201 protein-coding genes (2 of these 201 only partly in view) are annotated in these 226,753 nt (G+C 64.1%); 115 read left to right on the top strand and 86 right to left on the bottom strand.

Annotated elements, in window-relative coordinates; all coding sequences use genetic code 11:
- Nucleotides 1-234 carry the 3' portion of a hypothetical protein gene (locus ACE191_RS01215; RefSeq protein WP_400190354.1) on the top strand. The gene continues 141 nt to the left of window position 1, outside the view, so only the last 234 of its 375 coding nucleotides appear in the window; its start codon lies beyond the left edge, outside the window; its stop codon occupies nt 232-234.
- A 189-nt stretch (nt 235-423) separates the two neighbouring features.
- Here ACE191_RS01215 and thiL read toward each other — a convergent pair whose 3' ends face one another.
- A complete protein-coding gene (gene thiL, locus ACE191_RS01210) occupies nt 424-1,461 on the bottom strand; it encodes a thiamine-phosphate kinase (RefSeq protein ID WP_400190353.1) in 1,038 nt (345 codons plus the stop codon).
- Nucleotides 1,462-1,630: 169 nt separating this feature from the next.
- Here thiL and ACE191_RS01205 point away from each other — a divergent pair, with 169 nt between their 5' ends.
- The 6 genes from ACE191_RS01205 (at nt 1,631) to ACE191_RS01180 (ending at nt 6,082) form a co-directional block, all read left to right on the top strand.
- On the top strand, nt 1,631-2,242 hold the full coding sequence (locus ACE191_RS01205; RefSeq protein WP_400190352.1) for a TetR/AcrR family transcriptional regulator: 612 nt from the start codon (nt 1,631-1,633) through the stop codon (nt 2,240-2,242).
- A gap of 10 nt (nt 2,243-2,252) precedes the next feature.
- Complete coding sequence (gene paaA, locus ACE191_RS01200; RefSeq protein ID WP_400190351.1) at nt 2,253-3,251, top strand: 1,2-phenylacetyl-CoA epoxidase subunit PaaA; 999 nt, start codon at nt 2,253-2,255, stop codon at nt 3,249-3,251.
- A 113-nt stretch (nt 3,252-3,364) separates the two neighbouring features.
- The gene (locus tag ACE191_RS01195) at nt 3,365-4,027 is read left to right on the top strand and encodes a phenylacetic acid degradation b (RefSeq protein ID WP_400190350.1); all 663 of its coding nucleotides are present in this window, start codon (nt 3,365-3,367) and stop codon (nt 4,025-4,027) included.
- A gap of 119 nt (nt 4,028-4,146) precedes the next feature.
- On the top strand, nt 4,147-4,896 hold the full coding sequence (paaC, locus tag ACE191_RS01190) for a 1,2-phenylacetyl-CoA epoxidase subunit PaaC (RefSeq protein ID WP_400190349.1): 750 nt from the start codon (nt 4,147-4,149) through the stop codon (nt 4,894-4,896).
- 29 nt (nt 4,897-4,925) lie between these two features.
- Complete coding sequence (gene paaD, locus ACE191_RS01185) at nt 4,926-5,405, top strand: 1,2-phenylacetyl-CoA epoxidase subunit PaaD (RefSeq protein WP_400190348.1); 480 nt, start codon at nt 4,926-4,928, stop codon at nt 5,403-5,405.
- 83 nt (nt 5,406-5,488) lie between these two features.
- On the top strand, nt 5,489-6,082 hold the full coding sequence (locus ACE191_RS01180; RefSeq protein ID WP_400190347.1) for a hypothetical protein: 594 nt from the start codon (nt 5,489-5,491) through the stop codon (nt 6,080-6,082).
- Nucleotides 6,083-6,589: 507 nt separating this feature from the next.
- Here ACE191_RS01180 and ACE191_RS01175 read toward each other — a convergent pair.
- Entirely contained in the window at nt 6,590-8,335 is a 1,746-nt protein-coding gene (locus ACE191_RS01175; protein ID WP_400190346.1) for a M3 family oligoendopeptidase, read from the bottom strand.
- 222 nt (nt 8,336-8,557) lie between these two features.
- Nucleotides 8,558-9,667: a 2Fe-2S iron-sulfur cluster-binding protein gene (locus ACE191_RS01170; protein WP_400190345.1), complete on the bottom strand. Its 1,110-nt coding sequence runs from the start codon at nt 9,665-9,667 to the stop codon at nt 8,558-8,560.
- A 299-nt stretch (nt 9,668-9,966) separates the two neighbouring features.
- Here ACE191_RS01170 and ACE191_RS01165 point away from each other — a divergent pair, with 299 nt between their 5' ends.
- Together ACE191_RS01165 and ACE191_RS01160 are read left to right on the top strand one after the other, a co-directional pair.
- Nucleotides 9,967-10,665, top strand: coding sequence for a peptidoglycan DD-metalloendopeptidase family protein (locus tag ACE191_RS01165; protein ID WP_400190344.1), 699 nt, complete (start codon nt 9,967-9,969; stop codon nt 10,663-10,665).
- A 62-nt stretch (nt 10,666-10,727) separates the two neighbouring features.
- Entirely contained in the window at nt 10,728-11,120 is a 393-nt protein-coding gene (locus tag ACE191_RS01160; RefSeq protein WP_400190343.1) for a GxxExxY protein, read from the top strand.
- A 79-nt stretch (nt 11,121-11,199) separates the two neighbouring features.
- Here ACE191_RS01160 and ACE191_RS01155 read toward each other — a convergent pair whose 3' ends face one another.
- On the bottom strand, nt 11,200-12,348 hold the full coding sequence (locus tag ACE191_RS01155) for an ABC transporter permease (protein ID WP_400190342.1): 1,149 nt from the start codon (nt 12,346-12,348) through the stop codon (nt 11,200-11,202).
- A gap of 114 nt (nt 12,349-12,462) precedes the next feature.
- Between ACE191_RS01155 and ACE191_RS01150 the strand changes: the two genes are divergently transcribed.
- From ACE191_RS01150 to ACE191_RS01125, 6 genes are all read left to right on the top strand, one after another.
- Nucleotides 12,463-13,713: an exo-beta-N-acetylmuramidase NamZ domain-containing protein gene (locus ACE191_RS01150; RefSeq protein ID WP_400190341.1), complete on the top strand. Its 1,251-nt coding sequence runs from the start codon at nt 12,463-12,465 to the stop codon at nt 13,711-13,713.
- Between the two features lie 330 nt (nt 13,714-14,043).
- Nucleotides 14,044-14,607: a peptide-methionine (R)-S-oxide reductase MsrB gene (msrB, locus tag ACE191_RS01145; RefSeq protein ID WP_400190340.1), complete on the top strand. Its 564-nt coding sequence runs from the start codon at nt 14,044-14,046 to the stop codon at nt 14,605-14,607.
- 182 nt (nt 14,608-14,789) lie between these two features.
- The gene (locus tag ACE191_RS01140) at nt 14,790-15,338 is read left to right on the top strand and encodes a hypothetical protein (protein WP_400190339.1); all 549 of its coding nucleotides are present in this window, start codon (nt 14,790-14,792) and stop codon (nt 15,336-15,338) included.
- A gap of 143 nt (nt 15,339-15,481) precedes the next feature.
- Entirely contained in the window at nt 15,482-17,233 is a 1,752-nt protein-coding gene (locus ACE191_RS01135) for a T9SS type A sorting domain-containing protein (RefSeq protein ID WP_400190338.1), read from the top strand.
- A 193-nt stretch (nt 17,234-17,426) separates the two neighbouring features.
- On the top strand, nt 17,427-18,377 hold the full coding sequence (gene fmt, locus ACE191_RS01130) for a methionyl-tRNA formyltransferase (RefSeq protein WP_400190337.1): 951 nt from the start codon (nt 17,427-17,429) through the stop codon (nt 18,375-18,377).
- A gap of 154 nt (nt 18,378-18,531) precedes the next feature.
- Complete coding sequence (locus tag ACE191_RS01125) at nt 18,532-19,029, top strand: dihydrofolate reductase (RefSeq protein WP_400190336.1); 498 nt, start codon at nt 18,532-18,534, stop codon at nt 19,027-19,029.
- A gap of 5 nt (nt 19,030-19,034) precedes the next feature.
- Here ACE191_RS01125 and ACE191_RS01120 read toward each other — a convergent pair whose 3' ends face one another.
- The 3 genes from ACE191_RS01120 to ACE191_RS01110 all read right to left on the bottom strand — a co-directional run bounded on the left by ACE191_RS01120 (nt 19,035) and on the right by ACE191_RS01110 (nt 26,813).
- Nucleotides 19,035-20,273, bottom strand: a complete 1,239-nt coding sequence (locus ACE191_RS01120; RefSeq protein ID WP_400190335.1) for an acyltransferase family protein — start codon at nt 20,271-20,273, stop codon at nt 19,035-19,037.
- A gap of 114 nt (nt 20,274-20,387) precedes the next feature.
- Nucleotides 20,388-25,562 (bottom strand): C25 family cysteine peptidase, encoded by a 5,175-nt coding sequence (locus ACE191_RS01115; protein WP_400190334.1) that lies wholly within the window; start codon nt 25,560-25,562, stop codon nt 20,388-20,390.
- A 144-nt stretch (nt 25,563-25,706) separates the two neighbouring features.
- The gene (locus ACE191_RS01110) at nt 25,707-26,813 is read right to left on the bottom strand and encodes a PorV/PorQ family protein (RefSeq protein ID WP_400190333.1); all 1,107 of its coding nucleotides are present in this window, start codon (nt 26,811-26,813) and stop codon (nt 25,707-25,709) included.
- 370 nt (nt 26,814-27,183) lie between these two features.
- Here ACE191_RS01110 and ACE191_RS01105 point away from each other — a divergent pair, with 370 nt between their 5' ends.
- Entirely contained in the window at nt 27,184-27,537 is a 354-nt protein-coding gene (locus ACE191_RS01105) for a PadR family transcriptional regulator (RefSeq protein ID WP_400190332.1), read from the top strand.
- Between the two features lie 54 nt (nt 27,538-27,591).
- Nucleotides 27,592-30,216, top strand: coding sequence for a PspC domain-containing protein (locus ACE191_RS01100; protein ID WP_400190331.1), 2,625 nt, complete (start codon nt 27,592-27,594; stop codon nt 30,214-30,216).
- 278 nt (nt 30,217-30,494) lie between these two features.
- On the opposite strand, the gene ACE191_RS01095 is transcribed toward ACE191_RS01100, so the two are convergent.
- The 3 genes from ACE191_RS01095 to mce all read right to left on the bottom strand — a co-directional run bounded on the left by ACE191_RS01095 (nt 30,495) and on the right by mce (nt 33,036).
- Nucleotides 30,495-31,925: a CCA tRNA nucleotidyltransferase gene (locus ACE191_RS01095; RefSeq protein ID WP_400190330.1), complete on the bottom strand. Its 1,431-nt coding sequence runs from the start codon at nt 31,923-31,925 to the stop codon at nt 30,495-30,497.
- Between the two features lie 85 nt (nt 31,926-32,010).
- Nucleotides 32,011-32,586 (bottom strand): L-threonylcarbamoyladenylate synthase, encoded by a 576-nt coding sequence (locus ACE191_RS01090; RefSeq protein ID WP_400192289.1) that lies wholly within the window; start codon nt 32,584-32,586, stop codon nt 32,011-32,013.
- Nucleotides 32,587-32,610: 24 nt separating this feature from the next.
- A complete protein-coding gene (gene mce / locus ACE191_RS01085; protein ID WP_400190329.1) occupies nt 32,611-33,036 on the bottom strand; it encodes a methylmalonyl-CoA epimerase in 426 nt (141 codons plus the stop codon).
- A gap of 166 nt (nt 33,037-33,202) precedes the next feature.
- On the opposite strand from mce, the gene ACE191_RS01080 reads away from it, so the two are divergent.
- The 5 genes from ACE191_RS01080 to ACE191_RS01060 all read left to right on the top strand — a co-directional run bounded on the left by ACE191_RS01080 (nt 33,203) and on the right by ACE191_RS01060 (nt 37,034).
- Nucleotides 33,203-34,414 carry an IscS subfamily cysteine desulfurase gene (locus tag ACE191_RS01080; protein WP_400192288.1) on the top strand — a complete coding sequence of 404 codons (1,212 nt, stop codon included), beginning with the start codon at nt 33,203-33,205 and terminating at the stop codon, nt 34,412-34,414.
- Nucleotides 34,415-34,510: 96 nt separating this feature from the next.
- The gene (gene iscU, locus ACE191_RS01075) at nt 34,511-34,927 is read left to right on the top strand and encodes a Fe-S cluster assembly scaffold IscU (RefSeq protein ID WP_400190328.1); all 417 of its coding nucleotides are present in this window, start codon (nt 34,511-34,513) and stop codon (nt 34,925-34,927) included.
- A gap of 93 nt (nt 34,928-35,020) precedes the next feature.
- Nucleotides 35,021-35,428, top strand: coding sequence for a hypothetical protein (locus tag ACE191_RS01070; protein WP_400190327.1), 408 nt, complete (start codon nt 35,021-35,023; stop codon nt 35,426-35,428).
- A gap of 81 nt (nt 35,429-35,509) precedes the next feature.
- Entirely contained in the window at nt 35,510-35,836 is a 327-nt protein-coding gene (locus ACE191_RS01065) for a HesB/IscA family protein (RefSeq protein WP_400190326.1), read from the top strand.
- 478 nt (nt 35,837-36,314) lie between these two features.
- Nucleotides 36,315-37,034 carry a hypothetical protein gene (locus ACE191_RS01060; protein ID WP_400190325.1) on the top strand — a complete coding sequence of 240 codons (720 nt, stop codon included), beginning with the start codon at nt 36,315-36,317 and terminating at the stop codon, nt 37,032-37,034.
- A gap of 77 nt (nt 37,035-37,111) precedes the next feature.
- On the opposite strand, the gene ACE191_RS01055 is transcribed toward ACE191_RS01060, so the two are convergent.
- The 17 genes from ACE191_RS01055 to ACE191_RS00975 form a co-directional block, all read right to left on the bottom strand.
- The gene (locus ACE191_RS01055; RefSeq protein WP_400190324.1) at nt 37,112-39,793 is read right to left on the bottom strand and encodes a T9SS type A sorting domain-containing protein; all 2,682 of its coding nucleotides are present in this window, start codon (nt 39,791-39,793) and stop codon (nt 37,112-37,114) included.
- A 182-nt stretch (nt 39,794-39,975) separates the two neighbouring features.
- Nucleotides 39,976-42,525 (bottom strand): T9SS type A sorting domain-containing protein, encoded by a 2,550-nt coding sequence (locus ACE191_RS01050; RefSeq protein WP_400190323.1) that lies wholly within the window; start codon nt 42,523-42,525, stop codon nt 39,976-39,978.
- A 173-nt stretch (nt 42,526-42,698) separates the two neighbouring features.
- Nucleotides 42,699-43,907, bottom strand: coding sequence for a T9SS type A sorting domain-containing protein (locus tag ACE191_RS01045; protein ID WP_400190322.1), 1,209 nt, complete (start codon nt 43,905-43,907; stop codon nt 42,699-42,701).
- Nucleotides 43,908-44,072: 165 nt separating this feature from the next.
- Complete coding sequence (locus ACE191_RS01040; RefSeq protein ID WP_400190321.1) at nt 44,073-48,323, bottom strand: choice-of-anchor D domain-containing protein; 4,251 nt, start codon at nt 48,321-48,323, stop codon at nt 44,073-44,075.
- A 787-nt stretch (nt 48,324-49,110) separates the two neighbouring features.
- On the bottom strand, nt 49,111-52,449 hold the full coding sequence (locus ACE191_RS01035; RefSeq protein ID WP_400190320.1) for a T9SS type A sorting domain-containing protein: 3,339 nt from the start codon (nt 52,447-52,449) through the stop codon (nt 49,111-49,113).
- A gap of 524 nt (nt 52,450-52,973) precedes the next feature.
- Nucleotides 52,974-54,482: a carboxypeptidase regulatory-like domain-containing protein gene (locus ACE191_RS01030; RefSeq protein WP_400190319.1), complete on the bottom strand. Its 1,509-nt coding sequence runs from the start codon at nt 54,480-54,482 to the stop codon at nt 52,974-52,976.
- Between the two features lie 81 nt (nt 54,483-54,563).
- Nucleotides 54,564-54,929 (bottom strand): curli-like amyloid fiber formation chaperone CsgH, encoded by a 366-nt coding sequence (csgH, locus tag ACE191_RS01025; RefSeq protein WP_400190318.1) that lies wholly within the window; start codon nt 54,927-54,929, stop codon nt 54,564-54,566.
- 34 nt (nt 54,930-54,963) lie between these two features.
- Nucleotides 54,964-55,536, bottom strand: coding sequence for a hypothetical protein (locus tag ACE191_RS01020; RefSeq protein WP_400190317.1), 573 nt, complete (start codon nt 55,534-55,536; stop codon nt 54,964-54,966).
- 179 nt (nt 55,537-55,715) lie between these two features.
- A complete protein-coding gene (locus ACE191_RS01015; protein ID WP_400190316.1) occupies nt 55,716-56,849 on the bottom strand; it encodes a hypothetical protein in 1,134 nt (377 codons plus the stop codon).
- A 337-nt stretch (nt 56,850-57,186) separates the two neighbouring features.
- On the bottom strand, nt 57,187-58,404 hold the full coding sequence (locus tag ACE191_RS01010; protein WP_400190315.1) for a hypothetical protein: 1,218 nt from the start codon (nt 58,402-58,404) through the stop codon (nt 57,187-57,189).
- Nucleotides 58,405-58,655: 251 nt separating this feature from the next.
- The gene (locus ACE191_RS01005) at nt 58,656-60,068 is read right to left on the bottom strand and encodes a CsgG/HfaB family protein (RefSeq protein ID WP_400190314.1); all 1,413 of its coding nucleotides are present in this window, start codon (nt 60,066-60,068) and stop codon (nt 58,656-58,658) included.
- A 61-nt stretch (nt 60,069-60,129) separates the two neighbouring features.
- Nucleotides 60,130-60,570 carry a curli production assembly/transport component CsgF gene (locus ACE191_RS01000; RefSeq protein ID WP_400190313.1) on the bottom strand — a complete coding sequence of 147 codons (441 nt, stop codon included), beginning with the start codon at nt 60,568-60,570 and terminating at the stop codon, nt 60,130-60,132.
- Nucleotides 60,571-60,605: 35 nt separating this feature from the next.
- Nucleotides 60,606-61,256, bottom strand: a complete 651-nt coding sequence (locus ACE191_RS00995) for a CsgE family curli-type amyloid fiber assembly protein (protein ID WP_400190312.1) — start codon at nt 61,254-61,256, stop codon at nt 60,606-60,608.
- Nucleotides 61,257-61,547: 291 nt separating this feature from the next.
- Nucleotides 61,548-62,723, bottom strand: a complete 1,176-nt coding sequence (locus ACE191_RS00990; RefSeq protein ID WP_400190311.1) for a glutathionylspermidine synthase family protein — start codon at nt 62,721-62,723, stop codon at nt 61,548-61,550.
- 3 nt (nt 62,724-62,726) lie between these two features.
- On the bottom strand, nt 62,727-63,401 hold the full coding sequence (locus ACE191_RS00985; protein ID WP_400190310.1) for a hypothetical protein: 675 nt from the start codon (nt 63,399-63,401) through the stop codon (nt 62,727-62,729).
- 55 nt (nt 63,402-63,456) lie between these two features.
- The gene (gene murI / locus ACE191_RS00980; RefSeq protein WP_400190309.1) at nt 63,457-64,305 is read right to left on the bottom strand and encodes a glutamate racemase; all 849 of its coding nucleotides are present in this window, start codon (nt 64,303-64,305) and stop codon (nt 63,457-63,459) included.
- A 71-nt stretch (nt 64,306-64,376) separates the two neighbouring features.
- The gene (locus ACE191_RS00975; RefSeq protein ID WP_400190308.1) at nt 64,377-65,666 is read right to left on the bottom strand and encodes an erythromycin esterase family protein; all 1,290 of its coding nucleotides are present in this window, start codon (nt 65,664-65,666) and stop codon (nt 64,377-64,379) included.
- A 222-nt stretch (nt 65,667-65,888) separates the two neighbouring features.
- On the opposite strand from ACE191_RS00975, the gene ACE191_RS00970 reads away from it, so the two are divergent.
- From ACE191_RS00970 to ACE191_RS00960, 3 genes are all read left to right on the top strand, one after another.
- Nucleotides 65,889-66,128: a hypothetical protein gene (locus ACE191_RS00970; protein ID WP_400190307.1), complete on the top strand. Its 240-nt coding sequence runs from the start codon at nt 65,889-65,891 to the stop codon at nt 66,126-66,128.
- A gap of 235 nt (nt 66,129-66,363) precedes the next feature.
- On the top strand, nt 66,364-68,271 hold the full coding sequence (locus ACE191_RS00965) for an ABC-F family ATP-binding cassette domain-containing protein (protein WP_400190306.1): 1,908 nt from the start codon (nt 66,364-66,366) through the stop codon (nt 68,269-68,271).
- A 356-nt stretch (nt 68,272-68,627) separates the two neighbouring features.
- On the top strand, nt 68,628-69,143 hold the full coding sequence (locus tag ACE191_RS00960; protein WP_400190305.1) for a DUF2911 domain-containing protein: 516 nt from the start codon (nt 68,628-68,630) through the stop codon (nt 69,141-69,143).
- Nucleotides 69,144-69,217: 74 nt separating this feature from the next.
- Here ACE191_RS00960 and ACE191_RS00955 read toward each other — a convergent pair whose 3' ends face one another.
- From ACE191_RS00955 to ACE191_RS00945, 3 genes are all read right to left on the bottom strand, one after another.
- Entirely contained in the window at nt 69,218-70,006 is a 789-nt protein-coding gene (locus tag ACE191_RS00955) for a hypothetical protein (protein ID WP_400190304.1), read from the bottom strand.
- A 108-nt stretch (nt 70,007-70,114) separates the two neighbouring features.
- Entirely contained in the window at nt 70,115-70,459 is a 345-nt protein-coding gene (locus tag ACE191_RS00950) for a DUF952 domain-containing protein (RefSeq protein WP_400190303.1), read from the bottom strand.
- Nucleotides 70,460-70,606: 147 nt separating this feature from the next.
- Nucleotides 70,607-70,987: a hypothetical protein gene (locus tag ACE191_RS00945; RefSeq protein WP_400190302.1), complete on the bottom strand. Its 381-nt coding sequence runs from the start codon at nt 70,985-70,987 to the stop codon at nt 70,607-70,609.
- 161 nt (nt 70,988-71,148) lie between these two features.
- On the opposite strand from ACE191_RS00945, the gene hppD reads away from it, so the two are divergent.
- Entirely contained in the window at nt 71,149-72,282 is a 1,134-nt protein-coding gene (gene hppD / locus ACE191_RS00940) for a 4-hydroxyphenylpyruvate dioxygenase (RefSeq protein ID WP_400190301.1), read from the top strand.
- Nucleotides 72,283-72,505: 223 nt separating this feature from the next.
- On the top strand, nt 72,506-73,480 hold the full coding sequence (locus ACE191_RS00935; protein ID WP_400190300.1) for a LamG-like jellyroll fold domain-containing protein: 975 nt from the start codon (nt 72,506-72,508) through the stop codon (nt 73,478-73,480).
- Between the two features lie 77 nt (nt 73,481-73,557).
- Here the strand turns inward: ACE191_RS00935 and ACE191_RS00930 are convergent, their stop codons facing one another.
- A complete protein-coding gene (locus ACE191_RS00930) occupies nt 73,558-75,258 on the bottom strand; it encodes a Hint domain-containing protein (RefSeq protein ID WP_400190299.1) in 1,701 nt (566 codons plus the stop codon).
- 227 nt (nt 75,259-75,485) lie between these two features.
- Here ACE191_RS00930 and ACE191_RS00925 point away from each other — a divergent pair, with 227 nt between their 5' ends.
- Both ACE191_RS00925 and ACE191_RS00920 read left to right on the top strand, forming a co-directional pair.
- Nucleotides 75,486-77,234: a phospho-sugar mutase gene (locus ACE191_RS00925; RefSeq protein WP_400190298.1), complete on the top strand. Its 1,749-nt coding sequence runs from the start codon at nt 75,486-75,488 to the stop codon at nt 77,232-77,234.
- 193 nt (nt 77,235-77,427) lie between these two features.
- Nucleotides 77,428-77,862: a hypothetical protein gene (locus ACE191_RS00920; RefSeq protein WP_400190297.1), complete on the top strand. Its 435-nt coding sequence runs from the start codon at nt 77,428-77,430 to the stop codon at nt 77,860-77,862.
- Between the two features lie 37 nt (nt 77,863-77,899).
- Here ACE191_RS00920 and ACE191_RS00915 read toward each other — a convergent pair whose 3' ends face one another.
- The 12 genes from ACE191_RS00915 to ACE191_RS00860 form a co-directional block, all read right to left on the bottom strand.
- Complete coding sequence (locus ACE191_RS00915; protein ID WP_400190296.1) at nt 77,900-78,181, bottom strand: hypothetical protein; 282 nt, start codon at nt 78,179-78,181, stop codon at nt 77,900-77,902.
- Nucleotides 78,182-78,272: 91 nt separating this feature from the next.
- Complete coding sequence (locus ACE191_RS00910) at nt 78,273-78,575, bottom strand: hypothetical protein (protein WP_400190295.1); 303 nt, start codon at nt 78,573-78,575, stop codon at nt 78,273-78,275.
- A 58-nt stretch (nt 78,576-78,633) separates the two neighbouring features.
- Nucleotides 78,634-78,918 carry a hypothetical protein gene (locus ACE191_RS00905; RefSeq protein WP_400190294.1) on the bottom strand — a complete coding sequence of 95 codons (285 nt, stop codon included), beginning with the start codon at nt 78,916-78,918 and terminating at the stop codon, nt 78,634-78,636.
- Between the two features lie 84 nt (nt 78,919-79,002).
- Nucleotides 79,003-79,473, bottom strand: coding sequence for a hypothetical protein (locus ACE191_RS00900; protein WP_400190293.1), 471 nt, complete (start codon nt 79,471-79,473; stop codon nt 79,003-79,005).
- Nucleotides 79,474-79,778: 305 nt separating this feature from the next.
- Nucleotides 79,779-81,881: a hypothetical protein gene (locus ACE191_RS00895; protein ID WP_400190292.1), complete on the bottom strand. Its 2,103-nt coding sequence runs from the start codon at nt 81,879-81,881 to the stop codon at nt 79,779-79,781.
- A gap of 528 nt (nt 81,882-82,409) precedes the next feature.
- Nucleotides 82,410-84,095: an ABC1 kinase family protein gene (locus ACE191_RS00890; protein WP_400190291.1), complete on the bottom strand. Its 1,686-nt coding sequence runs from the start codon at nt 84,093-84,095 to the stop codon at nt 82,410-82,412.
- A 125-nt stretch (nt 84,096-84,220) separates the two neighbouring features.
- Nucleotides 84,221-84,736: a phasin family protein gene (locus tag ACE191_RS00885; RefSeq protein ID WP_400190290.1), complete on the bottom strand. Its 516-nt coding sequence runs from the start codon at nt 84,734-84,736 to the stop codon at nt 84,221-84,223.
- A gap of 181 nt (nt 84,737-84,917) precedes the next feature.
- Complete coding sequence (locus ACE191_RS00880) at nt 84,918-85,922, bottom strand: alpha/beta hydrolase fold domain-containing protein (RefSeq protein ID WP_400190289.1); 1,005 nt, start codon at nt 85,920-85,922, stop codon at nt 84,918-84,920.
- Nucleotides 85,923-86,118: 196 nt separating this feature from the next.
- Nucleotides 86,119-87,357, bottom strand: coding sequence for a hypothetical protein (locus tag ACE191_RS00875; RefSeq protein ID WP_400190288.1), 1,239 nt, complete (start codon nt 87,355-87,357; stop codon nt 86,119-86,121).
- Nucleotides 87,358-87,430: 73 nt separating this feature from the next.
- Nucleotides 87,431-88,717 (bottom strand): aspartyl protease family protein, encoded by a 1,287-nt coding sequence (locus tag ACE191_RS00870; RefSeq protein ID WP_400190287.1) that lies wholly within the window; start codon nt 88,715-88,717, stop codon nt 87,431-87,433.
- Nucleotides 88,718-88,807: 90 nt separating this feature from the next.
- Complete coding sequence (locus ACE191_RS00865; protein ID WP_400190286.1) at nt 88,808-90,133, bottom strand: o-succinylbenzoate synthase; 1,326 nt, start codon at nt 90,131-90,133, stop codon at nt 88,808-88,810.
- A 157-nt stretch (nt 90,134-90,290) separates the two neighbouring features.
- Nucleotides 90,291-90,677, bottom strand: coding sequence for a hypothetical protein (locus ACE191_RS00860; protein ID WP_400190285.1), 387 nt, complete (start codon nt 90,675-90,677; stop codon nt 90,291-90,293).
- A 511-nt stretch (nt 90,678-91,188) separates the two neighbouring features.
- Here ACE191_RS00860 and egtB point away from each other — a divergent pair.
- The 5 genes from egtB to ACE191_RS00835 all read left to right on the top strand — a co-directional run bounded on the left by egtB (nt 91,189) and on the right by ACE191_RS00835 (nt 96,541).
- The gene (egtB, locus tag ACE191_RS00855) at nt 91,189-92,514 is read left to right on the top strand and encodes an ergothioneine biosynthesis protein EgtB (protein WP_400192287.1); all 1,326 of its coding nucleotides are present in this window, start codon (nt 91,189-91,191) and stop codon (nt 92,512-92,514) included.
- Nucleotides 92,515-92,600: 86 nt separating this feature from the next.
- On the top strand, nt 92,601-93,671 hold the full coding sequence (gene egtD, locus ACE191_RS00850; protein WP_400190284.1) for an L-histidine N(alpha)-methyltransferase: 1,071 nt from the start codon (nt 92,601-92,603) through the stop codon (nt 93,669-93,671).
- Nucleotides 93,672-94,086: 415 nt separating this feature from the next.
- Nucleotides 94,087-95,460: an MATE family efflux transporter gene (locus ACE191_RS00845; protein ID WP_400190283.1), complete on the top strand. Its 1,374-nt coding sequence runs from the start codon at nt 94,087-94,089 to the stop codon at nt 95,458-95,460.
- A 40-nt stretch (nt 95,461-95,500) separates the two neighbouring features.
- The gene (locus ACE191_RS00840) at nt 95,501-96,097 is read left to right on the top strand and encodes a DUF922 domain-containing protein (RefSeq protein WP_400190282.1); all 597 of its coding nucleotides are present in this window, start codon (nt 95,501-95,503) and stop codon (nt 96,095-96,097) included.
- Between the two features lie 99 nt (nt 96,098-96,196).
- Nucleotides 96,197-96,541, top strand: coding sequence for a tRNA-binding protein (locus ACE191_RS00835; protein WP_400190281.1), 345 nt, complete (start codon nt 96,197-96,199; stop codon nt 96,539-96,541).
- A gap of 54 nt (nt 96,542-96,595) precedes the next feature.
- On the opposite strand, the gene ACE191_RS00830 is transcribed toward ACE191_RS00835, so the two are convergent.
- Nucleotides 96,596-97,030, bottom strand: a complete 435-nt coding sequence (locus ACE191_RS00830) for a DUF4296 domain-containing protein (RefSeq protein WP_400190280.1) — start codon at nt 97,028-97,030, stop codon at nt 96,596-96,598.
- A gap of 26 nt (nt 97,031-97,056) precedes the next feature.
- On the opposite strand from ACE191_RS00830, the gene ACE191_RS00825 reads away from it, so the two are divergent.
- From ACE191_RS00825 to ACE191_RS00805, 5 genes are all read left to right on the top strand, one after another.
- The gene (locus tag ACE191_RS00825; protein WP_400190279.1) at nt 97,057-97,974 is read left to right on the top strand and encodes a DUF58 domain-containing protein; all 918 of its coding nucleotides are present in this window, start codon (nt 97,057-97,059) and stop codon (nt 97,972-97,974) included.
- The gene (locus ACE191_RS00820; RefSeq protein WP_400190278.1) at nt 97,974-98,921 is read left to right on the top strand and encodes a hypothetical protein; all 948 of its coding nucleotides are present in this window, start codon (nt 97,974-97,976) and stop codon (nt 98,919-98,921) included. The genes ACE191_RS00825 and ACE191_RS00820 overlap by 1 nt, the downstream gene beginning before the upstream one ends.
- Nucleotides 98,922-98,965: 44 nt before the next feature.
- On the top strand, nt 98,966-100,012 hold the full coding sequence (locus ACE191_RS00815) for a VWA domain-containing protein (protein WP_400190277.1): 1,047 nt from the start codon (nt 98,966-98,968) through the stop codon (nt 100,010-100,012).
- 263 nt (nt 100,013-100,275) lie between these two features.
- Entirely contained in the window at nt 100,276-100,941 is a 666-nt protein-coding gene (locus ACE191_RS00810) for a YggS family pyridoxal phosphate-dependent enzyme (protein ID WP_400190276.1), read from the top strand.
- Nucleotides 100,942-101,085: 144 nt separating this feature from the next.
- Nucleotides 101,086-101,466 (top strand): DUF423 domain-containing protein, encoded by a 381-nt coding sequence (locus ACE191_RS00805; protein ID WP_400190275.1) that lies wholly within the window; start codon nt 101,086-101,088, stop codon nt 101,464-101,466.
- Between the two features lie 84 nt (nt 101,467-101,550).
- Here the strand turns inward: ACE191_RS00805 and ACE191_RS00800 are convergent, their stop codons facing one another.
- The 6 genes from ACE191_RS00800 to ACE191_RS00775 form a co-directional block, all read right to left on the bottom strand.
- Nucleotides 101,551-102,063, bottom strand: a complete 513-nt coding sequence (locus ACE191_RS00800; RefSeq protein ID WP_400190274.1) for a DUF1573 domain-containing protein — start codon at nt 102,061-102,063, stop codon at nt 101,551-101,553.
- A 111-nt stretch (nt 102,064-102,174) separates the two neighbouring features.
- Nucleotides 102,175-102,426 carry a hypothetical protein gene (locus tag ACE191_RS00795; RefSeq protein WP_400190273.1) on the bottom strand — a complete coding sequence of 84 codons (252 nt, stop codon included), beginning with the start codon at nt 102,424-102,426 and terminating at the stop codon, nt 102,175-102,177.
- Between the two features lie 39 nt (nt 102,427-102,465).
- Nucleotides 102,466-103,920: an ATP-dependent RecD-like DNA helicase gene (locus ACE191_RS00790; RefSeq protein WP_400190272.1), complete on the bottom strand. Its 1,455-nt coding sequence runs from the start codon at nt 103,918-103,920 to the stop codon at nt 102,466-102,468.
- Nucleotides 103,921-103,954: 34 nt separating this feature from the next.
- Nucleotides 103,955-104,491 carry a hypothetical protein gene (locus tag ACE191_RS00785; protein WP_400190271.1) on the bottom strand — a complete coding sequence of 179 codons (537 nt, stop codon included), beginning with the start codon at nt 104,489-104,491 and terminating at the stop codon, nt 103,955-103,957.
- 67 nt (nt 104,492-104,558) lie between these two features.
- Nucleotides 104,559-105,083 (bottom strand): hypothetical protein, encoded by a 525-nt coding sequence (locus ACE191_RS00780; RefSeq protein WP_400190270.1) that lies wholly within the window; start codon nt 105,081-105,083, stop codon nt 104,559-104,561.
- Nucleotides 105,084-105,086: 3 nt separating this feature from the next.
- On the bottom strand, nt 105,087-105,545 hold the full coding sequence (locus ACE191_RS00775) for a PaaI family thioesterase (RefSeq protein WP_400190269.1): 459 nt from the start codon (nt 105,543-105,545) through the stop codon (nt 105,087-105,089).
- A 594-nt stretch (nt 105,546-106,139) separates the two neighbouring features.
- On the opposite strand from ACE191_RS00775, the gene ACE191_RS00770 reads away from it, so the two are divergent.
- From ACE191_RS00770 to coaD, 5 genes are all read left to right on the top strand, one after another.
- The gene (locus ACE191_RS00770) at nt 106,140-106,733 is read left to right on the top strand and encodes a DUF4126 domain-containing protein (RefSeq protein ID WP_400190268.1); all 594 of its coding nucleotides are present in this window, start codon (nt 106,140-106,142) and stop codon (nt 106,731-106,733) included.
- Between the two features lie 115 nt (nt 106,734-106,848).
- On the top strand, nt 106,849-107,358 hold the full coding sequence (locus ACE191_RS00765; protein ID WP_400190267.1) for an NUDIX domain-containing protein: 510 nt from the start codon (nt 106,849-106,851) through the stop codon (nt 107,356-107,358).
- Nucleotides 107,359-107,427: 69 nt separating this feature from the next.
- Nucleotides 107,428-108,318: a DUF3822 family protein gene (locus ACE191_RS00760; protein ID WP_400190266.1), complete on the top strand. Its 891-nt coding sequence runs from the start codon at nt 107,428-107,430 to the stop codon at nt 108,316-108,318.
- Nucleotides 108,319-108,354: 36 nt separating this feature from the next.
- Complete coding sequence (locus ACE191_RS00755) at nt 108,355-108,714, top strand: four helix bundle protein (protein WP_400190265.1); 360 nt, start codon at nt 108,355-108,357, stop codon at nt 108,712-108,714.
- Between the two features lie 33 nt (nt 108,715-108,747).
- Nucleotides 108,748-109,212: a pantetheine-phosphate adenylyltransferase gene (coaD, locus tag ACE191_RS00750; RefSeq protein WP_400190264.1), complete on the top strand. Its 465-nt coding sequence runs from the start codon at nt 108,748-108,750 to the stop codon at nt 109,210-109,212.
- 149 nt (nt 109,213-109,361) lie between these two features.
- Here coaD and ACE191_RS00745 read toward each other — a convergent pair whose 3' ends face one another.
- Both ACE191_RS00745 and ACE191_RS00740 read right to left on the bottom strand, forming a co-directional pair.
- Nucleotides 109,362-109,850, bottom strand: a complete 489-nt coding sequence (locus ACE191_RS00745; protein ID WP_400190263.1) for a hypothetical protein — start codon at nt 109,848-109,850, stop codon at nt 109,362-109,364.
- A 38-nt stretch (nt 109,851-109,888) separates the two neighbouring features.
- The gene (locus ACE191_RS00740) at nt 109,889-110,575 is read right to left on the bottom strand and encodes an NUDIX hydrolase (RefSeq protein ID WP_400190262.1); all 687 of its coding nucleotides are present in this window, start codon (nt 110,573-110,575) and stop codon (nt 109,889-109,891) included.
- Nucleotides 110,576-110,800: 225 nt separating this feature from the next.
- Here ACE191_RS00740 and ACE191_RS00735 point away from each other — a divergent pair, with 225 nt between their 5' ends.
- On the top strand, nt 110,801-111,298 hold the full coding sequence (locus ACE191_RS00735; protein ID WP_400190261.1) for a metallophosphoesterase family protein: 498 nt from the start codon (nt 110,801-110,803) through the stop codon (nt 111,296-111,298).
- A gap of 135 nt (nt 111,299-111,433) precedes the next feature.
- Here the strand turns inward: ACE191_RS00735 and ACE191_RS00730 are convergent, their stop codons facing one another.
- Nucleotides 111,434-111,598 (bottom strand): hypothetical protein, encoded by a 165-nt coding sequence (locus ACE191_RS00730; RefSeq protein ID WP_400190260.1) that lies wholly within the window; start codon nt 111,596-111,598, stop codon nt 111,434-111,436.
- Between the two features lie 223 nt (nt 111,599-111,821).
- On the opposite strand from ACE191_RS00730, the gene ltaE reads away from it, so the two are divergent.
- The gene (ltaE, locus tag ACE191_RS00725; protein WP_400190259.1) at nt 111,822-112,841 is read left to right on the top strand and encodes a low-specificity L-threonine aldolase; all 1,020 of its coding nucleotides are present in this window, start codon (nt 111,822-111,824) and stop codon (nt 112,839-112,841) included.
- Between the two features lie 46 nt (nt 112,842-112,887).
- On the opposite strand, the gene nhaA is transcribed toward ltaE, so the two are convergent.
- Nucleotides 112,888-114,045, bottom strand: coding sequence for a Na+/H+ antiporter NhaA (gene nhaA, locus ACE191_RS00720; RefSeq protein WP_400190258.1), 1,158 nt, complete (start codon nt 114,043-114,045; stop codon nt 112,888-112,890).
- Nucleotides 114,046-114,195: 150 nt separating this feature from the next.
- Between nhaA and ACE191_RS00715 the strand changes: the two genes are divergently transcribed.
- On the top strand, nt 114,196-114,840 hold the full coding sequence (locus ACE191_RS00715; protein ID WP_400190257.1) for a DNA-3-methyladenine glycosylase family protein: 645 nt from the start codon (nt 114,196-114,198) through the stop codon (nt 114,838-114,840).
- Nucleotides 114,841-114,860: 20 nt separating this feature from the next.
- Here the strand turns inward: ACE191_RS00715 and ACE191_RS00710 are convergent, their stop codons facing one another.
- Nucleotides 114,861-115,052, bottom strand: coding sequence for a hypothetical protein (locus ACE191_RS00710; protein ID WP_400190256.1), 192 nt, complete (start codon nt 115,050-115,052; stop codon nt 114,861-114,863).
- Nucleotides 115,053-115,073: 21 nt separating this feature from the next.
- The gene (locus ACE191_RS00705; RefSeq protein ID WP_400190255.1) at nt 115,074-115,994 is read right to left on the bottom strand and encodes a DUF58 domain-containing protein; all 921 of its coding nucleotides are present in this window, start codon (nt 115,992-115,994) and stop codon (nt 115,074-115,076) included.
- Between the two features lie 262 nt (nt 115,995-116,256).
- Between ACE191_RS00705 and ACE191_RS00700 the strand changes: the two genes are divergently transcribed.
- The 5 genes from ACE191_RS00700 (at nt 116,257) to ACE191_RS00680 (ending at nt 119,883) form a co-directional block, all read left to right on the top strand.
- Complete coding sequence (locus ACE191_RS00700; protein ID WP_400190254.1) at nt 116,257-116,619, top strand: DUF3276 family protein; 363 nt, start codon at nt 116,257-116,259, stop codon at nt 116,617-116,619.
- Between the two features lie 111 nt (nt 116,620-116,730).
- Nucleotides 116,731-117,318: a YdcF family protein gene (locus ACE191_RS00695; protein WP_400190253.1), complete on the top strand. Its 588-nt coding sequence runs from the start codon at nt 116,731-116,733 to the stop codon at nt 117,316-117,318.
- 140 nt (nt 117,319-117,458) lie between these two features.
- Complete coding sequence (gene ychF / locus ACE191_RS00690; RefSeq protein WP_400190252.1) at nt 117,459-118,559, top strand: redox-regulated ATPase YchF; 1,101 nt, start codon at nt 117,459-117,461, stop codon at nt 118,557-118,559.
- A 93-nt stretch (nt 118,560-118,652) separates the two neighbouring features.
- On the top strand, nt 118,653-118,862 hold the full coding sequence (locus tag ACE191_RS00685) for a zinc ribbon domain-containing protein YjdM (RefSeq protein ID WP_138080756.1): 210 nt from the start codon (nt 118,653-118,655) through the stop codon (nt 118,860-118,862).
- Between the two features lie 250 nt (nt 118,863-119,112).
- Entirely contained in the window at nt 119,113-119,883 is a 771-nt protein-coding gene (locus tag ACE191_RS00680; RefSeq protein WP_400190251.1) for a hypothetical protein, read from the top strand.
- 104 nt (nt 119,884-119,987) lie between these two features.
- On the opposite strand, the gene ACE191_RS00675 is transcribed toward ACE191_RS00680, so the two are convergent.
- Together ACE191_RS00675 and ACE191_RS00670 are read right to left on the bottom strand one after the other, a co-directional pair.
- The gene (locus tag ACE191_RS00675) at nt 119,988-121,430 is read right to left on the bottom strand and encodes a M48 family metalloprotease (protein WP_400190250.1); all 1,443 of its coding nucleotides are present in this window, start codon (nt 121,428-121,430) and stop codon (nt 119,988-119,990) included.
- Nucleotides 121,431-121,685: 255 nt separating this feature from the next.
- Nucleotides 121,686-123,149: a M48 family metalloprotease gene (locus ACE191_RS00670; protein WP_400190249.1), complete on the bottom strand. Its 1,464-nt coding sequence runs from the start codon at nt 123,147-123,149 to the stop codon at nt 121,686-121,688.
- A gap of 117 nt (nt 123,150-123,266) precedes the next feature.
- On the opposite strand from ACE191_RS00670, the gene ACE191_RS00665 reads away from it, so the two are divergent.
- The gene (locus ACE191_RS00665; RefSeq protein WP_400190248.1) at nt 123,267-123,821 is read left to right on the top strand and encodes a hypothetical protein; all 555 of its coding nucleotides are present in this window, start codon (nt 123,267-123,269) and stop codon (nt 123,819-123,821) included.
- Nucleotides 123,822-123,836: 15 nt separating this feature from the next.
- Here ACE191_RS00665 and ACE191_RS00660 read toward each other — a convergent pair whose 3' ends face one another.
- Nucleotides 123,837-125,213: a DUF5103 domain-containing protein gene (locus tag ACE191_RS00660; RefSeq protein WP_400190247.1), complete on the bottom strand. Its 1,377-nt coding sequence runs from the start codon at nt 125,211-125,213 to the stop codon at nt 123,837-123,839.
- 53 nt (nt 125,214-125,266) lie between these two features.
- Between ACE191_RS00660 and ACE191_RS00655 the strand changes: the two genes are divergently transcribed.
- The 4 genes from ACE191_RS00655 to ACE191_RS00640 all read left to right on the top strand — a co-directional run bounded on the left by ACE191_RS00655 (nt 125,267) and on the right by ACE191_RS00640 (nt 128,081).
- The gene (locus ACE191_RS00655) at nt 125,267-125,629 is read left to right on the top strand and encodes a single-stranded DNA-binding protein (RefSeq protein ID WP_400190246.1); all 363 of its coding nucleotides are present in this window, start codon (nt 125,267-125,269) and stop codon (nt 125,627-125,629) included.
- The gene (locus tag ACE191_RS00650; protein ID WP_400190245.1) at nt 125,626-126,711 is read left to right on the top strand and encodes a tyrosine-type recombinase/integrase; all 1,086 of its coding nucleotides are present in this window, start codon (nt 125,626-125,628) and stop codon (nt 126,709-126,711) included. The genes ACE191_RS00655 and ACE191_RS00650 overlap by 4 nt, the downstream gene beginning before the upstream one ends.
- Nucleotides 126,712-126,826: 115 nt before the next feature.
- Entirely contained in the window at nt 126,827-127,330 is a 504-nt protein-coding gene (locus ACE191_RS00645) for a hypothetical protein (protein ID WP_400190244.1), read from the top strand.
- Between the two features lie 286 nt (nt 127,331-127,616).
- Nucleotides 127,617-128,081 (top strand): hypothetical protein, encoded by a 465-nt coding sequence (locus tag ACE191_RS00640; RefSeq protein ID WP_400190243.1) that lies wholly within the window; start codon nt 127,617-127,619, stop codon nt 128,079-128,081.
- Between the two features lie 228 nt (nt 128,082-128,309).
- Here the strand turns inward: ACE191_RS00640 and ACE191_RS00635 are convergent, their stop codons facing one another.
- Nucleotides 128,310-130,247 (bottom strand): ABC-F family ATP-binding cassette domain-containing protein, encoded by a 1,938-nt coding sequence (locus ACE191_RS00635; protein ID WP_400190242.1) that lies wholly within the window; start codon nt 130,245-130,247, stop codon nt 128,310-128,312.
- Nucleotides 130,248-130,424: 177 nt separating this feature from the next.
- Between ACE191_RS00635 and ACE191_RS00630 the strand changes: the two genes are divergently transcribed.
- The 6 genes from ACE191_RS00630 (at nt 130,425) to ACE191_RS00605 (ending at nt 135,700) form a co-directional block, all read left to right on the top strand.
- The gene (locus ACE191_RS00630; RefSeq protein WP_400190241.1) at nt 130,425-130,871 is read left to right on the top strand and encodes a MarR family winged helix-turn-helix transcriptional regulator; all 447 of its coding nucleotides are present in this window, start codon (nt 130,425-130,427) and stop codon (nt 130,869-130,871) included.
- Between the two features lie 12 nt (nt 130,872-130,883).
- Complete coding sequence (locus ACE191_RS00625; RefSeq protein WP_400190240.1) at nt 130,884-132,260, top strand: serine hydrolase; 1,377 nt, start codon at nt 130,884-130,886, stop codon at nt 132,258-132,260.
- Between the two features lie 260 nt (nt 132,261-132,520).
- Nucleotides 132,521-133,015 (top strand): hypothetical protein, encoded by a 495-nt coding sequence (locus ACE191_RS00620; RefSeq protein ID WP_400190239.1) that lies wholly within the window; start codon nt 132,521-132,523, stop codon nt 133,013-133,015.
- A 69-nt stretch (nt 133,016-133,084) separates the two neighbouring features.
- Nucleotides 133,085-133,795 (top strand): hypothetical protein, encoded by a 711-nt coding sequence (locus tag ACE191_RS00615; RefSeq protein ID WP_400190238.1) that lies wholly within the window; start codon nt 133,085-133,087, stop codon nt 133,793-133,795.
- A 543-nt stretch (nt 133,796-134,338) separates the two neighbouring features.
- Complete coding sequence (locus ACE191_RS00610; RefSeq protein ID WP_400190237.1) at nt 134,339-134,965, top strand: hypothetical protein; 627 nt, start codon at nt 134,339-134,341, stop codon at nt 134,963-134,965.
- A gap of 75 nt (nt 134,966-135,040) precedes the next feature.
- The gene (locus ACE191_RS00605) at nt 135,041-135,700 is read left to right on the top strand and encodes a hypothetical protein (RefSeq protein WP_400190236.1); all 660 of its coding nucleotides are present in this window, start codon (nt 135,041-135,043) and stop codon (nt 135,698-135,700) included.
- Between the two features lie 95 nt (nt 135,701-135,795).
- Here the strand turns inward: ACE191_RS00605 and ACE191_RS00600 are convergent, their stop codons facing one another.
- The 3 genes from ACE191_RS00600 to ACE191_RS00590 all read right to left on the bottom strand — a co-directional run bounded on the left by ACE191_RS00600 (nt 135,796) and on the right by ACE191_RS00590 (nt 138,532).
- Nucleotides 135,796-136,128: a hypothetical protein gene (locus tag ACE191_RS00600; RefSeq protein WP_400190235.1), complete on the bottom strand. Its 333-nt coding sequence runs from the start codon at nt 136,126-136,128 to the stop codon at nt 135,796-135,798.
- Between the two features lie 140 nt (nt 136,129-136,268).
- A complete protein-coding gene (locus tag ACE191_RS00595; RefSeq protein ID WP_400190234.1) occupies nt 136,269-137,291 on the bottom strand; it encodes an Atu2307/SP_0267 family LLM class monooxygenase in 1,023 nt (340 codons plus the stop codon).
- A 215-nt stretch (nt 137,292-137,506) separates the two neighbouring features.
- Entirely contained in the window at nt 137,507-138,532 is a 1,026-nt protein-coding gene (locus ACE191_RS00590; protein ID WP_400190233.1) for an aldo/keto reductase, read from the bottom strand.
- A gap of 176 nt (nt 138,533-138,708) precedes the next feature.
- On the opposite strand from ACE191_RS00590, the gene ACE191_RS00585 reads away from it, so the two are divergent.
- The 8 genes from ACE191_RS00585 (at nt 138,709) to ACE191_RS00550 (ending at nt 147,334) form a co-directional block, all read left to right on the top strand.
- Nucleotides 138,709-139,149 carry a hypothetical protein gene (locus ACE191_RS00585; RefSeq protein WP_400190232.1) on the top strand — a complete coding sequence of 147 codons (441 nt, stop codon included), beginning with the start codon at nt 138,709-138,711 and terminating at the stop codon, nt 139,147-139,149.
- A 51-nt stretch (nt 139,150-139,200) separates the two neighbouring features.
- On the top strand, nt 139,201-140,397 hold the full coding sequence (locus ACE191_RS00580; RefSeq protein WP_400190231.1) for a serine hydrolase domain-containing protein: 1,197 nt from the start codon (nt 139,201-139,203) through the stop codon (nt 140,395-140,397).
- A 56-nt stretch (nt 140,398-140,453) separates the two neighbouring features.
- Nucleotides 140,454-140,867 (top strand): hypothetical protein, encoded by a 414-nt coding sequence (locus ACE191_RS00575; RefSeq protein ID WP_400190230.1) that lies wholly within the window; start codon nt 140,454-140,456, stop codon nt 140,865-140,867.
- A 225-nt stretch (nt 140,868-141,092) separates the two neighbouring features.
- A complete protein-coding gene (locus ACE191_RS00570; protein ID WP_400190229.1) occupies nt 141,093-142,871 on the top strand; it encodes an ABC transporter ATP-binding protein in 1,779 nt (592 codons plus the stop codon).
- 128 nt (nt 142,872-142,999) lie between these two features.
- A complete protein-coding gene (locus ACE191_RS00565; protein WP_400190228.1) occupies nt 143,000-144,040 on the top strand; it encodes a glycosyltransferase family 2 protein in 1,041 nt (346 codons plus the stop codon).
- Between the two features lie 70 nt (nt 144,041-144,110).
- Nucleotides 144,111-144,983: a polysaccharide pyruvyl transferase family protein gene (locus ACE191_RS00560; RefSeq protein ID WP_400190227.1), complete on the top strand. Its 873-nt coding sequence runs from the start codon at nt 144,111-144,113 to the stop codon at nt 144,981-144,983.
- A gap of 262 nt (nt 144,984-145,245) precedes the next feature.
- Nucleotides 145,246-146,340, top strand: a complete 1,095-nt coding sequence (locus ACE191_RS00555) for an acyltransferase family protein (protein WP_400190226.1) — start codon at nt 145,246-145,248, stop codon at nt 146,338-146,340.
- 112 nt (nt 146,341-146,452) lie between these two features.
- Nucleotides 146,453-147,334, top strand: coding sequence for an HAEPLYID family protein (locus tag ACE191_RS00550; RefSeq protein WP_400190225.1), 882 nt, complete (start codon nt 146,453-146,455; stop codon nt 147,332-147,334).
- 51 nt (nt 147,335-147,385) lie between these two features.
- Here ACE191_RS00550 and ACE191_RS00545 read toward each other — a convergent pair whose 3' ends face one another.
- Both ACE191_RS00545 and ACE191_RS00540 read right to left on the bottom strand, forming a co-directional pair.
- Nucleotides 147,386-148,258, bottom strand: coding sequence for a sulfite exporter TauE/SafE family protein (locus ACE191_RS00545; RefSeq protein ID WP_400190224.1), 873 nt, complete (start codon nt 148,256-148,258; stop codon nt 147,386-147,388).
- A 78-nt stretch (nt 148,259-148,336) separates the two neighbouring features.
- Entirely contained in the window at nt 148,337-149,098 is a 762-nt protein-coding gene (locus ACE191_RS00540) for an acyl-CoA desaturase (protein WP_400190223.1), read from the bottom strand.
- 239 nt (nt 149,099-149,337) lie between these two features.
- Between ACE191_RS00540 and ACE191_RS00535 the strand changes: the two genes are divergently transcribed.
- Nucleotides 149,338-152,142, top strand: a complete 2,805-nt coding sequence (locus ACE191_RS00535) for a M24 family metallopeptidase (protein ID WP_400190222.1) — start codon at nt 149,338-149,340, stop codon at nt 152,140-152,142.
- Nucleotides 152,143-152,244: 102 nt separating this feature from the next.
- On the opposite strand, the gene ACE191_RS00530 is transcribed toward ACE191_RS00535, so the two are convergent.
- Entirely contained in the window at nt 152,245-154,431 is a 2,187-nt protein-coding gene (locus ACE191_RS00530) for a hypothetical protein (RefSeq protein ID WP_400190221.1), read from the bottom strand.
- Between the two features lie 190 nt (nt 154,432-154,621).
- Here ACE191_RS00530 and ACE191_RS00525 point away from each other — a divergent pair, with 190 nt between their 5' ends.
- From ACE191_RS00525 to ACE191_RS00495, 7 genes are all read left to right on the top strand, one after another.
- A complete protein-coding gene (locus tag ACE191_RS00525) occupies nt 154,622-155,212 on the top strand; it encodes a DUF1572 family protein (RefSeq protein WP_400190220.1) in 591 nt (196 codons plus the stop codon).
- A 7-nt stretch (nt 155,213-155,219) separates the two neighbouring features.
- Nucleotides 155,220-155,765, top strand: coding sequence for a 2'-5' RNA ligase family protein (locus ACE191_RS00520; protein ID WP_400190219.1), 546 nt, complete (start codon nt 155,220-155,222; stop codon nt 155,763-155,765).
- A 250-nt stretch (nt 155,766-156,015) separates the two neighbouring features.
- Nucleotides 156,016-156,474: a hypothetical protein gene (locus ACE191_RS00515; protein ID WP_400190218.1), complete on the top strand. Its 459-nt coding sequence runs from the start codon at nt 156,016-156,018 to the stop codon at nt 156,472-156,474.
- Nucleotides 156,475-156,664: 190 nt separating this feature from the next.
- Nucleotides 156,665-157,600, top strand: a complete 936-nt coding sequence (locus tag ACE191_RS00510; RefSeq protein WP_400190217.1) for a DUF3667 domain-containing protein — start codon at nt 156,665-156,667, stop codon at nt 157,598-157,600.
- A gap of 432 nt (nt 157,601-158,032) precedes the next feature.
- Nucleotides 158,033-158,941 carry a hypothetical protein gene (locus tag ACE191_RS00505; protein WP_400190216.1) on the top strand — a complete coding sequence of 303 codons (909 nt, stop codon included), beginning with the start codon at nt 158,033-158,035 and terminating at the stop codon, nt 158,939-158,941.
- A 383-nt stretch (nt 158,942-159,324) separates the two neighbouring features.
- Nucleotides 159,325-160,020: a hypothetical protein gene (locus tag ACE191_RS00500; RefSeq protein WP_400190215.1), complete on the top strand. Its 696-nt coding sequence runs from the start codon at nt 159,325-159,327 to the stop codon at nt 160,018-160,020.
- 46 nt (nt 160,021-160,066) lie between these two features.
- On the top strand, nt 160,067-160,567 hold the full coding sequence (locus tag ACE191_RS00495; protein ID WP_400190214.1) for a hypothetical protein: 501 nt from the start codon (nt 160,067-160,069) through the stop codon (nt 160,565-160,567).
- Between the two features lie 74 nt (nt 160,568-160,641).
- Here the strand turns inward: ACE191_RS00495 and ACE191_RS00490 are convergent, their stop codons facing one another.
- The 5 genes from ACE191_RS00490 to ACE191_RS00470 form a co-directional block, all read right to left on the bottom strand.
- The gene (locus tag ACE191_RS00490; protein ID WP_400190213.1) at nt 160,642-161,613 is read right to left on the bottom strand and encodes a deoxyhypusine synthase family protein; all 972 of its coding nucleotides are present in this window, start codon (nt 161,611-161,613) and stop codon (nt 160,642-160,644) included.
- A gap of 110 nt (nt 161,614-161,723) precedes the next feature.
- Complete coding sequence (hslV, locus tag ACE191_RS00485; RefSeq protein WP_400190212.1) at nt 161,724-162,266, bottom strand: ATP-dependent protease subunit HslV; 543 nt, start codon at nt 162,264-162,266, stop codon at nt 161,724-161,726.
- Between the two features lie 105 nt (nt 162,267-162,371).
- Complete coding sequence (locus ACE191_RS00480) at nt 162,372-164,120, bottom strand: pyruvate dehydrogenase complex dihydrolipoamide acetyltransferase (protein WP_400190211.1); 1,749 nt, start codon at nt 164,118-164,120, stop codon at nt 162,372-162,374.
- Nucleotides 164,121-164,256: 136 nt separating this feature from the next.
- Nucleotides 164,257-164,775, bottom strand: a complete 519-nt coding sequence (locus ACE191_RS00475; protein WP_400190210.1) for a hypothetical protein — start codon at nt 164,773-164,775, stop codon at nt 164,257-164,259.
- A gap of 7 nt (nt 164,776-164,782) precedes the next feature.
- A complete protein-coding gene (locus ACE191_RS00470) occupies nt 164,783-165,397 on the bottom strand; it encodes a histidine phosphatase family protein (protein ID WP_400190209.1) in 615 nt (204 codons plus the stop codon).
- Nucleotides 165,398-165,479: 82 nt separating this feature from the next.
- On the opposite strand from ACE191_RS00470, the gene ACE191_RS00465 reads away from it, so the two are divergent.
- From ACE191_RS00465 to ACE191_RS00400, 14 genes are all read left to right on the top strand, one after another.
- The gene (locus tag ACE191_RS00465; protein WP_400190208.1) at nt 165,480-165,929 is read left to right on the top strand and encodes a hotdog fold thioesterase; all 450 of its coding nucleotides are present in this window, start codon (nt 165,480-165,482) and stop codon (nt 165,927-165,929) included.
- Nucleotides 165,926-167,125, top strand: coding sequence for a chorismate-binding protein (locus ACE191_RS00460; protein ID WP_400190207.1), 1,200 nt, complete (start codon nt 165,926-165,928; stop codon nt 167,123-167,125). Before ACE191_RS00465 ends, ACE191_RS00460 begins: the two co-directional genes overlap by 4 nt.
- Before the next feature lie 344 nt (nt 167,126-167,469).
- Nucleotides 167,470-169,299 (top strand): 2-succinyl-5-enolpyruvyl-6-hydroxy-3-cyclohexene-1-carboxylic-acid synthase, encoded by a 1,830-nt coding sequence (gene menD, locus ACE191_RS00455; protein ID WP_400190206.1) that lies wholly within the window; start codon nt 167,470-167,472, stop codon nt 169,297-169,299.
- Between the two features lie 122 nt (nt 169,300-169,421).
- The gene (gene menB, locus ACE191_RS00450) at nt 169,422-170,246 is read left to right on the top strand and encodes a 1,4-dihydroxy-2-naphthoyl-CoA synthase (protein ID WP_400190205.1); all 825 of its coding nucleotides are present in this window, start codon (nt 169,422-169,424) and stop codon (nt 170,244-170,246) included.
- Between the two features lie 219 nt (nt 170,247-170,465).
- Complete coding sequence (locus ACE191_RS00445; RefSeq protein ID WP_400190204.1) at nt 170,466-172,709, top strand: N-acetylmuramoyl-L-alanine amidase; 2,244 nt, start codon at nt 170,466-170,468, stop codon at nt 172,707-172,709.
- Nucleotides 172,710-173,014: 305 nt separating this feature from the next.
- Nucleotides 173,015-173,377, top strand: coding sequence for a DUF4180 domain-containing protein (locus ACE191_RS00440; RefSeq protein ID WP_400190203.1), 363 nt, complete (start codon nt 173,015-173,017; stop codon nt 173,375-173,377).
- Between the two features lie 223 nt (nt 173,378-173,600).
- A complete protein-coding gene (locus tag ACE191_RS00435; protein WP_400190202.1) occupies nt 173,601-173,966 on the top strand; it encodes a DUF6370 family protein in 366 nt (121 codons plus the stop codon).
- Between the two features lie 149 nt (nt 173,967-174,115).
- On the top strand, nt 174,116-175,318 hold the full coding sequence (locus ACE191_RS00430) for a hypothetical protein (RefSeq protein WP_400190201.1): 1,203 nt from the start codon (nt 174,116-174,118) through the stop codon (nt 175,316-175,318).
- A gap of 907 nt (nt 175,319-176,225) precedes the next feature.
- Nucleotides 176,226-176,753 carry a hypothetical protein gene (locus ACE191_RS00425; protein ID WP_400190200.1) on the top strand — a complete coding sequence of 176 codons (528 nt, stop codon included), beginning with the start codon at nt 176,226-176,228 and terminating at the stop codon, nt 176,751-176,753.
- 153 nt (nt 176,754-176,906) lie between these two features.
- Complete coding sequence (locus tag ACE191_RS00420; RefSeq protein ID WP_400190199.1) at nt 176,907-177,419, top strand: hypothetical protein; 513 nt, start codon at nt 176,907-176,909, stop codon at nt 177,417-177,419.
- 148 nt (nt 177,420-177,567) lie between these two features.
- A complete protein-coding gene (locus ACE191_RS00415) occupies nt 177,568-178,107 on the top strand; it encodes a DinB family protein (RefSeq protein ID WP_400190198.1) in 540 nt (179 codons plus the stop codon).
- Nucleotides 178,108-178,219: 112 nt separating this feature from the next.
- Complete coding sequence (locus ACE191_RS00410) at nt 178,220-179,332, top strand: AMP-binding protein (protein WP_400190197.1); 1,113 nt, start codon at nt 178,220-178,222, stop codon at nt 179,330-179,332.
- A 109-nt stretch (nt 179,333-179,441) separates the two neighbouring features.
- A complete protein-coding gene (locus tag ACE191_RS00405; protein WP_400190196.1) occupies nt 179,442-181,628 on the top strand; it encodes a dihydrofolate reductase in 2,187 nt (728 codons plus the stop codon).
- Between the two features lie 218 nt (nt 181,629-181,846).
- A complete protein-coding gene (locus ACE191_RS00400) occupies nt 181,847-182,251 on the top strand; it encodes a hypothetical protein (protein ID WP_400190195.1) in 405 nt (134 codons plus the stop codon).
- A 131-nt stretch (nt 182,252-182,382) separates the two neighbouring features.
- Here the strand turns inward: ACE191_RS00400 and ACE191_RS00395 are convergent, their stop codons facing one another.
- Nucleotides 182,383-183,060: a hypothetical protein gene (locus tag ACE191_RS00395; protein ID WP_400190194.1), complete on the bottom strand. Its 678-nt coding sequence runs from the start codon at nt 183,058-183,060 to the stop codon at nt 182,383-182,385.
- A gap of 246 nt (nt 183,061-183,306) precedes the next feature.
- Here ACE191_RS00395 and ACE191_RS00390 point away from each other — a divergent pair, with 246 nt between their 5' ends.
- The 10 genes from ACE191_RS00390 (at nt 183,307) to ACE191_RS00345 (ending at nt 195,146) form a co-directional block, all read left to right on the top strand.
- The gene (locus ACE191_RS00390; RefSeq protein ID WP_400190193.1) at nt 183,307-183,759 is read left to right on the top strand and encodes an ABA4-like family protein; all 453 of its coding nucleotides are present in this window, start codon (nt 183,307-183,309) and stop codon (nt 183,757-183,759) included.
- Nucleotides 183,760-183,801: 42 nt separating this feature from the next.
- On the top strand, nt 183,802-184,662 hold the full coding sequence (locus tag ACE191_RS00385; RefSeq protein ID WP_400190192.1) for a hypothetical protein: 861 nt from the start codon (nt 183,802-183,804) through the stop codon (nt 184,660-184,662).
- Nucleotides 184,663-184,773: 111 nt separating this feature from the next.
- Entirely contained in the window at nt 184,774-185,874 is a 1,101-nt protein-coding gene (locus ACE191_RS00380; protein ID WP_400190191.1) for a sensor histidine kinase, read from the top strand.
- A gap of 343 nt (nt 185,875-186,217) precedes the next feature.
- Nucleotides 186,218-186,988: a LytR/AlgR family response regulator transcription factor gene (locus tag ACE191_RS00375; RefSeq protein WP_400190190.1), complete on the top strand. Its 771-nt coding sequence runs from the start codon at nt 186,218-186,220 to the stop codon at nt 186,986-186,988.
- 89 nt (nt 186,989-187,077) lie between these two features.
- The gene (locus tag ACE191_RS00370; RefSeq protein WP_400190189.1) at nt 187,078-189,123 is read left to right on the top strand and encodes a HelD family protein; all 2,046 of its coding nucleotides are present in this window, start codon (nt 187,078-187,080) and stop codon (nt 189,121-189,123) included.
- A 313-nt stretch (nt 189,124-189,436) separates the two neighbouring features.
- On the top strand, nt 189,437-191,875 hold the full coding sequence (locus tag ACE191_RS00365) for a TonB-dependent receptor domain-containing protein (protein WP_400190188.1): 2,439 nt from the start codon (nt 189,437-189,439) through the stop codon (nt 191,873-191,875).
- A 188-nt stretch (nt 191,876-192,063) separates the two neighbouring features.
- Nucleotides 192,064-192,666, top strand: a complete 603-nt coding sequence (locus tag ACE191_RS00360; protein WP_400190187.1) for an RNA polymerase sigma factor — start codon at nt 192,064-192,066, stop codon at nt 192,664-192,666.
- A gap of 2 nt (nt 192,667-192,668) precedes the next feature.
- Complete coding sequence (locus tag ACE191_RS00355; protein ID WP_400190186.1) at nt 192,669-193,517, top strand: HEAT repeat domain-containing protein; 849 nt, start codon at nt 192,669-192,671, stop codon at nt 193,515-193,517.
- Between the two features lie 88 nt (nt 193,518-193,605).
- The gene (locus ACE191_RS00350; RefSeq protein WP_400190185.1) at nt 193,606-194,376 is read left to right on the top strand and encodes a DUF4097 family beta strand repeat-containing protein; all 771 of its coding nucleotides are present in this window, start codon (nt 193,606-193,608) and stop codon (nt 194,374-194,376) included.
- Between the two features lie 44 nt (nt 194,377-194,420).
- On the top strand, nt 194,421-195,146 hold the full coding sequence (locus ACE191_RS00345; protein ID WP_400190184.1) for a hypothetical protein: 726 nt from the start codon (nt 194,421-194,423) through the stop codon (nt 195,144-195,146).
- Between the two features lie 66 nt (nt 195,147-195,212).
- Here the strand turns inward: ACE191_RS00345 and ACE191_RS00340 are convergent, their stop codons facing one another.
- Nucleotides 195,213-195,929, bottom strand: a complete 717-nt coding sequence (locus ACE191_RS00340) for an HAD family hydrolase (RefSeq protein WP_400190183.1) — start codon at nt 195,927-195,929, stop codon at nt 195,213-195,215.
- A gap of 44 nt (nt 195,930-195,973) precedes the next feature.
- On the opposite strand from ACE191_RS00340, the gene ACE191_RS00335 reads away from it, so the two are divergent.
- Nucleotides 195,974-196,609 carry a CatA-like O-acetyltransferase gene (locus tag ACE191_RS00335; RefSeq protein WP_400190182.1) on the top strand — a complete coding sequence of 212 codons (636 nt, stop codon included), beginning with the start codon at nt 195,974-195,976 and terminating at the stop codon, nt 196,607-196,609.
- A gap of 7 nt (nt 196,610-196,616) precedes the next feature.
- Here the strand turns inward: ACE191_RS00335 and ACE191_RS00330 are convergent, their stop codons facing one another.
- The 5 genes from ACE191_RS00330 to ACE191_RS00310 all read right to left on the bottom strand — a co-directional run bounded on the left by ACE191_RS00330 (nt 196,617) and on the right by ACE191_RS00310 (nt 203,028).
- Nucleotides 196,617-197,108 carry a GAF domain-containing protein gene (locus ACE191_RS00330; RefSeq protein ID WP_400190181.1) on the bottom strand — a complete coding sequence of 164 codons (492 nt, stop codon included), beginning with the start codon at nt 197,106-197,108 and terminating at the stop codon, nt 196,617-196,619.
- 139 nt (nt 197,109-197,247) lie between these two features.
- Nucleotides 197,248-198,030 carry a LytR/AlgR family response regulator transcription factor gene (locus tag ACE191_RS00325; protein WP_400190180.1) on the bottom strand — a complete coding sequence of 261 codons (783 nt, stop codon included), beginning with the start codon at nt 198,028-198,030 and terminating at the stop codon, nt 197,248-197,250.
- Between the two features lie 211 nt (nt 198,031-198,241).
- On the bottom strand, nt 198,242-199,363 hold the full coding sequence (locus ACE191_RS00320; protein ID WP_400190179.1) for a sensor histidine kinase: 1,122 nt from the start codon (nt 199,361-199,363) through the stop codon (nt 198,242-198,244).
- 187 nt (nt 199,364-199,550) lie between these two features.
- On the bottom strand, nt 199,551-200,249 hold the full coding sequence (locus tag ACE191_RS00315; RefSeq protein ID WP_400190178.1) for a hypothetical protein: 699 nt from the start codon (nt 200,247-200,249) through the stop codon (nt 199,551-199,553).
- Nucleotides 200,250-200,805: 556 nt separating this feature from the next.
- The gene (locus ACE191_RS00310; RefSeq protein ID WP_400190177.1) at nt 200,806-203,028 is read right to left on the bottom strand and encodes a carboxypeptidase-like regulatory domain-containing protein; all 2,223 of its coding nucleotides are present in this window, start codon (nt 203,026-203,028) and stop codon (nt 200,806-200,808) included.
- A gap of 389 nt (nt 203,029-203,417) precedes the next feature.
- Here ACE191_RS00310 and ACE191_RS00305 point away from each other — a divergent pair, with 389 nt between their 5' ends.
- Complete coding sequence (locus ACE191_RS00305) at nt 203,418-203,870, top strand: YsnF/AvaK domain-containing protein (RefSeq protein WP_400190176.1); 453 nt, start codon at nt 203,418-203,420, stop codon at nt 203,868-203,870.
- 49 nt (nt 203,871-203,919) lie between these two features.
- Entirely contained in the window at nt 203,920-204,828 is a 909-nt protein-coding gene (locus tag ACE191_RS00300) for a YsnF/AvaK domain-containing protein (protein ID WP_400190175.1), read from the top strand.
- 84 nt (nt 204,829-204,912) lie between these two features.
- Here ACE191_RS00300 and ACE191_RS00295 read toward each other — a convergent pair whose 3' ends face one another.
- The gene (locus ACE191_RS00295; RefSeq protein WP_400190174.1) at nt 204,913-205,461 is read right to left on the bottom strand and encodes a DUF4136 domain-containing protein; all 549 of its coding nucleotides are present in this window, start codon (nt 205,459-205,461) and stop codon (nt 204,913-204,915) included.
- Nucleotides 205,462-205,654: 193 nt separating this feature from the next.
- On the opposite strand from ACE191_RS00295, the gene ACE191_RS00290 reads away from it, so the two are divergent.
- Nucleotides 205,655-206,620 carry a 3-oxoacyl-ACP synthase III family protein gene (locus ACE191_RS00290; RefSeq protein WP_400190173.1) on the top strand — a complete coding sequence of 322 codons (966 nt, stop codon included), beginning with the start codon at nt 205,655-205,657 and terminating at the stop codon, nt 206,618-206,620.
- 50 nt (nt 206,621-206,670) lie between these two features.
- Here the strand turns inward: ACE191_RS00290 and ACE191_RS00285 are convergent, their stop codons facing one another.
- Nucleotides 206,671-206,919, bottom strand: coding sequence for a hypothetical protein (locus ACE191_RS00285; RefSeq protein WP_400190172.1), 249 nt, complete (start codon nt 206,917-206,919; stop codon nt 206,671-206,673).
- A gap of 297 nt (nt 206,920-207,216) precedes the next feature.
- On the opposite strand from ACE191_RS00285, the gene ACE191_RS00280 reads away from it, so the two are divergent.
- From ACE191_RS00280 to ACE191_RS00250, 7 genes are all read left to right on the top strand, one after another.
- Nucleotides 207,217-207,687 carry an ester cyclase gene (locus tag ACE191_RS00280; protein ID WP_400190171.1) on the top strand — a complete coding sequence of 157 codons (471 nt, stop codon included), beginning with the start codon at nt 207,217-207,219 and terminating at the stop codon, nt 207,685-207,687.
- 46 nt (nt 207,688-207,733) lie between these two features.
- Nucleotides 207,734-208,186, top strand: coding sequence for a GNAT family N-acetyltransferase (locus ACE191_RS00275; RefSeq protein ID WP_400190170.1), 453 nt, complete (start codon nt 207,734-207,736; stop codon nt 208,184-208,186).
- Between the two features lie 412 nt (nt 208,187-208,598).
- Complete coding sequence (locus ACE191_RS00270) at nt 208,599-209,045, top strand: hypothetical protein (RefSeq protein WP_400190169.1); 447 nt, start codon at nt 208,599-208,601, stop codon at nt 209,043-209,045.
- Between the two features lie 136 nt (nt 209,046-209,181).
- Nucleotides 209,182-209,862, top strand: coding sequence for a hypothetical protein (locus ACE191_RS00265; RefSeq protein WP_400190168.1), 681 nt, complete (start codon nt 209,182-209,184; stop codon nt 209,860-209,862).
- A gap of 141 nt (nt 209,863-210,003) precedes the next feature.
- Nucleotides 210,004-211,320, top strand: a complete 1,317-nt coding sequence (locus ACE191_RS00260; protein WP_400190167.1) for a PAS domain-containing protein — start codon at nt 210,004-210,006, stop codon at nt 211,318-211,320.
- A gap of 54 nt (nt 211,321-211,374) precedes the next feature.
- The gene (locus tag ACE191_RS00255; protein ID WP_400190166.1) at nt 211,375-211,731 is read left to right on the top strand and encodes a CZB domain-containing protein; all 357 of its coding nucleotides are present in this window, start codon (nt 211,375-211,377) and stop codon (nt 211,729-211,731) included.
- Between the two features lie 99 nt (nt 211,732-211,830).
- Entirely contained in the window at nt 211,831-213,480 is a 1,650-nt protein-coding gene (locus tag ACE191_RS00250) for a M20/M25/M40 family metallo-hydrolase (RefSeq protein WP_400190165.1), read from the top strand.
- Nucleotides 213,481-213,846: 366 nt separating this feature from the next.
- Here the strand turns inward: ACE191_RS00250 and ACE191_RS00245 are convergent, their stop codons facing one another.
- The 3 genes from ACE191_RS00245 to ACE191_RS00235 form a co-directional block, all read right to left on the bottom strand.
- A complete protein-coding gene (locus tag ACE191_RS00245) occupies nt 213,847-214,908 on the bottom strand; it encodes an alpha/beta hydrolase family protein (RefSeq protein ID WP_400190164.1) in 1,062 nt (353 codons plus the stop codon).
- Between the two features lie 19 nt (nt 214,909-214,927).
- Nucleotides 214,928-216,454 (bottom strand): glycosyltransferase family 39 protein, encoded by a 1,527-nt coding sequence (locus tag ACE191_RS00240; RefSeq protein ID WP_400190163.1) that lies wholly within the window; start codon nt 216,452-216,454, stop codon nt 214,928-214,930.
- A 152-nt stretch (nt 216,455-216,606) separates the two neighbouring features.
- The gene (locus ACE191_RS00235; RefSeq protein ID WP_400190162.1) at nt 216,607-216,855 is read right to left on the bottom strand and encodes a hypothetical protein; all 249 of its coding nucleotides are present in this window, start codon (nt 216,853-216,855) and stop codon (nt 216,607-216,609) included.
- A 130-nt stretch (nt 216,856-216,985) separates the two neighbouring features.
- Between ACE191_RS00235 and ACE191_RS00230 the strand changes: the two genes are divergently transcribed.
- A complete protein-coding gene (locus ACE191_RS00230; protein ID WP_400190161.1) occupies nt 216,986-218,341 on the top strand; it encodes a YfcC family protein in 1,356 nt (451 codons plus the stop codon).
- Nucleotides 218,342-218,484: 143 nt separating this feature from the next.
- On the opposite strand, the gene ACE191_RS00225 is transcribed toward ACE191_RS00230, so the two are convergent.
- The 3 genes in view from ACE191_RS00225 to ACE191_RS00215 are tightly spaced (at most 24 nt apart) and all read right to left on the bottom strand, a layout consistent with a single transcriptional unit that may run on beyond the window.
- Nucleotides 218,485-218,901, bottom strand: a complete 417-nt coding sequence (locus tag ACE191_RS00225) for a hypothetical protein (RefSeq protein ID WP_400190160.1) — start codon at nt 218,899-218,901, stop codon at nt 218,485-218,487.
- Complete coding sequence (locus ACE191_RS00220) at nt 218,898-224,420, bottom strand: DUF6443 domain-containing protein (protein ID WP_400190159.1); 5,523 nt, start codon at nt 224,418-224,420, stop codon at nt 218,898-218,900. The genes ACE191_RS00225 and ACE191_RS00220 overlap by 4 nt, the downstream gene beginning before the upstream one ends.
- A gap of 24 nt (nt 224,421-224,444) precedes the next feature.
- Nucleotides 224,445-226,753: the 3' portion of an RHS repeat domain-containing protein gene (locus tag ACE191_RS00215; protein ID WP_400190158.1), read on the bottom strand. It continues 967 nt past the right edge of the window; the window shows 2,309 of its 3,276 coding nt (coding positions 968-3,276); the start codon falls outside the window, past its right edge; its stop codon occupies nt 224,445-224,447.

Below are 226,753 nucleotides of genomic sequence, written 5' to 3'. Positions count from 1 at the left end.
TTTGCCCGCATGCCGGTGCCCTTCGGCTCCCTGCTTATCTCGCCCGATGAAATGGCCACCGAGTGGTACGTGCTGGCTTCCTACCTCGACGTATTTGTACAGCAGGGCCTGGTGGCGCCCGAGCACATCGAGGACTTCGAGCGCGCCTACAAGGACCCCGACGAGTTCTGTTGCCTGTTCGTGGTCGACGGCGAGTTCACCAAGTTCGTGTTCGTGCCCTTTCCCGAGGACTAACCCCGCAGCCGCGGCGGCACGTCAAGAACACGGCCTGACCTAAACGAAACCGAGCTCCGCCGGAGCGGCACCCGACCAATGCAGTCGAGGTGCCGCTCCGGCGGAGTTCGGTCGTTTAAGCGTTGCCGGGGTAACGCCGCTCCGCGGCTAAAATCCCCTTGGCACACCAGGCTTGTCACGTGTAACCTGTTACCGGCCAAAATGCGACCAGCCCTGGGCTTTCAGCGGCACGGCGCTGCCGCCCTTGGCCGCCAGGATGGCGCCTTCTGAGGCTTCGGTGATTTTGCCGATAATCGTGACGTCGGGGTGGTTTTTGAGCTTGTCGAAGGCGCTGAGCGGCACGGTGAACAGCAGCTCGTAGTCTTCGCCGCCGTTCAGGATGCACATCACTGGGTCGAGGCGGAACTCGTCGGCCACGTCGTAGACCTGTTGGTCGGCGGGCAGGCGGTCGGAGAAGATGGTGGCGCCCACGCCCGAGGCGGCGCACAGGTGCATGATTTCGGAAGCCAGCCCGTCGGAAATGTCAATCATGCTGGTAGGCGTTACTTCCAGGTCGCGCAGCATGTGCACCACGTCCATGCGGGCTTCGGGCCGCAACTGGCGCTGCACCACGTAGTCGTAGGGCGCCAGGTTGGGCTGGGTTTCGGGGTCGGCCAGGTAGGCCTGCTTTTCGCGCTCCAGAATCTGCAGCCCCAAGTAGGCCGCGCCCAGGTCGCCGGTTACGCACAGTAAATCGTTGACCTGCGCGCCGGAGCGGCGCACGGCCTGCCCGCGGGCTACCGTGCCCAGGGCCGTAACGGAAATCACCAGCCCGCCGCGCGAGCTGGTGGTGTCGCCGCCCACCACGTCGACGCGGTAGGCCTCGGCGGCAAGGCGCACGCCCTCGTAGAATTCCTGCACGGCTTCCACCGAAAAGCGGCCGGGCAGCGCCAAACTCACCGTAATCTGGGTGGGCAGCGCGTTCATGGCAGCAATGTCCGACACGTTTACGGCCACGGCCTTGTAGCCCAGGTGCTTGAGCGGGCAGAAGGAGAGGTCGAAGTGCACGCCTTCCACCAATAGGTCGGTGCTGACCACAATTTCGTGCTCGGCGGGCGGGGCCAGAATGGCGGCGTCGTCGCCGATGCCGAGCACTGTGCTGGGCTGGTGCAGGATGATAGACTCCTGAATGAGACGAATCAGGCCGATTTCGCCGACCTGGTTGAGCGGGGTGACTGGTTCTGACATAGCAATAGGGCACTACGGTGCGCGGGCCGCAAAGGTAGACCCCGGCGACCAATGAATGCCGCCTAGCCACCAGGTGCCGCCGCTAAGCCGAAAAACGCCACCCGAAAACCGGCAACCGGCACTTGCTAACGAACGTTAGGAACCATACATTTGTTAGCCCCGAGCAACCATGGAAACCACGGCCCCTACCCTTTCGCGCAAGGCGCAAATCGACCAGACGGCCACCGCGCTGTTTCGGCAGCGGGGCTACTCGGCCACGAGCATGCGCGAGCTGGCCGCGGCCCTGGGCATCGAGGCCGGCAGCATATACTCCCACATCCGCTCCAAGGAGGAAATTCTGCACCGCATCTGCTTCCGCCTGGCCGACGAGTTTATGGTGGGCTGGCGCGAAGCCACGGCCGACGACGCGGCTTCGGCGGCCCAGCAGCTGCGCCGCGCCATCGAAAGCCACGTGCGCGTGCTCACCCGCAACGCCGACGCCTCTGCCGTGTTCATGCACGAGTGGCGCCACCTGTCCGAGCCGGCCCACACCGAGTTTCTGCATCTGCGCCAGCGCTACGAGGCCGGCTTCCGCGAGCTAATTGCCCGCGGCGCGGCGGCCGGCGAGCTGCGCACCCCCGACCCCGCCTTCGCGGCCCTCACCCTGCTGGCCAGTCTGGCCTGGCTGCCGTCCTGGTTTCGCGCCGACGGCAAGCTGGGCGCCGAACAGATTGCCGAACGCCTCGCCGACCAGCTGCTGGGCGGCCTGGCCCCATTTTCCCCGACTTCTCACGCCCACTAACCACCACGCCATGTACGGTTCCGCAAGCACCCACGACATTCCGGCCAACGCCGCGACCGGCCTCGAAAACGAGGACCCCGTTCTGCTGGCCGAGTTTGAGGCCCGCATTGCCCGCGGCGAGAAAATCGAGCCCGACGACTACATGCCGGCGCTCTACCGCAAGCAGCTCATCCGCATGATTGAGCAGCACGCGCACTCCGAAATCATCGGCTCGCTGCCCGAGGGTACCTGGATTACCCGTGCCCCCGGCTTCCGCCGCAAAATGGCCCAGATGGCCAAGGTGCAGGACGAGGTGGGCCACGCCCAGCTGCTGTACTCGGCCGCCGAAACCCTGGGCAAGACGCGCGAGGACATGATTACCGACCTGATCAACGGCAAGTCGAAGTATTCGAACGTCTTCAACTACCCCACGCCGACCTGGGCCGACTCGAACGTGATTTCCTGGCTGATCGACGCGGGTGCCATCGTCAACCAGATGGCCAATGCCAAGGGCTCGTACGGTCCCTACTGCCGGGCCCTGGAGCGCATCTGCGCCGAGGAGTCGTTTCACCTCAAGTACGGCCACGACGCGGTGGTGCACATGGCCACGGGCACGCCCACGCAGCGCCGCATGATGCAGGAAGCCCTCAACCGCTGGTGGCCGCCCATCATGACTTTCTTCGGCCCGGCCGACAAGATGAGCCAGCACACCGAGATTCTGATGCGCTGGAAGGTGAAGATGGCCTCCAACGACGACTGCCGCCAGCAGTTCCTGGACATGTACGTGCCCAAGATTCTGGAAATCGGCCTGACCCTGCCCGACCCGAACCTGCGCAAGAACGAGGAAACCGGCAAGTGGGAATACACCGAGCCGGACTGGGACGAGCTTAAGCGCGTCATCAACGGCGACGGGCCCTGCAACCAGGAGCGCCTGGCCGTGCGCCGCGCCGCCGAGGAAAACGGTGCTTGGGTGCGCCGGGCCCTCAAAGCCAAGCAGCCGGCCCGCCAGTACGTGCGCCCCCTGGCCTAACCTTATTCAATGAGCGAATGGCCGGGCGGGCAGCCAGCCTGCGGCCGAAGGCTTTCCCCACTTCGGCCGCTGCGGGCTCGTTCAGCCATTCGCTCATGCCTTTTTCCCCGACTATGCTTACTTCTCTCGACCCGCGCATTGCCCGGCTCGGCCTGCCCGACGCGCCGCCCCACCTCGACCCCAAAGAGGCGCTGGACCAGTTCGAGACCTACGAGGTCTTTCACCAGAAAAAGGACGGCGCGGCCTTCACCTACGTGGGTCCGGTGCACGCACCCTCGGCCGACGTGGCGTTTCTATTCGCCAAGGAGCAGTACAGCCGCCGCTTTGCCTGCACCGGTATGTGGGTGACGCCTACCCGCGCCATCAGCCTGACCCGCTACGTGGGCGACCAGGAATCGGTGTACGACTCGCTCACGGAAGCCCTGCCGGCCCGCGGCGCCGCGCCCGACGAGAGCGTGCAGCAGCAGGACAGCTACGCCCGCGGCGAGGAAGACTACGCCATTTTTCACCTCAAGAAGCGCGGCAAGGCGCACACCCACGTGGGCATGGTGCGGGCCACCTCACCGGCCGAAGCCCTGCTGCAGGCCAAGGCCACCTTTGGCGAGCAGCGCCCGGTGGTGAACGTGTGGGTGGTGCGCTGGGCCGACGTGCTGACCTCGGACGACGACGACCGCGACATCTGGAGCACCACACCCGAGAAAAAGTACCGCGACGCCATTGCCTACAAGGTGCAGGACCGCATCGACCGGTTTAAACTGGAAATGGGTAATAGGTGATGAAGTGACTTTTGGGTGACAGGTAACACGTGACACGTTTTTTGGCTGACCTATTACCTGCTCCCTACCACCTGTTACGTGTTACCTGTCACTTCATCACCTGTCACCCCATCACCCGCATGACTCCCCTCAAAAACCTGCTCTACCGCCTCGCCGACGACCAGCTCATTCTCGGGCACCGCAACTCGGAGTGGAACGGTCTCGGCCCTATTCTGGAAGAAGACATTGCCTTCTCGTCGATGGCCCAGGACAAGCTCGGCCACAGCCTGCAGCTGTATTCGCTGCTGCACCAGCTGGGCGAGGCCGAGCCCGACACGGTAGCCTTCACCCGCAACGCCCCGCAGTTTCACTGCTGCCAGCTGGTGGAACTGCCCATCGGCGACTACGCCTTCAGCCTCATCCGCCATTTTCTGTTCGACCACGCCGAACTGCTGCGCTTCGAGCTGCTGGCCGACAGCTCCCACGAGCCCCTGGCCCAGGTGGCCCGCAAGCTGAAGGGCGAGTTGAAGTACCATGTGCTGCACGCCAACACCTGGGTGAAGCAGCTGGGCAGCAGCACCGACGAAGCCATTGAAAAGCTGCAGCACGCGCTGGATTTCACCCTGCCCTACGCCCTGGGCATCTTCGAAACCACCGAGCTGGAAGACGCCATCGTGGCCGAGGGCCTGTTTGCGGGCGAAGCCGAGCTGCGCACCCGCTGGCAGGAAAGCATCGGCAAGGTGCTGGCCCAAACCCGCCTGGAGCTGCCCGACCTGAGCACCCTCACGCCCGTGTACGGCGGCCGCGGCGGCCAGCACACCGCGCACCTGCAGCCCCTGCTCGACGAAATGGCCGAGGTGTTCCGCCTCGACCCCACCGCTGACTGGTAATTAATAATTCCTAATTATTAATTACTCCCATGGACAAGGCAACGGTACTGGAGTGGCTGACGGAGGTCAAGGACCCGGAAATCCCGACGGTTTCTTTGGTTGACCTGGGCGTGATTCGGGCGGTGCGCGTGGCCGACGACGGGGCCGTGACCGTGCGCATGACGCCCACGTTTTCGGGCTGCCCGGCCATGGACTACATGCGCCGCGACGTGGAGCGGGTGCTGCGCGAGCACGGCGTCGAGCAGTTCGTGGTGGAAATGTCGCTGGAAGAAGCCTGGAGCAGCAACTGGGTAACCGAGCGGGGCCGCGAGGCGCTGCGGGCGCACCGTCTCTCGCCGCCCCCGCCCCACCAGGGCATCATCGACCTCGACATTCTGGAGTACGCCGAGTGCCCCAACTGCGGCTCGCACAACACCACGCTCCGCTCCCCCTTCGGCCCCACGCTCTGCCGCGCCCTGCACTACTGCAACGACTGCCGCCAGGGTTTCGAGCAGTTCAAGCCCGTGTAGGTTTACTGGCCGATTTGCTTTTTCTTCGCCAAGCACCGCCGGCGCGGAATATTCTGCGCCCGACTCGCGTTGTGCCCCTTGCTATGCGTAAACTACTGCTTTACCTGCCGCTGCTGCTGTTGCTGGCCGCGGCCTCCTGCCGCAAAACCGCCGACACGCCGGCGGCACTCGACCCGATGTCGCCCGCGGCGGCCCGCGCCCAGCTCGACGTGCTGCGCGACACCGTGGACGTGCGCTGGCGCCAGATGCGCGACAGCGACAACCAGAAGCTGGTGGCTACCAAGGCCGTGCTGCAGGAACTGGGCCGTCTGCCCGGCGCCAACCCCGGCCAGCTGCGCCAGCTCGACAACGCCAACGACCGGCTGCTGGGCATCCGCTACGACCAGCAAACCATGTCCTCGTCGGAGCGCATCGATGCCTACGACCTGGCCCAGGACTCGGTGCTGCGGGCCGTGTACGACCTGGCTCAACCCCAGTATGAGAAAAGCAAGGACGTGGAGGCACTGACCGAAACCATCAAGGTGGCCGACAGCGAGGTAGTGGGCTTCCGGGTACGCTACGACCGCGCCGCCAAGCACTACAACAGCTACCTGCAGCAGCACGCCGAGGCGCTGAAGAAAGCCGGCCGCAAATACGCCGAGCTGCAGCCCCTGCCGCTGTTCGAGCTGAAAAATTAACGGGCTCTTCCGCCCCGCATCTGCCCGCCGCCCGGTTGCCCACCCGCAACCGGGCGGCGTTTTTTGGCCCCGCCCTTAGCCGCTGCCTCTTCCCACACTATGCCGCTGTCGTTGCGCTGCGCAACCCCAACGCCCGGCTTAGCTCGCTGCCAGCCTGAGATTTGATGCCAGTTCTTCCGCAGATTTAGCGTCGAGCCCGCGCCCGCCAGCCCCCGCAGTCACCATTCGCACTTTCATCCGCTTCGCTGGCTGCGGTTACGCCCCAGAGCTGCGCAACGGCCGTTGCCTACAGTTCCTGGATGATCTGTGAGAGGCCTACCCCAAGCCCAACAGCCAGAAGGTTTTTCAGCAGCTATTCCGCCGACCCGCGCCCCGGTGGCTGAATAGTTGGACGAATCCCACAAACCGACGGCCAACCCAGCAGCAAATGACCGGTCCAGAAACGACTCGGCTCCGCACTACCAATTGGTGATGCGGGGCCGCGATGGGTTTGGAGGCGGGTCTGATCTACAGCTGGGCCATTTCGGCGCGCACGAAGTCGACCAGGCTGCGCAGGTAGTCGGTGCTGAAGTCGAAGCGGATGCCGGCGGCCTCGTAAATCTCGCCGATGGTGGCGGTGTAGCCCAGGGCCAGGGCGCGCTTGTAGGCGTCGAGGCCGGCCTGCGGGTCGTGGCGGTAGTTGCGCCACACGGCAATGGCACCCAGCTGGGCCATGGCGTACTCGATGTAGTAGAACGGCACTTCGTAGAGGTGCAGCTGCTTCTGCCACAGCCAGGGCTTGTAGCTTTCCAGACCCTGCCAGCTCACGGTGCGCTGGTTGAACTCATCGAAAATCTCCTGCCAGTACGCCTGCCGGTGCGCCGAGCTGTGGGTGGGATTCTCGTAGATCCAGTGCTGAAACTTGTCGATGGTGGCCACCCAGGGAAATGTTTCCAGCACCGATTCCAGGTGGGTTTTCTTGGCGCGGCGCAGTTCGTCCTCGTCGGCGAAGAATACGTCCCAGTGGTCCATGGAAATCAGCTCCATCGACATCGACGCCAGCTCGGCCACCTCGCTGGGCGGGTGCTTGTCGGCGCCCATGGGCAGGCGGCGCGTGAGGAAGGAATGCACGGCGTGGCCGCCCTCGTGCAGCATGGTAATCACGTCGCGCAGCGAGGAAGTGGCGTTCATGAAAATGAATGGCACGCCGGTTTCGTCGAGCGGGTAGTTGTAGCCGCCCGGCGCCTTGCCCTTGCGCGACTCCAGGTCCAGGTGGCCCATCTCGCGCATGGTGGTCAGGCAGTCGCCCAGAAAGGGGTCGAGGCGCTGAAACACGGTGATGGTTTTTTCCAGCAGCTCCTGCCCGGTGTCAAAGGGCCGCAGCGGGGCCTTGCCCGACACGTCCACGTCGAGGTCCCAGGGGCGCAGCTCGCTCAGGCCCAGGTCGCGGCGGCGCTGCTGGTCGATTTCGTCGATGAGCGGCACCACGGTTTCCTGGATGGCACGGTGGAAGGCCCGGCAGTCCTCGGCGGTGTAGTCGAAGCGGCCCAGGGCGGCAAACATGTAGTCGCGGAAGTTGGCAAAGTCCGCGTTCAGGGCCATCTGGTGGCGCAGGCCCACCAGCTCGGTAAACAGCGCGTCGAGCGGCTGCACGTCCTGGGCGCGGCGCTCCTGCACGGCCCGCCAGGCTTCTTCGCGCCGGGCGCGGTCGGTATCCTTGAGGCGGTCGGCGGCGCGCTGCAGGGTCATTTCCTCGCCGTCGAGGGTCACCATCATGGCGCCCACCACGGCCGCGTACTGCTGCTGCTTGGTGCTGATGTCGGTTTTGAGGGGAATGTTTTCGGCGCGGTAGATTTCCAGGGCCCGGCGCACCGAGCGCAGGAAAATGCGGTAGCGCTGCTGGTCCAGGTCGGCGGCAAAGGGCGAGGCTACGAGCTTTTCGTTGAGGGCGTGGTCGTGGGGCGCCACGTTGGGCTCAATCTCGCTCACGAAGTACTGGAAGTCGGCGCTGCGCTGCTCGTTCTGGGTGTCGCAGGTCATGCGGATGTAGCGCCAGGCCAGGTCCTCGCTCAGCACCGATTCCAGCTCCGAGCGGTCGAGCAGCCAGCGTTCCAGCTCCGCGGCCGAGCCAATGGGCCGCTCGCGCAACTCCTGGAAGTAGGGCTTGATGGTGGCCCAATCGGTAACGGCGAAGGACTCGGGCAGGTAGCGCCGGGGCGGACGAGCGGGCGTCGTCACGTCGGCGGTGAGGTCGGGGGCGGCAGGGTAAGGCATGGAAAAGACAACGGTATGAGGGCAATTTCTACGCAGAACCAGGCCCGGGGGCCACGGCAGAGCAACGAAATTGCGTTGCGGCCGGTGAATGTAAGCAGGATGCGCCGAAGCCGGTCGCCGGTCGGCCACGCCCGCCGGCTCCGGCTGGAGCTAGTACAACCGGGGCCCGGCAGGAATGATTACCTGCCGGGCCCCGTAACTACAACCCGATCGGGGGCTGCCTTAGTCGATTTCGATGACCACGTCGTTGGTGAGCGGGTGGCCCACGCACACCAGCACGTAGCCCTGCTTGAGCTCCGAGTCGGACAGGCCTTCGCGCTCGTCGAGGTGCACCTTGCCCGAGTGGCACTTGCCACGGCAGGCCGTACACAAGCCGGCCTGGCAGCTGTAGGGCAGGTCGATGTCCTGGTCGAGGGCCGCTTCGAGAATGGTTTGGTCGGGCCGCACCTCAATCTGGTAGTCGGTGCCCTCGTACTGAATGGTGACGGTGCGGGCGCTGATGGCGTCGTCGTCGTCGGCCGTGACGGTGCCGTGGCCCTCGGGCTGACCGGCGGCGGCTTCGGCCGAGTCGGCCGAGGCCACGAAACTCTCGCGGTGAATGCGCTCGGCCGGCACGCCCAGCAGATCCAGGGCGGCGCGGGCTTCGGCCATCATGCCCTCGGGGCCGCACATGTAGTATTCGGCCTGCGCGGGCGGCAGTGCGTGGCGCTGCTCCAGAATGCGCAGCAGCATGGTGCGGTTGAGGCGGCCCTTGAACTGGTGCGCCCCGCCGCTGCCCAGGGGCTGGCTGTACACGTGCTCTACCTGGAAGCGGCCGGCGTACTGCTGCTCCAAGGCCTGAAGCTGGGTTTTGAAGATAACCGAGTCCTCGTTGCGGTTGCCGTACACCAGCAGCACCTGGCTCTGGGGCTCTTCGTGCAGCACGGCCTTCAGAATCGACATGAGCGGGGTCACGCCCGAGCCAGCGCCGATCAGCACCAGGGAGCGGGCCGCGGCGGCGTTGGGCTGCACCGTGAAGTTGCCCATGGGCGCCATCACCTCCAGCTGCTGGCCCACTTGCACGTTGTCGAGCAGGTAGTTGCTCACCAGTCCGCCCGGCACGCGCTTCACGGTTACCGACAGGCGGGGCGTTTCGTGGGGGGTGCTGCTGAGCGAATACGAGCGGCGCGCCGGGCGCTTGCCCGCCTCGCAGGGCACAATCAGCGTCAGGAACTGCCCGGGCTGGCTAGCAATGGGCTGGCGGTCGGCGCGCTCGAGGTGAATGGTAACGCAGTCGTCGGTTTCGTGAGTCAGGTCGACGACGTTCAGGGTGAGGTAGGGGCTGGTGCTCATGCGGTTCTCGGCCGCTAGCGGCGGCGTGCGAAAACTGGGGTTCGGTGAAACAAACGGTGGGTGGGCCTCCCGGCCAACGGCCGTGCAAGGTACGGCAAAAGGCCGCAAAAGGCTGAATCCGGTGCATCTTCGCGCCGCATGACCTTTGTCAGTTGTCAGTTGTCAGTTGCCAGTTGCCAGTTGTTAGTGCATGGTGCTTAGTTGATAGTTGCAGGTTGTCAATTGCCAGCTGATAGAGTGTACTCCGGCACGAACAACGAAAAACCAACAACAAAAAACGAAACCCCAACAACCACATAATGACCGCACTTTCCCAGCTGCTGCGGCGGCACCAGGCGACTTTTGGGCCGGTGCTGCCCGTCGACCTCAACGGGACCGACGTAACCCGGCTTGACTTCACCGCCGCCAACCCCATCGTGGCCCAGGCCGACCTGCGCGACACCGAATCGTTCGACCAGCTGGTAAACGAGCTGCTGGCGGTCCGGCAGGCCCGCGTGGGCGTGGGCGGCTACCTCGAAAACCGCGTTATCTACCGCCGCAGCCCCGGCTTGTTTGGCGACCCGGCCGTGCCGGCCCGCTCCCTGCACCTGGGCGTGGACGTGTGGCTGCCCGCCGGCGCGCCGGTGCTGGCCTTCATGCCCGCGGTGGTGCACAGCGTAGCCGACAACAACCACTTCGGCGACTACGGCCCCACCGTGATTCTGCAGCACGAGCTGGCGGGCACCACGTTCTACTCGCTCTACGGCCACCTCGGCCGCCTGGAATGCGCCGCCCTGTACGAGGGGCAGCCGCTGGAACAAGGCCAGGCCTTCGCCGCCGTGGGGCCCTGGCCCGAAAACGGCGACTGGCCCCCGCACCTGCACTTCCAGCTCATGGCCGATCTGCAGGGCCGCCGCGGCGACTTCCCCGGCGTGGCCCTGCCGGAGGAACGGGAGCTGTGGGCAGCGCTCTGCCCCGACCCAAACCTGGTGCTCCAATCACGGATTCTTGCGGATTAGACGGATTTCACGGATTTTGTAGACGATTGTTTCGCTACGCCAATTCGTTGTTCCGTGCTATCATGCTGCTTGATATCCGCCACAATGCGCTGACGCATCAGATCATTGGCTGCGCCATGCGCGTGCACCGGGCTTTGGGCTGTGGATTTCCGGAAGCTGTTTATCAGCGCAGCCTGGCGGTGGAACTGGAAGAAGCCAAACTTGACTTTGCCAGCGAAATTCACTTGCCGGTGTATTACAAGCACGTTGAAGTAGGTGCCCGGCGGGTCGATTTTCTGGTGGCCGGCACGGTGCTGGTAGAGCTAAAAGCTACCCACGAGCTTACGTCGGCCCACCACGCCCAAATCATCAACTACCTCCACGCCTACAAGCTGGAGGTAGGGCTGCTGATCAACTTCGGCCAGGATAGCCTAGTGTACAAGCGCTTCCTGAAAAACCACGCCGCCCAGCCGTAGCCGAATCCAACGCTTCAGTCGTACATTGGCAAGCGTCCACAAAATCCGTGGAATCCGAAAAATCCGGACAAATCCGTGATCAGTCGAACTTGATGGCCACCACCGGCTTGATGCGGGCAATGAGGTAAGTCGGAATCAGCACGGCCAGCTGCGAGGTCACGAACACGGCCACGTTGATGAGCACAATCACCTGCGGGTCCCAGTAAATCGGCACCCGGTCCATGTAGTAGTTCTCGGGGTCGAGCGGGATGGGGTGGAAAAAGTACTGGATGGTGCAGAAGCCCAGCCCGATGAGGTTGCCCCAGAGCATGCCCTTGAGCGTCAGGTTCAGGCCCCGGAAAAAGAACATGCGCCGGATCTGGTTGTCGGTGGCGCCGATGGCCTTTAGAATCCCGATCATGTTGGTGCGCTCCAGGATCATGATGAAGATGGTGGCCACCATGTTGAAGGTGGCCACGAAGATGATCAGCAGCAGGAAGATGACCACGTTGCGGTTCAGCAGCTGCAGCCAGTCGAAGAGCTGGGCGTACTGGTCGGTAATCTTGTCGACTTTCTGGTCGTAGCGCAGCGTGGCCAGCAGGGTTTCCGACATCTCGTCGAGCTGGCGGAAGTCTTTCAGCACCACCTCGTAGCCGCCCACCAGCGAGTCGTTCCAGGCTTCCAGCTCGCGCACCTGCCGGATGTCACCCATCACGAACACCTCGTCGAACTCGTCGAGGCCGGTCTGGTAAATGCCTGCCACCACGAACTTGCGCACCCGCGGCGGGTTCTGAATAAAGTAAAACAGCGCGTCGTCGCCCACTTTCAGGCGCAGCTTGTCGGCCACCTTGCGCGAGAGCAGCACCTGCTCGGAGGCGGCCGAGTCGGGGAAGCTCAGAAACTTGCCGGCCACCAGGTTGGCGCGCATGGGCGAGGCGCCCATTTTTTCGTCGATGCCCTTGAGCACCACGCCCATCACCTCGTCGCGGGTTTTGATGATGGCCGTTTTGCGGGCGAAGGGCTGGGCCCCGCTGATCTGCGGGTAGCGCTTGAGCTCCTGCGCCAGCTCGGCCCCGTTGATGGGCTCTACCTCCAGCGAGTTGTTGTTGTCGTACTTGCTGATGGTGAGGTGGGCCCCGAACGAGAAGATCTTGCTTTGAATCTCGTTGCGGAAGCCTTCCAGGATGGCAAACGACACCACCATCACCGCCACGCCCAGGGCGATGCTAATGATGGCTATCTTTGTCACCGACGAGGTAAATGAACCCGAGTCGGCTCCGTCAATCTTGTTGGATATGTACCGCGAGACGTTCACTGGCCGTAAAGCTACGCGAACGGGGTCAGTTTCAACGCCCAACTTCGCATGATGGCCTCATACGTGATTCACGGCGCTTGTTCGCTGTTTTTGTCGATTTCCGCCTGCGCCCGCCCCGCTGCGCCGGTCGCTACGTCGCCCGCTGCCCCGGCTTCGGCCCCGGTGAGCCGCTCAGCGCCAGCGCCTAAGCCCGCGGCCCCGGCCCTGAAAATGGGCGCCGAGCGCTTCGACCAATATTTGCCTTTGCTGCGCGGCAAGCGCGTGGGGCTGGTGGTCAACCAAACTTCCCTGGTGGGCCGCAGTCACCTGGCCGACACGCTGCTGGCCCAGGGCGTAGCGGTGAAAACCATTTTCTCGCCCGAGCACGGCTTCCGCGGCGAGGCCGCCGACGGGGCCACCATCAAGGACGGGAAGGACGCCCGCAGCGGGCTGCCGGTTCGCTCGCTCTACGGGGCCACCAAGAAGCCCACCGCCGAGATGCTGCAGGACCTGGACGTGCTCATCTTCGACATTCAGGACGTGGGCACGCGCTTTTACACCTACATCAGCACCATGCACTACGTGATGGAGGCCGCCGCCGAGCAGGGCAAGTCGGTGCTGGTGCTCGACCGCCCCAACCCCAACGGCTTTTTCGTCGATGGGCCGGTGCTGGAGCCCGCGCACAAGTCGTTCGTGGGCATGCACCCCATTCCCATCGTGCACGGCCTGACGGTGGGCGAGCTGGCGCGCATGATCAACGGCGAGAAGTGGCTGGCCGGGGGCAAGCAGTGCGCGCTGACGGTGGTGCCGGTGCAGGGCTACACCCACGCCACGCGCTACGCGCTGCCGGTGCGGCCCTCCCCCAATCTGCCCAACGCTCACGCCGTGGCCCTCTACCCTACCCTGTGCTTGTTCGAGGGCACCGACGTGAGCATCGGTCGGGGCACCGACGCGCCGTTTGAGGTGGCCGGCGCGCCCACCCAGCCCCGCACCCGCCCGTACTCGTTTACGCCCCGCCCCACGCCCGGCTCCACCTCGCCGCCCCAGAACGGCAAGCTCTGCTACGGCATCGACCTGCGCCAGCTGCCCATGACCGAGTCGTCGGGGCTCACCCTGCGCTACCTCATCGACTTCTACCAGCAGAGCACGGCCAAGGATAAGTTTTTCGGCAAGTACTTTGAGCAGCTCACCGGCACGCCTACCGTGCGCCAGCAGATCATCGAGGGCAAATCGGAACAGGAAATCCGCCGGTCCTGGGAGCCGGCCCTGGGCCAGTACAAGCAGATGCGCCAGAAATACCTGCTCTACCCCGAGGCGTAGCCAGCAGGGCGCCGCCAGCGAGAAGCGGTGCGAATCGCACTCCAAAAGGCCCTCATGCAGAGCGGGGTAGAGACGCAAGGTTGTGTCTCGGCGTTGACCGATGACGCCCACCTGGCGCGCACGACGAGACGCAAGTATGCGTCTCTACCCCGTTCGGGAATCCTGCCAATCAGGCGAAGCGGTAGAGAGACTTCGCTCGGGGCTCAGCATGAACCGCCAGGAGCTTGGGCAGGCTGCCGGCGCCGCTTTCCCCAAATGCCCGGCATACCCCGCCGGAAACCGATGCGGCTGGCTACTTCGTATGGTTGGCGTACTTCTCGCTCTCCCGCCATGCGTCTTCGCTTAACCGGCCTGCTGCTCGCCGCCCTCTGCTGCTTTGCCACCGCCCACGCCCAAACGGCGCCCGGTCGGCCCCAGCCGGCGAAGGCCACCCCCACGGCGCGGCCCGCCAACCCTTACTATTCGCGCACCGACACCACCCGCCTGCGCCTCTCCGACGCCCAGTGGCGGAAGCTGCTGCCGCCCGCCATGTACCACGTAGCCCGCGAGCAGGGCACCGAGCGCGCCTTCAGCGGCCCGCTCTGGAACGCCACCGGCCGCGGTACCTACTACTGCGCGCCCTGCGGCAACGCCCTGTTTCGCTCCGACGCCAAGTTTGCCAGTGAGTGCGGCTGGCCCAGCTTCTTCGAGCCGCTGCGCGCCCGCGCCGTGCGCTACCAGGCCGACCACTCCCACGGCATGGAGCGCATCGAGGTGCTCTGCGGCCGCTGCGACGCCCACCTGGGCCACATCTTCAACGACGGCCCGCCGCCCACTTACCAGCGGTTCTGCATGAATTCCCTGGTGCTCGACTTCGTGCCCAGCGGCGCGGGCGCCCTGGGCCGCCTGCGCTGAGCAGCGACTGGGCTGGCCCAGGCAAGCAGCTTCACCGACTTCTATCCGCCGCTGTTGCGGGGGCCTACCCCGGCCTTGTTGCACGTTTGCTTGTTGCAATTTATTTTGCAACATTCCATTTTGCAACAAGGGTGGCCTTGTTGCAAAATGGAAAACGTTTTCATTCGTGTAACATAAGCGCTATGCTGGCTGATCTGCGGGCGGTTTTTGGCCTTACTCAACAACGCCTGGCCTCCTGGCTGGGCCTCAGCCGCGCCGCCCTGTCGATGGCGGAAGCCGGCCAGCGCGGCCTGCCCCAGGCCAGTCGCCTGCGCCGGATTCGGCTGGACCTGGCCCAGTCGGGACTGGTGCCGGGCGCGGGCGGAGTGGCGCTGCCGCCGCAGCCCGCCCCGCCGGTCTACCCCGAGCCCTTGGTGCGCCGCCTGGCCGACTGCCGCTACCACGCCCAGCGCCTGCGCTTCGAGCTGCAGGATTTGCGGGCGCGGGCCGCGCAGTACGAAGCCCGCCTGGCGGCCCTGCCGGCCCTGCGCGCCTGGACCGGCCCGGTGGCCAACCCGGCGCACGACGCCAATTGGCTGAGCTTATTTGAAGGTGAGGCAGTAGATGGCCTGCAGCTCGCCTGCGGCGCGGGCCCGCAGCGGCTGCTGGAAATCCGCATTGCCGGGCTGGAGCGGGAGGCGGAGCTGCTGGATGAAGCCCTGCGGGAGCTGCCGGAAACGGCTCCATTCTAGGCCGGGTCGGTGGGGCCGGCACTTTCAGTGCAACCCTAGGGTGACGGCGAGGTTCTATGCAGCGAATTTTCGGTTTGGCACTGCCGCGAACGGGGCTTTACCTTGCGGGAATTTTGTCCTGACTCTTACTGGCAACCGCCCCTATGGCTCATTCTTACAACTCTTTGCTCTTCTCGGCGCTGCGGCGCGTAGTGGCTCCCGTGGCGTTGGGGGTGTTGGGCCTGGCGGCCCCAGCCCGGGCCCAGGCGCCGGCCTGGCAGGCGGTGCAGGCCACCACCCAGCTCAGCGGCAACGTGTCGGCCGTCAGCGCCAGCACCGTCGATTTGACGGGCAGCGTGTTTCTGGTGGGCACTTTCCGCGGCACCGTCAGCTTCGGCAGCCATTCCCTGACCAGCCCGGGCGGCGCCTGCTTTATTGCCAAGTGGCGGCCGGGCACGGGCTTTCACTGGGCGCAGCGGCTGGACGTGAGCACCGTGGCAAACGTGAGCTTCAACGGCGCCGCCCTTTACGTAGCCGGCAGCTACGCCGCCCCCACGGCCACCCTCGGCCCCCTTACCCTGACCTCGGCCGGCGGCTCCGACGGCTACGTGGCCCGGCTTACTGACCTGGGCTCGACCTGCTCCGTGGAGTGGGCCCAAAGCCTGGGCGGCCCCGCCGACGACCAGATTCTGACCATGGCCCACCGCGGCCAGAGCGTGTTTGTGGGCGGCGACTTTGCCAGTTCCACCCTCACGCTGGGCAGCCTCAGCCTGCTCAACTCCAGTCCCGGCAGCACCGATGCCTTCGTGGCCAAGGTGGCCGACGCGGGTACTGCCGGCGAACCGTACTGGGCCGAGCGCATCGGCGGGCCGGGCCGCGACTACGTGGGTGCCCTGGCCGTCGACAACGTGCGCCTGTACGTGGGGGGCGGCTTCTACGGCGCCACCACCACCATTGGCAGCACCATCCTCACCAACACCAGCACCAGCCCCGCACTTGCCACCTCCGACGCCTTCGTGGCCCGGCTCACCGACGGCGGCTTCAGCAGCAGCGGCTTTAGCTGGGCCGAGCGCATTGGCGGGCCGGTGTTTGAGGAAGTTTCGGCCCTGGCCGTGAACGGCAGCAGCGTGTACGTGGCCGGGCGCTTCAACAGCCTCACGGCCACGCTGGGCAGCACCAACCTGACCAACGCCAGCGGCAGCTTCGATACGTTCGTAGCCAAGCTCACCGACAACACTAGTGCCGCCGCCCTGGCCTGGGCCTACCGGGCCGGCGGCAGCGGCCACGACGCCCCGGCGGCCCTGGCCGTGCGCGGCAGCAAGCTGCTCATGGCCGGCGCCTTCTACAGCGCCACGGTCAGCTTCGGCCCCCACACCCTCACCAACGCCAGCCCGCTCGACACCTACGACATCTTCCTGACTCAGTTGGAAGACGCGGGCAGCAGCGCCGCCTTTACCTGGGCCCAGCGCGCCGGGGGCTCCGGCGACGACGACGTGCGCAGCCTGGCCGTGCGCGGCAGCACGGTGTACGCCGCCGGCTCGGTTATGCCTACGGCCGGCTTCGGCACTCATTCCGTTACGACGCCAGCGGGTTCCCAGGTAGCTTACCTGGCCTCGCTCACCGACCTCACGCTGAGCACCGCCGCTCCAGCTTGGGCCGCCGGCCTGCAACTGTACCCCAACCCCGCCCGCCACGCCGCCACCGTGCAGCTGCCCGCCATTACCGGCGCCACCCAGGAGGAGGCTACCCTCACGCTCACCGATGCCCTGGGCCGCGCCGTGCGCACCCAGCAAGTGACACTGGGCCCGGCCGGCACCCGCACCGAGCTGGCCCTGGACGCGCTGCCCGCCGGCCTCTACCAGCTGCGGGTGCAGGTGGGCGCGCAGCAGGTGAGCCGCGCCTTGGCCCTGGAGTAAGCGGTTCCAAGGCCTGATGAGGCCCCCCGCAAGGTCTTTCTGGCAAGCGCACTACTCCGTTCGCGCTACGACGCGCTGCAGGCTGACGGCTGGCTCCCCCTCTCTTCCCGGAGAGGGGGCAGGGGGGTGAGGCCCGGCCGGGAGGTGAGGTTCGGCCCGGCTTTCTACTTTTACGGCCTCACTCCCGCTGCGCATGGCTGAATCTGCACCCCTCCGAATCGTCTTTATGGGCACGCCCGAGTTTGCGGTGCCCACGCTCGAAGCCCTGCTGGGCTGGCCCGGTGCCCGCGTGGTGGCCGTGGTAACGGCCCCCGACAAGCCCGCCGGGCGCGGGCGGCAGCTCAGCGAGTCGGCGGTGAAGCAGGCGGCCCGGGCTCACGAGCTCCCAGTGCTGCAGCCCACCAACCTCAAGGCCCCCGAATTCCAGCAGGAGCTGCGCGCCTGCGCGGCCGATCTGCAGGTGGTAGTGGCGTTTCGGATGCTGCCCGAGGCGGTGTGGAACATGCCCCCGCGCGGCTCCATCAACATCCACGCCTCGCTGCTGCCCCAGTACCGCGGCGCGGCCCCCATCAACTGGGCCCTGATTCACGGCGAAGAACAGACCGGGGTGACTTCGTTTTTCCTGCAGCACGAAATCGACACCGGCAACCTGATCTTCCAGGACGTGGTGCCCATCGCGCCCGACGACGACTTCGGCGCGCTCTACGAAAAGCTCAAGGTTGCCGGGGCGCAGCTGGCTTTGCGCACCGTGCAGGCCATTGCCGCCGGCACGGCGCCCAGCATTCCGCAGGCCGCGGCGGGCGAGCTGCGCCATGCCCCCAAGATTCAGAAGGAAACCGGCCGCCTCGACTTCCAGCAGCCCGCCGCCGCGCTGGTCAACCGGGTGCGGGGCCTCTCTCCCATTCCCACCGCCTTCACCACCCTGCCCGATGGCCGCACGCTCAAAGTGTTCCGCGCCGGGGTGCACCCCGACACCCCGGCCGACGCCCAGCCCGGCCAGTGGCTCTCAGACGGCCGCAGCTTCCTGCGCGTGCAAACCCCCGAGGGCCAGCTCGACCTGCTCGACGTGCAGCTGGAAGGCAAGAAGCGCCTGCCGATTGGCGAATTCCTGCGCGGGTTCAATCATTTATCATTGATCAATTAACATTTATCAACTCCCTCCCGCAATAAATGATCAGCGAACCAGTCGGGCCGTAGGTATGGGACCTTCCTTCTTTCGGCTGTTGGCCGGCGGCGGTAGGAGCTGCCTAGTTTGTTGAACAACCGGGCAGGTCGGTCTGATAAATGTTAACTGATAAATGATCAATGACATGGTAGCCTTAGTAGTAGCAGTGGCCGAAAACGGCGTGATTGGGCGCGACAACCAGCTGCCCTGGCACTTGCCGGCCGACTTGAAGCACTTCAAGCAGCTGACCACCGGCCACCCCATCGTGATGGGCCGGCGCACCTTCGAAAGCATCGGACGGCCCCTGCCGGGGCGGCGCAACATTGTGGTGACGCGGCAAGCCGACTGGCAGGCAGAGGGCTGCGAGGTAGTGCACTCGGTACTGGGCGCCCTGGAGCTGGCCCGGCAGTACGACGACGAAGTGATGGTCATTGGCGGGGCCGAAATCTACCGCCAGGCCCTGCCTGCCGCCGACGTGGTGTACCTGACCGAGGTACACTTCTCGCCCGAGGGCGACGCCGTGCTGCCGCCCTTCACCGCCGACGACTGGCGTGAGGAAAGCCGCGAGCGGCACGAGCCCGACGAGCGGCACGCCTACGCCTGCAGCTTCGTGACCCTGCGCCGCCGCTAGCGCGCCTACTCGGCCGCAGCCGGCGCCGGTGCGGGCCGCGGCTGAAACCAGCGCCCGTACACCCGGCGCGACAGGGCGCTGCTGGGCTCAATCACCCAGCGGTGCAGGGCGTAGGCCGCGAGCAGCAGCACGGGCACCGAGGCCAGGGCCATCAGTCCAAAGCTCAGGTGGTAGCCCAGCCGCGCGTGCAGCCCCAGAAACAGCCGGGCCGAAAACGAGCCCAGCACCAGGAAGTGCAGCAGGTAGAGCCCGAACGACACCGAGCCCAGAAACACCAGCCAGCGGGCTTGCAATAGCCTTTGCAGCCGGACCGAGAGCAGCACCGCGCCCAGCAGCAGGGCTGCGGCCGCAATGTGGTGCAGCAGCTCGCTGTGGTCGGGGCCCAGGCGGGGCAGCAGCAGCCAGCGGTAGGGCGAGGCCGCCAGCCCGGTGAAGTACGTGGTGGGGTACGAACCCAGGCCCACGAAGCCCAGCAGCAACAGCCCAACCAGCCAGGGCCGCCCGGCGGCCGGCACCGCTGGGCCGTGCCGGTGCCAGTCGTTGAGGGCCACGCCCAGCACGAAGGCCACCAGGTACAGGTTCCAGGGCGAGAGAAACAGCAGCGTGGCTGCGGCCAGGTAAATCAGCCCCCGGTTGCGGGCCGTGCCGAAAAAGGCCAGCAGGGCAAACACCAGAAAGGAGCCCATCAGCTCGAGGTGCAGGGTCCACAGCACTGGGTTGTAGGCCGGCTCCCCGGCCAGCGGAATGTCGAACACCACGTCCTTGACGAACTGCAGAACCGAAGGCTGGGTCTGCCAGCTGCGCCCAAACCACGCCGCCCCGCTCACGGCTGCCACCTCGTCGTTGCGAAACCAATCCAGGCGCAGCCCCGCGAAGCCCAGCAGCGCCGACGCGGCCACCGGCAGCATCAGGCGCAGGTAGCGGCGGGCTGCCTGGGCCTGCAGGGTAAGCGGGTGGGGCCGGCGGAAGTAGGCCTCGCTGAGCACGAAGCCGCTGAGCACGAAAAACACGCACACCCCCACGCCGTTGCTGCGCAGCAGGTTCAGCGGGGTAGCGGCCAGGGCGTATTCAAAGCCGGGCCACTGCGGCAGGTGCGCGGTAGCGGCCTCCCCGGTGAGCATGGTGGGGTAAAACGCGGTGAGGTAGTGGTTGAGCAGCACTCCGAGCGCGGCCAGCCCGCGCAGCCCGTCGAGGTAGCGCAGGTGGCGGGGCGCGGGCGGAACGGGCGTGGGCGACGTGGACAAGGCGCTGGAGCTGGAGGTAGGTGGGCAAAGGTAGAAGCCGCGGCCGCCCGGCCCGAAAAAAGCGGGGCCCCGACTTTGCAGCCGGGGCCCCGCTTTATCAGCCGGTCGGATGGGTTAGCGCAGCAGCACCAGCTTGCCCCAGTTCTTCTTTACCGACCAGTCGGCGGCGGTGCGGCGGTGCTCAAACTGCCCGTTGGGGTCGTCGAGCACTACCCGGTAGAGGTAGGTGCCGTTGGCCAGCTGGTCGCCGAATTCATCGGTACCGTCCCAGGCGTAGCTGGTGAGGTTGTTGCCGATGCGCAGCTCGCCCAGCTCCGAGCGCATAATCTCCTTTACCACCTTGCCCGTTATCGTCATGATCTGAATTTTCAGGTTCAGATCCTGGGGCGGTACGCTGCCGGTGAGGGTGAACACGAAGCGCGCCTTACTGGTGATGGGGTTCGGGTAAGGGTAGAAGTTGGTGATGGACGTGGCGCTGACCACTTCGAAGGTTACCGCGTAGCGCTGCTGGGCGGCGGGGTTGCCGGCCATATCCGTGGCCTGCGCTTCCAGCTTGTACACGCCATCGGTGAGGGTGCCGGGCTTGAAGTGCACCCGCGCCCGGCCCGCGACCTGGTCCACCGTGAAGCTGATGGCGCTGTTGCCGGTCATCACGATTTTCTCGGCCTGGGTCTGGCCCGGGCGCGTGAGGTAGAGCTCAATCTTCTCGGGGCTGTCGAGCGGGTTGCGGCGGTCCTCGTACTTCACGTCCACCAGAATGTCGGGGTTGGGCGACACGATGTCGCCGTTGAGAATGCGCTGCCCGTCGAAGGCCACGTCGACCACCGGCGGCAGGTTGATGCTCGGGGCCGTGAAAGTGAAGCTCAGCTCGTTGTTGAAGAAGAACCGCTCGGGCAGCAAACCGGGGTTAACCTCTACCCGCACCTGTCCGTCGCCCTTCACGCTGCGCAAATCCAGGCTGAAGGCGTAGGTTACCAGCGAGTCAGACTTGAGGGCGCGGGCCGAAACCAGCTGCACCGCCGGCACCGTACGGTTGTCGGCCATCAGCACCGTGGCGCGGGCCGTTACGCGGTCGGGGAAGTCTTCCAGCGACACGTTCTCGAAGGCTACCTTGAAGTTCATGATGCCGGTGCTGGCGACCTGTGCGTTCAGGCGCGGGGCGGCGTACTCGTCGGCGGCCACCTTGTCGCGGCGCACCACGCCCTCGGGCAGGCCCTTGTAGGTCACCAGCCACTGCTTGAGCTGCGGGGCGCTGTGGCTCACCGAGTCCCAGAGCTGCATCTGCAGACCCAGGTAGGGATACTGCTGGGCCGAAATGCCCGCCAGCGAGAAGCTACGGCTGGTGACGTTGGGGTTGAGTACCACCACCTGGTTGCTGGCGTTGTAGCCGATGAGCTGCAGGCGGTAGCCGTCGGTGGCGTCGGGCAGGCGCACGGTGTGGTAGAGGTTGTCCCAGCGCTGAGCCGGGCCGATGCGGGTACTGGCGATGGTGCCGGCCATGCCGCGGGTGCTCAGCGAGTCAATCAGCTCCACCAGCTGCAGGTTGCGCGGCGTGGTCGAGCCCGGGTCGGCGGTGCGCTCCTTGGCGAAGGCCGGGGTGCCCTTGCGGGCCAGCAGCAGCAGCGGCTCCCCGTCGGTCAGCGAACCGACGCGCTGGGAGCCCAGGGCCGTCAGCTCAGCCTTCAGCGCCGCCGACATGGTACTGAACACCACGCGGTTGATGCTCACCAGCGCCACGTAGTGCCCGGCGGGAATGTTTTGCAGCAGGCGCACCATCTCAACCTGCCGGGCGGCAATGTTGATGTTGGAACCCACGCCGGCAAAGTGGTAGTAAGCGTCGCTGCCCGTGCCGCAGATCTGGTAGGGGCCGCCGGCAATGTTGCTGACGCGCTCCAGGGTCTGGCCGTCGAACACCGCTACCATGAAGTTGGCCGTGTTCGTGCCGCAGAAATTGGTTTGCGTAGTGCCGTTGTCGACGATGCCGTAGCTCTGCTGGAAGGTGTTGGCCCCGGGCGTGCTGCCGCCGCCGGCGGTGCGCAGCTTCAGGCGACGTACCAGCTCGTCGAACTCCCACTTGCCCGAGGGCACCCGCTGCTGAATGCCCTGCTGCTCGTCGCTGGCAAACTGGCCGTGGTGGCTTTGCGACCAGCCGCCGGGGCTGCTGGGAATCAAGCGGAACGAGCCCGTTACCCAGGCCCCGCTCTCATCGGGCTGCACGCTGCCGGGCTCGTAGCGCACCCGCCAGTAGTACACCACCGAGTCGCGGCCCGTGGTGGGCGCGGGCAGGACTGGTTTCCACTCGGCCACGTCGCGGGCGTTGACCACCGTGGGCCGGCGGAAGGGCGAGTTGAATGCGGCTACGGTGTCAAGCTCAAACTCGTAGTTGCGCGGCTGCAGCTGGGGCAGGTTGCTCTGGGCCACCAGGCGCACGTCGGCGCGCCCCACAATGCCGAACTCCGGGGGCGTGAGCAGGGTGATGCCGCCCTGCAGGAAGGTGTAGGCTATTTCGGCCGCGTTGTTGGTTTCCAGCAGCTCGTCGATGCGGTTGGCGGGGTCCACCTCCACCCGGAAGGTATTGCGGCCCACCACGTTGCCCACGCCCGTGTTAGGTAGGGTCAGCAGCAGCACCGTGTCGCGCACCGGGGCCAGCAGGCCGAACGTCTGCACGTAGGCTGCCTGGCTGGGGTTTTCAAAGCGGCGCGTCACGCGCACGTACAGCGAGTCGCCGTAGCAGGCGCTGCCCAGCTGCTCGACCGGCACGCGCAGCTGAAAGCTGGTGGCGCTGGCCCGCACCGGGCCGGTGGCCGGGGCCAGGGGCTGCACGCTCAGGTTGCCGGCGCTGACGGCCAGGTCGGGCTTTTCGGGGGAGTGCAGGCGCACGGCCGGGTCGCCCTGCCACACGGTGCTAAGCGCGGCAATGACGGCCTGGCGGTTGTTGGGCCCGAAGTACTGCATCACGTGGCGGGCCACCTCGGCCTGCACGTCGGCAATGGGCTTGTTGTACCACTGCGGGTCGTTGAAGAGCTTGGTGTAAAGCTGCTTGCAGTACTGGTGCAGCTCGGGCACGTAACCAAAGTCGGAGTTGGCCAGGAAACCGATGGCCCCGCGGTTGGGCGCCATGGTCCACTGCTCGGCCGTGGTGAGGGTCGGCACGAAGGAGCGGCCGCCGGCGCAGCCGTTGTATACCATCACCGGGTACTTGCCCTGGTTGTTGTAGTTGTTGCTGGGGTTGTTGGGGTCGCCCAGATTCAGGTCGAACACCGTGTTGGAGCCGTGGCCGAAAAAGGTAATCATGGCCAGGCCCGCGTTCAGTTCGCTGGCAATGTTGATGGTCACGGGCAGCTGCTCGTACTGCCCCTCGGTGGTGCGGGAGTAGGTGCGCACCACTTTACCGGCGAAGCAGGGCTTTTCGGCAATCTGCTTGTACTCGTTTACTAGGGCCAGGAAATCGGCCTGCTCGCCGGCGTTGCCGCCGCCCGAGAGGTGCAGCAGATTCTTGCGCCAGGGCTGGTAGCCTGCCACCTCGTGCTCCTTGAGCTTGTTGAGGTAGTCGATGACCTGCTGCGCGGTTTGCGCCATCACGCGGCCGGTGGCAATTTGCGGCACGTACTGGTTTAAATCCCAGCGGGCCGAGAAGAAGATGTCGGAAGTGGCGCGGGTGCTGCTGGGCACCAGGTCGTGCACCGTGGCGCGGGCCACATTTTGGCGGTATACTCCACTGCCACCGCCAACCAGCGGTACACTGGTATGCGGCTCCAGGCCCTTGCCCAGCAGCAGCATGTACTTCGAGCGGGAGTTGTTGGCCACCATCCACAGGGCAAAGTGCCGAATGGCCATGGCCGACTTCTCGCCGTAGTGAAACTGGTCGTAGAGCTGCTGGCTGGTTACCACCAGCGTGTCGTAGCGCCCCCCGGCGGCCGAGGCGCGGTAGTCGGCGTAGGCGCGCACGGGGTTGGCGGCGGCCCCAGCCGGCTTCATCAGCAGCGGGTGGCTGACGATAAAGAAGTTGTGGGCCGCGGCCGTGATGTTGCGGAACTGCACGCGCTGCGGGGCGCGGGGCACCAGGGGCTGCGCGGCATCGATGACGTGGTAGCGGCGCGTAGTGGCCAGGGCCGTGGTGGCAAACACCAAAAGCTGCCGGTTGGCCGCTACGGGTTGTCCCTCGTGGCGGCTCACGTTGTAGGGGTTGGTGACGTCGTAGCCGATGGTCTGGGCTGGCGTGTTGCTCAGCTCAAAGGAAGTGGCCGTGTTGGCCGTCGAGTCGTTGGTAAAGGCGTTGGCCCGTCCGCTCACCCACTGGTTGGATTGGGCGTAGGTAACCCGCATGAAGGTGGGCCGCACGTAGCTGGAGAGCGTGCCGGTGGTAGGCACCACAATGGCCAGCTTCACCGTAACGGTACCCGTGGCCGAAATATCGCCGCGCTCGAGGCGGTAGCGCACCCGGGCCGGGTCGTAGGAGTTGATGGTTACCTGTCCCAGCTGCCGCTCGGTGCCGTTGGGCTGCACCAGCAGCACGCGCACGAAGTGCTGGCTGCGACCCCATACTCCATTAAGCCCCAGGTCAAGCCAGGGCTCGGGACCGTTGGGTTCCACGTTACGCAGCGAGTCAATGACGTAGTTGCGGCTTAGAGGATACTCCGTTGAACCAGTACCATTGACCATAGCCCCGATGCCAGGGCCCATAAAGGCCTCGCCCCGGTCAACCCAGGGATAGTACGACTCGGCTTCGGAACCGTCGCCGCCCCCCAGGGCGGCATTCACCAGCACCTGCGTGCGGGTAGCCAGGCGGTACTGCTGGGCCGGCACGCTGGGCAGGCTTAGGTTCACCTGTGCCATGCGCTTGTTGGCGGTGGAGGTGTTCCAGGTCAGGAAGTAGGCGGCCGTGTCGGTGTACTGGCTGTAGAACGTGTGGGGCTGCCGGCTCGGGTCCTTGTACATGGCCCGGTCGAGCTGGCCGTCGTTGCGCTGGCCGTAGAACTCCACGTAGCTGGTCGCGTCGAGGGCGCTGGGGTTGCCGCCGGTGTGAATGGCCACCTCCTGCCCGCGCCGGAACAGCTGCAGCCGGGCCGGGTTCAGGCCCGCCGGCACCCCGGCCTGCTGCAGGTACTGGTAGTCGAGCCGGTAGATACCGTCCTTGAGCACCTTGATCTTGGCGTATTGCTGGCCGTGGTTGATCCACTCGTTGCCGTAGGGCCCCGACTGGGCCCGGGCCGGCGCCCCGCCCAACACTCCCAGCAGGGCGGCCAGGGTCAGGAAAACCAGCGGTAAGCGCGGGTATATCTGTTTCATAAAGGATTACCGTTGGGTGTCGAGCGAATCGGGCAGCAGCGGTTGCGGAAACGATGGTTGAGGACTCGGCTGGGCCGGCTGCGGGTACTGGCGGGCGAAAACCCGGCCGTTCCCGGCGGCCCTACCCGGTGGTTATCTGGTTGATCAGAAACCGTAGCCGAGGGAAACGATGATGGAATTGGCCTGGGAGCTTTGCCCCAGCGACTCCACCGCCAGGCGCGTGAGGGCCAGATCGAGGCGCAGGCCGCTGGTGGCCACGCCCACGCCCAGGGTAGGTTGTACGCGCCACTCCTCCTGGCCGTTGAAGGCTTTGATCTGCTGGGCATTGCTCACCCCGCCGCGCAGAAACACCAGGTTGCGGTAGCCCAGCTCCAGCCCGCCGTGCGGGGCTATGCTGATCAGGCCCGTCGAGATGGGGGCATTGCGGCGGCCGTCGGTGGTCATTTCCAGGTCGATGGCGGCCAGGGCCGAGAACTGCCCGGGCAGCTGCACGTAGCGGCCCACGCCCAGCACCAGCCGGGGCAGCGTCACCTCGGTGCTGTTCTTGGGAATGTACTCGTCGGGGTCGGCGGTGGGCGCAAACTCCTCGGAGTTGATGGACCAGGCGTTGAAGGTGGTGGTGATGTCGCGGGCCATCAGCCCCAGTTGCCAGTTGTTGCGCTGGTACTGCACGCCCGCGTCGAGGCCGAAGCCCCAGGCGTTGGCAAACGAGCCCACATTGCGGTAAATCACCTTGGCGTTGGCACCCACCTGCAGCCCTTCGATGAAGTCGAGCTTGCGGGCGTACGAGAGCAGCAGACCATAATCGGCCACCGAAAAGCGGGTAATCTTGCTGTAGTCGATGTAGCCCGTGTAGGGGTCGACCAGGTTGCGCGTGTCGGCAATGTCGTCGACGCCCACGCGAATGATGGAGGCGCCGATGGCGCTGCGCTCGTCGAGCGGCATGGAAAACGCCGCGTAGTCGTTTTTGACGATGCCCGAAAACAGCTCCGAGTGCATCAGCACCGCGTCGTACTTGGTTTTCTGGCGCAGCAGGCCCGCCGGGTTCCAGTAGCCAGCGGTGGCATCCTGGGCCAACGACACCTGCGTGTTGCCCATGGCCAGGGCCCGCGCCCCCACTCCGATGTTCAAGAACTCATTGCTGTACTTGGGCGTGGTGTCCTTGGAAGACTGGGCCTGCGCACTGGCAGCGGCCGCCAGGAACGACGCGGTGAGCAGTATGGCAAAACGACGCGGGAAGACGTGTGGCATAGCGAAACGAAAAGGAAAGCCCGGGGCTGATTCGGCCTTCACAACGCAAGTTATTTATTTATAGTGCGGGGAAAAGGGTGCGGGCCGCCCCCGCCGGCCGCCTGGCTACGCGCACGCGGCTAACAGCGGCCGCCCCTCCGAAGTTCAGCCGCTCGCGCCGGCCCTTGGTACCCCCACCCGGGCCACCCGCTGGCGGACAAACCGGCCTGCCTACCCGTTTAATTGGCTTCCGTATAATTTTAACTAATTGATTTTCAGGTAATAAAATACAAATAGCATTATTAGCGAAAATATTTCCGAACAGTACCTTGCGTTACAAAGTACCTGCCTTTATATTTGTACCATACTTCACCGACTACCGCCGAAGCCAATGAAAGTCGAAAACACCCAAGTGCAGATGCGGAAGGGCATTCTGGAATTCTGCATCCTGGAAATCATCGCGCGGGGAGAGGTTTATGCCTCCGACATGCTGGATGAACTCACCGCCGCCCGCATGCTCGTGGTCGACGGCACGCTCTACCCGCTGCTGACCCGCCTCAAGAATGCCGGCTTGCTGGACTATACCTGGAAGGAATCGACCAGTGGTCCACCCCGCAAGTACTACACGCTCACGGCCGTGGGGCAGGAGTTCCTGCACGAGCTGCGCCTGACGTGGGAGGAGATTGAGGATTCCATCCGCATCATCCGCACCAACCCCGGCCGCCTGGCCCCCGACGGTCAGTAACCCCCGCCGGAGCAATCAACCCTGACTCACCGCCACTCTAGTTGCAGCATTGCGATGAAAAAGAATATCAGCATCAACCTGCAGGGCCTCATCTTCCACATTGAAGAAGACGGCTACGAAGTACTTCAACGGTACCTGCAGGACGTAAAAGCCCACTTCAGCACGTACCGGGGGCACGAGGAAATCGTGGCCGACATTGAAAGCCGCATTGCCGAGCTGTTTGCCGCGCGCCTTTCCACCACCAAGCAGGTCATTTCCCTGGAAGACGTGGAAGCCATGGTGGCCAAAATGGGCCGCGTGCAGGAATTCCAGCAGGACGGCAGCCTCGACGAGGACGAGGACGTAGCCGACGTGAACAACTACGGCCGCCCCGTGGGCGCCGGCCCCGCGGCCCAGGCCACCGGCGCTGGCAGCAGCTCGTCGGCCCCCGCCGACGGCGAGCCGCGCCGCCTGTACCGCGACATGGCCAACCGCAAAATTGCGGGGGTGTGCGCCGGCCTGGCCCGCTACTTCGGCATCGAGGCCCTGTGGGTGCGCCTGATCTTCCTGGTGTTTCTGATTGCCCTGCCCATCCTGTTCGATAGCGTTGGGGCCGACCAGCTGGATGAGCAGTTCCCGTTCTGGACGGTTCTCTCCTACATCATTTTGTGGATTGCCCTGCCCAAGCGCTACGACGGCACGCCTGAATCGCAGGACGACCCTACGTTCAAGAAGCTGTTCCGCGACACCGACAACGGCAAAGTGGGCGGGGTATCGGCCGGTCTGGCCGCCTACTTCAAGATCGACGTGGTGCTGGTGCGCATCCTGTTCATCATCTTCGTCTTCGCCGGCGGCTTCGCCATCCCGCTCTACATCGTGCTCTGGATCCTGGTCCCCGAGGCCAAGACCGTGGGCGACAAGATGCGCATGCGCGGCGACGCGCTGACCCTTTCCTCGCTCGACGAAACGGCCCGCAACAACGCCTTCGAAGCCGGCTACGTGGGCACCAACGCCACCAACCGTCCCGTGGGCGCCTTCCTGGAGGAGCTGGCCCGCAACCTGCGCCCCCTTGTCAACCTGATCGGCACCATTATCCGCTGGTTTGCCGCCGCCCTGCTCATCGTCGTTGGCTTCTCCCTGCTGATCGGGCTGGCCGTGCTGGCTGGCGTGGCCCTGGGCTTGATTCCCGAATCGAACAACATTATCCTGGGCGACGCACCGGCCTACGCCGTGCTGGCGGGCCTGCCCTGGTGGATGGTGGCCAGTGCCTTCCTGGCCTCGGTCATCCCGGTACTGCTGCTGCTGCTGCTGGGCATCGGCCTGATTGCCCGCCGCTCCGTGGTAACCCGCACCGTGGGCCTCTCGCTGCTGGGCCTCTGGCTGCTGGGCGTGGTGGGGTCGGTAATGGGCGGCGTGCGCCTAGCCCACGATTTCCAGGAAGAAGGCAGCTACACAGCCGAACGCAACCTGGGCCGGGTGAACTACCCCACCGTGCTGCTGCGCACCCGGGAACTGGGCTCCGACTGGGACCTGCGCCCCCAGCTGATGATTACGGCCGCCGATAGCGGCGCGGCCATCAGCCTGAGCGAGGAGTACGTGGCCAACGGCGCCACGGAAGCCGCCGGCGCCGCCACGGCCCGCGCCACCATGCAGTTCAACGCCTCGGTGCGCGACTCCAGCGTGGTGATTGACGACCAGTTCCGCTACAAGCCCGGGGCCATCTACCGCAGCCAGGATCTGAACCTGACTTTGCGCCTGCCCCGCGACAAGCAGTACCGCCTCAGCGAAGACTTTGCCTACCTGCTCAACGAGGGCAGCTTCGTAGACGGCCAGCGCCCCAACAACCCCGAGCAGCACCTCTACCGCCTGCGCGGCAACGAGCTGGAATGCATCGACTGCGCCCCCGGGGACATTGAGTCCGAGGAAGCCAGCAACGAGGATCCGGGCGAGGACGACTTTGAAGTGAACGTAAACGGTGAGCGGGTGCGCATCTCCGTGGGCGACGAAGGCCCGGACACGGATGTGTCGTTCAGCACCGCCGCCGAGGACTACGGCAGCGCCCGCCGCACCTTCAGCCTCGACGATTTCAACCGCGTATCGGTGGCCGGAGCCTACCGGGTGGTACTGCGCAAGGGCAACGCCTTCCGCGTGCAGGCCGCCGGCACCGAGCGCAGCCTGAAAGACCTGGAAGTGCGCGTGCAGGGCGACGAGCTCATCGTGCGCCCCCGCCGCCAGGGCTTGATGAACAACTGGAACAACCGCAATGCTCAGCGCGTGCTGGTAGAAATTGAGCTGCCCGGCATCAACACCATCGACCTCTCGGGCGCGGTGCAGGCCAAGGCCACGGGCTTCGAAAACCAGGGCAACCTGCGCATCGAGCAGTCGGGCGCCAGCCACCTGCAGTTCGAAGGTTCCTGCCGGGCCCTGACGGTGGAGCTGACCGGCGCCTGCCAGAGCGTACTCGAAGGCCAGGCCAACACCCTGCGCCTCGAAGGCACCGGTGCCTGCCAGATTCAGGCCGCCGACCTGCAGGTTGCCACCGCCAACGTGGAGCTGAGCGGGGTGAGCAAGGCCCGCCTGCACGTAACCGACAAGCTCGACGCCGACGTGTCGGGCGCCAGCGAAGTGCGCTACAGCGGCAACCCCACCAACGTGCGCACCGACGACTCGGGCGCCGCCAGCGTAAAACGCGTGGAATAAGTTGCCCGATATATTCTTGAATTCAGTAGCTTACCGACTGCCAACTTTTCTGTTCCCGCAAGCAACCCCGGTCCACAGCCCGGCATCTTTCAAGCCGTACCACGAGTTTAGGGTCCCCTGGTGAGTGAATGGTTGACCCCGGAGCGGCTGCTGCACTCCGCCGAGCTGCAACAGGCCGGCAGCAGCCATCCGAACTCCGGTATAGTAAAGGTTGTTTGCAAAACGAAGGCGCGCCCCCTGGGCGCGCCTTCTTTGCTTCCCCAGAAAAATCAGCGGGCCTACCCGGCTGCCGGTTCCTTGGGCGTGAGGCCCTTGCGGCGACCCAGCTCCAGCAGAAACGGAAAGGCTTCGGTGTACTCGTTGCGCACCTGGCCCTCCAGAATGGCTTCCAGCACGGCTTCCTTCAGCTCGCCCACCGCCCGCGAAGGCGTGAGCCCGAAGGTTTGCATGATAACCTCGCCGGTAATGACGGGCTTGAAGTTGCGCAGGTGGTCTTTTTCCTCCACCTCCTTGAGCTTTTCCTCCACCCGCTCGAAGTTGGCCAGGTAGCGGGCCACGCGCTGGTGGTCCTTGCTGGTGATGTCGGCCCGGCAGAGTTGCATCAGCAGGTCGATTTCGTCGCCAGCTTCGAAGAGCAGGCGTCGCACGGCCGAGTCGGTAACGGTTTCCTTGACCAGGGCAATGGGCCGCAGGTGCAGCTTCACCAGCTTCTGCACCACGCGCATTTCCTCGCCCAGGGGCAGCTTCAGGTCGGCGAAGATGCCCGGCGTCCAACGCGCGCCCTTGTCCTCGTGGCCGTGAAAGGTCCAGCCCACTTTCGGGTCGAAGCGCTTGGTGGCGGGCTTGGCAATGTCGTGCAGAATGGCGGCCCAGCGCAGCCACAGGTCGGCGCCGGTGGCCACCACGTTGTCGAGCACCTGCAGGGTGTGGTAGAAGTTGTCTTTGTGTGCGTGCTGGCCGCGGCGCTCCACGCCGTGCAGCTGGGCCATCCGGGGAAAGATGAGCGGCAGCAAACCCGAGCTGAACAGCAGCTTGAAGCCGTAGCTGGGCTTGGGCGACATGATGATCTTGTTCAGCTCGTCGGTGATGCGCTCCTGCGACACGATGCGAATGCGCTCCTTGTTGCGCGCAATGGCGTCGAAGGTGTCGGGGTCGATATCGAAGTTGAGCTGAGAGGCAAAGCGCACGGCCCGCATCATGCGCAGCGGGTCGTCGGAAAAGGTAATGTCGGGGTCGAGCGGGGTGCGGATGGTTTTGCGCTGCAGGTCGCCGATGCCGTCGTAGCGGTCGACCAGCGTACCGAAATCGGCCTTGTTTAAGCTCAGTCCGAGGGCGTTGATGGTGAAGTCGCGCCGGGCCAGGTCTTCCTCCAGGGTACCCGCTTCCACCTCTGGCTTGCGCGACTCGGCCCGGTAGCTTTCCTTGCGCGCTCCTACAAACTCCAGGTCGATGTCGGGCGTAGGCAGCATGGCCGTGCCGAAGTTTTTGAACACATTCACGCGGGGATGGTGCGGCAGGCGCTTGCCCACGGCCTGGGCCAGCTGAATACCGTCGCCCACGCACACCACGTCCACATCCTTGCTGGGCCGGCCCAGCACCAGGTCGCGCACGTAACCGCCGATGACGTAGGCCGGGTAGCCGAGCGAAGTTGCCGCGTCGGCAATGGTACGGAACAAGGGCAGGTCGGGCAGCTGGGGAGGCAGGTTCATGCCGCAAAAGTAGGGCGTCCGCCGCTCTGTCTGCCTCCTGCCCCTCTACTGCCGCCCGTCGGCTACCGGCTCAGCGGGTCATTTGCTAGTCGCGCAGCACTTCCAATTGGCCGTCGGGCAGCACGCGCACCACCCGCGAAGGGGCCGAGCGCGTGGCGTCGTCCTGCCGCCAGCCCACCACGTGGTCGGCCCCGCGCACGATGGCCGGGTCGATTTCGGCGTAGATGGCCGGGCCAGGTTGGCCGCTCAGGTTGGCCGAGGTTGACACCACTCCGTGGCCCAGGCGGCGCAGCATCTTAAAGCAAAACTCGTCGCCGCGCACCACCCGCAGCCCGATGGTGCCGTCTTCGGCCAGCAGGTTGGCCGCCACGTAGCGGCTGGCGGGTACCACGTAGGTAGTGGGGCGCTGCTGGGCGGCCAGCAGTTCGGGCAGGTTGGGCGGAACCGTGGCCGCGTAGCGGGCAAACATGGCCTCGTCGGCCACCAGCACAATGCAGGACTTGGACGCGGGCCGCTGCTTGAGCTTATAGATGCGCTCCACGGCCCGCGGCAGTTCGGCGTCGCAGCCCAGGCCCCACACGGTATCGGTGGGATACAGAATAATCTGCTGAAGCAGCAGCACCTCCACGGCGGCCTCGATTTCTTGCTGCAGGTGTTTCATCACGGTGCTTGAGCGATGCTAGGCTTACTCCACCTCCAGATCGGGGGCCGACATTTCCTGGCACAGCTCTACCAGTACGCCGTGGGCGCTTTTGGGATGCACAAAGCACACCAGCTTGTTGTCGGCCCCGCGCTTGGGTTCCTCGTTCAGCAGGGTGAAGCCCTGCTCGCGCAGCCGCTGCATGGTGGCGCGGATGTCGGCCACCTCGAAGGCTACGTGGTGCATGCCCTCCCCTTTCTTGGCCACGAACTTGGTAATGGCGCTGTCGGGCGTGGTACCGCCCAGCAGCTCGATCTTGGAACCGCCTACCTTAAAAAACACGGTGTCGACGCCTTCACTGGCCACGTGTTCGCGCTTGTAGGGCTCCTGGCCCAGCAAAGCAGTGTAGAGCGCGGTGGCCGCGTCGAGGTCGTGCACGGCCAGGCCAAGGTGTTCGAGGTTGGTGAACATAGGGGAAAGCGAAGCCAATACGGCGGGCCGTAGCGGGGTTGTTTGGATTGTCTCTACTTTTGCGCAGTAAAAGTAAACCTCTGGCTGAATTCTGCTGTTCTACCGGCGAATCATTCTCCGGAAGCTACCTTTGCACCGACGTTCACCAGCACTACGAAGCCCCATGCTGAAGCTGCCTATTTACCTCGACAACAACGCCACCACGCCCATGGATCCGCGCGTGCTCGAGACCATGCTGCCCTATTTCACCGATCATTTCGGCAACGCAGCCTCGCGCAACCACCCCTTTGGCTGGCAGGCCGAGGAAGCCGTGGATTACTCCCGCGAGCAAATCGCGCAACTCATCAACTGCGACCCTAAGGAAATCATCTTCACCTCGGGCGCAACCGAGTCGGATAACCTGGCCATCAAGGGCGTGTATGAGATGTACGCTCAGAAGGGCAACCACATCATCACCGCTACCACCGAGCACAAAGCCGTGCTCGACACCTGCAAGCACCTCGAAAAGCTTGGCGCCCGCGTGACCTACCTGAAGGTGAACGAGGAAGGCTTGATTGACTTGAACGAGCTGGAGGCGGCCATGACGCCCCAGACCATTCTGGTGACCATCATGTACGGCAACAACGAAATCGGGGTGCTTCAGCCCATTCGCGAAATTTCGGCCATTGCCAAAAAGCACGGCGCGCTGTTCTTTACCGATGCCACCCAAGCCGTAGGTAAGATTCCGGTCGACGTCCTAGCCGACGGCATCGACCTGATGGCCTTTTCGGGCCACAAGATGTACGGCCCCAAGGGCATCGGGGCCCTGTACGTACGTCGCAAAAACCCGCGGGTGAAGGTAACCGCCCAGATGGACGGTGGCGGCCATGAGCGTGGCATGCGCTCGGGCACCCTGAACGTACCGGGCATCGTGGGTCTCGGCAAGGCCTGCGAAATCGCCCGCACCGACATGGAAGCCGATACCGCTCGCATCTCGGTCATGCGCGACCGACTGGAACGTGAGCTGCTGACCCTGGAGGAAAGCTACGTGAATGGTTCGCGCGAGCACCGCCTGCCCCACGTGACCAACATCTCGTTCAAGTACGTGGAGGGCGAAGGCCTGATGATGGGTGTGAAGGACCTGGCCGTGTCGTCGGGTTCGGCCTGTACCTCGGCCTCGCTGGAGCCTTCGTACGTGCTCAAGGCCCTGGGCCTGAGCGACGACCTGGCTCACTCCTCGCTGCGTTTTGGCCTGTCGCGCTTCACCACCGACGAGCAGATCGACTACGCCATCGGCCACGTGAAGGAGGCCGTAACCAAGCTGCGCGAAATGTCGCCCCTGTGGGAGATGTTCAAGGAAGGCATCGACCTGAACTCGATTGAGTGGGCCGAACACTAAGTCATTTATCAGTTATCATTTAACATTTATCAGCGCAGCTGAGCTTGTTGAATGACCTGATAAATGATCAATGATAAATGACAACTGAAAAAAGCCATGGCTTACTCCGATAAGGTAATCGACCATTACAGCAACCCGCGCAACGTGGGCACGCTGGACAAAAGCAAAAAGAACGTGGGTACCGGCTTGGTAGGTGCACCCGAGTGCGGCGACGTAATGCGCCTGCAGATTGAGGTGGACGAAGCCACCAACGTCATCACCGACGCCAAGTTCAAGACCTTCGGCTGCGGCTCGGCCATTGCCTCGTCGTCGCTGGCGACGGAGTGGCTGAAGGGCAAGTCGGTGGAGGATGCGCTCAACATCGACAACATGGAGATTGTGGAAGAGCTGGCTTTGCCGCCGGTGAAAATCCACTGCTCGGTGCTGGCCGAAGACGCCATCAAGGCAGCCATCAACGACTACCGGGTGAAAAACGGCTTGCCGGAGCTGGAAGTAGCCAAGTCGCACCACTAAGTTTTAAGGGCTTAGGAACTTAGGGCTTAGGTTTTAGGGGCAAGCGGCTCCCGAGACCTGAGCCCTAAGTTCCTAACACCTAAAACCTCCCCTATGGACGTTTCCGCCGACGTACACGTTGAAAGCGCGCGCATTCAGCGGCTGATTGAGGACACGCTGGGCCTGCAGCCCGGCAACCTGGTGTTTGACTTCCGGCCCCTCGACGGGCAGGTGCGGCTGGATCTGATTACCGTCAATCCGCGCCACCACCAGAGCTTCCTGTTTCGCTACGAAGTGGGCTACGACAAGCTCGACGCGCTGCGCAAGATGCTGAGCTACGTGCAGAACTTTCGCGACAACGAAAGCTCCTACACTCTGCAGTGGCGGGCCCGCGGCGACAAAGAGCTGCAAACCTCCTACTTCCGTGCCCACAACGTGTACGAAGCCCTCGACAAGCTGTACTACGGCCGCGACCTGAACACCATCACCGTCTTCAGCGTGGTGCTGAATCCTTCTTCCTAGTTGTTTGTTGTGAGTAGGAAGCTTCCGGTACTCCGGCGCCTTCGCTGACTGGCAACCGACAACAGGTAACTGGCAACTAGTATGATTACCGTTTCCGACAAAGCGAAAGAAAAAGTAGAGAAGCTGAAGGCCGACGCGGCCCTCACCGACGCGTTTCGCCTGCGGGCCTCGGTGGCCGGCGGCGGCTGCTCGGGCCTCTCCTACCAGCTCGACTTCGACGACGAGGTGCGCCCCATGGACCAGGAGTTCGAGGACAAGGGCGTGCGCGTGGTGGTCGACATGAAAAGCTTTCTGTACCTGGCCGGCACCGAGCTCGACTTCTCCGACGGGCTCAACGGCAAGGGCTTCTACTTCAACAACCCCAACGCCTCGCGCACCTGCGGCTGCGGCGAGAGTTTCTCGGTGTAAACTGCTCCCGCTGGGCTATGACTTTTGCCCCTTCGGCCCCCAAGCCGGAGGGGCTTTTTTGTGGCCGGCAGGTTGGGGCTGCAGCGCTCAGTTGAGCGGAACGACGGCCGGTTGGGGCGGGGATGCTCGGTTGGGCGTGCGGGGCTCGGTTGCGGGTGCAGCGCCGAGGTTGGGGGCGCGAAACCGTGGCCACGGCCGACAACACCCCGCGCAGGGCCCGCGAAGCCGCGCGCACGGCTGTCAAAACGGTTTTCGGCCCCTGCAAAGCCCCGGGTGGGGGCGCGAAACGGTGGACCAGGCCCGCAAAGCCGCCAACAGGGGCGACAACGCGGCGCGCACGGCCAGCTACGTCTCGGTTGGGCAAGCAGGGCGCGTTGGGCAGGGCGCCTGAGGGGCAAATTCCCCGTGGACGGTGTGGACAGGGCGGCGCTATTTGGCTACCTTGGCCGCTTTCCATCTTTCTACCCCGTTTATCCGCATGAAAAACGACTTGATTGAAGCACGGCTGCGCCGCGACCACGCCCTCAGCGCGTTTCTGACCGAGCAGAAGAGCCGCTACGGCGACGCCGAAACCGACGTAGCGCCACTGCGCCAGCAGCTAAGCCAGGCCCTCACGGAAGCCCAGAACATTGCCCAGGACGTGCTGACGGCCGACAACGACGGCAACTCTCCCCGCAAGCGCGGCACCCGCAACCAGCTTACCCAGCTGCTGCGCCGCCTGGTGGTGGCCCTGCAGGCCGAAGCCGCCGCCGCGGGCGACCAGCGCCTGCGCGCCCTGGCCGGTCGGCCCGGGCAGCTGGGCCGGCTCAACGAAAGCACCTTCATCGAGGAAGCGCGGCGGCTGCTGAGCCTGGCTCCCGAGCGCAGCACGGCCCTGGCCAAGCGCCGCTTTGCCCCCGAGCACTACCAGCAGGCCCAAAGCCTGCTGAGCGAGCTGCGCCGCAGCGCCAACGAAGGCCGCCTCAACGACGTGGCCGGCAGCACCGGCCGCCAGGCCCTGGAGCGCCTCATCAAGCAGAATGCCCGCACCATTGAGCAGGTACGCACCTTCCTGCGCACCTACGAGCAGGACGAGCCCGCGCTGTGGCAGGAGTTTCAGGCGGCGGCCCGCGTGGTGAAGCGCGGCGGCCCCGACGGCCCCTCCCCCGCTGCCCCTGGCAACGGCGACGACGGTGAAACCGGCGGCCCCCGCCCCTAGCGGCGGTACCCAGCTTCAAACAAAAAGCCCCGTGGCCAGTGCCGCGGGGCTTTTTTTGTGGGCTGGTGGCGGGTAGCCTACTGCTTCACGAAGCGGGTGGTGAGGCGGCGCCCCCCGGTGGTGCGCAGCTCGAGCAGGTAGGTGCCGGGGCGCAGCGCCTGCACCTCGAGGCGGGCGGCAGGGTAGCGGCCGCTGAGCACGGGCTGGCCCATGAGGGTGATGACGCGGTAGCTCACGACCTCGCCCGTGGCTACGCGCAGGGTGAGGTGGTCGGCGGCGGGGTTGGGGTACACCTGCAGCTCAGCGGCCGCGGGGCTGTCGGTGGTTACCGTTACCACCGGCGAGAGCGTGGCGGTGCCGTCGAAGTCGAGCTGGCGCAGGCGGTAGTAGCTCAAGCCGGGCAGCGGGGCCGCGTCGAAGAAGGCGTAGCTGCGCGGCTGGGCGCTGGTGCCGCTGCCCTGCACGGTGCCCACCAGTTGGAAGGTTTTGCCGTCGGCGCTGCGCAGTACCTCAAACCGGTCGTTGTTCTGTTCCGAAGCCGTGGCCCAGCGCACCTGCACGCCGCTGCCCTCGCGCTCGGCGCTCAGGGCCGTCAGTTCCACGGGCAGGGGGTTGTTGCCGGGGGCGTTGGCGGCCACGGTACTGGCCAGCACAAAGTTGCCCAGGCCGGTAAAGGCGTTGGAAGAGGCGATGTTGCCCACCAGGAAGGTGGTGCCATCGGCCACGGCGGGGGCGCTGCTGCCCAGGTCGGCCCAGGCCGTGCCGTTGCTGCGGGCAATGCGCAGCTTGCTGGGCGCGTCAACCTGGTCGTCGATGCCGTAGAACAGCTTGATCTGGCCGGCCGAGAACGTAGTAGCGGCGTTGGTGCTCAGGGCGTAGTGGCGAATGCGCGACACGCGCTGCAGGCTGCCGGTGAAGGTGAGCGGGGCGGGCGAACCGTTAACTACCTGGGCCGTGTAGGCGGTGGCCACGGCCGCGCTCTGGTTGAGCGTGAGGGCTACCGGGCGGTACTGCGTGCCCAGGCCGATGGGGAAAAACAGGCCGGTGCCGGTGGTTTCGTTGGCCGTAGTGAGGCCCGCCGTGCCCAGGGTGCGCGTCATGGGGCCGTTTACGAAGCTGGTGTTGGCCGTGACGCTGGTGAGGCCGCCCGGCGCCGTTACTTGGGCGGTAGCGGGCATGCTCAGGATGTTGGTGGCGCTGGTGTTGAGCCGGCCGGCCAGCAACGCGAGGCTGCCCGCGGTGGTCAGGGGCCGCTGCAGCGTAACGCCGGCGCTGGAAGTGTTCTTGATGCCCAGGTTGACGAGGCTGCCCAGGGTGATGGTACCCGCGCCGCTCACGGCTTGCGCCGCGCTGCCGTTGAAGAGCAGGTACGAGGTGGCCGTGGGCGTCCGGCTCAGCGTGGCGCCGGTGGCCACGGCCAGGTCGCCGGCCACTAGCACGCCCGGCTCGACGCCGGTGCCGTTCAGGTTCAGGGCCACCACGCCGGTGGTCACAGTCAGGTTGTTTTGCACCACCAGATTGCCGGTACCGGCCACGGTAGCCGCCGCCCGAAACTCCAGGTTGCCGTAGCGCTGCCCGTTGGGCGAAAACGTGCCGCCCGAGTATATGTAGAAGCTACCCGACAGGAACTGCGTGATGGGCGAGCCGGGCCCAAACGGGTCGGCCCCACCCTGGTGCAGGTAGGTAGCGCCCGAGTTGAACACCACCGAGCCCACGCCGGGAACGAAGGTCGTGCTGGTGAGTTCCCCGAACGGGTTGCCCGAAATCAGCGCCGTGGTGGTAAAGGTAGCTGTGGTCCCGATGAAGCGGACAGAGTTGGCATCGGCCCCCTGGATGCGGTGGGGCAAGGCCCCGCTGTTGCCCGAGGTCATGGTCATCTTGCCGCGAATGGCCGCCACTTCGCCGCTGGTAATGTTGGCCAGCATGTAGCGGTTGGCGGTAGCCGAGGTCGACGAGAACGTCAGCGCCGAGCCACTGGCCACCACGAAGTCGTCGCCGCTGTAGCCGCCGTCAATAATGATGGAGCTGTACTGGTTGCCCGTGCCGGCAGCCGTCATCGTTACGATGGCGTTGTTGACAACGAAAAGTTGCGCCATCGTCTCGTCGTGGTTGGAGCCGTTGCCGGGGTTGTAATCCACCACCATCGGCACCGCTTCGGTCGAGGTGAAGGTGGTGCCATCGAATACGATGATGTCGGTAGCATCCGGGGTGTTGCGGTTGGGCGTCCACGAGGTGGCCTGCTTCCAGGCGGCGCCGGTGGCCCCCCGCCAGAAATACGTGGTGGGCGCCGTGATGACGGCCGTACCGGGGGTGGCAGTGCGGTAGTTGGTGGTGGGCGCTACGGCATCCTGGTTGAAGGCGTACACCGATACCGTGTAGCTGGTGCCGCCGGCCAGCCCCGTCACCGTGAGGGACGTGGTGGTAGCCGCCGCGGTCGACACCACAAAGTTGTTGGTGCCGATGGCCGTACCGTTGCCGTAGGCCAGGTTGCCGGTATAGGCAGTACCATCCTGCGGCGTGGCGGCGGCATTGGCCGTGGGCCGGATTACTACCAGGTTGTTGCTGCCGTTGCCCCCCGTCAGGGTCAGCACCAGGGCAGCCGTGCCTGCCGTCAAGCCCCGGGTAGGCGCAACGGTAACGGTGGGGTTGGTAGTCGGCTCGGTTGCCGCCTGGCTCAGCAGCGGCAGCAGCAGCATGAGCAGGGCCAGCTTAAACGAGGCCGGGCGCACGCGGAAAAGAAAGTAGAGGGGTTGCTTCATACACCAATCAGCTTCAGGTCCAGTCTTGGTTCGTTTGCAAAAGTAGATCGGGGGCGGCGCATTTCTATATAAAATTCAATCTATGCTGTTCCATACATTGCCAGAATCCCAATAATAGCCTCAAATACAAGGCCCTTGCGCTGCAAGGGCCTTGTATTCCATTCCAACTAATGCAATTTACCCTACTGCAAATGCACGAAACGGTGCGTTTCGCGCTGACCGCCGCGGCGCAGTTCCAGGGTGTAAGTACCCACCTTGAGGCGGCTCACGTCGATGATGGCCTCGCCCGCGGCCGTGCCTTGCAGCAGCACTTTGCCATCGGCCCCCAGCACGCGCCAGGGCAGGGCACTGGCTCCGGCCTGCAGGTGCAGCTTGTCGTAGACCGGGTTGGGAAACAGCTCAGCCATGAGGTGGCCGGTTTGGGGAATGGCTACCACCCGCGAGAGGGTAGCCGTGCCGTCGAGGTCAAGTTGCCGCAGGCGGTAGTAAGCCGCCGAGGCGGGAGCTGCTTCGTCGGCAAAGGCATAGTGGCGGGGCTGGGCGCTGGTGCCGGCCGCTTCGAGCACGCCTACCGGGTTGAAATCTTTGCCGTTGAGGCTGCGCTGCACTTCAAAGCGGGCACTGTTCTTTTCGCTGGCCGTGGCCCAGGCCAGGCGCACCTGCTGGCCGTGGCGGGCGGCCGTGAAGGAGCTGAGCACCACCGGCAGCGGATTATTTCCCGCGGTGCCCAGGGCCGCCGTGCTGGCCAGCAGAAAGTTGCCCAGCGTGGTGAAGGGGCTGGTGGAGGTGATGGTGCCCACGAAGGCGGTGGTGCCGCTCTGGGCCGGCGTGGCCGTGCCACCCAGGCTGGCCCAGGTGCTGCCCTGGCTTTTAGCCACGCGCAGCTTGGCCGCGTCGTCGACCTCGTCGTCGAGCCCGAAATAAAGCTTCACGCTGCCGTTGCTGAAGGCCGAGGCCCCGTTGGTGCCAAGCGTGTAGAAGCGCACGTGCGAGACGCGCTGCACATCGCCCGATACCGGCAGCTGGGGCGGCACGGCCCGCTGCACCTGGGCCTGGTAGGTAGTGGCCGTAGCGGTGGTTTGGGTGAGGCTGAGGGCAACCGGCCGGTACAGGGTGCCCGCGCCGATGGGAAAAAACAGGCCGGTGCCGTTGCTTTCGTTGACGGCAATGGCACCGCTGCTGGTGGGCGTAACGCGGGCCATTGGCCCGTTCACGAAGGAGGTGTTGTTGACGTTGGTGATGCCCCCGGGTATCGGCGTCGAAACGGTAGTGGTGGTCAGCAGCGTCAGCAGGCCGGTGGCGGTGTTCAGCCGGCCGCTGGTCAGGGCCAGGCCGTTGCGCAGGGTAAGCGGGGTATTGAGCGTAACGCCGGCCGGGCTGGTATTGGCTATTTCCATCACCAGGCCGGTACCCAGCGTGAGCGTGCCGGCCGAGCTGACGCTTTGCGCCCCGCTGCCGATGAACTGCAGCCGACTTTGGTTAAGGGCAACGGTGGCGCCCGTGCCCACCGCGAGGTTGTTATAGAGACTCAGGCTACGGGTGGCGCCAGCCACGGTGATGCCGCTGGCGAAGGTCAGGCTGCCGTAGGTGCGGTCGGCCGTCAGGGTTGCCGTGCCGCCCGCATTGGCCCCCGCAAAGGTGCCGCCGCCGAAGGTGTAGCTGCTGCCGGCCTGAAACAGAGCCGGGCCGTAGGGGTCGGTGCCGGCTTGCTGATTGAAGCTGGAACCCGCTTGAAAGGTGGCCATGCCGGCCGTGGCCCCGAAGGGGCTGCCCGTGTACTTGCCATCGGTAACCAGCGAACCGTTGGTGGCAAATGCAACCGAGCCGGCATCACCGGTAAACCGGTGGTTCACTACCGACTGCGGGTTGCCCCCGCTGGCGGTAAACCGCACTTCGCCGGCAAGGCTCGCCGTGGCACCGGTTGCCAGGGCCAGAATCAGGTTACCATCAGCGTTGTTGCCCAGGGTGCTCTGCACCGTCAGCCGCGAGCCAGGGGCGATGCTGAAATCGTCGCCGCTGGCGCCGGCCAGGCTGATGGTGCGGGTAATGGTTTGGTTTTGTCCTACGGGAAAGGAAAAGGTCGCGTCTGCGTTGTTGATGAGACTGATCTGCGCCACCGCGTCGTTGACGTTCAACACCGGGCTGGGCGTCCCGCCGTCGAACACCAACACGTCGTTGGTCTGCGGGCTGGTGCGGCTGGGGCTCCAGCTGCCGGCGGTTCCCCAGTTGGCCCCCGCGGCCCCTACCCAGGTATAAGTGGTAAACGCCCGGAAGCTAGCTGTACCCGGGGCCGCAGTCAGGTAATTGGTGACGGGCGCGCTGCCGTCCTGGTTGTAGGCGTAGGTTGATACTACGTAGGTGCTGCCGGCCGTGAGGCCCGTTACGGTAACCGAGGTAGCCGTGCCCGCCAGCACCACGTAGTTGCCCGCTCCGGTGGTGGGGCCGCTTCCAAACGTGGTAGTAGTTCCGTAGACGGTGCCGTCGGTGGGGTTGATAGTCGAGCCGCCGGTGCGGATGGTCACCAGCCGGTTGGCGCCATTGCCCCCGCTCACGCTGATGAGCACAGAAGGTGTGGCGGAGCTGGTTCCGCTGACCGGCGTGACCGTGACGGTGGGTTGGGCAGTGGGCTCGGGGGCGGCCAGGCTCACAGTAGGCAGCAACACTAACAGCAGGCGCAGCACCAGCGCCACTGGGGAACTAACCCGGTACAAAAGGTAGAGGGGGACCTTCATAGCAAGTAGGCATGTAGGGTGTGTGGATGAGCGAGACGTTTAAAGATAATTGCATTAGTCAATTTATTATTAATTAAGCACAAATAATGAGGCTTTTGAAGGCCTCTCGAGTCAGGGCAAAAACAAAAGGCCCTTGCCGTAGCAAGGGCCTGTCTTGTCTGTTACCAAAGCATCTAAGGCAGATGCACGAAGCGGTGTACTTCGCGCTGACGGCCGCGGCGTAGCTCCAGAATATAGGTGCCCGCTGCCAGTTGCTGCACGTCTATTACGTCGTCGCCCGAGGCTGTGCCCTGCAGCAGCACCTTGCCGCTGGGCGCCAAGACTCTCCACGGCAGAGCACCGGAGCCGGCCTGCAGGTACAGGCGCTCGCGCACGGGGTTGGGGTATAGCTCGGCCATGAGATGGCCGGTGCGGGCCACGGCCACAATGCGCGTGAGCGTGGCGGTACCATCGAAGTCGACCTGGCGCAGGCGGTAGTAGAGGGCTGAGGCGGGAGCGGCCTCGTCGGTAAAGGCGTAATGACGGGGCTGGGCGCTATTGCCGGCAGCTTCCAGGAGGCCTACCTGATTGAAGTCCTTGCCATCAAGGCTACGCTGTACCTCGAAGCGGGCACTGTTTTGCTCGGAGGCTGTGGCCCAGGCCAGGCGCACCTGCTGGCCGTGGCGGGCGGCCGTGAAGGAAGTCAACTCCACCGGCAGCTGCCCCGGGGCATTGGCCGATAAGGTAATGTTGTCGACCGCCCAGATTTCTCCTACGCTATTGGTAGACATTTCCAGCTGCAAGGCCGCCTGCGTAGTACCACTCGGCAGGTTGATAATAATGTTACTGGGCCCATCCAGGCGGCTGGCGGCCCCGCCGCCCGCCGGCCCCGCTACCAATGGGGTATTGTTGCCGTCGTAGTTCATGGTTACGGTAGCGGCGGCCCCGGTTTGGTGGCTCCACAGGGCGTCACGCACGTTACGGTTGCCGCTACCATCGCCGTACCCGATGATGCGCAGCTCACTGGAAAAGCTCGAACCGCCGTTTACGCTCACCCGCACCAGCATGTAATCGGTGTTTTCCAATCCCTCGCCCCCAGAGGCCCCCTGAGCTGACACCCGCAGCCGGAGCTGGCCACCGGCGGCCGGCATGGTAAAGGTGCGGTTGTGAAAGGTGAGCGTGCGAGTGCCGTTGCTGACCCCCGCGCCTGCTCCAGTCACGCCGTAGGTATTGCTGAAGACCAGGTTGCCCGTGCCCGTGCTAATGTAGTTGTACTGCGGGGTCGACACCTCCCGGTCGAAATCCTGGTAGGTAGTCGATTGGCCATTTACCGCTAGTGGGCACAGAGCACAAACGGCGCTCAGACCAAGTAACTGAAAAACGGAAGTCAGCAAATGTTTCATAAACCAGGCAGTTTAGGAATGGACATACAACACTTTAATGTATCACTTATTTACCAAAAAATATAACTCAAAAGTCAACTAAGTTCTTCAAGCTCAAGCATAATCATCACAAAAAAGGCCCCTGCTATTCGCAGGGGCCTTTCGATAACTTAGCCTGAAAGCAACTCAGCGCTTCACAAACTTCTGCACGGTACGCTGCTGGCCCGAGCGGGCTTCGAGGTGATACACCCCGGCCGGCAGGCTGCTCACGTCTACCGTGGTCAGGCCCGAGGCCGTGCCGCGCAGCAGGGTTTGGCCCAGGCCGTTGCGCACCTGCCACTGCACCGGGGCCGCCGTTTCCAGCGTCAGGCGCTCGGCTGCCGGGTTGGGGTACAGGGCTACGGCGAGGCAGCTGGCGGGCTTCAGCATCACTACGGCCGACAGCGCGGCGGTGCCGTCGGCATCTACCTGGCGCAGGCGGTAGTAGAGCGTAGCGGCGGCGGGCAGCTGCGCGTCGAGCAGGGAGTAGCTGCGCGGAGCGGCGCTGTTGCCAGCGGCTTCCACGCGGCCCACGGTAGTGAACTCGCGGCCGTTGGTGCTGCGCAGCACCTCAAAGTAGGCGCTGTTCTTTTCCGACGACGTGGTCCAGCGCAGTTGGGCAGCGGGGCCCTGCTGGGTGGCCGAGAACGAGGTCAGCACCACCGGCAGCGGGTTGTCGCCGTCCTCGGCGTTGGCCAGAGCAAACACGTTGAACTGGTCCTGGCGGAAGTTGGCGGCGCTGATGGCAGCCGTGATAGAGCCGTTGGCGGGCGTACCGGCGGGCGTACCGCCCAGGTTCACGTAGCTGGCCGCGTCGGTGTCGTTCTGCACCACGCGCAGGTTGGGCAGGTCGTTCACCCCGTCGCCCGAGCCGAAGGGCAGCGTAACGGTGCTGCCCGCCACGGCGGCCAGCGTACCGGCCACGCGCTCTACTTCGTGGTAGCTGATGCGCGACACGTTGGCAATGTCGGCGGGCAGCGGCCAGGCCGGGGCGTCACCGGCTACGGCCCGGGCGCGGTAGCTGGCCGTGCCGGCGGCATCGGGCACTACCGTGAAAGTGAGCGGGCGGTAAGCGGCGGCGGTACCCACCGGGAAGAATACCGGCAGCGGGTCGGTGGTGGCAAAGGCCACGGGGCGCACCAAGTTGCCGTTGACGTAGCTGGTAGCGTTGCCGCCCGTTACAGTGGTAGCCGTGAGGCGGTGAGTGGTGTTGCTGAGCTGCACTACGCCGTTGGTCAGCACCAGGTTGGCCACGGGCAGCGAGTTGCCCAGCGGCACGGCACTACCCCCGGCAGCCCGGTTCAGGGTAAGGTTCAGCAGCTGGCGCTCGGCCGCAATCGTGCTGAAGTTGATTTGGGCAATGCTATCGGTGCCGCCGAAGGTGAGGCTGCTGGTAGCCGAGCCCACGAACTGGGCATCGGCGGCCGCACCGGCGGTTACCGGGCCGTTCAGCGTGAGGGTGTTATTGGCGCCGATGATGAGGAAGCCCGAAGTCAGATCCAGCGAGTCGATTTCAGTGCTGTTGGCCAGCGTCAGCTCCCCCGAGCCGTTGGGAATGTTCACCAGCAGGCGGCCCAGCTTCTGACCGGGGGCGATGCGCAGCGAGCCGGCCGCGTTGCTGCCAGTCTTATCAATAAAGATGGCGCTGCTGGCCGTGCCGGTGAGCTGGCCACTAGCGGCCTGCGGCCCCAAGGTACCGTTGGCGCGAATCGTGAGGTTGTTGCCGTTCAGGTCGAGCAGGGTGCCGGCTGCCAGGTTCAGGGTGCCGTTACCGCTGTTGCCAATAAACAAATGGCTGCTGCCGCCCACGGTGTTAAGCACCGGCGTGGCCGTGCCAGCCAGCACGTTCAGGCGGAACAGCTCAATGGGCTTGCCGTTGCCGCTGAGCACCTGCGGGGTCGTCGGGTTCACCAGGTTCAGAGTGAAGCGGCTGCCGTTGGTGGCGTTGGCGGTGTTCGGGGGGTAAGTCACGGTGCCCAGCAGGGTGTAGTTGCCGCCCAGCTCCACGGTGGTGAAGGGGCTGTCGTCGGAGCCGTTGTAGCCGGTTACGTTTTCTACCGTGAGGTTGCCGCGCACCACGTACACGCCGTCGGCAAAGCGCTTCTGGCCGTTGGTGAGCTTGAGGTTGCCGTAGCCGGGGCCGGCCAGAACCGGCACGGTGAAGTTGCCGGCCTGGGCAAAGTCAACGGTGCTTGCCGGGTCTACCGTGCCCAGGGTGTAGGTCGGGGTCAGGTCGAGCACGGTTAGGGTGCTGTTAGCCGTCAAATCCACGGTGCCCACCAAGTTGAAGGCGGCCGGGATGGTCAGGTTCACGGGCGCTACTCCGTTGCCCACAATCAGCTTGCTGCCGGCGCCCAGGGTCAGGTTGGCCGAGATGGTGGGCGCGAGGTTGTTCACCACAATCAGCTCGATGCCGGCGGTGGCGAGGCTGGCCGGGGCCGGGCCGCTGCCGTCGGGGTTGGAGCCGTAGCTGGCCGCATCGTTCAGGGCACCGGTAGCCTTGGCGTAGTAGCGCGGAATGATGACGGTGAAGTCATCGACGCTGATAGCCGTTTGACCGCCTACCACCACGCTCACCTTACCGGTGCTGGCGCCGATGGGCACCTGCGCTTCTACCTGCGTGCTGCTGAGCACATTTACTACCGTCGCCGGCGTGCCATTGAACAGTACGCCCGTAGCGCCGCTCACGAAGTTGGTACCCGTCACCGTAACCGTGGTGCCGTAGGGACCCTGGTTCGGCGTAAACGAGGTAATGGTCGGGGCCGGGGCCGGAATGCCGTACAGGGCTACGTCGTCCACGGTCCACCGCTCACCACCCGAGTTGTTCAGCATGGTGATGCGCACTCGCACCTGCGTGGCGGTGGCGGGCAGGTTGATTTTTACGGTGCTGATGCCGTCGACCCGCAGACCGCCGCCGGGTGTTGCAAACTCCGCGGGGGTATCGTCGCCGTCGTAGGTGGTTTCGGCCGACCCGGTACCGGTATAGTCCCAGTGGGCGTTACCGTTACCATTCACCTGCAAGGTGCTTCGCCAAGTAGTGCCGCCGTCGAGGCTGACTTCGACATTGACATTATCGGCCGCATCCATGCCGTTACTGCCCGAACCCAACGACCAGGCCGCCAGACGGAAGGTCACAAAGGCATTGCGGTAGCCAATCAGCGACTGGTTGCTGAAGGTAACCGTAACGTCGCCGTTGGTCACGCCCCAGGCTTTGCTGCCGCTGGTGAACAGCGGGCTGTTGCTGGGTCGGTCTGCTACGGCACTGTTGCCGCTCAGGCGGGTAATGGTGCCGGTATAGCTCCACACGTTGGCGGGCGGCGTGTCTTCAAAGTCCTGAATAACCAGCGGGCCGGGCAGCACTTCAAAGTTGATGGCGTTGGAAGTGCCGCCGCCCGGGGTGGGCGAAACCACCGTTACCGGGAACGAGCCGGCCGTGGCTACGGCGCTGGCCGGCACGGCGGCCGTGAGCTGAGTGGCCGAGTTAAATGTGGTGGTCAGGGCCACGCCGTTGAAGTACACCACCGACGAAGACAGGAAGTTGCTGCCGGTAACAACGAGGGAGAAGCCCGCGCCGCCCGCGAGCCGCGAGGTGGGGTTGATGGCGGTGATGACGGGCGTGGGATTCAGCCCCTGGGCCGAGAAGTTGATCAGATAGGGATTCTCGTTGGCGTCGTCGTTGACGATGCTCACCGAGCCGGTTGCCGCGCTGGCCGTCGTGGGCGTGAATACCACGTCGAAGGTTACCGAGCTGTTGGCAGCAACGGTGGTGGGCGCCGTACCGCTGAGGGCAAACGGGCCGCTAAAGTTGAAGCTGCCCAGCGTCAGCGGGTCAGTGGCGCTGGTGTTCTGAATGGTGAACGTGGTGGTCGAGCTGCTGCCCAGCACCGTGGGGGTAAAGCCCGAGTAGGTGTCGCCCGAAGCAATGGCGGTGGCGCCCTGCACCACGTTGATTTCCGGCGTGGGCAGCGAGGCCAGCGCGGTGCCGCTCAGGTTGATTTCGTAGGTACCCTCGTTGGCGTCGTCGTTGGCAACGGTGAGCTTGGCCGTTTTGGCCCCGGCCGTAGTGGGCGCAAACGTCACCACGAAAGTGGTGGTGCCCGAGGCCGCTACGGTCGCAGAAGCCGGCTGCTGCGTGATGCTGAACTCGCTGGCGTTGGTGCCGCTCAGCGTAACGAAATCTGGGGCCGTGCCTGTCAAGGTCAGAGCGCCCGAGCCGGTGTTTTCAATGGTGAAAGTGGCCGAACGGGTGGTGTTGATTAGCGTGTTCGGGTAAGTGTAAGTGTCGCCCGAAGCCAGGTTGGTGGCGCCTTGCTTGACGTTGATTTCGGGAGTAGCCGCACCGAGTGCTGTAAGCGAGAAATTGTCTATGCCGATGTGAGCATTGGAACCCGTACCCACATTACCCCGAAACGTGAAGCGCATCACCGCACCTTGCCCTGCAGGAAGAGTGATACCAGATATCGTGATGCTCCGCGGAGTGACAGAGATACTCGGCAAATTGGCGTCGGAACCAGTTGTTGCACTGGTGCTCGTCGTGCCGGTTACTCCCGTAGTGCCAAATGATCCTCCGTTGAGATTGTAATCGAAATCTACTTGGGTCGGACGCGAAGACCGGGAATATTGCTCAACGTCCCAGCTCACCGTGAAGCCAGTGATGGGTCCACCCGTATTGTTGACAAGAGAAAAGCTCAGAGTAGGAACTTCACTAGTACCCAACTTGGCCCCGAAAGCTATATCAGTGCTTGAAGAACTCTCCCTCAAGCCGTATGTCGAATTGGTATTGGCGTATGCCGCTGCCCGGTTGTAATAACCGCCGGGCGCATAGTCAGTACCTGAATAGGACCAGTTAGTAGGCACGGAAGCAGAGGTTCCCGCGAATGAGTTGAAGTCTTGTTGGTACGCAGTATTAACAGCAGTAATACTTTGCTGCCCCCACCCGACCAGCGGCAGCAGCACGAATAGACTTAACAGCCAGCGGCTCAGCCAGCGGGTTGATACTGAAGTAAAGCTCGTGTTCATGCGGGGTAAGCTAAGAAGTGAAGGTGTGCGTCAGCGCGGCGCTAAGTTACAACTTCGCTTATGCAGCGTACTATTCCCATATAGTTACCTAATTGTTATGCCCGCCCGGGCATAAAAAAAGCCCCTGCCGGGTATGGCAGGGGCTTTTTAGCTTAAGAGTTGAAGCTTAGCGCTTCACCAGCTTGCGGGTCAGTTTCTGGCCGTTGCTCACCACGTTCACCACGTAGTTGCCCGGCTTGAGGCTGCTCAGGTTCAGCTGGCCGTTGGCCGGCATGGTCTGGCTCAGCACCGTGCGGCCCAGCAGGTCGGTTACCGTCACCTGGGCGTCGGCGGCCAGGTCGGTCACCTGGATGTTGAGCACGTCAACTACCGGGTTCGGGAACAAAGTCAGCTCGGCGCGGCCGGTCAGGGCTACCGTGCGGATGGCGGTCAGCGTTACTTTGCCGTCGAGGTCGATCTGCTTGAGGCGGTAGTACGAGGTACCCGACAGCGGCGTGTTGTCCACGAAGCTGTACTCGGTGCGCTCGGCGGTGGTACCGCGACCTTCTTTGGTGCCGATTACCGTGAAGTCACGGCCGTTACGGCTGCGCAGAATCTCAAAGCCCTTGTTGTTTTCCTCCTGAGCCGTCGACCAGTCGAGCAGCACGCGGCCCTTGCTGGGCTTGGCGGTGAAGGTAATCAGCTCAACCGGCAGGGGCTGCTGCACCAGCGGCAGGTTCGGCACCTTGTAGTTCTCAGCACCCTGGGTCTGGTCGTTGTTGTACTCGAAGCCAAAGAAGTAGTACTCCAGCGCCGGGTTCAGGTCGGTGATGGTGATGACCTTGGCGCTACCGGCAAACACCACGTAGTTGCCGCCAATCTGAGCACCGAAGCCATACCGCTCGTTGCCGGTGGCGTAAGCCTGGCCGTCCTGCGGGAACTGGTTAGCCGAAGCCAGAACTGTATCAGCCACGCTGGCAATAACCAAGCGGTTCTCACCAAAGCCGGCTGCCTCCGGGTCACCCGGAATCTGGAAGTTCAGCGTCACGCTGGTGCGGTCGGCCGAGCGCGTCACGATGGCCTGCGACTGAATGGTGGGCTCCAGGTCAATGGAGTTGCCCTTCAGCGAGCTGTTGGGGGCCAAGGTAAAGGGCACGTTATTGAAGAAGTTCTGGCTCTGGAAAGTCAGGTCAGCCGCTGCCGAACCTACCCGAGTCGGGGCGTAACGAACGTAGATGCGCGTGGCGCTACCGATCGAGTCGTTGGTCGGGTTGGGCGAAATCTGAATCGAGTAGCCGTAGGTACCGTTCAGGCTGGTCGAAATCACGAACTGCGGGGTGCCGCTCGGGTTCAGGGGCGACACGGCGTCGTTGGGCACGGTGATGGTAACCGGCTGCGACAGGCGGGCACCCCGGATGCGCAGCGACTGGGCCTGCGGGCCCGAAACGGTGCCTTTCACTTGGTTGCGCACGAAGGTGAACGGGTCACGCAGCTCGATTTCCGGGGCGCTCGAACCGTTCAGCGACACGAACTGGGTGCGGGCCGGGGCGCTGCTGGCTTCCAGGAACACGCCGCGGTCTTTCTGGGGCGTGGGCGGGAAGTAACGGACGTAGATCGTAGTCAGCGGCACATTGTTGGCGTTCGGTCCCGAGGTGATGCGCGGCAGCACGATGCTGTTGCCGGTTACGCCGGCGGCAGGGAAGCTGGCCGGGTTCGACGAAAGCGAAATCTGGTAGAACTGCGGCGCGCGCAGGGTGATGTCCTGCAGCAGGTTGCTACCCGACACGTTAAACGACTGAGGAGCTGAAGCAATACCGGGCGAGGTGCTGAACTCCGTCAGCAGCGGACCGCTGACGGTGATGTCGGAGGTCTGGTTGCTCGGGTTGTTAGCCGTAATGTTTACGGTTCTGGTTAGCGTGCCACTGGCTACGGTAACGGAGCCAGTGAAAGTACCACCGGCTACCGTGGGCACCAGGCGGGTTTCAATAGTGGTAGTGGGTACCAGGCCGTTCGCATCGCGCGTCAGGGTGATGGGCGCCGAGCTGAAGGTGCTGCCCGGGATCGAGGCGTTACGAATCTGAATGTTGGCCACCGGCGGCGTGCCGGGAGTGGCGTTCGGCGTGATGACGATATCGTTGGTGAGGTTGGTACCACCAACCGTGAACGAGAGTACCTGCGACGAACCGCTGTTCGTTACGTTGCCAAAATCCAGCGGGGTAGCGGGCGTTACAGTGAGGTTGGGACCTGCCGGAGCCGGGTCACCGGTGCCGCTCACGAATACCGTCTGCGTGGTGGCGCCAGCCGACTGTACTTCCACGTTGCCGCTGACGGCGCCGATGGCTACCGGCACAAAGCGTACTTCAACCGTAGCGTTGGTTACGCTGCCGTTCGAAGCAATGGTAGCGCTGTTGCCGAAAGCCCCGGTGGTGCGCACCTGGAAGCCGGTCGGCGCCAGGATGGTAACGCCGTTGGTGCCCAGGTTCTGGCCGCTCACCGTGAACGACTGGACCGAAGAAACCGAGCCAACCTGTACGTTGCCGAAGTCGGGCAGCGAGGTGGCCGAAGCCTGCACGCGCGGCTGGGCCGCCGTACCCGTACCCGTTACTACTACCGAGCTGCTAGCCGTACCCGAAGTCACGGTCACGTTGCGCAGACCAGTCGAGCCGATTGCCGTCGGGGCAAAGCGCACTTCGAAGGTGCTGTTGGCCGGTACGCGGCCCGCGGCATCAATGGCAATGGTAGCGGTGGTGCCGAACGTGCCGGCGCCGGTGCGTACCTGAAAGCCCGTCGGAGCCGTTACCGTTACCGGCTGGCTCAGACCCGCGCCGCGCACGGTAATGAGTTGGGCGGCCGAAACTTGGCCTACCTCCGTGTCGGGGAACAGGCGCTGGTCGGGGTTTACGGCCGTGAAGGGCGTGGTAGTGCCGGTCAGACGGATGTTATCGATGCGGTAGGTGCCATTGGCTGCTGCCGCGCCCAGACGCAGAAAGCGCAGGGCAACGTAGTCTCCGATAGCGGCCGCGGGCAGGTTAGCCGTGTAAGTTACCCAGGCGTTCGTGCCGGCCGTGTAGGTGGCACCAGCAATATTGGTGAAGCCAGCGTAGGTAGCCCCGCCGTCGGTCGACACGGCATACTGCACGCGGAACTGGGCGTTGGCCACGTTGGTAGCAGCCGGGTTGAACAACTCAAACGAAATCTGCCCGTTGCTGAGCGCCGCCGTGCTGATGTCGCTAATGGTCACCTGCACGTTGCTGGCAATAGCAGCCGGGTACTCGATGTTGCGGCCACCGCTGGGCGAGGTGTTCTGCGCCGAAATCAGCGCCGAGTTGGCGGCCGGGCTGTTGTAGTTGAAGCCCCGCTCGTTGTCGTTATCAAACTTACGCGCGTTGGGGGGAGTACCGTTTACCCCACCGTAGTAGGTGTTAACAGTTTGGCCTTCCGTAAAAGGAGCGCCAGGCACATCACCAACGGTTTCCGTGAACGTCTGGGCCCAACCCAGCGCCGGGACGAGCAGAAAGACGGCCATCAGTGCGCTTAAGCGCGACCACCCGGTCTTTCGCTCAGCGACTTTGTAAGCGTTTTTCATATTTGAAAGAGAGTAATGGTTACAGGAGAAAAAAGGCCAAGACTACTGCTCTGCCTGTTGCGGTTCCTTACGAAAAGACCAGGGAAAAGGATGAGGCACCCATGCTTTTTTGTTGCAGTTTTTTAAGAGCCGCCATCACTGATATCTGGGCAAAACGGACGCCAACTCCCACATATCGTGCCAGAAGACCGATATTTTTCCTGTCACATGCAAACGAACTCAAAAAACTACCACTCATTCCCAACCTTGTTAAAGAACTACTAAGTATGAATAAATGTATATTCATATTTTATAATGATTCTTTTTCGGCCACAAAAATGCGGTTAATATTCGATAAGTCAATAGTCTACAACGAATCACCCGCTGCAAACTAAATTGTCTACCCGGGGCCAGCGGCCTATAAACGCCAAAACCGGCGCCTGCTAACGGGCGCCGGTTCGGTCGGGTTCCAAGAGGCTGGATTATTACTTCCAGTCGGGCAGCGTGGCGTTCTGGAACAGCCGCGCGCGGTTGCGCCCGTCCAGGTCCATGGTCCACACTTCGGGTGGGCTCTGGTTGTCGTTGGCTTGGTTTACGAAAATGATCTTGGCACCGTCGGGCGAAAAGCGCGGCCACAAGTCGTTGGTGCCGGCTGGCTTCTGCGCCGACAAATCCAGCAGGCCGCTGCCGTCGGGGTTCTGCAGCAAGATGTGGGCGTTAAGCTGCCGGCCCGTAGCGTCGTCGATGCCCGACAGGTCGCGGGTGTACAGCAGCTGGCGGCCGTCGGTGCTAAAGCCGGGGGAGTCGAGCCGGCCGGGCTGGTTGCCCAGCACCTGGGTTAGCCCCGTGCCATTAGGATTGAGCAGATACACTTCGGCATCGTAGATGCTGGCCCCCATCGTTTGCACGGCAATCTTGTTGGCCAGCCCGTGCCAGTCCATCTCGCGGAAGTGGCGCCCCGCCGGCGCCGTAGCCAGCAGCAGCAGCCCGGTACCATCGCGGTTGATGCGGTAAAGCTTGTCGTAATGGGCGTAAACCAGCTGCGCCCCGTCGGGCGACCAGCAGTAGCCCTGCCCCTGGTTGTAGTAGCTCTCCACCGCCAGCGTGGTCAAACGCCGCACGTCCGAGCCGTCGCGGTTCATGGTGTAGAGCTGGTACTGCCCGGTGGCGTTGCTGGTAAAGGCTATCCGGTCGCGGGTGGGGCTGAGCTGCGGAGCGGTTTCCACGGCCGCGGTGCTGGTGAGCCGCAGCGTGGTCACGTTGCCCGCCAGCGCATCGGAGGCGTAGATGTCGGTGTTGCCGGCTACGGTGCTGGCAAACACGTAGCGCAGAGTAGGAAACGCCTGGGTCTGGAAGCTCCAGACGTCGCCGCGGGTGGTTTCGCCGGCTTTGTCGCGCACGGTTATCTGCCAGAAGTAAATGGTGCCGTAGCGCAGGCCCGTAGCCAGCACCACGGTGTCGCGGCTGTTGGTGAGCAGGGTCCGCTGCAGGGTGGAGTTGCTCTCGTAGAGTACCACGTCGTAGCGCAGCGAGTCGGTGACGTCGGGGTCGGTGGCGCTCCAGCGCAGGGTTACGGCGGTGGCCAGCCCGCCGGCACCATTGGCCGGCTCGGCCCGCACCGGCGCGTTGGGCCGACTGTTGCTGCCCACCGGCTTGTCGAGCAGCACGACTACGGCGGTGGCCGGCCCCTCTCCCACCGTCACGCTCAGCGTTTCCACCTTGTATTCGGCCTTCTTGGCCGAGAGAGTGTATTTGCCGCTGGCCAGGTTGGGCAGGGCAAAGCGCCCTTCGGCGTCGGTGGTAAACGAGGTGGTAGCCGGGTTGGTGGTGATGACGACGTTAGCCAGCGGCATATTGGAACGGGCATCGCGCACCGTGCCCTCGATGGCCCCGAAGGTGGTGGGCTCAACCGTTTCCTCTTCGCAGGCAGTTAGCACCGCGCTCAGCAGCACCAGTACCGCCAGCCACAGGCAGCGGGTTACGGGTAAGATCATGAGGTGGAGAATAGAAGGTGGAAAACAGGCGGCAGCTTGGCGGCGGCCGGCAAACCGGGGCTCGGGTTGGCGTCCGGCCGGTTAGCGCTGGGGTTCGTGCACGGCCGAGTCGGCGGCCAGTACGTTGCCCTCCTCGTCGAGCAGGCGCAGCCGCACCCGGTAGTAGTCGTGGGGGCCGGCGCTGATGGTGGTGCGCGACAACACCAGCTCCTGCCCTGGCCGGGCCTCCACCCAGCCCGACTGGGCGTTGCGCGAGCTGCCGCTGCGCCCGCGCTTTTCGGTCAGCAGCTCGTAGCGCAGCTGGGCGGCCGCGGGGCCGGGGTTGCGGCAGTGCCCCACCACCGTGAGCTGGGAACCGCTCTGGGCCAGCTCCAGGCGGGCCTCGCACGTGGCAGCCCAGGGCAGCGCCATGCTCCACAGGGCGAGAAAACAATAGGGCGACGACATAAGGCTTGCCAGTTAACGAAGTAGGGAAATGGCGTTAGGGCAGCACGCGGCCCTGTTCGATGACGATGCGGATGCCGGTGCCGCGCATGTGCACCTCGTAGCCCGGCGTGGTAGCGCCCTGCTCGCGCTGCACCAGCTCGTTGTTGCGGCCGTTCTGCTCTACCAGATACCGGCGGTTGTCCACGTTCAGCTCCTGATCCACGCGGTTGGCGGTACCCGACTGCCGAATACGCGACTCGGTATTGAGGCCGTTGATGTCGCTTTCCACCTGGTTACCGTTGCCGAACTGCTCCACTACAGTGCGGTTGCCCGCCCCGGTCTGGCCCAGGTTGGCTGAGTTGCCGGTGCCCGCCTGCACCATGTATACCAGGTTACCCAAGGGTGCCTCGCCGGCGCGCAGCTGGCGTACCAGGGCCGAGTTATGGCTGCCGGTCTGGGTTAGGGTGGTTTCGTTGAGCTCGGCCGCAGAGCCGGCCAGGCTTATGGGGAGCCGCTCGGTGCCAAGCTGCTGAGCCAGCTCGTGCTCGGCACTGGGCGAGTCCTGGGCCTGTGCGGCCGGGGCCAGCAGTACTGCCCCGCTCAACAAACTAAGAAGTGTCGTTTTCATGCAAATTCCGGGGAAGCGTGAAGGGGAATGGGCTGTTGTTCTGCTTAGGCAACATACCACAATAATAAATTATTGCAAAATTTTATTTATATAATATAAACATAGGCACCGTTAGCGCCATCAGCCCCGCCACTCCTAGGCGGGAGCAACGGGGCTGATTAGGGCAGCAGGCACCTTCTCTAGGGATGATCCTGGTGAACGTTGGCGACGTTGCCGTTGCCCACCTGCGAGATAATGCTGGTCTGGCCGCTGACGCCCTGCCACACCCGGGCAGTGTTGTCGTTGCCAATCTGGGTCTGGCGGGCCAGGTGCCCGTCGCCGTCCTGGTCGGCGTAGGCAATGTTATCCGAACCGGTCTGCAGCTGGTACGAGCGGTTGCCGTTGCCTTCCTGCTCGGAAGTAGCGCGGTTGTCGTAACCGAGAATGGTCTGCTCGGCGCGGTTGCCGTTGCCGCGCTGCTCCACGTTGGCTACGTTGCGGTCGGCCCGCAGCAAGCCAATGTTTTGCAGCGAAACGTTATCGGAACCATGCTGCGCGGCGTTCGATTCGTTGTCGCTGCCGATCTGCGACTGTTCGGCGCGGTTGCGGTTGCCTACCTGGCGAATGGTGGCGCGGTTGTCGTCGCCGCCGCCCAGCAGGCCCCGCGACTGGTACTGGGTGGCGTAGTTGTCGTTGCCGCCTTCCTGCACCACCGAAGCCTTGTTACGGTCACCGTCGAGCTGGTTTTGGTAGGAGCGGTTACGCCCGCCAATCTGCTTGGCGTAGGCATCGTTCCGGTCGCCTTCCTGAGTCTGGTAGGCTTTGTTGTCGCTGTCGAGCGGCACGCCGTCGCCCTGAATAATGGCGGCCTTGTTACGGTCACCGGTCTGCCGCTGGTCCGCAATGTTGCGGTCGACGCGCTGCACGGCCGTGGCGGTGTTGCGGTTGCCATCCTGGGCCTGCCGCAGGGAGTTGTCGTCGCCGTACTGCTGGCCGGTGGCGCTGTTGTAACGACCTTCCTGGGTCTGCGTGGCGGTATTGTCGTCGCCTACCGTCAGCAAGCCAGCGGCATTGTAGCGCCCCTGCTGCTGCTGACTGGCGCCGTTGCCGTCGCCCAGCTGGGTAGCCTCGGCGACGTTTTCGATGCCGCGCTGCCGCTGAATCAGCTCGTTGCCGTCGCCAGCCTGCCCGGCAGCGGCGGCATTGCGCTGGCCGGTCTGGCGTACATCGGCATTGTTAACCCCGCCGATCTGGGTAACGGTGCTGGTATTGTCCTGGGCGCTGGCGAAACCGGCAGCCAATAGTGCGGCTACCAGAAAAGAATACTTTTTCATGGGGACTGGATGGTTGGATGTTGGGGAGATGGTACTCAGGGGGTTCCCTCCGGAGGAACAGTGCAAATATATATTAGAAAATGAATAATAAAAGGCTTTGATAAATTTTTTGTTTAATTTTTTATAAGCAATGTTATATAATCAGTTTACACTTGGCTTAATTGCCTCCCCAGTTGGACTCTAGCCCTGCGATTGGCGGCTGCCGAGGCTACTGCCGCGTTTCCGGTTGATTACCTCGCTTGGTTTAGGGTTGCAGCACCTGACTGCCAAAGCAAACAAGCTCCCGATAGGCACTAAGCGCTACCGGGAGCTTGTTTGCTTATCTGCCGGTCGTTGCCTAAGGGTGATCCTGCCGAACGTTGGCGGCGTTGCCGTTACCGACCTGAGTAATCACGCTGGTCTGGCCGCTGGCACCCTGCCACGCCCGGGCGGTGTTGTCGTTGCCCAGCTGGCTCTGGTTGGCCCGGTGCCCGTCGCCGTCCTGGTCGACGTAGGCTACGTTGCGGAAACCGTTCTGGTACTGCTCGGCGCGGCTGTCGTCGCCGTCTTGCTCGATGGTCGCACGGTTGTCATCGTTGACGATGGTTTGCTCGGCCCGGTTGCCGTTGCCCTGCTGCCACACCCGGGCAACGTTGTCATCGGAGCCGCCGATGCCGATGGTCTGCACCGAACGGTTATGGCTGCCGCGCTGCTCAGCTTTGGCATCGTTGCGGCTGCCGATCTGGGTTTGCTCGGCGCGGTTGAAGTTGCCAACCTGCTCGATGAGGGCCACATTGTTGCGGTTTTCCTCCGAGCCAATGCGCTGCGACTGACTGGCCCAGTTATCGTTGCCACCGCGCTGAATCACGGTCGCCTGGTTCTGAATACCGCCCAGTTGCTCCTGGTACGAGGTACTGGTTGCCCCGAGCTGAGTGGCCGAAGCTTTGTTTTCGTAACCCGTCTGCAGCTGAGTGGCTTTGTTGTGGCCATCCAGGGGAATCCCGTCGCCCTGCACGATGCGGGCTTCGTTCAGGTCGCCCAGCTGCGTCTGAGTGGCCTTGTTGTGGTGCCCGATCTGGGTGATGTAGGCATCGTTGCCGGCGCCAGTCGAGCCGCCGCTCTGGGTCTGGGTGGCTTCGTTGCGGTTGCCGATTTGCCCCACGCGGGCTTCGTTACCCAGGCCATCCTGGGTTTGCAGCACTTTGTTCCAGTCCCCAATGGTGGTCGATCGGCCATCGTTGCCCTGGCCAGACTGGGTCTGCTTGACCTGATTGTAGTCGCCGAGCACTGCGGCCCGCAGCTCGTGGCTGCGGCCCGTCTGGCTTTGGTCGGTCTGGTTTTGGTCGCCGACCTGCTGCGAGGTCTGGCGGTTGCCGGCCCCGCGCTGGTACTGCTTCAACTGGTTTTCGTTGCCGGCCTGCGTCCCGGCAGCAGTGTTATTGCCGCCCATCAGGCCCGTCTGGTCGACGGTGGCCTGGTTATCGGTGCCTACCTGACCCAGAGTGCTGGTGTTGTTTTGGGCAAAAGCTACGCCCGCGGCCAGCATGGCCGCAGAAAATACGATGACGCGTTTCATACGTGGTGTTTGTGGTTGAGGAAATGAGAGAAGCTGTTCCGTCCGGAGGAACTAGGACAACTAATACATTTTATAGTTATATTTTTTATAAAATTATTAACAATAATTGAGCCTTGGATTCTTTATCACTCCATGATACTGACAACCAGTCTTATAGTAAACAAATAACCTCCCCGGAATCCAGCGAAGCTAGGATTACGGGGAGGTTATTTAAAGGAGCAGAGGTCGGCAGGGAAAGCAGAGCGCAGGAATCAGGGAGTCAACGGACGGGAAGATTGCGGTGCCCCGGCCCGGCGGCCCAAGTAAAACACCACGCCGGCGCGGGCCGCCCAGTAGAAGTCGTTGTATTTACCCTGGGCCACGCGGTCGAGCTGGTCGGAAAAGTAGTAGTGATTATCAATGGCAACGAGCAGGCCCAGGCGGTCGGTCGGCAGCACTTCGAGGCCCACGCCGCCCACTACGTGCGGCAGCATGCTTGTGCGGCCGGCGGCGGGCTGGTTGCGCACTGTCAGGCCCCCACCCGCAACCAGGTAGGGCGTCAGGCGCTCTTGCGGAAACAGGCGCAGGTGCCCGGCCAGCTCGGCGTAATTGAAGGTTTCGCGGTAGTAGTCGCCGGCGCCCAGGGTACCCCGTCCCAGGTTTACCACGCCGGCCAGCCGGCCGTTGCGGGGGCCGCCGTAGCGCAAGGTCAGCTCGCCGCCTGGCTGCACCTGCGGGGCCTTAAAGTCGCCGGCGTAGCGCAGGGCGGCCCCGTTCAGCCCGATGCCGAAGCTGCTGCGGCGCTCCTGCAACGAGCGGCCCAGCACGTCGGTGGTCAGATTTTCTTCCTTCTCGCGCTGGTACTCGGCTACGGCCCGGCCCTGGCGGTCGGCCGCGTGGCGCGGGTTCCACAGTCCTTCCACCATGCCTTCGATGACCAGGGCGCGCACCGACTTCTCGATGGCCTCCTTCACGGCCATTTCAGTGGGCTCGTTGTAGGTAAAGCCGGTTTCGGTTTCGAGCAGGCGCTTGAAGCTCACGAAGCGAAACAAGCTGGCGTCGACCTGCTGCGAGAGAATGGTCTTGGAGGTATACACCGTCTTGAGAATTTCCCCGTTGCTGGTGCTGATGGCGCGTAGGTACACCGTCACGCGGTCTTGCCGGTACTGGCCCGAGGCACCCGCACCGAAGTAGCGCAGGCCGGCCCCGCCGGTCAGGATGTTGGCGTCGTAGGAAATGATGCCGCCCTCCAGGATTACGCCCGCAAACAGCAGCGGCGGCAGCGGCGGCTCCTTCTGGCCGGTGGCGTCGGAGTACTCGGCCCGGCTGCTGCGAATGATTTTCCGCTCGTTGAGCAGATTGCCCAGGTTTTCGCGCTCGATGGGCTCAAACCAGCGCGACTCTTCCAGAGCCCGCAGCAGAATACTGGTAGCTCCCTGCGTGACGGCCGTCGAGAAGCTGGAGCCGTTCTGGCTGGGCTTGTACTGCCCCGTCTGGTCGCGGAACTTGTACACGGCTACCACCACCGGCTCCTGGGGCTCGGGCAGGCTGCGCAGCTCGGCGCTGGCGCGCACCTCGGCCCCCAGGCGGGCCGACTCGGTAGTAAACGGCTGGTGGAAATACGGGGCGCAGCCGGCCGCAGCCAGGCAAGCCAGCGGCAGCAGCCGCAGCAGAAAACGCAGCATGGTGGAAAGGCCGGTGGAGCGGCGGGCCGCGGTGGTGGCGCACCACGGCCCGCCGCGCGGGTTAGAAAAAGGGAATGACCACGGTGGTCTGGTTGCCAGTACCGCTGTCGGTGATTTGCACCGAGATGCCCCGGTCGCCGGGCGTCACGTTGATCTGGTAGGAGCCGATGTTGTAGGTGCCTTCCTTGATGCCCGACTCGCCGAACTGCGAGGTAATGAGCTGCCGCGACAGTTGGCCAAGAATCTGCTGGTTGAGGCTCTGCTCGAACTCCTTGAGCGGGTCGCGGTCGAAAACTGAAGTGGCCGCCTTGTCCTCGATCTTGTTCTGCGACTGCGCCGAGCTCAGCAGCCAGGAGTAGTTGAAGGTGTTGCCGCCGCCGAAGGCCGGATTTTTGGGTTCGTATACCAGATCCTGGGCCACGCCGGGCCGGGCGCTGAGCAGCAGCACGAGCAGAGCGGCCCCGAGCAGGACCGGCCGCCACCCAAACTGGGGAGGTTTCATAGCAAGAGGGAAATGAGGTGGAGCGGGCCGCGGCCCTAGAAAATACCCGAGCCGGCCATATCGCCGCCTTCGAGCTGGCGCTTCACGAGCTGGTAGTTCATTACGTGGTCGAGGGCCACGGCCACGGCTTCCTGGGCGGCGGCTTCGAGGGCGTCGTACTTGGGCTGCAGGGGCATTTCCAGCACTTCGGCCTCATTCACTTCCACCGAGATGAGCGTGGAAGTACCGCGCGCCAGCTTCTCGCGAATGGTCACGGTGAAGTCGGTGGCCTCGGGCGGCGCTTCCCACTGTCCGTAGAACAAGTCGTAGAAGTCGTGGCCGGCCTTGGTAATGGTCTGATCCACAATCAGGCCCTCGATTTCGGTGGGCCGGAACCGGCGCGTGGAGGCCGTATCGGCCTGCCCGGCCCGCAGCAGCGCCTCGGCCAGCTGCGCGGCCTGACTGGCCTGGCGCACTTCGGCCGGCGACTGAGCCGGCTTAGCAGGAGAAGGGACGGGCGCAGCCGGACGTACCGGCGGTTTGCCCGCGGCGGGCGGGGCAGCCGTAGCCGGAGACCGGGGCGCTGTTTGGATCTGCGCCGTCGCCTCGGGGGAGGCGCAGCAAAGCAGCACAAAGGAGCTGAGCCCCATCATCCAGGGACGCCACCAGATAACAGGCGGCGGAAGCGTAACGGCCGGGCGTGACATAGCGGTGGAGCAAGCAGGTGGCAGCCCGATTGGCGCGGGCTGTAAGCCGCAAGCTTAGCTCCTAAACTGAGATGTTGGCGTTCGACCTCACCGCTAAACCTGCGGCATAAACATAATTAATTAAAAGAATAATACAAGCATGTTCGAACGTAATTATCTTTTGCTTTTAAAAAATATCACCTTAATGACGCCGCAGCCTACCTTCGGACTTAATTACTCTAAGCAGCCCAGGCAATTCAGGCCCGGGCTGTCTTAAATCAGGGCTTCGCAGAACCGAGGGCGGCGCCGCTGCTACCGCACCACGTGGGGCACAAACTCGGAGAGGTTGTGGATGATGCCCGTTTCGCGCCGGAAGCCGATGGCGCAGGCCTCGCCCGCCCAGAACACGCCGGCCTGGTACTGGCGCCCGGCAGCATCGCGGGGCAGCTCGGCCCAGCGCTGGTACACTACGGGCTGCCCGTCGAACTCGCCCGGCGCGGCCGACTGTACCGCGCCGCCGTTGAGGATGGTCACGTTCTGGCCCTCGCGGCCCCACACCGGCTTGCGCACCGCGTGCCCGGCCAGGGGCTGCAGGGAGGCTTCGAGCAGCAGCGGGTGGTGGGGAAACACGTTCCAGAGCCAGGCCAGCAGGGCTTTCGACTGAAACAGCAGCGCGTAGGCCGGGTTGGCCACCACCACGTCGCGGGCCTGCAGCAATTCGCCCAGGTCGGCAGTCAGCGCGGGCTCTTCGGCAGCCATGATTTCCCAGGGCACCAGCTTGAACAAAAAGCCAAAGCGCTGCCACTGCTCCGGCTCGACCTGCGCCCATACGCCCCGCTCCTCGCCCATCACCGACACCTGCATGTCGTCGACGGGGCAGAGGTAGGGCTCGAAACCAGCTTCGCGGGCCGCCTCGGCCAGCACGGCGCAGTTGGCCTCGTCTTCGGGCGCGGCGGGCAGGTACACCAGCAGCAGCGTGGGCTCCAGGTCGTCGTTCAGCTCGCGCCACTGGCGCAGCTGCTCCACCAGGCCTTCGTAGAGGCCGTTTACCTGGTGCGCGTCGTCGGGGTAGCCGGCGGCTTTGAGGGCGGCCCACTGCACCACGGCGGCTTCGGGCAGGCTGGTGGCGGTATCGGCGTTGAACTCGATGAGCTTGGGGCCCTCCTTGGTCAAAGCCAGATCGAAGCGGCCGTAGAGGTGCCAGTGCCGGTCGTCGGGCCAGGAGTGGCGCACCAGCGGCCAGAGGTTTTCCGGGATGCTCAGCAGGCGCAGCAAGTCGTCGGGCAGCTCGTCGGGCAGGGCCTGCACCAGCATGTCGTAGAGCATATCGGCGGCCTGCAGCAGCTGTTCGGCCTCGGCTTCGGGCAGCACCACGGCGACAGGGGCAATGTAGCGCACAGCGGCGTCTTCGGCAGCCCAGTTCCAGCCCAGCGCGTGCAGGGCCGGAGTCAGGTCACCGGTCAGGGGAAGGGTTTGCACGCTGCTCATCGGCTAGCCCCCGAAACCGCTGCTGCGGCTGCCAAACCCACTGCTGCGCCCAAACCGCGGGCTGCTGCTGCGCATGGTGGATTGGCGCACCGTGGGCGACTCGCTGATGCCGGCCGTGCGCGAGCTGCGGGCCGAACTGGAGAAGCCACGACCGAAGAAGCCCCGCCCCTGCCGGTCACGCTCGTAGCCGGTTTGCTGGCGCCAGCCGTTCATGCCCTGGTACACGCCGGGATTGGCGTAGTAGCCGGTATTCGGCATCATAAAGCGCCCGGCCATGTAGCCGATGCCGCTCCACATGAGCACGTCCATCATACCCGAGTGGCCCACGCGGTTTTCGGGGTAGGTGCGGGCGTAGTTCTGCATCTGCTGCTGCAGGGCCTGGCCCTGCAGGGTGTCCACGCGGCCGTCCTGGTAGCGCAGAATGGCGGCTACCTCCTCCTTGCCGGCGGGGCGCTCGGCCGTAATTTTCCACTTGCCGGGCGCCGTTTCGGTCATTTCGGTGATGACGCCCTGCGAGTAGGTTTCGCCGCTCCAGTCGCCCTCGGCGGCGGCCTGACTGCCGGCTTCATCGCGGCCCGAAGGCCCGCAGTTGGTGGTGCCCAAACCCAGGCTCAGGGCCGCCGCCACCAGCAGGGTGTTGCGGCGCCAGTCGCCCAAACGGTGATAAGACTTGCTCATGGTGAAATCGGCGCGGGGAATAATGGTGGTGAAAGCTGCGTCCGGCAAGGTAACACTACTCCCACAGCGGATAGTGCTCCAGATCTACCTCTTGCCCGAAAAACAGCCGGGTGCTGTCCTCAAACGAGGGCGTGAAGTCGGATACGTAGAAGTGGTGCTTGGGTGGCTGCGCGCCGGCGGGCGCGACCAGGCCGTGGGTTTCCAGCAGGCGGCGCAGGGCTTCGGCTACGGTGTCGGAGGGGTCGAGCACGTCGGTGCGGCCCGCATGATAGAACTCGGCAATCTGTTCGCGAATGAGCGGGTAGTGCGTGCAGGCCAGCACCAGCGCCTCGATGCCGGCCAGGGCCGGGTCGGACAGGTAGTTGTTGACCACGCTCTGACTCACGGCGTTGTGCACGAAGCCCTCCTCGACCATGGGCGCCAGCAGCGGCGTGGCCAGGGCCTGCAGCTGAATGCCGAGGTTTAGTGCGTCGATTTTCTTGCGGTACACGTTGGAGCCCACCGTCTGCTTGGTCCCGATCAAACCCACCGTGCGCCCGGCGTAGTGCCGGCCCACGTACTCCACAATGGGGTCGATGACGTTGAGCACCCGCGCCTTCGAGCCCACGTACTCGCGTACCAGTTCATAGGCCGCCGCCGAAGCCGAGTTGCAGGCAATCAGAATCACCTTGCAGTGCTGGCGCAGCAGCAGGTCGCAGATCTTCACCGAGTAGGCCTGAATGGCAGCCGTGCTTTTGTCGCCGTAGGGCAGGTGGGCCGTGTCGCCGAAGTACACCAGCCGCTCGTGGGGCAGGGCGCGCTGCACGGCCCGGGCCACCGTGAGCCCGCCGATGCCGCTGTCGAACACCCCAATGGGACGCGGGTCGGTGGCCGAAGCAGAGGAAGCGGGAGTCGGATGGGTCACGGCTGCGGAAAGAAAAGCGCGGCGCCCCTGCGGCGCCGGTGTGCAAAGCTGCGCAGACTTCGGCGAATCCGCTACTGGCTTCCCCCGGTCAGGGGCCGCGCCGGCTCCATGGTAGCCGTGTACACCACCGCGTCGAACACCTCGGCCCAGCGCCGCTGCTGGGCCTGGTAGCCCAGGGGCCGCATGCTGAAAGCCTGCTCCGGGGCCCCGGTGCTCCGCAAGGGCACCAGGGCCGTGCTCAGCCCGGCCTGTCGGCACCAGTCTTCAAACGAGCCCGCGGCGGCCGGCGGTAGGGCGGTTACCTGGCCGGGCTGGGTGCTCAGGCCCCATTCGCCCTGCCCGGCCGTGAAGCCCACGGTGTAGAGCTGCCGGCCCAGACGCGGCGCCAGGTAGTCGCCCATCACCTGCACCTGGTCGTCGGCGTGGCGGGAGGCGCGACGATGGGCAGCGTGGTAGTTGGTGGTCCACACGATGATTTTCTGGCGGGGAAAGCGCCTGGTCAGCAGCCAGACCAGGTTTTCGGCCAGCAGGGAGTCGCGCAGCTGGCTAACGGCGGGCCCGGATAACTCGCCGGCGCCGCGGCGGCGCAGCAAACCCGGCAGATAGGCCAGCGTGGTTTGCCAGGTCTGGCGCCAGTATTCCGCCGGCTCGCCCGGCCGCCCGGCCAGCTGCGCAAGCTTGCCCGCCAGCAGCGCGCGGAAGTCGGCCGCGTGCCGGCGCAGGTAGGCGCTGCGGGCCGGGTCGGGTGTGGGAGTGGGCGGGCCGCTCAGGGCGGCGAAGTAGCGGTTGAAGCGGCCCAGCTCGGCAGTGTCGGCGAAGGCCAGCTTTTCGGCGGCCAGAAACCGGTGGAACGCCGGCAGCAATTGCTGCTGGGCCAGCGGGCCGTCGTCGCGGCAGTCGAAGCCGGTGAAGCGCAGGGGCCGGCGGCCGCGGGCCTGAGCGGCCAGATAGCCCAGCAGCGGCTGGCACTGCCGGGCCTGCGTCCAGAGCGGCATGGTGCTGTGGGCCAGCACCGGGGCGGCCTCGGCGCCGGCGGCGAGCTGCTGCCAGGCCTGATCGGCGCTGAAGCCCCCGCTTTCGAAGGCCAGCACCGAAAAGCCCATGTGCTGGTGCAGAAACTTGACCAGCCGCGTTTTGGCCGTGAACGAGGTGCCGTCACCGTGGGTCGGCTCACCGAGCACCACCACGCGGGCGTCGGCCAGGGCGGCTTTCAGCGGGCGCAGGTCGCGGGCGTGGTCGGTGGCGGGGTCGAAGGGCAGGGCGCGGGCGCGCAGCCACTGCACTTCGGGGGCAGGGGCTTCGGCGCCGCGGGCCGACAGCGCCAGCAAGGCCGCCGTCAGCAGCCAATGAGGAGTTTTCATAGCGGGCAGGAATGAGGAAGCGGGCAGGATGCTGACAAATACACCCGGCGGCCGGGCCGGCTGCACGCACCCCGGCCCGGCCGCCAATTAGCCGTTGGCCGGGGCAGGCAGCGGGCATTTTTCCGCCCCCGCGGGCCCGGCCGCGCAACCCGCGGCAGCCGGTGGGTGTCGTGAATTGCGTATGTTGGCTGCCCGCAACCTTTCCGCTTTACTTTATCCTGTATGACCCGTAGCGTCATTCTCGACGAAATTGACCAGGCATTAAACCAGTTCGACACCAGCCGCGGCCGCCCCATGGCCATTGAGCTGGGCGAACGGAAGTACACCCAGCTGGTGCTCGACGTGGCCCACATTCACAGCGACGGCGGCAACCTGACCATGAACACCGGCCGCCCCCTGGCCTACCGCGGCCTGGAAATCCTGCGCGACGACGTGCACGTGGACCGCGTGCGCATCATCTGAATCACGGATTCTTGCGGATTGCCCGGATTTCGTAGCCGACTTTTGCGTGGCGAAGCCGGGCGGTTTCGCCCCGGATTTTCCGCAGTTGCGCTGGCCCCGCGTGCCGAAGGCTAATCGCGCCCAGCGAGGTGAACTTTGCTGAGCGAGGGTTCAATCGTCCACGAACCGAAGGTCGGCGCAGCCAAATCCGGGCAATCCGTCGAATCCGCAAAATCCGTGGTCTACCTTTGCAGCTATGAATCTGCTTTCCGGGGAAAACCTCTCTAAAAATTACGCGGACCGCTGGCTGTTCCGCGAGCTGGGCTTTGGCCTGCAACAAGGTCAGCGGGTGGCGCTGGTGGGCATCAACGGCTCTGGCAAAACCACCCTGCTGCGCATTCTGGCTGGCCTCGAGCCGCCCGACACCGGGCTGGTGAGCGTACGCAAGGGCATTCGGGTGGCCTTCCTGGGCCAGCAGCCGGTGTTCGACGAGGAGCTGACGGTGGAGCAAACCATCTTCGCCTCGCAAAACGACACGCTGGCAGCCATCCGCGACTACGAGCACGTGGTGAACGACCCCAACCACAAGTCGGACGACTTGCAGCGGGTGATGGAGCAGATGGACGCGCTCAATGCCTGGGACTACGAGGCGCAGGTCAAGCAGATTCTGGGGCGCCTGGGCATTCTGGGGCCGCTGCTGGAGCGGCAGGTCAAGCACCTCTCGGGCGGGCAGCGCAAGCGCGTGGCCCTGGCCCGGGTACTCATCGAAGAGCCCGAGGTGCTGATTCTCGACGAGCCCACCAACCACCTCGACCTGGACACCATCGAGTGGCTGGAAAACCGCCTGGCCTCCCCCACCCTCACCCTGCTGATGGTGACCCACGACCGGTACTTCCTGGATAAAGTCGCCAACGAAATCGTGGAGCTGGACCAGGGCCGGGTGCACCGCTACCAGGGCAACTACTCCTACTTTGTGGAAAAAAAGGCCGAGCGCGAGCAGATGGAAGTGGCCGAAGTAGAGAAGGCGCGCAACCTGCTGCGCAAGGAGCTGGAGTGGATGCGCCGCCAGCCCCAGGCCCGCGGCACCAAGCAGAAAGCCCGCATCGACGCCTTCTACGAAACCCAGGAAAAGGCCAAAACCAAAATCGGCGGCCCGCAGCTGGAGCTGAGCGTGAAAACCACCCGACAGGGCGGCAAAATCATTGAGGTGGAGCACCTCCACAAGCAGTGGGGCGACAAAGTAGTGCTCGACGACTTCAGCTACGTGTTCAAGAAAAAGGACCGCATCGGCCTGATCGGGCCGAACGGCGCGGGCAAGTCGACCCTGCTGAACATGCTCACGGGCAAGATTCAGCCCGACTCGGGCACCGTGGACGCGGGCCAGACCACCGTGTTCGGCTACTACACCCAGACTGAGCTGGAGTTCGACGAGACGCAGCGCGTGATTGACATCGTGAAGGAAGTGGCCGAGGTGGTGGAAATGGCCAACGGCGACGTGGTAACGGCCTCGCAGTTTCTGCAGCACTTCCAGTTTCCGCCGGCCCAGCAGTACACGCTGGTGAGCAAGCTCAGCGGGGGCGAAAAGCGCCGTCTGCAGCTGCTGCGCGTGCTCATCAAGAATCCCAACTTCCTGATTCTGGACGAGCCCACCAACGACCTGGACATCATCACGCTCAACATCCTGGAGGACTTCCTGCTGAACTTCACCGGCTGCCTGCTCATCGTAAGCCACGACCGGTACTTCATGGATGCGCTGGTGGAGCACGTGTTCGTGCTCGAGCCCGGCGGCGAAATCCGGCAGTTCCCGGGTAACTACACCGACTACCGCGAGTGGCAGAAGGAGCACCAGAGCGAGGAGTACGCCCGCGAGCAGGCGCGCACTGCCAAAGCCGCCGCCGGCGTGGCTCCTTCGGCCGAGGTGAAGACCGCTCCCGCCCCGGCGGGCTCGAAGCGCAAGCTCAGCTTCGCCGAGAAAAAAGAGTACGACACGCTGGAAAAGGACATCGAGCAGCTCGAAGCCCACAAGCAGCAGCTCATTGCCAAACTCAACGCCGGCTCAGGCTCGCACCAGGAGCTGGCCGACTGGGCCGCCGACCTCAAGCGCACCGACGCCGACCTCGACGCCAAGGGTGAGCGGTGGCTGGAGCTGGCCGAGTTCGTGTAAGCCGGCTTCCCGCGTCAGCAGCCAAGCGGCTGCCCGGCCCCGCGCCCAAGGAGTGCGGCCAGTAATCCGGCGCCGCCTGCCTTACCCCGATGCGGAGCTGCAGCCGAACCCGCGCGTGGGCAAAACCGGCCGGCGCCCCGGCGACGTGGAAACGCCGGTGTAGTGGGCCGCATCCGCCGGTTTTGCTACCTTGCCCGCGGCTATATTCGGTGCGCCTGAAGCCCGGCCGCAAACTTTAGAAGCCGGCTTGCAGCCCCGCCGGCATTTGCTCGTCTGATGCTGGACTGATTCTCGTTTTTAGCCGCGCTTTTCCGCCGACTCCGGCATTTCCCAACCTCTTCTCAATCATTCTTCCCATGAAAAACCCTCGTCTGCTCCGCGCCTTCGTGCTGCTGCTCAGCGGCCTGCTCTGGTCAGTGGGCCTGCAGGCCCAGGACAAGCCCGCCAGCCCGCCCGCCACGGCCAGCGGCAAAATCGGCAAGGCCAACGTGAGCGTGAAGTACAACAGCCCCGCGGTGAAAGGCCGCAAGATCTGGGGCGAGCTGGTGCCCTACAACCAGGTATGGCGGGCCGGGGCCAACGAAGCCACCACCATCACCACCGACCAGCCGCTGACGGTGGAAGGCAAAACCCTGCCGGCGGGCACCTACAGCCTGTTCGCTATTCCCACCGACAAGCAGTGGACCATCGTGTTCAACAAGACCGCCAAGCAGTGGGGCGCCTACAAGTACGACGAAAAGCAGGACGCGCTGCGCGTGCAGGTGACGCCCCGCAAAACCCTTACCAGCGCCGAGCAGCTGGCCTACGAGGTAACCGACAAAGGCCTGGTGCTGCGCTGGGAAAACCTGGAGGTGCCCGTGGCCCTGAAGTAGGCCGCCGCATTTACTTACCGTAAAGCCCCGCCGGAAGCACTTCCAGCGGGGCTTTCGGCTTACTGGGCAGCCAGCTACCGGGGGTTGCTGGCCGCCGTGGGCAGTTGCCGGCCATCCATCAGCAGGCGGGTTTGGGTGAAGTCGCCGGCCAACTCGCGCCCACCCACGGGCACCACCACGCGCAGGCGGGTCGCGGCATCGGTATAGCGGCGAAAGCGAATGCGGCCGTGCAGGACGTAGCCCGGGTCGAGGGTGGTTTTGCGCAGCAGGGTTTGCTCCAGGCTGCGCAGCTGGTCGCGGGAGGCCACGGCCTGCAGCGCGTTCTGGGTGCGCACTTCTTCGTAGCGGGCCTGCTCCCGGCGAAAGGTCTCTTCGCGGGCTTCGCGCTGCTCGGGCGTTTCCTTGCGCTTCTTGCTGCTGAGGTCGTCCACCAGGTTGCTCAGCGAGGAGAGTACCTCGGCCGCGGGCACGGCAGTAGCTTGACGTTCCTGGGTAGCCGTCTGCGCCTGCAAGGCCTGAATGGCTTCTTCGGGGTTGCTGGCCGTTACGCGCAGCGGGCTGGGGTTCCCGGCGGTGTAGGCGTCGTAGTAGAAGGTTTCGGGGGCCACCAGCACCGGGCGCAGGCTGCGGTTGCGCACCGTCACGGCAAACTCCAGCCACGGCCCCTGCGTCGATGCCACGCCCAAGCGAACGTCTACGCTGTCGACTTCGGCAGCTACCACTTCCAGGCCGTCTTCCCAGCGGGCGGCGCCGCTGCTGGGCTTCACCAGCACGTAGTAGGAAGGCGAACAGGCCGTGAGCCAGAGGGCCGAGCCGGCCAGACCCAGGGCCAGGCGCCAGGAGTTGCGGAAAGCATTAATCATACGGGCAGGGAATAATGCCAGGTAAGAAACGACTATTGCCGCCGGGCACCAACTCGCCCGCCGCCTATTTTTCAGCGGCCGCTGCTGCTGTCCCTCGTCCGTCCCGGGCTACAGCTCTGGCGGTAGAGCAAACTGCCCGGCTGCGTTGGGCACCAGGGCAAACGTGCGCCCAATAGCCTGCAGGGGAACGGGCCCGAACACGTGGGCAAACGCCTGCTGCCGGCTGGCCACGAACTCGTGCCGCACCGCTACTCCCGCCGCCAGCAGTTTCTGCTCATCCAGCTCCAGTAGCAGCACATCGGGGCGGCCGCGGTAGTAGCGGTTGGCGGTTTCCACCACCTGGTGTCGCTCGGAGGTGTGAATGAAGCCCTCGGCCGCGAGGTCGGCGCTGGCAAAGAAGCCGGTTTGCCGGGCCGCGTCCCAGTCGGCCCGCTCGGCAATGCGGTAGAGCATGGTGAATTGTCAGTTGCAAGTTGATAGTTGTTGGTACGGGCAACGAACGGAGCGGTACGGGTTGGCCGGCGCGCTAAAAAGCAGTTGCCAGCTGCCGGTCCCGCGACTGACAACTGGCAACTAACAACTGACAACTGACAACGCAGTCTACGCTTTCCAGAGCTCGTGCTGCTGGCCTTTGCCGGTGTTGAGCACCAGGCGTACCGGGTTGGGCAGCAGCACCAGGCGCACCTGCTTGCCGGGGTACTTTTCCGAATCGACCCACACGCCGTCTTCGGCCACGGGCGTGGGGTTGTTGGGCAGGTAGGCGGTAGGCAGCAGCACGTCGGTGTCGGAGCTGAGGTCGGCGTGCACCTTCTCCAGGGCTTTTTCCAGGAAGTCGCCGTACTCCTCGTTGAAGTCGTCCTCGAGGTCGTGCAGTTCCTCTTCCATGTCGTCGTAGCGCGTGTCGCTGTAGGCGAGCTGGTGGAGTTCGTGCTTTTTGGCCAGCAGGGCCACGAGGGCCGTGTTCAGAGCGTTGGTATCCATAATCGAAGTAGGTTGAGCCGATGCGGCAGCCACTGAAAGCAAAGTTGGGAAAAAACCCCAAACCATTGCCGCGGCCCGGCGCCGGGGGCACTAATTACGCTGAAACTGTATTTTTACCGAACCTTCCCAGGCCCGAACCTCCCACCCTAGCTTCCCCTCCCATGGAAACGATGACGCCGGCCACCGCCGCTACTCCCGCCACTGCCGATTTTCTGCCCCTCAACGGCACCGACCACCTGGAATTCTACGTGGGCAACGCCAAGCAGTCGGCCTACTTCTACCAGGCGGCCTTCGGCTTCGAGCTGGTGGCCTACGCCGGGCCCGAAACCGGCGTGCGCGACCGGGCCAGCTACGTGCTGCAGCAAAACAAGATCCGCTTGGTGCTGACCACCTCCCTGCTGCCCGACTCCGACATCACCCGCCACGTGGCCAAGCACGGCGACGGCGTGAAGGTGATGGCGCTGTGGGTGGACGACGCCCGCAAATCGTTTGAGGAAACCACCAAGCGCGGCGCCAAGCCCGCCTTCGAGCCCTACACGATTTCCGACGAGCACGGCGAAGTAACCATGGCCGGCATCTACACCTACGGCGAAACCATCCACACCTTCGTGGAGCGCTCGAAGTACTCGGGCCCCTTCCTGCCGGGCTTCGTGGCCAAGTCGAGCACCGTGCCGCAGGGCAACCCCGTGGGCCTGCAGTACGTGGACCACTGCGTGGGCAACGTGGGCTGGGGCCAGATGAACCAGTGGGTAAAGTTCTACGAAGACGTGATGGGCTTCAAGCTGCTCATCACCTTCGACGACGACGACATCTCCACCGAGTACTCGGCCCTGATGTCGAAGGTGGTGTCGAACGGCAACGGCTTCGTGAAATTCCCCATCAACGAGCCGGCCGAGGGCAAGAAAAAGTCGCAGATCGAAGAGTACCTCGACTTCTACCACGATGCCGGCGTGCAGCACATTGCCATCATCACCCACGACATTCGCACCACGGTAGCCGAGCTGCGCCGCCGCGGCGTGGAGTTCCTCACCGTGCCCGCCACCTACTACGACGACCTGCTGGAGCGCGTGGGCCACATCGACGAGGAGCTGGAAAGCATCAAGGAGCTGAACCTGCTGGTGGACCGCGACGAAGAAGGCTACTTGCTGCAGATTTTCACCAAGCCGGTGGAAGACCGCCCCACGGTGTTCTTCGAAATCATCCAGCGCAAGGGCGCCAAGTCGTTCGGCAAGGGCAACTTCAAGGCCCTGTTCGAAGCCATTGAGCGCGAGCAGGCCCTGCGCGGCAACCTCTAATTCACGGACCAACCGGCCCTCGCGGGCCGCTGCCAAGCCACGACCTCCCCGGGGGTCGTGGCTTTTTGCTGGGGGTTGCACCCGGCGGCGAACATGTTCGTGCGATTGACGCGCGCCTTGATTGGCAGCTATTTAGCGGGCCCAATCTCCCTGCCCGGCGGCCGGCTTTTGCCCCGGCCCGGGCGTGGTGTGCGGGACGGTTCTCACTTCTTTCTTACCCACTATGAATTCAACCCTTCGCAAAGCCGGCCTGCTGGCCCTGCTCGGCACCGGTCTCAGCTTCAGCAGCCACGCGCAGCTGGGCGGCCGGGCCCTGTCGTTCAACAACACCCGGCAGCACAAAGTCAGCGTGCCGCTGGCGGCCCCTACCGGCTCGTTCACCCTCGAATCGTGGGTGTACTTTATCGGGGCCTCCTTTTCCGACGGCGGCTCGCACAACACCATCCTGGAGTTCGGCAACGACGACATCTGGTTCGGGGTGACCTTCGGCGGCCAGCTCTCGGTGTACCAGGTACTCAGCGACGGCAACGTGCCCACCAACACCTGGGCCCACGTGGCCTACTCCTGGGACGGCACCACCGGCCGCCTGTATTTGAACGGCACCCAGATTGCCGCCAACACCACCCCGCCCGCGCCGGGGGGCCAGAACCTCGGCATCGGCTACAACGTGGGCGACACCAGCTGGAATGGTTACCTCGACGAAGTCATGGTCTGGAACGTGGCGCGCTCGGCCAGCCAGATTCAGGCCGACCGCCAGAACGGCGCCGCGGCCAGTGCGCCGGGCCTGGTGGCTTACTTCAAGTTCGACGAAGCCTCGGGCCAGGCGGTGCTCAACCAGGTGCCCGGCGGGGTCGACGGCGTACTGGGCTCCACGGCGGGCGTGGACGTGAATGACCCGGCCCGGACGGTAGTCACTTCCGCCCGCGCGCTGCGAACTGCCAGTGCTGTGCGCCTGATGAACTACCCCAACCCTTTTCAGCAGCACACCACCATCAGCTACACCCTGGAGCGCCCCGCGGCCGTGCGCCTGACGGTGCTCGACGCCACCGGCCGCCTGGTAGCCACGCTGGTCGATGCGCCCGGCGTGGCCGGCCCGCACCAGGTGCCCTTCCGGGCCGCGCTGCCCGCCGGCCTGTACCGCTGCCAGCTGAGCGTCGACGGCCAAACCACTTCGCAGGCCATGCTGGTTCAGCCGTAGAATGCGCCGCGCCCACGGAAAAGCCCCGGCCGAACAGCTCGGCCGGGGCTTTTCCGTGGGCGCGGCTGGGGCAGTTGTTACTTCGAGCCAACCAGCACGCCGCTCACGAAGTAGTTGCCGGTGGCGGTGCGCAGGTTGTACACGGTGCCGGTTTTGCCCGCGGGCTGGCGGTCGGCCAGGTGGGTGGTTTCCACGGCGGCGTTGCCGAGGCGCAGCAGCTCGTCGGTGGGGCGCAGCTCGTCGGCGCGCAGGGCCGGGCCGGCGGCGGTGAGCACGGGATGGTTGGGCGTGAGTACCAGCTCTGCGGCTTCTTGGCCGGGCGCGGCCGCCGGCTCCAGCCCCGCGTACACGGCCGGCGTGCCGATGGTGAGCTGCACCAGCTCGTAGGATTGCTCATCGTGAATGTCGAGGCGCTGCACGCGGGTGGGCACCAGGCGGCCGGTGGCCGCGTCGTAGCCGAGCACTTCCATGCCGGGGCGCACCCGGCTGATGGGCACCTGGCGGCCGTCGGGCAGCTGCACGCGGGCCGTGGCCGGGAAGCAGGTGGCTTCTTCGCAGCGGAAGGGCTGGTCGTAGAGCTTCTTCAGCTCGCAGTATTCCTTGTTCAGATCGTGCAGGCTGCCCACGTAGCTCACCAGCTCGCTTACGTGCTGCAGCATCAGCTGCTGCCCGCCGGCCAGGCTGCTGATCAGGGCCTTTTCTTCGGACCGCTTGATGTCGTCGCCGTAGTGAATGCGGGCCAGCTCGGCGTGAAAGGGCGTTACGCGGGCTTTCAGCTCGGTTTTGCGGGCCGCCCAGGCCGTGGCCAGCTGGCCCAGGTACTTGCTCATCAGGTCGAGGCGCTGCTTGAGGTGTTGGCGGTTTTGCTGGTAGGCCTGCTCCTGGCCGCGGCAGTCGCCCTCGCGGGCTTCGGGCAGGCGGGCGGCCTCCTGAGTTTTACGCAGGCTCTCGAGGGCGGCCTGGTACTGCTGCTGGGTGCGCGCGAAGCCGTGGGGCTGGCTCATTTCCCGCACGGCGGCCTCCGAAAGCTTGCCCTGCGCTTCGATGGCGGCCGTGGCTACCAGCGGGGCCAGCGGCGCCGCGGGCGCCTGCTTGCCGGCAATGGCTTTCATTTTGGCTTCGTCGAGGCCGTGCTTGCGCATGAGCGAGGCCATGTAGGCGTCCTGCTGGGCTTCCGACTTCTTTTCCCAGGCCTGCTTAAAGGCCGGGTTCTTCATCTGCTCCATGAAGTCGGCCTGGGCAGCCTGGAAGGCCGGGTCGCCCACCATGCGCTGCTGGGCCGTGTTGGGCGCGGCCATCATCTTCTGCATGTACACGGCTTTTTCCTGGTCGCTCATCTTGGCCAGCTTGGCCTGAAACGCGGGGTCCTGCATCTGCTGGGCCATTTGCATGGCCTGGGCGTTGTAGCCCGGCATGGTGCTGCCCTGCTGCTGCATATAAGCCAGCTTCTGCTGATCGGTCATCTTGTCGACGCCGGCGGCCGTGGCCTGCTGGCCCATCTGCTGCATAGCAGCCGCCTCGCGGGCCTGCTCGGGCGTGCGGCCCGCGCCAATGGCCTGCGCCAGCTGGCCGATCTGTCGGTCGAGGTCGGCCAGGGCGGCGGGGCGGGTCAGGGCGCAGCCGGGCGCGGCGGGCGGGGCCGGCACTTTGTCGAAGAGGGGCAGAATGTCGGCCTTGACGGGTTTCTGGGCCAGAGCGGCGGCCACGGGCACCAGCAAGATGATCAGCAGCGCAACCAGAAACAGCAGGGCGCTGACGAGACGGTGAGGAGTTTGCATGAAGGGAATGGAAAACGGTACTGCCAAACGGAACGCGACCACACTTGCCCGCCGGTCTGCTCGCTGCCCGGCAGCGCGGCCGACGTTCGGATTTGCCGCCGCAAGTGCGGAAAATTCTTGACTCAGTTCAATAGCATGATAATGTGAGCCTTACCTTGGCCTTGTTGCCCCTTTGCCAACTTCCCGTTTCTTTGGCCAGTAAACCGCCCCGACTTGACTACCTGATTATGGCTTTTCCCGACCACGTTCAACAGAAAATCAACACCTGGCTTTCCGGCAACTACGACGAGGCCAGCAAAGCCGAGATTCAGCGCCTGCAGGCCGCCGGCGACGAAGAAGCCCTCAACGACGCCTTCTACCGCGACCTGGAGTTCGGCACCGGCGGGCTGCGCGGCATCATGGGCGTGGGCTCGAACCGCATGAACCGCTACACCCTGGGCATGGCCACCCAGGGCCTGTGCAACTACCTGCTCCAGTCGTTCCCCGGCCAGGAAATCAAGGTGGCAGTGGCCCACGACTCGCGCCTGAACTCGCGGACCTTCGCCGAAACCGCCGCCGGCATTTTCTCGGCCAACGGCATCACGGTGTACCTGTTTGAGGAGCTGCGCCCCACGCCCGAGCTGTCGTTTACCATCCGCCACCTGGGCTGCCAGAGCGGGGTGGTGGTCACGGCCTCGCACAACCCCAAAGAGTACAACGGCTACAAGGTGTACTGGAACGACGGCGCCCAGGTGGTAGCGCCCCACGACCAGAACATTATCCGCGAAGTAAACGCCATTCAGAGCGTCGATGCAGTGAAGTTTGCGGCCGACCCGGCAAAGATTCACCTCATCGGCGCCGACATCGACGAGGCCTACCTGCGCGAGGTGCAGCAGCTCAGCATCAACCCCGAGGCCATCCGGCGCCAGCACGATTTGAAAATCGTGTACACCCCGCTGCACGGCACGGGCATTACCATGGTGCCCAAGGCCCTGGCGCGCTTTGGTTTCGACAATCTGCACATCGTGCAGGAGCAGGCCACGCCCGACGGCAACTTTCCCACCGTGAAGTCGCCCAACCCTGAGGAGAAGGTGGCCATGCAGATGGCCCTGGATCAGGCCCAGCAGCTCGACGCCGACCTGGTTATTGCCACCGACCCCGACGCCGACCGCGTGGGCATCGGCGTGAAAAATACCCGCGGCGAGTGGGTGCTGGTGAACGGCAACCAAACGGCCGCGCTGCTGACCCACTACCTCGTGTCGGCCCGCCAGCAGGCCGGCAAGCTCGATCGGGACAAGGACTACATCGTGTACACCATCGTAACCAGCGACGTGCTGGGCGACGTGGCCCGCCGCCACGGCATCCGCGCCTACCAGACGCTCACCGGCTTCAAGTACATTGCCGGCATCATCCGCGAGCAGGAGGCCCTCAACCAGGGCCACTATTACATCGGCGGCGGCGAGGAAAGCTACGGCTTCATGATCGGCTCGTTCGTGCGCGACAAAGACGCCGTGTCGGCCTGCTGCCTGATTGCCGAAATGGCGGCCGTGGCCAAAGACCAGGGCCGTACGCTCTACGAGGAAATGGTGCAGATGTACCGCACCTACGGCCTCTACCAGGAAGACCTCATCTCGCTCACCAAAAAAGGCCAGCGCGGGGCCGAGGAAATCCAGGAAATGATGGCCCAGCTGCGCCAGAACCCGCCGGCCTCGCTCGGCGGCTCGCCCGTGGTGCAGCTACTCGACTACCAGCAGCAGGTAGCCCGCGACCTGCGCACCGGCCAGGAAAGCCCGCTCGAGCTCGAACGCTCGAACGTGCTGCAGTTCCTGACCGAAGACGGGTCCAAGGTGTCGGCCCGCCCCTCGGGCACCGAGCCCAAGATCAAGTTCTACTTCAGCCTCAAGCAGCCCTTCGCCGACGGCCAGTCGTTCGAGCAGGCCCAGCAGCAGCTCAGCGGCCGCATCCGGCAGATCATCCAGGAAATGCAGCTGGGTTAAGCTACTGCCTTTTGTTCCGCACGCAGTAAAGCCCGGTCCCTCAAAAGGCCGGGCTTTTACCTTTATTACCTCGCTGATAAGGTTTAACAGCGGCGCTGGCTTAAGTAGGCAGTTTCATTTGCCCAGCTAGCAGCTGCGCTTTCTTTCCACGCCCTTGACTCACCAAATTCAATTAGCACGCCCGTCGCTTCGCGTGGGCCTTGCGACGGCGGGAATTGGCCTACTCTCCCTGGTTAAGCTTCCGCTGCTGGCCGGGGGCCTGCTGGTGCTGGGCGGCCTGGTTGCCGTCGGCTACGAAGGAGTTGAGCTGGACCTGCCGGGCCGCCGGTTCCGCCATTTCACCGGCTTGCTCGGGGCGCGGTTTGGCCTCTGGCTGCCCCTGCCGGCGGTGGCGCGGGTGGTACTCAAAACCCACTCCGACATATTGGTGTACGACACCGACCGGCGCAGCGCGGCTGTGCCCAACCGGCGTCAGCGACACCTCACGCTGCTGCTCTCGGTGCCCAACGTGGCCATCGGCCAGGTGATAGGCGAATTTGCGCTGGCCGATCAGACCCAGGCCCGGGCGGCCGGGCAGCAGCTGGCCGAGGCGCTCCAGGTGCCGTTTGTGGTGATGCCAGACGTGTAGCTGCCCCGCAGGCCGGCGGTTCTCGCACTGAAACGCCCTAGTCAATCATGTCGCCCAGGTCGCTCACGCCCAGGGTGAACTGAATGATGACGATGCCCAACAGAACCTTGACGATGCCCGGAATGGCGAAACCGGTGCGGACTTTGAGCCAGGCATTGGCGGGCGGGAAGTACACGAGGGAAACCAGCAGGTAAGCCACTCCCGGCACCACGTGCACCAAAATCATATTCAGCAGGCCCACTACCACCAGGGCAATACCAAAGACCCAACTAAGTACGCTCGACGGAGTAAATTTCCCCTGGACGGTATTTTCTTTCATGACGCTCCGCTCGGTTTTAGGTGAACTTGCAAACAATCAAGCCGCTCCGCTCATTTCGCGCCGTTACCTCGGCAACCCTGAGGAAATCAACTTATTTAAAACTCAGCAGCATCAGCTCTACCTTATCGAATAACTCCCCCACGCCCAACGACACCCAAAGAATAAAAAGGGCCAGCAGGGCTTTTACCAAACCCGGAATAGCAAAACCCACCATTTTCTTCAGCAGAATATTTACCGGCGGATAAAACGCCAGGGAAAGCAGCATGATAAATAAACCAAAGCCGGGGTCGTTGCCCCAAAAGGTATTTATCAGGCCAATGGCCAGGGCCAGCAGGCCAAATAACCAGTTCAAAACATCGTAGATAACTGCCGGGGCATTGGAGGTGTTGTTCATGGTTTTTCCCTTGCTGCAGGGTATTTAAGTGGGAGAAATCAGCGAAATGGTTTTCCTGTTACCGCATCTTCAGTAGCGTGCTGAGCCAGGAAAGCGCCTGGGAATCGGGTTGCAGGCTGCGCGGGGTTTCGGGGGCCAGCAGTGCGGTGGCGGGCGTCTGCTCGTACTGCTCCAGGCACTTGGCCAGCGGCTGACAACGCTGGTGAATGCAGGCGCAGAAATCGTAGCAGGCCTCGGGCTTGCTGCTGTCCGGGCACTGCCGGCGGCAGTCGGCCAGGGTGTTGCGGGGCATCATTTCGCAGGCAGCGGTCAGGGCCAATACGGCCAGCAGAACTATCGGCAAGGTTTTCAAAACGTCTTCGCTGCTTCGGTTCAAATGAGCGGATGAAAAGCGACCTGAAATGTATCAGCGAATAAGTATTGCGGGCTATATCCCAGCCTGCTGACGCGCGGCGGGCGGCTGAAAAGGAAATACATATTTAAGCTTATCGTAGTCCCAGCACAGCAGATATAAATTGGCCAACAACATCAGGGGCGAGGTCAGCAAGGAGCCTTCAAACCGCACGGCCAGCGACAGAATGCAGATATTGAGAATTATGGGAAAGTAGATCATGGCGCCGAGCGTGGCCGTGCGCGGAATCAAAAGCAAAACGGCCGCCATCAGCTGCAATACCCCGATAAAGGTGTAGTAATAGCCCGTGCGGTGCAGGGCCTCCAAGTAATTGCCCATGGGGTGACAGGTCGCCAAATCGGTAAACCGCTCCCCGGCAATTTTCACGTAGCCCGACGGCAGAAAGCCCAGGGCCAGCGCCACCCGGTTGAACACCGCGAAGTCGCGGAACCACCGGATCTGCTTTACCCGGGAGTGCAGCCGGTCGAGGGAGGTAGCAAGGCGCATGTGGAGGGATTAAAAAGAGCTTTGAAATGCAAAGTTTATTAACACGGGAGGGCCAATCATTCATTGTACACCTCCCGATGCGCCGGAATCAGCGCGCGGCTTGGCTGGCCAGAGCAGTTAAGCTGAGGCAGCTGGGTCAGCTGCTATAAAAAGTACTTTGCGTCTCAAAGTTAATAAACATACGACAGCAACCTTCTCTCGTTACCGATTTTTTTTTCAGCGCCTTTCCCAACCGCGCCAGCGGCCCCAGCCAGCAGAAAGCAGCTGTGCCACTCGTCCGGCAGCCCCGACGCCCAACCAGCGGGCTACAGCCGCACGCCAATGCCCGGGCCAAACATCAGAAAGGGCTTTTTCTTGGTCATCAGGTAGCCCCCGCCCAGGTACAGCGGGAAGGTAAGCTTGGCATCGCGGCGGGTGGGGTACACCGAACCAAGCACCACCAGCCCCAAATCACGCTGCACGCTGGCGTTGGAGGTCAGGTTGAAGGCGTTCAAAGCCACGAAGCCCGCCCCGATCTTGTAGGGCCGCAGGCGGTTGATTTTCTCGGGGTGGTAAAAACTGAACTGCGCCAGCGTGGCCAGCGAGATGCCCCCGAAGTCGGTGTAGCTGGCTTCGCCGGCGCGCTTGGTGAGCAGACCGCCGGGAAAGCTCACGTCGATGTCGAACTTGACGGTGCGCTTGAGCACCAGCTCCACCACCTGGGTCGAGCCCGGCTCCTGGTACTGGCCGGCCTGGTGCTTCACCGTCACGATGATGCGGCTCCAGTCGTCGAGGTCGTAGGTTTTGCGGCCCAGCACGCTGTTGAGGCTCAGCGGATCGGCGCGACAGGCCTTGTCCTGGTAGAAAGCGGCCCGGGGCGAGTTGTCGCCGGGGCACACCAGCACGTTGTCGACGGTGCGGATTTCCACCAGCTCGCCCTTGCTGTTGAGGGTGCGGATTTCAAAGCTCAGGTACTGCTTGCCGTAGAGGGCCTTGTCCGAGTCGAGGGCGTTGGCGTTGAAGCTGAACACCACGTCGCGGATGGTGCGCGGGTAGAGCACCGGCCCGTTGAGCCGGGTGATGGGCCGTGCCGTTTCGCCGTAGGCCACGCTCACGAAGTCGAGGGCGTGGGGCCGTTGAAACTCGCGCACGTTCAGGGCAAAACCCGTAGGCTGCCCGGCGTTCAGGATGGTGCTCTTGCGCTTGTCGAAGGTCACCGGCACTTGCACGCGCAGCACTACCCGCGCATCGGTGCGCACCGACGAGTCGGAGGGAATTACCTGCAGGTCCTCGAAGTGGAAGCGCGCTTTCTGCAGCCCCTCCCCTTCCAGGCGCACGTCCACCGTTTCACCGGGGTTCACGTTCAGCGACGAAGTCCAGTCGCCGCCGCGGTGCAGCACCTGCACGGTGGTAATGGTGGTTTTGGGGGTGATGTCGAGGTTGGTGACGTAGCGGGCCTGGTCCTGGTCCTTGATGTAGAGGTAGCCTTCGGTCTGGCGGTGGGTGTTGTAGGGGCGCAGGTAGCACAGCACCCGGTCGTTGCTCAGGTACTGGCGGGTAAACAGCTCGGCGATGAGCGCTCCGCCGGGCTCCTCCTGGTCTTCGAGGCGGTAGGTGCGGCGCAGGTCGAACGAGCGGCCGTTGTCCAGGATCAGCTCGACGCCCCGGCGGCGGCTCACTTCGTCGAGGGTGACGCTGCGCTTGTCGGGCGAGAGAAAGCGCAGGCGCGAGGCCTTCACCGTGAACTCCTGGCGCAGGGCCGGCAGCTGGTAGTTGAGCTTGCCCCCGCTTTGCAGGGTGGGCCGCTCGCTCTGCAGCTTCACCAGCAGGCTGCGGCGCCCGAGCTGGTTGGGCAGCACGTGCAGGCGCAGCGCGCCGCCGGCCTCGCGGGTGAGGCGGTAGTCGAAGTCGCTGCCGCGCACCCATTCGCCGGTCACGCGCACGTTGCGCGGGTTCGAGCTGGTCAGCTCAAAAACCTTTTCCTCGCCCACGTACAATTCTTCGTCCGACGGGCGCAGACCCACCGAGGTGCGGGCCAGCGGCAGCAGCGGTACTACGTCGCGCAGGGGTTCCTCGCCGGGCTGGTCGGCGGGCTGCTCCACCACCAGGCGCACAAACTGCGCGCTGGTCAGGTCCTGAAACTTGAGGCGGGTGCGGTAGCTGCCATCGATTTCGAGAGTGAGCGAGTCGAGCTGCTGAAAATCGGCGGAACGGCGCAGGCGCAGGGGTCGTCCCACGCCGGGCTTTTCGGGCTGCAGGCGCAGCTCCACGGTTTCGTCGTCGCGGCGAAACCAGAAAAACAGGGTCGGCTCGCCCTGCACGAACGCCGTGTGGCGGCTCAGTTGGTAGGTAGCCGTGTCGGTGCGGATGAGCACCTCGCGCAGCAGGGGCGCCTGGGCCCGAGCAGGTGACGGCAGGAAAAACAACAAACCGGCCGCCGCGGCCAGCCAACGAAAAGCAACAGAGAAACCCACTAGTCAGAACCCAAACGCCGGCGCGAGGCCGGTCGATGAGGCAGCAAAGTTCACGGCCGCAAGCCGGAGCTGCAAGCAAAATTCACAACCGTCTCCGATTTGTCATTGCGAGGAGGCACGACGAAGCAACTGCAGGAAGGCGTAGCCAATCGGTCCTGGGAAGAAGCAGAAACCGAATGGCCTGACGAGCCGGGAACCAGCTGTCATTGCGAGGCGTAGCCGAAGCAATCGGTCCTTGTCAGTGGTAGAAGCCTTACGAGCCTGACGAACCGGAATAGGTTTCGGCTACTCAAGCTCTTTCGGTCGTGCCGCGAGGGGAAAGATTGGCTACGCCTTCCTGCGGTTGCTTCGCTTCGCTCGCAATGACAGTCTCATTTGGACCATCCTTCGAAAAGGACCGGTTGATGCCGCTGGGTGCGCGGAATGTCGTGCCTCCTCGCAATGACAGGCTCGGGCAGCTTCGCTCGCAACGACGCGGGCCATCTACTGCCGCTCTTTGCGAATGGTCAGGATGAAGAGCACCAGCAGCCAGAAACCCGTAATGCCCAGCCCCCACCACGTCACGGCGGGCAGGCCGTGGTAGTAGGGCATCTGCGCAGCCGGGTAGCTGCCTAGCAAACTCAGTCCCGAAAACAGCAGGAAGGCTACCGCCAGCAGAGTAATAATGGTGCGCGACACCAGCCGCTCAGCCGTGCGCAGCAGCGGCGCGTAGCCGCCCAGCTGGGCCTGCACGCGCAGGTCACCTTTCGAGAGCTTGCGCACGATCTGGCGCAGGTCGGTGGGCAGGGTGTACATCAAAGCCAGCAGCTGCTGACCGGTGTACTGCAGCTCGGTGGTGACGTTGTTGACGGAGTACTGCTCCAGCACCAGCCGCCGGCCGTAGGGGCGCACAAACTCGAAGGTGTTGAAGGCCGGGTGCAGCACCTTGCCGATGCCTTCGAGGATGACCAGGGCCCGCAGAATCAGAAATACCGAGCCGGGCACCTGCAGCTTGAACTGGTAAATGATGCCCTGCAGCTGCTCGGCCAGGGCGCTCATGCTCATTTCCTTCACGTCGAGGCCCGCGAAGTCGTCGATGAGCTGCTGCAGGGCGGCCTCGAAGGCGCGCATGTCGCGGATGTCGGAGGTCAGGGCCAGGCGGCGGAAGTTCAGGGCCATGCCGCGGGCGTCTTGTTGGCCCATGCTGATGAACACGCCCGCGAAGGCGTACTTCTGCTGCTTGGTGAGCCGCCCCACCATGCCGAAGTCGATGAGCACCACCGTGCCGTCGGGGCGCACCAGCACGTTGCCGGGGTGCGGGTCGGCGTGGAAGATGCCGAACTCAAAGATCTGGGTCAGGTAGATGTCCATGCCCGTCTCGGCCACCGCGGCGGGGTCGAGGTTCCAACGCAGCAGCTGCTCCTTGTCGGTAATCTTGCAGCCGCTCACAAACTCGATGACCAGCACCTTGCTGGTGCTCAGCTCGCGGTAGGGCCGGGGTACGTAAAACGTCTGGTAATCGGCGTAGAGCTTGCGGAACTGCTCCATGGCCCGGGCCTCCGAGGTGTAGTCCAGTTCCTGCATCATGCTGCGCTCGAAGGCCTCCACGATGTCCTGAGGGTTGCTCAGGCCGTGCTTGCGCAGGTAGCCGGCGGTGTAGCGCACCAGCTCGCGCAGCAGCCCCAGGTCGGTGGTAATCTTCTCGCGGGCCGTAGGCCGCTGCACCTTCACCACCACGTCGGTGCCGTCGAGCAGCTGGGCCTTGTGTACCTGCCCGATGGAGGCCGAGCCCAGCGGCACATCGTCGAAGGCGCGAAACACTTCCTCCAGCGGCCGGCCCAGCTCGGCCGCGATGATGCGGCGCGCCTCGTCGGAGGGAAACGGCGGCACGTTGCTTTGCAGCTTCTCGAATTCGGCTACCAGCTCGACGGGCAACAAATCGGCGCGGTTGCTGAGCACCTGCGCCAGCTTGATAAAGGTGGGCCCCAGCTCCTCGATGACCATGCGCACCCGCTCCCAGCGCGACATCTCGAACACCGGCTGCGTGCCGTGCTGCCAGCTGCGGCGCCGGCCCGGTGGCACCAGCCGGCGCAGGGCCGTGGTGGTCACCGCGTCCTCAAAGCCGTAGCGCAGCAGCACCTCCACTACTTGGCGGATGCGCCCCAGGTTGGTCATCGTATTTTTGAACATTGCCGCCAAAGTCGGAAAAAATCAGGCGCGGCGCGCACTCCCGGCAGGGTATACGCGCCGCGCGGCGCAAAAGAAAACCCCGCTGACGCCGGGCCAACGGGGTTCATCAGCTTGCCGCAACCGGGCTACGCGTTGCCGCCCGTCGCGCCACCTTCGGCCGAGGAAGAGGCCGACGCCTTTTTACCCGAAGCGGCCCCGCCCTTGCTGCCCGCGGCCGATTTTTTGGCAGCGGTTGAAGCGGCGCCGGCCGCCGCGGTGGTTGCCTTGGCCGCCGTCTTGGCTTTGGGGGCCGCCGCAGCCGCGGTGCCGGCTTTCTTGGCAGCGCCGGTGCTGGCCGCGGCCGGCTTGGCGGCCGACTTACTCCCCGTGCCCTTCACGGCGCGCTTGAGCTCTTCCACTTCCGAGTTGGACGCGACGCCCATGCCCTTCATCACGCGCTTGGCAATGCTGGTGAGCTGGGTTTCAAACTCCTTGCGCTTGGTATCGGTGTTTTTGGCCAGCTCCGCCAGGATCTTCTCCCCTTCCGACTGCGAGAGTTTATTTTCCTTCACCAGTTGGTTGATGGTGTCCTGCACGCGGTCGTTGGTGCGCGACACAAAGCCCACGCCGGCGTAGATGAACTTTTTAAAGAGGTCTTCCATGAGCTTGAAGAAAGTTGAAGGTGACGGGGAAGAAACAAAACCGGCGCGGCCGGCCCCGGAGGGCAAAAATAGTATGCATGCCGAGCACCTGGCACAAACCTACGAAAAGGTATATATACGTGGGCACCTGAGCTCCAATTTTTTGCAGAAAACTTTTACTCGCTGCCGGACCGGGGCAGGGTCAGCGTCGCGCCCGCCGCAGCGGTGGTGCGCTCGGGTGCCGGGCAGCCCGGGCCTGCCGCAGCGCGCCGGCCAACGCCTGGGCTTCGGCCTGCGCCTGCCAGATACCCCGCACGAAATCGGCGGCCTGCGTTAGGGCGACTTTGGCTTCGGGCACGGTGCGCCAGAACAGGTGCCACCAGTGTACCAAGCCCTCAAACGCCTGCACCGTCACGGGTACCCCGGCGGCGCGGGCCTTGGCGGCCAGCCGCAGGGTGTCGTGGTAGAGCAGCTCGGCGTCGGAAACCTGTAGCAGCAGCGGCGGCAAATCGTGCAGGGCGGCGTGCAGGGGCGAAAGCAGCGGGTGTTGTGGCGGCGTGCTGCCGGCGTAGAGGCGACCCCAGGTGCGGATTTCCAACGCCTCCACCAATTGGGCTTCGTCGGGCAGGGTAGCGGCCGCGTAGGCCTCCACGGCCGGAATGGTCAGGTCGGTCCAGGGCGAGAGGCAGAGCGCGGCGGCGGGCAGCGCGGCGCCCTGATCGCGCAGCCGCAGCAGCAGCGCCAGCACCAGGCCGCCGCCGGCCGAGTCACCGGCCAGAATCACGTCCTGCGGGCGGTAGCCCTGCCCCAGTAGCCAGTGCCAGGCCATCAGCGCGTCATCCAAAGCTGCCGGAAACGGGTTTTCGGGCGCTTTGCGGTAGTCGGCCGACAGGGCCCGCAGGCCGCAGCGCTGGGCCAGGGCCCCGATGAAGCCGCGGTGGGTGTTCAACGAGCCCATCACGTAGGCGCCGCCGTGCAGGTACAGCAGCACGCGCCGGGAATCAGCGTCGCGGGGCTCAATCCACTCGGCCACCACGCCTTCCTCGGCGCCCACGCGTTCGAAGTGCACGTTCCAGGGCATCACCTGCAGCAGGGTGCTCAGCTCCAGGCCCAAGCGCAGCGAGTTGAGGGAAGGCCGGCGCCGGGCCAGGGGGCGGGCCGCGGCCGTAAGCAGGGTTTTGACCAGCTGATGCTGAAACGAAGGCATGAACGGGGAAACGAGGGGAAACGAAGCGGAACTCACCAGCCAGGGCCGATCCGGCCGAAGCCATCCTGAAGCCCAATAACTTATCGGCTAAACGCAGGCCGGCGCCGGAGGGTTGATAAGATAGGAGTTTTCGGCGGCCTTTGGGCTTTGACCCGGTCTATTTCCCCACCTGGTCCTTGATCTTCCGCCCCTGCTCCTACTGCCCGGGCAGCTTCTGCCCGATTTTGTGTTTGTGGTAGCCGCGAATGGCAATGGGCAGCCAGCCCAGCAAAGGAATAAAGAAACTGATGACGAAAGGGTTACGCCAGATCATGCGCAGGGTGGTGCCCCAGCCGGTGAGGTTCAGGCGAATGCCGCTCCGCCCCCGCTGGGCGTACTGGCGCTCAAACTCGTGAAACATCAGGGGCCAGAACGCGGGCAGGAAAAACGGGAAGTAGCGGGCGTTTTCCTTGATGCGCTGCCACAGCTCGCCCCAGCGGTAGGGCTGCTGCCCGTACTTGGCCACGGCCTCGTCCAGGTCCTGCTGCATCTGCTCGCGCACCTGCTCCGAGAGGGCGAGGTACTCTTCGCGGCTCAGCTCGTCGTGGGCTTTGCTGGTGAGGTCGGCGGGGCGGATGCGGCGGCCGAGCACGAAGGTGAGCTTGGCCGGGAAGGCCATGTAGAACAACCAGGGCTGCAGCAGAATCGGAATCAGCAGCCAGGTGACGGGAATGAACGGAATGCCGATTTTCTTGCTCTGCCGGTTCAGCCAGTCCCAGCTGTAGGCATGGGGATTCAGGTACTCGCCGTTCACGGTGGAGAAGAACACCAGGTCGGTGCGGTGCTGCAAACCCAGGCGCAGGATGCTGGTGGCCAGGCGCTGCAGCCGGTACTTGTTGTTGAAGCCCTTGCCGATGCCCGGCACGCCCTCCGGGTAGAGCATCAGGTTGTGCTCGTTGTAGTACATCATCGTCTCGAAGTTGAGCGTGGTGGCGTCGACGCACCCGCAGCGCTTCCAGAAGTCGCGCAGCACGAAGGGGTTCATCAGGGCCGACTGCGAGAGCAAGGGGGCCGACAGCGGGCGGGGCAGGTCGCTGGGTTGGGGAATGCGCCGGTACAGGTGCGAAAGGGCCACCATGGCGTCCCAGGGAAAGGCCATCCCCGAATGGTTGGAGCAGAAAATCAGCGGCCGCTCGGGGTTGTTGCGCTGCGGAAAGCTTTCCAGAAAGCCCACTAGCTCGGAGCGAAACCACACCCGGTCGAGCAGCTGCAACACGTGCTCGTCGAGGGCCTGCACGAAGTCCTCGTCGAAATAGTCGCGGTAGATGTGCTGGTTGGCCCGGATGGCAGCCGGGGGCGGGGGCAGCGGCGGCGCGGCGGAGGAAGAAGCCAGGGTCATCGGGAGCAGAAAGCGGCGAAACGGGGGCCGGGCCGGAGCCGGCGCGGTCGTTTCCAAGGTAATGGTTTTCGCCGCGCGGCGCACACCCTACCGCCCGCATACCGCGCACGGGCCGGCGACGGGGCCATTCTCAGATCTGCCGCTTCAGGGTTACGCGCGTCATCAGCAGCTCGCCGCTTTTGCGGCGCACCAGCACCAGCAGCTGCCGCCCGTCGGCCGAGTGCAGCAGGCGGCTGATTTCGGTTAGCGACATGTTGCTGGTGGGCAGCAGGTTGATGGACAGAATCTCGTCGTGGGGTTGCAGCTTGGCTTCGGCCGCCGGGGAGCCAGCCTCCACCCGCGACACCACGTAGCGGCGAAACCCTTCTCCGATGGCCATCAGATCGAGGCCGCACATGTCGTGCTCGAACGGGTCGCGGTAGAGGGCGTTGGGGCGCAGCAGCAGCTGGTTGTGCGGATAATCGATGATGACGCGGAAGCGCTTGAGCAGCTCGAAGCCCAGGTTGCCGTTGCGCGGCACCGGCACGCGCGCCCGCACCGAGTTGTCGTCGGGAAACGAGGTGAGCAGCGAGGTAAGCTGAAACGGCCCCAGGGTAAGGCCCCGCACCCGCCCCAGGTAACCATACACGTCGCCGCTCAGGCCGCGGCCCAGGTGGGTACGCAGGCGCTGCGGCGGCAGCTGAATGCGGGCGTCGGAGCCGGTTTCGAGCGACAGGGCGTGCCCGGCGCCGGTGTCCAGGATCAGCTTCACCGGCATGTCGAGTGAGTCGTTCACCTTCACCTGGGTTTCGAGGTAGGCCTTGTCGCCTTCCAGCGTCAGCGGCAGGCGGGCCCAGCGGCCGGCGCTGGGCCGGCGGTAGGTTTCGGGGCGGTGCAGGGTAAGCTGCCGGGCCTCGGCCTCCACTTCCACCACGAAGCTGCGAAACACATCGGCCCCCAGAATGCCGTGAATGGGCATGCCCACGTAGCCCGAGAGGTCAAATACGTCAGACGAAAGCAGCAGCATGGTCAGGGCCGGGGCCACGGCCGCGCCGTCGGCCAGCGACACGCGCACGCTGTCGCTCTGGAAGGCTACCAGCGGGGCTTCCTCCCCCACGCCCGCCACCAGGTACTGCTGTCCGATACGCAAACTAAGGGAGTCGCGCAGGCGCGGATCGGTGATGAGCGAGGTGCCCACGCCGGTGTCGAGAATGAAGTGGAAGGGGCCGCGGCCGTTGAGGTGCACCGGCACCACAATGAGGTTGCGCTCGAGCAGAAACGAAGTGCGCACGGCCCGGCGCCGGGCCGGCAGCAGCTGAAACGCGGGGTGGGCTTCGGCGGCCAGGGTGGCGAGCAGGGCCACGAGCAGCCCAGCCCGAAAAAACAGTGCCCGGGCAGTTCCCGCAAGGCGGCGGCAGGGCAATGAAAGCAGAGCCATAGCTGGCAAAGAAGGTATGAGGAACGGGGGCAAGAATTAGCGAAATAATATACCAATAAATTCCGCCATAGCTGCATACCCGGCCGCTTTTTACAGCTCCCAGCCCGCGTGCGCCTCGTAGTGCAGGTAGCCCCCGGCCACGCGCAGCGGCGAGGCCACGTTGTTGTGGTAGAGCTGCCCCGTGCCTAGGCCCTGGGCAAAGCCCGCGAGCGGGTAGCGGGCCGTGAACTGGCTGATGGCGTTCAGGCCCACATTGGACTCCAGGGCCGAGGTCATCCACCAGCCGATACCCCGCGCGGTGGCCAGCTCAATCCAGCGTTCGGCAGCGGCCAGCCCGCCCAGTAAAGTGGGCTTGAGTACCACGTAGGCCGGGCAAACCTGGTCGAGCAGGGCCGCCTGCCGGGCGGGGTCGGTCACGCCAATCAGCTCCTCGTCGAGGGCCACGGGCACGGGAGCAGTGCGGCACAGCTGGGCCAGCGCGGCGGGCTGACCGGGGCGAATGGGCTGCTCGATGGAATGCAGGTCGAAGGTGGCCAGGCGGGCCAGGCGGGCGGGGGCCTGCTCGGGCGTAAAGGCGCCGTTGGCATCCACGCGCAGCACCAGTTCGCCGGGGCCGGCTACGGCGCGGATGCCGGCCAGCAGGGCGCACTCGGTGTCGAAGTCGAGGCCGCCGATTTTGAGCTTGAGGCAGCGGTAGCCCTCGGCCAGCTTTTGCTGGATCTGCTCTTGCATGAAGTCGGCCTCGCCCATCCACACCAGGCCGTTGATGGGCAACCCCTGCTCGCCGCGGCTGAAGGCGTTGTCGAACAGCAGGCGGCGGCCGCCCGCGGCCCAGTCGAGGGCGGCGGTTTCGAGGCCGAAGCGCAGGGCGGGCCACTCGGCACCTACTATGTCCCCGGCGGCCGGGGGCTGCGCGTAGCCGGCCGCGTTGAAGCGCCCGCACAGCTCCCGCAGCGCGGGTTCGAAGCCGGAGCCGTAGTCGGGGCTGAGGCCGGCCAGGGGCGCGGCCTCGCCCAGGCCCACGCGACCGGGCTGGGCCGGGTCGTGCAGGTGCAGGTACCAGGCCTCGTGCTCGGCCAGGGCCCCGCGCGAGGTGCGGGCCGCAAAGTTGAAGCGCAGCGCGCGGCGGGAGTAGGTGAGCTGAAGCGCCATAAGCAAGCAGGTTGAACCGGACGCAAACATAAGCGCCGGGCCGGTGCTGGCTTCGGGGCTGCGGTTGATGGGCGAGCCGGCGGCTTGGTCGCCGGGCTGGGCGGCTTCGCTGGCGCGGCGGGCACGGGCGGCCGCGTCGAGCAGCACGTCGTTGTTTTCCAGCGACACGCCGCTGCCGCTCTGGCTGCCGGGCGTGGTCAGGGCCTTGAGGTCATCGTGGAGGTCGTCTTGCGGCGCTTGGCCGGCGGGCGTTTGCTCAGACATGGTAGGGAGGGGTTTCGGGGTGAGGGGCCCGGCAACGGGGCCCGGTAGTGAGCTGCATACGCCAAAGCCGGGCGGCGCGTTCAAGCCGACCGCCCCCTCCCCGGCGCGAACCAGAGAGGGGGCGGTCAGGTAATCCGACTGCGAAAAGAGCCGCGGGCTAGCCGTTGCGGGTATTGCCGGTATTGGCGTTCCGGTCGCCCTCGGTGCCCATGCCCGAGCTGCCGCCCGTGCGGCCCATGCCCGACTTGCCGCTTTGCCGCTCGCTGCCTTTGTCGCTGGGCGGGTTCATGCCGGTGCCGCTGGTCATGGTGGTGTTTACCTGGTCTTCGAGGTCGTCGGCGTGGTGCCCGTCGCCCACGCGGTGGGGGCGGCTGGCCTGGCCCGAGAGGCCGCTGCGCACCGAGCGTTCCTGATCCTGGTCGATAGAGCCACTGCGCTGGGCCTCGGGTGAGGACTGGTTGCTTTGGCTCTGGCCCTGCGGGTTCTGGTTCTGGGCGGCGTTGGGGTCGTTCTGGCTGCGCTGGCCCTGCTGATTGGTTGCCATGGTGTTTGGGAAAAGAAGGTGGGTGAACAAAAAGCCGCCCGGCATCCCGGGGCTACGGCAGAGGTTCAGGTGAACGGCCGCCGCCCTGGCTTGCCTGAGCGCCCTAAGGTGTACGCCGCCGGGGGCCGGGAGTTCAGCTTGGCCCGCAGCCGGGTCATCAGGTTTCCTCGCATAGTGCTAAAAGCATTTTGCCAGTCATTCCCCAGCTGGGATAGGGAAAGTATAGGGACACTATAGGGACACCATAGCAGCACCGTAGACTCAGATTAGCGGCGGTATATTGACAAAGTACCATCAGCCGCTAAGCACTCCGCTGCTGGTCGGCTTGTTCCGGTTACCCCTGGACGGGGCATTCGGCGGCTTGCTGGGGCTCAGGAGCATAACCTTCGGCCGGGCTTACGGCTTTCTCCCTTGCAGCCGACGCAGCCGGCGGGCCGCAGGGTCCCCGGGTGAGCGGTCGGCGGCGCTTCTGCGTAGTTTCCCGCGAACCTGCTTTTACTTGCCGCCCATGATGCCCGCCGCCACTTCCGCTCTTGCCCCCGCCTCCCGGCCCCCGGCCGCTTCCCGGCGCCAAAGTCGCTACGCCGCCGTGCGCGAGCAAACCGCCGCGCTCTGCCGCCCGCTGCTGCCCGAAGACACCGTGGTGCAGCCCATCATCGACGTGAGCCCGCCCAAGTGGCACCTGGCGCACACCACCTGGTTTTTCGAAACCTTCCTGCTGCAAGAGCACCTGCCCGGCTACCGCGTGTTTCACGAGCAGTACGCCTACCTGTTCAACTCCTACTACAACTCCCTGGGCAGCCGCGTGAACCGCGCCGACCGCGGCACCCTCTCGCGCCCGCCGCTGGCCGACGTGTACCGGTACCGCGCCTACGTCGACGAGCACATGCAGCGGCTGCTGGCCACCGTCGGCGACGACGAGGCGGCGCCCTTCGCCGCGGTGTTTGAGCTGGGTTTGCAGCACGAGCAGCAGCACCAGGAGCTGCTGGTAACCGACATCAAGTACATTCTGAGCACCAACCCGCTGGCCCCGGCCTACTGGACCGACCAGCCCGCCCCGGTGGCCAGCGCTACGGCTGCCCCGGCGGCTACCTGGCTGAGCGTGCCCGGCGGGGTGGGCACCATCGGCTACCAGCCCGCGGCCGGCGACGCGCCCGGCTTCTGCTTCGACAACGAGCTGGCGGCCCACCCGGTATACGTGGCCGACTTCCGCCTGCAAAACCGGCTGGTGACCAACGGCGAGTACCTGGAGTTTGTGCGCGCCGGCGGCTACCGCGACTTTCGGCCCTGGCTGGGCGAGGGCTGGGAGCTGGTGCAAAGCCAGGGCTGGCAGGCGCCGCTGTACTGGGTGGAGCGCGCCGGCGAGTGGCTGCGCTTTACCCACCACGGCCTGCAGCCGCTCGACCTGGCCGCACCCGTGACCCATGTGAGCTTTTACGAGGCCGATGCCTACGCCCACTGGACCGGGGCGCGCCTGCCCACCGAAGCCGAGTGGGAGCTGGCCGCCCGCCGCTTTGCCCCCACCCTCGACCCGGCCCACTTCCTGGAAAGCAACCGCTTCGACCCCGCCCCCCTGCCCGCTGACGCCGCCCCCGGCCGCTGCCACCAGCTGCTGGGCAGCTGCTGGGAGTGGACGTATTCGGCCTACCACCCCTACCCCGGCTTCGACAAGGCCCCGGGGGCGCTGGGCGAGTACAACGGCAAGTTCATGATCAACCAACTGGTGCTGCGCGGGGGCTCCTGCGCCACGCCCGCCAGCCACATTCGCCTCAGCTACCGCAACTTCTTTCACGCCGACAAGCGCTGGCAGTTCACCGGCATCCGGCTGGCTCAGTAGCTGGTTGTTCGTTTTTGGTTGTTGGTTTTTGGGGTCGTGCCTGCGGCCCTGATTTGTCTTTCTGCTTCCCGCTTCTCCCTTTCCTTATGGCCGCTTCCATCACACCGCCTTCTTCCTCCCGCCAGTCAGCTGAAACGCCTCAGCGCCCCACCGACAACCAAAACCCGCACAACGAACAACCACCAACCACCAACCACCAACCAACAACAAACAACGAACTGGCTGCGCACGTGCTGGAGGGGCTGAGCCGGCAGCCGCGGGCGTTGTCGTCGATGTACTTCTACGACGCGGAGGGCAGCCGGCTGTTTCAGCAGATCATGCAGCTGCCGGAGTACTACCCCACGCGCACCGAGTTTGGGCTGCTCACCCGCCACCGCCGGGCCCTGGCGGCGGCCCTGGCCCCGGCCGACGGCGCGCCGTTTCAGCTGCTGGAGCTGGGCGCCGGCGACGGCCTCAAAACCAAGATTCTGCTGCGCGAGCTGCTCACCGTCAGCCCCGGCTTTGCCTACGCCCCGGTGGACATTTCGCCCTCGGCCCTGCAGGGGCTGGCCGAGAGCCTGCGCCAGGAGCTGCCCGCGCTGCGGGTGGAGCCCTTGGTGGGCGAGTACCTGACGGCCCTGGCCGAACTGCGCGACCAGCCCGGCCGCAAGGCGGTGCTGTTTCTGGGTTCCAACATCGGCAACTTCGGCCCGGCCGAGCGCCAGGGCTTCCTGCGCGAGCTGACCCGGCACCTGGGCCCCGACGACCGGCTGTTGGTGGGCTTCGACTTGCGCAAAGACCCGCGCCGGATTCACGCCGCCTACGACGACGCGCAGGGCGTGACGGCGGCTTTCAACCTGAACCTGCTCACCCGCCTCAACCACGAGCTGGGCGCCGACTTCGACCTGGGCCAGTGGCAGCACTTTGCCCAGTACAACCCCCAGGACGGTGCCATGCGCTCCTACCTGGTCAGCCGCCGGGCCCAGACGGTGCAGGTAGCTGCCCTGGGCCGCGCCTTCAGCTTCGAAGCCTGGGAAGCCATTCACACCGAAAGCTCCTTTAAGTTCACCCTGCCCCAGATCGAGGAGCTGGCCGCCGCCGTGGGGCTGCGGGTGCTCGAAGCCTTCACCGACGAGCAGCAGTGGTTTGCCGACGTGCTGTTCTCCGTTGATAGTTGATAGTTGCCAGTTGATAGTTGTCAGGGCTGCCATCAAGCATTCGTCATCCTGAGCAACGCGAAGGACCTTACCACCGCTGAACGACTCGAAACAGCCCGTTCATGCCGAGCAGGTCGTGCATCAAGCGAGGGACCGAGGCATCTCGCCGGATAGTAAACCCAACCTCCACCCGGCCCCGTGCCACCCGCCCGGCGTAGCGACGCGACCCATCGCGTCGCTACGCCGTTGAACGATGACGCCCACGCGGCTCGGACGACGAGACCTTCTACAGCGTGCGAGAATCTGATACTGCTTCGTCTGGCTCCCCTCGCTTCCGGAGCGGGGCCGGGGGTGAGGCCCCGACTGCGCCTTTACCCCGAATAGGGCTCCCGGCAACTTGGCTGCGTACCTTTGCGGCCCCGTTTCCGACTGCATCATGGCCCTTTCCTCGCTTCGACCTCACATTCGTCCTACCCTGCTGCTGGCCTACCCCGTGGTGCTCAGCCAGCTGGGCCACATCCTGGTGAGCGTGTGCGACAGCGTGGTGGTGGGTCAGACCGGCACCGTGCCGCTGGCGGCCGTGTCGCTGGGCGTGAGCGTGACCACGGTGGTGATGATGCTGGGTTTGGGCGTGTCGATGGGCATTACCCCGCTGGTGGCCGCCGCCGACGGCCGCCGCGACACCGTCGCCCTGGGCCAGCTGCTGGTCAACGGCGTGACGATGAGTACGCTGGCCGGTCTGGCCCTGGCCGGCCTGGGCTGGCTGCTGCTGCCCCTGCTGCCCCACATCGACCAGCCCGCCGAGGTGGTGCAGCTGGCTTTGCCCTGGGCGCGGGTGATGTTTCTGTCGCTGATTCCGCTGATGGTGTTTCAGGGCTTTAAGCAGTTTGCCGAAGGGCTGGGCCTCACCCGCCAGGCCATGCAGCTCTCGGTGCTGGCCAACGTGCTCAACGCCGTGCTGTGCTACGGCCTGGTATTCGGGCGCCTGGGCATGCCGGATCTGGGCATGATGGGCGCCGCCTGGGCCACGCTGGTGGCGCGCCTGCTGATGGCCGTACTCATGGCCGCCTACGTGCTGCGCACCCCGCGCCTGGCCCCCTACCGCGCCGCGGCCGGCTCCTGGCTGCGCCTCTCCCCCGCCGTGCTGGGCCGCCTGCTGGGCCTGGGCTTCCCCATTGGGGTGCAGATGATCTTTGAAGTCGGCGCCTTCGCCTTCTCGGCCATCATGGCCGGCTGGCTGGGTGCCACCACCCAGGCCGCGCACCAGATTGCCATCAACGTGGCCTCGGTTACCTACATGGCGGCCAGCGGCATCGGGGCGGCGGCCACCATTCGGGTGGGCAACCTCAGCGGCCTGGGCGACCGGGCCGGGGCGCGCCACGCCGGCTACACGGCCTACCTGCTGACCTTCGCGTTCATGACGGCCATGGGCCTGCTGCTGATTGCCGGGCGCCAGTGGGTACCCCAGTTCTACAACGGTGACCCCGCCGTAGCCTCCCAGGCCGTGGGCCTGCTGCTCATTGCGGCGCTGTTTCAGATTTCCGATGGCTTGCAGGTGGTGGGCCTGGGGGCCTTGCGCGGCTTGCACGACGTGAAGGTGCCCTCGGTGGTGGCCCTGCTCTCGTACTGGGCGGCGGCCCTGCCGCTGGGCTACTTCCTGGGCTTTAAGCTGGGCTGGGGCGCGCCGGGGGTGTGGGTGGGTTTGCTGGTGGGCTTAACTTTGGTGGCCGGCCTGCTGCTCTACCGCTTCGGCCTGCTGAGCGCCACGGCCCGGCAGCCGGTGAACGAACCGGCCGGCGTTCAGCGTTAACCCCGCACGGCGGCCCGGTAAGCCGCCCCTAGTTGTTCTTATGCTCTCGTTGCTGCTGATGTTGCTGCTGGCCCTTGGGGCGCCCCAGCAAGGCCCCGCCAAGCAGGGCCCGACCCCCCCCCCCGCCCCGCCCGCCAAGGCCGAGCCCGAGCTGCTGGTGTGGTCGGCCAAGCGCCCGCTCACCTGGGCTGACTTCAAGGCCCGCCCCGCTTCCGGCGACCCGCTGCACGCCATGACCACGGCCAACATCGGCGCCAAGATCGGCTGCCAGGACTACGTGTTTTCTTCTACGGTACAGGCCACCTTCACGCCCGCCGAGTCGTGGGTGAAGACGCCCCAAACCGCCTCGGCGGCTTTGCTGCGCCACGAGCAGGTGCACTTCGACCTCACCGAAGTGTACGCCCGCCGCATGCGCCAGCGCCTGAAGGCCACCAAGTTCGACTGCGAAAAGCTGCAGCCCGCCTTCAACAACCTGATGAAGCAAACCATCAGCGAATGGCAGCGCGAGCAGCAGCGCTACGACGTGGAAAGCAACCACGGCCTGAACCTGGTGCAGCAGCAGGCCTGGGACCAGAAAGTGCAGCAGCGCCTGCTGGAGTCGCAGGCCTATGCCCTCGACGAGCCGGCGGCCAACTAGCCCCCCGCGGCTTGTTCACGGGCTGCCATACCCCAGCCCGCCGGGCCCTGCTTTGCGCGGCCCGGCGGGCTTTTTCCTGGCCCGCGTACTTTCGGGACCATGAACGACACTCCGCTTTCCTGGACCGAGTTTGAGCGCGTGGACTTGCGCGTGGGCACCATCGTGGACGCCCGGCCGTTTCCGCAGGCGCGCAAGCCGGCCTATCAGCTGCTCATCGACCTGGGCCCCGAGCTGGGCCAGCGCAAGTCCAGCGCCCAGATAACCGACCTCTACACCCCCGACACGCTGCTGGGCCGGCAGGTGCTGTGCGTGGTCAACTTCCCGCCCAAGCAAATCGGCCCCTTCCGCTCGGAGGTGCTGGTGACCGGCGCCCCCGACGAGCAGGGGCGCATTGTGCTGGCCGCCCTGGCCGGGCCCGTGCCCAACGGCAGCCGCCTGGCCTGAAACCGCCGCGGCGGTTGTGCCGCTGAAAGCTGGGGCCGCAGGCTGGGTGGTAGACTATTTGGCCCCGGCCCGGTACTCGCGCTGCTTCAGGCTGTCGAGCACCGTGGTGTAGATTTCCTCCAGGTCCTTGTCGTGGATGCCGTAGTAGTGGTAACTGTCGCGAAACACCTTCTCCTCGACTTTGTGGCGCCAGTACAGGTCGCGGAGCTGCTGGTTGAACAGGGCCTTGGCCGAGTCGGGCGAGAGGTTGCTGGCTTCGACGCGCGACTCGGTCAGGTGCAGGTCGATGAGCACGCGCACCATCTGGTCGCGGGGCAGCAGGCGGGCGGGCGGCACGGGGTCTTCGGGCCGGTCGCACTGACTGAAAAGGACCAGACCAAGCAACAGCAAAAGTGCGGACAGCGGGTTTTTCACGGCGGCAAAGGTAATACCTGCCTGCTCCCCGCCGATTTCGGGCCAGCCCGGGGCCGCCGCCGCGGCGGGCTTCACGGCGGCTGCGTATTTTAGCCCTCCCGATGAGCGCCCCCGTCCCCGAAACCGCCCTGCAACAGCTGATCCGCCGCCTGCGCCAGCTTGAAATCCGCATCCGCAAGGTGGTCGACACCCAGCTGCAGGGCGACTTCCACTCCGTGTTCAAGGGCACCGGCCTGGAGTTCGACGACGTGCGCCTGTACCAGTACGGCGACGAAGTGCGCGCCATCGACTGGGCCGTGTCGGCCAAGGGCCACGGCACCTTCGTGAAAACCTACAAGGAGGAGCGCGAGCAGTCGGTGCTGCTGCTGCTGGACGTGAGCCGCTCGCAGCAGGTGGGCGCGCAGGGCCGCCGCAAGCTCGACGTGGCCCGCGACATCTGCGGCATCCTGGCCTTGTCGGCTGCCCGCCAGGATGCCCAGCTCGGCGTGCTGGCTTTTTCCGACCAGAAGGAGCTGTACCTGCCGCCGGGCAAGGGCATCCGCCACGCCTACGCCCTCATCAAGTCGTTGTTTGAGCTGCAACCCGTCAGCCCTGGCACCAACGTAGCCGCCGGCATCGGGCAGGCCCTGGCCTTGCTCAAGCGCCGCACCCTGGTGCTGCTGCTCTCCGACTTCATCGACGTGGACTTTGAACGGGAACTGACCATGCTGGCCCGCAAGCACGACCTGGTAGTGGTGCAGCTGCTCGACCGCCGCGAGCAGGAGTTTCCGCCCCTGGGCATTGTGCCGCTGCGCGATCAGGAAACCGGGCGCACGGTGTGGGTCAACACCTCTTCGCCGGCCTGGCGGGCGCGCTACCGCCTCACCTACGAGCAGAACCGGGAGCGGATCGGCCACATCTGCCGCCGCCACCAGACCGCCTTCCTGCCCATCTCCACCGACTCGGACTATGTGCCCCAGCTGGTGAATTTGTTTCGCTTGCGCAACCGCCGCGGCCCCGCCCCGCGCCCCTCTGCCTGATGCCCCGCGCCACCCACCTGCTCGTCGGCCTCGGCCTGCTCGGGGTGCTGACCGCCCGGGGTAGCCAGGCCGCGCCCGCCCCGCCCGACACCCTGCCCCAGGGCCGGTTTCTGCGCCCGGCGGCGCGCGTGGGCGAGCTGGTGGAGTACGAGCTTACGTTTCGCCACGCGCCGGCCCTGAACGTGGTATTTCCCGACTCCACGGCCGACTTCGCCCCCTTCGAGTACGTGGCCCGGCGCTACTGGCCCACCGTCACCCGCCAGGGCCGCAGCCTCGACCGCTGCCGCTACACCCTGCGCACCTTCGCCCTCGACTCGGCCCAGCCCCTGAGCCTGCCCGTGACCATCCTGAGCGGGCGCGACACCCTGCGGCTGCGGCCCCTGCCGGCCACCCTGCGGCTGCGTTTCACGGCGCCGGCGCTGGCCCCCGGCCAGGAGCTGCCCCCGCTGCGCCAGAACACCGCCGCGCGGCCGGTGGCTACGCGCTTCAACTACCCCTACTGGCTGGCGGCGCTGGCCGGGCTGCTGGTGCTGGCCGCCATCGTGTGGTGGAGCTTCGGGCGGCGCCTGCGCCAGCGCTACCAGGGCTACAAGCTGCGCCGCAACCACCTCTACTTTCTGGCCCAGTACGCCCGCCACCTCGAGCGGTTCCAGCTCAGCCGCTCGCTGGCCAACATGGAGCGCGCCATCACGCTCTGGAAAAACTACCTCACCCGCCTCGAAGAAAACGCCCTGAACACGCTTACGACCAAGGAAATCGTGGCCCTCTACAACTACGACCCCGACGTGCGCACGGCCCTGCAGCTCTCCGACCGCGTCATCTACGGCAACCAGCACCCCGACGAGATGGGCCCCGAAACCGACGAGGCCCTGGAGCTGCTGCGCCGCTTTGCTGACCGCCGCTTTGCCCGCGCCGCCGAGGCCTTTCCCCAGCGCCCCCCGGCCTAGGCGCGCTTGCGTACCTTTAGCCGCTTTTACGGTAAGCCGCCCGCATGCAGCAGCTTTGGCATTCCTTTCTCGCGCCCCTCCTCGACGGCCTGCGCTACTCCACGCTGGCGGGCTACGCGTGGGCCCACCCGCGCCTGCTGCTGCTGCTGCCGGTGGTGCCCCTGCTGTTCCTGCTGCGCGAGCTACTGGCCCAGCGCCGCCCCCGCCTCGAAGTAGCCTTCGTACACGGGCAGGTGCGCGGCCACTGGAGCGCCGGGCTGCGCTTCGTGCCCGACTTAGTGCTGGCCTTGAGCTTGGCCTTCGGCATTGTGGCCCTGGCCCGGCCCCAGCGCACCGATGAGCGCATCGAGCAAACCGGGCGCGGCATCGACATCGTGTTGGCCGTCGACGTGTCGGCCTCCATGGAGCTGGGCGACCTGCAGCCCAACCGCCTCGAAGCCGCCAAGCGCGTGGCCCGGGCCTTCGTGCGCGGCCGCCGCGGCGACCGGATCGGACTGGTGGTGTTTGCCGGCGAAGCCTACTCGGTGCTGCCCCCCACCACCGACTACGAGCTGCTGGACGAGGAGCTGGGCCGCCTGCGCCTGGGCATGGTGCCCGCCGACGGCACGGCCATCGGCACGGCCCTGGGCGTGGTCACCAACCGCCTGCGCGACTCGCCCGGCCGCTCGCGGGTGGGCATCCTGCTCTCCGACGGCGAAAACACGGCCGGCAGCATCGACCCGCTCACGGCCGCCCAGCTGGCCCACGCTTTTGGGCTGAAGCTCTACACCATCGGGCTGGGTCGCGACGGCACCGTGCCCTACGGCCGCGACGAGCTGGGCCGCCCGCGCTACGTGGAAACCCGCCTCGACGAAAGCACCATGCGCCAGATTGCCGCCGCCGGCGAGGGCCGTTTCTTCCGCGCCACCGACGAGCGGGCCCTGCAAAGCGTGTTTGCCCGCATCGATGGCCTGGAGAAAACCGAAATCCGCCTCACCCGCTACCGCAACACCCACGACTACTACCGCTACTACCTGTACTGGGCCCTGGGCCTGTGGCTGCTGTGGCTGGCCCTGAAAAACACCTTCCTCACCAACGCCCTCGAAGACTAGCGCCGGGGTTGCTTTCGGGCTCGTACGGCCCCGTAGCTAAGAGGCCGCCACCAGGGCGCTGGATTGCATTTTCCCAACTATTGCCTTCGGGCTCCTTTCGGAGTGGGTTCGTTCCGCCTTCGCTCAAACTGCCCCGTGCGCCCTTAAGCCGAATAGCACAAAACCGCGAAGCGCGCCGCTGGCTACGGGCCGGTAACCAGCGGCTTGCCCACCCCGCCCACCAGTCGTGCTGAATGCTGAGCGCCGTGGGCTACTTTTGCCCCATGTCCATTGCCCAGTCCATTGCGCATTTCCAGCGGGAGCTGGCCGGCACCGCCGCTCGCCTGGTCGCCGTATCGAAAATCCACCCGCCCGAGCGCATTCAGGAAGCCTACGACGCCGGGCAGCGCCTGTTCGGGGAAAACCGCGTGCAGGAGCTGCTCAGCAAGCACCCCGCCCTGCCCGCCGACATCGAGTGGCACCTGATCGGGCACCTGCAAACCAACAAGGTCAAGCAGATTGCCGGCTTCGTGCACACCATTCAGAGCGTCGATAGCCTGCGCCTGCTCCAGGAAATCGACAAGCACGCCGCCCGTCACCAGCGCCGCATCCGGGTGCTGCTGCAGTTTCACATTGCCCGGGAAGACACCAAGTTCGGCCTCTCGCTGCCCGAAGCCGAGGAGCTGCTGCGCGAGGCCGGCCCGCTCGAGCACGTGCAGGTGGCCGGCGTGATGGGCATTGCCACCAACACCGACGACCAGGCCCAGCTGCGCCGCGAGTTCACGGCCCTGCGCACTTACTTCGAGCACCTGCGCCAGCACTTCTTCGCCCACGACGAGAACTTCCGGGAAATATCCATGGGCATGAGCGGCGACTACCGCCTGGCCCTGGCCGAAGGCAGCACCCTCATCCGCGTGGGCAGCGCCATCTTCGGCAGCCGACCGGCTTAGTGCTTGGCAACGACCGGCGGGGCCAAGGGTTCGTGCTTTCCCCTGCGCCTGCGGGGTGCATACGCGAACGGAGCCGCGGGTCGGCGTAGTCAACGTTCGCGCTACAACAGCTACTCCCTACTTCACCCTTTCACCACCTCACCCATGACCGCCCGTCTTATCCTGCTGCTGGCCGCCGTCTTCGGGGCCCTCGGCGTTTCGCTCGGGGCCTTCGGGGCCCACGCCCTGCGCGCCCACCTCGAAGCCGCCGGCCGCCTCGACACCTTTGAAACCGCCGTGCGCTACCAGTTCTACCACACCCTGGCCTTGCTGGCCGTGGGCGTGCTCTACCTGCTGCGCCCCGAGCTGCCCCACCTGGGCACCATCGGCTGGCTCTGGACGGGCGGCATCCTCGTCTTCAGCGGCTCGCTGTACCTGCTGTGCTTTACGGGCCTGCGCTGGCTGGGGGCCGTTACGCCCATCGGTGGGGTGCTGCTCATCATTGGCTGGGTGCTGCTGGCCGTGGCGGTTATGCGCATGCCCTAGCGCCGGCCCGCGGTGCCGAACGCACGAAGGCCCGGCTGGACGATTCCAGCCGGGCCTTCGTATGGGTGGGCCGTGCAGCGGGGCTTACGACTTCTTGCTCTTGGCTTTGGCTTTCACCTCGCCTTCCTTGGCTTTCATTTTCACCTCGGTGGTTTTTACCTCGGCCGTGGGAGCGGCGGCCGGGTCGAGCACTTCGCCAATCATGGCAATGGAGGTGTTGCCGCCGGCGGCGTTCGACTCAATGGTCAGCACCTTGTTCTGCATGCCCATTTTGCCGGCCGAGTTGAATTTGGCGGTAATGGTGCCGGTTTTGCCGGGCATCACCGGGTCGCGGGTCCAGTCGGGGGTGGTGCAGCCGCAGGTGGTGCCGATGTTGGAGATGACCAGCGGCGCGGTGCCGGTGTTCTTGAACTTGAACACGTGCTCGGCCACGTCGCCCTGCTTGATCTTGCCGAAATCGTGCTTCAGCTCGGTGAAGGTGATTTGCGGGCCATTTACCTTTTCCTTGGCATTGGCCGGCTGCACGGCAGCCGTTTGGGCCTGGGCGGCAAAGCCAGCCAGCGTGAGCGACAGCGCCAGGACGAGTGCTTTTTTCATGATGGGTGCGGAATTAGGGACGTTGAGGGTCAGCAAATTTAAGGTTTTTGCGATGCTAGCCAAGAATCGGACCAGCCCACGGAAGGTTGTCCGCCGAAGGTCGGCCACTGCTCAGAAAATGCGCCGCAGCCGCGACTGGCGGGGCTTGCGCCCGGCGCGCGGCGGCGGGGGACACTGCTCGTAGGCCCGCCGGTCCTGCCGCGACATGGGCGGGGCCAGCGCGGCGGCCGGCGGCGGGGCGCTGCGCAGCGAACGGGGCACGGCGGGGGCGGCTTTTGGTCCCCGGGGCCGGGCGCGCAGCTGCGCCTGCGCGGGCAGGCTGCTCAAACTCAGCAGCAACAGGAAGAGGTAGCAAGGCAACATGTGGTTGGACGGCATCAGCCGCAGAACACCGCCGCGGGCTTAATCATTCACCGGCTCGCCGTCGACCAGCTTGGCGTTGAAGTTGAGCAGGAACAGCTTCTCGGAGGCGCGGGTAATGGCCGTATAAAGCCAGCGGGTGAACTCGGCGTTGATCATGTCCTCCTTCAGGAAGCCGTGGTCGACGAAGACGGCGGGCCACTGGCCGCCCTGGGCTTTGTGGCAGGTGAGGGCATAGGCAAACTTCACCTGCAGGGCGTTCAGGAAGGGGTCCTGGCGCAGGGCCTGGGCCTTTTCTTTCTTGGTAGGCAGATGCGAGTAGTCTTCCGACACGGCTTCGTAGAGGGCCTTGTTGCGGTCGGCGGGAAAGGCGGGGCTTTCGGTGTGCAGGGTGTCGAGCAGCAGGCGGGCCTCCAGCTCGGGCTCGTCGGGGTAGTCTACCAGGCGCAGGCGGGCGTCGGCGAAGCGGCAGCCGAACTCCTCGATGCGGCGGATGATCTTGGTGACTTCCACGAAGTCGCCGTTGGCCAGGAAGCCGGCTTCGGACTCGGGCGGCAGCCAGGTGTAGTTGTTGCGCACGATCATGAGGTAGTCGCCGGCCTCAATCTCGTCCTCGGCCTCGAAGATGACGCGCCGGATGAGCTGGTTGTACTGGTTGGCGTTCTTGTTGGAGCGGCAGATGATGGTGGTGTTTTCGTGGCCGAAGTGCTTGTAGGCCCAGCGCAGGCCGTCTTCGAGCTTGTCGCCGCCCATCTTGTAGATGTCGGGGTAGCCGCGGGTGACGAACTGAATGCTGGGCTGCTCGGCGGGGCTGGCGGGGGCGTCGGCATTGGGCAGGCGCACCTGCTCGCGCAGGGCGGTGGCGTTCATCAGGATGCCCGAGGCCTCGGCCTGGCGCATGACCTGGCGCAGCTCGGCGTCGTCGACGCGGCAGCGGTAGGAGCCGGCCAGCACGCCCGCGTCGAGGGCGGGACTCAGGCTCTGGCCCACGGGCGGCAGCTGGGCGGTGTCGCCCACGAGCAGCAGGCGGTTGGTGGTTTTCTCGAACACGTAGCCGAGCAGGTCGTCGAGCAGGGCGCTTTCACCAAAGGATTTCTCGTTGGAAATCATGGAGGCCTCGTCGACGATGAACAGGGTTTCGCCGGCGCGGTTGGGCTGGCGGGTGAAGGCCATGTTGCTCTCGGAGCCGCCCGACTTGCGGTAGATGCGCTTGTGAATGGTGCTGGCCGGCACGCCCGCGTACTGGCTCATCACCTTGGCGGCGCGGCCTGTGGGGGCCATCAGCACGTACTTGCGGCCCATTTTGTCGAGCCAGCGCACCAGGGCGCTGACGACGGTGGTTTTGCCGGTACCGGCGTAGCCGCGCAGCAGAAACACCTTGCGCCCCGGCAACTGGTCGCGCAGAAAGCCGTCGAGCTGCCCGAACAGGGTGGACTGGTCTTCGGTGGGGTCGAAGGGAAAGTAGTTGCGGACTGACGGGATTCTGGTCGTTATCATTCGGGGCGCTGGAGTCAGCTATTGAAACAGCAAATTAGGCAGGGGCATTCGATGCCGGGCCAACATATTTCGCCCACAGGCGGAACCCCTGCCGCAGCACGCGGCGCAGGGTGTTGCGCTCCTCCTTGCGCCAACGGTTGACTTGCTGAGCTCTATCAGGCCGGAGGCGCCAAGGCCCTGAATTATCGTACAGTTTGTAGAATACGCGGTTGCAAACCGGCCCTCCACGATTGCCAAGAAACGTTGCCTTGGCACCACTAGCCAGCCCCTCGAATATAAACCAAGACAGTAGGCAAGCTTTGTAGGGCACCTGTTTAGCAGAATTACCCAGCCATTCTACCACTTGATCCAAATTCAGCAGTTCCGGCATATGGGTTATCAGCCGTGCGCCTATGGAATCGGTTAGCGCAGTTAGCTCGGCCAAGCTACGGAAGCTCGGTACCCGTCCGGCAGCATCGGCCCATAGGGCTTCACTTTCGGGGGTTTCTATCCACAACATGAAGTGTTCTTGCTGCCCCAGTTGTACCCAGACGATGCGGTATTTCCACTCTGAGGGCTGCACAGGGTTCATCTACTAGGCAGGTTTGATTACGAGCGTGAGGGCGTGGATATCAGCGGGCTTGCGGCGGGGACTTTCCTTAATCGAACACGGTGGGGTCGACAGCGGCTGTTATCTGCTGGACCAACGTTTTTTCGGTCGGCGAGAGTCCCAGTTGGGTGGCTCTTTGCGTCGATTCACGCCGAAATTCGGCCAGGTCTTGGGCCCGGGTTTCCGCATCGATGAAGCCGGCTCCCAATTCGCTGATAATGGCCTGCCTCAGGCAGCTGGTAGGGTGTTGGTGGAGGTACCGGATGAGCAGCGGCAGGTTTTGCTCCCACAGCAGCTCGCAGGCAGCGCCGACTTCCTCGGATTCCTCCCCGTCGCTGCGGCAGGCCAGGGCTTCGAGGGCGGCCAGGGAATCGGGCGAGGCTGCGCGAAGGATGTGGGCAGCCAGCTGCTGCGGCCGCGAGACACTAGCCACGGGGCGGGAGTCGCGGGCGGGCTGAGGTTTCCTGGTGGGCGTTTGAGCGGCAGGGGTATCGGGCGCGCCGCAGCCACTGAAGGCCAGGGTGCTGAGCACGGCCAGCAGGCTGAGAAGGTGGTTTGGCGCGGGGCGGGGCATGGTTCAGGGAGTAGGTTCGATGACGGCCATGGTGGCGGTGGCCTTCGCAATCAACAACCCTTCTGCGGGGTTCTGGCCGCCGAAGCAGCGGACTTCGGCTTCGCAGAAGTGCAGGCGGCGGCCGGCTTTGAGCACCCAGCCGGTGGCCACGAGCCGCTCGCCGATGCCGGGGTGCAGGTAGCTGGTTTTGAGCTCGACGGTGACCATGCCGTGGTCGTCGGGCACGAGGGTGACGGCGGCGAAGCCGGCCACCAGGTCGGCCATGGTGGCCACGAGGCCGCCGTGGGCAAAGCCGCGCTGCTGCTGGTGGCGTTGCTCGAGGGCCAGCTCGGCCTGTACGCGGCCGGGCTCGATGCGGGTGAGGTCGGCACCGATGAGGTGCATGAAGTGCTGGCGCTGCAGCTTGCGGCGGATGCGACCGGTGAGGTCGGCGGCGGATTCGGAAGCGGGGACGGAGGACATTGGGGCAAAGGTACCCCGCCGGGGCGGGCCGCCCTACGGCCGGGGCGGGCAACGGGCGTTGGGCAGCTGGCGAAAAGTGTTTTGCGCTGCCCGAATGGTGTTTCGTCGCTGACGAAGGGTGTTCTGCGGCTGCCGAATGGTGTTTCGCTCCAGCCAAAGGGTGTTTCGTGGCTGCCAAGGGGTGTTTTGCGACAGTCGAAAGGTGTTTCGTAACCGCGGAAGGGTGTTTTGCGACAGTTGAAGGGTGTTATGCAATAGCCGAATCGTGTTTTGCCATAGCGAAAGGGTGTTTTGTTCGGCTAGCCAGGGATTTATCCAGTTGATGCGTGATTTATCCTATTGATGGGGCTGGATAACGCTGGAAGATCGACTCGCGGGCGTTGTCGGGTGGGTGAAGTGGTACTACTACTTTGAGTGGTAGTACCGCTATCAGCGCATGCCATTCCGCACCCACACGACCCAGTAGCAGCTTGAACTCAAACTACTACTGCCGGTGGGCCTCGGTGAGGGGCGGCGGAGTACTGGCGGCTGTTCACCCCGCCGGGCAGGGCTGCGTATGCTACCTTGGGCGGGGGCTTTTTCTTCTGTACAACCATGAATCCTTCTGACTACCTGCTGGCGGGGGCCCTGGGGCTGGCGCTGGCGGCCTGCGCGGGCTTCCGCATTTTTGTGCCGCTGCTGGCCACCGGCCTGGCCTACCGCACGGGCTTTATGACGCCCTCAGCCGACTTTGCTTGGCTGGGCAGCTGGCCGGCGCTGGCGGTGCTGGCCACGGCCACGCTGGCCGAAATGCTGGCCTACTACTTTCCGGTGGTCGACAACCTGCTGGACACGCTCACCACCCCGGCCTCGTTTGTGGCGGGCACGCTGCTGATGACTTCGGCCCTGCCCGAGCTGAATCCGCTGCTGCGCTGGGGGCTGGGCGTGCTGGTGGGCGGCGGCACGGCGGGCGTGATTCAGTCGGGCACGGCGCTGCTGCGGGCGGGCTCGACGGCCACGACCGGGGGGCTGGGCAACCCGGTGCTGGCCACCGTGGAAAACCTGCTGGCCCTGGTGGGCGCGGTGCTGGGCTTGCTAGCACCGCTGCTGATGGCCGGGCTGGCCATTGGGTTGGTAGTGTGGGTGCTGAGCCGGCTGCGCCGCTGGCGGCAGCGCCGTCCCGTGCCCGAGGCGGGCGGGCTACGCTGAGCGCGGCCGCCCGACAATCCGGGACATACGTGCTAGGTTTGCCGGCGCGTTTAAGGGGCCCCGGCCTCCACCCGACGCCCCCTGCTCCTACCCTTCGCTTAGCACCACGCACCTTTTGGCTACTTCCCCTCCTTCTTCCTCCCCCGATTCGTTGCTGGCGGCCTACGCCGAGCGGGCCCGCGTGCGCGTGTGCGGCCTGCTGGTGCACGAGGGCGCGCTGCTGCTGACCGCCCACCGGGGCTTGCTGCCCGCGCCGCAGCAGTTCTGGTCGCCACCCGGCGGGGGCTGGCACTTCGGCGAGACGCTGCGCGAGGGCGTGGAACGCGAGTTTCGGGAGGAAACCGGGCTGGCGGTGCGGGCCGGGCGCTTCCTGCACCTGCACGAGTACCACGACGCGCGCCTGCAGGCTCTGGAGCTGTTTTTTGAGGTGCTGCCCCTCGACGCAGCGGCCGTGCCCCGGCTGGGCCATGACCCCGAGCACGGCCCCGGCGAGCAGCTGCTCACGGAGCTGGCCTGGCGCACCCCGCGCGAGCTGGTGGGGCTGCCGCCCCAGCAGGTACACCCCATTCTGCGCGACCTGATCAGCACCGACGACGCCTACATTCCGCAGCTGCGCCTGCGCTGAGCCGCGGCGGTTGCGGCCCCTCGTCGTACCTTTAGCGGCTCTTTCGCTGCCCACTTTCCCGCGCTGCCCGTGACTCCTGCTGCTTCCGTTGCTGCTTCTTCCGCCCCTGCCCCGGCCCTGCTGCGCCTGCGCGACGAGACCTTCGACGCCGAGCAGCTGGCGGGCTACAACCTGTACGTGACGGCCGGCGCGGCCGGCCTGCGCCTGGGCGTGGCCGACGTGCGCCGCAACAAGTTTGTGCTGCTGGAAGACTACGCGCCCCAGCCGGCTACCTCGCTGGCCGGGCAGGTGCAGCAGCTGGCCGCCCACCACGATTTGCTGGGCCGGGCGGGCTGGAACCGGGTGCGGCTGGCCGTGCAGAACCGCCACTTCACTTTGCTGCCGGCCCCGCTGTTCCGCGACGGCGACGAAGCCCGCTACCTGGAGCTGCACCATGCCCTAGACCCCAGGCACGAGGTGGTGCGCCGCTTTCGGCACCCCGGCCAGGAGATGGTGAGCGTGTTTGCGGCCGAGAAGTCGCTGGTCGACTGGTTTGAGCGCACCTACCCGGGCCAGAAGCTGCTGCACCAAACCAGCGCGCTGCTGGAAGGAGCCGCCCACCAGAGCGAGCGGCAGGGTGCCCGGCGCCTGTATTTGAGCGTGGGGCCGCAGGAGCTGAGCATTGTGGTGGTGCGCGACAAGCGCCCGGAGTTCTGCAACGTTTTCGCCTTCAGCACGCCCGAAGACTTTATTTACTACACCATTCTGGTGATGCAGGAGCTGGGCCTGAACCCCGACGACGACCACGTAACGGTGTGGGGCGACGTGCTGCACGACTCGGCCTTGTTCAGCGTGCTGCGCAAGTACATCCGCCACGTGCGCTTCGGCAACCGCCCCTACGACCTGGGCTACAGCTACCGCCTCAACGACGTGTTTGAGTACCGCTACTTCGAGCTCTACAGCCTTCACCTTTGTGAGTAATTAATAATTATGAATTCATAATTATTAATTGACGCTATGAAAGACAATGTTATTCAAACCAAGTCGTATGCTTTTGCTTCGCGGGTGGTGAAAGCCTATAAGTTTCTTGTAACCGAGCAGCGGGAGTTTGTGCTATCGAAACAGTTGCTGCGGAGCGGCACGTCGGTTGGGGCGAATGTAGAAGAAGCCATTGCGGCAGTCTCGCGTCCGGGCTTCATCAGCAAGCTGACCATAGCGGCCAAGGAAACGCGCGAAACCAATTACTGGCTGCGCTTGCTGCACGACAATGAGTATTTGCCTACACCCATCTTTGATTCGTTGTTTGCGGATGTTGAGGAGTTAGGCAAGATCATCACCAGTATTCTGGTAACGACCAAGACCCACCATAATTCATAATTATCAATTATGAATTATTAATTATGAACTGAGATGCGCATTGCCCTCTTTCCCGGCTCTTTCGACCCTTTCACCAACGGGCACCTCGACGTGGTGCTGCGCGGCACGGCTTTGTTCGACCGCATCATCGTGGCCATCGGCAACAACAGCAGCAAGACGCGCTACCTGCCGGTGGAGCAGATGACGGGCATCATTGAGGAGGTGTTTCGCGACGAGCCGCGGGTGTCGGTGCAATCCTACAAGGGCCTCACGGCCGACTTCGCCCGCGAAACCGGAGCGCGCTTTCTGCTGCGCGGGCTGCGCAACACCACCGACTTCGAGTACGAAAATACCATCGCGCAGGCCAACCGCCACGTCAATCCCGAGCTGGAAACGGTATTTCTCATTACCTCCCCGCCGCTGGCGGCCATCAGCAGCACCATCATCCGCGAAATTCACCGCTTCGGCGGCAACGTCGACGACTTTGTGCCCTTCAAAATGCCGCCGATTAATTACTAATTATGAATTCATAATTAGTAATTAATCATCCATAGGCTTTCTGCTTCTGGGTGCAATTTTTGCCAGCTTGTCGACATTTCGACAATGACTTCTTAGCACCAAAAAGTCACCATATGATTAATTACTAATTATGAATTAGTAATTAATCATTACTTCCGGGCTACCACGCGCACGCCGGTGATTTTGCTGGGCTGGGTAGGGTTTTCAACCGGCAGCACCACGTAGTCGGGGCTCACGAGGCTGAGGTTGCCGCGGCGCATCAGCTCGTCCTCGTTGGTGCCTACCAGCACCAGGTCGCGCACTTTGCGGGTGCGGGCGTTGAAGGTTACTACGATAGTCGAGCCGCTGTACTCGAAGGTGTTAATCCACCCTTCGCCTTTGGTGGCACGCATCTGGGCGGCGGAGGGCTCGGCTCCCACGGTGCTCTGGGTGGTTTCGGTGGGCGACCCGAGCACCCGGCGAATCTGGTCGATGTTGCGCCCGACCAAGGCGGGCATGTCTACTTTCACCGAACTAGCCAGGCCCGATTCGCCACTGGGAGCCGGTTTTTCATTGACCGGGGTAGAGCGGGTACAGGAGGCGGCGGTGCAGAGCACCAGCACGACGGGCAGCAGCAGGGCAGGGTGAAGAAGGCGCATGAAGGAAAACAAAATGACGGTGGAGCGCCGGGGCAGTGTTAGTTGGCGGGGGCCTTGCCAGCTACTTCGCTCAGGTAGTGGCGCACTACCAGGGCAATGGATGCGTAAGACTCGTCGAGGCACTGAAGGGCTTCCTGGGGCTTCATCCAGCGGGCTTCTTCGATGTACTCCTCGGCCTGGGGCTTCATGAGCGAATCGTCGAGGCACTGCATCACGTACCAGTTCGTTTTTTTCAGGATTTTGTTGCCGTTGTAGGCGTAGGAGTGCCAGGTGCTGGGCAGCTTGTCGAGCAGGCCCACCTTGATGTTGCACTCCTCCTCCACCTCGCGCAGGGCGCCTTCGGCCGGGTCCTCGTCTTTCTTGAGCTTGCCCTTGGGCAAATCCCACTTGCCCAGGCGGAAAATCATCAGCACCAGCCCGTCCTTGATGACCAGGCCGCCGGCGGCCTTGGCGATTTTGAACTGGTCTTTCAGGTGCAGAATCAGCGCCGACTTCTTGCGGGCCAACAGGGTGAGCGAAGTCAGCTTTTTGAGCTTCTTCACTTCCATCAGGCGCAGCAGCCGGTCGAGAAAGACGGGCGTCACGTCGCGCACCAGCACGTCACCCGTCAGGTCCTTGGACGTAAACTCGTCCTCCGAACCCAGAATCAGGTCGTAGCGGTGCTTGTAGACCTTCTCGGAGGTCTTTTTGATGATGATGGGAATGTCGTTGATGAAGACGTTCATCGCGGCAAGTCGGAAGGGAAAAGAGGCCGGTTGGGCAACTGCAAGGCTGCAAAACACAGCATTAATTTCGGGATAGAAAAGCAATCGGGCCCCGGCCGGGGCCGGTGGTGTGGTAGCCCGTTGAGGCGGCATACGGCTGCGGACAGGAAAGGTAACACTGCGCCGGAAACTTGCCCCTCGCCGTACCTTCGGGTCCGCCTCAACTCCCCCTTTTTGCCCGTCCCCATGCGCATTGGCCTGCTCTCCGACACCCACGGCTACCTCGACGACCGCATCGTGCACCACCTACGCGACTGCGACGAAATCTGGCACGCCGGCGACGTGGGTGCGGAGTCGGTGCTGGACCAGCTGGAGGCCGTGGGGCCCCGGCTGCGGGCCGTGTTCGGCAACATCGACGGCCGCGCGGTGCGCCTGCGCTGCCCCGAAACGCTGGTATTCGACGCGGCCGGGCTCAAGGTGCTCATCACCCACATTGGCGGCTACCCCGGCCGCTACGCCCCACCCGTGCGGCCGCTGCTGCAGCGCGAGCGGCCCGGTTTGTTTATCTGCGGCCACTCGCACATTCTGCGCGCCATGCCCGACCGGCCGCTGGGCCTGCTGCACCTGAACCCTGGCGCGGCGGGCCGCCACGGCTTCCACAAGGTGCGCACGCTGTTGCGCTTCCAAATTGAGCAGGGACAGGTGCAGCAGCTGCAGGCCGTGGAGCTGGGGCCGCGGGTGTAGCCTCCATCAACGGGCACAATTTCCGGAAGCCATAAAAAAACGCCCTCTGCTGCTGCAAAGGGCGTTTTCTGATATTACCAGCCGACCGGCCGGAATGCCGAAGGCTGCTTCCCGGGCAGGAAGCCGCCGCGTTACTTACTCGGCTTTGGCGGCTTCGCTTTTGTTGAAGCTGGCCTTCAGCTCCTCGATGTCCACGTTCTTCAGAACGGGCGTGCGGAGCAGATCTTTGATTTCCTGCACTTTGTTGTTGGCGCGGGCGATGTTTTTGCGGTGCTTACGCTTGAGACGGGTAACAGTCATGACGCGGTCGGTTTGAGTCTATTCAGCAGAATTGAGCGGGCAAAGGTAAAGAAAAATTTAACAGATTTTGCCGCTTGCCGCGTGATTGTTAGCTCGCCCCGCCACTGGTCCGTGCAGCCCCCGGGCCGCCGCGGCCGTAGCTTGGCCGCCGGAACCCGCCGGCGCCCCGCCGAAGCGGCCGTTTCCGGCTGATTTACCGCCTTCACCCTTTGCCCTGCCCGCCATGATTGACCTGCGCTCCGATACCGTAACCCGCCCCACGCCCGCCATGCTCGAGGCCATGTTCCGCGCCCCGGTGGGCGACGACGTGTACGAGGAAGACCCCACTGTGCGCGAGCTGGAACACGAAACTGCCCGCCGCTTCGGCCTCGAGGCCGGTTTGTTCTGCCCCTCGGGGACCATGACCAACCAGATTGCCATCAAAGCCCACACCGAGCCGCTATCGGAGGTTATCTGCGAGCAGACGGCGCACATCTATCTCTGGGAAGTGGGCGGCATTGCGTTTCACTCGGGCGCCTCGGTGGCCCTGCTTCCCGGCAACCGGGGTCGGCTGACGGCCGCGCAGGTGGCCTCGGCCATTCGCAGCGAAAACATTCACTACCCCACCACCCGCCTCGTTTGCCTCGAAAACACCCACAACCGCGGCGGTGGCAGCTGCTACCCGTGGCAGGCGCTGGAAGACATTGCCGAGTTGGCCCGCCGCCACCGCCTGCCTTTGCACCTGGATGGCGCCCGCCTGTTCAACGCCCTGGTGGCTACCGGGCAGCGTAGCGAGGAGTATGGCCGGCTGTTCAGTTCCATTTCCATCTGCCTGAGCAAGGGCCTAGGCGCGCCGGTGGGCTCGGTGCTGCTGGGCAGCCGCGAGTTCATTCGCAAGTGCCAGCGCATTCGCAAGGTGATGGGCGGGGGCTGGCGGCAGGCGGGCTACCTGGCCGCCGCGGGCCTCTACGCGCTCGAGCACCACGTGGAGCGCCTGGCCGACGACCACCGCCGGGCCCAGCAGCTGGCCGCGGCCCTGCAGCAGGCGCCCTACGTCGAAGAAGTGCTGCCCGCCGAAACCAACCTGGTGATTTTCCGGCTGCGCGAGGGACTCACGGAAGAACAATTCCTGGCTCACCTGAGCGAGCAGGGCATCAAAGCCTCGGCATTCGGTCCGCAGATGGTGCGCTTCGTAACCCACCTCGACGTGGACGACGCGGCCATTGAGCGGGTCATTGAGGCCTTGCAAATGCAGCCCCAGTAGCTTTTCGGCCTGCGCTCCGAATTGCCCACGGGGCGCGGGCCCAAGCTTATTCGTCGACTTCGCCCTGCTCGGTGAGGCGGCCGGGAAACAAAATCAGCACCCCCAGAATGGCCGACAGGGCTGAGCCGATGAGTACGGCCAGCTTGGCCAGGTCCACGGCGGCCGGGTCGCTAAACGAGAGCGTGGCAATGAAGATGGACATGGTAAACCCAATGCCCGCCGTAAAGCCCAGGCCCACGAAGCGGCGCCAGCCAATGCCCGTGGGCAGTTGGCCCAGGCGCAGGCGCACCACCACCCAGGTAACGCCCACAATGCCCAGCGGCTTGCCCAGCAGCAGCCCCAGTGCCACGCCCAGAGCCAGCCCCGAGGTGAGCTGCGGCAGCACGCCGGCGGAAAGCACAATGGCCGTGTTGCAGAGCGCGAACAAGGGCAAAATCACGTAGTTGACCGGACTTTGCAAGGTGTGCTCCAGCTCCTCAATGCGCCCGGCCGGCACGGCCAGGGCCAGCAGCACCCCGGCAATGGTGGCATGAATGCCCGACTCGAGCACGCAGAACCACAGCCCCAGGCCCAGCAGCAGATAAATCCACAGGGGCCGCACCCGCAGGCGGTTGAGTACCAGCAAACCCCCAAAGATGCCCGCCGCGCCCAGCAGAAAGCCCAGGTGCAGCCCACCCGAGTAGAAGGCGGCAATGATGAGCACGGCCAGCAAATCGTCGATGATGGCCAGGGCAGTGAGAAATACGCGCAAAGCAAAGGGCACCCGGTCGCCCAGCAACGACAGAATCCCTAGCGAAAAGGCAATGTCGGTGGCGGTGGGAATGGCCCAGCCGTGGGCGGCGGGCGTGCCGCGGGTCAGGGCCAGGTAGATGAGGGCCGGCGCGGCCACGCCGCCCAAAGCCGCCAGGGCCGGTACCATAGCCTGCCGGGGCTCGGCCAGCTCCCCGTAGAGCACCTCACGGCGGATTTCCAGCCCCACCATGAAAAAGAACACCGCCATCAGCCCGTCGTTGACCCAGTGTGCCACCGACTTATCGAGCATTCCGAAGCCAAAGTGCCGCTCCCAGAACGCCAGGTAGCCGGGGCCGGCGGCCGAGTTGCTGAGCGTGAGCGAGACGATGGTGGCCAGAATCAGCAGCACGCCGGCCAGCTGGCCGCGCTCCGAAAGCTCACGAATGGGACTGATGACGCGGCGGAAAGGCATAGGCAAAAGCGGAAAATGAAGCTGGCGGGCCGGGGCCGCCTACGCGGCCGGTCAAAGTTGCGGACTTTTGGATAGAGGCTGCCGCCTAGGAATCAGGTTTTGCCCTGGACCGCTGCAGCGCGAATCAATAGCGCTGGATAAGTTTGCGCCATGACTGCTCCCGCCACCTACACCTACGACCACGACGAAGCCCGCCGCTACCTGAGCCAGGCCGACCCGGTGCTGGCCGGCATCATTGCCCAGAGCCGCCCGGTGCGCGCCTCGGCCCACGAAGATTTGTACCTGGCCCTGCTCAAAGCCGTGGTCAGCCAGCAGATTTCGACCAAGGCCGCCGCGGCCATCTGGCGTAAGTTCGAAGGACTGTTCCGGCCCGAGGGCTACCCCGAGCCCCGCGAGCTGGCCCAGCTTTCCGACGACGAGCTGCGCGCCGCGGGCATCAGCAAGCAGAAAGCCGGCTACCTGCGCGCCATTGCCGAGTTCAACCTGGCCGGGCAGCTCGACCACGCTCACCTGAGCCAGCTCTCCGAAGACGACTTTACCCGGCACCTGACCCAGATCAAGGGCGTGGGGCGCTGGACGGCGCAGATGCTGCAGATGTTTGCCCTCGACCAGCCCGACGTGTTTGCCGAGGGCGACCTGGGCGTGCAGAACGCCATGCGCCGCCACTACGGCCTGCCGGAAACCGGCCGCGCCCTGCTGCGGCGCATGACTGAGCTAGCCGAGCCCTGGCGCCCCTACCGCAGCCTGGCCTGCAAGTACCTGTGGCAGTCGTTGGACAACGCGCCCACGCCCTAGCCCGTCGGTGCCCGATGAACTCAACCCTGGTTTTCCTCGGCTTCCCGCTCGCGGTACACCACGATCATGGCAATGAAGATGCTCAGATAGGGCAACAGCAGGCCGATGATAAACCAGCGCCAAAACGGGCGGCCCTGGGCAATGTAGGTGGTCAGCAGCGCGCTCAGCAGGGTGAGAATGACGCAGACGACGACCAGAAAAACGGTTCCCATAAAATTGAGTTAAGTGGCTGACTACCGCACTTTGCCGCGCTTCACCAAATAGGCGTAGAGCACCTTGTCGAATGGTTCGCGGATGTCCACGGGCACAAAGTCGATGCGGTTCTGGCCGCAGCGCAGGGCCAGCTCCTGGGTGTAGTCGTGCATGGCTTGGCGGTACTGCTCCCGCACCTGGCTGGGGTTGAGCTTGACCCGCTCGCCGGTTTCCACGTCTTCAAACACGTAGGGGCGCTCCTCGAAGTCGAACTCCTGCTCGGTGGCGCGGTCCGTCACGTGAAACAAGAGCACCTCGTGGTGCTGGTGACGCAGGTGCTGCAGGGCCGCCAGGGTTTCCTGCTGCTCGCGCTGGCCGCGGCCCAGCATGTCGGAGAAGATGACCACCAACGAGCGTTTGGGAATCTGCTGGGCAATCTGATGAATCACGCCGGCCACGTTGGTGCCGCTGCGCTCGGCGGGCGCGGCCCGCTCCACCAGCTGCTGCAGCTGCAGCAATAGCGTATGGCGGTGGGTGCTGGTCGAGCGTACCGGCGTTTGCAGCTCCACGGCGTCGGCGAAGGTGACCAGTCCCACGGCGTCGCGCTGGCGCTGCAGCAGGGTGGTGAGGGCGGCGGCGCAGAGCACGGCAAAGTGCAGCTTGTCGTGGCTGGGGCGCGGGTAGTACATGCTCGGGCTCACGTCGAGCAGGATGTGGCAGCGCAGGTTGGTTTCCTCCTCGTAGCGCTTCACGAAGAGCTTGTCGGTGCGGGCCAGCACCTTCCAGTCGAGGTGCCGGGTGCTTTCGCCGGGGTTGTAGAGGCGGTGCTCCGAGAATTCCACCGAGAAGCCGTGGTAGGGCGACTGGTGCAGGCCGGTGATGAAGCCGTCGACCAGGTGCCGGGCCAGGAATTCCAGGTTCTCGAAGGAGCGGACGGCGGCAAGGTCGAGCGGTTGGGCCATGGGAAGCAGAGCAGCGGCGGATGAGCAAGGACTGCGAAGGTAACGCCGCGGTTGCGGCCCTGGTGCCCGGGCCAAGCTCGACAGGTCGGAAATGTACCACGCCCCAGGGCCCTGGCGGGCCCCGGAACTTGCCTGGGGTCAATTTGTTGCAACTAAATTTTTATGTCCGCCCCCAAAAAGGTAGTTTTAGCCGGAGATTTTTCAATTGTCTCGAAATAACCCAAACCCACCCTTCATTCAACACTTTTACCAGCTGGACCCCGTGGAAGACCGCTACGAACAGGAAGAGATTTATTCCCAGCGCATCAAAGCCGGCAAGCGCACCTACTTTTTCGACGTGAAAGCCACCCGCGGCCAGGATTACTACCTGACCATCACGGAGAGCAAGCGCCGCCTGCGCGACGACGACACCTTCTCCTACGAGAAGCACAAGATCTTCCTCTACAAGGAGGACTTCCTCAAGTTTGCCGAAGCCCTGCAGGATGCCATCGGCTACGTGCGCGAGGAACTGCTCTCGCCCGATGAAGTGGCCGAGCTGGACCGCCCCCGCCCCGAGTTCAACGACCCCAACCGCTACGACGGCCCCGAGTTCAACGGCAACGTGGCCGACAGCGGCACCTACTAGCCCCAAGGTTTTTTCTGCTGCCAACGCGTGGCTTGCCCGGTTTTGCCCGGCGGGCCGCGCGTTGTTGCGTAGTATCCCCTGCCTCCTCCCCTACGCTCTGCCCGCCTGCCCATGAAGAAATTCCTGCGCCTGCTGTTTTCGCTGCTGGTGTTCTGGTTTAGCCTGCATTGCACCTGGGTGGTGGTCGACGGCCTCTACGACGCGCTGGGCCCGGCCGACTGCATCCTGATTGCGGGCAACACGGTGAATCCCGACGGCAACCCTTCCGACCGGCTGCGCGCCCGCCTCGAGGCCGGCCTGCGCCTGTACCGCGCCGGGCTGGCGCCCAATATCATGGTGAGCGGCGGGCTGGGTGCCGAAGGCCACTACGAGGGCACGGCCATGAGCCGCTATTTGCTGGGCCAGGGCGTGCCGGCCGAGGCTATCATCGTGGACGATGCCGGCTCGTCGACTTGGGCCACCGTCGAGAACTTTGCCGACGCAGCCGAGCGCCGCGGTTTTCAGTCGGTCATCCTGGTGTCGCAGTTCTACCACCTCACCCGCTTCAAGCTGCTGCTCCGGCAAACCGGCGACTACCAGGTGTACCAGGCTCACGCCCGCTACTTCGAGCTGCGCGACATCTACAGCCTGCTGCGCGAGTTCCCGGCCTACTACCGCTACGTCCTGGCCAGCCCGCGACCGGGCTACGGGCCGCGCTGAGCAGCTCCCGCTACCCGCCAGTCCGCTGCCCGGCAGGAATCTGGCGCGGGCGCTGATTTGCGTGGCGGGGCTTCGTACCTTTGCAGCTGAATTGACCCGCCGGGCCCGTTCACTATTTCACTATTTTACTTTTTCACTGCATGGGTCTTCGCTGCGGTATCGTCGGGCTGCCTAACGTGGGCAAATCCACCCTGTTCAACGCGCTGTCAAACGCCAAGGCCGAATCGGCCAACTACCCTTTCTGCACCATCGAGCCCAACGTGGGCGTGGTAACCGTGCCCGACCCGCGCCTGAAGGTGCTGGAGGAAATCGTGAAGCCCAAGCGCGTGGTGCCCACCATCGTGGAGTTCGTCGACATTGCCGGCCTGGTGAAAGGTGCCTCCAAGGGCGAAGGCCTGGGCAATAAATTCCTGGCCAACATCCGCGAGGTCGACGCCATCATCCACGTGGTGCGCTGCTTCGACGACCCCAACATCGTGCACGTAGCCGGCGGCGTCGACCCGGTGTTCGACAAGGACGTCATCGACACCGAGCTGCAGCTCAAGGACCTGGAAAGCGTCGACAAAAAGCTGGCGAAGTCGGAGCGCTCGGCCAAAAGCGGCGACGCGGCTGCTAAAAAGGAGGTAACGGCCCTCACGCGCTTCAAGGCCCACCTGGAAGCCGGCCACAACGCCCGCTCGCTCGACGCGAACGAGGAAGAGCTGGCGGCGGTGGCAGACCTGCAGCTGCTCACCATCAAACCCGTAATTTACGCGGCCAACGTGGACGAAGGCAGCATTCCGGCCGGCGGCAACCATTACGTGGAGGCCCTGCGCCAGCACGTAGCCACCGAAAATGCCCAGGTAGTGGTTATTTCGGCCGCCATCGAGTCGCAGATTGCTGAGATGGACGACGCCGAGGAAAAGGAAATGTTCCTGGGCGAGTACGGCCTCACCGAATCGGGCCTCGACAAGCTCATCCGCGCCAGCTACGACATTCTGAACCTGATTACCTACTTCACCGCCGGCGTGGAGGAAGTGCGCGCCTGGACCGTGCACCGCGGCGACAAAGCTCCCGCGGCGGCCGGCGTCATTCACTCTGACTTCGAGAAGGGCTTTATCCGCGCCGAGGTCATCAAGCTGCCCGACTACGAGCAGTACCGCTCGGAAGCCAAGATCAAGGAAGCCGGCAAGATGGCCGTGGAAGGCAAGGAATACGTGGTGCAGGACGGTGACATCATGCACTTCCGCTTCAACGTGTAGACCGCCGATAGCACGGATTTTAAACGGATAGAACGGCTGGCTGCGTGAGTGGCGGCCGTTTTATCCGTTCTCAGACTCTCTACTCCTACTCGTATGGACGTAAAAGACAGCAACGGCACCCTGCTCGCGGAAGGCGACTCGGTGACTTTGATCAAGGACCTGAAAGTGAAAGGCTCCTCGCAGGTGCTCAAGCGCGGCACCCTGGTCAAGAACATTCGCCTGACCAACAGCGCCGGCGAAATCGAAGGCCGGGCCGGCGGCACGACGATGGTGCTCAAAACCGAGTTCCTGAAGAAGGCCTAACGCGCCGACTGTCATGTCGAGCTAGGCGAGACATCTGGGTTAGCCCGCTTCCGCCGTCACGCAGTAACTTCAACGCCCCGGCCGGGATACGGTCGGGGCGTTTTACGTTTTGTCGAGCCCGTCAAATCAGTTAACCTTTATAAACATGTCCTCCGCTTTTAGGCGCCTAATACACCGCTTTTCAAGCGCAAATACTTACAATGGCCTGCTTTGCCTTATGCTGATAAGCTGCTCAACCAATCAGAAGCCAATGGAAAAAACAGACCCGGTCTTTGAGCTTTTCCAGCAAGAAGTTAGTCGACATGGGCTTGTTATTGACTCGGTATCAGAAGATGGGCTGATTTACATCAAAGACCACCGGATAAGCCTGGACAACGCCCGAAAACAGTTTACAGTCAACGGCGACACCAGCAAAGTGCAGGAGCTCGTTCGACTCGTATTGAACTCCGACAGCGTTAGTACCTCATGGGAGGAAGTCCGTGCGGCCATACTTCCAGTGTTGCTTCCTTCCGACATGGAATATGTTCAGGAAGCCGTTCACAAACGCATTACGGCAGGCATGAGCATGGTATTAGTGCAGAATGCCGGTGAGCAGATTGTCTGGCTTCGGAATGATGATGCTGCTGAATGGAAACAGACTCATGAAATGCTGTTTAAGGAAGCCTATGCTAATCTGGATTCAGTGCTTGCTTCCTCTGAAATCAAACCAGCCCTATTGGAAGGTCACCCATACGGGATTATTCTTGGCGCTGAGAGCTTTTTGGATGCTTCGCTTCCCTTCGCCCCTGGCTTTAAGGAAAGAGTGAAGAAGCAATTTGGCTGGCCAGTGTATGCCGTAATGCCAGTACGTGACTTATGCTTTATTTTTTCTGAACATGAACTTGACTTCTTCGGTCAGAGGTTCAGCAGCACAGTTTTAACCGAGTTCAGCACATCACCTTATCCCGTAACCCGTGAGTTGATCAAAATATCAGACTCTGGAATTGAAGCTATTGGGCAGTACAAAAAATCCCTAAAGTGAGCTATTCCGAGAACCCGCGTCAGGAACAAAAAGCAAAGCTCCGTTTTCAACCAAAAAACGCCGTCAGATATCCTCTGACGGCGTTTTTTGATTCGTGAACCGCCCTACTTCCCTACCGCCTTAAACAGCTGCCCCGAGGCCAGCTTGTCGGTGGTTTTCATGCCGTTCAGGATGGCCATTTCGTTGTGGCGCGACGAAGGCACGCCATTGGCAGCCAGGGCCTGGGCCAGCGTCTGGCCGGCTTTGGCGGCTTTGATGCGGATGCGCTCGGGCTGGCGGTTCAGCTTGCTGGCGTCGGTGAGGCGGGCAAAGCCCTGGGCCGTGCGCTGAAACTGCGGGCCGTAGGTGCTGAAGGTAGCCGGCGCGCTCATGCCCACCAGGGCATAGATGGTTTTGCCGTCCTGAATCAGGTACGTGAGCGTGCGGGCCGTGATGCCCTGCTGCCCGCTCTGATCCTGGCCTACCTGGTCGCCCTGCACGGCCACGGCCGGAAAGCCGTTGAGCGTGGTGCGGCTGGCCTGGGCCGACTGCAAGTTCAGCTGCTTGGCCAGGGCCTGGGCGGCTTCGTCGAGTGAGCTGCCGGGGGCCAGCAGCAGCACCTGCACGGCCTTGCCGCTGGGCTCGGCCATCTGAAACTGCTGGGGCGAGTTCTGCGACTTCCAGCCCTGCGGCACCGGGAAGCGGAACTTCAGCTCGGGGTGGTAGAACACGCCGCCCTCCACGAAGCCCTCCCGCGGGTTGTCGCCGTAGGCCAGCCCGTCGATGCGGCGCAGGTAGGTGTCGCGGTTTACCGTGAGCTGGCGGTTGCCCAGGCTTTGCTTCTGCCGGGCCGCCAGCTGCTTCACCCGGCTGTAGCGGTCGGCCGAGTTGGGGTGGCTGCTCAGGAAAGTAGGAATGGTGGCCGCGCCGCTGCTTTGCTCGGTGCGCTGCAGGGTTTGGAAGAAGTCGGCCATGTAGGCGGCGTCGTAGCCGATTTTGCTGGAGTACTTCACGCCCAGCTCATCCGACTCGTTCTCGTCGTCGCGGCCGTACTTGAGCAAACCCAGGCCCGCCACCTGCGACAGCGGCTGGGCAATGGAAGCCACGCGCTTGGAGAGAATGGACCCCAGAATGAGGGCGCCGTTGGCAATGGTAGAGCGTGTTTGCTGCTTCTGGCCGTGGCGGGCGGTGATGTGGCCGATTTCGTGGCCCAGCACGCCGGCAAACTGTGCCTCGTTGTTGAAGTGCGCCATGATGCCCCGCGTGAAGTACACGTGCCCATCGGGCGTGGCAAAGGCGTTGATGATAGGCGAATCGACGATGGTGAAGCCCTTCACGTCGCCGGGGCGGTCGGAAATGCGGCCCATCTGCTGGCCTTTCTCGTCCATGAAGCTTTGCAGCTTGGCGTTGTCGAGCAAACCGAACATGGCCACGACCTGGGGGTCGGGCTGGGCACCCTGCACGGGCACGGCTTTGGGCGCACGCTCAGGCGCCATCGAGCTGCCCAGCGGCAGCAGCAAAGCCAGCAGAGCGCCGGCGCGCAGGTAATTGGAAAAGACAGTAGGCATGGGAAAGTCGAAGCTGGTGGGGCCGCCGCGGGGCGGCATTCAGGCCTGCAACGGGCAAGCCCGGCCTTTGGGTTACGCAGCTTTCGTGCCAGCGCGCCCGGCCGCGCCCGGCTGGGGCGGCGCTTTGGCGCTCCGAATGCCCATGAAATGGGGCCGACTGGCGGAAAGCAGCTTCCCCAATCGGCCCCGATTCACTTGGTTTCCGGCAAGCAACGCCGGGGCAACTGAGCCCCGCCGCTCAGGCATATCGGCAACCTACTTCTCCACCACCTTGATCATGGAGCCAGCGTTGACCTGGTCGTTGAGCTGCATGCCGTTGAGGATGGCCATTTCCTCCAGGCGCTTTTCGGGTACGTTGTAGCTGCGCAGGGCTTTTTCCAGGGTGCTGCGCAGCTTCAGCGTCTTGATGCGCACGTGCTCGGGCTGGCGCGTGAGCTTGTCGCGGTCGGTCAGGCGCTGAAAGGCTTCGGCCACGCTGGTGAACTGGGGCGCGAAGCCGGCGAAATCGGCCGGGGCCGACACGCCCAGCAGGGCGTAGATGGTTTTGCCGTCCTGAATCAGGTAGCTGAGCGCGCGCACGCCCGCCACCTGCTGGCCGGTCTGCGGGTCCTGCTGCACCTGGTCGGCCACGAAGGCCAGGGCCGGGAAGCCGCCCACGGTGGTGCGGCGCGAGTCGGTGGGCTGCAGGCTGAGCTGCTTGGTGAGGGCCTGGGCGGCTTCGTCGAGCGAGGCGCCGGGGGCCAGCATCAGCATCATCATGGCCTTGCCGCCGGGCTCGGCCATCTGAAACTGCTGGGGCGTGTTCTGGTGCTTCCAGCCCGCGGGCACGGGAAACTGAAACTTCAGCTCGGGGTGGTAGAAGGCGTTGTTTTCCACGAAGCCCTGCCGCGGGTCCTCGCCGTACACCAGGCCGTCGATCAGGCGCAGGTACTGCTCGCGGTTGACTTTGAGGTTGGTGGGGTTGCCGTTCTGCTGCTTCCACTGGGCGGCCAGCTGGTGCACGCGGTTGTAGCGGTCAGCCGGGTTGGGGTGGGTCGAGAGAAAGTCGGGAATGGCCTCGGCCCCACTCGTTTGCTGCTCGCGCTGCAGGGTCTGGAAGAAGTCGGCCATTTCCTTGGCGTCGTAGCCGATTTTGCTGGAGTACTGCACGCCCAGCTCGTCGGACTGGCTTTCGTCGTCGCGGCCGAACTTGAGGAACAGCAGCTGCATGCCCTGCATGGCCTGCTCGCCAAACTGGGCGATGCGCGGCGAGGCAATCATGGCCCCCATCAGCCCCACCTGCCCGATGATGGCGTTGGTTTGCTGGGCGGCCGAGTGGCGGGCCGTCACGTGGCCGATTTCGTGGCCCAGCACGCCGGCAAACTGCGCCTCGTTGTTGAAGTGCGCCATGATGCCCCGCGTGAAGTACACGTAGCCGCCGGGCACGGCAAAGGCGTTAATCACCGGCGAATCGACCACCCGGAATGTGTAGGTCAGCTCGGGCCGGTGCGAGATGGCGCCCATCTGCTTGCCTTTCTCGTTGATGAAGTTCTGCAGCTTCTGGTCGGGGTAGAGGCCGAACTGGGCCGTCACGGCGGGGTCCGACTGCTGACCCATGGCCAGCTCCTGGCCTTCGGAGACGAGCATGACCTGGCGCTTGCCGGTGACGGGGTTGGTGGCGCAGGACGCGGCCAGCCCCAGCAGGGCGGCCGAGCAAGCGGTACGGAAGTAACGGTTCATAGCTGGGGAGTTGGGGAAGGAAGTGGCAAAGTACGCTTAGCAACGGCCCCGAAGGAAAGCGGTTGCAAACGGGCCGCCGCGCCGGTTTTGCCGTACTTGCGGGCTGCAACGGCTTCTATGGACATTCAGCACATCATCGCCCACTTCGAGCAGCTCACCGAGGAAGAGCAAACCAAGGAAATCTACGCCCACTTCGGCCTGGCGCTGTACTTCGCGCAGGCCGTGGAGCAGCAGCTGGCCAACATGCTCATCTTCGACCAGCTGTTCCAGGTAAAGCCCCAGACGCCGGAGCAGTACACCGCCATCTTCGAGGAGTACGCCGCCGCAGCCAAGCCCGCCGGCCTGCTGGCCGTGGAAACCCAGCTGGCCTACCAGCTCGCCGACGCCGACCGCGACGAGCTGCAGCAGGTGCTGATGCTGCGCGAGTACTTCGCCACCAGCTACTTCAAGATTCATGCCCAGCGGCTGCTGCAGCCCGAGAGCAAGCGGGAGCTGATTATCGACTTTGCCACCTACCAGAACAAGTGCCGCCAGCTCCACGCCCAGCTGCAGCACTACCAGCAGCAGTACGTGGCCCGCACCGAGGTGTCGGCCGAGCTGATGCAGCAGACCTGGGCCGCCGTGGTGCGCGATGCCCAGCGGGTGCTGGCCCAGCAGTCGGGCCTGGCCTGAGCGCGGAGCTTCCGGCTAGCGGAACAAACTGCCGCGCCGCAGCTGCACTTCTTGGCCGTTGGCCACCAGCGGGCGGTAGCCGATGAGCAGGTCGGCGCGGGTGCCGGGCGGGCGGTAGTACACCAGCACGTCGTACTGGTTTTCGGTGGGCTGGTAGCTGCCCTCGAAGTAGGCCGCGTCGGGTGCCGCGCCGGGCCGTCCTACCACAAAGTAGTAGTTGTAGTAGCCCTGCTTGAGCAGCACGCGCCCGGTATACAGCTGCTGCTGGGCGTTGTAGCTGAGCTTGAAGTCTTCCTTCAGCTGCCAGTCCGACAAGGCTCCGAACACGTACACCGGCCCCGGTGCCACGGCCGGCGCCTGCAGCTGAAAGGTAGTCCACACGTAGTCGGCGTTGGTGGCGCCGGCGCCCAGAAAGTCGCGGCTCTCGAACACGCGCTGGCCGTCGGCGTCCTCGTACTGGGTGTAGGCGCGGCCGGCGCGGGTGGGCTCGGGCAGCAGCGCAATTTCGCGCGGCGAGGCCTGCAGGTTTACGCCGGCCACGTTCAGTCCCCCGCTGCGCAGGGAGCGGATATCGGCGGGGCGAAACTCGTTGAGGGCCGGGAAGGCGTTTTCGAAGTTGAAGAACTGGTAGTCGAGCTGCTGCTCGGCGTCGCGCACGAAGGTGGGGCGCAGGCCGTACTTGGCGTTGTCCCAGCGGAAGTTCTGGCGCAGCACCACCTTGGCTTCCACAGCCGGGTTCACCAGCGGAAAAGCGCCGTAGCGAATCACGAAATCGACCTGCTGCATGGTGTAGCGGGCCGCGCCGCCGGGCGGCAACCCCAGTTGCGCGGCTACCTCCATCTTGTTGTCGTACACCAGCAGGCGGCGCGAGAGCAGCGGCTGGCGGTCGGGGCCCTGCACCACCAGCAGGAAGTTGCCTGAGAGCTTCACTGGCGGCACCCGCAGGCGGTAGTGGTAGTAGGGCACCTGCGTGCCGGTGGAGGTGCGGTAGTCGGTGAGGTTGAACTCGTTGATTTCGTCGAGAAACTGCAAGTCCGTCAGTACCGAGGGCGTCCAGTCGGCGTTGCAGTGCACCAGCCGGGCCGTGAGCCGGCGGCTCTGGTTGCCCAGCAAGTCAAACTCCAGCACGATGGGGTTGCCCTGGTTGAGCGGCACCACCGGCGGCGCGAAGATTTCGGTGGGCTGCCCGGTGCTCACGTAGCACTGCACGCTCTGAATGTCGGGGTCGTACACGGCATCCTCGAAGCGCAGCGGCACGTTGGCCCGCGGGGCCTGCACCGGGCTGGCCTGGCCCACGCGGCCGGCGCTGGGGTCGGTAATGGGCGTGCCGAGGGGTACGCAGGCGGTGGCGGCGGACAAGGCTAGCAGCAGGGTAAGGGCGGAGTAGCGCATGTTGCGAAGGTACAGGCAGCGGCGTATCTTATCGTTCTATTCCTGCTTCTGCTATGCGCGGCCTCAATAAAGTTACCCTGATCGGCAACCTGGGCAAAGACCCCGACATCAACGTGCTGGAAGGCAACGTACCGGTGGCCAAGTTCTCCCTGGCTACTTCCGAAACCTACCGCGACAAAGCCGGCCAGCTGCACACCAGCACCGACTGGCACAGCGTGGTGCTGTGGCGCAGCCTGGCCGAGCTGGCGCAGGCTTATCTGCGGCGGGGCAGCCTGGTGTACGTGGAGGGCAAGCTCAAGACCCGTCACTACGACGATGCGCAGGGCCAGCGCCACTACGTAACGGAAATCATCGGCGAGCAGATCATCATGCTGGACAAGAAAACCAGCGACGCGACGCCGCCCCCGCAGCCATGAAAGCCGCCGTTTCGCTGCGCCTGCGCGAGGGGCGCACTACCTTTCAGGTATTCTTTCCCTATTCCGACGCGGCCCTGCGTACGGCGCTGCTGGCGGCCGGCGTGTGCTACGAAGCCGGGGCGCGGGGCTACGTGCTGCCCGCCACGCCCGAGGCGGTGGAGCCGCTGCGCCTTGCCTGCCAGCAGTTGGGTATGCCGCTGCACGTGCCGCAGGTGCCGGCGCTGGCCATCGAAATGGCGCCCCCGACACCGCACCAGGTGCTGCTTACGCGCTATTGCCAGCAAATAGTGCTGAAGCGCTACAGTCCGCAGACCCTGAAAAGCTACCGCCACGCTTTTCAGCAGTTTTTGACCTACTGCGGCCCTCGGCAGCCGCTGGAGCTGAGCAGGCAGGATGTGCTGGATTACCTGAGCCTCCGCCTGACGGCAGGCATATCGGAGGCGTACCAGAACCTGCTCATCAACGCCATCAAGTTTTACTACGAGCAGGTGGAAAACCAGCCCCGGCAGCATTACACGGTGCCGCGGCCCAAGCTGCCCCTCACCAACCCCAAGGTATTGGCCAAAGAAGAAGTACGACACCTCTTACAAAGCACCGACAACCTGAAGCACCGCGCCATGCTCATGCTGGCGTACGGGTTGAGCTTGCGCCTGGGCGAGGTGCTGGCCCTTACGCCCCAGGACATAGACAGCCGCCGCATGGCCCTCTACGTGCGCGGTGGCAAAGGCAAAAAAGACCGCGACCTACCCTTGCCCGAAAGCTTGCTGCACCTGCTACGCGAACAGTTTCGGCAGTTCCGGCCCACCATCTTCTTGTTTGAGGGGCAGCAGCCCGGTGAGCCATACAGCGCCCGCAGCTTGCAGCAAGTGATAAAGCAAGCGGCCGAGCGGGCCGGTATTCGCCGATCTGTTACCTTGCACATGCTGCGGCATTCGTATGCCACGCACCTGCTGGAAGCTGACACGGATATCCGGGTTATTCAAAACCTGCTCGGACATAGCAGCATCAAAACCACCGAAATCTATACCCATGTGGTCCAACACAACCGCCCAGCCTCCCCGCTTGACTCCTTGGGCTTGTAAAGCGCCGAGTAGCGTTAACAATGCTTCGGCAGTATGCTTAACGCTACCCACTTGCGGTTTAAAGGTTTATTAACGCTATTCGCTAGCGTTAATAATGATGTTGCCTGTAATTTTTATGAGACCCTTAATTCTGATACTATCTATATTTCTTGGTTGTTTAAATAAAACAAATGCACAGTCTGATTCGACGACGACCTGCCCTACTGTTTCAGTGACAGCTAAACTTATAGCAGACACATTTAAATTAGGAAAAGACATTTCAGTAGAAATAATATTGACTAACAATAGCAAATCAACTCAAAGTGTCTGGTTTGACAAACCAAAATCAAGTACAGGTAGACCAGCGTGGACATCAGTAATTTTGACAGACAGGAAAACAGGAAAATCTGTATTAAAATATCAAAACAAGTCAATTCTTCAATCGCAACTTTATTCAACAGAAGAAGTAAAACAATATTCGTATCAATTGCAACCTGGACAAAAGGTTTCTGGCAAGTTTAGTCTATTGGACTTAGTTGTATTATTAGACTACAAACGAACATTGGACAAAGGAACTTATGATATGCAAATGTTTTATTGTGACAGTCCATCAAGACAACTAAGCTTTACGGTTGACTAAAACTACAGGCAACAAAAGGTTTGGCAATATTGGGGCTTGACGGAATAAGCATCAACTTTTGTACTACTATTTTTCTTTAGTCACTAGCTCGACAGAATGCTGTTCGGCATTAGTAATTACAATCAACAATAGTAACTATATTTAGCTTCAGTTCAGGCGTGACGAAACGCTGTTGCCCCAACATTGCCAAGCCTCGAACGTTATACGGCATTTAATGACAGAGCCTAACGAAACTTACGAAATAAAGAGAACATGCACAGTATGCGGACATGCTGAAAGACTTGTCGTGACAAAACGAGAAGCTGCCTTTGAATTGTTCGACATAAATGGGGCGCTTGGACAGAAATGTAAAAACTGTTCATCAATATCCTTTACGACTGCTTATCAGCGACCTGACCTTGACTTTGATTTGCTGAAAGAATGGGTGACGAACTCCGACTTGTACCTAATGCCGCAGGATGAAGAACTCTTGTTAGCCGAAGAACAATATGTAGACATGATTTTAGAAGTGCTGGACACCATGCTAATACCTGACCATAAAAGAGACTTGTTGATGGATGCCTTGTGTGTCATTGTTTACGACAACACGAATGAGGACAATTTTCAAGGAGACGAACGATTAAAACAAAGAGTTATAAAAGAACTTAACAAAAGACTTGACAGGCTGAAACTGGCAGATAATTGGATTGCCGACTACATCAAAAAAGTTGTTTATCCGCAGCTTGACTTAGGCAGACAAAACGCCGTATAACAGGTTATTGCTGCAATAGGTGCTGAAGAATATGTTTTAAACCAATTATCTTTATTTAGCAACAAAATGAAAGTGAAGCTGAAGTTTTTCAAATGCACCTACTGACAGCAACACCTTCTCCGTTACCTGGAAATAGCTGACACATCTTTTCATAAAAACCAAAAGCCCCACCAGAAGCCGTAGCATCTGGCGGGGCTTTTTAGTGCCTGCAGCAATTGCCGGCGTAGGCTACAGCTTGCCTTCCAGCGCTTCTACTTTCTCGGCCAGCTCGCTCCACTGGTCGTTGGCCTTGGTCAGCTCCTTTTTCACCTGCTCAAACTTCACCGTGGCGTCTTTCAGCTGGGCGGCTTTGTTGTAGATGTTGGGGTCGCCGAGCTGCTTCTCGTAGCCGGCCAGCTCTACTTCCAGCTTGCTCACCCGGGCTTCGGCTTCCTGCAGCTGCTTGCTGAGCTGCTTTAGCTCGCGCTGGGTGGTTTCGCGCTCGGTCTGGCTCAGCTCCTTTTTCACCTCCACCTTGGGCGCGGGCTTGGCGGCCGGGGCGCTCAGACCCAGCTTCTTGGCTTCCTTGGCGCGCTCGTCTTGCCACTGCTCGTACTCGTGGTAGGTGCCGGGGTACTCCTTCAGCTGGTAATCTTCGATGTACCAGATTTTGGTGGCCACGCTTTCCACGAAATACCGGTCGTGGCTGATGACCAGGAAGGTGCCCTCATACTGCTCCAGTGCCTGAATCAGGATGTTCACCGACTGCATGTCCAGGTGGTTGGTCGGTTCGTCGAGCAGCAGGAAGTTGGCCTCCGAAATCAGCGTTTTGGCCAGGGCCACCCGGCTTTTCTCGCCCCCGCTGAGCACCTTGATTTTCTTGAACACCGAGTCGCCGGTGAACAGGAACGAGCCCAGCACCGTGCGCAGCTCCATTTCGGTGCGCTTGGAGCCGGCCTGCACCATCTCCTGCAGCACCTCGTTGTCTACGTTCAGGCTTTCGAGCTGGTGCTGGGCGTAGAAGGCCATAATCACGTTGTGGCCCAGCTGGTGGGTACCCGAGGTGGGCGCCTCCGAACCCGACACCATGCGCATCAGGGTGGATTTACCCTTGCCGTTGGCCCCGATCAAGGCGATTTTGTCACCCCGCTCGATGTGCACGTTGGTGTCGCGGAAGATGATCTTGTCGCCGTACTTCTTCGTGACGTGCTCCATGCGCAGGATGTGGCGGCCGGGCTGCACCGAGAAGCGGAACGAGAAGTTCACCTTGGCCGCCTCGGGCGCTACCGAGTCGATGCGGTCCATCTTGTCGAGCATCTTCTGCCGGCTCTGGGCCTGCTTGGCTTTCGAAGCCTTGGCCTTGAACCGCTCGATAAACCGCTCGGCCTGCCGGATGGCCGCCTGCTGGTTTTCGAAGGCGCCCTGGTGAATCTCGTCGCGCAGCACCTTTTCCTCCATGTAGAAGGAGTAGTTGCCGGCGTAGGGCACCAGCTTGCCGCCCGTCACCTCCACCGTCATGTTGGTGGTCTGATCGAGGAACTCCCGGTCGTGGCTCACGATGATGACCGCGCCTTCGTAGCCGGCCAGGTAGTTCTCAATCCACTTGATCGAGGGCAGGTCCAGGTGGTTGGTCGGTTCGTCGAGCAGCAGCAGCGAGGGTTCCTGCAACAGGATCTTGGCCAGCATCACGCGCATGCGCCAGCCGCCCGAAAACAGCTTCAGCGGGCGCTGCAGCTCCTCGGTGGTGAAGCCCAGGCCCTCAAGAATTTCCTCGGTGCGGGCCTGCATGGTGTAGCCGCCCAAAGCCTCAAACCGCTCCTGCAGCGAAGCCAGCTTGTCCACCAGGTCGTCGGTGTAGTTGGTTTCGAACTCGAGCAGCGTCTCGTCGATTTTCTTCTGCAGCTCCAGCGCCTCGCTGAACGCCTGCATGGCCACGATGAGGATGGGCTCGTGCGAGTCGTAGCTGAGCAGATCCTGGTTCAGGAAGCCCAGCGTCACGTCCTTGCTCATAGAGATAGAGCCGCCGTCGGGCTTGTACTCGCCCACCAGCAAACGCAGCAGCGTGGATTTGCCCTGACCGTTTAGGCCAATTAGGCCGATTTTGTCCTTAGGCTTGATGTGCAGGGAAGCCTTATCGTAGAGCGTACGGGCGCCGAAGTGGAAGTCGAGGTCGGAAATGGAAATCATTAACGCAGGGGTATTGGCGGCAAAGATACGGAACCCCGCGCGGGCACCTTTGGCCCTGCACCAGGTAAGGCGCCGAATGTGCCCGGTCGCCGCGGACACATCCGGGCAAAAAAGACGTGGACGGAGTTGTTATTTTAGTTGATATATCAACTACATTTGAGGCCTCACTTCTTCCCTATGCCCCCCGACACGCCCCAGCAAACCGTCCTCTACACCCTGGAGCAAGCCATCAAGGTGTACCGCAAGCTCTGCCAGCAGAACATCGACCGTGCCATGGACAACCTGACGGTGGACCAGGGTCTGGCTTTGATGGTGCTCAGCAACTACCCGGCCCTGAGCCAGCAGCGGCTGGCCGAGCTGGTGTTCAAGGACAAGGCTTCCATTACCCGCATCATCGAGCTGCTGGTGCAGAAAGGGTTGCTGCTGCGGGCCGCGCATACCACCGACAAGCGCAAATCGGACCTGCAGCTCACCGACCGGGGCCGGCAGACCCTGGCCCAGCTCAGCCCCACCATTCAGCTCAACCAGCAGACCGCGCTGCAGGGCCTGAGCGCGGCCGAGCTGGCGCAGTTCGACGCCACCCTGCGAAAAATCATTGCCAACTGCACCGCTTCCGACCTGTAACCTATTCTCCTCATGCGCCTACCAATTTTCGGGCTGCTGCTGGCGCTGCTGCTGGCCCGGCCCGCGCTCAGCCAGTCCAAAACCACCATTCAGGACCAGTTAGCGGCTTACATGCAGGGGCAGCACGCCGTGAACCGGTTTGCGGGCGTGGTGCTGGTGACGCGCCACGACTCGGTGCTGCTGCACCGCGCCTACGGGCTGGCCGACGGCGAGTGGAACGTGCCCAACACCCTGGATACCCGGTTCACGTTGGCTTCCATCAGCAAGCACTTCACGGCGCTGGCCATTCTGCAGCTGGCGGAGCGCAGCCGGCTGCAGCTCACCGACAAGCTCAGCGCCTTCGTGCCCGGGTTTCCGCAGGGCGACGCCATCACTGTGCACCAGCTGCTGACCCACACCGCCGGGCTGGCCCTGGATTTTGAGGACGTGTACCTGCACCAGATGTCGGTGCCCAAGGATTCGGCGCTGGCCTACATGCGGCGGCAGCCCCTGAAGTTTGCCCCGGGCACCGGCCTCGCCTACAGCAACGTGGGCTACTTCCTGCTGGGCTGCATCATCGAAAAAGCCTCGGGGCTGAGCTACGGGGAGTATTTGCAGCGCCACATTTTCGCGGTGGCAGGCATGACCCACAGCGGCCTGAACAGCAACACGGCCCTGGTGCCGCGCCTGGCCCGGCTCTACTACCGCGAGGATACCGTGCTGGTGAAAAACCCGGCCATCAACTGGGACCTGAACGTGGGCCACGACGGGGTGTACTCCACGGCCGCCGATCTGGCCCGCCTGGACCAGGCTATGCGCGGTACGGCCCTGCTCTCGGAAGCTTCCAAGGCCCTAATGAACACCCAGCACAACAAGCAGTTTCCGGGCAAGGGCTTCCTCGACCACTACGGCTACGGCATCTTCATCAACCCCTTCTACAACCAGGGCCACTACCTGCTCACCCACAGCGGGGGCTATTTCGGGGCCATGACCACCATGGACCGCTACCCCGAGGACGGCTTGTTCGTGACCGTGTTGTCGAACAACCAGGCCGAGTCACACTGGATCAGCTACGGGCTGGCGGGCATCCTGTTCGGCAAGGCCGTGGAAGTGCCCTACGTGCACCGGCCGCTGCCCGTGGTACCCACGGGGCTGGCGGCCTACGCGGGCCAGTACGGCGAAACCACCATTCTGCACGCCAACGGCCAGCTATACCTGCAAAACCTGAACACGCCCCTGGTGGCTGAGTCGGCCCGCAAGTTCTTCAACCCGAAGAACCCCGACCGCACCGTGGAGTTTCTGCTCACCAAAGCCGGCCGCGTGCACGCGCTGACGCTGACCAAGGGCGGCGTGCCCGAAACCCTGCCGAAACAACAGCCGCCGAAGCAAAACCGCCGCGCCAGCCGCTAGCGGGGCGGCTTGGTTTGGCCCGGAAAGAAAGGTAGCGTGGGCCGGCACCGGGTTGGGCACTGGGAAGTTATAGCTGATCAAATCCAGGCGTCCAAGTGGAGGCCACAAATCAGGCAGCTACTGCCTTATAGAGAGGGCACAAGTACGGTGTTTGGGAGGAAGGCGCGGCAAGCAATGCCGACAAGCTGCCAGCCTTGCTTAGTTTTGAAGATCAGGGCTGCCCTTTTGGCCTCCTGTTCAGCTGCTGCGGCCTTCTCTATATGACTCTGCCTTTCGCTATTCACAAAGTCTACACTTCCGCCCTAACCAAAGACCAGCTAATCACTGAGCTTGAGCGTATCCAGCCCACGGAAGGTTCTTTACAGATTTTTGACACCAAGCAGTATGCGGCAAAAATCATCAGTACCGGCTTCACGATTAAGCATGCCAACCCTGCTCGGAACTTACCAGTAATGCCCACTATAAAAGGCAAGTTTATTCAGGATAATCCCACAAACATTAAAATAAGGTTTACACCCGATTACTTGTTTCTGCTTATGTTTTTGGCATTTTCCCTATTCATTAATTACATCATTCTATTCTCAGATAATTGGAACTTTGATGGTATAAAAAGGCCACCTACTTTAACCGAAAGAATGTCAGCGTTGTGGGCTGGTTATTTACCTGCTGCCATGTGGTACTGGGGCTTTGTTGCGCCAGTGAAAAAAGCCGAGAGTTGGCTAATTAAACGGCTGCAACTTCAACCATTAGCTTAATCTGCCCACTTATCCAGTTCCCGGCTAACTCTGCAGCAACCACGCCCTGGCAGACGCTCCGCAGCCCAGATGCCTTTCTCCGCTCCCCGCTTCTGCCGCTTTCTTACTGCTTGCCTACCAGGCGCTTTCGCTGCCACGCTGCTTGCCTGTGATGCGCCGCAGCAGCGTCAGCAGCCGCCGCGAAGCTACACGCAGCGCCTGGACGCCCTGACGGCGGCCTACCTGCGGCAGCCGGCCGATTCCCTCACCTTCCACGGCACCGACTCCCTGGTGAACCGCCTCACGCGGGTGCTGCGGCAGACGGGCATCGATACTGTGCTGTACTACCGCCGCGGCTGCCAGGGCTGCGGGCTGCTGGCTACGCCCGCCACCCGGTGCATGTGCAACCAGTACGAGATGAGCAGCTACCTATGCTGGCGCTACCGGGGCGTCACGCTGGCCAAAAAGCTGGATTGCTGCCGGAGTCATGCCCCGGTAAAAGCCGCCGCCGAGGTATTCGATTTTTACTTCCGCCACCAGTCGGCATTCGACGCGGGCCAACGCTTCTACGCCGATTTACTCCGCCACAACCAGGCACATCCGGCCCGGCCCCGGTTCCTGCCTCCCACGCCCATTCACGACAGGTTTGCGAACATTCGTTTGCATCTGCCGCAGCGGCGCCTGGAAATAGAAGTGCGGGCCGGCGAGTACGATTCAACCGGCACTCCCACCCGGCTGCCTTACGAATGGAAGCGCAAACACGGCGAATGGGCGCGTTTGCTGGAAAGGCATCTTCCATAAAGAGGTGGCCTGGCCAGCTTGGTTCCTCTCCTGGCGCGGGTTTAGCGCCATGTAACTCGTGCTCTACCTGGCCCTGGCCGGGAAACTGCACCTTCCCGTCAGCACGATATTTCACCCGCACAGGGCGGCCGGGTTTCTGCCGGAGCTCAGGAAAACCGCGCGCGTCCTACTTTTCTTTATTTTATCCAACCAAAAAACCTGGGAAGGCCGAGGAAAGGTTTCCCAGGCCCTCCCAGGTTTCTGGGATGCCCCAAGAAAGGTTTTCCGGGCCACCCCAGGTTTCTGGGAGGCATGAAAAAAGGTTTCCCAGGCCATCCGAAGTTTCTGGGAAGGCCTGGGAAAGGTTTCCTGAGGCACCCGAAGTTTCTGGGAAGGCCCGGGAAAGGTTTCCCGGGCCTTCCCAAGTTTCTCGGGAGGCTTGGGAAAGGTTTCCTCGGCTTTCGGGAGTTTTCCGGACGGTGCGGGGCCGAATTTGCGGGGCAACGCATCGGATGCGGGGCGCGGCTTTACTTTGCGCGGTCCTCGTCCACTTTTTCGCCTGCTATGCGCTTCCTGCTTACGTACCTATTTCGGTGGAAAAAGCAGCTCTTGGTGGCCGCGGGGCTGTGGGTGGGTTTGTGCTTCTCCCTGGGCTACCGCCTGCCCTGGTTCGACCGGCACCCCAGCTGGCCGGAAGTGCCGTACCTGCAGCCCGCGGAGTTTCGTAGCGTGAGCAACCCGCGCATCGTGGTGCAGTGGCTACCCGATTTTGCGCAGCGCTACGGCCACCGTTTCCGCTTTCCCGGCCAGAAAGAGGACAGCAACCGGACCTATTTCAGCGACGTGTACCGCACCAACCTGCGCGACATTCGCTACCTGGGTCGCCGCCGCACCGACAACGAGCTGGAAACCTACTTCCGCCTCTTCCGTTGGACGGGACCCAATGATACGGGCCAGCCCAGCACCTCGCGCCGCGGCATCTGGTTTGCCCAGTACGGCTACGAGTACTACCAGCTGCGCATAGGTCCTGAAACCGGCGGCTTCAAGATTCACGCGCCCCAGTACGGTCCCGACAGTGCCCCCGACACCCTGCTGCTGGACAACTTCTACCAGTACAGCTACCCCCGCAGCGCCCGCGACACGCTGTTCTTCCGCTACTACGGCCTCGACTTCCAGGCCGTGGTGCAGTAGCGCACCCATCAACCCCACGCGCCGCCCGCTGATTGGCCACTCCCCCTTTCCTCTTAGATGCCCCCTCCTGCAAATTTGCTTGACACCCTAACCGAACTGATTCGCCAGGAGCTGCTGCACCCCGAATGGGAAGCGACCCGGCAGTTGCTTGCCTTCATGGAAGTGGAGTGGGAAAACGGCCTGCCCAAGATTGTGGGTGTCGATATCGACGAGGAGGAAGGCACGGCTGCTGTTTATGTAGCGGTAAAAGGTGTGAGCTTCTGCATGGGCTTTTACTTCTCCATCGATGAGGAAATAGAACTCTGCGGGCCCACCTGCGCGGTGCCCAGCACCTTCATTGATTTTTCCCCTTGGTCAAAAGAACTCTCCTGCGAAGAACTGCTAAGCCTTACTATGCTTACGCCACAACGTGTAGAGAGAGTAGAGCAAGGGGGCGAGGACCAAGGCAGCTTCATCAACTCCTTGTACTTCGAAGCCGAAAGCCGGCCAGGTCCCATTGCGAAAAGGCTGGGTGAGTTTCTGGCATACCTCGAACAGGATATCCCAGGGGTCCAAAACCTAGTGCAGCGTACCGGTGACAACCAAGTGTTGGTTGGCGTCGCTTATCACATAGCCAACCGTAATTTCAACGACTTATATCTCCCCTTCGACCTGATAGCGCGGCTGCACCGCCTGGGGCTGGAACTGACGTTTGACCTTCTCGCCGAGGGCAAGGAGTTGGATGGTTATTACTAGCTCCACCCTCCGTCAATTTTGCCCCACAAAACACCACGAGCCGCGTCCTGAATCGTCAGGGCGCGGCTCGTGGGCCTGAGGCGGGTACTGCGGGGCTATTCTTCCTTCGGAGCCTCGTCGGGAGTAGCCGGGCGGGGGCCGCTGCCGTAGCGGGGGTCGTCCTCGGCCCAAGCCTGGCGCTGCTCGTCGTAGGGCGCGTTTTCGGCGGCCGCTACGGCGGCGGGGTTCTGGTTCTGCTCCACGTGGCCGGGCTGCTGGGCGGGGTCGGCCCGGCGGCTTTCCGGGGAGTAGTCTTCGGTACCCGAAGCGTTGGACTTGCGGAAGGCGCTGAACTCGTCGGGGTTATCGTTGGAGCCGTCGTTGGCCTTGGGGGCCGGCGTGGGCTGGTTGGTGGCGTCGTGCTCGGGGTGGTTGGGCGTGGTGGCCATGCGGTGCAATGCGTAACGGGTGAAGAATCAAACGGCGGCTCCCGACCCGAAAGCCGGGGGCCGCCTGCGGGCTTATACGCAGGATGTACGCACTATGGCCGAGCTTGGCCGAGTTGGCTTCTCCCCTGCTGCCCCAACCTTTAGCGCAGCAGCGGCGCCACCCGCGTGCCCAGCAGATCGATGGCCCGCAGCAGCTGGGCGTGGGGCAGCGTGGCCACGTCCATCTGAAACGTGACCCGCGTGATGCCGCCCAGCGCCTCCCCGTGGCGCCGGATCTTGGCGGCCACTTCCTCGGGGCTGCCCACCAACAAGGCCCCCAGCGGCCCGGTTTGCGCGTCGAAGGCGGCGCGGGTGACGGGCGGGCCGCCGCGCTCCTTCGAGCGGGCGGAAAAGGTGCGGGCGTAGCCGGGAAAGAAGCTCTCGATGGCTTCCTCGGTGGTATCGGCCACGTAGCCCAGGGAGTGCAGCCCCACCGACAGCTGCTCGGGCGCGTGGCCCGCCCGGCGGCCGGCTTCGCGGTACAGGTCGACCAGCGGGCGGAAGCGGTGGGTGTCGCCCCCGATGATGGCCACCATCAGCGGCAAACCCAGCTGCCCGGCCCGGGCAAACGACTGCGGGGTGCCGCCCACGCCCAGCCAGATGGGCAGGGGCTGCTGCACCGGCCGCGGGTAAATGCCCTGCCCGCTGAGCGCCGGCCGAAACTTGCCCGACCAGTGTACCCGCTCCTGGTCGCGCACCTGCAAGAGCAGGTCGAGCTTTTCGGCAAACAGTGCGTCGTAGTCGTCGAGGTCGAAGCCGAACAGCGGGAAGGCTTCAATGGAGGAGCCCCGGCCCACCACCAGCTCGGCGCGGCCCTGCGAAATGAGGTCGAGGGTGGCAAACTGCTGAAACACCCGCACCGGGTCCGCCGCACTGAGCACCGTTACGGCACTGGTCAGCCGAATGCGCCGGGTGCGGGCCGCCGCCGCGGCCAGGATGACGGCCGTAGCCGAATCGAGGTACTCGGGCCGGTGATGCTCACCGATGCCGAACACGTCGAGGCCCACCTGATCGGCCCGCTCGATGCGCTCGAGCAGCTGGGCCATGGCCTGCTGGCCGGTGAGGGCGGCGCCGCTGCTGTTGCTGAGCAGGTGCGAGGCGAAACTGTCGATTCCAAGTTGCATAGGGAGGTTTCGGGGTATTGGGGCGGTTCAGGAACTGGGCACGGCTCCTTTGAGCGGGCAGGAAAATTCGTTGAAAATCATCGGAACGTCATGCTGAGCTTGTCGAAGCATCTCTCCCGCTTCGTTGTTCGGGAGAGATGCTTCGACAAGCTCAGCATGACGCCTTTTTTCAGCAGGCTTACATGCCCTAACTCCCCTTAGCAGCCGTAGCAGCCTCAAATGCCGGTATGGCCCAGCATGGGGAAGCGGCGCTGGTGCCAGTAGGGGTACACCGGGGTGGTGTCGCTCACCGCGTCGAGGCGGGCCACCTGCGCGGGGGTGAGGCTCCAGCCGGCCGCGCCCAGGTTCTGGCGCAGCTGCTCCTCGTTGCGGGCCCCAATGACCAGGTTGACCACCGTGGGCCGCTGCAGCAGCCAGTTCAGGGCCACCTGCGGCACGGTTTTGCCGGTTTCGGCGGCCACCTCGTCCAGCACGTCCACAATGGCGAACAGGCGCTCGTCGGGCACCTGCGGGCCCTGCCCACCGCCCTGGGCCAGGCGGCTGCTTTCGGGAATGGGCTGGCCGCGGCGGATTTTGCCGCTCAGCAGCCCCGCCGACAAGGGGCTCCACACGATGGTGCCCACGCCCTGGTCGAGCCCCAGCGGCAGCAGCTCCCACTCAAACTCGCGGTGGGCCAGCGAGTAGTAGGCCTGATGCCCCACGTAGCGCGCCCAGCCGTAGCGCTCCGACACCGACAGGCTTTTCATCAAGTGCCAGCCCGAGAAGTTGGAGCAGGCAATGTAGCGCACCTTGCCGCTCTGCACCAGTTGGTCGAGGGTGCGCAGGGTTTCCTCCACCGGCGTGTGCGCGTCGAAGCCGTGCAGGTGGTACACGTCGATGTAGTCGGTGCCGAGGCGGCGCAGCGAGTCTTCGCAGGCCCGCAGCAAATGCTGGCGCGACGAGCCGTAGTCGTTCGGGCCCGGGCCGGTGGGAAAAGTGGCCTTGGTGGAAATGAGCACCTCGGCCCGGCGGCCCTCCAGGGCCCGGCCCAGAATGCTTTCGGCCTGGCCGTCGGAGTAGCCGTTGGCCGTGTCGAAGAAGTTGACGCCGGCTTCCAGGCAGATGTCGATCAGGCGCCGGGCCTCGTCGACCTGGGTGTCGCCCCAGGCTTTAAAGAACTCATTGCCCCCGCCGAAGGTGGCCGTGCCGAAACTCAAAACCGGCACGCGCAGACCCGAAGCGCCTAGTTGACGGTATTCCATAACAAATCGAAAGGATGGGCGGGACCGGTGCCCCGCGGGTGAACAAGGGGTGTACGCGCCCGGCGCGGACGGTTCGGCTGCTACAACCGGCGGGCGGGGCTGATGTTCGGCGGTTGCGCCATCTGGCAGGGATGCCGAAGTTTGCCGCTTAACCGGGCTTGGTCGCCGTACTAGTTATGCAGTCAAATAGAAATCAGCTCGCCGAAATCCTCATCCTGCTGCTGGCAGCCGCGGCGCTGCTGGCGGGGTATTGGTGGATATTCCGGTACGAAAGCTGCGAAACCCAGCGGTACCCACTCGGCAACTGCGGCCTGCAGATTGAGTCCAGCGTCTGCTGGGAAATCGGTCAACGGCGACTTGTCCTGGCGCTGCGTGACTCCCCAAACTCCGGCGCCGCGCCCCTAGCCACCATCGCCAAGCCGTTGGACAGCGGGTTCGACGCCTATTTCGAGTGCGTGGTGGTGTGCACGGACCACGGCGTTACCGTCTATCACCTCTCAGACTCGTTTCCCCAGCCGGCCAGCTCGGCCCGGCTGACAATCCAAAAACTGAACGACCCCTACGAGTACAGCCGCATCCAGCATTTCGACGGGGCCGTGGTGCTGCGAATCTATTGAGTGCGCCGGGCTTAATGCGTATTTTACCGCTGTACTTCAGCGGCTTAGATCATGAGCAGTTTCGGTAAGATCTTCCTGCTGGCGGCGCTGCTGCTGGCCGGCTGCGCCACTCCCCGGCGCCTCACCCGCCTCGACGGCACCCGCATCCACCCCGAAGAACTCACGCGCCGCATCCGGCAGATAACCGACTCGGCGCGGGTGCACGGGCTGGCGGTGGCCGTGTTCAACGGCAACCGGGCGGTGTACCGGCAGGCATTCGGGGTAAAAAGCACCGCTACCCGGGAGCCGCTGCGCTTCGAGACGGAGTTCTACGGCGCCTCGCTCAGCAAGGCCGTGTTTGCCGTGCTGGTGCTTCAGCTCGTCGAAGAAGGCCAGCTCAGCCTCGACGAGCCCCTGCAGAACTACCTGCCCAAGCCCATTTACGAGTACGCCCCCAAAACGCGCTGGCACGACAACTACGCCGACCTGCGCACCGACTCGCTCTACCGCCGCATCACCGCCCGCATGTGCCTGAGCCACACCACCGGCTTTGCCAACTGGCGCTGGGACGAGCCCGACGAGAAGCTGCGCGTGGGCCGCCGGCCGGGCAGCCGCTACGGGTATTCGGGCGAGGGCCTGGTGTACCTGCAGGTGGTGCTCGAGCACAAGCTGGGCCGCCCGCTGGAGGCACTCATGCAGGAAAAAGTGTTCGGCCCGCTGGGCATGACCACCTCCAGCTATCAGTGGCAGCCCCGCTTCGAGGCCGACTACGCCCTGGGCCACGCCGCCGACGGCCGGGTGCTGGAGAAAGACAAGGACAACGAGCCGCGCAGCGCCAGCACCCTCGAAACCACCCCGGCCGATTACACCCGCTTCCTCGAAGCCGTGCTGCAGCGCCGGCTGCTGCGGCCCGAGTCGTGGCAGGAGCTACTGCGGCCCCAGGTGCGCCTTCGCTCCCGTGGCCAGTTTGGCCCTTTCGCCAGGCAAGACACCTCCCTCTACGACCACCTGCACATCAGCTACGGGCTGGGCTGGGGGCTGCTGCGCACCCCCCACGGCCCGGCCGCCTTCAAGGAAGGCCACGGCGACGGGTTTCAGCACTACTCCATCCTGTTCCCCGAGCAGGGCATTGGGGTGCTGCTGATGAGCAACAGCGACAACGCCGAAAGCGCCTACCAAAGCCTGCTGCGCGTCACCATTGCCGACCGCTTTACGCCCGTCGACTGGCAGAACTACCGGCCCTACTACCGCCCCGCGGCTACCCGTTAGGGAATGAGCCCCCTCCGGCTATCTTTCGCCGCTCAATCATTCGTCATTCTCTATCCATGTCGGAATTCTTCGAGTCGCTCGGGTTCATGTTGGAGCTGGGTGGCCAACTCAGTTCCAGTCGCGCCTCCTCGCTGACCATCCTGTGCATATTGGCTCTGATGCCCTCGGCCATCTGGCTGATAGCCGAACTGGTGTTACGCGCCGCAATGCCCGACCCGCCCCTGAACGCCCCCCTGGTCATCGTGCTCAGCCTGGCAGTGGGCTTGGCCATTCCGCTGGTGCTCTTCTGGCTGCGCGTCGTCCACTCCTATGCCTTTGGCGCCTTCGTAGTCATCGTGCTTGCGCTGGCCCTGCTTTTTTCGGCCGCCACTTTCTTCGGTCTGCGCAAGTACCAGGCTGCTGCGGCCCCGGTCGCGCCTACGGCCCTGAGCAGTTCTCGCCCCACTCAGCCCGTATTTCGCCCGGCCTAAGTTCAGCGCAGCCCCGGCCGCAAGCCGTGCGGGTGCTGCCAAACCGCGGATTAGGCTGGTTGGCTGTCCAGCCGCCCTCGCCCGCCGCGGGCGCCCCGGGGCGGTTCGGGGCCCGGTTCAAACCAGCCCGCCCACTGGAAAGCCCTATATTTGCGGGCGAAAAAATTAGTAACCCCCACGTTATTAAGCCCTTTTCGCCCGTTTTCCGCACCCTTTTCCGCGCTCATGAATGTAAATGCCGGCGTAATTCGCTACGCCTATGACAGTGCCCTATACTACCTGACTCCCGGCCAGAAGCGAAAAGCAGTTCTCATGTTTTTCCTGCTGGTTTTTTCGTCTTTGCTCGAAGCCTTTGGCCTGGCCTCGCTGGTGCCCGTCATCATGGTGGCCTCGGAGCCCGACGGCATCCACAAAAACAAGTATTTCCAGCTGCTCTACGATTCGCTGCATTTTCAATCCGATCAGAGCTTCCTGATATTCTTAATTGCCGCCATCTTCGTTTTCTTCCTGTTCAAGAACGCGTTCGGCTCGTGGGTGCTCTACCTGCAGGCCCGCTTCACGTCCAGCATCGGGCTGAACGTAGTGGCCAGCCAGGCCGATAAGTACATGAACTTTCCCCTGGCCAACTTCCAGGATCTGAACTCGGCCAAGTTCGTGTACAGCACCATTCAGGTCACGTTCAACTACGTGAACTACATTCTGCGGCCGCTGTTCAGCTTCTTCTCCGAGGTCATCATGATCCTCATCATCGTGCTGGGCATTCTGCTCTACGAGCCGCAGCTGGTGGTGGTGCTGGTGCTGGTGATGGGCCCCTCGGCCTGGCTGACCTACCGCGCCCTGCGCAGCCGCACCCAGTACATCGGCAGCCAGGTCAACCAGCGCAAGCCGGTGTCCATTGCCATTCTCAACAACCTCTACAGCGGGTTTATCGAGCTCAAGCTGGCCCACAAGCAGCAGCGCCTGCGCAACCAGCTGCTGGCCAACCAGGACGTGATTCAGCAGCTCGAAGCCGAGTCGTACCTGTACTCGCTCATGCCGCTCAAGATCATCGAGATGGTGGCCATCCTGGGTTTGCTTACCATCTTCCTCTACGCCATTCTCGTCACCGGCTCCACCGAATCCATCGTGGCACTGCTGGGCTTGTTCGTGGCCGCGGCCTACCGCCTGATGCCCTCCATCAACCGCATGCTCACGGCGCTGGTCAACATGAAGCAGTTCTCGTCTTCCATCGACGATTTGAGCGCCTTCCGCGAGGCCCAGTACGACGCCTCGTTGCCCGCCACCCAGCACCCGCTCAGCTTCCGGCGCGAAATCGTGCTCGACAACCTCTCGTTCACCTTCCCCGGCGCCGCCCGCCCCACCCTCGACCGCATCAGCTTCCGCATCAACAAGGGCGACATCATCGGCTTCGTGGGCAGCTCGGGCTCGGGCAAAACCACCCTCATGAACGTGCTGCTGCGCTTCTACCTCGAGCAGCAGGGCGCCCTGCGCGTCGACGACCAGGTGCTCACGCCCGAGCACATCCGGGCCTGGCACCAGCTCATCGGCTACGTCAAGCAGGACACCTTCCTGATGGAGGCCTCCATCCGCGACAACATCACCCTGCAGGACGAGCAGGTAGACGAGGCCCGTCTCTGGGACGCGGTGGAAAAAGCTTCGCTGGCCGGCTTTGTGCAGAGCCTGCCCGAGGGGCTGAACACCGTCATCGGCGAGCGGGGCTCCAAGCTTTCGGGCGGCCAGCGCCAACGCATCGGCATTGCCCGGGCCCTCTACAAACAGGCCGAAATTCTGGTGCTCGACGAGGCCACTTCGGCCCTCGACAACGAAACCGAGCGTGAAGTCAACGAGGCCATCCACAACCTGGCCCGCACCCAGATTACCATTCTCATCGTGGCTCACCGCCTCACCACCCTGCGCGAGTGCACCCGCATTCTGGAGCTCGATCAGGGCCGTCTGGTAGCCAGCTACGACTACGAGGAGTTGATGCGCAAAAGCGTGCACTAGACTCTTTCGACGGCAGTTTCGACTGGTTCGGCGCCCTACTGCCGAGCTTCGTCGGAGCCGCCGCTTACCGTCGACCTTGTTTTTTCCGCTATTTTTGCGGCTTCTCTTCTCCGCGTAGCCCCCTGTTAATGGCGCCTAAGGTTTCGGTTCTGCTCCCGGTCTACAACGTCGGCCCTTACATTCGGGAAACCATCACGAGCATTCTGGCCCAGACGTTTACCGACTTCGAGCTGATCGTCGTGGATGACCTCTCGACCGACAACACGGTGGAGGTGGTGCAGAGCTTTACCGACCCGCGCGTGCAGCTGCTGCGCAACGCCCGTAACCTGGGCCGCGCCGGCACCGACAACGCCGGGCTGGAGGCCGTGCGGGGCCAGTACCTGGCCAAGATGGACGGCGACGACCTCTGCCACCCCGAGCGCCTGGCCCGGCAGGTGGCCTTTCTCGACCAGCACCCCGAGGTGAACATGGTTGGCAGCTGGGCCCAGAACTTCGGGGCCAGCAAGTACTGTCACCACTACCCCGAGCAGCCCGCCGACGCGCAGGTACTCACCCTGTTTACTCTGCCCACGGCCAACAATGCTGTGATGATGCACACCAGCCTCTTCCGCGAGCAGGGCATGACCTACGACGCTTCCCTGCGCCAGAGCGAGGACTACGACTTCTTCGTGCGCTACATCCGGCAGATCCGGCTCCACAACCTGCAGGAAGCCCTGGTGTACTACCGGATTCCCGAGTCGGTGCACAAGAAAGTGATTCTGCACGAGCGCGCCAACGTGGCCGACGACGTGCGCGCCCTGCTGCTGCGCGAGTGGAATCTGCGCGTGACCGAGCGCGAAATGCGGGTGTACAACACCATTTCCATGCACGGCCGCACCCTCGGCGACATCACCCTGTCCGAGGTGGAAGCCTTGCTGCAGAAAATGCTTGCTCACAACCAGCATACGCCCCTGTTCGATCAGGCGGCCCTGCGTCGGGGCCTGGGTGAGCGGTGGTTTGAAGTGTGCTACACCCACCCCCAGCCCCGGCTGGGCGGCTGGCGCTACTACCACCAAAGTCCGCTGGCCGCGTTCTGGCAGCCTTCTACCACCAAGCGCCTGCGTTTTTTCATCAAAGCCGCCCAGGACTGGAACGGCCCCCGCAAGGTTGTGCCCACGCCGGCCGCCTAACGCCGCGGCCCGCCCGCACCGGCCCCTGCGGCCTCTCTACTCAACCTAGCTGACCAACCAAGGAGCTCTTATGCAAGCCATGCCGACCATTACGTTTCAGCGCCGCGTGCTGAACAAAGTGAAACGAGTTCTGGGACTCGGCCCGCTGGAAGAGTACCCCCACACCAAGGGGCCTTACCTGCTGTTCAACCACGTCGACCTGTACTACTGGCGCCCGCTCTGGACCTACGAGCAGAATTTCGGCGACCACCTTTCCAAGATCATCGTGTCCAAGGTGCTGGCCGACGGCGAGTGTTTCTTGGAAGAAGAGACGCCCAAGAGCCGCCGCATGTTTGCCATTGGCTCCATCATGCACGTGGCCCAGAACGACGAGGTCATCTGGGGCTCGGGCGTGCACGGCAACATGACGCCCGAGGCCCACACCTTCCAGCGCCTCGACGTGCGTGCCGTGCGCGGCCCGCTCACCCGCAAGTTTCTCATGGAGCGCGGCATTCAGGTGCCCGAGGTCTACGGCGACCCCGCCCTGCTGCTGCCCCACATCTTCCCCACCAAGTTTAAGCGGGAAAGCAAATTGCCGTACGCCGTGGTGCCCCACCACACCGAGTACGACATGTTCGTGGAGAAGAACACGCCGAACCTGATTTCGCCCATGGGCAGCTGGAACGGCATCATCACCCAGATTCTGCAGGCCGACTACGTAATTTCCAGCTCCCTGCACGGCATCATCATCGCCGAGGCCTACGGCATTCCGGCCCGCTACCTGCGCGTGACCGAAAACCAGGACCTGTTTAAGTACAACGACTACATGATGGGCACCGGCCGCGGCGAAATCAAGTTCGCCACCACGGTGGAAGAAGCCCTGCAGATGGGCCCCCAGGAGCCGCCGGTGTTCGACCACCGCCAGCTGCTGGCCGCCTTCCCCTGGGACCTGTGGGGGAAATAGGCCCCAGCCGACTCCGGGCACCGAACCTATTTTTTTCGCCGCCCGAACTCAGCACCAACGACGGGCGGCTACCGGCAGCAGCCGGTAGCCGCCCGTTTTTTTATTGCTGCGGCGCTACCTCACCTAAAGTATATAAGCATATTTGCATTATCATATAGTCTTCTAGCGGCTATCGGATAACCATCTCAACCTGAACGCCCCTATCGTTGCGGCCCCGAGGGTACTTGAGGCCGCGGTGTTCTTCACCACGAATCCAAAGCCGATGACTTTAGCTTCAAGGGAAAAAGAACGATTCTTCGAAGTGGACCTGCTGCGTTTCCTGGCAGCGTTTGTGGTCGTGCTGTTTCACTACAGCTTCAACGGATTTCACAGGGGCTCCTCACCCCTGGCTTTTCCCGCACTGGAGCCGGTAACGAAGTATGGGTACCTGGGCGTGGAGTTTTTCTTCATGATCAGTGGCTTTGTCATTTCCCTGTCGGCCGCCGGCCGCTCGGCGCGGCAGTTCCTTATCTCGCGCATAGTGCGGCTCTACCCCGCTTTTTGGCTGGGCTGCACCCTCACGTTTCTGGTCACCTACTTCGTAGCCTCCACCTTCAAGCAGCCCACGCTCGGGCAATTCCTGGTTAACCTGACCATGCTGCAGGATTTCGTGGGCGTACGCAGTATCGACGGGGTGTACTGGACGCTTACCTACGAGCTGAAATTTTACTTTCTGATCTTTCTGCTGCTCGTCATCAACCGGTTTCAGTGGCTGGAGCCCCTGTGCGTGGCTTGGCTGGTCTACAGCGCCATGATCTACTTTGGCCTCAAGATCAAGTACGTGGGTGTGCTGCTGTTCCCCGACTACGGCGTGTACTTCGTGGCGGGAGTGCTCTTCTTCCTGGTGCGGCAGCGCGGCCCCAGTCTGCGGCATGGTTTGCTGTTGCTGCTGACATATGCGTTGTCGTTAGCCATTGCCCTGCAGGATGCGAGCCTGCGGCAGAACGACCTGGGCGTGACGCATTCACCCCTGGTCATTGGCCTGATCATTACCGCCTTCTACGGGGTCTTCCTGCTGGTGGCGCTGCGGAAATTTTCCTGGTTTCAGGCGTCCTGGGCTACCGAGTTAGGCGCGGTTACTTATCCGCTTTACCTGTTTCACGCCTACATCGGCTACGTGATTTTTCAGCAGGCCGCCCCCTACCTCAACAAGTACCTGCTGCTGGCCAGTCTGATTGCGCTGTTTTGCGCTTTTGCCTACCTGACCAGCATCTACGTGGAGAAGCCCTTGTCGAAGGCGCTGAACCGCTGGCTGAAGCGCCTGCTGCTGCGCCCACCGGTTCCCCAGACGCCCGCTCCGCCAACGTTGGTGAGCTAGGACCAAGTCTTGGGCCCGGCCGGCGGCCACAATTAAAAGTCAATTAAAAAATCGGCCGCTAAACCACGGCGGCAATGTATTTGTGGGCGCGCGGCCGCCAACGCTGCCTGCCATGAAACACCTGTATGCCCTGCTCGGTGGCCTGCTGCTGAGTGTTACCGCCACCGCCCAGCACCACGACGCCGACTCCACTGCCCTCTACCACGAACGGCTCGACAGCCTCTACATTCAGGAAACCGAGGGCCGCGCCGCCCCCGACAAAGTGCTGCACGCCGAGCCCTTGTTTATCGACCTGATCCGGGATTTGGGTGCCCGCAAAGGTGAAAAGGAGTGGAACGTGGGCCTGGGCCTGACCGACAACTACGCCTACGACAGCCACGACCTGCTGGTGGAGTACGAGTGGGCCCCCGCCAACCGCCTGGGACTGGAAGTGGAAGTACCGGTCACGTTGTACTCGGGCCGCCGCCAGGACGACGTGCAGCGCCCGGCTCACCGCCTCAACGGCCTGAAAACGGCCGTGCAATACACCTTCTACGTCTCGGAGCCCCGCAAACTATCCCTGGCCGTGGGCTACATCAACGAGCTGGAAAGCAACGCGTTCAACCGGCTGGCCCGCCGGCCCATCACCGGCAACGGCTACAGCCCCTTCCTGGTAGCTGCCAAGCGCTGGGCCGACAACTACCACACGCTGATTTACACCGGGCCGGTATGGGAGCAGCACTTTGGCCGGCACGGGCACACCAACTTCTTCTACCAGCTCAATTCCAACTTCCATTACCTCATTCCCGGCACCCGCAACTTCGTTGGGCTGGAAGTCAACCAGGAGTTCCGGCCCCGGGATTTCGACCTGACCTTTCGTCCGCAGATGCGCCTGAGCATTGCCGATAACCTGCTGGTGGGAATTGTGGCCGGCATTCCGGTCAACCGCGAGCAGCAGCGCCTGAGCTCCTTCATGCGCCTGATCTACGAGCCGGGTCACCGGCGCGGGCATTAGCGCTCCGCCGCAGCGCGCCCTTTCCGTTCGTGCTGCGGCCTACCCGGCCGCCTACGCAAACAGGCGGTAGAGCCGCCACAAACTCCAGAACACCACCATCAGGCCCACCCCTAGCAACATCCAGCGCACGGGAATGCGCCCGGCCAGCCGCGCCGCCAGCGGGGCCGCCAGCAGGCCGCCCACAATCAGGCCCAGCACCACCGGCCAGTAGGCCACCCCGATAACCGACACGAAGGTGAGCGAGCTGGCCAGGGTCACGAAAAACTCGGTGACGCTGACCGTGCCAATGACGTACTGCGGGGTGCGGCCGCGGGCAATGAGCGTGCTGGTGACCAGCGGCCCCCAGCCGCCGCCGCCAAACGAATCGAGAAAGCCGCCGGCCGCCGCCAGCCAGCCCACGTGCCGCACCTTGGCCCGCTTGGTTTGCGCCGCCTGAAGGGCCTTGCCCAGAATGCGCAAGCCCAGCAGCAGCAAATACACCGCCACCACCGGCCGCACCCAGTCGCCGGGTGGTTCGCCCCCGAAGTACGACAGCACGAACGCCCCGCCCACCGCCCCCAGCACACCCGGCAGAATCAGGGCCTTGAACAGGCGACGGTTGACGTTGCCCAGCCGGAAATGGTGGTAGCCGGCGGCCCCGCTCGAAAACATTTCGGCGGTATGGATACTGGCGCTGACGGCCGCCGGGTTCATACCCAACGACATCAGACTGATGGCCGTGACGACGCCGAAGCCCATGCCCAGCAGCCCGTCGATGAGCTGGGCCAGAAAGCCCACCAGCACAAACTGATAGAAGGTATCGGAGGTGCTCAGCTCCTGCCACAATTCTTGCCATGCCGACCGGGGGAGCCAGCAAACCAGCGCCACCACGCCCGTCGCCGCCAGCCAGCCGATAAGCCATAAAATGCGGGCGCGAGGCGTCATGAGCCGGTTGGTGAGGCGGGTAGTAGCACGGCAAAATAGCGAAGCGTCCGTAATGGCCCGCTTCGCTTATCCGGCGCGCTAGGCGGCTACGCGCCCGGCCTCGGCCTGAGACTTGGACTGCCGCAGCCGGATGATGCCAACTTTGTCCAAGGTCCAGATGACGGGGTAGGTGGGGTCCAGCTCCCACCACTTCACGCCGAAGTTGGCGCGGCTGGAGAGCTTGTGGTGGTTGTTCTGAAACAGCTCGCCGCCGGTCAGAAAGTCGAAAAACAGCGAGTTGCGCGACTTGTCGTGGTTGTCGAAGTTCTGGTATCCGTACTTGTGGCCGCCCCAGTTCACAATGGCGCCGTGCACGGCGCCCATGGCGAAGTGTACGGGCAGCAGCAGAAACATCCACCAGGCCGTGGCAAACTCGGCGTAGAACAGCACGTACAGCGCCCCCCAGCCCACGCGGGAGTACCACTTGTTGCCCAGCTCTTCGAGAGCGGTCCACTCCGGGTAGTTGCCCTCGAAACGGGCGGCGGCCGCGTGCTTCCCCTGCATGACCTGCTGGTACACCGTGCGCGTCTGCCACATCATGGTGAAGGCATTCGAGGTGTGGTGCGGGGAGTGCGGGTCCTGCGCGGTGTCGGAGTAGGCGTGGTGCATGCGGTGCAGCAGCGCGTACACCCGCGGCGACATAAACGACGAGCCCTGGGTCAGGAAAGTGAAGATGAAGAAGAAACGCTCCCACCGTGGGTGCATGGTAAACATGCGGTGGGCAGCGTAGCGGTGCTGGAAAAACGTCTGCGTAAACAACGACAGGTACCAGTGCGCCACGAAGGCAACGAGAATGATCATGAGCCGGAAGAAAAAGGTACTCGAAACAGGCGCGAAAGGAAACCTGGAGACCTGGGGAATCGGCTCGGATGCTTCAGTTCATGGATGTGGCAGGCTAAAGCTACGCAATAAGTGCCACTGCCACCGACTAATGGGTAACATGCTCCGGCAGCATACACAGATTATCGCTTGCGGACTTGCAAAGCCATGGCTTCTCAATGCTACTTGCATCTTAAATTCCATTTGGCTCAACCCATTACATGAATCTGGCTTCCCTTTTCGCTTTCAACCGGCAACGCGTAGCGGCTGCTTTGCCCCCCGGTTCGTTAGCCATATTCCACGTAACTCCAACTGACAATTCGGTCCCTTTCGATTATTTAACCGAATCACCTTTTGGGAATGATTTGTACTGGCTTACAGGCTTACAGCAGGTCAGAGCATACCTGCTGCTTTTGCCCCAACACCCTGATGAGCATTTACGTGAAATACTGTTCATCTCAACGGATGAGGCGACGAATAAGCTGCAAATTGACCATGACACAGTCAGCCTTAACACAGGTATAACCAATATTCGTGGTTATCACGAATTCCAAGAGACTGTTGCTCAAACAGTCTCATTCGTCAGCCGCATATACCTGAATCAATCCTCTTTTTTGGAAACCGGGGCCAATGATTTACCCCGGTGGCTTAAGCGGCAATTACCGTGGCAAGAATACGAATTCACGGACCCCGTCCTGGCGCGTCTGCAATTAACCCCATCTGAAGCAGAGGTAGACCTAATACGGGCCGCAGTGAACATCTCCCAGGCCGGTTATCACCGGGTCTTAGCCTGCGTGCGGTCTTCCATGACACCGCGCCAACTCGAGGCCGAGCTGCTCCATGTATATTGGCAATATGAAGGAGCCTCGTGGACGATGAGGACTCCTGCCACGCCCTTGACCACGCTTCGCGAATTAATTGGTCGGCGCAGTGGCTACTCGGAACCCGGCCCCGCTGGGGAACTGGCATTGCTCAATGCACCGGCCTCGTATTACGGGTATGCGGGCGCACTCACGCGTACTATTCCAGTTAGTGGCCACTATTCCCCTCGTCAGCGGCAAGTGTATGAGGCAGTGGTGCGGGTGCAACAAGCGCTGACCAACTTCATTGCTGTCGGCAAAAGCTACCCGGCTATTCGGCAGTACTACGTGGAGTTGCTAGTTGCCGAATTGCTGCAACTTGGAGTAGGCTCTCCGGAAGCCTTGCAGCAGCAGGGTGCCGAGTACCATATTGACCAGCATTGCCGCCCCGATCAGGAGTGGCTTACGGACCTTGGAGGCCGGAGCTTAAGTGGCTTCCCCAACCCGCTGCCCGCAGGAACCGTGCTCGTCACCGACATCGGTATCGACCTGCCTGTGGAAAACATTGGGGTTCGCCTGGTTAATACCTTACGGGTACTGCCCGAAGGAACCGAGAATCTCACTGCCAGCATTCCATCAGAAGCATCTGACCTAGAAACACTAATAAACCAACCCTCTTCCCTCCCCCCCGCCCAGCCTGCGCTGGAGCGAGTAAGTGTACCTAGCCAGCTCAGCCAGTCCTCCTTTCGCTCACCCTCCCTGCAACCGAAGCGAAAAAGTCGCTGGTCCCAGTTGCTGCGTTACAGCTATCTGCTGCTGCTGCCCTTGTTGCTGCTGGACCTGGGCTACTCCTACGTGCAGCATATCAACGTTCCGCACGATGGTGACATGACCGCAGTTGTCTTACCGCGGGCCTATATGCAGCCGGTGCTGGACGATGCCTTTGGGTTAGGGGCATTGTTGCGCGGAGAATTATCCATAGGCCCTAACCGACATTTTGCCCACTTAGCTTTATACACTTATCTGCGCAATGTTCCGTTGGCATTACAGCATTTTACCAACCCCATCAATAGTATATATATGGCCTGTGCCATTGCCAAAACGCTTATTCAGGCTGGGTTAATATTTATACTATCGTTTTACATCAGCAATACAGCCAAACCTATAAGCAAGGCTTTCCTATTTGCAGCCATTATTATCACGCCATTTTTTCAAACAGCTGGCTACCACGACCAGATGGCCATTATTGATAGATCTATTACGTACACGATTTTTTACGCGTTACCCCTGGCTGGGTTACTTGTTTATTTTCTACCATTCTACAAACTACTTTTCACTGATTCTCATACTCCCATTACGATTGAATGGAATTTTGCGCTACCGGTTCTTGCCGTTATCCTGGCGCTCAGTGGCCCACTTATTCCAGCCGCCGCGTCGATGATGAGTGGCAGTGTTCTACTCTACCTCTGTTGGAAAAGCTTCAGTTCCAGCCCTGAAATTCCTTTTATAACCCGCACAAAGGTGGCCATCAGCAGCATTCCCAAGGCAGTACTATGGCAGCTTACCTTCTTTGTGTTCTGCTGCCTGTACTCGCTGTATATCGGCACGTTTAACCTCGAGAACGTGGACACGATTTCGTTAACCGAACGATATAGCAAACTGGGTCAGGGGTTCTGGATCGAATTGGGACAACGTGCTGGGTTTCCCCTGCTGTTACTCTGCGTTATTATCAACCTATTTATTATTCGCTCTATGCCACGTAATAAGCAAACAGGTCGGATAATCAAGGCAGCCCAGTGGCTTCTCATTTTGTCGGCTCTTTACATCCTGCTTTTACCATTGGGTGGATACCGCGAGTACCGGCCATACATTATTCGTCGCGATAGTATTATGCCTGTTACATTATCCTTGCTTTATCTAATAGGCACATCCACGCTCTACCTGATCAACAGTATCCAGGCGCGTTTCAAACGCGTATACTTAGCTGCTTTGGTTGGAGTTATTGGATTTTATTCCTACACCGATCAATCAAATCTAAAGGAAAACAATTGCGAGGTTGATGCTTTACGCACTATTGCGGATTCGCCCGAAAAAATTGTTCACCTCGAGTCAAATTGTTCAGTTATGAACTGGGGCTTAATGACTGATCCTAACAACTCCGTCGAACAAGCCAAAATGCTTCACTATTGGCGCATTACCAAGGAAGAAAAGCTATATTATCAATAAGTCCAATACCCGATTAACCGTTGAATGAACCCCTCTCCGTTTTTTTGATCAGCCTTTACAGGACTCACTCCGCCATTTCTAGCAGCGAGTACTAGCTCTGCCTCACTGCTGGCTGATGCGGGTGGCCAGGGAGCGGGGCACCCCGATGCTGTGCAGCAGCCCACTCACCATTGCCTGCTGCCAGAGGGCAAACACGGCGTAGCGCGGTTCCCGCCGACTGCGGATGGTGCCGGCCTGCAGCTCACCCTTGCGCGGATTTTGGTCGCGGATAACCAGGCCGTTCACCAGCTTGGATTTGGCTTTGGTAAAGAGCGTTTTCTGGTCATCACCCCCATCACGGCGGCTCAGAAACTCCAGCTTCAGGCCGGAGTAGCGCGCCCACATGGTGCCGCGGGCCTGTTGCTGGTCGAACTGCGCCTCGAAGCGGATGCCCTGCACCTGCCCCGCGCGGAAGCGCACGTAGCGCCCGGGTTCGGTGATGTCGTTGAGGATGGCTACCGGCGCCGGCCCGAACGTGCCCGCAATGCGGTGCCGGCCGCGCGGGTCGCGCAGGGCAAACCAGCCTGTGGCTCGCAGCCGCGACCGGCCTTGCAGGTAGGCCGAGGCGCGCAGCACCATGGGCGTGCGGTCGGTCATGCGGCGCGGGTCATTGCTGAGGTTGGTGGCCGTGCCGTTGAGCCGGGTAATGCGGGCGTGGGCCCAGCGCGTGGCCAGCCGCCCCAGAAAGGTAAAGTACAGGTTTCCGTTGGTGAGCTGCAGGCGGCGCACGTCGAGGCGGAAAGGCAGTTGGCCAATCTGCTCGGGGGTGATGGTGGACGGGTGCGGCTTGATGGGGTACTGGGAGTTGCCGCGCACGTCGAGCCGCGGGTTGCGCACCTCAACAGTGCGCACCCGCACCTCCCCGCGGCGCAGCAGGGCCGCAAAGTCGAAGCCCGCGGCCTGCACCCGCGGCAGGCGCGCGGTGAGGTGCGACACCTGGTGCCCCTTGCGCCGGGCCATCACCGGGAGCGACACCGTGGGCCGAATCAGCAGCTGACTGACGCTGATGGTGCCGGGCTGGCTGGCCAACGCCAGGGTTTGGTAGCGGAGCTGGTACGGGTCGCCCAGGCTGAGGCGGCCGGGGCCGGTGCGCAGCTCCCAGGCGCGGGCGTAGAGCAGGCGCTGCGGGTCGCGGTGCCCGGCCGGGTCGAGCTGCACCTGGCGGGCCCGCAGCTGAATGGCCTGTACCGTGGGCGCCAGCTGGCTGCCCGTCACACGTAGCCAGCCATTGGCCACTTGCAAGTGGGCCAGCTGGATGCGGCGCAGGTAGGGCGCCAGGGCCTCGTGCAGGGGCGGCGGGGGCGTGGCGGGCAGGCCAAAGGTGAGCTGGGGCCGGCGGAAGCGCAGGGTGTCGGCTCGCAGCTCGCGGCGGCCCAGCAGCTCGGGGTGCAGGCCCGTGAGCGTGGCCCCGGCCAGCTCCAGGTTGACCGACGCGGCCCCGGGCTGGCGGCCCGCCGTGCGGGGCTGCACCCGCAGCGAGTCCAGCTCCAGCCGGCGGCGGCGCGACGAAAACCGGGCGGCGCCCAGCGAGAAGGCGTGGCCGGGCACCAACGCCTTCAGCCCCGCCGCGTGCAGCTCCACGGCGGCGGCGTAGCCCAGGCGGCGGTGGTCGGCGGCCCCGCCGCGGCTGATGAGCAGGTCGGTAGCGGTGAGCTGGCCCTGGCGCAGCTCGCTGGTAGGCTGGCTGGCCGGGCCCGAGTGCACGCGCACGTCGCGCAGGGCCAGGTGGCCGAGGCGAATGCCCGCCAGGCGGGGCGGCAGCTGCTCGTGCAGGGGTTTGGCCCCGCCGAACTCCGGGGGCGTGCGCAGCACCCGGGCCCGCACCTCATCAAGCAGCAGGCTATCAACGGGCACTACCTGACGGCGCAGCAGAGCCCCCAGCCCGATGCCCCCCACGCGCAGGCGGCCCACGTCGAGCGCCAGCCAGGGCGCGGGCAGCGAGTCGGCAGCGGCGAAACCCGCCTGGGGCCGCAGCCGGATGCCGGTGAGCGTGAGGGAGCGGGCGCGCAGGCTGGTGCGCAGCTCGCCGATGCGTAGCTGGTAGCGGCCCCGTGACTTCTCGGCTACCTGCCGCTCGAGCATGCGCCGCAGCCAGGGGTCGAACTGCCAGTAGACCAGGGCCGCCAGGGCCGCCAGGGCCGCCAGCAGCAGTATCGCCCCGCCCAGCCACCACTGCCAGCGGCGCCGGCGCGGGGGGCCGGCCGCGGCGGCTGAGGCGACGGTGGAAGCGACGGGCGGGGAGTAGTTCACAAACGGAGCGACAGGCTGGGGGCTTAACGTAAAAGCGGGGCGCCCGGCTGAACTCCGCCGCCGGTCCGGTTGGCAGGGAGTTGCGGGGCCGCTGTTGCAACCACGTCAGCGGTCCGGGGGTTGCGGGTTTCCCCGGCGGTGGTTGTTACTTTGGCGGCCGGCCCGTGGTTTCCCGCAACTTTTCCCTGCCATGTCTGCTTCCGATTTGCTTGCCCCCGCCCTGCTGAGCGCGCTGCGCCGCAGCTTCCAGAGCTCCTACCACCTGGCCGACAAAGCCCTGCAGCAGCTCAGCCCCGAAGAGTGGCTGCACGTGCCCGCGCCGGGGGCCAACAGCGCCGCCGTGATTGTGCAGCATTTGGTGGGCAACCTCCGCTCGCGCTTCACCGATTTCTGGACCACCGACGGCGAAAAGCCCGACCGCCAGCGCGACCAGGAGTTTGAGCCGCCGGCTTCGGTAGCAGTGGTGCCCGCGCTGCAGCAGCAGTGGCAGGTGGCCTGGCCCATTCTCTGGCAGGTGTTCGATGAGCTGGAGCAGCACCCCGAGCGGTGGCTGTATACGGTGACCATCCGGCAGGAGCCGCACACGGTGCTCGACGCGCTGACGCGGCAGGTAACTCACTACGCCTACCACGCCGGGCAATTGGTGCTGCTGGCCAAGCACCTGCGCGGCGAGCAGTGGCAAACCCTGAGCATTGCGCGCGGGCAGAGCCGCCAGTTCAACGCCGCCATGCAGGCCCGGGCCACCGAAACCGGCAACCCCAACCCTGCTTCGGCCGTGTAGCCCCCCCATGCTGGCTATTACCTCCCTGCTCAACCCGCAAAACGCGGCCCGAATCAACGGCATCATTCACAGTCTGGAAACCGAGTTCGGTCTCGACGACGTGCAGGCCACGCCCGATCCGCACATTACCTACCTGCTGGCCGGCAGCATGCAGCCCGAGATGCTCAAGCAGGTGCTGGCCGAGGTAGCGGCCACCACGGCCCCGTTTGCGGCCTACACCACCGGCCTGGGCTTGTTTCCGGGCCCTAACCCGGTTATCTACATCCCGGTGCTGCGCTCCGACGACCTCAACCGCCTGCACCACCGCCTGCTGAGCGCCGCCGCGCCCCTGTGCCAGCGCACCGACCGCTACAGCCAGCCCGATCTGTGGCTGCCCCACATTTCCCTGGCCCTGCACGACACCACCCCCGATCTGCTGGGCCCCGTGCTGCAGTACCTTAACGAGCAGACCTTCAACCTGCAGCTGCGCATCAGCAACCTGGCCGTTCTGCGCCAGGAGGGCGAACGGTTCGTGCCCGAGGAAGTCTACCCGCTGGAAGGACTAGATCATTGATCAATTAACATTTATCATCCTGTTAGCATCCGGCTGCTTCCTGTTTCGTGCCGTCCTGGGCTGCTGCGCTTGCCCATCCCGCTCATTCACTCGCTCATCATAGCCGATATGCCCACCCTATTTTCGGCTACCGATTGATCGTTGATAAATGATCAATGATTACCTGATTCCGGCTACCGATTGATACATGTTAAATGATAATTGATAAATGCCGAATGAGTTACTTTGCCCCCGCACCAACCCGCTGCTTATGTACAACACCTTTCTTCTGCTGCACTCCTGGACGCGCTGGCTCGTCCTGATTTTTGGTTTGATTGCCCTGCTGCGCGCCCTCGCGGGCTGGCTGGGCCGCAAGCCCTACACCGGCGCCGACAACGGCATGGCCGCCTCGTTCGTGGGCTCCATGCACCTGCAGCTGCTGCTGGGTTTGATTCTGTATTTCGGCCTGAGCCCCTTCGGGCTGAAGGCCATGGAAACGGCCGGCACCATGAAAGACCCGGGTACCCGCTTCTGGGGCGTCGAGCACATTGCCGGCATGGTGCTGGCCGTGGTGCTGGCCCAGGTGGGCCGCTCGCTCTCCAAAAAGGCCACCGACCCCGTGCGCAAGCACAAGAAAGCCGCCATCTTCTTCGGCCTGGCCCTGCTACTGGTGCTGCTGATGATTCCCTGGGGCGTGTGGAACCCGGCCCGTCCGCTGTTCCGCTTCTAGCAGCCTCTGATCCTGCTCGTTTTTGCCCGCCCGGCCGCGCCCCTGCGTTGCCGGGCGGCGTTGTTTTGGCGCCCTAGTGAAGCGCGAGGCTTAACCGTGAAAAATCCAGCAAAAAGACCGTTGCTGCCTATTTGGCCTGCTGCTTTGCGTATCTTCCCCGCCTAGTTGCTGCCCGATAACACGCTTGGCTATGGATTCGACCTCTACCGCACCCGCCGCGCACCTGGCCGTGGATGCCCCCACCGCCCACCCCCACGCGGCCTGCCTGAACTGCGGCCAGCCGGTGCCCGAGCGCTTCTGCGGCCACTGCGGGCAGGATGCCCACCACACCCACCGCCTCACACTGCGCTACCTGCTGCTGCACGATTTGCCCCACTCCATCTGGCACGTCGACAAGGGTATCGGGTACACGTTTCGGCAGATGATGACGCGGCCCGGCGCCGCCCTGCACGAGTACATGGCCGGCCGCCGGGCCCAGCATTTCCGGCCCATCTCCTACCTGCTGCTGATTACCGCCGTGAGCATGCTGCTGCTCTCAGCGGTGGGCATCAGTGCCGTGCCCCCCAGCCAGCAAAGCGAGATGCCGCGGCTGCTGCAGCTGATGCTGGAGCGCTACATGCAGCTGTATGCCAAGTACCCCACGCTGATTTACCTGGTGGTGCTGCCTGCCAATACGCTGCTGGCGGCGTGGCTGCTGCGGCCGGCCCGGTTCAACTTTGCCGAGATGCTGCTGAGCCAGGCCTTCGTGTCGGGCACCACCACCATCATTTCCAGCCTCGTGATGCTGCCGCTGTTGCTGCTGATACCGCGTTTTCCGGCGCTGCAGCCCCTGCTGGGGCTGGCCATGCTGCCCTACATGGCCTACGCCGCGTGGGTGTACCGCCAGCTGCTGGAACCCGCCCGCATTCCGGTAGAAGACAAGTGGGTGCGCAGCATCGGCACGGTGGTGCTGCAAACCGTGGTGCTCATCCTCACCATTGTGCTGGTGCAGGTAGCCATTGTCCTCTCGCTCATTCGCCAGGACCCCTCGCTCATGGCCGATTTTAAGGCCAAGACCGCCGCCAAAACGGCGCCCGCGCCGCCGCGGAATCAGCCCGATAAGCCGGGCCTGCCGGCCAACCAATAAGCGGCAGCCGGCTGCTGTTATTCAGCTGATTTTTCGCGGACCAACGCCCGTTTTGGGCGGCCGTTGGTTAGCCCATTGCGCCCTGCCGGTACCCGGGTGTTGCGCACGTTTGGCAACGCACTGGAAAGAAGTTTTTTAGCCACCGATAGCGGCTATAAACGCCGTCCGCAATTCGGGGTATTGGTGGCTTATATGCGGGTATATATACCGCGCTGTATATAACGCAACCTACGCATTTTGCGCGGGCGGTAAAAGGCCTTTGCGGGGCCGGAGGGGGCTTATTCAATAATTAGATATTTTTTTGCTCAGTTTTACTTATCCCATTATTATTGCAAACTGGCCTATTGCCGGTACGCCGGAATTATTCCCGAAACAGCGGCGCAATACCTCTTTCTGAAAGTAGGGAAATACCCCCTTCCTCCCCCTTCTTTAATGAAACACTTTCTACTCACCACGGCCCTCGTGGCGGCCAGCATTGGTACGGGTTTCGGCCAGGCCAAAAAAGCGGCCGCTCCGGCGGGCAAACCCCAGTACGCCGGGTTTTACATCGACGGCAAGCTGGTCAACGAAATCGACTGCTACGGCGTCGACGAGTACAGCATTATTTACCCCTACTTCTCCACGCTGACGTCTTCCGACCGTTTCTGGGTGCGCGTGGTAGCCGGCTCGTACGATGCGGCGGGCAAATTCGTGCTGGAGTACTCCGACAACAAATCCATTTACGAGGAGAGCAGCCTCGACGCCATCCGCGAGAAGTACATGGAGCGCGGCTACGGCATCGTCAACAAGAAAAACCTGCTCGACGACTACAACCGCAACCGGGCCACCCACCCCATCAGCAACTACATCGTCGACGTGGACAACGCCTCGTTTAACGTGCTCCAGTACACCAACCTCGACCCGGCCACTACCAAGGGCAGCGTGGTGTACTACGAGCTGTACGCGGGCCAGATTTCGGGCCACGAAACCAAGTGGGACGAGCGGCAGCAGCGCGAGGTAACCAATCCTATTATCAAGGCGTCGCTGGTGTACACCTCGCCCAAAATCAAGCTCACCAACCGCGTGCACGCCGCCACCGTGGCCACCAAGCCGGGGGGCGAGGGCGGTGCCGCCACGGCCAAGAAGCTGGGCGGCAAGCTCGGCCGCGCCCTCGGCGGCGTAGCCGGGGTGCCGGGCATGGCCGGGCAGGCCCAGAGCGAGTCGCAGAGCGGCCCGGTGGTGGCCCTGCTGCCCGAGATGCAAGCCGGCTCGTGCGTGAGCAAGGGCAAGGCCGTGACCCTGGAAGAGGTGATGGCCGTGGGCCGCAACCAATTCGGCGAATCCCTGGGCGGCGTCAACTAAGCCGCCCCTTCGCCCGGTAGGTAGCCTCCAACGGGCCGCTGCGCACGCCGCAGCGGCCCGTTTTGCTGTTCGGGAGCCAGCTGGCGCGCAGCCCCGCGTGCCAGCGGATGGCCATTGAAGGGTCTCCGCAACAGCAAAGCAGCTTCGGCGGGGCATTGCAACGGTTTACAATGCTCCGCTGAACGCGCCAAGGAGCATTGTAAACCTTTTCAAGCCCGCAAAGCAGGCTCGGTGGAGTATTGTATTGGTTTACAAGCCCCCAAATCAGCTTCAGCGGGGCATTGTAAATCAGCACAACGTCCCGTTGCATTTTCCGGAGCCAAGCTTTTGCCCGGTAACCAAAGACCCTATATTGCTGAGGTTTCACCCTATATACTTCGCATATGTTTCTGCCTTTTCTAAAGAACCCATTTCTATCGCCCCGGCTCAACCGCGAGGATTTTCGCGACCTGATGGCCGGGCACCTGGCCCGCCTCGCCAGCCAGAACGAGGGCGGCCGCTACGCCGCCATGATTGCGGCCCTGCAGCCCCACCACGCCAGCTACGCCGCCCTGCTGGGCGACCAAAGCCAGAACCTGGGCGAGCGGGAAGGCCGCACCGATGCGGTAGACCAGCAGCTAGCCGCCTTCAAGGCCTTTGCCAAGGATGAGCTGCTGCCCGACGTGGAGTACGTCTTCAAGCGCAAAAGCCCCAATGCCCAGGCCCTGGCTGAGTTTATGCCCCGCGGCCGCAGCGAATACAGCAACGCCACCCGGCTCACGCTGCCCACCCTGCTGGCCCGCACCGCCAGCCTCACCGAGCAGTATAAAACCGCCCTGGGTCAGCCCCTGGCCGACCGCGCCGCTGCCCTGCAAGCAGCTTACACCCTGGCCCGCCAAACCCAGGGCGAAAGCAAGGGCGAGGTGCAGGACGACAGCCGCCAGGAAAAGCGCCTGCGCCGCGCCGCCGCCCGCCAGCTCAAGCTCGGCCTGCTGGAGCAGCTGCGCCTGCACATCGACGAGCCCGACGCGGTGAAAGGACTCTACGACCCGCGCTTCTTCACCCAGCCCGGCAAGGATACCGGCGGGGTGCGGCCGTGAGAGCTGATTTTCCCAACCCGTACCTTTTCCCTACAGGCCCCAGCCCATGTTTACATTCGAGCGAACAGAGTCTTTCGAAATCATTTTGACCGATCTATACGAGGCCATATTTGTTCCCCTTTCCGACCTCGAACGGCTGAATCCCAGCCTTTCCATTCACACCGAGTTGCTGACCGGCCCGGGGTTCCAGGCTTCCGCAAAGACACTCGATGTCCAACCAGTAAAAAGCTCGATTGAACTAGAAATATTCCGAAGCGACAAGCAGATTCTGGCTTATAGCCTGAGTTATTCCGATGCCTACTCCAACGCAGAAGGCCAAGCCATCGACGCAGCCTTCTGCCGAAGCATCCAAACGCAGTTTTTCGACACCGCCGAGCAAGCCAAAGCCGCAGCCGTGGCAGCATTGCAGAACTTAGACTTTGATGCCCCCCTTACTCCTGAAGACGAGCGCGCCTGGGATTCCCTGCGGGACTTTCCACTTGATGATCAGCAGCTACGAGAAGCAATTCGGGAGGACCTGCATCAACTGCTGCAAACGGTCGTTTAAGCAACTCCCGCGCACAAAAAAGCCCGCCGCTGGATTCAGCGGCGGGCTTTTTTGATAAGTAGCTAAGTCGGCAATTACTGGCCCAGCACCATCGCGAAAATCAGCGGGGCCACGATGGTGGCGTCCGATTCGATGATGAACTTGGGCGTGTCCTGGCCCAGCTTGCCCCAGGTGATTTTCTCGTTGGGCACGGCGCCCGAGTACGAGCCGTAGGAGGTCGTCGAGTCGGAAATCTGGGCGAAGTAGCCCCACAGCGGCACCGAGGTGCGCTGCAGGTCCTGGTGCAGCATGGGCACCACGCAGATGGGGAAGTCGCCGGCAATGCCGCCACCGATCTGGAAGAAGCCCACTTTGCTTTCCTCCTTGGCGTTCTGGGTGTACCAGTCGGCCAGGTAGATCATGTACTCGATGCCGGTGCGCACGGTGTGCACGTTCTGGATGTCGCCCGAGATGACGTGACCGGCGAAGATGTTGCCCAGCGTGGAGTCTTCCCAGCCCGGGCAGATGATGGGCAGGTTTTTCTCGGCGGCGGCCAGCATCCACGAGTCCTTGGGGTCGATCTGGTAGTATTGCTCCAGCTCGCCCGACTTCAGAATCTGGTAGAAGAACTCGTGGGGGAAGTACCGCTCGCCCTTCTTGTCGGCCTGCTCCCAGAACTTGAGCACCGAGTGCTCGAGGCGGCGCATGGCTTCCTCTTCGGGAATGCAGGTATCGGTTACGCGGTTCATGTGGCGCTCCAGCAGAGCCTGCTCGTCGGCGGGCGTCAGGTCGCGGTAGTTGGGCACGCGCTCGTAGAAGTCGTGGGCCACCAGGTTGAAGATGTCCTCCTCCAGGTTGGCACCGGTGCAGCTGATGATCTGCACCTTGTCCTGCCGGATGAGCTCGGCGAGTTGGATGCCCATTTCGGCGGTGCTCATGGCGCCGGCCAGGGTAATCATCATTTTGCCGCCCTCGGCCAGGTGCTTGTTGTAGCCTTCGGCGGCGTCGATCAGGGCCGCGGCGTTGAAGTGGCGGTAGTGGTGCTTGAGGAAGTTGGTTACGTTCATTGCTTGGGGGTTGTACGGGGTGCCTCTACTCTCTAACCGAAGCACCGGCCCCTAACGCACAGCCCGCGGGGCTGGTTCATTGGCCGGCGACAATGTTCAGCGCGTACGCGCTAGCCGCGCTTCGGTTCTTCGATGATGAGGTTGTGGTTGGTGTAGATGCAGATGTCGGCGGCGATGTGCAGGCCTTCTTCCACCATCTGCCGGGCCGTGAGGTGGGGCGCGTGCTTTTTGAGGGCCAGCGCGGCGGCCTGGGCATACATGGCGCCCGAGCCGATGGCGGCCACGTCGGAGTCGGGCTCCAGCACGTCGCCCGAGCCGGCCACAATGAGCAGCTCGTCGGCGTCGGCCACCACCATCATGGCTTCGAGCTTGCGCAGGTGCTGGTCTTTGCGCCAGTCCTTGGCCAGCTCAATGGCGGCGCGCTTCAGGTTCTGGCCAAAGGCACCGAGCTTTTCCTCGAAGCGCTCCAGCAGGGTAAAGGCGTCGGCCGTGGAGCCGGCAAAGCCCGTGACGACCTTGCCGCCGTGCAGCTGGCGAATCTTGCGCACGTTGCTCTTGGCCACGTGCTTGTCCATGGTGGCCTGGCCGTCGGCGCCCACGGCAATCTGGCCGTTGTGGCGCACGCCCAGCACGGTAGTCGAGCGAATTTTCATATCAGTTGTCCGTTACGGGTTGGCAGTTGTTAGCCCCGATGGGGTAAAAAGCAGTTGCCAGTTGCCGGTCTTGCGACCGACAACTGGCAACTAACAACTGCCAACTCAAATAAGCATGCGCATGGGGTCTTCGAGCAGGCCCTTGAGGGTTTGCAGGAAGGCCGCGCCGGTGGCGCCGTCTACCACGCGGTGGTCGCACGAGAGGGTCACTTTCATCACGTTGCCGACGACGATCTGGCCGTCCTTCACCACGGGCGTCTGCTTGATGCCGCCCACGGCCAGGATGCAGGCGTCGGGCGGGTTGATGATGGCCGTGAATTCCTCGATGCCGAACATGCCCAGGTTGGAGATGGTGAAGGTGCTGCCCTCCCACTCGGCGGGCTGCAGCTTCTTGCTCTTGGCCTTGCCGGCCAGCTCTTTCACCTCGTTGGCAATCTGCGAGAGGCCTTTCTGGTCGGCGTTGCGCACCACCGGCACCAGCAAGCCTTCGTCCACGGCCACGGCCACGCCAATGTTGACCACCTTGTTCTGGCGGATCTTGTCGCCCAGCCACGACGAGTTGATGGCCGGGTGCTGCCGCAGTGCCGCGGCCGAGGCTTTGATGACCAGGTCGTTGAAGGAAAGCTTCACCGGCGAGAGTTCGTTCAGGCGGGTGCGCGCTTCCATGGCCTTGTCCATGAAAATCTCCATGGTCAGGTAGAAGTGCGGGGCCGTGAACAGGCTCTCGGAGAGGCGGCGGGCAATAACCTTGCGCATCTGCGACACCGGCGTGTCGGTGTAGGTGCCGTCGGCGGGCTGCGCGGCCGCGGCGGCCTGGGCCTGCGGAGCCGGGGCAGCAGCCTGCGGTGCGGGAGAAGCGGGGGCAGCGGCGGGGGCGGCCTGCGGTACGGCGGCCGGCTGGGCCTGCGGGGCGGTGCCGGGCTGGGCATTCTCCAGGTCGCGCGACACGATGCGGCCGTTTTCGCCCGAGCCTTTCACGGCGTTCAGGTCGATGCCTTTGTCCTGGGCAATGCGCTTGGCCAGCGGCGAGGCGAAGATGCGGCCACCAGTTGCGGCAGCAGCAGGAGCGTTGGCAGCCGGAGCCGCAGCCGCGGCGGGCTGGGGCTGTTCGGCCTGCGGCTGCTCCGCGGCCGGTGCCTGGGCCGGGGCGGCCGCGCCACCCGACTGGCCGCCCAGCAGGGCGTTGATATCGGCGCCTTCTTCGCCGATGATGGCCAGGATGCCGTCAACGGCTACGGCCTCGCCTTCCTTGGGGCCGATGTAGAGCAGGGTACCGTCCTCGTAGTTGTCCAGCTCCATGGTCGCCTTGTCGGTCTCCACTTCCGCCAGCACGTCGCCCGATTTCACCTGGTCGCCCACCTTCTTGAGCCAGGCGGCAATGGTGCCTTCGGTCATCGTGTCGCTCATCTTGGGCATGCGGATGACGGTGGCCTTCTTACCGTTGCCGGCGGGTGCTGCCGGAGCAGCAGCGGGAGCAGCGGCGGCGGGTGCTGCCGGGGCCGCAGCGGCGGGAGCCGGGGCAGCGGCCGGGGTCGGGGCGGGTTGCTCGGCCTGGGGCTGCGCGGGAGCGGCACCGCCGCCCTGCACCTGGCTCAGCAGCGCCGAAATGTCTTCGCCTTCTTTCCCCACGATGGCCAGCACGCCATCGACGGGAACTGATTCTCCGTTTTTCGGGCCGATATACAGCAAGGTGCCTTCTTCGTAGTTGTCCAGCTCCATGGTCGCCTTGTCGGTTTCCACTTCCGCCAGCACATCACCGGATTTCACCTTGTCGCCCACTTGCTTGAGCCACTGGGCGATGACGCCTTCGGTCATCGTGTCGCTCATCTTGGGCATTTTTATGATTTCGGCCATTGCAAGTCGTCAGTTGGGTTCAGGGGGTCAAAAATAGACCGGAATTCTTGGGGGCACAAACCCGATTTACGCAAACGATGCCGGTGCGGCGGCCCGGCTGTTTAACCCCGGCGCAGGGCCAAGTTCTTCGAAGGTACTACCTCACGCGAATTGGAATGGTAAAGGAAACCGGGTCCAAGCAATCGGCGTGCTGATGCCGCACTACCCGCAGTTGCAAACGCTTCAAATACTTATCGAGCTGGGGCAACAGCGGCTGTAATTCCCGGGGAAGCGGTTTTTTCTCGTCGGGAAAGTGAGCGTGCGAAAAGGCCTCGCCGCTGCGCTTGTAGCTTAGCCGCGTGCTCCTCAGATGCCATCTTGCCACCCGTTGCCGGGCGGAGTCGGGGTACAGGGTCACGAACACCTTCCCGCCGTAAGGTTGATTGAACTCCAAAGCCGGACGTTGCGCCAAAGAATGCAGCGGGCTTATCGACCAGCAGTGAGGCGGGGAATAGTCGATGATTGTTGCGGCGGCCGAATCGACTTCCTCCACCGGTTCGACCTGGTTTCGCGGCTCTGGTGGCACGTCCTGATTTGACGCCGTCCTCACCCTATCGCAACTGCTGCCGAACAGGGGACCAAGGGTCAGAAGCAGCAGCACGGCCCGGCGGTTCATACCCAGGCTACATTAGGTGGCTCGTATCCATGTAGCTCTGCACGCTGAACATCGAGCCGGTGTAGTGCACGCGGTACAAACACAGGTTGCGGTGCTCGAAGTGGTCCATGGCGCTGAGCGGGTAGTTGAGCAGCTGGCAGAGCAGCACCCGCATGGCCCGGCCGTGCATGCACACCAGAATGGTTTCCTCGTCGGGGCGCCCGCGCAGCACCTCGTCGATGAAGGGGCGCTGCCGGGCGGCCACCTGCTCGGGACTTTCGCCGCCGGCCAGGCCCAGGTGGGTTTCGCCGCGCTGCCAGGCCCGCAGCAGGCCGTGGTACTCGATGTCTTCCTCGGGCGTGATGCGCGTGCCCTCGCGCCGGCCCCAGCTGATTTCGTCGAGCGCCCGGTGCTGCTCCTGCGGCAGGCCGGCCGCCAGAAACGGCTGCACCGACTGGTGGGTGCGCATGAGCGTGGAGGTGTAGACCCGCGCGAAGGGCAGGTGCTGGTAGGCCGCGTGAAACTGCGCCGCCTGTTGACGGCCCGCGTCGTTGAGGGGCGCGTCGACGCCGCTGCCCTGCACGATGCCGCGCACGTTGAAGTACGTCTGGCCGTGGCGTATGAGGTAGATTTTCTTGACCACGCAAATTCCGGCGTAGTTTTGCCGCTTCAAGCCCGAAAGTAGCCTTTACGGGCCGATTCCGCTCCCTGTTCCCGCCCGTCCCATGTCCCTGCCCGCCTCCCTGCCCTCCGTCGCCGACCTCAACGCCTGGTTTCGTAACACCATGGGCGAGCACCTGGGCATGGAAATCCTGGAAGTGGGCGAGCGGTTTCTGGTGGGCCGCATGCCCGTCGACCGGCGCACCCACCAGCCCATGGGGTTGCTGCACGGCGGCGCCTCGGTGGCTTTGGCCGAAACCCTGGGCAGTATCGCGGCCACGCTGCAGGTCGACCGCCGCAAGCAGGCCTGCGTGGGCCTCGAAATCAACGCCAACCACCTGAAGGGCGTGCGTTCGGGGTTCGTGGTGGGCCGCGCCGAAGCCCTGCACATCGGCCGCAGCACCCAGGTGTGGGAAATCAAGATTCGCGACGAGCAAACCGACGCGCTGGTATGCGTGAGCCGCATCACCATGGCCGTAATTGATTTGCCCGCCGCCAAACCCGCCCAGGCATGAGCCACGCCGGGGAACTGACGGCTGACGGCTTCGGGGCACTGCGCCGCCTCATTGCCCTGGCGCTGCGCCACGGCGGGTCGGTGGCGTTGTGGCGCCTGCCCCACGCCGAGGCGCCGGTGCTGCTGCTGAGCCTGCAGCCCCTGCTACTCTCGGGGCTGCCGCCGGCCCTGGAGCCCGCCGCACCGGCCGGCTTTGCCTTCTACCCGTTTCAGGACGGCGACACCGCCGAGGCCATGCTGCTGCCCGCCGACGTGGTCTTCGACGAAGCCCGGCAGCTGACGCTTTCCCCCGCCCTGCCGGCCGAAGCCGCCGCCGCCGCCCGGCGCGTGCTGGCCGAACCCGATGCGCCCACCGAGCTGAGCTGGCACGTGAGTCCGCAGCCCCTGCCCCCCACCGCCGACCGCGCCGCCTACGAGGCGCTGGTGGCCACGGGCGTGGCCGCCATCCGGGCCGGGCAGGTGCAGAAGGTGGTGTCGAGCCGGGCGGCGCGGCGGCCTTTGCCGGCCGGCTTCGACGCGCTCGGGGCGTTTCAGGCCCTGTGCGAGCAGCACCCCCGGGCCTTCGTGTCGCTGCTGAGCGCACCGCAGGCCGGCACCTGGCTGGGCGCCACGCCCGAAGTACTGGTGGAAGTAGACGGCACCGAGTTTCGCACCATGGCCCTGGCCGGCACCCAGCCGCTGACCGACGACGTGACGGCGCACACGGCCATCTGGCGGCAGAAAGACATTGAGGAGCAGGCCCTGGTGGCCCGCTACATCGTGGGCTGCTTCAAGCATTTCCGCCTGCGCGACTATGAGGAAACCGGGCCGCGCACCGTGGCCGCCGGCAACCTGCTGCACCTGCGCACCGACTTCCGCATCGACCTGCGGCGCGTGGCCTCGCCCACCTTCGGCACCGACATGCTGCGGCTGCTGCACCCCACCTCGGCCGTGGGCGGCATGCCCCGGCAGGCGGCGCTGGACTTTCTGCTGCGCCACGAGGGCTACGACCGCACCTACTACAGCGGCTTCATGGGCCCGGTGAATCTGCCCGCGCCCGGCACCTCGCGTTTGTTTGTAAACCTGCGCTGCCTGCAGCTGCGCCCCACCGAAGCCATCCTCTACGCCGGCACCGGTCTCACCGCCGACTCGGACCCGGCCCGCGAGTGGGAAGAAACCGAGCTGAAGCTGCGCACCGTGGGCTCGGTACTGGACTAACGAGCCGGTCATGGCGAGCGAAACAATCGGTTCTTTTCGCAGGCTGAAGCCGGAGGTGCTTGACGAACCGAAAACCTGCTGTCATTGCGAGGAGGCACGACGAAGCAATCTTTCCTCTCGCGGCACGACCACAAGAGCCTGACCAGCCGGAGCACATTTTCGGCTCGTCAGGCTCGTTCGGTTTCTGCTACTAGAGGAAAGATTGCTTCGCTTCGCTCGCAATGACAGGCTTCAGACGTGTACGACACGCCCGAGCAGCGTTGCCGTAGTCTGCATCATTGAGGCACCCAAACCCACAAGGCGACGGGCTCGTTACCTTTGCCGCGCCCTCATTCCGCCTGCCTTTGTCTCCGCTACAGTCCGTTCACAACATCGCCGAAATCTGCGCCCGGCACGGCATTACCGACGTGGTGTTGTCGCCCGGGTCGCGCTCGGCGCCGCTCACCATTGCCTTTGCCCGTCACCCCCGGCTGCGCACCCGCGTGGTGCCCGATGAGCGCGCCGCGGCCTTCGTGGCCCTGGGTTTGGCCCAAACGCAGCGACGGGCGGTGGCCCTGGTGTGTACCTCGGGTACGGCGGGCCTGAACTACGCCCCCGCCGTGGCCGAGGCCTACTTTCAGCACGTGCCGCTGGTGCTCTTCACGGCCGACCGCCCGCCCGAGTGGATTGACCAGCTCGACGGGCAGACCATCCGCCAGGCCGACCTCTACGGCGGGCACGCCAAGGGCGCGTTTGCGTTTCCGGCCGACCTGACTCACCCCGACGCCCGCTGGCACGCCACGCGCATGGTGTCGGAGGCCATCAACCTGGCCCAGGAGTTTCCGGCCGGGCCGGTGCAGGTGAACGTGCCCCTGCGCGAACCGTTTTACCCGGCCGCCGGCGAGGAAATCCGCTACGAGCAAGTCCGCATTCAGCAGCACACCAGCCTGAGTCCGCAGCTGCCGGCCGCCGAGCTGAGCGCGTTGCGGCAGGAGCTGCGCCAGACGCCCCGGGCCCTGGTGGTGGCCGGGCAGCACCCGGCCGACGAGCCGCTGCTGCTGGCCTTGCGGCAGCTGGCCTCGGCCTACCAGATTCCGGTGGTGGGCGACCTGATTGCCAACGTGCACCTACCCGCCGGGCCCGACTACGACATTCGCACCGCGCCGCTGGGCCGCCAGGACGTGTTTATGGCCGTGCCCGAAGTCGGGCTAAAGGAGGCGCTGCGGCCCGAGCTGCTCATCACCTTCGGCCAGTCACTCATCTCGAAGGCCCTGAAAAACTACCTGCGCGAGTACGCCCCCCGGCAGCACTGGCACGTGCAGCCCGCCGGGCCGGTGGCCGACACGTTTAAGTCGCTCACCCGCGTGATACGCATGGAGCCGGCGGCGTTTTTTCAGGCTCTGCTGAGCGAAGAAAAGGCAGCAACGAATAACGAAAAGCCGCAAAACAGGCAATTGCGCCTGACCTGGCAGGGGCCCGGCGCAGCGCGCGACCAGGCGGCCGCCCCCCGCGACGCCTTTGCCACGCCCTGGCAGCGGGCCAACGGCTGGGCCACCGACTTCCTTGCCGGGTTCATGCAGGAGCCCGGGCAGCCATTCAACGAGTTCACGGCCATTTACCGCGCCCTGCAGCGGGTGCCCGACCGCGCCGCCCTGCACCTGGCCAACAGCATGGCCGTGCGCTACGCCAACATCCTGGGCTTGCCCGCCGGCCGCGCCATCGAGGTGTTTGCCAACCGCGGCACCAGCGGCATCGACGGCTGCAACTCCACGGCGGTGGGCGCGGCGCTGGCCCGACCCGAGCGGCTGGTGGTGCTGCTCACCGGCGACGTGGCGTTCTTCTACGACCGCAACGCCTTCTGGCACAACTATCCCACGCCCAACCTGCGGGTGATTCTGGTAAACAACCACGCCGGGGGCATCTTCCGCCTCATCGACGGGCCCCGGCAGCAACCCGAGCTGGAAGAGTTCTTCGAAACCCGCCAGACGCTGACGGCCGAAAACACCGCCCGCGACTTTGGGTTACGCTACCAGCGCGTGCAAAGCTTTGCCGAGCTGGATAAGGCGCTGCCCGCTTTCTTTGCACCCGCGAAGAAGGGCAACGCCACCCTGTTGGAAATTACCACCGACTCGGTTACCAACGCCGCCTTCTTCGAGCAGTACCGCGCCGCCGTGCGCACGTCTTTTTCCTCTTGAACTGCCTTGGCGTCCTCTGCGCTTAACCTCTGCGGCCTCTGCGGGCTACATCCGTAACAACGACTTAGCCCGCAGAGGCCGCCGAGGAAAACGCTGAAGGCGCTGAGCTCAACGACCCTTTTATGTCCCAGCAAGTAACCTGGACGCCCATCAAGGAATTCAAGGAAATCCTGTTTTCCGAGCACGAGGGCATTGCCAAAATCTCCATCAACCGCCCGCAGGTCCACAATGCCTTCACCCCGCTCACGGTGCAGGAAATGATTGAGGCCATGGACATCTGCCGCAACCGCACCGACATCGGCGTCATCATCCTCACCGGCGAGGGCGGCAAGGCCTTCTGCTCGGGCGGCGACCAGAGCGTGCGCGGCCACGGCGGCTACGTGGGCCAGGACACCATTCCGCGCCTGAATGTGCTTGACCTGCAAAAGCAGATTCGCTCCATTCCCAAGCCCGTCATTGCCATGGTGGCCGGCTGGGCCATCGGCGGGGGGCACGTGCTGCACGTGGTGTGCGACTTGAGCATTGCGGCCGACAATGCCCGCTTCGGCCAGACGGGCCCCAACGTGGGCTCGTTCGACGGCGGCTTCGGCGCCTCGTACCTGGCGCGGGTGGTGGGCCAGAAAAAGGCCCGCGAAATCTGGTACCTCTGCGACCAGTACGACGCCCAGGAAGCCCTCGACATGGGCCTGGTAAACAAAGTGGTGCCCCTGGAAAAGCTGGAGGAAACCACCCTGGCCTGGTGCCGCAAAATCCTGCAGAAAAGCCCGCTGGCGCTGCGCATGCTCAAGTCCTCGTTCAACGCCGAGCTCGACGGGCAGGCCGGTATTCAGGAGCTGGCCGGCAACGCCACCTTGCTGTACTACCTCTCGGAGGAAGCCAAGGAAGGCAAGAACGCCTTTATGGAAAAGCGTCAGCCCGACTTCTCGAAGTACCCCAAGTTCCCCTAACCGACTTGGCTCTTCGCTCATTGAAGCCCGCGCAGCCCCCGCTGTGCGGGCTTTTTGTTTGCCCGCGGCCCTGAACGGCCGGCGGCCCGGCCGCGGCGTGGTATGCTGGAAAAAACCAGCCGAAGCCGCCTACAAAAAACCCTTCGCAAAACTTGGATTATTCCGCCTAATCAGTACTTTACCTCCACCAAAACCAAACACCTAACCACCGTTCTGTGCATGACCAAAACCCTACTCCTCTGGGTAGGCCTGCTCGGCCTGTCCCCCACCCTGCAGGCGCAAACGGCGCCCGCCCACACCGTCGGCGCCGAGACGCCCTACGCGGCCGAGTTTGCCGCCGCCTACCGCCAGCACCCCGAGGTGCCGCGGGGCGTGCTCGAAGCCGTGGCCTACACCCAGACTCATATGCGCCACATCGGGGCCGACGAGCAGCTGAGCTGCACGGGCATGCCGCTGCCCTCGGGCGTGATGGGCTTGTTTGCCGACGGCCGCAACTACTTCCGCGAAAACCTGCGGCTGGTGGCCTCGCTTTCGGGCATGAGCGAAGAGCGCATCAAGCTCGACCCTGCAGCCAACATCATGGCTTACGCGGCAGCCTATGCCAGGCTGGCCAAGGAGCGCGACCTGACCGGAGCCGACCTGCCTCAGCACCTGCCGGTGCTGCTGGCCCTCAGCGAGCTGCCGCTGGAAAAAGACGCGGTCAACAACTTTGCCCTCGACTCGCACCTCTACAGCGTATTGACGTTCCTGAACAAGGCCGACAACCAGCAGCGCTACGGCTTTCCCAGCTACCGCCTCGATCTGCCGGGCATCTTCGGGGCCAACTACCAGGTGCTGAGCGCCGCCACGGCCGAGGTGTCGGCAGATGCGGTACGGGGCAACGGACAGGTGTACAACCCGGCCGGCTCGACCTACGCCGTGGCCGCTTCCGCCGACTACGGCCCCGCCCTGACGAACCTGACGACCTGCAACTACAGCTCGCGCAGCGGCACGGCTATTACCCACTACGCGGTGCATACCGTGCAGGGCACGTATGCGGGCTGCATCTCCTGGTTTAAGAACTGCTCGGCCCAGGCGTCGGCGCACTACGTCATTCGTTCGAGCGACGGGCAGGTAACGCAGATGGTAGCGGAAGCCAACAAGGCCTGGCACGTCGGCTCCGAAAACCCCTACACCATTGGCACCGAGCACGAGGGCTACGTGAACGACGCCTCGTGGTACACCACGGCCATGTACAACAGCTCGGCGGCCCTGGCCCGCGACATCGTGGGCAGCGGCTACGGCATCAGCGGGCTGCGCACCTACTACGGCGCGGCCACCACGGGCGTGCTCAGCACCGGGGCCTGCGTCAAAATCAAGGGCCACCAGCACTACCCCAACCAAACCCACACCGACCCGGGCGTGAACTGGAACTGGGAACGGTTCTACACCCTGGTCAACAACGCGCCCAGCGTCACCACCTTCACGGCCGCTTCGGGCAGCGTGTTTGACCCGGGCGGCAGCGCCGGCAGCTACGGCAACGACGCCCGCCAAAGCCAGCTGATTGCCCCCACCGGCGCCAGCAGCGTCACGCTTTCCTTCACCAGCTTCGACCTCGAAAGCAATTACGACTACCTGCTGGTGTTCAACGGCTCCAACAACCAGGCGCCGCTGCTGGGCAAATTCTCGGGCACCGCGCTACCGGCCACGCTCACGGCCTCCTCGGGCAAGATGTTCCTGGAGTTCCGCAGCGACTGCGCCACCACGCGCCCGGGTTTCGCGGCCAACTACACGTCGAACGGCGGCGGCTCGACTTCCTGCCCTACCGACGGCTACGAGGCCAACAACACCCTGGCTGCGGCCCCGGCCATTGGCGTGAACGTGAACAACACGGCCTACGTGTGCCCGGCCGGCGACTCGGACTGGTACCGCTTTACCAGCAGCAGCACCAACAACAACCTGCGCATCACGCTCACCACGCTGCCCGCCGACTACGAGCTGGAGCTCTACAATGCTGCCGGCACGCTGCTCTACAATTCCACCAACCCCAGCACCACCGCCGAAACCATCACCTACAACGGCGCCCCGGCCGCTACCTACTACGTGCGGGTGTATGGCTACAACGGCGCCACCAGCAGCTCGGCCTACACCCTGCGCGTTGCCACGCAGTCGGTGGCCTGGCGCGAGGCGGGTACTTCGGTGATGACGGCCGCGGGGCAGGAAATCGAGCGGCCCCAGCTGAAAATCACCAACCCGGCCGAGGCGGGCGGACAGGTGTGGCTCACGGCCGCCAACTACGAGGGCGCGGCCCAGCTGTGGCTGCGCGACACCCAGGGCCAGCCCATCGGCACCCAAACCCAGGCCGAGCTGAAAGCCAATCAGCCCCTGGGCTACACGCTGCCGGCCAACCTGCGCCCCGGCATGTACATCGTAACGGTACAGCTGCGCAACCACGTGCAGAACCTGAAGCTGCTGGTGCGCTAAGCGCCCGTAGCTGCTGAATCCGGAAACGGCCCGGCCCGCACCCTGCGGGCCGGGCCGTTTGGTTGATCATCGGTTCGAGTCAGGCCGCCTTTTGGTTTTCTACTGTTTACTTGCTGCCCGCCAGCAGCCGGTCAGGCGCCCTCCGCTCAGGGCTGATTGCTGGTTGGACTTTCTCAGTTGGCCGAATCCCCGCAACTTGCACCGGCCCGGAGTTACGCTGCGCCCGAACGCCGCCCCACAGCCTGCTATGCCCCATTCGGCAACCAGCCTGCTCCCTGGCGACAAAACCGAACCCGATACCGGAAATGGAAATCAGCGCGCACGAAATCAACGACCTGAAAATTGCCGAGGTTGTTTCCGATGAGGTCGTCATTCAAACCGCCGCCGACGGCCTCGACCTGCTCGGCAACGTGTATTACCAGGGCTTCGATGGCCTGCTGCTGCACCAGCACCAGCTCACGCCCGACTTCTTTGCGCTGCGCACGGGCGTGGCCGGCGAAATCCTGCAGAAGTTCAGCAACTACCGCGTGCGCCTCGCCATTGTGGGCGACTTCAGCTACTACACCAGCCAAAGCCTGCGCGACTTCATGGCCGAAAGCAACCAGGGCCGGCAGGTGAGCTTCGTGAGTACCCGCGAGGAGGCCCTGCAACGCCTGGCCCGCCAGTAACCCACTCCCGCGGCTTGGGCCCGCCGCCGCCGTCCCGCTGAAAGCTCTGGGCAGCGGCCCCGGCGGCTCCATTTGCCTGGTCCAAACCGTGGCATTCCTCGTTGCCGTATCTTGCCCGGCCCTAACGATGCGCGCGGTTCTGCTGTTGGCAGCCCGGGTATAGGTGGGGGACCGGGCCGCCGCGCCGGCTGGCTTGTTGGTTGCTTTCTACGCCTGCTTTCCCATGAAATATCTGCTGTTTTCGCTGCTGCTGGCCGCAACGGCCCCGGCCCTGGCCCAATCGTCGGCCCGGCCGGCCCCGGCTACCGCCCCCGATGCGGCCCGCCCCCTGCTGCAAGCCGAGGCGGCCTGTGGCCAATGCAAGCTGGGCCTGCCCGGCAAAAACTGCGACCTGGCCGTGCGCCTCAACGGGCAAGCCTATTTCGTGGACGGCACCACCATCGACGAGCACGGCGACGCCCACGCCCAGGATGGGTTCTGCAATGCCATTCGGCAGGCCGAGGTACAAGGTACGGTGGTCAACAACCGCTTCCAGGCCACCTATTTCCGCCTGCTGCCCGAGTCCCCGGCCGCCCCGGCCAAGCCCTGAGGCCGGGCGCCCCTGGCCTAGCAGCGCCGCGCCTGTTACGCGGGGCGGTTGGCTTTGCCGGGCGGAGTTGGCTCCTAGCCCGTTGCATACATCTTTCCCCGGGCCGCACCGCCGGCCCGGGCCTATTCCGCCCTGCGGCAGCTGTCTGAATGAAATTTTTGTTCCTCGTTTTGCTGCTTACCGTCCCGTGCTTCGGGTATGGGCAAAAAAGCAAACCCGTTCATATCCCCGGCACTACCGGCTTCCAGGGCTGGACGGCTAATGACTTTCTTGAGCATCGTATCAGTAGTGTAACGGCGTATTCTCAGATGCTTAACAAGAAAGGCAAGCCAAAAAAGGATAGTGTAATGTTATACCAAAAGCATTTTAATGTTCAACAACATAAAATTTTTGGTATAAATAGCAAAACATATAACGTTACGCATAACTTACCTGTTATTACATGGCAGCAAGAGGAGAGTATTTACGATTTCAATAACAGATTAACCAGTCACAACCATTACCACTACAGTGATAATATCAAATACACTCAAATTGTTGATAAAAATCACATCAGAGGACGTATAGCAAGATTTACATACGACCACTCAAATAGATTAGTCAAAGAGAGCAGCTACAATTTTTATGAGCACTACAAATCATCTTCTTTTCCTGTCGACACAGTATATGTACGCCGCACAAACAATCACCAGACTCACGAGTATATTTATAGTGCCGACAGTCAGCTAGAGCAACACTTCATTAGTCGGGATAGCACGATAGAGGATACTAGAAGCACAAGCAACCCACTTATTCAAAACACAAAAACTACTTGTGACCATTGCCACCCAAACTATTTAAGCAGCACCAAATATTATAGTAAAGACCATAAATTACTTAGCTACATCATGTTCACACAAAATCAACAACCCTATTCCAAACAGCATTATTTCTATGACTCACAAGAAAGACTGGTAAGAGAAACCGATTCCACTAGCTGGTATTCTTCCACTTCAAGACTCTACCTTAAATCCATTATCACATATCAATATACCAATCAAGGCAAAATCATGACAGAAGTCCAATATAAAGCAAACGGATCTGCAGACCCAGAATCTACAGAAACCTCATACTTTAACACAGATGGAAAGCTTGTTAAAAAGCACCATTCCTTCAATGGCACTGACTACTGCAATGAATACGTATTTGCATACATCAATAGCGAGTTAATCAAAGAGAAATGTATTTCCAATTCTACGCATCATCGTATTACCTACTATTTCTACAACCGCAACGGCCTGTTGAGCCAGGAACGCGCTACCCGCAACGGCAAGCTGGAAGAAATCATCCGCTACCACTACACGCACTACTAACCCGTCTTTCGGGAGGTCGGGTTGAGCCCTAAAAGAGGGGCGGCGCCATTAGGCACCGCCCTTTTTTACTGCCCTAGCCCCGGCTTTGGCACGGGTGGGTTTTGGCATTGCGGCCCACGCGCCCTGGTAGCTGCTGGCAGCTGCGGCTTCGGGGCGCCGCACCGCTTCGTCCGTAAACGCCGGAGAAGTTGCCGCCTCGTATCCTGCCGCAACTGTTCCGCACGAACCGGCTACCCTGGCCTAATCGGCAGCGGCTGTACCCGAAGCCTGATCTTATCCAACCTATGCGCCGGTCACTGTGCCCCAGGTTCTGCCTCTACTGCCCGAAGCTCCGCCGCTAGTAACCAAAGAGGCATCTATACCGACCGAAGAATAGAAAAATCCTATAGATGAAGCTTAGGTTCCTATAGATGGCTCTTCGGTTACTATCGATGGCGCTTTGGTTGTTATCGATGCCTCTTCGGGTTCTATAGACGACGCTTTGGTTTATAGAAATGGCTCTTGGGGTCCTATAGATGCCTCTTTGGTTGCTATAGATGACGCTTTGGTTACTGATTTCGGGGCTTTGGTTGCGCTAAACCAAGCAAGCAGCTCGGGGTTGGGCTATTTCCGGATACAGTAAAATTTTTTATGGAATTCACTTGACACTGTTGAGGTAAACGTTTAGGTTGGAAGCAGCTGGTTGTCAGCGGGCCAACCTATTTTTTTCATCTCTACCCTTTACGCAGTTTGTGTTATGAATGCCCAACCTCCCTTTGCCGAGTATCCCTTTAGCCAAGCCCAGCTGTGGCAACGCTGCCTTGAGCTACAACCTTCGCTGGAACGCGATGCTGCCGCACTAACGGTGCGAGGCGTAACGGCGGCCCGCATCGCGGATTTCAAAACGACGACCACCACTTTCGGGAACATGGAACCCGATACGGTGCTGGTGCAGGAAGGAGCCGTGGTAACCGACGAGAAAGATGCCGAACAGCTGGCCCTGGAAACGGCTATTCAGCAGGTGCTAGGCATTATTGCGGTGAAAGATTCGGCTCGCACGTCGCGCTACAAGCGCTTTGGCGTGGCCAACGTCACGGCCTTGTCTGAATCGAAGCTGCACCTGGCGGCTACCTTGCTGGTGAAGCAGGGCCGCAAGTACCTGAGCGAATACGCCGCGGAGGGCCTCACCGAAGACTTGCTGCAAACGGTAGAAACGTGCAACGCGGCCTTTGTCGATGGCCTGGCCGAGCGCAAGGAAGCGGAGAATGCGCGGCGCGTGGCTACCCAGACGCGCATTGTGTTTGCCAATGGGCTCTACCGGCAGCTGGTGCAGCTCTGCGCCGCGGGCGAGTCGGTATATAAGCTGACTGATGCGGCCCGGGCCCGCGACTACGTGATTGACCCCGTGCCTGTGACGGGCGGACCCCGCCCCGTAGTGGCCGAAGCCAAGGTGTAGGCGCCCGGTCCGCTGCGACCGAGCTACAACGGCGCCGGTGCCCTCCCGCTGGGGGCACCGGTGCCGTTTACCTTAGCAGCTGCCTATCCTGAAGTATGGTAAGTTGCCGCCCTGGGCGCGGTCTGCTTATCATCCATTTCTCTGTTGCCGGCTATGAAATTTGTTGTCTGCCTGCTGGTGCTGTTGAGTGCCGGGCCGGCCTGGGCCCAGACCGCCGCTGTGTCCGATTGCCCACTGCCAGCCCACAACGCCCGCTGGATCACGCAGTTTCAGGCGGCCGGCTCTACGGCCGAGCGGTGGCAGCTGATCAGGGCCAAGCTGCGGGCCGATTCGGTGTACGCGGCTCCCTCGGACGGACTGCTGATACGGGACCGAATGTTGCGCAACGAAACGGCGAATGCGGCAGGGCAGTCCTGCGGCTGCCGCCTGCTGTTCTTTGCCTTTTTCCGCGGTGGCTCCGTGGAGCTGAACCTCAACGGCCAGCCCGCGCAGGCGGCGGTGCTGAATGGCATTGAGGCGGGGCAGATTCGGCGCATTGAGGGCTTGTTTGGGGACTCGGCGGGTGCCCTGTTTGGCGCGCGGGCTGCCTGCGGCGCCGTGTACCTGGAAACGCGCAACCGCGCCCTGAGCCGGCAGCTGCGTGCCCTTATGGTGCCGCCCAAGTAGTGTTCTGGCCTTGCGGCGTTGGTTGCCCTGAGCGGGGCCCGAGGCGTGGCTACCTGATGCGGCAAGCAGCGGCCGTTGGCGCCGGGTTGCGCGAATGGCGGCGGGTGGTGCAGCTTTGCCGCGCTTCGGTTTGTTACTTCTCCCTGCCATGCCTAAAAGAGCGTTTCGCATTGCGTTTGGCCACAGTGCCGACCACGCGCTGGATTACCTGCTGGGTATGCTGGCCGATACCCGGGTAACGACCCTGCAGCGGGTGGAGCAGCTGACCGCGGCGGAGCTGCACTGGCAGTACCAGCCGGGCTGGAACACGGTGGGCGCCTTGCTGGCGCACCTGGCGGCCAACGAGCACTACTTCCGCATCGTGTTCGTGGGGGGGCGCCCGCTGACGGCGGCGGAAAACGAGCGGTGGCTGCCGGCTTTGGATTTGGGCGGGTATCTGCCGCAACTCATCACGCACCAGCCCATCGAACATTACGTGGCTTTGCTGGCCGAGTCGCGCCAGCAGATGCTGGCGGCGCTGCAGGGACTCACGTTCGTGGATTTCACCCGGCGCCTCGCCGCCTACGACCCCGAGACGGGCGCGGACCTGGCCTGGGTGCTGTATCATCTGGTGGAAGACGAGATTTACCACCGGGGCCAGATCAGTTTGCTGCTAAAGCTGTACCAGGCGGCTCAGCCGCCGGCGTAGACTGGCGGCGGCGCGGCGGGTCATCTGGCAGCCGCAGGCTGATTTAGGCGCTGGTTTGCATCCTTTCCGGGGCCGGGGCGGTATCTGCCAGCGTTGCTACCTTCACCCGCCCATGCCCGCTACCACCCTCCCCGATTCGCTGCAACTCAACGGCCGCCGCTACGCCTTCGCCGACCTTCAGCAGTACCCCGCCCACGCCGGCGGCGAAATCAACGGCTACGAGGCCCGCGTCCTTGATTTTTGCCGCCAGTGGCTCAACGGCGCGCAGGAGTTCGTGCTCACCACCTCCGGCTCTACCGGTACCCCCCAGCCCATCAACCTGCTGCGCAGCCAACTCTTGGCCAGCGCCCGCCGCACCGTCGACTACCTGGGCCTGGGCGTGGGCCACCGCGTGCTGGTGTGCCTGAACTGCGAGTTTATCGGCGGGCTGATGATGCTGGTGCGTGCCCTGGAGTTTCAGATGCCCCTGACCATCGTGGAGCCCGTGGCCGACCCCTTCGCCCTCTTGCCGCCCGACGCCGCCTTCGACTTTGCCTCCTTCGTGCCCTTGCAGCTGCGCGCTATTCTCGAAGGGGGCCACGCCCCGCGCCTGGAGCAGATGAAGGCCATTCTCATCGGCGGCGCCCCGCTCGACCAGGGCCTGAGCCGGGCCGTGCAGCAGTTGCAGGTGCCCCTCTACCACACCTACGGCATGACGGAAACCTGCTCGCACGTGGCGCTGCGCCGCCTCAACGGCACCGAGGCCTCGCCCTACTACCGCCTCTTGCCGGGCCTGCACGCCGAGCAGGACGAGCGCGGCTGCCTGGCCCTGCGCGGCGACGTAACCCGGCAGGAGCTGGTGCAAACCAACGACCTGGTGCGCTTCGCGGAAAACGACCACCACTTGTTTGAATGGCTGGGCCGCGCCGACTTCGTCATTAACTCGGGCGGGGTGAAGGTGCCGGCCGAAAAGGTGGAACTGGTGCTGGAAGTGGCCCTGGCCGAACTGGATTTGCCCGGCCGCCGCCTGTTCGTGACCGGCCTGCCCGACGAGCGGCTGGGCCAGCAGGTTACGGCGGTGCTGGAAGGCCCTCCCCTGGCCGAGGCCGACGAAGTCCGCCTGCTGGAATTGCTTGGCCAGCGCCTGAGCCGCTACGAAGTGCCCCGCGCCCTGCGCTACGCGGCCCAGTTTGCCCAAACCGGCTCGGGCAAGCTGGACCGCCGCCGCACCCTGGAGCAGCTGTAGCGGCCGCTCCGGGCCTCGGGAAAAAGCCCGGCCACTCACCCGGCGGGGAATCGGGGGCGAATGCGTTGCTTTGTACTTTCGCATCCTCACCTGCTTTCCCTTTCGTTTGATGAATACTTCCTCCCTGCGCCCGGCCGCGGCGGCGTTACTGCTGGCCGCCGGCCTGAGCGGCTGCGCTGGCTCGGCCACTACCACCACCGCAACCTCGCCCGCCGGCGGCTCGGTTGGCACCAAAGCCGCGGCTCAATCCGAAGCGTCGGCCACGCCTACCCCGTCGGCCCAGCCCATTATGGAACGCGCCGGCGACGCCCAGCCCTTCCAGGTAGTAAGCGAGCAGTTTGCCGACCTGCGCATCCTGCGCTACCAGGTGCCGGGCTTCGAGCAGCTCAGCGCCCAGCAGAAAGAGCTGCTCTACTACCTCTACGAAGCCGGCCTGGCGGGCCGCGACATCAGCTACGACCAGAACTACCGCCACAACCTGCGTGTGCGCCGCACCCTGGAGGCCGTGTGGGAAGCCAACCAGCAGCGCCGCACCGCTACCTCCAACACCCAGCAGGTAGACCAGGCCCAGAAGCTGAACGTGTACGCCAAGCGGTTCTGGTTTTCCAACGGCCTGCACCACCACTACAGTACCCGCAAGTTTGTGCCTGAATGCTCGCGCGAGTACTTCGCCGAGCTGGTGCGCGGCGTGGAGCCCTCCACGCTGCCGTTGCTGCCGGGCGAAACCGTGGACCAGTTCCTGGCCACCATCACCCCCATCATCTTCGACCCAACCCTGGACGCCAAGCGCGTGAACCAGGAAGCCGGGCAGGACCTGGTGAAGACTTCGGCCAATAACTTCTACCAGAACCTCACCCAGAAGGAGGTAGAAGACTACTACGCCAAGAAAATCGACAAAAAGGACCCCACGCCGGTTTCCTACGGCCTGAACTCGCGCCTGGTGAAGGACAAGTCGGGCAAGATTGTGGAGCAGCCCTGGAAAGTGGGCGGCCTCTACGGGCAGAGCATCACCCAGATTGTGTACTGGCTGGGCAAGGCCGTGGACGTGGCCGAAACGCCCGAGCAGAAGCTGGCTTTGCAGAAGCTCGTGCAGTACTACCAAACCGGTGACCTGAAAACCTGGGACGACTACAACATTGCCTGGGTGCGCGACACCAAGTCGCAGACCGATGTGGTGAACGGCTTCATTGAGGTGTACGGCGACCCGCTGGGCTACCGCGCCAGCTACGAGTCGGTGGTGTCGTTCAAGGACCAGGAAGCCACCAAGCGCATCAAGGCCATCGGCGACCAGGCCCAGTGGTTCGAGGACAACTCGCCCATCAAGCCCGAGCACAAGAAAAAGAACGTGGTGGGCATCACGGCCAAGGTCATTACCGTGGTGGGCGAGTCGGGCGACGCGGCTCCGAGTACGCCCATCGGCATCAACCTGCCCAACGCCACCTGGATTCGCAAGGACCACGGCTCGAAGTCGGTGAACCTGGGCAACATCGTGGAAGCCTACGACCAGGCCTCGGCCGGCGGCTCGCTCGACGAGTTTGCGTACTCCGACGAAGAGAAGAAGCGCGCGCGCCAGTACAGCTCGCTGGCCGGCAAGCTGCACACCGACATGCACGAGGTTATCGGCCACGCCTCGGGCCAGATCAACAAGGGTGTGGGCACCACCAAGGAAACGCTCAAGAGCTACGCCTCGGCCATCGAGGAAGGCCGCGCCGACCTGGTGGCCCTGTACTACGTGATGGACCCCAAGCTGGTGCAGATGGGCGTGATGCCGAGCCTGGAAGTGGGCAAGGCTGAGTACGACGGCTACATCCGCAACGGCCTGATGACCCAGCTCACCCGCCTGCCCTTGGGCGAGACGGTGGAAGAGTCGCACATGCGCAACCGCCAGATGGTGGCCAAGTGGGTGTACGAAAAGGGCCAGAAAGAAAAGGTCATCGAGAAGGTGACCCGGGAAGGCAAAACTTACTTCAAGATCAACGACTACCAGAAGCTGCGCGGCCTGTTTGGGCAGCTTTTGCGCGAAACCCAGCGCATCACGAGCGAGGGCGACTACAACGGCGCCAAAAACCTGATCGAGAACTACGGCGTGAAGGTGGACCCGGTGCTGCACAAGGAAGTGCTGGCCCGCTACGAGAAGCTCAACATCGCGCCCTACCAGGGCTTTATTCAGCCGCGCCTAGTGCCGGTGCAGCAGGACGGCAAGATGGTGGACGTGAAGGTGGAGTACCCCGCCGACTTTGCCCAGCAGATGCTGGAGTACGGCCGCAAGTACTCGTTCCTGCCGCACGTAAACTAGTTGGTAGTTGGTAGTTGGTAGTTGGTAGTTGGTAGTTGGTAGAGTGTACTTCTTTCGGTACCGGAAGGCAAGCGACCAACAACCAAAAACGAGCGACCAACAACCAAAAACAAGCAACCAGCACCCGATTTGCACTTTTTACCAAGGAAAGGCCGGCGGCATCTCGGATGCGGCCGGCCTTTTTGCTTTCTTCGTGTTCAGACCCGCTCCCCGCCGTTATGAAACACCTCTTCCTTGCTGCCTCTTTGCTCGCTTTGCTGACTTTTTCGGCCGCCTCGGCCCAGGCCCAGAGCAGCAATACCCGCAATCTGGCCACCCCTTCGCCCGAAGCGGTGCGCTACGAATACTGCGAGGTGCGCATCGTGGGCAAAGACGTGTATGCCGATTTCGGCTACGGCGCCGAGAAGCTCGGCGGGCCGGAGCTGTCGAAGCTGGAAGTGGGCAAGCTGCAGGTGTTTGCCACGCCCATCAGCGCCCTCAACTACATGGGCTCTCTGGGCTGGGAGGTGCTGCAAGTGGTGCAGGGCGGCAACCCGGCCATCGATAAACAGGGCGCCAACTCCAACCGCTACTACGTGCTGCGCCGCCCCCGTACCTCCACCGGTGTAAACGTGACGAAGTAGGCTGGTTGTCAGTTGTCAGTTGTCAGTTGTCAGTTGTCAGTTGTCAGTTGTCAGTTGTCAGTTAAGGTACGCTGACCTATCAAGTCGGCCCGCTACCTGACAATTAATAATTGATAATTATTAATTCATAATTAAGGACGCTTCAGCCCCTGCTGGGAAAACAGGCGCTGGCGGCCGCGTACCACCTTGTACAGGTCGCCGAGGAAAAGCTTGACGCGGCCGTAGAAAATGAGGCCGCTGATGTCGTCTTCGAGCTTGTCGGCGGTGAACAGGGCCTGTCGGTAGCCAGCCCCGGCGCCCACGCCCACCCAGCGAAACACGCGCATGTGCCCGCCTATGGTGGGCTCCACGAGCCAGATACTTTTCTTGGTGGTGCGGTAGCTGCTGCCGTCGGGGAACTGATAGCGCAGGTAGTAGCGGCCCAGACCGGCCTGCACGGGCACGCTCACCTCCCAGCGCGGCGTGCCCAGCACCACGTACTCGCCGTAGAGGGCCGCGTAGCGGAAGCGCACCTCGTCGCGGGTACCAACGGGGGCGTTTCCGGGCAGGGGCTTGTCGGTGGGCACGCCGCTGCTGAGAAAGTACAAGCCCAGGCCCGTGCGCAGGCGGCCGCGCCATTCCACGCCCAGCTTCACGCCGTTGATGCCCACCATGTTGCCCTGCAGCACCGAATAGCGCTGGTCGAACTGGAATACGGGCCGACGGTGGGCTTGGCGCACGCGGCTGGAATCGGCCGGCGTGGCAGCCTGGGCGGCCAAGGCCGCCGTGGTCAGCCCGCCCGCCAGCGCCCAACAGAAATAGTGCTTCATACTGCTACACGAACGGTCCCGCGCCCCGATGGTTGGGCCGGGGCCCGCGGACCTATGCCGGTGCGAAAATATCCACTGACTGCCAACCCGCCGCCGTTTCGGCCGCTATTGCGCCGCGCTTCGCCGGCCCCGGCCCACGCTTCGCCCCGCAGCAGGGCCGCTTCACCCCGATTGGCGCGGGCACACCCCACCCCGGCGCGTAGTTTTGACGGCAAGCCGCTACCTACTCCGCTGCCCGCCCGCGCCATGAACCTCGCCCTCACCCCCGACCTGCTGTTTTCCCTGGCCAATGCCGCTGTGCTGCCCGCCTGGCTGCTGCTGCTGGTAGCCCCGCGCTGGCGCTTTACCCGCCTGCTGGTGCGCAGCGGCGCCTGGCCCCTGCTGCTGGCCGCGGGCTACGCGGCGCTGCTGCTGGTGCACTACCTCGGTCCGCACGGCGCCGAGGGTGGGTTCGGCTCCCTGCAGCAGGTGGCGGCGCTGTTTCGCAACCCCTGGGCCCTCACGGCCGGCTGGCTGCACTACCTCTGCTTCGACTTGCTGGTGGGCATCTGGGAGGTGCGCGACGCCGAGCGGCGCGGCCTGCCCCACCTGCTGCTGATACCGGCCCTGCTGCTCACCTTCCTGGTAGGTCCCATTGGCCTGCTGCTCTACGCCGGCCTGCGTCAGCTGCGCCCGGCGCCCGCTCCTGTTGCCGCTTAGCGCGGGCTTACGCTTCCTGTTCCGACTTCTACCCCTGCTCCCATGAAAACGACCACAACCACGCTTCCCCCCCCCGAAACGCTGCGCACCCCGGCCCCGCGGCTGCCCCACTGGCTGCGCCGGCTGCACCGCGAGCAGTCGGCCCTCACCTGGGCGGGCTGGCTGCACGCGGCCCTGCTGCTGCTGGCCCTGGCCCTGCTGCCCTTCGACGAGCGCACCGTCACCGGCCTCAACGTGTGGATCAAGCCCATCAAGTTCAGCGTGGCCGGGCTGGTGTACGTCTGGTCACTGGCCTACCTGCTCACCGATCTGCCGGCGGCGGCCGGGCGTAGCGCCCGCCGCGTGGGGCGGGTGGTGGCCCTGGCCCTGACCGTCGAAATCAGCTGCGTGTATTTGCAGGCCGCCCGCGGCACCACCTCGCACTTCAACATGAACTCGGTGTTCGACATGATGGTGTTCAACGTGATGGGCCTGTTCATCCTGGCCAACACCCTGGCCATCGTATGGGCGCTGGGCCTGGTGTTCCGGCACCGGCCGCTGGGTTCGGCGGCCTGGGTGTGGGGCATCCGGCTGGGTTTGCTGGTGTTCCTGGTGGGCAGCGCGGTGGGGGGCAGCATGTCGGCCCGCCTGGCCCACACCGTAGGTGCGGCCGACGGCGGCGCGGGCCTGCCCTTTCTGGGCTGGAGCACCCGCCACGGCGATTTGCGCGCCGCCCACTTCTTGGGCCTGCACGCCCTGCAGGCCCTGCCGCTGCTGGGCTGGCTGCTCACCCGCGCTTTCCCCCGCCTGCGCCCGGCTGCCCAAACCGCCCTCGTGCTGCTGGGCACCCTGCTGTACTGCGCGGCCGTGAGCTGGCTCTACTGGCACGCCCTACAGGGGCTGCCGCTCTGGGCCGGCCGCTAAGCCCCGGCTCCTCGTTTCTGCCCGGCCAGCCACTCCTTACCTTGCCGCCGCAACCGGCGCCCGCGTCTCCCGGCCGCGGGCGCCGGTTTGCCAACTCCTCCCCTGCCCGCCATGAACGACCGTCGCCTGCGCCTGCTGGGCATTCCGCTGCTGAGTTTGCTCATCGTGCTGCTCGCCGGCGGGCAGAAGCTGGGGTCGTGGCCCATGTTCCTGGTCAGCTGGGCCGTGTCGCTGCTCTTCACCACGGTGCTCTGGCTGGGCAACATTGCCCTGTGGCAGCTGCTGATCCGGCGCTGGCCCCGCGTCGAGCAAACCACCCGGCGGCTGTGGTGGCTGGCCGTGGCCTGCCTGATTTACACCACCGCGGCCACCATAGCCCTGCGCGCAGTGCTGCACCTGCTGCTGCCCCAGTACTTCTCGCTGCGGCCGGGCGCGCTGCTCAACCAGGTCCTGTTCAACCTCATTCCCACGGTGGGGTTGCAGCTACTCTACGAGAGCCGGCATTTCTTCGGGCAGTGGGTGTACAACGTGCGCCGGGCTGAGCAGCTGCAAAGCGCCAGCCAGCGTGCCCAGCTCGAAGCCCTGCAGCAGCAGCTCGACCCACACTTCCTGTTCAACTCCCTCAATACCCTGGCGGCCTTTATCGAGCCCGGCAACGAGCCCGCGCAGCAGTTTATCGAGCAGCTCGCCGACCTCTACCGCTACGTGCTGCTCAGCCACCAGCGCCGCACCGTGCCCCTGCGCGAGGAGCTGGCCTTCGTCGACACCTACGTGGCCCTGCAGAAAGCCCGTCTGCGCGACAACCTGCGGGTAGACGTGCAGGTACCGCCCGAGCTGCTCGACCGCCCGGTGGCCCCCTTGAGCGTGCAGCTGCTGGTCGAAAACGCCCTCAAGCACAACGAAGCCTCCCGCCAGCACCCCCTGCACGTGCGCATCGCCGCCCAGCCCAGCCACCACGGCACCGACTGGCTCAGCGTCGAGAACCCGCGGCGGGCGCGCACCGCCGCCCTGGCCCCCGGCACCGGCACCGGCCTGCGCAACATCCAGGAGCGCTACGCCCTGCTGGCCCCCGCCCACCCCGTGCAGGTCGACGCCACCGACGCCACCTTCACCGTGCGCCTGCCCCTGCTCCCCGCCGAGGCCGCCCTACCCCTCTCGCAACACGAGCCGGGGGGTGAGGCCCCACCAAACGCATTGCGCCCCCACCACTAGGATTTCCACTAGTGCGAGTAGGATTTCCGCCAGCGCAACAACCCATTGCGCCGCCGCAAATAGGATTTCCGCGGGCGCAACTAGGATTTCCATAAGTGTAAATATAATTTCCTCCAGCGTAAATAGGATTTCCGCAAGCGCAATTCCCAATTGCGCTTCTTCACCCCCAATTCCAGTCCGCAGAACCAGCATGTAGCGCCATTTCCAGTAAGTCCCTTTCTTGCCCCATCCACCTATTCCCCACATCAGCGAAGCGCACAACAGGAGCACGCATCGCCCCACATTCCCCACATTGCGCGCAGCGCCTCACACTAGCGCGCAGCGCACCACATTACCCCCCCAAGTGAACATCCTGCTGCTCGAAGACGAATACCCGGCCGCTGAGCGCCTGCAGCGCCTGCTCGCCCAGGCTGCCCCCCAGGCCCACGTCGTGGCCCAGCTCGACACCGTGGCCGGCGCCGTGCAGTGGCTCACGGCCCAGCCCGCCCCCGACCTTATCCTGGCCGACATTCACCTGGCCGACGGCCTGAGCCTGGACGTGTTCGACCAGCTTGTGGTCGGCAGCCCCGTCATCTTCACCACCGCCTACGACGCCTACGCCCTGCGCGCTTTCAAGGCCAACAGCATCGACTACCTGCTCAAGCCCATAAAGCTGGCCGAGCTGCAGGCCGCCCTGCACAAGCTCAGCCAGTGGCGCGGCGCGGCGGCCCCCGCTCCCATGGCCCAACGCCTCGAGCACCTGGTCGACAGCCTGCCCCCGCGACCGGGCCGCACCCCTAAAACGCGGTTTCTGGTGCGCCACGGCGAGCAGCTGCTGCCCGTGCGCGCCCAGGAAGCCGCCTGGTTCCAGAGCCGCCACGAAACCGTTACCCTCGTCACCCACGCCGGCCAGCGCTACCTCATCGACTACACCCTCGAGCAGCTCGAGCAGCTGCTCGATTCGCAGCAGTTCTTCCGCCTCAACCGGCAGTTTCTGGCCCAGCTGCCGGCCGTGCAGCGCCTGCACCCCTGGTTCAACGGCAAGCTCAAGCTCGACCTCGCGCCCGCGCCCGCCGAGGAAGTGCTGGTGAGCCGCGAGAAGGCCGCCGCCCTCAAAAGCTGGCTCGAAGGCTAAGCCCACCCGCCGCCCTAAAACCGGCCCCGGCTTCCGCAGCTCAGATTTTGGCGCCACCTTTAAGGTTCGTTTTACAAGCGCCGCAAGGAATGAACGCCACTGAACAGCAGGAACGAGAGTATCTGGAGCACATCAAGGAGCAGCTGACGCTGGCCATCCGGCGGGTCGACGACGCGGTCAGGCAGTATTCCACCGAGCTGCGCCAGAAAAAGCAGTACATCCACGAGCACCAGTCGGGCATGGACGAGGCCGACATGGTGGCCGCCGACCAGTCCATCAACCGCATGGCCTTCACGGGCGAGGCCGCCGTGGGCCGAAAGCGCCGGCTTTTCAAGCTGCTGCAGTCGCCCTACTTCGGCCGCCTCGATTTCGCCCTGCCCAACCAGCCGCCCACCCCGGTCTACATCGGCGTGCACGCCTTCGCCGGCGAGGGACAGCGCCAGAACCTGATCTACGACTGGCGCGCCCCCATTTCCTCCTTGTTCTACGACTTCGAGCTGGGCCCCGCCGCCTACGACACGCCCTCCGGCCCCGTCCGCGGCCGCATCGAGCTGAAGCGCCAGTACAAGATTCGCGACGGGCGCCTGGAGTTTATGCTCGACAGCGGCGTGAACATCCACGACGACGTGCTGCAGCGCGAGCTGGCCAAGTCGGCCGACGACAAGATGAAGAACATCGTGGCCACCATTCAGCGCGACCAGAACGCGGTCATCCGCAACGAAGAGGCCTCGGTGATGGTGATTCAGGGCGTGGCCGGCTCGGGCAAAACCTCCATTGCCCTGCACCGCATTGCCTTCCTGCTCTACCGCTACCGCGACACGCTGGCCGCCAAAGACCTGCTCATCATCTCCCCCAACAAAGTCTTTGCCGACTACATCTCCAACGTGCTGCCCGAGCTGGGCGAAGAGCACCTGCCCGAAATGGGCCTGGAAGAGCTGGCGGCCGATTTGCTCGACACCCGCTACACCTTCCAGACCTTCTTCGAGCAGGTGTCGGCGCTGCTGGAAAAGCCCGACCCGGCCTTCATTGAGCGCATGCGGTTCAAGTCGTCGGTTGAGTTTCTGGGCCAGCTCAACCAGTACCTGCTGCACGTAGAAAACCACTACTTCCAGTTCACCGACCTGCGCGTGGGGCGCACGGTGGTGCCGGCGGCCGTTATTCAGCAGAAATTCCGCACCTACCACCGCGTGCCGCTGCTCAAGCGCTTTCAGCAGGTGGCCCACGACGTGCGGGCCTACGTGCGCGACAAAGTGGACCGCAAGCTCACCGGCGGCGACAAAAACGCCATTGCCGAGGGCCTGCAGCGCATGTTCCGCTTCCAGCACGTGCCCGACCTCTACCGCGACTTTTACCGCTGGCTGGGCCGCCCCGAGCTGCTCACGCTGAACCACCGCCCGCACCTGGAATGGGCCGATGTGTTTCCGCTCATCTACCTGCGCCTGCGCCTGGAGGGCATCACCGCTTACGAACACGTGAAGCACCTGCTCATCGACGAAATGCAGGACTACACCCCGGTGCAGTATGCCGTACTGGCGCGCCTGTTTCACTGCCGCAAAACCATCCTGGGCGACGTGAGCCAGACAGTGAACCCCTACAGCGCGTCCTCGGCTGAAACCATTGAGCGCGTCTTCCCGCAGGCCGACGTGGTGAAGCTCTACCGCAGCTACCGCTCTACCGTCGAGATTACCGCCTTCGCCCAGCGCATCACACCCAACCCCCACATCATGCCGCTGGAGCGCCACGGGCCGGCGCCCGTCATCCGCCAGCTCGGCAGCCAGCCGGAGGAGCTGGCCGCCCTGCAGCAGCTGGTGGCCGACTTCCGCCGCGCGGGCCACCAGTCCCTGGGCATCATCTGCAAAACCCAGCGGCAGGCCGAGCAGGTATTTCAGGCCCTGCCCGACTCGCAGGCGCACCTGCTTACGGCCGATTCCACCACCTTCCAGGAAGGCGTCATCGTGACCACGGCCCACCTGGCCAAGGGGCTGGAGTTCGATGCCGTGGTGGTGCCGTTTGCCTCGGCCCGCAACTACCGCACCGAGGTCGACCGGAGCATGCTCTACGTGGCCTGCACCCGGGCCATGCACCAGCTCACGCTCACTTACTCCGGGGAACTCGCTGCCTTCCTGGCCGGCTGAAGGGCGCGGGCCGATTGGGCGGGCCATTAGTCCGCTGAACCTTCTTTTTCTTCCCCTTCGCGGCCCCGGCGACCGACTGTTTTCCCCTTTGGGTTCAGCCGGCCGCCGGGGCTGGCGGGCTTTGCAGCCACGGCGCGGGTGGCTTTGCAACGCGTTGGCCAGGCGGCCATAAATATTTCGGGAGCCAGCTGTAACCATTGCGAAAAAGCGCGGTTTCCTGCCCCGCCAGCGGCCAGCCCCGGCCGCCAGGTGCCGCAACTTTTGCCCTTCGCTTCCCTCTTCGTCTCTCCGTTTACCCCTTGCCCGCTGCCTTATGCGACACTTCTTCCTTCTTCTATTCCCCTTGCTGCTGTTGGGGCCCCGCGTAGGTTGGAGCCAGGAAGCGGGGCGGCTCACGGGCAGCATCCTGGACGAAAAAGGCGCGGCCATCGGCTTTGCCACCGTGGCCGTGCTGCCGGCCGGCGCTGCTACCAGCGTAACGGGCACCGTGGCCGACGAAAACGGCCGGTTCGAGCTGCAGGCGCCCGCGACCGGCACCTACCGGCTGCGCGTCAGCTCGGTGGGCTACCTGCCGCAGGAAACGCCGGCGTTTACCCTCAGCGCCGCGGCCCCCGGCCGGGACTTCGGCCCCGTGGTGCTGCGCGCCGACGCCAAGCAGCTGAGCGAAGTCAACATTGTGGGCTTGCGGCCGACCATCGTGCAGGAGGCCGACCGCATGGTGGTGACGGTGGAAGGCACTGCCATGGCGGCCGGCAACACGGCCTTCGACGTGCTGGCCAAATCCCCGGGCGTGTTCATCGACCAGGACGGCAACATTCAGCTCAACGGCAAGAGCGGGGTAACTGTGATGCTCGACGGCCGGCTGACTTACCTCTCGGCGCGGGAGCTGCGCAGCATGCTCGAAGGCATGCCCGCGGCCAACCTGAAAAACATCGAAATAATAACCAACCCGCCGGCCAAGTACGACGCGGAGGGCACCTCGGGCATTCTCAACCTGAACCTGAAAACCAACACCCAGCGCGGCCTCAACGGGAGCGTGTACGCCGGGGCCAACTACAACTTCCAGCAACTGGGCCACACCTACGGCGCCAGCCTGAACATCAAGCAGGAAAAGTGGAACGGCTTCCTGACCCTGGACGCCTCGCGCCGGGTGGGCGGGCGCGACGCCACGTTTACGCGGGTGTTCTACGCCGAGCGCGCCACTACGTATTTCGCGCAGCAGGCCACCGGCAACTTCACCTCCACCAGTCCGCCGGTGCTGCGCCTGGGCGCCGACTACAGCCTGAGCAAGCAGCACAGCGTGGGCTTTATGGCCGGCTACACCTTCCGTCGGGGCCAGTCGGACTTCCTCACCGACACCTACCTCGGCCCCACGGCGCAGCAGCCCACGCGCTACATCGACGCCGACAATATCAGCCGCAGCACCTACCAAAACTACACCGGCAACCTGCACTACCAGGGCAAGCTGGATACGGCCGGCACCACCCTCACCGCCGACCTGGACGCAGTGCGCATCGACAACCGCGGGCAGGCCGACTTTTTCAACCGCTTTACCCCGCTGGTCGGCCCCAAAGCCGGCGTGGACAGCCTGAACCAGGAGTACACCAACACCCTCTCGGACCTGCGCATCTACGCCGGCAAGATCGATTTTACCCGGCCGCTGGCGGCGGGCCACAAGCTGGAAGCCGGCGTAAAGGCCAGCCAGGTGACGGCCGACAACGACTCGCGGTTTTACTTCAACAACGGGGCCCTGGTGCTCGACCCGCGGCGCACCAACTACTTCACGTACCGCGAAAACATACAGGCCGCGTACCTGAGCTGGAGCGGCCAGGCAGGCGCACGGCTCAAGCTGCAGGCCGGCCTGCGACTGGAAAACACCCGCTCCGTGGGCCACGAACTCACCACCGACAGCCTTACGCGGCGCCGGTACCTGAATTTGTTTCCCAGCCTGTTTGCCCAGCAGCAGGTGTCGAAAGACTACGACTTGAGTTTCAGCTACAGCCGCCGCCTCACCCGACCGAACTACGGCAGCCTGAACCCCTTCCGCTTTTACCGCGACCCGTACACCTACGAGCAGGGCAACCCCCTGCTGCGGCCACAGTACACCCAGGCGTTTCGCCTGACCCACACGCTGCGCAAGGTCTACAGCCTGGCCTTCAACTACGATTACCAGACCGCCGTGATTTCGGAAGTGCCCATTCTGGACGTGGAAAGGGCTACCACCAAGTACACCACCGACAACCTGGACCGGGGCCACATCATCGGCCTGACCGCCGTGGCGCCCTACAAGCTGGCCAAGTGGTGGGACAGCCAGAACACCGTGGTGGTATCGTACCGCAAGTTCAGCACCACCGCCACCAACGGCTTTCTCACCAACGAGCAGCTCTACTACATGCTGCAGTCGAACCACACGCTGCTGCTGCCCGCGAAAGTGCGCCTGGAAATTGAGGCGCGCTACCTGGGTCCCACGGCTTCGGGCCTGTACCAGATCGAGCCCATGCACTGGGTAGGGCTGGCGCTGAAGCGCAGCTTTGTACGGGAGAAACTGGATGTGAGCGTGAGCGTGAGCGACCTGTTCAAGGGTTACCGCTACCGGTTCAGCACCAACATCAACGGCAACGTCAACGAGTTCGACCAGTACTTCCGCTTCCGCAGCCTGGGCCTGACGCTGCGCTACAACTTCAGCAAGGGCGCCAAAATCGACGCCAAGCGCCGCAACTCCTCCCTGGAAGAAGTGAATCGCGCCGGCTAAGCCCCCCGCCAGTCCGGTGAAGCGCAAATACCAGCAAAAGCCCCTCCTGCCGAGGGGCTTTTTTGTTGACTTACAGCGCGTAGGAACCTGCGCTACGCGGTTACCCTTCTTCACTGGCGGGGTACGGGCTGAGGAGCATTGGCGCGCCCTGAACCTTTCAGCAAAAAAATTTCGGAGCGCTTGTAACGATGCCCGCATTTGCCGGTACTCCCCTCAACCAACCCGCAACCCCCACCCCGGTGGCCGACCACTACCCGAGCGACGATGCCCTGATGGCCCAGGTGCAGGCCAACGACCTGGACCAGCTGGCCGTGCTGTTCGACCGCTACCACCTGCCCATTTTCAACTACCTGCTGCGCCGCAGCAACAACGACCGAGAAACGGCCGAAGACCTCACCCAAACCGTGTTCGAACGCCTGCTGAAATACCGCCACAGCTACCAGCCGGGCCAGCAGTTCCGGGCCTGGATTTATCAACTGGCCCGCAACGCCCACGCCGACCACTGGCAGCGCCAGCAGCAGATGCGCACCGTGGATGTGCAGGCGGTGGAGCAGCACGGCGGGCTGGGCACCTCGGCCTTCGCCGCCATGACCAGCACCGAGCGCGAACAAAACCTGCACGAAGCCCTGGCGCTGCTGCCCACGGCCCAGCGCGACATTCTGGTGCTGCACCGCTTTCAGGGGTTCAGCTACGAGGAAATCGGGCAGCAGCTGGCCTGCACCGCCGGCGCCGCCAAAGTGAAAGCGCACCGGGCCCTGCAAGCCCTGCGAGCCATCTATTTCGCTTCCTAGCCATGCCCAACCGCCCTTCGCCATACGACTGTTTCACCGTAGCCGACCTGCTGGTGGACTACGCCGACCAGGTGCTGCCGCCCGACCAAGCCGAGCGCGTGGCCGCCCACCTCAGCCAGTGCGCCGCCTGCCAGGAGCAGGTAGCCCAGCTGCGGGAGCTGTCAGCTCAGCTGGAATCGATAGAACCCGTTAAACCTACGACCGCGCTGCGCACCAACTTTTTGCAGCTGCTGGAGCAGGAAAAGGCTGCTCTGGCCGGGACGCCAGCAACCGCAGCGGCCCCTTCAGAAGCCCGTGTTCGGCCGCTGTGGCCCCGCGAAGCTAGCCGCTGGACGCTGCGCGTGGCGGCCGGCGTGGCCCTGCTGCTGATGGGCATGGCCCTGGGGCAGTGGTGGCAGCCCAAAGCCCCCGCCGTAGCTATTACCGCGCCGGCCGGCCCCACCAAACACGCCATGCAGCTGGCCAACGCGCTTTCGGGTGACGCGGGCCAGCGCCTGTCGGCTAGCGACCGGATTCAGCTGGTGAGCAACGCCGGCGCGCGGGCCGATACCACCGGCGACCCAACGGTGCAGGTGCTCATCAACACCCTGAACTTCGACCCCAACACCAACGTGCGCCTGGCCGCGGCCAGTGCCCTCTACCGTCTCCGGGCCGACCCGCGCGTGGGCGAGGCCTTCACCCAGTCGCTGACCATCCAAACCGACCCCAACGTGCAGATTCTGCTCATTGAGCTGCTGGTGAACATGCGCGAGCGGCGGGCCGCCACTCAGCTCGAGCAGCTGGCCCGCAAGCCCGATGCCCTGCCCATCGTGCGCCAACAGGCCGAGTACGGCCTCGGCACCCTGATTTAAGCCATTCCTCTTTTCCCTCCCCTCTCCCACTGCCGGCGCCGCGAACGTGGCCGCGCCGGCCGGGCTCCACGTGCATCCTCTTTCCGACATGAAAAAGTCTCTGCTTCTCACTTTCGCCGGCTTGGTGCTGGCAACGCCGACCCTCTGGGCCCAGGAATTCAAGCTTAAGCTCGGCGGCAAAGACCGCAAAATCGAGCTCGACATGCAGGGCAGCGACGTGACGCTGGAAGGCTACAACGGCGACGAGCTCATCATTCGCGGCAACGGCTACGAGCCCCTGCCCAAGCGCGCCGAGGGCCTGCGGGCCGTCTACAACTCGGCCGACGACAACACCCGGCTGGGCCTTTCCGTCACCCAGAAAGACCAGGTGGTGCGCATTGTGCAGGCCTCGCGCAAAGACGCTGACTATGTTATCCGGGTGCCGCGCTCGGCGTCGGTGGTGTTCAACCAAAGCAACTTCAACGGCGGCAGCGTGGAAGTGCGCGACCTGGACGGCAACGTGGAGCTGAACCTGAAGAACGGCGACGCCAAGCTGCTGAACATGGGCGGCGGCGTGGTGGCCAACACCGTGAGCGGCAGCATTACCGTGCGCTACGCCGACCTGAGCAAGGCCCCCAGCGCCATTTCCTCGGTGAGCGGCGACGTGGACGTGACCATGCGTCCGGCCAGCAGGGCCACACTGCAGCTGCGCTCCATCACGGGTGAGGTGTACACCGATTTCGACCTGAACGTGGGCAAAACCGAGGGCAACATGCGGCGGGTGGGCGGCCAGCTGGTGCAGGGCACCGTGAACGGCGGCGGCACCCAGGTCGCGCTGCAATCGGTGAGCGGCGACGTGTTCGTGCGCAAAGCCAAATAACGCCTCTTCAACTGCTTTCGCCTTCCCTCAACCCAGCTGTTGCCATGAAACTCTTCCGACTCCTGCTGCTGAGCCTCTGCGGCACCTTGCTGCTGCCGGCAGCCCACGCCCAAAAAATCATTGAAAAAAGCGCCCCGGTGGGAGCCCGGCAACAAGTGGTGCTGGATCTGCAGCAGGCCACCAGCATCAAAATCCGCGGCGGCAGCGGCCAGCAGCTGCGCGTGCGGGCCTCGGTCACCATCAACCAGAACAAGCTCAACGACGCCCTTCAGCTCACTCTGACCAGCACCGGCGACGTAATCACCGTGCAGTCGGCCTTCGACGAGGCGCTGCTGCGCACCGGCCAGCCCGGCGACTGCCCCGAGGGCAAGGGCCAGTCGGCGTGGAGCTCGGGCGGGGGGCAGAACGGGCGCGAAAGTTACCGGGTGTGCAGCACCGTGGACGTGGAGATTGAAGTGCCCGCGGGCGTGGCGCTGCGCGTGAACACCATCAGCGGCAACATTGAGGCCACGGGCCTGAGCGGGCAGCTCGAAGCCAAATCCATCAGCGGGTTCGTGGACGTTACCTGGCCCCCGGCGCAGGGCGCGCAAGTAGCTTTCAAGACGATTACCGGCGAGGTGTATACCGACCAGAACATTGCCTTCACCAACCGCAAATCGGGCGTGCCAATGGTGGGCTACGAGGTGCGCGGCTCCCTGGGCAAGCCGGGCGGGCCGCTGGTGCGCCTGGAGTCCATCAGCAACGACGTATACTTCCGCAAGCGGAAGTAATTCGCAGCGCCGGGGCCGTGGGCAGCCGGTGCTGCCCGGCCCGCGCCCGCCCCACCGCCGACCCCACTACGCTTCCTCCTGTGCCAGCCGCTCCAGGTAGGCGGGCACTTCGGCCAGGGCCGCTACCTGGTGAAAGTCGACGCCCGCAAGCTGCTCGGCGGGCACTTCCTCCAGGGCCCAGGTGGTATAGTAGGGCACGTGCACGGCCCGGGCGCCCAGGCGGGCCACCGGCAGCACGTCGGACTTGAGCGAGTTGCCGATCATCACGAACTCGGCCGGCTGCAGGCCGTGGCGCTGCAGAATGCGCTGGTAGGTGGCCTCGTTTTTCTCGCTCACGATTTCGACGTGGCTGAAGTAGTGTCCCAGGCCCGAGCGGGCCAGCTTGCTTTCCTGGTCGAACAGGTCGCCCTTGGTGAGCAGCATCAGCGCGCGGCCCTGCTCGCGCAGCACCGTCAGCACCTCCGTCACGTCGGGCAGGGGCTCGATGGGAAAGTCGAGCAGGCGCTTGCCGCGGTCGAGCACGTGCTGGATTTCCTCGCCCGTCACGGCCCCTTTGGTGAGGCTGATGACGGTTTCAATCATCGAGAGCATAAACGACTTGGCCCCGTAGCCGAACAGCGGCAGGTTCTGGCGCTGCACCTCGAAAAAGCGCCGGGTCAGCGTTTCGGCGTCGGCGTAGTGGGCGAGCAGGGCGTAGAGCCGGGTTTCAGCCTCGTCGTAGTGCGGCTGGTTGGGCCACAGGGTGTCGTCGGCGTCGAAGGCAATGAGCTGGGGAGCGGGCATGGCAGGAGTAAACGAGCGGGCAAAGTTACCGAACTTGCCGGCCCATGAAGCAGCTCATTGACCTGGCCGGCTGGAACCGCCGGGAGCATTTCGCCTTCTTCTCGGCCTTCGAGGAGCCCTTTTTCGGCGTGGTGGCCGACGTGGACGCCACCCGCGCCTACGCCCGCGCCAAAGAGCTGGGCGTCTCGTTTTTTCAGTTCTACCTGCACGCCGTGCTGCGGGCCGTCAACGAAGTGGAGGCGCTACGCTACCGCATCGAGGGCGGGCAGGTGTACTGCTACGAAGTCATCCACGCCTCGGCCACGCTCACCCGCCCCGACAATACCTTCGGCTTCAGCTTTGTGCCCTACGCCGCCGCGCTGGCCGATTTCGGCCGGGGGCTGGCCGCCGAAGCCGAGGCCGTGCGCCGGAGCAGCGGCCTGCGCCTGAACGAGGTAACGGCCCGGCCCGACGTGATTCACTTCTCGGCCCTACCCTGGGTGTCGTTCACCGGCCTCAGCCATGCCCGTTCGTTCAGCCACCCCGACTCGGTGCCCAAAATTTCGGTGGGCCGGGCGCGCCGGCTGGGTCCGCAGCTGCTCCTGCCCGTGGCCGTAAACGTGCACCACGGCCTGGCCGACGGCTACCACGTGGGCCTGTTCCTCGACGCGCTGCAGCGCCACCTCGACGCCGAAGCGTAGCCGCCGCCTACGGAACGGTCTGCGCCCGCACGTAGGCCTGCACCAGGGGCAGCAGCCGCGGCAACTGGGCTTCGATGTGGGCCTGCTCGGCCGCCGTCCAGGCCCGCGGCTGGCCGAACACGCAGGGCTGCACAATCCCCCAGAGCTGGCCCCGCGCATCGAGCACGTGCGCGTGCACTAGTGCCCGGTGCCCGAAGGTGCGGCGCTCGAACTCGCGGCTGAGCACCGCGGGGCTGGCCGCTTCCACGTCGGGTACATATACCGAGGGCTGGCCGGCCAGCGCGGCGCGAAACAGCGGGTCCTGCCGGGGCAGCTCGCCGGTATCGTCCTGCCAGTCGTGGCGCGGGTCGGGCACGCGGGCGTGGCGACGCCACGCCAGGGCAATGCGGCCGCGGCCGCGCGCCGGGTCGCGCACGTACAGAAACACCCGGTCGACGCGCAGCTGCTCTCCCAGCGCGGCCAGGGCCTCGTTCAGCAGGGCTTCCGGGTCATTGCTCATTTATCAGGTCGTCTTCAGGTAAGCCTGCTTACGGAAAGCAGCCACTATTGTAGGTCCGGCATCAGCTTAGGGGCCCAGCAGAACCTCTAAACGACTTTCAGAACAACTCTGATAAGCCCTGACGGGCGGGTCCGTCGGGCTAGCGCTCCAGCCAGGCGCGGAAGGCGGGCACCCGCTCGCGGCTCACCAGCACGTCGCCCTCGGGGCCCACCGGCTGCAGCACGGTTTTCAGGCGCGAGTTGGTGTAGTGAATGATGTCCTGAATGGCGTCGTGGTGCACCAGGTAGGCGCGGTTGAGGCGGAAGAACTGCCGCGGGTCGAGCAGCTTTTCCAGCTGCTCCAGGGTTTGGTCGAGCACGAAGCGGCGGTTTTCGCGAGTCTGCACGAAGGTGGCTTTTTCCAGGCTGAAGAAGTAGCTGATCTGCTCCACGGGAATCACCTTCAGATGCTCGCCCACCTTCACCACAAACTGCTTTTTGTACTGGTTCTGCGGCTGCAGCTGCTGCAGCACCTGGCTCAGCAGCGCGGCGTCGAAAGCGGGGGCCGGTGCGGGCGCCGGGGCCGCGGCGCGCAAAGCCCGCAGCTTGTGCAGGGCCGCCTGCAGCTCGTCTTCGTCGATGGGCTTGAGCAGGTAGTCGATGCTGTTGACTTTGAAGGCGCGCAGGGCGTACTGGTCGTAGGCGGTGGTAAACACCACCGGGCAGCGCACGTCCACGCGCTCGAACAGCTCGAAGCTCAGCCCGTCGGCCAGGTGAATGTCGAGGAACAGCACGTCGGGCGGCGCGGCGGTTTCGAGCAGGGCCGCGGCGGCTTCTACCGAGTCGGCGGTGGCCAGCACCTGCACCGGCGGCTGCTGGCGGCGCAGCATGTCGCCCAGGCGCCGCGCGGCCAGCGGCTCGTCTTCCACGATGAAAGCGGTCATTCTGTTAATAGGCTAATGTGCGGCGCTTCGCGCCAATAGGAGAATGGGGGTGAATGTGGGGCGCTTCGCGCTAATGTGGGGAATGTGCGGCGCTTCACGCCAATGGGAGAATGGGGGTGAATGTGCTGGGGTGCTGATGGCCGTTTCTGAATCAGCCCCTCAGCACCTCAGTACATTTTCCACATTTTCCCCATTCCCCACATTCTCCCCATTAGCTCAGCGCCAGCACGGGCAGGGTTACGCTGAATTCGGCTTCGTTGCGGGCAACCAGCACGGGCTGAGTGGTGAGGTGGCGGTAGCGGCCCTGCAGGTTGGGCAGGCCAATGCCGGTGGACTCGCCCGGGGCCACGCGGCGGGGGCGCAGGCTATTGGCCACGCGCAGGCTGCGGCCGTCGGCGGCCAGCTCCACGCGCAGGTGCAGGGGCTGGGCGGCGGTGGCCACGTTGTGCTTGAGCGCGTTTTCGATCAGCAGCTGCAAACTCAGCGGGGGCACCACGGCCAGGGCCGGCACCTGCCCGGCGGCGGGCAGCTCGGCCTGCAGCGCGTCGCCGTAGCGGATGTGCTGCAGAAACAGGTAGGAGCGGGCAAATTCCAGCTCGTCGGCCAGGGGCACCACGTCGCGGCCGCGGGCATCAAGCACGTAGCGGTACACCTGTGAGAGTTGGCGGATAAAGCGCACGGCCAGCTTGGGCTCCTCCTCCACCAGCGAAGTCAGCGCATTCAGAGCATTGAACAGGAAGTGTGGGTCGAGCTGCTGGCGCAGGCTTTCGGCCTCGGCCTGGGCCATTTCTTTCTGCAGCCGCTCGTTGCGCACCAGGGCCTCGCGCCAGCCCAGCAGAAACGAGCGGCTGTGCAGCACCAGCGAGATGATGGCCGTCAGAATCAGCGGAAACACGATGCGGCTCAGCGCGGGGGCCGAAAAGATGGTCATCGGGCTCAGGCCGCGGTACAGCACCAGAAAGCACAGGTTGATGCTCACCACCACCACCAGGGAGCCGCCCAGCGACACCAGCAGGGTCAGCAGCAGGCGCTTCACCGGCTCGCGCTTCCAGTTTGAGTACTGATCGAGCCAGTCCACGGCGTAGCCGTTGGTCAGCCACAAGCCCAGGGTGTAGGCGAAGTTCATGGTGTAGTTCACCAGCATCTTGCGCCCGTCGCCCCAGCACTCGGGACAGGTGAAAAAGCCGATGCTGAGGCTGATGACCAGCACCGTAGCCAGCAGCCGCAGCCAGCGCCGGCGGTGTCGGGCCGTCCAGCGCCGCACGGGCGGCATGGTGGGCTCGCGGTACGCGGCGGGCTCGTCGGGCGGGGCGGCCGGGAAAAAGGTCGACATGGCAGCGAAGGTAAAGCCAGCGGCAGCGGGGGCCGCGCAGTAGCGGGGCGGAAGGTAAGCAGGAAGGACCCGGCGAAAGTCAGCGGTGGTTTGCCGCCGCACAGGCCAGCTGCTGCTGGCCGGGGGTAAGTAGCGGTGCCCCGACGGTTGAGTGGGGGCACCACCAGGGCGCAGCGTCCCGGCCGGTTTATTTGGCCGTGGCCGTTTGGGTGTAGGCCGCCAGGCGGCTCAGCACCTGCCGCTCACCCCAGGCCGGGGCCGTGGCCGAAGCGGGGCGGGCGGCGGCAAAGCGCGTCTTAGCTTCCTCGTAAAGGGGCTTGGCCGCCTCGGCGCCGCCGCCGAACATCTTGGGCGTGTAGTACACGTTGTTGGCCTGCACCAGGTAGATGCGCGGGTTGGCGGGATTCAGCTTCCGGGCCTGCTCCAGCGTCTGGCTCACCAGCTGCGAGTACTTCATCGAGCGCGTCATGGGGGCAATGCCCAGGCGGGCCTGGTGCAGGTAGGCCTGCAGCACCAGCAGCTCCGACTCGTCGCCGCGCAGCTTGCGGGCCTGGGCCAGGGCGGCTTCGGCCTGGTCGAGGTACTTGTCTTTCACGTCGCCGTCTTCCTTGCTCTGGAAGGTTATCAGCATGAGGGCATAGGCCTGGTAGTAGCGCGGCAGCCAGTCGGTAGGGTTCACGGCGGCGGCGCGCTCCAGCTTGCCGTGCACTTCGCGCAGGCGGGCCACCTCGCCGGTGCTCATCAGCTCGCGCACGGTGCCGGCGAGCAGGTCGGCGTAGCTGGCCGGGGCGGCCGCAGCCGGAGCCGACTGGGCGGGAGCTTTCTGTTGGGCCGGGGCGGTAAAGGCGGTGGCGACCAGGGCGAGGGCGAGCAGGGAGGCTTTCATGGCAGTGGGGGTTGGAAAGTGGGGTTGTGGAAAGGGTTTCGGGAAGTGGTCCGCGGCAGCAGCGCCGGTGGAATGCATCAAAGGTGGCCCCGCCCCTACCCGCCCGAAAGTTTCTCTTACCCAAGTGTCAAGCCAGGTGGATGAAGTGCCGCCCCGCCCCGACGAAGCGTTGCACCCCTGAGCCGGTTTTTCCGCCAGCAGCTTCCCTCCTGCCGCTGCTGGGCTTTCCCGGCATAGTCCTAACTGCCTCCTCCAGCCAGCTGGCGTGTTAGGCTATATGGAGACTATACGCACCGTATATGCAGGCTATACTCAAGCTGTCGGGACGATAGCGGCAGAGTACTATCAGCGCTTACCGGCTGGGGCAGCCCATCAGCCAGGGCAGCGCCCGGACTGGCTGGTGGTCGAATGGTGAGGACGGAGTGGAGCGCCCGTAGCGCGGTCGGCTCTCCGGGAGGGTAGCTTGCCGGGTTAGAAAGCACAACCGCCGCCGGCCTGATGGCCGGTGGCGGTTGCTGCTGTTCTTGTGCTGCCCACGCGGTCGGGCCGGGCGGCGTTAGTCGGGGGCGGTTTCGGTGTCGGCAGGGCGCTGCTTATTGATGGAGATGAGCAGGCCGACGAAGAGCATGCGCGGGGCCGAGGGCGTGACGGCCACGCCGGGGTAGCGGCCGCTGGCGTCGGGCACGGCGGCGTAGCGGTAGCCGAACACGTTGTCGCGGCCCAGCACGTTGGAGCACGAGAGGTGCACGATGGTGAGGTTTTTCCGGATGGTCGTCAGGTAGCTCAGGTTCAAACTCAGGTCCTGGTAGCTGGGCGTGCGGCCCTGGTTGTAGCCGGGCCGGTTGGGGTCGTAGTAGGCCCGGGGCGAGCCGTAGCTGAGGGTGGCGCCCACCTGGGTATGCAGCTTGTGCATCCAGTACTTGCCCACCACCGAGAGGTTGTGGCGCGCGGCGAAGGTGGGCACGGCCCGCTGCGGGTCGAGGCGCTGCTGCCGGCGGGTGTCGACCAAGCCGTAGCTCACCCAGTAGTCGAGAAACTTCACCGTTTTCCGGTCGCGCCAGAACAGGTCCACGCCGCGGGCGTAGCCCCGGCCGGTGCTGTGGTAGGCGGCGGGGTCCAGGGGTAGCAGGCCGTTGGTGCTCAGCAGCGGGGCGTCGTAGCGCAGCAGCTGGGCGTAGTCCTTGTGGTAGGCTTCGGCGCGCAGGGTGCGCTGGTCTTTGATGCGCTGGTAGGTGAGCAGGTAGTGCGCGGCCCGCTCGAAGCGCAGGGCCGGGTTGTACTGGCCCACGCGCAGCACGTCGTTGGCCGGGGTCTGGTAGAAGTAGCCCCAGGCGCCCGAAAGCTGGTTGCCCTCGGCCAGCTGGTAGGCCAGGGCCAGGCGCGGGGCGGCGTTCCAGCGGCCCAGCACCCGCGAGTACTCGACGCGCCCCCCGGCGCGGGCCACCAGCTGGTTGGAGAAAGCCACGTCCGACTCGGCAAAGGCGGCCACGCGGCCCTCGTCGAAGCCGGCGCGCACCACCTCGGCTTCGGGGGCTGCCTGGTAGCGCAGCTGGTAGCGCTGGCCCAGGGCCTCGGCGCCCAGCTTCAGGTTCCAGTAGGCCGAGGCCGAGTCGTTGGTGAACACCACGCGGCCCACCAGGCTTTGCTCCCGCTCGCGCAGCTGCTGCTCGTCGGGGCGCACCAGCTGCTCGTCGCGGGTGCCGGCCAGGCCGGTCTGCACGCTCCAGCCGCGGGTGAGCGGGCTGCGGAAGGTGGTGTTCACGTACTGGTTGTCGTTGCGCAAGGCCACCGGGCGGCCGCCGGCAAAGGCCGGGTCGGGCTGGCGCAGGGCGAAGGCCGAGCGGGTGAGGGCCGCGTACACCTTGAGCATGCCCGCCTCGCCGGTGCGCTGGCGCAGGGCCAGCGAGCCGCCGGCCGAGCGCGGCGCCTGCTGCCAGCCCCACTGCTGGGGCACCAGGCCGTAGTAGGGCTGCAGGTTTACGTAGTCGCCGGTTACGGCCACCGAGCTGCGGGCAAACCGCTGCTGGTGCGAGAAACTCAGGCCCACCGAGAGCAGCGAGATGCCGGTCTGGGTTTCCTCGGCCAGGTCGTAGGAGTTCAGCCCCACCACCGCCGACAAGGCCTGCCCGTATTCGGCCGAGTAGCCGCCGGTGCTGAACACGGTGCCCTTGAACAGGTTGGGCGAGAAGCGCCCCCGGGCCGGCACGCCCGAGACGGCGGCGTTGTAGGGGCTTTGCAGGGGCAGGCCGTCGAGGTACTGGCGGGTTTCGCCGGCCGCCCCGCCGCGCACGAACAGCCGGCCCTCGTCGCCCACGCGGGTGGTGCCGGGGAGGGTGTTGAGCGCGCCGTTCACGTCGGCCAGGGCCCCGGCGGTGGTTACGATGTCGCGGGTGGTGAGCACGGTGCTGCGCTTTTCGTCGCTGGCCTCAAACGAGCCGGCCGTGATGGTCACGTCGCCGAGCTGGTTGCGCACTTCCTTCAGCGTCAGACTCAGGCGCCGGGGCTGGCCGTCGAGTACCAGGGCCTGCTCCTGGGGCTGGTAGCCCAGCAGGGTTACCAGCAGGGTGAGCGGGCCGCGCTGCCGGGTGTCGAAGCGGAAGCGGCCGAGCGAGTCGGTGGTGGCGCCGTCGAAGGTGGTTTTCAGGAATACGTTGGCGCCGGGCAGGGGCTGGCCGGCGGCGTCGCGCACGGTGCCGCTGAGCAGCGTAGCGGTTTGGGCCGCCAGGTGCCGGGTGGGCAGCAGCAGGCAGAGCAGCAACAGGGGGAGCAGACGGTTCATGGGGCGAGCAGCTAAGTGACGGCTCAAAAGTGGCCGCCGGGCTGCCCCGCCGAAAAGAAAGGTTGCCGAAGCGTCGGATGGCCCGGATGAACCGTCGGCTGGGCCGACGAACCGCGGCCGGAGCGGGCGGCCCGGGGCCCGTCCCGATGGGCGCGGCGCCGCAAAATTGCTCCATTCGGCTCGTTAGTTGACCCGGACAAATCCCGGTTAACCGGCTGCCCGGCAACGATTTGCTCGGCGCCGGCAACTATTCGCAAGCAGAACTATCCCAAGCTCGGCTATAACGGACTAAGGCCCGGCGCGTACCAACTGCCACGTGTCCGGCCCTTCCCGGCCCCGCCTCTTCCCCGCCAGCCGGCTGTTGTCGGCCGGTTCTTTCCCCGCCCGTTATGCCCCATTCCGAAAACCAGCCGCCCCAGCCGCCCAGCCGCCCTGCCGTAGTGGTGCCGGTTATTGCCGAGCAGTTGCGGGTGGAAAAAGAGCTCGTGGAAACCGGCAAGGTGCGCGTTTCCAAGCAGGTGCACGAAGAGCACCAGGTGGTGGAAATGCCGCTGGTGCACGAGGAGCTGAGCGTAGAGCACGTGCCCATCAACCAGTACGTGGACGTGGCCCCGCCCGCGGTGCGCTACGAGGGCGACACCACCATCATGCCGGTGCTGCGCGAGGTGCTGGTGGTGGAAAAGCGCCTGTTGCTGGTCGAGGAAGTGCGCATCACCAAACGCCAGGTGCACACCCAGACGGCCGAGCAGGTTACGCTGCGCCACGAGCAGATCAGCACCGAACACCTCACCAAAGCCCAACCCACGCCCCTGTCGGGCCCACCCCCGGTTGACCCGGCCTGAGGGCGTTGCTTGTTTTTTCCCTTACCCCCACCAATTCACCACCACAGCCATGAACCAGACCGTAGTAGGAATTTTCGATAGCGCCGCCCAGGCGCAGCAAGCCGCCCAGCAACTCGCCGCCGCCGGCTTCGGCATGGAGCACGTAGACGTAGCCTCGAACCAGGGCCAGAGCGGTAGCGTGAGCAACCAGGCCAGCCAGGCCCTGCGCCCCGACCGGGACCCCTCGGACTACCGCAACAGCAGCGGCACCGTAACCGAGGGCGCCGCCGACGCGGCCGGCCGCACCGGGGACAGCATCAGCAACTTCTTCAGCAACCTCTTCGGCGGCAACGACAGCGACGATGCCCGCCGCTACTCCCACGTAGCCCGGCAGGGCGGCTCGTCCATCGTGACGGTGCACTGCCACTCGGCCGAAAATGCCCACCAGGCCGCGGCCATCCTCGACCGCGCCGGGGCGGTGGACATCGACGAGCGCGCCCAGCAGACGGGCTACCAGAACAGCAACTGGACCGGCATGAACGCCGGAGCTAAGGCGGGCCAGGAAGGCATGTCGGCCCAGGTAATCGAGGAAAACCTGCAGGTAGGCAAGCGCGTGGAGCAAACCGGCGGTGCCCGCCTGCGCAGCCGCATTGTGGAGCGCCCGGTAGAAGAGCACGTGCGCCTGCGCGAAGAGCACATCAGCGTAGACCGCCGCCCGGTGAACCGCCCCGCTTCCGAAGCCGATTTCAACACCTTCAAGGAAGGCGAGATTGAGGTTATCGAGTCGGCCGAGCGCGCCGTGGTGGGCAAGGAAGCCCGCGTGGTGGAAGAGGTGACCCTGGGCAAGGAAGTAACCGAGCGCGAGGAAACCATCCGCGACACCGTGCGCAAAACCGAGGTCGACGTGGAGCGCATCAACCCCACCAACGACGCCCGCCGCCCCAACGACCCCAATCAAACCCCCAACCCGCAGCGCTAAGGGCTGCGGCCCGGCCTGAAGGCTGATATTGAAAGCGGCGACTGGTGTTTCCAGTCGCCGCTTTTCTTTTCCGGGCTGCCGCGGCTAGGGTTGCGGCGGGCTCAACGGGTACTTTTCAAACAGCTTGCTCATGCCCTCGTCGATGCGCCTGGTGAGCTTCTGCGGGTCGTCGGTGAGGGTGCTGGCAGCCACGCCCTGCCACACCCGCTCGTTGCGGGCGGCATCTACCAGCTCCACCGTCACGGTGCCCACCTCGTAGCGGTCGACCACCACTTCCTCGCTTTGCCAGCTGTAGCGCCGCTGCCCGATGTAGCGCGGGGCCTCGCGGATGTCGGTCTGGCGCGTCTGCACCTGGTCCTGGGTGACTACGCCGATGTTGACCCACAGGTCGGGCGCGTCGGCGCGCTGGTAGCCGCGGCGCTCCAGCTCGCGGGCCACGGCAGTTTTCAGGTCGGCAATGGCGCTGCCGGGCGCCGCGAAGGCCGCCTCGTTGCGGGCCTGCACGTCGAGGAAGTTGTAGGTGCGGTAGGCGCTGAAGTCCACACCGGGCGTCTGCTCGGTGGATTTGATGTCGGTGGAGGAACAGGCGCTCAGCCAGAGCAGGAGCAGCGGCAGAAACCAGGAAGTCTTCATAGCAGTTTAGGTAAACCAGGGTGGACGCACTCGGGACCCGCGCAGCGGCTGGACTGGCGCTGCAGTTGGTCGGGCCACCCGGCTATTACGCAGCGCGGCCCGGCGGCGGCCGGGCCCGGGCCGTACATACTGCCGGCCGCTGCCTAGTTTCGCTCCGGCTCCGCCCACTTGCCACCCGCTTTTCCTGCTGTTTGTGTACCTGCACCACGTCGCTGCCTACCTGCCCACGGCCGTTGTCGCCAACGACCACTTCACCCGCCGCAACGGCCTCTCTTCCGACTGGATCATGGAGCGCACCGGCATTCGGGAGCGGCGCCGCGCGGCCCCCGGTGAAAACACCAACACCATGGCCGTGGAAGCCGCCCGCCGCGTGCTGCACGAAGCCCCGGGCGTAGCCGCCGCCGAAATCGACCTGATCATCGGCGCCACCTATACCCCCCACGACACCATCGTGACCCTGGCCCACGCCGTGCAGCACGCGCTGGGCGTGGCCGACATTCCGGTGGTGAGCATTTCCTCGGCCTGCTCTTCGCTGCTGAACGCGGTGGAAATCGTGCAGGGCTACTTCGCTCTGGGCAAGGCCCGCCGGGCGCTGGTGGTGACCTCGGAGCACAACACGGCCTACAACAACGAAGACGACACCGTGGCTGGCCACCTCTGGGGCGACGGCGCCGCGGCCCTGCTGCTCTCGGCCGAGCGCCTGGCCCCCACCGACCTGCGCGTGGTCGACGTGATTACCGGCGGCGCGGCCACCGTGGGCAAGGCCACCACCGCCGTTACCCTGCAGCCGCTGAACCGCAACATCATCATGCCCCACGGCCGCGACGTGTTTCAGCACGCCTGCCAGTACATGGCCCGCGTTACCGAGCAGATCCTGGCCCGCCAGCAGCTCACGGTGCAGGACGTCAGCTGGCTGATTCCCCACCAGGCCAACGGCCGCATCAGCGACAACGTGGTGCGCAGCACCGGCCTGCCGCCCGAGCGCCTGGTGTCGAACGTGGAAACCCTGGGCAACACCGGCTGCGCGGGCGCCGCCATCGGCTTGGCCGATACGCTGCCGCGCCTGCAGCCCGGCCAGCGCGTGGTCGTCACAGTGTTCGGCGGGGGCTATTCCTACGGGGCCATGCTGCTGGTGCGCGACGAAGAACCGGCCGGCTAAGCGGCGTGGCCTGCCCCTTACCCGGCCGGTTACCGTGCGCGCGCCCCGCGCTAGTCGTTGTTGCCGGTGGCGCCTTCGTCGGTGAAGTCGTGGGCCGTGCCGGGGCTGGGCTGAATGCTCTCCGCCACTTCGCGGTTCAGCGCCACGTCCACCGCGGGGCTGGCCGATTGGTTCCGGCGGTTGGCTTTGGAGCGGCCGCTGCCGGGCCAGGCCCGGCACACACCATATACTGCGCCGGCCGCCAGCAGGGCCAGCGAAGCGCCCAGCAGGGCGCCGTTGCTGCTTGTTGCCTTGTTCATAACTCTGTGGGGTAAAGGGTAAAATGAATGAGCACCATCGACCGCAGCAAACCGGTTAGCTCCGGCGCAGCGCAGGCCCGCGCTTTCGTACGGCTCCGCTAGCCGAACGGCGCGGGTGGCGGCGCAGTTTTTTCCCGGCGGGGCAGCGCCAGAACGGCAAAACCGGCCTCGGCGTCGCTTGCTCCCATCCCTTTGGCTGCTGCGTTAGGGCTTGGCCGGCTGACCGATTTAAGGTAAATTCAGCTGGGCGCGCCGGGCAGGCGGGCCGCTGATGTTCAACCCCTTACCCCCGCTGCCATGCGCGCACTGCAATCTACCCTGCTCTTTCGCTGGTTCGATGAAGTCTGGAACCAGGGCCACGAAAACGTCATCGACGAGCTGGTTCATCCTGAGGCCCGCATCCGCGGGTTGGCCGAGGCGGCGCTAAACCAGGGCCCGGCCGCCTTCCGCACGTTCTACCAGCAGTTTCATAACCAGTTCACCGACATCCGCATCGACACCGACATCGTGGTGTCGGAAGACGACTACGAGGTAGCCCGCTGCCGCACCCGGGCCCGCCACCGCGCCAGCGGCCACGAAGTCGACTTTACCGGACTGTGCCTGGTACACCTCAAGGACGGCCAGATTCACGAAGGCTGGAACGAGTTCGACTTCCTGACCATGTACCAGCAGCTGGGCATGCACCTGGTGGCCGACGACGCGGCCGCCGCGCCGGTGGACGCGCCCCTGGGCGACGAGGCCCTGGCCGCCGCGGCCGGCCCCAACTGAGCGCGGCTGGGCGCGTACTTTTGCCGCCCACCCCTACTCCACACCCGTGACTCTCACCTGGACCTGCAAGCCCTTCGCCGACCTGACCCTGACCGAGCTCTACGCCCTGCTGCAGCTGCGCAGCGAGGTGTTCGTGGTCGAGCAAACCTGCGCCTTTCAGGACATCGACGGGCAGGACCAGCAGGCTTGGCACCTGCTGGGTTACGCCCCCACTGGACAGCTGGCCGCCTACGCCCGCCTGTTTGCGCCCGGTGACTGCTACGCCGAAGCCAGCATTGGCCGCGTCGTGACCGCGCCGGCCCAGCGGCGGCACGGCCTGGGCCGGGCGCTCATGCGCGAAGCCATCGGCCGCTGCGAGCAGCTGTTTGGCCGGCAGCCCATCAAAATCGGGGCCCAGCAGTACCTTACCGCGTTCTACCAGAGCTTTGGCTTCGTGCCGTGCAGCGACATGTACCTCGAGGACGGCATTCCGCACATTTACATGCGCCGCGAGGCCTAAGCAGCCGACCCCGGTGGGCACGAAAAAGCCCGGGCGGCGGGCCCGGGCTTTTCGCTCAGTGGTGCGCGGCGGCTATTCGCTCCGGTCGCGCAGCTTCTTTTTCTCCTCCTTGGCGGCTTTCTTTTCCTTTACCGTCTTGGTCGGCTCCTTTTTCTTCTCTTTGCGGGCGTCTTGTGCTTTGGCCATACGACGTGGGCAGTGTGGTGAATGGGGAAAATACGCCTGCTGCTAACGCAGCGGGGCCGCGCGGTGTTGTGGCCGCGACGGCGGCAAGTACGGAAAACCGCGCCGAAAAAGGCAACGTATCAGCTCAACGGCGCCGCGGGTAAATCTCCCGCCGCCCCACCGGCACCTTCCCGCTCAGCCGGCCGGCTGAGCGGCATTTCCAACTCCTCACCTTCGCGCAATCGTTATGGCAGAAGCACCCAACACCGTCATTGGCCTGTTCGGCAACATCGAGGCCGCCCGCCGCGCCGTGCACGAGCTCACCACCCACGGCTTCGACGCCGACCACGTGGACTTGTCGGACCACGACATTGCCACGACGGAGAATCCCACGGGCGAGTTTCCCGAAAACGACAGCCTGCACCACTTCCTGCGCCGCTACTTTACCAGCGACACCGAGGAGCGGCTGGAAGCCGAAACCGCGCACCGCGGCGGCGTAGTGGCCGTGCACCTCGACTCCTGGGCCGAGGCCGACCGCGCCCGCAGCCTGTTTGAGCAGTGCGGCGCTGTCGACGTGCACCAGATTGGCATCGTGCACCGCGGGGCCATGGCCAACACGCCCCAGGACGACGAAATCCGCCGCATCACCCACCCCGAAACCGGCCCGGCCGACCGCCCCGCGGGCTCCCTCTAAGCCCGGCCCTTCGCCCACGCAGCCCCGGCGCGGCCCCCCTGGTTCGCGCCGGGGCTTTTTGTGGCGGCCTCCCCCGTTCGTGTGATTGAACGGCGCGGGCGCAATGCGGTCCTTTGCGGCTGCTATTGCCCGCGTCATGTCTGCTCTCTCCCTGCTGCTGCACTTCACTACCACCCACCGCTTCCTGCTGGTTCCGCTGGGCCTGGTCGTGCTGTTTGCGGCGGCCTGGGTGCTGCGGCTCGACTTGCGGGGCCGGGGCCGGCTGGTGCTGCTCTACGGCGTGCTGCTGGTGCTCAACGTGTTTGCGGGGCCCCGCCTGAACGCCTGGTTTCTGCACCGCTACGGCATTTGGGCCGAGGCCCTGGTGACCCATCAGGAAGGCACCTACCGGCGCTACAACAAGCACCCGGTGCTGCGCTGCTGGGTGCTGCTGCGCCGTCCCGGCGCGGGCAGTGCCCAAAGCAGTTTCGACACCGACGACTTCAACCTCTACCCCGCCCCGCCCGACGGCTACCAGTACCCCGCGCCGGGGCAGCCGTTTACGGTGCGCTACGTGCCCGGGGCCGAGGCCAACTTCGTGATTCTGGGCGACGACCCCGCCAGCGCCTTTGTGCGCCAGCAGCAGTGTACCGGTGCCCTGCAGCAGCTCAGCCAGGCCGCCCGCCAGTACCAGTTCGATTCCGCCGACGGCGGCTTCCGCGCCGAATACCGGGCGCAGCTAACCCAGTACCTGCGCCGGCGCTGCGGCAACCCGGGCCTCGACGAGCACTACGCCCACGAGCTGCGCCGCCTGGCCCGCCCGCCGGCCGCGCGCTAGCCCGGGGCCGGCGGGCAGAATCAGATTCGAACCGAGCTTGGGCGCTGGGCGGCGGGGTCGTAGCTTTACCGGCCCGTTTTCCCGAGCGGGCTTGTTCAGGCCCGCTGATGCCGGCCGCTCCTTCCTGCCAGCCGAACACCCATGGCCGATTCCGCGCAACCCATCGATTACCAGAGCCTGTTCCGGGCTTTGCCCGAAAACTTCCTGCTGATTGCCCCCAACGCCGAGGCCACCATCCTCGACAATACCGACGCCCACGTGGCCGTGTCGCTGAAAAGCCGCGACGAGGTGGTGGGCAAGCCATTCTTCGAGGCCTACCCCTCGGCCGACATGAACGAGGGCGACGTGATTCGCGCCTCCCACGAGCACGTGCGGCGGTTTCTGGAGCCCCACACCATGCCCCTGATCCGCTACGACCTGGAGTTGCCGGCCGAGCAGGGTGGGGGCTTCGAGGAAATGTACTGGCAGGCCACCCACTTCCCCGTACTCGACGAGGCCGGCGGCCTGCGCTACATTCTGCAGCGCAGCCAGAACGTGACCGAGCAGCACCTGGCCGCCCAGCAGTATGCCCAAACCCAGCGCGAGCTGGACGAGCAGCAGCAGCGCACCCGCTTTATTCTCGATTCGCTGCCGGTGCTCATCTGGACGGCCCAGCCCGACGGCAACCGCGACTACTTCAACCCGCGCTGGCTGCAGTTTACGGGCCGCAGCCTGGAGGAATCGATTGAGCAGCGCTGGACCCGCGACATTCACCCCGAGGACCTCGCGCGGGTGCAGCAGCGCTGGCACGAGTCGGTAGCCTCGGGGGAGGTGTACCAGGTAGAGTATCGCCTGCGCCGCCACGACGGCCAGTACCGCTGGGTGCTGGTGCGCGGCGTGGCCCGCCGTGGGGCCGACAACCACGTTTCCATGTGGGTGGGCGGCGCCACCGACATTCACGACCAGCGCCAGATGGTGCAGGAGCTGCTCGAAGCCAACGAAGCCCAGGCGCAGGCGGCCGAGCAAACCCACGCCGCCTACCAGCTGGCCGCCAGCCAGCGCGAAACCCTGCACACCCTGCTCATGGAAGCCCCGGCGGCCATCTGCATCCTGCGCGGACCCGAGCACCGCTTCGACCTGGTGAACCCCCAGTACCAGCGGCTGTTTCCGCACCGCCAGTTGGCGGGCCTGCCCGTGGCCGAGGCCCTGCCGGAAGTGGTCGGCCAGGGCTTCGTGCAGCTGCTCGACAAGGTGTACCAGACCGGCGAAACCTTCTTTGGCAGCGAGGTCGAAATTCAGCTGGAGCGCGACAGCAGCGGGCAGCTTACCTCCACTTACTTCAACTTCACCTACCAGCAGTTCCGCGAAGCCGGTGTGGCCGTCGGCATCATGGTGTTTGCCTACGAGATAACCGACCTGGTGCTGGCCCGCAAAACCCTGGGCACGCGGGAGAACCCGGCGCCGGATACCCTTGCGTAGTCCGGCCCTGCTCTCGTCTCTTTTCTCCTCCCCGCTCCTCACCACCCCGGTTTCATGGACATAACCAGCCTGGATTTTCAACAGGCGCGCATCAAACAGGTGCTCTTCAAGTCCCGGCTACGCTCCGTGCTCTACGGCGTGCGCGAGGCCGACGAGGCCCTGTTCTCGGTGCAGCAAAATCCGTTCGGGCAGTGGCTCCGCACGGTGGCGGCTCCGCAGTACGGCGGCCGCCCCGAGCTGCGCGAGTTGGAGCGGACGCTGCAGCGCATGCTCGACACCGGCCGCGAGCTGGTGGCCCAGTACCGGCGCGGCCAGATCGAGGAAGCCCGCGCCGGCCTCGAGCGCATCGATGCCTTCGCCGCCCAGATGGAAGACCTGCTGCAAAAGCTGGAAACCCGGGTCGGCTACTAGCCGCCCGGTTTTGGCCGGCCATGCAACGCACCCCGGCATTCCGACGCCTCTGCGCTCGTCTACCCACCCCGCAAGGGTACTCTTCTTCGCTTTCCTGCCATGCCTTTTTCGCGTTTTCTGTTCACCTGGGGCGGTTTGCTGATGGCCTCCCTGGCCTCGGCGCAGTCCCTCACCGTCGATAAAAAAGTTGCCAAAGCCCTGCAGCAGCTGCGCCCCGACGACTTCCGGGCCCATGTGCAGTACCTGGCCGACGACAAGCTGCTGGGCCGCCAGCCCGGCACCCCCGGCTACCAGCTGGCCGTCGACTACGTGACCCAGCAGCTCAAGGAGCTGGGCGTGCAGCCGGCGGGCGAAAATGGCAGCTACGTGCAGCGCGTGCGCCTGCGCCGCGCCTTCGTGCAGCCCACCACTACCCTGGCGTTGCGCAACGCCCAGGGGCAGAGCCAGCCGCTGAAGGCGGGCCAGGACTTCGTGCTCTACCCCAATCCCGAGGAAGCCAGCGTGCAGGCCGAGGCCCCGCTGGTGTTCGTGGGCTACGGCATCAGTGCCCCCGAGCTGGGCTACGACGACTACGCCGGCCTCGACGTGAAGGGCAAAATTGTGGTGGTGGTGGCCGGCGCGCCGCGCACGTTTCCCTCCACCATTGCCGCCGCCAGCCAGCACACCATGTCGGTGCTCCAGAACGCGGCCAGCCACGGCGCGGTGGGCGTGATTGTGGGCACCACCCGGCCCAAGGCCGCGCTGCCCAACCTCAAGTGCGGTGCCTACAGCGTGCTGGGCCCCGACGGCAAGGTAGCCGCCTCGCGCAGCTACCTCAGCGGCAGCGGCGTGAAGGTGCTGGGCAACGTCAACGCCGCCACCCTGCACGCGCTGCTCGCGGCCTCGGCCATCGACACGGCCCGGGCGTTTACGGCCCTGCGCGGCGGCCAGCCGGCTTCGGCGGCCCTGGGCCACGCGGCCCGCGCCGAGGTGCGCTCCACCTACCAGGATTTCGACTCCTACAACGTGGTGGGCCAGCTGCGTGGCTCCGACGCCAGGCTGCGCGACGAGTACGTGGTGCACTCGGCTCACCTCGACCACATGGGCATCGGCGACGCGGTGAAGGGCGACTCCATCTACAACGGCGCCCACGACAACGCCACCGGCGTGGCCTCGGTGCTGGAAATTGCGCGGGTGTACGCCAAGCTCAAGCAGAAGCCCAAACGCTCGGTGCTGTTTGTGCTGCAAACCGCCGAGGAAATGGGCTTGCTCGGCTCGGCCTACTTCGCGGCGCGCCCTACCGTGCCCCGGCAGCAGCTGGTGGCCAACGTGAACACCGACATGCCCACCATCATTGCCCCGCTGCTGTCGGTGGTGCCGCTGGGTGCCCAGCACTCGACCCTGGACGAGCCGGTGAACCGCGCCGCCGCCTACCTGAACCTGGTGGTGGAGGCCGACCCCGAGCCCGAGCAGAACCGCTTTATCCGCTCCGACCAGTACAGCTTCGTGAAGGCGGGCGTGCCGGCCCTGCACATCAAGTACGGCAACAAAACCGCCGACGGCAAAAACGACCTGGACAAGACCGTGAAAGCCTGGCGCGAGCTGACCTACCACAAGCCCCAGGACGATTTGAGCGGCACCTTCGATTTCGAGGCCGGCAAAAAGTACGTGCAGCTCAACTTCCTCATCGGCTACCAGGTAGCCAACGACCCGCAGCGCCCCCGCTGGAAGCCCGGCGACTTTTTCGGCGGCCGCTTCGGCCAGCAGTAAACCCGCTGATTGCACGCAAAGACGCCCCGGCGGCTCCCTCAATGATGGAGCCGCCGGGGCGTTTTGGCTTTCAGGCGGCCTCGGGGCCCCGCGCCGGCGTGCGGAAGCGTATCGGCGCGCCTCAGGGCAAACGCCTCAGCGCCCTGAAACAAATTCTCGCAGAGAGCTGAATTCGTTTCAACACGCTGAAACGAATTTTCACGCGAACCGAAATTTGTTTCTGGTCTGAAACAAATTAGTGCCCGGGCTGGAATTCGTTTCAAACCGATGAAACAAATCCCCATATGGGCCGGGAAATGTTTCAACGCGCTGAAACCGATCTGAGCGCGGCCCGGCAACCGTTTCACGCGCCGGCGGCCGCAATTCTTACCGGCTTCCGGCGGCGGTCGTTCCCGCGTTCTGCACCCACTGCCGGAAGTCGCGGGCCACGTCGTCCCAGTGAAACTGCTCGTAGTCGACGCGGCCGTCCTTGAAGCCGAAGAAGTTGTGCTCCAGCCCCGAATAGTCGCGGAAGTGCAGACGCGGGTTTCGCTCCCGGATCATGTCCAGCCGAAACGCATCGTTGAACGGGGCCGCGGCATCGCGCGTGCCGTACATAATCAGCAGCGGCACCCGGGTGCGAGGCAGGTAGCGGGCCGGCGGCTCGGAAAACGAGTACGTGGTGCGCGGGGCGTCGCCGCTGGTGCAGCTGGTTTCCTCGGGGTGGGTCACAATCTGCTCCCAGCGGCGAAAGGCCTCGGCGGCATCGGCGCCGGCCGCGCGCTGCTGGGCTACGATGGTGGCCATGCGCCCGGCGGGGTTGCCGCTCAGGTATACCGCGTGGGTGAGCACCCGACTCTCGGCCGCCAGCCGGCCCACCACCGTGCTGCCCTCGGAGTGCCCCACGGCCACCACGCGGCGGGCGTCTACCCAGGGCTGCCGGCGCAGGTACCGCAGCACGGCCGCGTTGCGGGCCACGTAGTAATCGAGGTAGTTGCGCTGGCAGTAGGCCGTGGGCGGCGCCTGGGTTTGCGGGTCGAAGTAGCTGAAGTTGGGCTGCAGCTTTTCCACCGCGGCCACCAGCGGAATGCCGGGCTTGCTGATGACGATCAGGTGGTAGTCGGTGGTAAACAGGTCGGGGTTGAAGGGAAACACCGGGTAGGCGCCGGTGGCAGTGTACTTGATCAGCGGCTGCGGCAGGGAGCCCTGCACGAACAGCAGCAGGGGCTTGCGCAGCCGCTCTTCGCCCTTGCGGGCCAGCACCAGCACCTCGGCCTGCTCGCGACCGTCGGGAATGGTCAGGTGCTGGTAGCCGAAATCGGCCGGGGTTCTGGCCGCCGGCTGGGCCAGCCCGGCTACGGCCGTCCAGCTCAGGCCCACGGCCAGCAGCAGGGTCCGGAGCAGGGGCCGCCAGGTACGGGCGGGCAGAAACCGTTTACGGTACTTCATGGGGGTTGCTTTTCAATCTTTATCGTCCATTGGTCCACGAGGCCAGCTCGCGGCGGTGCTCGGCGTATATCGTGTCGATAATGGCCTGGTTGGGCTCGGTGCCCAGGGTGATGCGCGTGCCCCGCTCGCGGGCGTAGGGGTTGAGCACCTCGGCGCGGCGGCGGTAGCTGCCGAAGTAGCTGGCCAGGCTATCGGGCTCGTCGTCGACGATGATCAGGTTGCGCAGCGGCCGCGGGGGCGCAAACCAGAACAGAAAGCTGCCGTTGAAACTCGTTGCGGCGGGTATGGCGCGGTGGCGGTTGAAGTAGTTGATGGCGCTGGCCTGGCCGTAGTTGGCGCACAGAATCAGCGTCCGCAGCCGGGTAGAGTCGGGCAGCGACTGGTACACCTGGTAGGTTTTGTCGGCCATTTCGCGCCAGCCCAGCATGTCGGCGTAGTCCTGGGGCAGCGGGTGCTCCTGGCCGTCTTCCCAGCGGGTGAGGCCCATCCCCGCGTAGCGCCGGCCCAACGCCTCCATAGCCGTCGGCGGCCAGAGCGTGAACACGAAGGGAGCCAGGGGCAGCATGATGAGCACCGGCAAGGCCAGCAGCGCGGGCCGCAGGTACACGCCCCAGCGCCCGCAGGCCAGCTGCTGCTCCCACCACGCCCCCCCGCAGGCCAGCAGCACCGGGTAGTAGCCCAGGGCGTAGTAGCTTTTGCCGTGCAGCAGCGTGAGCAGGAGCAGGCCCGCCGCCCACAGTACGGCCAGCCCGCGGTAGGGCCGGAACGGGCGGTACAGCAGCAGCGCCAGCAGCCCCGCCAGCCAGATCCACAGCGCGGGAAAGCACATCAGCAGCTGATCTTTCCAGAAGTCGGCCACCGACACGTGCACCAGCTGCGACTCCTGCAGCTTGCTCATGTGCCGCAGAAACGGAATGCCGTGGGTGAGCTGCCACCCAATACTGGGCGCGAAGATGAGCAGCCCCAGGGCGGCGCCCAGCCAGAAGTGGCGCGTGGTCAGCACCCGCCGCTGCGGGGTGAGCAGCAGGGCCGCGCCCAGGGCCGCCACGAAAAAGAAGGTGGTGTACTTGTTCAGGAAGCTCAGCCCCAGCACCACGCCCAGTCCGTACCACCAGCGCGGGTGCGGGTCCTGCACGTGGCGCACCAGCAGATAGCCGGCCAGCGTGAAGGCGAAAACCTCGAAGGAGTTGGGCTGAAACAGGAAGTTGAGCCGGGCGTAGCCCGCCACCAGGTAGCCCGCCCCGGCCAGCGCCTGCCCAAACCAGCCGGCCCCCAGGCGCGCGGCCAGGCGCGCCACCACGTACACCGTGAGGGCGCCCCAGAGCAGGGGCCAGAACTTTACCCAGAAGTAGCTGCCGCCCAGTAGGTGCGTAAGCCAAGCCTGGGCGGCAATCAGCGGGGGCACTTCGAGGTAGCCCCAGGCCAGGTGCCGGCCCTGCTCCAGGTACAGGTACTCGTCGCGGTGCAGCTCGTAGACCGGGCTGGCCAGCAGCAGCCCCGACGCAAACTTAATCAGGGCCAGCAGCAGCGGTAAAGCTCTCTTCATGGGCACAGCCCGGGATGACGGGCGGCGCAAGAAAGCCAGAAAAGCGGCGGACGCCAAGCACGCATCGGGGCCAGCAGCTCCGGCTGACACCACGTGCGCAGCATAGCGGCCAGCCCGGGCAGCCGGCCGGGCTGGCCGCCGCGGGTTGGGCTCTACTCCTCCCACTCCGGCAGCCGCACGCTGTCGAGCCAGGTTTGCAGCAGGGCGGGCTTCTGAAACAGGTTGATGAACAGCACCCGCTCCTCCCCCACCAGTCGCCACACCTCGGCGTAGAAGTCGCCCAGGGCGTAGAGCTGCAGGCGGCAGCCGTGCTCGGCGCGGTCGGCCAGGTGGTGGCCGGCGCGCAGCAGGTGGTCGGTCTGCTGACCGAGCGGAAGTTGAGTGAAGGCGACGAAGTTCATGCAGCACGCGCGGGCACCCGCAGTGCCTCATCCCGAAGATACGACAGCCTGCCCGAACCGGCCAGCCCGGCGCGCAGTGGCCGTATCTGGCCGGCTTTGGGTAGTTTGGGCCTTTCCAGTCGCCCTTGCCATGCCCACGCTCCGCTTTCCGCACCCGCTGGTGCTGCTTTTTGCCTTTGTTCTGCTGGCCGTGGCGCTGAGCTACGTGCTGCCCGCCGGCCGCTTCGAGCGCCGCCCCGACGCCGCCACGGGCCGTGAGGTAGTGGTGGCCGGCTCCTACCACCGCGTGGCGCCCTCGCCCGTGAGCCCGCTGGCCGCCTTCACCGCCATTCCCCGGGGCCTGCAGGAAGCCGCCGACGTGATTTTCCTGGTGTTCCTGGCCGGCGGCGCCTTTACCGTGGTTGACCAGACCGGTGCCCTGCGCCGCGGCGTCGACTGGCTGCTGCTGCACCTGAGCGGGCGCGAGGCGCTGGTGATTCCCGTGGTAGCCTTGCTGTTTGCCACCATGGGCGCACTGGAAAATATGCAGGAGGAAATCGTGCCGCTGGTGCCGGTGCTGCTGGTACTGATGCGCCGGCTGCGCTACCCGGCCCTGACGGCCGCAGCCGTAAGCATCGGCGCGGCCGCCGTGGGCGCGGCGTTCAGCCCGCTGAACCCGTTTCAGGTGGGCATTGCCCAGAAGCTGGCCGGTCTGCCCCTGCTCTCGGGCGCCGGATTCCGCCTGGTGTTTTTGGCCCTGGCTCTGGTCATCTGGATAGGCGGCACCCTGCGCTTCGCCCTGCGCCACCGACTGACTGCGGCCGAAGCCGAGGCGGAAACGCTCGCTGCTTCCCCCGGCTCGGCGGGCGGGCGCTACCACGGCCTGGTGCTGCTGTTGCTGCTGGTCACTTTTGTTTTCTTCGCCTACGGCGTGCTGGAGCTGGGCTGGGTGTTCGGGCAGATGGCAGCGCTGTTTCTGGCCCTGGGCATTGCGGCCGGCTTGCTGGGCGGCCTGGGCTTCACCGGCACCGCTGAGGGGTTCATTGCGGGCTTCCGCGACATTGCCTTTTCGGCCATTCTCATCGGCTTTGCTCGGGCCATCTTCGTGGTGCTCGAGCAAGGGCAGGTGGTCGACACCATTGTGCAGGGACTGTCGGCCCCGCTGGCGCATTTGCCGGTTACTCTATCGGCCCTGGGCATGCTGGGCGTGCACACCGCGCTACACCTGCCCGTGCCCAGCGTAAGTGGCCAAGCCGTGCTCACTATGCCCATTCTCACCCCGCTGTCGGACCTGCTGGGTTTGTCGCGCCAGGTAACGGTGCTGGCCTACCAATACGGCGCGGGCCTGTGTGAGCTGATAACCCCCACCAACGGTGCGCTCATGGCCATCATAGCCGCCTGCGGAGTACGCTTCGACCAGTGGTGGAAGTTCGTGCTGCCGCTGTATCTGCTGCTGCTGGGGCTGGCGGCGGTGGCTATTGTGGTGGGGATTGTGGTGGGGGTGTAGAATACACTAGGGCGTTGTTATTGAAGCTGTTTAAGAAGTAGCCATTCGTGAGCGGGAAACGAGATGGGTCGCACCTCAAATTTCCCGCTTTCGTGGGAGTCTTTTGTATTGAAAACGCCCGGCGTACCCCTTATTAAACAGCTTCATAGTTTGCGGCTAAGCGTTGCCAGCGAATCCATTGCCTGCTGGTAGGTTAGCTGTATGCATTCTGCACCCCGGTAGTAGCTTATATCCCACGGTTTTTTTTGGCCGTAGGTATAATCCAGATCCATCGTAACTCCCTTAAAAACATACAAGTCGCTTTCCTTCTCGATGCCATTGAGGTAATTTATCTGGATTCTCTTCCGGACGTGCCCTAGTCCGTAGACGTTATCGCCGAAAAACTCAATGGTTCCGTTCGACCGGCTGTAATGTGCCTGCCAATCAGCCTCGACCAGGGGAATACCCAAATGTTTTCGTTGGTCGTTGTGTGCTTCTCCGTACATCTTCAGGCGCAGAGTCGTCCCACCGATCAGAACGCCTCCTAGCCCTAGCATGAGCAGACTTACAAAGGCTTTCATTGGAACAATTTTAAAAAGTTGCCGACTGTGTAATCATACAACGCGTTCTGCATAGCTCGCACAGCAGGAGGGTGCATTTGATTAAAGCTGTTGAATTTGTCATTGTAGTTGCCCACAGACAATATTAACGCATCAGGCGCGCCTTTGCTTCCTGCGTACATCCCCGCCCAGATTGGAGTAGCACCGCTAAGCCCCATACCTACCTTCTCTAGAGCAGAGTTGACCGCCCTAATGTCTACTACTCCTTTTAGGAAAGGCACTCCACTTGCGCTCATTGGTAGGGAACCACCAGTAGCTGCAACACCTAAACCAGCAACGCCTTCATCTTTAACAGTGCTGTAAAAGTCTTTGCCATTGGGCAGTCCGTAATGCTCTACCATAGCAGCAGCAGCCCCAACGTCGCCAAACTTATCGATGTTGTATCCCTTTCGTTCAGTCGTGGTTGTCTTGGCATCCTTATTATCCTTCCACATCTTCGACCCGTCATCATACGCCTGCGTCGAAGTGGTTGTCTCCGTAGTTGTACGCGGATTGCTACGGTGCATCCTTCCATTACCGCCTTGCAGAACATCAACAGAAGCAGTTTCCTGAGTTCTGGTCACCGTTCTCACGCCATTATGCGCCTTGCCATACTTAGTGGATGAGGCTACCTCACTAACCGTCTGAATATTACCGTTTTTTGCAAGGTAAGTTACATGCGGGTCGTAGGGCGCCATACCATCTGGGTCGATGAAGCGAAGCGGATTGTTGAAGGCAAAAGTGTACGGCGAGTAACGGCGCATCAGATCCGCTAATGGGTCAATTGAGTTCCAGCGCCCCAGTTGCGGGTCGTACATGCGGGCGCCGTAATCAAGACTGTTTAGCCCGAATTCGTCCTGCCGTTCCTTGCCGTTCCACGTGTATTTGTTCTCCCCCGCGGGCGGGCGTGCCAGCCCGGCCAGTTCCAAGCCGTAGGGGTCGTACTGGGTTTCCTGCACGAGCAAGCTAGGCGCATGCTTGACGGTGATGTCGTCAAAGTAGACGTCCGTATCGCTTTCATTGCCCACGTAGGCTTGAATGTAACCATCCTGCGGAGCCTGCACGGGGATGTTGAGCGGCTCGTAGTTGTTGAGCGCGGCCTGCGTAAGCTGTTGGGTGTAGGAGTTCAGCAGCGTAGAGTCCTTGCCGAATACCAGCACCCGCAAATACCCTTTGGGCACGCCTCCGCTGAGCTGTTGCAGAGCGGGCACCAGGGCCAAGCCAATACCCAGGAAAGGCAGGGGACGTGGGCGGGTTGTGCTTTCATTGCCAGTCGGCAAGGCGGGCTGCTGTTGCACCAGTGAAGCCACGAAGCCCAGCATGGAAAAGACAAAGCTTGGATTCTGGACTGGCTGCTGATACTGACCGTAGGCGCTAATAGTCACTTCGTCGCCTTTGCCTACGGGCAGCATTTTCAGCGGCCCCAGGGGCTTGCCGACGGCGGCGTTGAGCTTAGCGACGTGAGTGCTGCCGGGCGAAATCTGCAGTGGAGAGCCTACGGGTACAGACGTGCGCACCCGTGCCACCGAGGTGGAGTCGAATTGCTGCTCTTCCGTGGATTTGCGGGTCAGTTCCATCGAGGCCCAATACGAAACCGGGTCGGCCGGGCGAAAGGCTACTCGTAAGTTGCCCAAATGATCCTTAATTGAAAACTCGTGCACGAATTGTCCGGTGACCCGGCGGGGCAGGTACAAAGCCCGCCCCTCGGAGTGGCTGAGCCAGCGTAGGGTGTCCTTCTCGTACTGCCAGGCTCCTAGGTATTCGGTGCGCACCGGCAGGGGCTGCCCCTTGGTATAGGCCAATTTGGCTACCTTCTGCCCCATCGCCGTGTAGCGAAACACCAGTGAGTCGCCGGTAACCCAGGTAACGGAGGCAGTCAAGTGCAGGTGATTGTAGCGGATTCGCTGAATTCCCTTGTTGGCGTCCTTCGTGAGGCTACCTGCAGCATTGTAGCTGTAGTCGGCAGCCGAGGCGCCGCTGGTAGCCCCGTCGGCAAAATCGGGGCGCGCGGGCTGGAGGCTGCCAAAGCTTGTGGCGGCGGGGGCCAGATCGTCGACGCGCTGCAGGCGGTTGCTTACGGGCTCGGCCGAGGCAATGGGTCGGTAATGATAGCGCAGGTTATCCGTCTCGGCATAGCGACGCGGACTGGTGCGAGAAGCCTCCTGCACCAGTCCGCGCCGGCGCAAAGTCAGCAGGTTGCCGTTGGCGTCGTAGCTCGCACCCCAGAAGCGGTAGTTGCCGCGCTCGGCTGACCACATTCCGGTCGGGCTCTGGGCCACAAAGTCACCTTGCAGCAGCCGGCTCAGAGCATCGTAGCGGTAGCCGTAAGCCCGGGGCAAATCGTCGCTGTGGCTGCGCCAGATTTGCCCGGCAATGTTGCCGTTGAACTGCGGGGTATTGAAGCCACAATCGTAGCGCAGCTCCAGGGCAAAGAGGTCGTCATTCAATGGCTGCGCGGGGTTGTTGATGTGCGTCAGCCAGCCGCGCACGTTGTAGCCAAAATCCACGGTTTGCAGTCCGCCGCCCAGCTTTTTCTGACGCAGCTGCCCCAGCTCGTTGTAGCTGTTCTGGAGCAGCGACACCGCCGGCGCGTCATTAATCGACTGCTCCTGCGTCAGCACCCGGCCGGCATGATCGTAGCCGAAGTTTTCCCGCACCCGCACGACAAGGGAATCCAGCCCCTGCGGACCGTGGTGAACCAAGTAAGTGGATAGCACCTTGCCGGTAAAGTCGTAGCGCATGCTCACCACATCGTGCAGGCCTCGTGGGTTGGTACTCTGCACCTGGATGGCCCGGCGGTCGGCGTCAAAAAAGGTAGTGGTAGTGAGCCAGGCACCGGGCGCCGATTCAGGCACTTCCAGTACGCGCACTTCCGCGCGAGTGGCCTGGCCCGCCGTGCGCCCATCGGCTTCCGGCACACTACCACCAAGCTGCATTGCAGTGGCTGGCTGGTAGGCCGCGTCGTCTACCTGATTCTGGTTGAAGTCGTAGCTGTCGTAGTAGTTAATGGAAAGCAGTTGGGCATCGGAAGCCGCCAAAGCGGGAAAGGTACGGTTGGTGTAATAGGCCCGGCCCAGCAGGCGAACTGGGCTCGGCAACTCCCACATGTGCGTGGCCCGGGCCGCCCGGGCCTGCAGCGAATCGCGCCGCGCCGGCGCGGCGAGCATTTGCAGGCTGGGAAAGCGCACCAGCGCCGTGTAGGCTACTCGCCCGAGTGCATCGTAGTAAGTGGCCAGCCACTCGCCGCGCGGCCGTTGGGTAGCGTGCTGCACCAGCACCGGCCGGTCGAGGTCGTCGAACACGGTATAGGAATAGAAATCTGTATCGGGTACCAGCTTTTCGGTTTGCCGCCCCCGGCTGTCGTAGTGGTAGCGAAACAGCAGCCGCTCTAACCCGGCCCCGGTGACTTGCCAGTCCGTGAGGCGCAGGCGCTGCACGGCCAGCGGTGGCAACACCGCCCGCAGACGTCCGAAATCATCGTAGACGTAGTAGGTATCGAGCCAGTCACCGGCAGTGGCTGCGCTGACGGTAAGGGCAACCCGTTTTAAAACCAGCCTTCCTTCTTTATCGAAAAACGCCTCGGTGGTTTGCTGCTGCTCGTCGCGGGTGCGCTTCACCCATAAACTGCCCGGACCGTAGCTGCCGGCGTGCGTCAGGTCTTCGCGGTTGCTGCCGTAACCTGGTATCCAGCGCTGCACCTCGTCGGCCGCGGTGTTGCTACGTTCCTCAAACACGGCAGCGTGCCCGCTATTCATCTGCCACGCTTCCCCCGCCGAGGACTGCGCCAGCACCCGGTTTAGCGACGAGGCTTCGAACCCGGTCTGGGCAAAGGCCACGCCGGTAGGCGCAATTCCGGGCGCGGTAGGCGTGCGGTAAAAGTCGTACTGCTCACGGCGGGCTTTGGCACGATAACGTCCGGTTTGCCCGGAAGTGTCGGGCGCAGCGAAAGGCAGGAATTGCTGCGACTGCCGCCCCAGGGCGTCGTGTGGCGTCAATTGCACCACGTCGCGGCCCGCAGGTGACTCCTGGCGGAGCACGGTTTGCACCGTTCGCCCAAGGCCGTCTAGGTAGTTGGTCTTGACCTGCACGGCTTCCTTACCGGCCGTGCGTAGCGCAACGGACTGCTCGAAGGGTTGCCGGGCGGTGTAGGTACGCACGTAGTTGATTGTACCGGTTTCCGCCGTTGCGGCCGGCTGGTACACCTCAGTTAGGGTCGGGCAACCCGCGCTGACGGGCTCGTTGAGGGGCAAAGGAGCATAAGGCAGTAAGCTCAGGTAGAGGGAACGAGTATACAGGGTAACGCCCGGCACCCAACTGTTGGTAACGCGCAGCCGGTATTCGCCTTCGGCCGCTTCATTCAGGTGCCCGATGGCCAGCGTGGTATCGTTCTTCCCGTAAATCGCCGACCAATATTGCCCCACGCGTCGCTCCCACTGGTACTGGTTGTGGTTCCCGCGCAGCGAGCGGTGCAGCGTCACTACCGCGTCGCGCACCTGGTAAAGTGTATCGGCCTCCAGTAACACCTGCTTCTGACCGGTGGCAGTCAAGCTGGCGTGCTTGGGTTGGTTAGGGCCGCTCAGCAATGCTTCCCTCCCGCCAAATTCCAGGTAGTTGTTGCGCACGCTCAGTTGAGCCGGGAAGGGGCCGGCTCCCGGGTCTTCAACATCGGTCAGTCGATTATCGTCGAGCTGCACGATGGGATGGGCAGAGGTGCTGGTGATCCGTAGTAAGCTGCCGGGAATGCGGCCGCTCAAGCGGTTGCCACGCATGGTTAGCTGCGCCATTTTCCCGAAGCTGCCAATACTGGCGGGAATCGGGCCGCTCAATTGATTAATGTCCAGATGACAGTAGCTCAAGGCGGTCATTTGCCCCATTGATGCAGGAAGCTGGCCGCTGAGCTGGTTATAACCCAGGTTGAAAATAACGGCGCTGCGCAGGTTCCCGAGGCTATCAGGCAGCGAACCAGTGAAGCCATTATTGTTGAGCCCTAAAATATAGACCGTGCGCATGCGCACCAGTGAAGCGGGCAATACTCCACTTAGGTTGTTGTTACCCAGGTTGAAGATGCTGATGCGCCGCAGCTTATCCAGGCGCGGGGGCAGCGTACCAGTCAGCGCGTTCTTGTTCAGATTCAACTGCACTAACCCGGCCCCAAGGTCTACCAGAGAAGATGGCAGCGGCCCACGCAAATTGTTGTTCGTCAAATGGATGCCGTACACGTCGTTGCCATGTACCTCCAGGCCATACCAGGTGCGGAAATCGGCGCTGGTCAGGTTCGTCGGCCACTGCCCTGCCGCCGGCCACCCATCATGCCGCGTCCAATGGTCACCATCCGTGGCTTCGTAGAGCTGGCGCAGAACGCGTAGTTCCGTGGAATCGGGGACTAGCCCTTGAGCGGAGGCGCTTAGGCCAGCTGCCAGCTGCAGAATCAGCACCCAGAAGGCAATGCGGTAGCCGTGCGGCCGCGACACCGGCGGCAGGCTGGTAGAAATACTGGACATAAACGAAAGGATTCAGCGGAAAAATCAGGGCTGAGCGTAATGGTATTCCTGCTCGGTCAGAATGCGGCCTTGCTCATCGCGGCTCCGTAGCAAACGGCCAAGCGCATCGTACTCGTAGGTTAAGGTGCGCCCCGCGGCATCGGTCAGCGACGTGACTCCTCCCAGCGGATCATAGGTGAGCGACTTCATTTGAGTGCCGCGGGGATGCAACCTCACCTCGTCCAGCAGCAGCGGCTGCCCGCCCGGAGCATCAAGGTTTAGCGAGTTGGTCGAGGCCAAGGTGAAGTAGAGTCGGTACTGCTGCCATCCGTTGACGGTGGCTACCACCTCTTTGCGGTTAGGCTGTAGCGTGCCCCCGCCCTGCACGTAGATAATCGGCTCGCGGGTGGCCCAGAAAAGCAGTTCGTATTCGCCGGGCAGCAAATTATCCCGGCGCACTCCCCAAGTGCCGTCGAGGCGGTAGGCCCACCGCCCAGTGCGGCCACCAAGTACGCGGTGGCTACCCACTGAGTCGCATTGCCACCGGCCCATGCTTCCGGGCTCGAAGCTGGTAAAAGCCACCCGCGCCGCCGGGGAACCGGTTGTTTCCGCTATCGGCTTGCTCTGGTGGTAGCCCCAGAGGTAGCTGGTCGGAGACTCGCCCACCAACTGTTGTTCGGCCAGGGCACCGTTACTATAATGTTTCAGCACCGCGCGGGGCTGGTAGGACGCGTCGCCGATCAGAGCGGTATAGTAGCCGGCAGCGTCTTTCGGCTCCGTAACCGAGGGTTTAGGCGCCGGCAAATCCGCCTGGTATATCCGCTGCGGCACAACATTGCCATTGGCCGTTAGGGTAAAGCTGGTCGTACGGCCACCCAGCCATCGACGTCCATTACTTTGCCCGCTAGCTTCCTCCCGCCACTGTTGCTGTTCCAGGGGAACGTTCACGATGTGCCGCTGCCGCAGCAACTCGGCGGCTCCCACTCCGGCTGCATAATCGAGGGCATACTTAGAGCGCGTCACGGCCCAGCTCCCATCACTGGTGCTGACCTCCTGCCGGGTAGGCTGCTGATGCACCAGGTTGTCGTAGCGCCAACGCGTGGTAGTGGTAAAAGCCTGGCCCGTTTCGTCGTACAGATGAGTTTCCTCTTTCACTCGCGGGCTCCAGTACGCCTCAATCTTGTAGCGCTGGGAGATGATGCCCCGGCAAGCCGCCGGCTTGGTTTCATCGAGGTTGCCCAGGCTGCCTGCTACGCTCAGGCCGTAGATTGTAGCCACAATGCTATCGGTATAAAACGTATTCTGCCGGCGCACCAACCGTCCCACGCCCGGGGTCCACGCGCTGGCCCCGGCGGGCAAAACCCAGTCGAGGGCGGCGAGCTGGCGGCCGTTTTGCTCGAAGTAGTTGAAGCCCGTAGCGTAGCCTGGATTTTCGCTCACATTTTCTCCCAGGGAAACCCGCAGCGGGGCCTTATTGAGAAAGGTATACTGCGACTTCAATGTTTGGTCGCCCCCCCGCTGCAGCACCGTCACTGTGTCGTAGCCCACTGAAGTACCCGGGCCCGTCCCACTCGCCGCGTGCACATCGTTGGCTGAGCGCATCAGGTAACGGGACCGAACCCAGCCAAAACCGCCTTCCACCTGGAATGACCACCGGTCATCCCAGGTGCTGAACGCTAAGTCATTGGCTAACTTCCCCGTAGAGCGGGTGCGCTGCTGGTTGCAGTAGTAATACTCCTTCACCAGGTCGCGGGCGTGGTCGATACCGTCGTAGCTGCGCACGCGCCGGATACGCGTACCGCCACCCTGTCGGGCGAACATGGCGTGGCGCTTGCGCACCAGATACGTGAAGTTGAGCGTCCCCTGCACAAAGGCACTTACGCTGTTGGCAAACGCCACAACTACCCGGTACGAACCCGCCGGCAACTCAATTAGCCCAGCAGGTAGGGACACTGACCCCGATTTGGTGTAATAAACCGTAGCAACGTAGCTCCCGGTGAGAGAGTCGGTGATGACTGCCTCGATTTCCTGATCTTCCAAGCCCCCTTCGCCCGTGATTTGCCACTCAAACGCCACTTTCTGTTGGTGCGTGATGCGAAAAAAGCCGGTGCTGGCCATTTGCCCACAGGAGGGCTGGCTGGTAAGCGGATCGGGCTGGCTAGTGCAAACGGATTGCCGCACTGGGGGCAATAGGTAGTAAGCCTCATCGGCTGCGATATTGCTGAAATCGTGCAGCTCAAAGTCAAAGGTTGTATGCCCGCCCGTAGGGTAGGTAATGCGGCGCAGCAACCCAAACTTGGCATACAGGCTGTCGGGCTCCCGGTCAGCTCCCGAAAGGTTAACTGTCTGGTCAC

The sequence above is a fragment of the Hymenobacter sp. B81 genome (genome assembly GCF_044628455.1).
In the GTDB taxonomy this organism is placed as follows: Bacteria; Bacteroidota; Bacteroidia; order Cytophagales; family Hymenobacteraceae; genus Solirubrum.
Note: the sequence above shows the minus strand (reverse complement) of the source record. Positions and strands in the feature narration are given on the sequence as shown.

Excerpts from the sequence above, each read along its gene's own strand:
- thiL (WP_400190353.1), bottom strand. The coding sequence starts at position 1,461 with ATGTCAGAACCAGTCACCCCGCTCAACCAGGTCGGCGAAATCGGCCTG.
- ACE191_RS01205 (WP_400190352.1), top strand. The coding sequence starts at position 1,631 with ATGGAAACCACGGCCCCTACCCTTTCGCGCAAGGCGCAAATCGACCAG.
- paaA (WP_400190351.1), top strand. The coding sequence starts at position 2,253 with ATGTACGGTTCCGCAAGCACCCACGACATTCCGGCCAACGCCGCGACC.
- ACE191_RS01195 (WP_400190350.1), top strand. The coding sequence starts at position 3,365 with ATGCTTACTTCTCTCGACCCGCGCATTGCCCGGCTCGGCCTGCCCGAC.
- paaC (WP_400190349.1), top strand. The coding sequence starts at position 4,147 with ATGACTCCCCTCAAAAACCTGCTCTACCGCCTCGCCGACGACCAGCTC.
- paaD (WP_400190348.1), top strand. The coding sequence starts at position 4,926 with ATGGACAAGGCAACGGTACTGGAGTGGCTGACGGAGGTCAAGGACCCG.
- ACE191_RS01180 (WP_400190347.1), top strand. The coding sequence starts at position 5,489 with ATGCGTAAACTACTGCTTTACCTGCCGCTGCTGCTGTTGCTGGCCGCG.
- ACE191_RS01175 (WP_400190346.1), bottom strand. The coding sequence starts at position 8,335 with ATGCCTTACCCTGCCGCCCCCGACCTCACCGCCGACGTGACGACGCCC.
- ACE191_RS01170 (WP_400190345.1), bottom strand. The coding sequence starts at position 9,667 with ATGAGCACCAGCCCCTACCTCACCCTGAACGTCGTCGACCTGACTCAC.
- ACE191_RS01165 (WP_400190344.1), top strand. The coding sequence starts at position 9,967 with ATGACCGCACTTTCCCAGCTGCTGCGGCGGCACCAGGCGACTTTTGGG.
- ACE191_RS01160 (WP_400190343.1), top strand. The coding sequence starts at position 10,728 with ATGCTGCTTGATATCCGCCACAATGCGCTGACGCATCAGATCATTGGC.
- ACE191_RS01150 (WP_400190341.1), top strand. The coding sequence starts at position 12,463 with ATGATGGCCTCATACGTGATTCACGGCGCTTGTTCGCTGTTTTTGTCG.
- msrB (WP_400190340.1), top strand. The coding sequence starts at position 14,044 with ATGCGTCTTCGCTTAACCGGCCTGCTGCTCGCCGCCCTCTGCTGCTTT.
- ACE191_RS01140 (WP_400190339.1), top strand. The coding sequence starts at position 14,790 with ATGCTGGCTGATCTGCGGGCGGTTTTTGGCCTTACTCAACAACGCCTG.
- ACE191_RS01135 (WP_400190338.1), top strand. The coding sequence starts at position 15,482 with ATGGCTCATTCTTACAACTCTTTGCTCTTCTCGGCGCTGCGGCGCGTA.
- fmt (WP_400190337.1), top strand. The coding sequence starts at position 17,427 with ATGGCTGAATCTGCACCCCTCCGAATCGTCTTTATGGGCACGCCCGAG.
- ACE191_RS01125 (WP_400190336.1), top strand. The coding sequence starts at position 18,532 with ATGATCAATGACATGGTAGCCTTAGTAGTAGCAGTGGCCGAAAACGGC.
- ACE191_RS01115 (WP_400190334.1), bottom strand. The coding sequence starts at position 25,562 with ATGAAACAGATATACCCGCGCTTACCGCTGGTTTTCCTGACCCTGGCC.
- ACE191_RS01110 (WP_400190333.1), bottom strand. The coding sequence starts at position 26,813 with ATGCCACACGTCTTCCCGCGTCGTTTTGCCATACTGCTCACCGCGTCG.
- ACE191_RS01105 (WP_400190332.1), top strand. The coding sequence starts at position 27,184 with ATGAAAGTCGAAAACACCCAAGTGCAGATGCGGAAGGGCATTCTGGAA.
- ACE191_RS01100 (WP_400190331.1), top strand. The coding sequence starts at position 27,592 with ATGAAAAAGAATATCAGCATCAACCTGCAGGGCCTCATCTTCCACATT.
- ACE191_RS01095 (WP_400190330.1), bottom strand. The coding sequence starts at position 31,925 with ATGAACCTGCCTCCCCAGCTGCCCGACCTGCCCTTGTTCCGTACCATT.
- ACE191_RS01090 (WP_400192289.1), bottom strand. The coding sequence starts at position 32,586 with ATGAAACACCTGCAGCAAGAAATCGAGGCCGCCGTGGAGGTGCTGCTG.
- mce (WP_400190329.1), bottom strand. The coding sequence starts at position 33,036 with ATGTTCACCAACCTCGAACACCTTGGCCTGGCCGTGCACGACCTCGAC.
- iscU (WP_400190328.1), top strand. The coding sequence starts at position 34,511 with ATGGCTTACTCCGATAAGGTAATCGACCATTACAGCAACCCGCGCAAC.
- ACE191_RS01070 (WP_400190327.1), top strand. The coding sequence starts at position 35,021 with ATGGACGTTTCCGCCGACGTACACGTTGAAAGCGCGCGCATTCAGCGG.
- ACE191_RS01065 (WP_400190326.1), top strand. The coding sequence starts at position 35,510 with ATGATTACCGTTTCCGACAAAGCGAAAGAAAAAGTAGAGAAGCTGAAG.
- ACE191_RS01060 (WP_400190325.1), top strand. The coding sequence starts at position 36,315 with ATGAAAAACGACTTGATTGAAGCACGGCTGCGCCGCGACCACGCCCTC.
- ACE191_RS01055 (WP_400190324.1), bottom strand. The coding sequence starts at position 39,793 with ATGAAGCAACCCCTCTACTTTCTTTTCCGCGTGCGCCCGGCCTCGTTT.
- ACE191_RS01050 (WP_400190323.1), bottom strand. The coding sequence starts at position 42,525 with ATGAAGGTCCCCCTCTACCTTTTGTACCGGGTTAGTTCCCCAGTGGCG.
- ACE191_RS01045 (WP_400190322.1), bottom strand. The coding sequence starts at position 43,907 with ATGAAACATTTGCTGACTTCCGTTTTTCAGTTACTTGGTCTGAGCGCC.
- ACE191_RS01035 (WP_400190320.1), bottom strand. The coding sequence starts at position 52,449 with ATGGCCGTCTTTCTGCTCGTCCCGGCGCTGGGTTGGGCCCAGACGTTC.
- ACE191_RS01030 (WP_400190319.1), bottom strand. The coding sequence starts at position 54,482 with ATGATCTTACCCGTAACCCGCTGCCTGTGGCTGGCGGTACTGGTGCTG.
- csgH (WP_400190318.1), bottom strand. The coding sequence starts at position 54,929 with ATGTCGTCGCCCTATTGTTTTCTCGCCCTGTGGAGCATGGCGCTGCCC.
- ACE191_RS01020 (WP_400190317.1), bottom strand. The coding sequence starts at position 55,536 with ATGAAAACGACACTTCTTAGTTTGTTGAGCGGGGCAGTACTGCTGGCC.
- ACE191_RS01015 (WP_400190316.1), bottom strand. The coding sequence starts at position 56,849 with ATGAAAAAGTATTCTTTTCTGGTAGCCGCACTATTGGCTGCCGGTTTC.
- ACE191_RS01010 (WP_400190315.1), bottom strand. The coding sequence starts at position 58,404 with ATGAAACGCGTCATCGTATTTTCTGCGGCCATGCTGGCCGCGGGCGTA.
- ACE191_RS01005 (WP_400190314.1), bottom strand. The coding sequence starts at position 60,068 with ATGCTGCGTTTTCTGCTGCGGCTGCTGCCGCTGGCTTGCCTGGCTGCG.
- ACE191_RS01000 (WP_400190313.1), bottom strand. The coding sequence starts at position 60,570 with ATGAAACCTCCCCAGTTTGGGTGGCGGCCGGTCCTGCTCGGGGCCGCT.
- ACE191_RS00995 (WP_400190312.1), bottom strand. The coding sequence starts at position 61,256 with ATGTCACGCCCGGCCGTTACGCTTCCGCCGCCTGTTATCTGGTGGCGT.
- ACE191_RS00990 (WP_400190311.1), bottom strand. The coding sequence starts at position 62,723 with ATGAGCAGCGTGCAAACCCTTCCCCTGACCGGTGACCTGACTCCGGCC.
- ACE191_RS00985 (WP_400190310.1), bottom strand. The coding sequence starts at position 63,401 with ATGAGCAAGTCTTATCACCGTTTGGGCGACTGGCGCCGCAACACCCTG.
- ACE191_RS00975 (WP_400190308.1), bottom strand. The coding sequence starts at position 65,666 with ATGAAAACTCCTCATTGGCTGCTGACGGCGGCCTTGCTGGCGCTGTCG.
- ACE191_RS00970 (WP_400190307.1), top strand. The coding sequence starts at position 65,889 with ATGACCCGTAGCGTCATTCTCGACGAAATTGACCAGGCATTAAACCAG.
- ACE191_RS00965 (WP_400190306.1), top strand. The coding sequence starts at position 66,364 with ATGAATCTGCTTTCCGGGGAAAACCTCTCTAAAAATTACGCGGACCGC.
- ACE191_RS00960 (WP_400190305.1), top strand. The coding sequence starts at position 68,628 with ATGAAAAACCCTCGTCTGCTCCGCGCCTTCGTGCTGCTGCTCAGCGGC.
- ACE191_RS00955 (WP_400190304.1), bottom strand. The coding sequence starts at position 70,006 with ATGATTAATGCTTTCCGCAACTCCTGGCGCCTGGCCCTGGGTCTGGCC.
- ACE191_RS00950 (WP_400190303.1), bottom strand. The coding sequence starts at position 70,459 with ATGCTCTACCGCATTGCCGAGCGGGCCGACTGGGACGCGGCCCGGCAA.
- ACE191_RS00945 (WP_400190302.1), bottom strand. The coding sequence starts at position 70,987 with ATGGATACCAACGCTCTGAACACGGCCCTCGTGGCCCTGCTGGCCAAA.
- hppD (WP_400190301.1), top strand. The coding sequence starts at position 71,149 with ATGGAAACGATGACGCCGGCCACCGCCGCTACTCCCGCCACTGCCGAT.
- ACE191_RS00935 (WP_400190300.1), top strand. The coding sequence starts at position 72,506 with ATGAATTCAACCCTTCGCAAAGCCGGCCTGCTGGCCCTGCTCGGCACC.
- ACE191_RS00930 (WP_400190299.1), bottom strand. The coding sequence starts at position 75,258 with ATGCAAACTCCTCACCGTCTCGTCAGCGCCCTGCTGTTTCTGGTTGCG.
- ACE191_RS00925 (WP_400190298.1), top strand. The coding sequence starts at position 75,486 with ATGGCTTTTCCCGACCACGTTCAACAGAAAATCAACACCTGGCTTTCC.
- ACE191_RS00915 (WP_400190296.1), bottom strand. The coding sequence starts at position 78,181 with ATGAAAGAAAATACCGTCCAGGGGAAATTTACTCCGTCGAGCGTACTT.
- ACE191_RS00910 (WP_400190295.1), bottom strand. The coding sequence starts at position 78,575 with ATGAACAACACCTCCAATGCCCCGGCAGTTATCTACGATGTTTTGAAC.
- ACE191_RS00900 (WP_400190293.1), bottom strand. The coding sequence starts at position 79,473 with ATGCGCCTTGCTACCTCCCTCGACCGGCTGCACTCCCGGGTAAAGCAG.
- ACE191_RS00890 (WP_400190291.1), bottom strand. The coding sequence starts at position 84,095 with ATGTTCAAAAATACGATGACCAACCTGGGGCGCATCCGCCAAGTAGTG.
- ACE191_RS00885 (WP_400190290.1), bottom strand. The coding sequence starts at position 84,736 with ATGGAAGACCTCTTTAAAAAGTTCATCTACGCCGGCGTGGGCTTTGTG.
- ACE191_RS00880 (WP_400190289.1), bottom strand. The coding sequence starts at position 85,922 with ATGCCTTCGTTTCAGCATCAGCTGGTCAAAACCCTGCTTACGGCCGCG.
- ACE191_RS00870 (WP_400190287.1), bottom strand. The coding sequence starts at position 88,717 with ATGGCTCTGCTTTCATTGCCCTGCCGCCGCCTTGCGGGAACTGCCCGG.
- ACE191_RS00865 (WP_400190286.1), bottom strand. The coding sequence starts at position 90,133 with ATGTCTGAGCAAACGCCCGCCGGCCAAGCGCCGCAAGACGACCTCCAC.
- ACE191_RS00860 (WP_400190285.1), bottom strand. The coding sequence starts at position 90,677 with ATGGCAACCAATCAGCAGGGCCAGCGCAGCCAGAACGACCCCAACGCC.
- egtB (WP_400192287.1), top strand. The coding sequence starts at position 91,189 with ATGCCCGCCGCCACTTCCGCTCTTGCCCCCGCCTCCCGGCCCCCGGCC.
- egtD (WP_400190284.1), top strand. The coding sequence starts at position 92,601 with ATGGCCGCTTCCATCACACCGCCTTCTTCCTCCCGCCAGTCAGCTGAA.
- ACE191_RS00845 (WP_400190283.1), top strand. The coding sequence starts at position 94,087 with ATGGCCCTTTCCTCGCTTCGACCTCACATTCGTCCTACCCTGCTGCTG.
- ACE191_RS00840 (WP_400190282.1), top strand. The coding sequence starts at position 95,501 with ATGCTCTCGTTGCTGCTGATGTTGCTGCTGGCCCTTGGGGCGCCCCAG.
- ACE191_RS00835 (WP_400190281.1), top strand. The coding sequence starts at position 96,197 with ATGAACGACACTCCGCTTTCCTGGACCGAGTTTGAGCGCGTGGACTTG.
- ACE191_RS00825 (WP_400190279.1), top strand. The coding sequence starts at position 97,057 with ATGAGCGCCCCCGTCCCCGAAACCGCCCTGCAACAGCTGATCCGCCGC.
- ACE191_RS00820 (WP_400190278.1), top strand. The coding sequence starts at position 97,974 with ATGCCCCGCGCCACCCACCTGCTCGTCGGCCTCGGCCTGCTCGGGGTG.
- ACE191_RS00815 (WP_400190277.1), top strand. The coding sequence starts at position 98,966 with ATGCAGCAGCTTTGGCATTCCTTTCTCGCGCCCCTCCTCGACGGCCTG.
- ACE191_RS00810 (WP_400190276.1), top strand. The coding sequence starts at position 100,276 with ATGTCCATTGCCCAGTCCATTGCGCATTTCCAGCGGGAGCTGGCCGGC.
- ACE191_RS00805 (WP_400190275.1), top strand. The coding sequence starts at position 101,086 with ATGACCGCCCGTCTTATCCTGCTGCTGGCCGCCGTCTTCGGGGCCCTC.
- ACE191_RS00800 (WP_400190274.1), bottom strand. The coding sequence starts at position 102,063 with ATGAAAAAAGCACTCGTCCTGGCGCTGTCGCTCACGCTGGCTGGCTTT.
- ACE191_RS00795 (WP_400190273.1), bottom strand. The coding sequence starts at position 102,426 with ATGTTGCCTTGCTACCTCTTCCTGTTGCTGCTGAGTTTGAGCAGCCTG.
- ACE191_RS00790 (WP_400190272.1), bottom strand. The coding sequence starts at position 103,920 with ATGATAACGACCAGAATCCCGTCAGTCCGCAACTACTTTCCCTTCGAC.
- ACE191_RS00785 (WP_400190271.1), bottom strand. The coding sequence starts at position 104,491 with ATGAACCCTGTGCAGCCCTCAGAGTGGAAATACCGCATCGTCTGGGTA.
- ACE191_RS00780 (WP_400190270.1), bottom strand. The coding sequence starts at position 105,083 with ATGCCCCGCCCCGCGCCAAACCACCTTCTCAGCCTGCTGGCCGTGCTC.
- ACE191_RS00775 (WP_400190269.1), bottom strand. The coding sequence starts at position 105,545 with ATGTCCTCCGTCCCCGCTTCCGAATCCGCCGCCGACCTCACCGGTCGC.
- ACE191_RS00770 (WP_400190268.1), top strand. The coding sequence starts at position 106,140 with ATGAATCCTTCTGACTACCTGCTGGCGGGGGCCCTGGGGCTGGCGCTG.
- ACE191_RS00755 (WP_400190265.1), top strand. The coding sequence starts at position 108,355 with ATGAAAGACAATGTTATTCAAACCAAGTCGTATGCTTTTGCTTCGCGG.
- coaD (WP_400190264.1), top strand. The coding sequence starts at position 108,748 with ATGCGCATTGCCCTCTTTCCCGGCTCTTTCGACCCTTTCACCAACGGG.
- ACE191_RS00745 (WP_400190263.1), bottom strand. The coding sequence starts at position 109,850 with ATGCGCCTTCTTCACCCTGCCCTGCTGCTGCCCGTCGTGCTGGTGCTC.
- ACE191_RS00740 (WP_400190262.1), bottom strand. The coding sequence starts at position 110,575 with ATGAACGTCTTCATCAACGACATTCCCATCATCATCAAAAAGACCTCC.
- ACE191_RS00735 (WP_400190261.1), top strand. The coding sequence starts at position 110,801 with ATGCGCATTGGCCTGCTCTCCGACACCCACGGCTACCTCGACGACCGC.
- ACE191_RS00730 (WP_400190260.1), bottom strand. The coding sequence starts at position 111,598 with ATGACTGTTACCCGTCTCAAGCGTAAGCACCGCAAAAACATCGCCCGC.
- ltaE (WP_400190259.1), top strand. The coding sequence starts at position 111,822 with ATGATTGACCTGCGCTCCGATACCGTAACCCGCCCCACGCCCGCCATG.
- nhaA (WP_400190258.1), bottom strand. The coding sequence starts at position 114,045 with ATGCCTTTCCGCCGCGTCATCAGTCCCATTCGTGAGCTTTCGGAGCGC.
- ACE191_RS00715 (WP_400190257.1), top strand. The coding sequence starts at position 114,196 with ATGACTGCTCCCGCCACCTACACCTACGACCACGACGAAGCCCGCCGC.
- ACE191_RS00710 (WP_400190256.1), bottom strand. The coding sequence starts at position 115,052 with ATGGGAACCGTTTTTCTGGTCGTCGTCTGCGTCATTCTCACCCTGCTG.
- ACE191_RS00705 (WP_400190255.1), bottom strand. The coding sequence starts at position 115,994 with ATGGCCCAACCGCTCGACCTTGCCGCCGTCCGCTCCTTCGAGAACCTG.
- ACE191_RS00695 (WP_400190253.1), top strand. The coding sequence starts at position 116,731 with ATGAAGAAATTCCTGCGCCTGCTGTTTTCGCTGCTGGTGTTCTGGTTT.
- ychF (WP_400190252.1), top strand. The coding sequence starts at position 117,459 with ATGGGTCTTCGCTGCGGTATCGTCGGGCTGCCTAACGTGGGCAAATCC.
- ACE191_RS00685 (WP_138080756.1), top strand. The coding sequence starts at position 118,653 with ATGGACGTAAAAGACAGCAACGGCACCCTGCTCGCGGAAGGCGACTCG.
- ACE191_RS00680 (WP_400190251.1), top strand. The coding sequence starts at position 119,113 with ATGGAAAAAACAGACCCGGTCTTTGAGCTTTTCCAGCAAGAAGTTAGT.
- ACE191_RS00675 (WP_400190250.1), bottom strand. The coding sequence starts at position 121,430 with ATGCCTACTGTCTTTTCCAATTACCTGCGCGCCGGCGCTCTGCTGGCT.
- ACE191_RS00670 (WP_400190249.1), bottom strand. The coding sequence starts at position 123,149 with ATGAACCGTTACTTCCGTACCGCTTGCTCGGCCGCCCTGCTGGGGCTG.
- ACE191_RS00665 (WP_400190248.1), top strand. The coding sequence starts at position 123,267 with ATGGACATTCAGCACATCATCGCCCACTTCGAGCAGCTCACCGAGGAA.
- ACE191_RS00660 (WP_400190247.1), bottom strand. The coding sequence starts at position 125,213 with ATGCGCTACTCCGCCCTTACCCTGCTGCTAGCCTTGTCCGCCGCCACC.
- ACE191_RS00655 (WP_400190246.1), top strand. The coding sequence starts at position 125,267 with ATGCGCGGCCTCAATAAAGTTACCCTGATCGGCAACCTGGGCAAAGAC.
- ACE191_RS00650 (WP_400190245.1), top strand. The coding sequence starts at position 125,626 with ATGAAAGCCGCCGTTTCGCTGCGCCTGCGCGAGGGGCGCACTACCTTT.
- ACE191_RS00645 (WP_400190244.1), top strand. The coding sequence starts at position 126,827 with ATGAGACCCTTAATTCTGATACTATCTATATTTCTTGGTTGTTTAAAT.
- ACE191_RS00635 (WP_400190242.1), bottom strand. The coding sequence starts at position 130,247 with ATGATTTCCATTTCCGACCTCGACTTCCACTTCGGCGCCCGTACGCTC.
- ACE191_RS00630 (WP_400190241.1), top strand. The coding sequence starts at position 130,425 with ATGCCCCCCGACACGCCCCAGCAAACCGTCCTCTACACCCTGGAGCAA.
- ACE191_RS00625 (WP_400190240.1), top strand. The coding sequence starts at position 130,884 with ATGCGCCTACCAATTTTCGGGCTGCTGCTGGCGCTGCTGCTGGCCCGG.
- ACE191_RS00620 (WP_400190239.1), top strand. The coding sequence starts at position 132,521 with ATGACTCTGCCTTTCGCTATTCACAAAGTCTACACTTCCGCCCTAACC.
- ACE191_RS00615 (WP_400190238.1), top strand. The coding sequence starts at position 133,085 with ATGCCTTTCTCCGCTCCCCGCTTCTGCCGCTTTCTTACTGCTTGCCTA.
- ACE191_RS00610 (WP_400190237.1), top strand. The coding sequence starts at position 134,339 with ATGCGCTTCCTGCTTACGTACCTATTTCGGTGGAAAAAGCAGCTCTTG.
- ACE191_RS00600 (WP_400190235.1), bottom strand. The coding sequence starts at position 136,128 with ATGGCCACCACGCCCAACCACCCCGAGCACGACGCCACCAACCAGCCC.
- ACE191_RS00595 (WP_400190234.1), bottom strand. The coding sequence starts at position 137,291 with ATGCAACTTGGAATCGACAGTTTCGCCTCGCACCTGCTCAGCAACAGC.
- ACE191_RS00590 (WP_400190233.1), bottom strand. The coding sequence starts at position 138,532 with ATGGAATACCGTCAACTAGGCGCTTCGGGTCTGCGCGTGCCGGTTTTG.
- ACE191_RS00585 (WP_400190232.1), top strand. The coding sequence starts at position 138,709 with ATGCAGTCAAATAGAAATCAGCTCGCCGAAATCCTCATCCTGCTGCTG.
- ACE191_RS00580 (WP_400190231.1), top strand. The coding sequence starts at position 139,201 with ATGAGCAGTTTCGGTAAGATCTTCCTGCTGGCGGCGCTGCTGCTGGCC.
- ACE191_RS00575 (WP_400190230.1), top strand. The coding sequence starts at position 140,454 with ATGTCGGAATTCTTCGAGTCGCTCGGGTTCATGTTGGAGCTGGGTGGC.
- ACE191_RS00570 (WP_400190229.1), top strand. The coding sequence starts at position 141,093 with ATGAATGTAAATGCCGGCGTAATTCGCTACGCCTATGACAGTGCCCTA.
- ACE191_RS00565 (WP_400190228.1), top strand. The coding sequence starts at position 143,000 with ATGGCGCCTAAGGTTTCGGTTCTGCTCCCGGTCTACAACGTCGGCCCT.
- ACE191_RS00560 (WP_400190227.1), top strand. The coding sequence starts at position 144,111 with ATGCAAGCCATGCCGACCATTACGTTTCAGCGCCGCGTGCTGAACAAA.
- ACE191_RS00555 (WP_400190226.1), top strand. The coding sequence starts at position 145,246 with ATGACTTTAGCTTCAAGGGAAAAAGAACGATTCTTCGAAGTGGACCTG.
- ACE191_RS00550 (WP_400190225.1), top strand. The coding sequence starts at position 146,453 with ATGAAACACCTGTATGCCCTGCTCGGTGGCCTGCTGCTGAGTGTTACC.
- ACE191_RS00545 (WP_400190224.1), bottom strand. The coding sequence starts at position 148,258 with ATGACGCCTCGCGCCCGCATTTTATGGCTTATCGGCTGGCTGGCGGCG.
- ACE191_RS00540 (WP_400190223.1), bottom strand. The coding sequence starts at position 149,098 with ATGATCATTCTCGTTGCCTTCGTGGCGCACTGGTACCTGTCGTTGTTT.
- ACE191_RS00535 (WP_400190222.1), top strand. The coding sequence starts at position 149,338 with ATGAATCTGGCTTCCCTTTTCGCTTTCAACCGGCAACGCGTAGCGGCT.
- ACE191_RS00525 (WP_400190220.1), top strand. The coding sequence starts at position 154,622 with ATGTCTGCTTCCGATTTGCTTGCCCCCGCCCTGCTGAGCGCGCTGCGC.
- ACE191_RS00520 (WP_400190219.1), top strand. The coding sequence starts at position 155,220 with ATGCTGGCTATTACCTCCCTGCTCAACCCGCAAAACGCGGCCCGAATC.
- ACE191_RS00515 (WP_400190218.1), top strand. The coding sequence starts at position 156,016 with ATGTACAACACCTTTCTTCTGCTGCACTCCTGGACGCGCTGGCTCGTC.
- ACE191_RS00510 (WP_400190217.1), top strand. The coding sequence starts at position 156,665 with ATGGATTCGACCTCTACCGCACCCGCCGCGCACCTGGCCGTGGATGCC.
- ACE191_RS00505 (WP_400190216.1), top strand. The coding sequence starts at position 158,033 with ATGAAACACTTTCTACTCACCACGGCCCTCGTGGCGGCCAGCATTGGT.
- ACE191_RS00500 (WP_400190215.1), top strand. The coding sequence starts at position 159,325 with ATGTTTCTGCCTTTTCTAAAGAACCCATTTCTATCGCCCCGGCTCAAC.
- ACE191_RS00495 (WP_400190214.1), top strand. The coding sequence starts at position 160,067 with ATGTTTACATTCGAGCGAACAGAGTCTTTCGAAATCATTTTGACCGAT.
- ACE191_RS00490 (WP_400190213.1), bottom strand. The coding sequence starts at position 161,613 with ATGAACGTAACCAACTTCCTCAAGCACCACTACCGCCACTTCAACGCC.
- hslV (WP_400190212.1), bottom strand. The coding sequence starts at position 162,266 with ATGAAAATTCGCTCGACTACCGTGCTGGGCGTGCGCCACAACGGCCAG.
- ACE191_RS00480 (WP_400190211.1), bottom strand. The coding sequence starts at position 164,120 with ATGGCCGAAATCATAAAAATGCCCAAGATGAGCGACACGATGACCGAA.
- ACE191_RS00475 (WP_400190210.1), bottom strand. The coding sequence starts at position 164,775 with ATGAACCGCCGGGCCGTGCTGCTGCTTCTGACCCTTGGTCCCCTGTTC.
- ACE191_RS00465 (WP_400190208.1), top strand. The coding sequence starts at position 165,480 with ATGTCCCTGCCCGCCTCCCTGCCCTCCGTCGCCGACCTCAACGCCTGG.
- ACE191_RS00460 (WP_400190207.1), top strand. The coding sequence starts at position 165,926 with ATGAGCCACGCCGGGGAACTGACGGCTGACGGCTTCGGGGCACTGCGC.
- menB (WP_400190205.1), top strand. The coding sequence starts at position 169,422 with ATGTCCCAGCAAGTAACCTGGACGCCCATCAAGGAATTCAAGGAAATC.
- ACE191_RS00445 (WP_400190204.1), top strand. The coding sequence starts at position 170,466 with ATGACCAAAACCCTACTCCTCTGGGTAGGCCTGCTCGGCCTGTCCCCC.
- ACE191_RS00440 (WP_400190203.1), top strand. The coding sequence starts at position 173,015 with ATGGAAATCAGCGCGCACGAAATCAACGACCTGAAAATTGCCGAGGTT.
- ACE191_RS00435 (WP_400190202.1), top strand. The coding sequence starts at position 173,601 with ATGAAATATCTGCTGTTTTCGCTGCTGCTGGCCGCAACGGCCCCGGCC.
- ACE191_RS00430 (WP_400190201.1), top strand. The coding sequence starts at position 174,116 with ATGAAATTTTTGTTCCTCGTTTTGCTGCTTACCGTCCCGTGCTTCGGG.
- ACE191_RS00425 (WP_400190200.1), top strand. The coding sequence starts at position 176,226 with ATGGAACCCGATACGGTGCTGGTGCAGGAAGGAGCCGTGGTAACCGAC.
- ACE191_RS00420 (WP_400190199.1), top strand. The coding sequence starts at position 176,907 with ATGAAATTTGTTGTCTGCCTGCTGGTGCTGTTGAGTGCCGGGCCGGCC.
- ACE191_RS00415 (WP_400190198.1), top strand. The coding sequence starts at position 177,568 with ATGCCTAAAAGAGCGTTTCGCATTGCGTTTGGCCACAGTGCCGACCAC.
- ACE191_RS00410 (WP_400190197.1), top strand. The coding sequence starts at position 178,220 with ATGCCCGCTACCACCCTCCCCGATTCGCTGCAACTCAACGGCCGCCGC.
- ACE191_RS00405 (WP_400190196.1), top strand. The coding sequence starts at position 179,442 with ATGAATACTTCCTCCCTGCGCCCGGCCGCGGCGGCGTTACTGCTGGCC.
- ACE191_RS00400 (WP_400190195.1), top strand. The coding sequence starts at position 181,847 with ATGAAACACCTCTTCCTTGCTGCCTCTTTGCTCGCTTTGCTGACTTTT.
- ACE191_RS00395 (WP_400190194.1), bottom strand. The coding sequence starts at position 183,060 with ATGAAGCACTATTTCTGTTGGGCGCTGGCGGGCGGGCTGACCACGGCG.
- ACE191_RS00390 (WP_400190193.1), top strand. The coding sequence starts at position 183,307 with ATGAACCTCGCCCTCACCCCCGACCTGCTGTTTTCCCTGGCCAATGCC.
- ACE191_RS00385 (WP_400190192.1), top strand. The coding sequence starts at position 183,802 with ATGAAAACGACCACAACCACGCTTCCCCCCCCCGAAACGCTGCGCACC.
- ACE191_RS00380 (WP_400190191.1), top strand. The coding sequence starts at position 184,774 with ATGAACGACCGTCGCCTGCGCCTGCTGGGCATTCCGCTGCTGAGTTTG.
- ACE191_RS00370 (WP_400190189.1), top strand. The coding sequence starts at position 187,078 with ATGAACGCCACTGAACAGCAGGAACGAGAGTATCTGGAGCACATCAAG.
- ACE191_RS00365 (WP_400190188.1), top strand. The coding sequence starts at position 189,437 with ATGCGACACTTCTTCCTTCTTCTATTCCCCTTGCTGCTGTTGGGGCCC.
- ACE191_RS00360 (WP_400190187.1), top strand. The coding sequence starts at position 192,064 with ATGCCCGCATTTGCCGGTACTCCCCTCAACCAACCCGCAACCCCCACC.
- ACE191_RS00355 (WP_400190186.1), top strand. The coding sequence starts at position 192,669 with ATGCCCAACCGCCCTTCGCCATACGACTGTTTCACCGTAGCCGACCTG.
- ACE191_RS00350 (WP_400190185.1), top strand. The coding sequence starts at position 193,606 with ATGAAAAAGTCTCTGCTTCTCACTTTCGCCGGCTTGGTGCTGGCAACG.
- ACE191_RS00345 (WP_400190184.1), top strand. The coding sequence starts at position 194,421 with ATGAAACTCTTCCGACTCCTGCTGCTGAGCCTCTGCGGCACCTTGCTG.
- ACE191_RS00340 (WP_400190183.1), bottom strand. The coding sequence starts at position 195,929 with ATGCCCGCTCCCCAGCTCATTGCCTTCGACGCCGACGACACCCTGTGG.
- ACE191_RS00335 (WP_400190182.1), top strand. The coding sequence starts at position 195,974 with ATGAAGCAGCTCATTGACCTGGCCGGCTGGAACCGCCGGGAGCATTTC.
- ACE191_RS00330 (WP_400190181.1), bottom strand. The coding sequence starts at position 197,108 with ATGAGCAATGACCCGGAAGCCCTGCTGAACGAGGCCCTGGCCGCGCTG.
- ACE191_RS00325 (WP_400190180.1), bottom strand. The coding sequence starts at position 198,030 with ATGACCGCTTTCATCGTGGAAGACGAGCCGCTGGCCGCGCGGCGCCTG.
- ACE191_RS00320 (WP_400190179.1), bottom strand. The coding sequence starts at position 199,363 with ATGTCGACCTTTTTCCCGGCCGCCCCGCCCGACGAGCCCGCCGCGTAC.
- ACE191_RS00315 (WP_400190178.1), bottom strand. The coding sequence starts at position 200,249 with ATGAAAGCCTCCCTGCTCGCCCTCGCCCTGGTCGCCACCGCCTTTACC.
- ACE191_RS00310 (WP_400190177.1), bottom strand. The coding sequence starts at position 203,028 with ATGAACCGTCTGCTCCCCCTGTTGCTGCTCTGCCTGCTGCTGCCCACC.
- ACE191_RS00305 (WP_400190176.1), top strand. The coding sequence starts at position 203,418 with ATGCCCCATTCCGAAAACCAGCCGCCCCAGCCGCCCAGCCGCCCTGCC.
- ACE191_RS00300 (WP_400190175.1), top strand. The coding sequence starts at position 203,920 with ATGAACCAGACCGTAGTAGGAATTTTCGATAGCGCCGCCCAGGCGCAG.
- ACE191_RS00295 (WP_400190174.1), bottom strand. The coding sequence starts at position 205,461 with ATGAAGACTTCCTGGTTTCTGCCGCTGCTCCTGCTCTGGCTGAGCGCC.
- ACE191_RS00285 (WP_400190172.1), bottom strand. The coding sequence starts at position 206,919 with ATGAACAAGGCAACAAGCAGCAACGGCGCCCTGCTGGGCGCTTCGCTG.
- ACE191_RS00280 (WP_400190171.1), top strand. The coding sequence starts at position 207,217 with ATGCGCGCACTGCAATCTACCCTGCTCTTTCGCTGGTTCGATGAAGTC.
- ACE191_RS00270 (WP_400190169.1), top strand. The coding sequence starts at position 208,599 with ATGGCAGAAGCACCCAACACCGTCATTGGCCTGTTCGGCAACATCGAG.
- ACE191_RS00265 (WP_400190168.1), top strand. The coding sequence starts at position 209,182 with ATGTCTGCTCTCTCCCTGCTGCTGCACTTCACTACCACCCACCGCTTC.
- ACE191_RS00260 (WP_400190167.1), top strand. The coding sequence starts at position 210,004 with ATGGCCGATTCCGCGCAACCCATCGATTACCAGAGCCTGTTCCGGGCT.
- ACE191_RS00255 (WP_400190166.1), top strand. The coding sequence starts at position 211,375 with ATGGACATAACCAGCCTGGATTTTCAACAGGCGCGCATCAAACAGGTG.
- ACE191_RS00250 (WP_400190165.1), top strand. The coding sequence starts at position 211,831 with ATGCCTTTTTCGCGTTTTCTGTTCACCTGGGGCGGTTTGCTGATGGCC.
- ACE191_RS00245 (WP_400190164.1), bottom strand. The coding sequence starts at position 214,908 with ATGAAGTACCGTAAACGGTTTCTGCCCGCCCGTACCTGGCGGCCCCTG.
- ACE191_RS00240 (WP_400190163.1), bottom strand. The coding sequence starts at position 216,454 with ATGAAGAGAGCTTTACCGCTGCTGCTGGCCCTGATTAAGTTTGCGTCG.
- ACE191_RS00235 (WP_400190162.1), bottom strand. The coding sequence starts at position 216,855 with ATGAACTTCGTCGCCTTCACTCAACTTCCGCTCGGTCAGCAGACCGAC.
- ACE191_RS00230 (WP_400190161.1), top strand. The coding sequence starts at position 216,986 with ATGCCCACGCTCCGCTTTCCGCACCCGCTGGTGCTGCTTTTTGCCTTT.
- ACE191_RS00225 (WP_400190160.1), bottom strand. The coding sequence starts at position 218,901 with ATGAAAGCCTTTGTAAGTCTGCTCATGCTAGGGCTAGGAGGCGTTCTG.
- ACE191_RS00220 (WP_400190159.1), bottom strand. The coding sequence starts at position 224,420 with ATGTCCAGTATTTCTACCAGCCTGCCGCCGGTGTCGCGGCCGCACGGC.